The sequence below is a fragment of the Geomonas terrae genome (genome assembly GCF_004791675.1).
GTDB lineage: Bacteria > Desulfobacterota > Desulfuromonadia > Geobacterales > Geobacteraceae > Geomonas > Geomonas edaphica.
Genome location: NZ_SRSC01000002.1, coordinates 230,330 through 461,015 on the forward strand (window position 1 = coordinate 230,330; position 230,686 = coordinate 461,015).

Consider the following 230,686-nt stretch of genomic DNA (forward strand, 5'->3'; position numbering starts at 1 on the left):
GTTCTGGTTGGCGCGGTTACGCCGCGTCTTCTCGGGGTCCCAGAGCCGGTAAAGCGGCGGGGTCCCGGTGAAGAGGTAGTAATAGGGGATCGCCTTCCCGGAAAGAGGGGCTTCCCCGAGCCTGCTCGGGGTGATCCTGATCGTGCTGTCGGTCGAGGGGAGGAGCGAAAAGCCGGCAAGCGGCAGCGGCGGAGCATCTGTGAAGCGCGTCGTCATCTCCACGAGGCGCTCGAAGAGCCGCTCTAGCTCGACGATACGATCCTCGCCGCCGGAGAGCGCCGGGGACGGCCAGAACGGGGTCCGGTACAGCTCCGGTGTGCTCACCTTGTTCGGGAAGAGAACCCCAAGCATCAGGTGGCGCGGGAAGAGCCCTTCCGGTGGGCAGCAGACCGCGAAAAGTTCGGCGCCCGCATGGGAGAGGTCGCGCAGCCCCTTCGAGATGTCGTCGAAGAAATCGTAGTAGTACTGAAGGAACCTGACCTGTGCCGTGGAGCCTGGCGTGTGGTCCAGGGACCCGAAGCGGCCGGTGAAATCGGCGAAGGGGTTGTCCGGGTACTTCTGCTGCACCAGCGGCTTGAACGCGTCGTAAGCGGCGGTGAGCGCCGTCGCCGTCTGCTGCACGAGTTTTTCTCCTGTGAATGCGGCCTGGAAGGCGGCGTACACGTCCTGCGAGGTGGCGGGGGCCGTGTTCGGCACGTCGATCCTTGGCAGGAGCACTTCTGGGATGTTCAGCCGCTCCAAGAGCGTTTGGGCGAGATCGGTGACGGTGCCGTTCCCCTCCAGGGCGTTCGCCCGCGCGATGATCTCCTTCAAGTCGTTCACGCCGATAAGGAGGCGGCGCACCGTTACCGTGATCTCGCTTCCCCTGTCGTCGCAGTTGTTCATGCTGCAGTTACGCAACCCCTCCTTTTTCAGCTCCAGGAAAAGGAGCACCGCCTTGTCGTTAAGAAAGCCCTCCGGGGTGGTGATGGAGACCGTTTCCGGCTCACCGGCTGGAAAGAGCTCCCATATGGGATAGGGGGCGTCCCCCTTCATGAAGAGAGGGTAGGGGATATCGGTGGGAGGGAGGTACTGCCGGTAGCTGACGAGGAACGCGTCCTCTGGCTCCACGATCAGGTACCCCTGCGAGGTGACGCCGCACCCCCTGGTGAGCGTTATGGCGAGGCCTCCGTCGACGTTCTGGGAGAGGCCGATCTCCAGCCCGCAGACGATGCCGATGCCGATCAGGTTGGCGCGGGTGAGCCGCTCCTGCTCGTCCAGGTAGTCAAAAACCTGGTTCAGGTGTGAGAAGGAGAGCACCTGGTTCGCCTCGAAGACGGGGAAGTTATCTTGTGAAGGTTTCATCGCGGAGCACCTCGATCAGTTTCCTAGAGCCGTTGTACCCAGACGTACCGGGTTTTTGTCGTTGCCCTCGTCGCAGTCGTGCAGCGTCGCGGGGGGATAGCTGTTGCTCAATGCGCCCAGCAGGTCGAGCACCACGCGCAGAAGGTAGGAGACCTCGCGGTAGGCGTGGTACCTCTCCTCGAGCAGTGCGCGTATCCTTTCCGTCGTCCCCGCCTGGAACGAAACGCCCGGGCACGCCTGCCCGAGATCGATGGGGAAGGTTGGGAGCTGTGCATCGGGCGTGAAACTCCCGGAGCGGAAGAGGCCGTCCATCCATTGGTAGAACTCCATCCCGAAGCCGGTCAGGATGCCCCGGGCGCAGTGGCAAAGGTTGGCGCCGCTTCGATTCACCGTCTCGCCCGGCGACAGGAGGTTCCGCGTGAGGACAGCCTCCACCCTTTCTTCCAGGCGCTCCTCGGTCCAGTCGAAGCCGGCGTTGGCCGCGAGCCAGTCGCACCAGGCCGCCTGGAAACGCTCGTACTGCAGCCCGTAAAGGGCGATTTGCCCGAAGTGTTCAACCTCCACTGCCAAAACCTGGGTCCAGAGTTCGAAGGGGAGCGCCACGCCGCAGGCGATCTCCTCCGGCTTGACCTGGTCGCCGAACGTGAGTTCCAGTTCCATCTTCAGGGCGTCCGCGTGGAAGTGCTTCTTCGCGTTCTCCTGGTACCAGAGCAGGAACACCTGCGCGAACTCCTTGTGAATGGCGATGGCGCAGGCACAGGCCTCGTCCTCGCCGGGAGGAAGACCGTCCTGCTTGCGCCCCTCGCGCTCCAGAAGTGCCGCGAGCCGACCGAGCACCGGATCGCACGGGTCCTCGACGTAGCCGTCGTTTCCCACCCAGCAGATCTTGGCGACGAGGTGCGATGGGACCTCCTCGCGGATCACCCGGTCCGCGTAGCCGCGCATCTCCAGATCGGCATGGAAGGGATCGAGCCAGCCGGGCATGACGAAGGTGAGCCGGAAGGAGTAGGGATCTTCGGCGCCGCAGGTGTTGCAGTGACCGTCGGTGCAGGCGGGATAGAGGGCGTCTCCCGGGAACTTCGGGCGGAGCAGCAGGTGCTCCACCACGATCATCCGCTTGTCGAGTTCCGGGTAGCCTAGAAGCAGAGCGATGCGACGCCTGATGCCCGGCTGGTTCTCCGCGCCGCACGGGTCGTGCCGGTAATCGAAGGCCCTGGCGCGGTCGTGGCTGATCCGCGGGTAGTCCGAAAGGAAGGCGATCTTGTCTTTTATCAACTGGTCCAGGGCGATGTCCTGCCCGAGCACCTTTGCGAGCAGTAGGCCGTATGCGCTGAAGTCTTCGCCGAAGCGGGCGAGCAGGTGGTCCAGGAACCGGTTGCGCCGCTCCCTGAATTCCTCCGGCGTCTCCAGCATGGCCTCCAGCAGCGTTTTGCTGAGGCCGGTAACGAGCTCTGAGTAACCCTGGATCACCGAATCCGAGAGCTCGGCGGCGAAGTAGGTCCGGTTCACCGCGGTGTCGAGTGAGAAGAGATCGGCGGTGTGCGCGAGTTGTGCGAAGGCGTCGGCGAGGATCTGCTCGAACACCATCAGGTAGGCCTTCATCTGGCGCGCCTGCGCCCTGCGCCGGGCCGAGGCCGTGGTGGGGAGCTGGTCTGGACCGACGCCGTAGGTGAGCGGGAAGCTGTACTGCACCGGGAAGTACCGATCCGGTGTCCGGTATTTTCCGGCAGGGATCGGGAGGTCGTTCATCGCGCCGCGGATTGCTGAGCGCTCGGCCTCGCCGCGCAGGCGGGTGAGCGTGTCCAGCGCCTCGTCCATCCTCGGGAGGAAGGGAAGCCCGTTCTTGTAAAAGAGAAAGCGGGAAGCGTTTCGGTACAGCCTCGGCTGGTGCTGCGGCAACAGGTAGAGGAGCCAGGAGGCGCTCGCCTTGTTCGGGTCGAAGATCGGTTTGCCGTCGCTGCCGAAGATCGGGTCGTAGGCGCCACGGACCGGGTTCCCCTCTGCGTCGTACTTGGTGAGCTGTAACTGGTTCACGGCGACTACCCCATCGATGTCCATGAGCCGGTTGATGAGGTCGGAGACGCAGAGCGCGCTCTTAAGTGAAGCCGCCTCTAGGTCCTCGTCGCTCAGGATACCGCTCGCGAGCTCGGGGCCGTTGAAGATATCTTCCACCGGCACCCCCCGGTCCAGGAGTTCCTGCAGTGTGTAGAAGGGGACGGGCGGGTTGAAGTAGCGCTCGATCTCGAACCAGATGCGTGCCTGGATCAGTTCGATGTCGGCGTCCGGCGCCACCTCGACGTCGGCGCAGGCCGCCACCTCCTCGATGCCGATCACACCTACCCGGCAGAAGTCCTCGTCCAGGTTGCGGTGCGCGACCAGTTCCTTCCGGGCGAGAGCGATGGCGGAGGCCTTAAGCCTTTCCTTTCTCCGATAACGCTGGATCATACCGTTAGAGGTCTTGTCCTCAAGTATCGCTTTCAGTGCCTCCACCGTGGCGGCGTCCCGCGCGGCGCTCGTCCCGAGCAGGCGGAGCGCCGCATCCTGCAGCACGATCTTCGCCCCGGAAAGGAGGATCTCTATTTCGAAGGTCGCATAAAAGATGGTGCGCCAGTGGCGCCTCAGGTACTCGTCGCGTCCCTGCTCGTCGAGATGCGGGTCGTTCAGCAGATCGTAGTTCTTGGTCGCCCCGAAACGGAGCAGCTTGAGGTTGACGGATGCGCCGTTTTTCCCGTCGAAGGCGTCGTCGCTTTTCAGGAACAGCTCCCACTGCTCCCAGTCGGCAAGCGACACCTCCGGGAAACGGAGCTCGAGTATGACGGGGGCGCTTGCCGCCGTGTCGCTTAACACCGCTGCCGCCTCGATCTTCCTGTCGTTCAGATCCCCGGCGTCAGGATCCTCCTCCAGTTCCAGTAGCGCCTCGTACAGCCCGAGCGGCCAGACCTGAACCATGCCGCGCCTCCCGGACTCAGGCGGGCGGTAGGAGAGGGCAAGCCCATCCTCCTCTTCGCACCAGGCCCAGTAACTCGTGTCGCACGCGCACTCCTTGCAGATGATCCAGGCGTTGCGCACCGGTTCGAGGTCGATCAACAGTCGGCGGAAGTCCTTCTCCGTCCACGGGTTGACGGTGAGGATGGTGCGCGCCGTGAAGAATGGCTGGTTCGGGAAGGGGTGCGCCGGATCGCCTGACGGGGTTGCGGGGGCGAGGATCTCCTTGATGTCCCAACCGGTGCGGTAGCCGAGATCGGTGATGGCGTAGCAGAGGGCCTCGTGGATGGCGATGCCGGAATCGCTCTCGTTGTAATCGGTCCAAAGGGCGCTCGCCATCTGCTCAATGAAGGCGATCCCCTCCCGGCGCAGGCGGTAGAAATCCTGGGCCGGGGGAAGCGGCGGCTGTTTCGCTATGGTTGCGGAGAGTTGGCTCATACCGCGCACCTGCACACCTCGGCGGGAGCGGATACCCCGGCAGGGTCGATGAAGGCGATGGTGTGCTTCCTGGCCGAGACGAGGACCGATACCGCCTTGGAGCCGACCGCCTCGTTCACCTCCACCGTCCTTTGCAGGTCGTGTTCGTCGCGGTAGGTGTGGAAGAGGCGGAAATCGGTGACGCAGTCGACGTACGGGAGATCCTCCATGAAGTTGATCAGGACCGACTTGCGCACCACACCTCCGAAGGTGGGGCTCCCGCCGCCGGGGAACGCCCACGGGGAAAGAAACCGGGTGATCGCCTCCGAGATCTTCTGTCCGTAAAAAGATTGGTCGAGGCCTGGGTGCAGGCGCACCTTGCAGTCGACGCGCACCTCCTCGAACTGCGGGTTCTTTACGTGCAGCTTTACGAAACAGGAGGTGCGCGCTTCAACAAAACGGGTGATCTCTTCCAAGAGCCCAAGGCTCGTGTAGGGACGCAGGGGATCGCGCAGGTGCGTGAAGCGCTGGTTAGGTATGGCGACCACGGTGACGTGTCCCGGCGCCAGTTCCCGGTAGATCCCGGTGCCGCTTGCGTCCGGCTCGTACTGGGTGTGGTTCAGGCATTTGACCCGGTAGACCTGAGGGAACGCTTCAAGGATCAGGTGCTCGTAGTCCCACTGCGCGATGGCGCGGTCCTTGTGCCTGAGCCTCTCAGAAATGCGCGTGTAGAAGTCCCCGGGGGACTCCTTGCCGCGTCCTCCGAAACCTGGGAAGGGCTGGGTGATCCCCTTCACGGCGGCGTCCGGCTGGTCTAGCTTCGAGATGGTCCCGGCTGGAAGGGGCGTCGCCGGGAAGGCCGGGTCGTTGCCGCGGTCTGCGAAGGTCGCCCTGAGCGCCTGCGCCGCAACCATGATCAGGCGGCAGACCGAGTCCGCGTTTTCCGCCACCGCCGCGCGCAGCCAGTGCATCCCGGCGGGGAGCACGCTGTTTTCTGCCGACGCCTCGCGCGGTACGGCAAAGGTGACGATGCCCGAGTCGATCAGTTCGGCTGTGCGGTCGTCCACCCCGTCCTTTGCGAAAGGCACCCACTCGTTTTGCTTAAGGTAACTCCACTCGATGTGCGGCTTGGGTTTCACCGAGAGCGGATCGGCGCTGCCGTCCACCACCTGGAAGAGGAGGGCGAGATTGCGTGGGGGCACCAGATCGCTGATGCCGATGTAGAACTCCGCCTCGTGCTTCACCTTTTGCCCCTGCGGGAGCATCAGGTCGTCCCGGTTTTGATGCTTGAACTGGGGCAAAAGGTAAACGGAGGCGTCCGCCGTGGGGATGGTCGCCTTGAGGTAAGGGTGCTGCTCGGCGGTGCCGAAAGGGGCCAGGCTGAAGAAGCGTGCCTGGCGCCCGGCGAACAGGTCCGCGTCCGCCTTGTCGAGGAGGATGGTCTGGGTCGCCGCGTAATCGAGGGTGAGTTCGGTGACGAACGGTCCCGTCGGCGGCGTGGGCCTCGTACCGTCGTTGTTCGGATCGGCGTCGGTCACCCGCTTGATATAGTCGATGAGCGCCTGTTCGTAGCTCGACTGACCGAAATCGTCATCGAGCCTCAGGCGGACGAAGCCGTTTCGGGAAACAGTCGTGAACTGCTCGTCCTCAGTCGGGTCGGGCGCGTCCAGGTAAGGGAGAGCTTCGGAGGTTTGCGGGTCGCCGAGCAGGGTGAAGCTCGAGTCCGTCACCGAGGTCTGCACCGTGGTCAGATACGGGTGCCAGCGCCCACCCTGGAGGTATTCGGTCACCGCGTTGACCGTCTTGCCGCCGTAGGGGGCGGGCGTCCCCTGCCAGGTGAGGTGCAGCGTGGCGCTGGTCAGCTTCTTCTGGAAAAGCTCCTTCGAGCCGATGATAAAGGCGCTGTTCGCCAACGGCGAAGGTCCGAAGGGCTGGAAGGGCTTCGAGGCGTCCACCGGGCCGAAGTCGTTTGCGAGCGCTGCTCCCTTCAGATCCTGCACCTCGACGGTCAGCTCCAAGCCGGTGATGGTCACGTCCTCGAGGCTTTCGTACCGGAACTTCGCGTCGTCGCGGTGCCTGAGTCTGACCATGAGAACGGGTAGGGATGTGTCGAAGTTGTAGCCGTGCGTCTCGGAGAGGTACGGGGTGACCGCGGGATCGGCGCCGGTGAGCGCGACCACCACCCTGAGCCCCCCAGTCACCTGGCTGAAGGAGAGGGGGGACTTGTCGAGCCATCCCTTTTTCGTGGTGAAGGAGCAGATGACGTCGGCCGTGAAATCACCGGAGACAGGCGCCGGCTGCTGGAAAGTCACCGTGACGGTGCGGCTTCCCTGGGCCAGGAAGAGGTAGTGCGAGGCGACGGCGAAACCTGTTTCGGCGCGGGGCATGTCGATAGCGGCAAGCGAGCCATCCTGGTAGCGCTTGTTGTGGAATGGGTGCCAGGACTTGTCCTCGCTGGTCAGCTCCGCTCCCTTGCCGTCGGCAGAGTTTGCGACCGGTGAGGCAAAGAGACGCCCCTGATCCACGCCGCTGGGGCTCAGGAGTCCCACCTTTTCAGAGCCGTGACGGTACACGGTCTTAAGCTCGGTCACCTTGGCCTGGTTCGCCACGAAATCGGCATCGCCCGCGTAGAAGGCGTCCTTTCCCTGAGCATCCTTCCCCGCCTTGAATAGTTCACCCTCCGGGAAAAGCCGATCTTCCACCTGGCGTGCAAGCTCAGCCAGGAGGTGCACCTGTCCCGGGCGGGCCGGCTTCTCCTTCAGGCACAGGATTTCCCGGTAATAGAAGTCGAGATGGCGTGCGGTGAGCGTATTTGCCGCATCGCGTGCGTAGGCGAAGAGGCGCAGAAAGGCGAGAAACAGCGCGTAATGGGGCTGGTGGTCGTCACGGTCGGTCAGGGTTTTCTCCAGCGCCTGTTTACCCTCGTTCGCCACCCTCGCGTAACTTTTCAGGAATTGATCGAGGACCGAGGTGAACATGTTGTGCGTCGCGATGTGGTTGATCCTTTGGAACGGCTCGATGCCGCTCCCGTACACCGAGGCGTCCGCGGCGATGGCACCGGTGTAGCTCGCCCAGTCGGGGGAGGCGTCGGTGATCCATTCCTGTCCCAGACCCGAAGCGAAGACAGCGCTGAAGGGGACGGTTTGGGCGCCGAACAGCTCCAGTCCCGGCTGCAGGTCCGCGATCAGGCGATCCGAGTCGGGCGTCACGGCGAGATCCGCCTTGTAATAGGAGATGAGCCGGTGCAGCGCCGGGGCGAGCTGGTTCACGATGAGGCCCCGCAGCATCCCCTTCAGGGTGAGATCCTGTGGAAGCGCGTCCTTCAGCCGGTCTAACTGTCGCGCGAGGCTCCCCACACTACTGAAGAGGTAGCCGAGGTAATCCTTCGCCTTGGTTTCGTCCGAGCCGAAGCCCAGATCCTTCAGAAAGTCGAGGAACTCCTTGATCCTGCCGCGGTAGAATTCCACGTCCTGCACCGCTGTGAGTGCCAGCTGCACCGAGACGTCGGTGCCGTAAAAAGGGGTCCAGTCGCCGTCTTTCACGTTGTTGGCGTTGAAGTAGTTGAGGAAGGAGGCGTAGGCCTGCGCGAAGACCATACCGTGCGCCACGTCGCGCTGGTCCACCGGTGCGAAGTTCGGATCGAGGGGTAGGGCGAGGCGCTGATCCTGGCTCGTTCCTTCCCGGAGCGGCTTCAGTGCATCCCTGTTCTGTTTGCAGTCGGCGGATTTAGGCATATCGACCTAGTCGTTTTCCGGCAGGAGGTTCACCGTCACCCCGAGATCGAGGTCGGTTCCTTCCAGCCTGTAGTAGGGGAAGACGAAATTGAAGCGCGAGTTGGTCGTCTTGACCCGGTAGACCACCTCGATGAGGACGACCCCCTCGAGTTCCCGGGTGTCGTCCAGGTTGATGCTCTCGAGCTCTATGCGCGGCTCGTGGTAGAGGATCGCCGTCTCGATCTTGTCCGCCATGAGCGCCTTGGTGCCGGTGTCGAGGTTTTCGAAGACCAGGTCGTCCAGATTGCAGCCGTACTGCGGGAGCATGGCGCGCTCCCCCTGGGAGGTGCTGAGCAAGGTCTGCAGGCTTGCGACGATGTCCGCCTCGTGTTCCAGCATGGCGACGCCGGGGAGAGACTTGTCGAAATCGGGAGGAAAGGACCAGCCGCGGCCCAGGAAGTCGAGGTTCATGGTTAGCCTCCGATCAGCACGGTGAGGGCGCAGGGGGGGAGGATGAGTCCGCCGCCTGCGGTTGAGTCGGACATGCGTGCCGCAGGCTGTCCGCCGATCATTACCGTGGCCGAGCCTTTGATGATCGCGTCCGCGCCGCAGGAGTCACCCAAGCGCGCCGCGGGAAGTCCGCCGATGAGCAAGGTCGGCGCCCCCGGCGGTATGATCGGCGTCGGCACCCCCTGTGTGGCCGTGCTGACGATAAGATCCGTGATGCGTGCGGCAGGAAGCATGTTTTGGGCTCCTTACACCTGACGAAGGCAAATCCCCCCTGTCCCCCCTTCGCAAAGGGGGGAACGTAATGCCTCATCTTTTGGTCTCCGAGTGAGCACATCACTGGGTCCCAGGAATTATTCTGTGAACTTTTGCCAAGGGGGAATGCCACCTAAGAAGCGCTGCACATGCCCCAGCGTCCCCCCCTTTGCGAAGGGGGGACAGGGGGGATTTGCTCTTTGGTCGCAAGTGGTAGGGCAGATATCCCTTAATTGATCTGCACGATCCCCCCCTGAATCACGGTCTTCGCGCTTCCTTTTATCGTCGTGCTCGCGCCGGACACCTCGGCGCTCGAGGCGCCGGCTGCCTTCAGCGCGGCCTGGGCACTTAAATCAAGGTTGGAGCCGCACTCGATCTTCAGGTTCTTGGCCGCCTTCAAGGTGAGGTCCTTGGCAATTTCAATCCGCACACCCTGGTCGTCCATGGTGATCTTGTTGCCGTTCTGGTCCTGTATCACCACGCCCTTTTTGTCCTCGGAGAGCGTCAGCCGGTTCCCCTTGGGAGTCTCCACCTGCACCGACTTCTTCTCGTCGTCGAAGGTGAACTTCATCTTGGAGCGACTCACGTACCCCTTGCGGTGGTTCTTGTCCTTGGCTGCTTCGGGCGCGGGCTTCGCCGAGCTGTGGCACATCCCCAGAACCACCGGGTGGCGCGGGTCGTCCCAGAGAAAGCCGACCACGACCTCGTCGCCGATCTCGGGCCTGAAGAAGGTGCCGCGCTCCTTCCCCGCGTCGAGGGTGGCGAGCCGCGCCCAGAGCCCTTCTTCGGCCTTACTGACGAGCGGCAGTCGCACCTTGATGCGGTCTTCTCCCTGCGGGTCCTTCTCCAAAACGGTGACCACACCCATCTGCAGCCCGGTCACCCCCGGTATGAGCCCCGCGGCGGGAACGGGCCTCACTTCAAAGCTTTCGGCGAAGGTCTCGGTGCACAGGCCGAATTGCACGTCGGTTTCCCAGTTGCCGTTGTCCACCTGATGGCGCACGCCGGAGACGTACACTTTTCCCTGGAATCGCTCCCCTACGCCGGTGATCTCGATTACCTTGCCCGGGGCGACGGCGGCGAAGCCCTGAAACCTCGCCCGGCCCCGCACCTGCGCGAGTCGCTCGGTCCGTAGTCTCCCGTCCGCCCAGGCCTGCAACTCAGGCTGTCCCAATTTGCCGCCGTGTCGCAGTTCGTGCGGATCGCTCCCCAGGATGGCGGCGAGATCGGCGGGTTTCAGGTTCCCACTGGAAGAAGCGGCGGGTTCCCTGGCTTCCGCCTCCAGGACCTTCTGCTTCGATGCATCCCAGCTTTTCGCCACAATCCCCTTGCTCTGCCTGCGCGCGTCTATGTCGGCGTCGAGTTCCAAGAGCGTGGAACCGAAGCCGACGGTCAGGACCGGGGCGGCACCGGTGCCGGGAGCCGTTACGGTCACCTTGCCGTCGCTCGCAATGACCACGAGCCCGTTCGCCTCGGCCCGAAGCAACAGGAAATCCCAGTCGGTCGAGTTGTACTGCATGACCTCCTTGAGGTCCGGCTTGGTGGCATCGACCTCTTTTCCGAGCTTGTAGGTGTCGATGATCTGCTCGATGACGTCGCTGTCCTTCATGTCCACGAAGTAGCGGCTCTTAAGCCCCGCGCTCATCTTCACCGCCTCGTCCCGGCACTCGACGGTGAGGAGGCTGCCGCTTTTGCGCACGCTGATGCCGTGCCTGATCACGACCCCCTTGAAGACGGTGTCGTTCTGTGAACGGTAACCCAGCTTGATCTCTATCTTCTTCCCCGGGAGGAATAGGTCTGCGTTGCTGGCGTTGAAAGTCGCCTTGGCCGCCTCGCCGTCGCGGATCCGGATCGTCGCGGTCGGGATGCGGTTTACCTCTTTGCGGACCGCCACCGACATCACGTGGTATTCCCCCGGCACCGCCGCCCCGTCCATGAGCAGTTCGACCGTGCAGACGTCCGGCGTGGCGGGAGTGGGTATGGTCGATTCTGTGCTCACGTGTCGGCGCCTTTCTTGCTGATGGGGGGGAAGAGGATGCTCGTGTTAGGCGTAAGCTTCCTGAAGTTGTCGAGCCCGTTCACCTGTGCCACCTGCAGGTAGTACCTCGTGTCGCCGTAGGCCCGGTAGCAGAGAAGGGGCAGGGTGTCGCCCGCCTTCACGGTGCGCTTGTAGGTCAGGTCCGGAGATGACTTGTCTTCCTTCCTGGCGCGTTTCTTCTCCTCGATGCTCTTCTTGAACTTAACCTTGGCGACGGAGCGTATCGGCTGTCCGTCGGTGTTGAACATCTTGTGCGTCAGGGAAAGTTCCGTGGTGCGACCGGTGAAGACGAGGCTTCCCCAGACCAGCTTCAGATGGTACGGCTCGTGGGATTTTCCCTGGTAGCCGGTCAGCATCTTGCGCAGCCGGTCGACGTCCTGCTGCACCCCTTCCTTCTTAGGCTTGCCGTCAATGATGCCTGAGTTGTCGAAAAGGAACTCGAAGGTGAGTTCCTCGGGTAGGGTGAATTCATATTTCGCCTGGGCGCCACTGGTTCCCTGCCCCTGGCCGTCCGAGGTCTTCACCTTGTAGTCGAGCGTGTAGCTTTCCGGGTTGATGAGCGCCTCGAAGCTCTCCTTCGCCTCGGCCTTGCTGCCGCGCTCGGCGTCCTCCGAGGTGTCGAAGGCGAGGATCAGGACTTTTTCCAGTTTGCCGTTGTCCGCCATCAGCGTTCCGCCTTGTTTTCCAGGATCTGCAGCACCTGTTCGATGCACTCGCTCACGATCGCGTCCCGTTCCGCGCCGCCTCCTGCTGAAGGAGGCGGGGCAGGGGAGGTGGTCAGCGCGACCCGTATGTGCAGTTCCTTGATCTCGATGGGCATGAATTGCTCCGGCACTTAGTCCCTGCAATGTCTTTCCGAATCAGGTGAACGTACAGTAACAGTGTCCACAACGCGCTGAATCTGCCCTAGCGTTCCCCCCTTTGCGAAGGGGGGCAGGGGGGATTTGCCTTGGTTTGTTCATGCAACCGGAACTATCACGCATGCACAAGCCGATAACAGATGCTGAGCGACTGCTGTTGGAGGTGCCAACAAAAAGCAATCCCCCCCCCGTCCCCCCTTCGCAAAGGGGGGAGCTTAAAGGCCTCCCTTTTAACATGGGACACAGCTGGACGGACTTTCCGCTACGCCACGGTGAAATACCGATAGGTAAGCTCAAGCGTCTCGATCACCAGGGCATTCTCGCCGGAGTTCAGGTCGCTTACCTGCCACTTCCTCGGTATGGCGTGCGATACCTGCCACGTCTTTAACGGCTCACCTTTTTCATTCATCAGGATGACGTTCAGGTCGGTGGGCTCGAACTGCCGGTCCCGGAAGGCCCGCAAGAACCACTTGATCACCTCGGAATCGGTCAGCATGCCACGTTTCAACACGAGGTCGGCGTACTTCGTGCGCACGGGGAGCTTGTGGGTGAAGCGGTTTTCGCCCCCCTCCTTGTACTCCTCCGTGTCGTACTCGACCGACAGCCCGGAGACCATCTGGAATCGGACGTCGTCCTTGTTCTTGCTGATGCCGAACTCGACCCGGAAGTAGAAGGCCCAGGGGGGATAGTAGTCCACCATGGCGGCACCCCTAGACCTTCATCAGCTTCAGCCCCTCGTGGGCGACCTCGAGGGTCTCTATGGCAGCCTCGTTCGCGTCCGACTTCAGATCCGGGGCGGTGACCTTGACCGGGAAGCAGCGGGTCGCGGTCCAGGCCGCCACCGGTTCGTGCTTCTCGTTCAAAAGCCTGATGATGATGTCGCGCCGCCCTTCGACCCGCTCGTTGGCAACCGCCTCGAGCCATGTGTTGTAGTCGAAGTCCTTCTCGAACTTGCCGCGCTTCAGGGTGAGGTTGTTGTTTTTAACCAGGCCCGGCATGGCGATCTTGTTGAAATCCCTGCTGTCGCTGTGGCGGTACTCGATCTTTTCCCGCTCCATGACGAGCCCGGTGACCTCGGTGAAGCTGATCTTCGCCCCGCCCCAGTCGACCTGGAAATGAAACCGCGGTAGTGGGTACTCTTGCGCCATGTCTTTCTCCTTTCTATGTTGAACTCATGTTCCCGCCCCCGGAGGGGGAGGGCAGGGAGGGGGCGCGCAGCGTCGGCACCCGGCTTCCTTCCCCCCTCCCGACCTCCCCCCTCCGAGGGGAGGAGGATCAAGATTCCGCCATCTTGTGCGAGAACCGGAAGATGATGAATTCGGCGGGACGCACGGCGGCGAGCCCCACCTCGACGATCATGCGCCCCTCCAGGATGTCGATCGCGGTCATGGTCTTGCCGAGCCCCACAGCCACAAAAAAGGCATGCTCCGGTTTAATCCCCTGCAGCGCCCCTTGGCGCCAGATCACGGTGAGGAAGTTCTCCACCATTCCCTGCACACGGACCCATGTGTTGGCGTCGTTCGCCTCGAAAACGAAAGGCTCGGTGGCGCGCTTGACCGACTCCTCAACGAAGTTGAAGAGCCGGCGCACGTTCACGTAGCGCCACTCGTTGTCGTTACCGGCGAGGGTTCGCGCGCCCCAGACCAGCGTCCCCTTGCCGGTGAAGGCGCGGATCGCGTTGACCGATTTCCCCGCCACCGGGTCGACGTTCATCTGGTCCTGCTCGACGTTGGAGAACTCGATGGATGGCTGGATCACCGAATTCACGCTCACGTTGGCGGGCGCCTTCCAGACGCCGCGGCTGTTGTCCACCGCCGCGTAGATCCCGGCCATGGTCGTGGAAGGGGGGAGCCTGCAGGCCATGTCGGTGATTGCCGCCTTAGCCTGCTCGTAGACCCTGTTGTTACCACCCTTCAGGGTGTCCAGTTTCACCGGCGCAGCCGCCGTACCGTTCGTGGTGATGGTTACGTCCACCGCGGTATCGTCGTAAGCGAAATCGAGGATGGTGTCGATGTTCGGCGCGTACACCGCTCCGTACTTTAGGTTGTTCACGCCGATGCCGCTGGAGCGGAAGTTGTTCACCGCGGTCAAAAGGTTCCCACCGGGGTCCGAGAGCGAGATGGAATCGCCGTGCAGGTCCATGATCACGAAGCGGTCCTTGAGGTCGGCGCATTGCGCCAGGGCCGCGTCGTGCAGCGCCTTGAAGTCGGCGATGGAAAGACTCTGGGCCTCGGGGAAGATGATGAGGGTCGGTTCGTCCTTCTTCGCCAGGGTGTCCAGCCCCGCCTTCAGTTCGGTCTCGACCAGCGCCCCGCCGAAAGTCGCCTTGTAGGCGCCCACCGAGACGATGTAGCAGGGGCCTCCGCCGTTGGCGAAGAACATCTGCATCGCGTAGTACATGATGTGCTTGGAGCGCGCGTTCTCCGCCACGGTTGCGGTTGACTTCAAGTCGACCGTGACGCTGTTTACCTGTGTTTCCTGCACGTCGACGTTGATGTCCTGCTCCTTCTGAGGTCCGCCGAAGTACTTGTCGTACTCGACCAGCGAGGAGATGCGCGTCGGCTTCAGGGTCAGGTCCCCGGGGGTCACGTCCTCCGCCTTTTCCGTGTAGCCGATGAAAGCGGGAATCGCAGTTTCTACCGGGGCCACGGAAGGAGGAAACTTGGGTATCTCTTCGATGTAAACTCCCGGTGTCTTGTACAGTGTGGCCATGGGTGCTTCCTCCTTTTTACGTGAGAGGCTTTGTGCTTCAAGCGCCAGCCGTTATACCGTTACCGCCGGTTTGTGATATATGTTGCGTGCGATCTCAAGGATCAGGCTCTCTTCCTTTTCCACGAAAGCGAACTTCAGGTCCAGCATGCGCATGATGTAGAGGACGAACGGGTACTGTTTCCCTCCGAGCGTCCCCCATAGATGGTTCACCTCTTCCAGTGTCGGCGAGTATATGTCGAGGATCAGCTTGAAGCTCTGTAACTGGTCGAGCGGGTTGATCGGCACGCTGGAAGTTGTGATGGAGGATGGATCGACGCTCGTCTCAGTGAAAACGTTTCTGAATTGGAAGTACCGGATTACGCGTGAGAGTATCGAAAGGGCGTTCACGTAGTCGCTGTGCGTTGCCGTCATCAGGAGCAGGAAGTTCAGGAATACCGGCGGGTTCTCGTAGGTTGCCTTTAGCGTCGCCTCGTTGCGCACATAGTTGGGAACGTTCTTGAGCGTCTTCTCCTCTTTCACGTTCACCGCCGAGATGTAGAGCTTGTCGCGCGAGACGCTGCCGCTTCCACCGCCTGAGGCAAAGATGTCGGAAACGTTGCCAAGGTTCACGCCGTCGCTCATGTTGTACACATCATGAAGATGTTTGTTCAGCTCGTTCATTATGATGGTGAGGGCGTGGGATATCATGGCTTCTCTCGCTGCGCCGGGCGCTGTCGGGGTAAAAAATGCTATAAATCCTGCTTCTTGTGTCGCCGCATGGACTAAACGGCGCCCGTCGCGCGAGGTATGGGTGTCGGCGGCGACGTGGTAACGAGAAGTAAAATTTGAACAAAATAATTAGGATTGGTTAAAAATAACGCGACTCGAGAAGATGTCAACTACACCGACAAAAAATGGAGGCAGCTCTTGCCTGTTGTGGTTCTTCAGAGGATTCGGGTGAGGCAGAATGCAGCTGCTAACGAAACGTTGCATGAGCCTAGCGTTCCCCCCTTTGCGAAGGGGGGGATAGGGGGGGGTGCCTTCTGCGAGGATTTCAGATGGACTCGGAGTCGAGGTCTGCGTACAGGGAGAGCCCGCAGTGCAGGCAGTGTCGCTTGTGGTAGGTGGGGAAGAAGGACTTGATGTGGAAATAGTTGTCGCAGCTCGGGCACCTGGCAAAGGCGACCAGCATCACGCAGTTCCAGAGCATGATGAACCAAACGGTGAAGACGATGGCGAGGGCAGTGTTGGAACCGCTGCACTCGATGGTCAGCCAGACCTGCGGGAAGTAGATCGCGATGACGATCCAAAGCATCTTGCGGCGGCGCCGTATGCTTCTAAGCCCGATGCCGACGCGATAACGCTCCGTCGGCATTTGCGGTTCGAGCCTGACGCCGCCTAGCTGTCCCCTCTGACGAAGTAGTTGGCGCATGCCATGTCGATGTTCTCCCGGGTGAGCCTCGCCGGGACGCTGTTGTATCGCGATTCCACCACGATCTGTTCGATGAGGTCACGCGGGTGGCAGGCATTTGGAACCGCCCCGTACCTCGGGTAGCAATCGTTCATCAGATAATCGAACACCGCCTGGTCGTACGGGACGTCGGCGCCCTGGCATACCATCTTGAATATTAGCTGAAACTGCTCCTTGGTGGGGCGGTCGATGGCGACCTTGTACCTGATCCTGCGCAGGAACGCCTCGTCCAGCAGGCTGTTCGGGTCGAGGTTCGTGGCGAAGAGGACCAGCATGTCGAAGGGGACGACGAACTTCATACCCGTGTGCAGCGTCATGAAGTCGATGTTGCGATCGAGGGGGACGATCCAGCGGTTCAGGATCTGCCTCGGCTCAACCTGTTGGCGCCCGAAGTCGTCGAGGATGAAGATGCCGTTGTTCGCTTTCAACTGCAGCGATGCCTCGTAGTACTTCGAGATGACGTTGAAGTCCAGGTCGAGCATCCTCATGGTGAGCTCGCCCCCAACCATGACCACCGGCCGGCGCACGAGTACCCAGCGCTGGTCGACGCTTTCCTGCGGCAGGACCGGCACCACCGGCATGTGGTTCACCGGGTCGTACACGGTGATGATCTGCCCGCCGATGTCGATGGCGTAAGGGACGTACACGAGGTCCTCCGGCACATGGCCGATCGCCTCTGCGATGGCGGTCTTGCCGTTGCCTGGAGGTCCGTAGATGAAGACCGTCTTCCCCGAGGTGACGGCGGGCCCCAGGCGTTTGAAGAGGTCCTCGCTGCACACGAGATGCGAGAAGCCTTGCCGCAGGCTGGCGTCGTTTATCGCCACCGACCTTATCGTCTGCAGTTCCACCATGTTCCGGTAATCCTCGATGGATACCGGCGCCGGCCCCGCGTACCGGCAGAGCTCCATGAGCTCGGAACTCCTCTTCTGCCCGAGCTCGGTTATCTTGAAGGTGTAGGACGCGGAGGCGTAGCTTGTGGCCCCCTTGATCTCTACCAGGCGCTCCCGCTTAAGCACTTCCAGTACCGCCCCGACCACGGAGAGGGGGAGCTTCACCCGTTCGACCACGTCGGCCATCCGGAACTCCCCCATGAAGAGGATGTGCTTCGTGATCAGGTCGGCGATGAAGGAGAGGTCGAGTCCGGTGTCTTCCACGGTGCGCGGGGGAGGGGGGTCCTTTTGGTACAGCTTCTTGATGTCTCTCTCGGTCACAAAGCCGAGCGCGATGAGGTTCTGCCCCAGTCTCCCGCCGTAGTGGCGCTGTCTCTCCACCCCCGCATCAAGCTGAGCCTTCGTTATCACGTTTTCCTTAAGCAATTTTTCGCCGAGTACTAGCATTGGTGTCCTCAAATGTAGGAATAATTCCGCGTCGACGGGTAGAATTCTAGATCAAATCCGCTATATGTAAAGGGTGTGAGACAGTTGCGGCTGATTCCTGTCTTAACGTGGTACACAAAAGCCGAGTGATATGTTGACATATTTTAACGCTTGCGTCCACCTGATACAGTGAGACCGTGCGGGGACCATATGGGCAGACTCGACGTGAGAGTCCGGACTAACCTGGACTCTGTCGTCCAATACATCTCGAGGGATGAGCGCCACTGCGAAACGGTGACCATCAAGGAGCTGAGCCTCAGCGGGGCTTTGGTGTCCGGTCTCACCACCCAGCTCCCCGAGCTCTTCGCCATCCGGCCGGTACTGCCGGGAGCTGGGGAGGTGGAACTGCGGGCCAGGTTGGTGCGACGGAGCGAAAACGGCGCCGCCATCCGTATTTTCTATTCCGACAAGAAAACCATGCAGGCGCTTTGGGGACACATCAAGGGAAGGCTCGCACCGAGTGATGATTGCCCGTATTGCGGCCACCCTGACGATTCCCGTGAAGGTTCCTGCGACAGATGCAACCTGTACCTCAATTTCGGTAAGGACAGCTACCTGGAACGGCACATCGAGAACACCTTCGCGCAGCGCCTCAACATCCGCCTGAATCGGCTTAACCTCGAGCACATCGACAAGATCATCGACTTCGTGGATTCCAAGCTGCTGAAGATCAAACATCGCTCTCCCGACAGCGAATTCATAGGCACTTCGGAGGGGATGCTCGCCGTCTTCGCGATGATCCGCAAGGTTGCCCCGACCGAGATGAGCGTCCTTCTTCTTGGCGAAAGCGGCACCGGGAAGGAATTGACGGCAAAGGCCCTGCACGAACTGAGCGCGCGCAGGGAAGGGCCGTTCGTCGCGGTCAACTGCGCCGCCATCCCTGAAACCCTGCTTGAGGCGGAGCTCTTCGGTTACGAGAAGGGTGCGTTCACGGGAGCCTACGCCACGAAAAAGGGGCGCTTCGAGGCCGCCGATGGCGGCACGCTCTTCCTCGACGAGATCGGCGACATCCCCGCGACGCTACAGGCGAAGCTCCTGCGCTTTCTCGAAGACAGGCTCATCGAACGGGTCGGCGGCTCCGGCTCCCGAAAGATCGACATCAGGATCGTCGCCGCAACCAACCGCAACCTGCAGAAGGCGATGGTCGAAGGGGGCTTCAGGGCCGACCTCTACTACCGCCTGAACTCCTTTACCATCAAGCTCCCCCCGCTTAGGGAGAGAGGCGAGGATAAGGTCCGTCTGGCCAGGCATTTCCTGGAGAGATTTGCCGCTGCCGAAAACCGGCGCATCGATTTCTCCGCCGCTTCCGTAGAGGCTATACGTCAACACCGATGGCCGGGTAACGTGAGGGAACTTGAAAACAAGGTGCGCAGGGGGTTCCTGATGGCCAGCGACGGGCTCATCGAGCCTGCGTGCATGGAGCTGGAAGAGGATTTTCACTCTGCCGCTGCGCACCCTTCACCTGATCCGCAGCCGGGGCCTCCCCGTGCCGAGTCCAGGCGTGAGAGCGTCGTTCGTGCGCTTGAGCAAAATGACTATGTCGTCGCAAGGGCCGCGCGCCAACTCCAGATCAGCAGGCCGAGCATGTACGCCCTTATAAAGAAATACGGCATAAAGAAGGATGACGCGAAGTAACGACGCCGTCTTGCCTGTTTACAACTGCTTTACACTCTCTTTACACTTTCCCGTTACAGTTCGCTTACACCCGCCTGGTCATTCTTTAGAGCTGGAAATCCAACTACCCTGTAAAACTTCGTGATAACCGCCGTTTGCAGTGGACTGGTCCGTTGCGCTGCATTGGCGGCACACAATGTGCTCAGGGTATACTGAACCTAATAATTGCAGAACTGTCTTAGGTGTATTTAATAAAATATCAATCGTATACAAAGAAATTATAAAAAAATAATTTTATTATTTTAGCATACTAAGTTGACTTAATTTAATAACTGATTTACAAGTTAACCGAAGCTGCAGCCGCGCACGACCCCGGAGATTTATGCCAGCAGTCAACCTCAAAGAGTTTGCCAGAACGCGCATTCGGTTTGACAGTAGTGGGCAGGGACTTGTTGAGTATGCGCTGATACTCTTACTCGTAGCCGTAGCTGTTTTTCTCGCTGTCCAGGGGTTCGGCAGCCGGGTTAATGACACATACGAGGTCATCAATTCCAGCGTGGCCAACACTATAAAGTGAATGGGATTCGCCTGCATCTCAACTTTTGAGTGCGGAATATATCAAGCCGAAAAGGAGATGTGCCATGACTGAATGGATCAAAGCTCTGTACGTTCGCCTGCTTGCCGGTTTCACAGCCCTTAAAAGTCAGAAAGGTCAGGGTCTGGTCGAGTACGCTCTCATCCTTGTGCTCATCGCGGTGGTGGTTATTGCCATCATGACTTCTCTTGGGAACAAGACCAGCCAAGTCTTCAGCAAGGTCGACAACTCGATGGTAGTCAAACCATAAGTTGCAGCGGCCGACTGTCTAAGAGAAATAGAATCTCACTTAAAAGGAGAATCAGTGTTCTGGTGAAAGGGCATTAATCTTTCATTGGCTTTGATTCTCTTTTTTTTGCGTTAGAGTTCTTGACAACTGTCTTTGTTTGTATAAAAAGATACCAATACTATGTCTGAGCCGTACTTGTTGTTCTTAGGAAAATACAATGAATAAACAAAAAGGTCAGGCGATCGTTGAGACTGCGATAATACTTCCCGTGCTGATTTTATTGATCATGGGACTCTTCGAGTTCGGCAGATACATGTATCTGAAGAACACGCTCAACAATGCCGCGCGTGCCGCGGCAAGAACCGCGGTCGTGACCCCTAAGTACGACGCGACAACACATAAGGATGGCATGGCGGCCACTGCCACCACCCACACCCTGTCCTGCACCGATGCCGAGTTTGTCGCATCCCCCGGCAACGGCGCTGTGTACAAGACCATTTGCGAATCGATCTACAACGGCATTCCCAAAAACGAAGTGGTCGTCAATATCGCGTATGCCGAACTGGCGACTCCTGCGGGGCTTAGCGCCGGCGACAGCGTCAGCGTAGCAGTAACTTGGGATAAATACGAGGCGATCCTACCCAAACTGATCCCCATCACCAACATCGTCACCGGTGAGGCCTCGATGCGTTATGAATAATCTGCCTACCCTCAGGAGGTGCTATGACTCGACCGAAGGCGGTAATCGTTGTAGCGGTTCTTGCGCTTGTTTTCGCGGGAATCGCGGCCTGGCTCACCTTCCACTATCTGCAAACGGAGATGAATAAGACCAAGGCGGTCCAGCCACAGAGCATCGTGGTGGCCGCAGGTGACATCCCCATTGGCGGCACGATTTCCGAGCCGCAGTTGAAGGTGACCACCTGGCCAAAGGACAGCATTCCCACCGGCAGCAGCTCCGAGGCAAAGTCCCTGGTCGGGCGCGTGGCCATCCGCCCCATATCAAGCGGTGACGCGGTAACCGAGCAGAAGCTGAAACCAAGGGCCGGAGTCCCCGGGTCCGGCTTCATGACCTACATCATCCCCCTCGGGCACCGGGCCGTTACCGTCGCTGTGAACGAGGTCGCCGGGGTCGCCGGTTTCATCACGCCCAATGACCGCGTCGACGTAGTCCTCACCACCCCCCTGCCAGGATCCCAGAACGAAAACATCAGCAAGATCATCCTCCAGAACATCCCGGTGCTCGCCACCGGACAAATCACCGACCAGAAAGAGGGTAAGCCCGTGGTCGTCCCGACGGTCACCCTCGACCTCGTGCCGGACGATGCTGAGAAACTCGTAGTCGGTGGCAGCAAGGGCTCCCTGCAGCTTCTGTTGAGAAACATCGCCGACACCGGCCCCATCTACGCCAAGGGGGCCACCATAGCGAAGGTTCTTGCCGGCTCCTCGGTGCCCCCCGTCCAGGCGGAGACGCCCCCGGCCGCACCACAGCCTGTCAAGGCAGTTGCCAAGCGCCAGGTGCGCAAGGCACCGCGCCCGGTATCGGCGCCGAAGGCCAAGGCCCAGGTGCAGGTCCAGCCGCAGCGGTCAGGACACACCGTCACCTTGATCGACGGCGGCGTCCGCACGACCAAGGAGTTCGTCCTTCAATAGGTGCTAACCACATAAGCTCAAATGAGGTGCATTGATGATAACCGTCCTGAAAAAACAACTGCGGCTTTTGATCTGGGCGTTGTTGGTGACCTGCGCATATGTGACCGTGGCGCGTGCCGGCGTTCCCCTTGAGGTCGGACTGTACAAGAGCATCCTGGTGGACTTTAAAAGCCAGAACAAGAGAATCGTGCTCGTGACGCTTGCCAATACCAGGAAGGAGGCGACTGAAAAGGATGCCGACGTGACCGTCGCCGTCGCACGGCCGGGGACGGCTGACGCCTCCAACGTGGTCCCGGCCGGAATCTCAAGGAAGCGGACCTCGGAAGCCGACGCGGGGAATACCAACAAGTTCGTGGTACCCGAGATCCTGTCGGAGTACGTGCTGAAGCTGGACGGCATCACCATAGGCAACACCAGTATGATCATCTGGACCAAGGGGGATGGCGACGAGCGCCCTGTGCCGACCTTCTTCGATCTGAGGGTGGTCGGCGACCGCGAGGCGATCCAGAGCCAGCTGAAGGAAATGGCTCCCAACGACTCCGTCGAGGTGCAGTTCGCCAACGACACTGTGGTCCTCTCCGGCAACGTCGGCAACGACCAGACCAGGGCAAAAGCGTTCGAACTCGCCAAGGCCTACTCGGCGAAGGTGATCAACAACATCACGGTGAACGAGCCCCAGCAGGTACTTTTGCAGGTGAAGGTCGCCCAGGTGGATAAAACCTCCCTCAAAAAGCTCGGCATCAGCTTCTTCGTGAAGGGGAGCTCGGCCGAGGGGTACTCGAACCTCGTCGGTGCGCCCGGTGGCTCCCTGAGCGGCGTCGCCCCCACCTTGGGGAGCCTCAGCTCGCTGGACTCCTTCCAGGCCGGGGTCTCCTATTTCCCGGCCGGAATCAGTTCCGTGCTGCAGGCGCTCAGTTCCAAGGGGCTCGCCAAGGTGCTCGCCGAGCCGAACCTTTTAGTCAAGAGCTCCCAGGAAGGGAACTTCCTCGCCGGCACAAAGATCCCGCTCAGCGTCATCGAAAGTGCCAACGGCCAAGCCACCACGACCATCAGGTACGAGACGGTCGGCATCAAACTCAAGTTCAAGCCCGAGGTGCTGGAAAACGGCATGATCTCGCTGAAGATCAACCCGGCCGAGGTGAGCAGCATCCAGGGGTATCTCCCGGTGAACGGTTACCCCATCATCGATACGAGAAACGTGGACACGAGTGTCGAGCTAAAAGACGGTCAGAGCCTGGTCCTTGCCGGGTTGCTTCAGGAGGAGGAGATCAGGAACATGTCCAAGATCCCGCTTCTGGGTGACATCCCGGTTCTCGGTGCGCTCTTTCGCTCCAGCAGCACCGACATAAAGGAGAAGGAACTTGTCTTCTTCATAACGCCCGTCATCGTGAAACCCGCACCGGTGGCGAAGGCAGAGCTCCCCACCGACAAGAAGCTTACTCCTGAACAGGAGAGGGAATTGTCATGGATGCCAACAGGCGAATAAGGAAAAGCGATCATAGGGGATTTGCCGTTGTTTACCTTGCGCTCATGATCGTGGTGCTGGTCGGCTTCGTCAGTCTCGCCGTCGACCTGGGCTACATGTACGTGACAAGAGGGCAGCTGCAAAATGCCGCCGATGCCGCGGCTCTAGCCGGCGCCGCCATGAACCTTGGCGACAGCGCGTCGGTTAAGCAGAAGGCGATCGAGTTCGCGGCGAAGAACAAGGCGGCGGGAGACGACGTGGCGGTCACCGAAGGGGACGTGACCATCGGGAACTGGACCCCCACCGCTACACCGCGCTTCTCCACGGCCAGGTTTCCGATTAACTCGGTCCGGGTGGTAGCGCGCAGGACGGTAGCCGGCGCGAGCGCCGCCGAACAGGGGAAGGTGCAGCTCTTCTTCGGCAAGATCTTCGCCCTCCTGCCGGGCGGAGGGGAGGGGTGGCCCGAGATGTCCGCTTCCGCTGAGGCGATAGCCCTGCGGCCGCCGAGGCCGACCATTCCGATCGCCTTGTGTGAAACGCCGTGCACCATGGCGACGCCGCCGAGCGTTGCGGCCCCGGTCAAGTTCTACTTCAAGCAGTCCGGCGCCACCGCACCTCCGCCTGAGTTCACCGTCGGGTGGACCGATTTTTCCTTTTCTTCCCAGGCGACCGATCTCGGACCGAAAAGCGACATCGCGAAGTACATCCACGATGAAATGCATCCCCCCGACGTCTGCAACAAGGGGATCTACACCAACAACGGCGTGGGCGAGGCGGTCCAGGAACTCAAACAGGAATACGAGTCCCAACGTGACGCGGACGGCAAGTGGGAGGTCATAGTGCCGGTTTTGGCGGCGGGTGTGGACAAATACGGAGCCCCGGTTGCTTCCTGTCCGCCGGGCGACCAGCCCATCCCTTACCCGCTGACCATGTACGCCATCGCCTGGATCACCAATGTCGAGAAGGGGGCCTCTCCTGGGGTAACCTTCAGCAGGCTCGATTGTCTTCCCTGCGGAGATCCCTCCCTCATGGGGAAATCTCCGGTACTCGTGAAATAACGCCGCACCCAAAAGGACCGTTGCATGCAGCCACTCATCTCACTGGTCATCATAGATAGCGATCACTCCGCCCGGACCGCGATAGAAGCCACCCTGCGCCCTTTTTCGGAAACGATAGGGATCGTAGGCTCGGCGAGCGACTTCTCCGAGGGGCTGGGGATGATCGAGAAGTCGTCCCCGAACGTCGTCATGCTCGAGGTGGGCGACATACAAAAGGGTATGCAGGAGGTGCAGCTCATCTGCGCCAAGTTCCCGAGGACCTCGGTGATCGTGAGCGCCACCGAGAAGAGCTCGGACTGGATCCTGTCGCTCATGCGCGCCGGTGCCGTGGAGTACATGCTGCGCCCCATCACCCAGGAGGAACTTAAACAGGCGCTGCAGAAGGTGGGGCGCTTCCTCTTCACCAAAGGCGCCGACGACACCCCCAGGGGGCGGATCTTCTCGATCTACTACCCGACCGGAGGGGTCGGTACCACGACGGTAGCGGTTAACCTCGCCGCGAGCCTCGCCTCAGAAGGGACCAGGGTCGCCCTTGTCGACCTGAACCTCTACTCCGGCGACATCAGCACCTTCCTCGATGTCAGCCCGACCTACACGCTTAGCAGCGTGACGAGCAACATCGAACGACTCGACGCGAACTTTCTGATGACGGTGATGACCAGGCACAGTTCCGGTCCCTTCGTCCTCACCGAGCCAAACGAGGTGGACGACGCCATACTGATCACCCCGGACCAGGTGCGCCGCATCCTCGAGTTCCTGCGCGGGGTGTTCACCTACGTCGTCGTGGATTGCGGCGGCCCGCTCGCCGGATGCAACTTGGCGATCTTCGAATCCTCAGACCTGATCCTCTTCACCACTACGCTCAGCCTTCCGGCGCTTAAAAACAGCAAGCGTTACCTCTCGGCGATGGAAAGAAAGGGGCTGAGAAAGGACCGGGTGAAGCTCGTGGTGAACCGCTACCTGCCGAAGGCGGACATCCAGGTGAAGGACGCGGAAAAGGTCCTCGGGCACACCGTTTACCAGACCATACCCAACGACTACATCGATGTGGTGGGGTCGATCAACAAGGGGATGCCCGTGGTCAGGATCTCCCCCGGCTCCCCCGTGAGTAAGGCGATCCTCCACCTGGCCGAGATGATGACGAAATAGTAACGCCCGCGGCTTCGCCGGAGGTGAGGCTCACCCGCGGCTGCCTGAAAACGAGAGGTTCTTCTATGGTTCCCAACAACCCATTTCAAATGCCGGGCAGCATCAAGGACCAGGAATTCTTCCAGGACCTTAAAAGCCGCATCCACCGGCGCCTGATCGAGCGGCTCGACCTCGCCAAACTGGACCTTCTGGGCGCCAACGAACTGAACCGTGAGATCGGCTTCGTCATCGAAAACCTGATCATCGAGGAAGGGGTCCCCCTCAACCAGTTCGAGAGGGACCGCCTGGTCATCGAGATCCAGCACGAGACCTTCGGTCTGGGCCCCCTGGAACCCCTGCTCGCCGACCCGCACGTCTCCGATATCCTCGTGAACAAGAGTTCGCAGGTCTACGTCGAGCGCTTCGGCAAGCTGGTCCGCTCCGAGGTCTGTTTCAAGGACAACGCCCATCTGCTCCAGATCATCGAGCGCATCGTCTCTAAGGTGGGAAGGCGCATCGACGAGTCCTCCCCCTACGTCGACGCGAGGCTCCCCGACGGCTCGCGCGTGAACGCCATCATCCCGCCGCTGGCCCTGGACGGCCCCGTCCTCTCCATCCGCCGCTTCGGGCAGGACCCGCTCAAGATGAGCGACCTTTTGAACCTGGGAACGCTTGACGCCCGCATGGAGAAGATGCTCGAAGGGGCGGTGAAGACGAGGCTCAACATCCTGGTCTCCGGGGGTACCGGCACCGGTAAGACCACCATGCTGAACGTACTCTCCGAATACATCCCCCAGGACGAGCGCGTCATCACCATCGAGGACTCAGCCGAGCTTCACCTGAAACAGGATCACGTGGTGCGGCTCGAGACGCGCCCGTCGAACATCGAGGGGAGGGGGGAGGTCACTCAGCGCGATCTCGTGCGCAACGCCCTGAGGATGCGGCCGGACCGCATCATACTCGGCGAGATCCGCGGCGGCGAGGCGCTCGACATGCTCCAGGCGATGAACACCGGTCACGACGGCTCGATCTCCACGGTCCACGCGAACACCACGCGGGACGCACTCGCACGTATCGAGACCATGGTGCTCATGGCCGGCATGGACCTGCCGGAGCGCGCCATCCGGGAGCAGGTGGCCTCGGCACTGAACATAGTCGTTCAGCTCGTGCGTTTCTCGGACGGGACGAGGAAGGTGGTCAAGCTCTCCGAGATCACCGGCATGGAAGGAAACACCATCGTCATGCACGACATCTTCGTCTTCGACCAGCGCGGCATCGACAAGGAGGGGAGGGTGGTCGGCGTGTATCGCGCGACCGGGGTACGCCCCATGTTCGCCGAACGCTTCAGGGTCTACGGCTTCGAACTCCCCCCGGGGATCTTCGAGAATTAGGAGGAGGGAGCCTTGCTGCTACCGATCGTGATCGTGACCTTCCTGGCGGTCTTCTGCCTCTGCCTCACCGTCTATCTCGGCGTCGCAGCGGTCAGAACCTCGCCCAAGTACGAGTTGAAAAGGCGCCTGCAGCGTCTCGCCCGCGACACCGGCGCCCAGGGGATACCCGAGGATCTGCGCGCCGAGATCATCAGGGAGACCCCGCCCCTCGACCGTATCCTCGCCTCCTTGCCCCTCACCCGGGACCTCGACAAGAAACTCGACCACGCAGGGCTTGAGATCACCTCGTCGCGCTTTGTCATGCTGACCGCGGGGCTTACCCTGTTCGGCATCGTCATCACGCTCATTATGACCAAGTCCATCCTCATTTCCCTGCTTTGTGCGGTAGGGTTCTCGCTTTCTCCGTTCTTCTTCCTGAACTTCAAGATCAGACAGCGCTTTGAGAAGTTCACCGAGATTTTTCCTGATGCCCTCACCATGATCTCGCGTTCGCTGCGCGCGGGGCACTCCTTTACCAGCGCCATCCAGCTCGTGGGTGAGGAGATCCAGAACCCCGTGGGTGAGCTTTTCAAAACCGCATATGATCAGCAGCTTTTGGGCTTGAGGATTACCGAGAGCCTGAACAACCTGAACGAGAGGATCGAGAGCCTGGACCTCAGGTTCTTCACCACCGCGATCGCCATCAACAACGACGTCGGCGGCAACCTCTCTGAGATTCTGGAAAACCTGGCCAAGACGATCCGGGAGCGGCTGAAGATAAGGCGGCAGGTCAGGGTCTACACCGCCCAGGGGCGCATGACCGGCTACGTGCTCGGCGTGCTGCCGGTATTCACCTTCTTCATGTTCAACATCCTGAACCCGCATTACGAGTCGGTCCTCTACAAGGAGACCCAGGGGCTTTACGTCCTGGGGCTCGCCGTCTGCCTGCAGGTTATAGGTCTGTTCGTCATCAGAAAGATCATCAGGATAAGGATCTAGGAGGGGATTGATGGTCTACGCAATTACCGCAACGGTTTTTATCGCCATCCTGCTCCTGACCGCGGCCCTGGCCTACCCGTACATGTCGCGGCGCAGCATCGTACAGGACAGGCTCGATAAGTTCGAGGTGAAGCCTGTGAGCAAGGTCGAACTGGTCGAGGAAGCTCCCAAATGGTACGACCAAATTGGAGAGCTTGGGAAGATGCTGAGCCTCACCACGAAGGAGCAGGGAAAGTACTCGAAGATGCTCGTCGCCGCCGGTTACCGCAAGGAGAGCGTCTATGTCTTCTTCGGCGCGAAGCTGCTGCTCACCTGCCTTTTGCCCGGCGCTTTCTTCATGCTCTACATCGCCGCCAAGGGGTTTGCGCTCGATTTGCAACTGCTGCTGGTTCTCATCATCCTTGCCATCGTCGGGTACCTGGCACCCAGTTACTGGCTTTACCACCAGTACAACGAGCGTCAGCTGAAGATCTTCCATACCCTCCCGGACATCCTCGATCTTCTGACGGTCTGCGTCGACGCAGGGCTCAGCATGGACGCAGCCCTCATCAAGACGACGGAAACCCCGCAGTTCGCCGACGACCCGCTGGCGAAAGAGATCAAGGTGGCGACCATGGAGACGCGGGCGGGTAAGCCGCGCATAGAGTCGCTTAAGGACATGGCGGAGCGGACCATGGTCGACGACGTGAAGTCCTTCGTCACCATGCTGGCCCAGACGGAGCGCTTCGGCACGAGCCTCAGCCAGGCGCTTGCCGTCCATGCAGACACCTTGCGCACCAAGAGGAGGCAGATCGCCGAGGAGGCCGCCGCAAAGACCACCATCAAGATGATTTTCCCGCTGATCCTGTTCGTCTTCCCCGCTCTTCTGGTCGTCATCCTCGGGCCGGCTTACGTACAGATCAGCAGGACTCTGCTTAAATGACGGCACTGCAACTGGAAAGGAGGCGCATGCTATGCACATCGATTTCGACAGCGTAATTCTACTTGTTATCGCCGTGGAACTGGCTCTCATCTATTCGCGGCTTTGCAGGAAGTGACTTTTTGCAGGTTCAACTGCATTACGAGGAGGGGACATGCGATACATAGTGAGGGCGGCACTGCTACTGTTGCCGGTTCTGATGCTGACTTTGGCGGGGTGTGGCAGTAGTTCCAGCGGAAATGCCGATCCGTTCAACCCTGGCGGGACCATCGGCGGGACCGACACGGGAGCCGCCCCTTATACTCTGACCGTTATTCCGGCCAAGACCGCGGCATTGGTCAACGAGGAGATGATCGTGACGGCGACCCTGAGGGACGCCAACAGTCGTCCCGTTGCCGATCAGACGGTCAACTTCTCCATAGCGGCGGGACCCGCGACGGCGGTCATCGCATCCGCCAAGACCGATTCCAACGGTGTCGCCCTGGCCTTCATAAGGGCCGGTGCAACCGCCGTCACGACCAACGTCATAGTTCAAGGAGCGTCCACCGTTTCCGGCAAGAGCGTTGTCGGTTACGGAAGCTTCCAGGTCTCGCCGGCGGACGTCAACCTCAACAGCGCTCGGTTGTCCCTGGCCACCAGCTCCAGCGCGGTCAGTCCCAACCAGGAACTCCTTATCACCGCGACCGCTCGCGACGGTTCGAACAACCCGGTCTCCAATCTCCCCGTGAGCTTCAGAATAGCTGCCGGACCTGCCACGATGCTCACTGCAAGTTCCGTCACCGATTCCAACGGTCAGGCGACGGCGATAGTGAAAGCCGGTAACCCGTCAGCCGTGGCGAACGTTATCGTCGAAGCGACGACCACGGTAAATACCGATCAGATCGTTGCCAACGTACCATTCCAGGTGGTACCCACGGCGAACTCGACGGTGAGTTACCGGTTGACCATGACTCCGAGCAAGCAGGTTGTAGACAACAACGAGGAGTTTTACGTCACCGCCTTTTTGAAAGATAGCGGGGGAACCCCTGTTCCCGGCAAAACGGTCAACTTCAGCGTCGCTACCGGCGAAGCCTCCGTCATAACCGCCGCCGCCACCACTGGTTCGTCAGGCGAGTGCTTCGCACGCATTCGCGCATTGAATCCCGCCTCTACCTCTGCCGTCATCTTGCAGGCATCCGCCACCATAGATACCACCACGGTCACGGCGTTGGCGCCGGTGCAGATAACAACGCAGCCTTTGTCCGCGTCCATCATCAAGATGACGCTGGTCAGCGACAAGGCTTCGGTGGGTGTCAACAGCGACGTCATTTTAACCGCCTCCGTCACCGACTTGCAGTCTCCTCCGAAGCCGGTGCAAAACAAGGAGGTTTCCTTCAAAGTCCTGGCAGGCCCGGGCAACATGGTGGACTTCTCAGGCAACGTTTTGGCGCAGGGTGTCGCCACCCTCGCAAGCACCGATTCCATCGGCAATGCCGTTTGCCGCCTGAGGTCGGGAACCGTTAATTCCAGCTCCAGTATCATCGTTCAGGCCACCACAACGGTCAATGACTCCCTCGTGACCGCTTACACCACCATTGAAGTCGTGCGTCAGAACAGCTATGTGATAAATTTCCTCACCTCCAAATCGCCTACCGATCCGGACGGCACCCTGAACACGCTTACAGCGACCCTGCCCGCCGATGCCGCCGGACTTTTCACCTTCAAACAACTCGTGCCTTTCCAGGCGCTCGACAACAACGGTGTTCCTTTGCCGAATCTCGACGTCTCCATAGAGATAAACAACACGGGACGGAACCTGGATACCCAGATACAACTGATACCGCCGCTGCCCGGCTTGCCAGTCACGTACCCGGGAGCGAACCCCTTAATCGTCACGGTCAGGACCGACGATCACGGTATGGGGATATTCACCTGCAATGTGTCGCTGGAAGCGCCAGGACCCGGAGGGTTCAACGCTGAGTCCATCATTTACCAGGCAACGGCCACCGTCGATGGAATAACGTTGAGGTCTTATGGAGGATTCATAGCATCGCTCACCCAGGAGAAGGCGGCTGCGACTACGCCGTAAGTTTCCCTCTGAACCTACAGCTACAGGAGGCATGATGCGTAAATTCATTTTCTTGGTATTTTTTATCTTTTCCCTTACGGCGGGGACTGTCATGGCAGCAGACATTAACGGCAGGTTGGGTATCACCGGAAAGGTCGGTTTCGCCGTTCCTCTGCAGGACGATTTCATCACCGGGGCCACCGATTCAAAAACCGGACTGGCTGCAGGAGGAGGTCTCATCTACGGCTTAAGCAAAAACCTCGCGGCCGAGCTGGATATTACCCAGGTGCCGACCATAGATCTCGAGGTGGACGGATTGAAAGTCGGAGAGGCCGCTTTCACCGATGTCTCTCTCGGGCTTCAGTACCGGTTCACCCCGGATAACAGCCTGGTCCCTTACCTCGGGGCGGGAGTCGATTTCATCACGGGCGATTTCCAGTACCAGTCCGGCCAGAAGTTCGATTTCGAGTGGACCACGGGCGGGCACATAAATGCGGGTGTGGATTATTTCGTCACCAAGGGGGTCGCACTCACCGCTGAGATCAAGGGGGTCTTCGCACCGAAGGCTGACGTCAAGGGCACCGCCAGTGAGTACGATCCGACCAGCTTCCTCGGCACGGTAGGTGTCAGGCTTTTCCTCCCCGAGAACATGTTCCGGTGACATGAGGGCGATTGACGCGACTTCAGGGAGAGAGATCGCCAGCCGCGTCGCGGTCGCCGACACTTTTTTCTCCAGGCTAAAGGGGCTCCTCGGCAGGGAGGAGCTCCCGCCCGGAGAAGCGATGTGGATCAGGCCCTGCCGCAGCGTCCACAGCTTCGGAATGAAATTCCCCATCGATGTGGTGTTCCTGGATCGAGACATGCGGGTGGTGGCGATGACGAAGGGGCTTCGACCCGGCCGGGTATCGGCTCCCCCGGTCAAGTCTCAGAGCGTCCTCGAACTCCCCGTCGGCGTCCTTGACGCCGCCGCCACCGTCATCGGCAACCGGATTGAAATTACCTAGGCTCCTCGAGGCAGGTACCATTCTTCATGCGCTGTGACCTCACAAATCCATCACGAGACGGTTACGGCGCGGCCGGGCAACGCCGAACCGTCCTCTTTCTCGCCTGTTTAGGTGCCGTGTGCGCTGCTGCCGCGTATGTGGGGGCCGTTCCCACACGTAAGTTCGGGCACGACCTCTTTTTCCTGCTCGATAACGGGTGGCGCGTGTTCAACGGCCAGCGCCCGCACATAGACTTCACCAGCCCATGGGGGGCGCTGTCCTTCCTGGTTGTGGGCGCCGGGATGGCCCTTTCCCACGGTTCGGTGAACGCTATCGGGTACGCTAACGCGCTCTTCGCGTTTGTCCTGTCACTTTGGGGGTATCGCCTGAGCCGCCATGCCGTTTCGTTTGTTCCCCGATTGTTCATCTGTCTTTACCTCGCCTTGCTGCTGGTTTCTCCCTATTCTCTCGGGTGGGGGGCACTCAATTCCAGCCACGCGATGTATTACAACCGATACGGGTATGTACTGCTGGGGCTTCTCATGATCGAGGCGTTCCGGCGGACCGCGGTTACTGAATGGGAGGAAAGATTCGGCGGTGCATCGACGGGGGTAGTCGCCGCACTGCTGCTGTTTCTCAAGGCGAATTACTTCGGGGTGGCGCTGCTGATGATCGCGGCCTCCTTTTTGCTCGGTCGGCGTTCGCAAGCTCGTCTGACCGGCATGACCCTCGGGTTCTTCCTGACGTCTCTGGCTTTTCTGACGTACCTTGATTTCGACGCAGCCGCCTTTTATCACGATCTTCAGCTTGCGGCAGGGGCCAGGGCGATGAGCTTCAGCTATAAGGAGTTGCTGATCAAATTGTCAGGCAATGCGGTCTATCTGCTTTTCATCGTCCTGTTATCCTGGCAAAGCTCGCTGACGGTTGGCCGCCAAGACAATGATGCTCCCGGCTTTACCTATGTGTTGCTTGGCTTTTTCTTTTTTGCCCTGGACATGGTGCTTCTTTGCAGCAACCAGCAGTTCACCGAACTGCCGCTCACCGTTCTTTACTCCTTGTTGCTGGTCGTCGAGGTGCACCGGCGCAGCGGCAGCAAGTTTCGAGCGCGGAAGAAGGCCCCGTTCCGTGTGGAAAGGCTCGCGCTGGTCGCCGGCGCAACGTTCTTTTTCGTTTCGTTCTTCACCCAGTTCTACGGGCTTGCCTACGGCCTCGTACAGAAAACCTGGCCCTCGGACAGCTCTTCGCTCGTGAGGTTCACCGAACCGCGCCTGAGTCCCCTGCTTATGTATGACGACAGCTCGGAGCCCAACAGCAACGGGAAAAGATACGTGAATTACATCAACAGCGGCATACGTATCTTGCTTGAGCATTCCCGCCCGTCCGACAAGGTCCTGACCATGGACATGATGAACCCGTTCCCGTACTCGATGGGTAGAAGCGCTCCGAGGGGGGGAATGGCTGCTGCGACCTACAATTACACCTTCAGCGACGGGCATCGCCCATCCGAGGCTTGGTACTTCGGCGATGCCGACATCGTCATGGTTCCGAAGCGGCCGGCGTCCCCCATTGACGGGTTACTCAAGAACTACCGGTCCGGACTTGACCGCAGGTTTTTCCTCGCGGCCGAATCAGACATGTGGTTTCTGTACAAAAGACGATGAGAGAGCGCTCCCCGCTAAAGTCCGCCCTGCAGCAAATTGCGACATTTCCCGCTTTTCTGTACGGGATATTGCTCGCGCTGGCCGGGCTGTGCGTGTATCTGACCGGCGTTTTCATCGGTTTCCTGAGACTGCTGTGCCAAGGGGACGGGCTGTGGCTCTGGGTGGCCGATCGAATCGTCTGGTACAGCGGCATGCCCGTGGTCGCCGGGGGACTTCTCATCTGTTACGACCTCTTCGTGCTCTTCCCCTCCAAGCGCCGCACGATGCCGGTCCGCTGGGCGCCACCCTCCGACTGCGGCGTGACCGTCGTGCTTTCGGCCTACAACGACGAGCTCAGCATCGGTGCCGCCGTGGAGGACTTCAAAGCGCACCCGTTGGTCAGGCGCGTCATCGTGGTTGACAACAACAGCTCGGACAGAACCTCGCAATGCGCGCGAGCCGCCGGAGCGCTCGTCGTGAACGAACCGCTCCAGGGGTACGGCAACTGCGTCTATCGCGCCTTGAGCGAGGGGCTTAGCTTTACCGACACCGAGCTGACCCTTTTATGCGAAGGGGACATGACCTTCAGGGCTTACGACATCGAGAAGTTCCTGGCATACCTGCCGCACGCCGATATCGTGAACGGAACACGCATAAGCGAGCAACTGCGCGAGCGGCGCACACAGCTCTCCACCTTCATGTACTACGGCAATTTTTTCGCCGGAAAGCTGCTCGAGGTGAAGCATCTGGGACGCGGGACTTTCACGGATGTGGGAACCACCTACAAGCTCTGCAGGAACCAGGCGCTTGAGGTCCTCATGCCGTACTTGAACCCGGAGATCAACCTGGAATTCAACGCGCATTTTCTCGATACCGCGCTGGCACAAGGTCTCGCGGTCGTTGAGTGTCCGATCACCTTCCACAACCGGGTCGGCCTCAGCAAAGGCGGCAACTCCAGTAACCTGAAGGCCCTGGCGGTGGGGAGCAGGATGATATTCGGACTCGTCGCGGGATGGAGAAAACCGAGAATGCCGCGTCAATTGGCACAACGAGATCCTTTGCAAGGTTAACCTCTACCGTTGCCGCAATCTTTTGCAAAAGGTGATTCTATTGACCACTACAGAGACTACCAAACGCACTTCCTTGCTTCCGTCCATCGCGGACTTTCTCTTCATCGCCATTTTTTTGCTGGTCTCTGTGCATCTGGGAAAGAGCCTGCTGAACGACGGCGACACCGGGTACCACATCCGCGCCGGCGAGTACATCATGAAGACGATGAAGGTGCCGCAGTACGACATGTTCTCCTACCTTACACCTCCCTTGCCGTGGACCGCCCACGAGTGGCTCTCCGAGGTGATCATGGCCCTCGTTCACAGCGCCTTCGGTCTGACCGGAGTCGTCGTCTTCTTCAGCTTTTTCATCGCCCTTACCGCGATGCTGCTCTTTGAAACGATCCATGCAAGTGACAAGAACATCCTCATCTCGCTCGCGGTGGTGATACTGGCTACGGCCTCTTCCGGGCTGCACTGGCTCGCAAGGCCGCACATCTTTTCCTTCCCCCTCACCCTTGCGTGGTATCACATCCTTTGTCTTTACCAGTACAAAGACCGGAACCTGCTCTACGTACTTCCTCTGCTCATGCTGTTGTGGGTGAACCTCCACGGTGGTTTCATGGGTGGCTTCATTCTGCTTTCCGTCTTCCTCGCGGGTAACGCCTTCGAAGCGCTCTGCTCGGGCTGTGATCGGCAAAAGGCGCTTGCAAGGCTTAAGGCGCTTTCCGTCGCTACCGCACTCTGTTTGGCGGTTACCGTGGTAAACCCGTACGGCTACTACATACTGCTTTTTCCCTTCAAGCTCACTTCATCTGGTTACCTCATGGATTCCATATCGGAATTCATGTCTCCAAACTTTCACGAGAGGTACGCCAAGGGATTCGAGCTCTACCTGATACTCTTGATTGCCGCCTTCGCCTGGTCCAGGAAAAAGCTCGACGTATTCGACGTGCTGTTGATCGCTCTTTTTCTGCATATGTCACTTTACTCCGCACGATACATCCCGCTCTTTGCCATCGTAGCCGCACGTATCCTTTCGCGCATGCTAAACGATGGACTCCATGAAAAGGACACCGCCTTCTCCCGTTTCATGGAAAGGCGTTCCATGAACATTTCTCGACTCGATGCCACGGCCATGAGGTATCTCTGGCCTGCCGCCTCGGTGGTTCTCGTCGTGTATTTCGCGGTCACCGGGAGGATCTCCTACGGTTTCGAACCGAAGACCAAGCCGGTGGCCGCAACCGAGTTCATAAAGAGAGAGCGAATCGCCGGCAACATGTTCAACAGCGACGAGTTCGGGGACTACCTGATCTACGCCGCCGCGCCGTCATACAAGGTGTTTATCGACGGCAGGCTCGATATGTACGGTGCGGAGCGCCTGAAGGAGTTTCGTCAGGTGACGGCATTTCAGCAGGGATGGGAAAAGGTTTTCGAGAAATACGGCATCACCTGGGTCATCTACGAGGCGAATTCGCACCTGTCGCGCTACCTGTTGCTGAACAAGGACTGGAAGCTCATCTACGCGGACGAAGCTGCCAACATCTTTGTGAAGAACATCCCGCAGTACAGGGATCTGATCGACAGGTACCGCGCCGTGACGCCTGTCATCGTAGACGACAAGAAAGAACCTGCGTGAGGTGACACGCTAGGAGTTGGTGAAGGGAAACGGTAGCACCTTGGCTGTGGGGAACTATGGAAGACCGTGTCTGGCTCACAAGAAGAGTAGCGCGACGAGACGTGTGGTGGGCCATTTTGGGATCGGTTGCCGTGCACACGCTGCTTGTCGCCATGGTTTCGGTCAGTTCCATCTATTATCCCCAGACCGGCAACACCACCAGGTTCGATATCCTCTGGCTTTCCGCTTCGTCTATTCCATCCGAAGTACCACCCGCTCCCGATGCTACCCAGGCTTCACAAATGGCGGCCTCCTCTGATGCTGTCCTTGCGGCCGATTCGTCGGAAAAAACTGACGTGGCCCCTCCTCAAACCGCCACATCTGAAACGGCGCCTGCTCCGCCCGCATCCGATCCACCCTTGCAGCAGGCTACTCCTGAAGCTGAGCCGGCGATGGAGGTGATGACCACGCGGGTGGAGATGAAAAAAGCGCTGCTGCAGAAAGCGCCGCCTCCTGAGCCTAAGAAGGTCGCTGCACTGACCGGGAAGTCCACCGATGAAGAAGAGGACGAAGAGCAGTCTGCAGCGATGACCGAAGACGAGACGCCGGCGGCAGAGGCCGATGCGGAGCAGAAAGAAGCCGAACGCGCGGCGGCCGCGGCGAAGGCCCGGGCGATAGAGGAGCGAAAGGCAGCCGAAAGGCAGCGTAAGGAACAGCAGGCGCAGGAGAGGAAAAAGGCTGCCGAGGAGCGCAAGGCCGCGGAACGTGAACGGCGCCAGCGCCTTGCCCAGGAGAAGGAGCGGGTCGCTGCTGAAAAGGCGGAAAAGGAGCGCGCCACGGCGATACTGAAAAAGCGCGCCGAGCAGGAACTCCAAGATAAGAGGATGGCGGAGCGGGAACGAAAAGCTGCGGCATTGGCGGAGCAGGAACGTATTACCCGGGAACGCGAACGCATGGCGGAGGAAAAGGCTCAGCAGGAGCGTTTGGCCGCTTTAGATCGATCCAAAAAGGCTGAACTGGCGCGACGCGAGAGGACCAGATCGGAGCAGGAACAACGGATCGCGGAACGCGCTCTTCAGGAAAAGCTCGCACGTGAGCGCGCTGAAGAAAAAGCAGCTCTGGAACGCTTAGCGGCGGCGGAGAGAAAACGGCAGGAAGAGCAGGATTTGCAAAAACGTCTGGCTGAACAGGAGCGGAGGGCTTCGGAGCGAGAGGAAAAAGAGAGGCTGTCCCGGATGCGCAAGCGGGCTGCGGCCGAACAGGCCGAGCAGGAGCGCATCGCCGCAGCACAGAAAAAGAAGATCGAAGAGCTGGCTTCGCAAGAACGGTTGAGGGCGGAACAGGAGAAGAAGGCTGCACAGAAGGCGGAAGCGGAGCGTCTTGCCCGCGAGCGCGAGCGGATTGCCGCAGAGAAGATGGAGCGGGAGCGGGTTGCCGCTCTCGAGAAGAAGACGGCCGCCGAACAGGCGTTGCAGGAAAGAAAGAAGGCGGAACAAGAGAAAAAAGCTGCACAGAAGGCGGAAGCGGAGCGTCGCGCCCGTGAACGTGAGCGGCTCGCCGCCGAGAAGATGGAGCGGGAGCGGGTTGCCGCTCTCGAGAAGAAGACGGCCGCCGAACAGGTATTGCAGGAAAGAAAGAGGGCGGAACAAGAGAGAAAAGCTGCACAGAAGGCGGAAGCGGAGCGTCTCGCCCGTGAACGCGAACGGCTTGCCGCCGAGAAGATGGAGCGGGAGCGGGTTGCCGCCGTCGAGAAGAAGAGACAGGCCGAGCAGTCACTGCAGGAACGATTGAGGGCGGAGCAGGAGAGAAAAGCTGCACAGAAGGCGGAAGCGGAGCGTCTCGCCCGGGAACGGGAGCGGATAGCCGCCGAGAAAGCTGAACGGGAACGTGTTGCCGCACTGGAGCGCAATGCACGTATCGCCCAGGCCAGGACGGCTGCCGTTTCCGGCTCGGCCTCCGGCCCGGCGCAAAAACAGGCGTCGCAGCCTCCCAAGCCGATCTCAAAACCGGCGGAAACCGTTGCCCAAAAACCGAAACCCGCAGAGGAGAAAGGGCTCGTATTGCCGATCATCTATGGCGACTTGAAAGTCATCGTGCAGAGTGCCGGCGATCTCAAACTCACGGTCCTTTTCAGGGAGTACCCGAAGTCGAAACGAAGCAGACCGCTTTCCCGTAACGAGTCGCGGCGCGAGCAGAAGCTGTCCCCCATCGTCGTCAAGACCCCCGATCATGCCGAGGAGGCCATCGTCGAAAAGACCGCGGAAGGTATCTACACCTTTGTCGCAGAAGGTGAAGGAGGGACCCCTGCCAAGGCGAACTGCATCGTGAAGGTCTACGAAAAGAGCAAGGTCGGTAAGACAAGACGGCTTGGCTCCAAGGCAATTTCCGGCAAGACCGTGGTGGCGAGGGTACTCATGCCGGAGGGAATCGTCTGGGAAGACGATGGCGCCTTTACCGGCAGCATGCAGGACTCCGACGGCATAACGAAGTTCAACTCGGAGGCAGGGGTTTTCTGGAAAGAATATACACCGTGAAGTCGGACTACGCGGCATCGCCCGTCATGGCACGCGCCTTAAGTATGAAGGCGCTGACGTTGTCTGGGATGAGGACCGGTATATGTTGGAGCGGGAAAAACAGGCTGCGGAAGAAAGCTTGCTGTCGCAGGCCGCACCATGGAGAAGCGCTTCCTTGGCGCAAGCATGTTCGCGCGACCAAGCCAACCAATATACGACAGGAATCGTATATCTTTTCTGCCAGGTCATCCTCTCCTTGTCCGTCGCGAGGCTTGTTTTCGGTTTCCTCGCCCGGGATTTTGAGTGGTTACCGGCCAACCTGGGGTCGGGCATGGCTTTCATATTTTTCTATTTTCACGCCACTATCGGCCCGCTCTTCCATCTGTTTTCAGACCTGTTAGCGGAGACGAAACACCTTCTTTTCAATGAGCCGCGTCGCCATGCCGTCCGGGTGTTGAGGGATTTCTTTTCCGGCTATCTGAGGAACTACCTTTTCAACGGTGCGATGGCCTACATGGCTGTTTATGGGGTACTTGTAAGCTACACGAATCTCAAACCATCCATTCCGCTTTTAAACGACAGGCTTTACGATGACATCTTGTTCAGATGCGACAGTTGGATCCTGAAGCTGGTGACTCTCGGTGGTCACTTCATCATCCCCAAAAATCCCTCCATAACCCACTGCTTCGACACGATGTATTTCTTCCTCTGGCCGCTCGCCTGTCTTACCCTTCTTTTAGCGTCGCGCGAAGAGGTAGTATTCTGGCGTTACACTTCGGCATGGTGCATTGCCTTTGTCCTTTCACTGCCTTTTTCCATACTTTTCCCGACTATGGGACCTGCGTTCTTCAAACCGGAGCTTTACCAACACATAAGCGGTACATGTTCGGCAGGGGCAATGGAACGTCTTTGGTCACATTACCAATCCTTCAAGTCATACCCGTTGCAGACACCGATCGTCACTGCGAACGGAATCGTCGGGATGCCGAGTCTGCACATAGCACTATGCTATCTCTCCAGCTTGGCGATAGGGACCCTGTACCCAAGGCTTAGATTCTTCATGGCCGGGGTCGTTTTCCTCTTTGTAGTGGCCACGGTTTACCTCGGGTGGCACTATCTCCTGGACGGCCTGGGTGGCATCGGGGTTGGTTGGATCGCGCACAAGATCAGTTGCAGGTGGTTTTACCGGAAGACCGTATAACAATTTCCCCTCACCATGTCGGTAAGGCCTTTTATTGATTGCTTGATGCGCTCTAGGCATGAGGGGAGGGGGAGGCGCGGTTTTCTTCTCCTGCAGGAACTTCCGTGCAAAAGCCGGCCAGAAAACGGCAGTTCTCCTCCCAGACCGCGACACGTTCCCTGTATATTCGCTCCGCTCCGGCAAGGTACTCGTCGTACTGCTCGATGAGGTGGAGCACCCCGGCCCGGATCGCATCCGGTTCGTTGGCTACGAAGACCGCGCCGCTTGGATAGCTCTCCCGCAGTACGCGCCAGTCCGAGAGCAACATGGGCTTTTGCACCGATACCGCCTCGTAGGCTCCCTGCTGCATGGTGTCCTCCGTGTCCACAAGGACCATCACCGCCTGGCAGGCATGCAGGAGGGCGAAATATTCGTCATCGGGCAGGAACCCGGTGAAGGTGACGTTCGGTGTACTGCTGCCAATCAGTTCCGGGGCGAGGCGCCCGAAGTTTCCTGTCACCAGGAACGAGACCTCGGGGAGCCCCGCCGCGGCTGCGAGTATCTCGGCGACCGGCTCGTCGGGATCGAAGGAGCAGATGACCATGACATGGAAGCCGTCGCGGAGCGCGGTGGGTTTGCCGCACGGTATGTTCATCACGATATCGGAGATGATGCGCGTCTGTGCGCCCCATCCGCGGTACACGGCCTGGAAGGTCTCGTTCGTGATCACCACGAGGGCCGCCCTGCGGGCGACAAGGCGGTGCAGTCCCTGGAAGAGGCGCCACCGCTCCGCCAGCGCGCCGGAATGGCTGTCCATGATGAAGCGCCCCCCGAAAATCGCGCAATGCAGGGCGACCGTCGCAGCCGCGAATACGGGAGGATTGGTGACAAGGATCGTCCCGGGGCGCTTGCGCCAAAGCAAAAGAAGCGTCTTAAAGGTCTGCAACAAGTAGCGAATCGGGGCGTTCCAGGGCGTTCTTTTTTTCAGCGAACAGATGAAATGGCACTCCGCTCCCAGTGCCGCCGCTATGGTCTCGTTTCTCTTGTCGTAGGGAAACCACTTGAGAAAGACAATCCCCCGCTCCGTGCCGTTAGCGTTCATGTGGCACCCCCGCCGAAATCCTGTCTGCGCCGAAAACGTACCTGTCGAAAAGTCTCAGCAGCGGCTCTATGGTGGTACGGTTGTCGAAATCCCGCTCGATCCTCCTGCGTCCGCCCGTCCCCAGGCTCTCCCGCAACTCGTCGTCGCGGCAAAGCGTGCAGATCGCGGTCGCCAACTCCTCCGGAGCGTGCGGCGGTACCAACAGCCCATGCCTGCCGTGTTCGATCAGCTCTTCTTGCGCCGTGCTTCTGGTGGTGATGACCGGCAGTCCCGTCGCCATCGCCTCCATGAGGACGTTGGGAAGGCCGTCGCGTCTGCCGTCATCGGCTATGACGCAGGGAAGGACGAAGATCCAGGCCTCGTGGTAAAACCCGATTAGGCCTTCCTGCGGCACGCTCCCTACGAGCCGGACCGTCCCGGAAAGCCCCAGGTCCGAGATGAGCCGTTCCAGTTCCTCCCGCATCGGTCCCTCGCCGACGATCACGCATTCGAAGTCAGTCAGCTTTTGCCGCAGCAGGGCACAGGCCCTGATCAGGTCCGGGAATCCTTTGGTCGGTCCCAGGCTCCCTACGCTGAGGATCCGGTTGCGAATCCTCGCTTTCTCACCGACCGGCGGGGTGAACTTCCTCACGTCAAGGCCGTGGTAGACGACGTGTATCTTTTCATCACAGGTCTTTTCCTCCCGCGCGATGAACTCTTTGGCGAAGGTGGAGCATGTCGCCACGAAGGCGGCTTCCCTTAGCTTCTCGGGAAGAAGCAGCCGGTCATGCCAGATGTCGTGGGCGTGGCCGGTGAAGCTGTAGGGGATGCCGGTCAGCAGGTGCACCACCCGAGCGACCGAGGTGGACTGCGAGGCGTAGTGCGCGTGGATGTGGGTGATCCCTTCGCGTACCATGCGGCGGGCCAGCACCGCACCCTCCCCGAAATGGGTGAGGCTGCGGACCCGGTCCCGGAAGTTGTTGTGCGTGCCGGTGAGCATCTTGAAAAGGGTGCCTAGGTAGGCGAGGGGGGTGCGGCCGAAGAACCACGCATGGCTCGCCAAAAGCTCGCCGGTCGGTACCGGCAGCAGGTAGGACGTTTCCCCCCGCAGCTTGAGCGCCTCGTCGGAGACCTCCGTTTCGCCCGGCTTGCGCAGTGAATACAGTGTCACCGCAACGTTGCGCCTCTTAAGCTCCATGACTTCGCGATAGATGAAGGTTTCCGTGAGGGAGGGAAAGTAGTTGGCCAGGTAGGCGAGCCTTTTCATGCGGTCTCCGTCGAGTCGTAGATGCGATTGCCGGCAGGACCGTCGCCGGTTGAAGTAGGTCACGGCGTTGGATAACTCTTGAGGAACCTCTGGTAAAAGGCCTGCAGCGGGGCGGTCCATGCGAAACACCCCTCGAGCTTGGCCCGGAATAGCCGCAGGTCGTCATCCCGGCCCACGGGTATCCTTCTCAGCGCGAACACGTCGTCCCTTGGCCTTATGTGCCCCCTCTGCATCGTGCAGCAGCAAACGTAGTCGTTGGCATTCAACGCTTCCCGCAGGCGGGCCCTGAAAGACGGCCAGCGCGGATGGCGCATCGGAAAAGAGTAGGGGAGCGCAAGCGAATGAACCGGGGCCCCGAGCTTGTCCTCGATCGTTCCTTTCGAACGTTCAAGTTCCAGGCACAGCTCGTTTTTTGTGAGGTTCGGGGTGAAGGGGTGCGAATAGGTATGGGAGGCGATCTCGATCCCAGCCTTTTGCAGCTTGCTGACCTGTTGCCAATCCATCGGTTTGCCGCCGTCGCTGCCAAGCCATGGAAAAGGCGTGGAGGCGCCGATATGCCCGGCCGCCAGGAAGACGGTGGCTGGCATTCTGAAGAAGTCGAGCTCTGGAAACGCATGGGTGTAGGTATCGAGATAGCCGTCGTCGAAGGTGACGACTACGCTTTTCTCGGGCGGTTCCTCGCCAGCCTCCACCAGCGCGGCCAGCTCCCTCGCGGTCATCGGCGCATACCCCTCTTCGGTTATGTACCTCATCTGCTCCTGAAATTCGGTAAGCGTTACCGAATCCGGCTGCAAGGGGGCGCTGCCGCCCTCGATGCGGTGGTAGACCAGCATGGTAGCGGCCGGGGCAAGGGGGATGTTAACCAAATTGAGAGCGTCGGACAGCAGGACGGATATTTCTTTTTCCGCTGTCATTTTCTAGGCCCTGTCGGCGCCAGGGGCGGCCGGGTCGATCAATTCTTTCACTATGTTCAGGTAGTTCAGCTGAATGCGGTCCCAGCTGTTGTCCTCGACGAATTTAAGAGATTGTCGAACCTGCCTCTGACGCATTTCCTTGTTCCTGTAGAGATCGGTCACCGCTGCGGCAAGATCCGCGCTATTGCACGGCTCGAAGAACTTCACCATCTCGTCGGTGTAGTAGAAGCTGTGCCCGGCGGTCCTGGAGATTACGATGGGGATGCCGGAAAAGATGTAGTCGAAGGATTTGCTGCTCACCGCCTCGTTGGAGAAGATGAGATTCTTGGTCGGTACTATTCCCAGGTCCGCATCCTTGAGTACCCCGGGAAGCTCGTAAAATGGGACCCCTTCGTGGAAGAACACGTAGCCCTCGAGCTGCAGGGCCTCGCTGCGTCCTTGCAGCGCTTCCAGTAGTCTGCCTCGTTTTGCCGGGTAGATATGAAGCTTTACATGAGGGATGTGCCGCTTGATGAGCGGCATGGCGTCAAGCAGTGTGTCCACTCCGAAGTGCTCCTCGACTGAGCCGTGGTAAAAGAGGTTAAACCGCCCCTCACGCGGTTCGCGCTCGACAAACTTGAAGATCTCGTTGTCCGGCACGTTGAGCATGACGGAGCATTTCTCCGGGGTCGTCGAGCGGGAGATGAGGGCATTGCGCCAGAGATGGGTCACCGTGATCACATGGTCCGCGAAGCGTGCGGCAGCTTTCTCCATGGTCTTCAGCATGCGTACCACCGGATGACTTTCCTTGACGCCAAGTTTGCGCATGAAGAGTTCAGGGCCAATGTCGTGGATATCGAGGATAACCTTCGCTCCGAGCAGCTTTCCGATCACGGTGGTGAATATGGCGGCGTCTGGCGGCGCAGTGAAGTGAATCAGATGGTATCTCTTGCTGAGACTCATGTAGGAAAGCAACAGGAAGGTCTTGTTGAAGAAGAAAAGTAGTCTGGCAAAGTAGGCGAAGGTGCTTTTTTCAGCGCCGTATCGCGGCACTATCTTGCGCACCCTCATGCCTTCATAGATGCTGTCGACCTCCTCACTCGGATGCGCCCTAAGGCATATGATGTCGACGTCGAACCCCCCTCTTTTGAGCGTGATCGCCTCTCGATAAAGCAACTGCGAGAAACACTGGTAGTAAACGAAGCAGGCACGCAGTTGTTTGTTTTCCGATCCTTGCATCATTCCTCCTCCGGCCCAACAACGTCAGCCTGCAAAGGGATCTTCCAGCGCAGTGACACGCAGCCCGCGCGCTGATCCAGAACCGTTTAAAGATTAAAATAATTTCACCGTGCCGAGTATATCTTCACCCCCGGCGGTGTCAAGGGAGTCCCGGAGCAGCGGGCGTCCGAACGGACGGTCGGCCCGACGGTACCGGGAGGGGGCAAAAAGCTGCCCTTAGTGTGACGTTCGTCACCATCAGAGTGGCGGAAGTTTACTAAGCTACACCTGCAACGAACACAAACGAATACGCCGATAACGATAAGACTAGACCACCCGCGAGGGTGGGACGGAAAGCCTATAGGGTCTCACCGAGACAGCCGGGATGCCGAACTATCGCCCACAGACGATTCACGTCTGCCGCCGCAGATCAGGTTCGGTCCATCTGGAGCTCGGGAACACCCCACGCGCCGTTACGGACAACTCTTTTACCTTCAATGACTGCGGCCGACGGCTCCGTCCCCGGCGATACGAGGTACCTCCCGGCCAAACCCAGCACCAGGGAGGTAGAAGTGCAAAAAAAGAAGTGTAAGCTGCCACTGTGGCAACGTTTTCCAGTTAACCCCGCAACATTCCTCACCATTGCCGCCATCTTCTTCGCGTGTATCTCACTCATCCCGGTTTCGAAGGCCTGCGCAGCCCAAACCACGCTGTCATGGTCCGCACCTGCCACGTACTCCGACGGCACATCGATGGCGGTGAGCGGGTACAAGGTCTACCAGGGCACTGCGAAGGGGGCCTACACGGGGAGCGTCGACGTCGGCAACCTGACCAGCTACACCCTCAGCAACCTCGTGAACGGGTCGACCTATTACTTCGCCATTACGGCTTATGACGGGGCCAAGACGGAAAGCGCCTACTCGAACGAAATGTCGAAATCCTTCGGCGCCACCTATTCCATCACGGCCACCTCCGGCCCGGGCGGGAGCATCAACTTCCCCTCTGGCACCAGCGTAAGTACCGCCACCAGCGGCAGTTCCGTAATCAAGACCGCTTCGGTACCACAAGGAGGCAGTCTTAGCCTCTCCATTGCTCCGGCGTCGGGGTACGCCATTTCCGGTGTCACCGTTGATGGTGCCTCGGTCGGTACGGTCTCCAGCTACACCTTCAGCAACGTCACCGCCAACCACACGGTATCGGCCACCTTCGCAGCGACCACCACAGCGACAGGGCACTGGGACGACATCACCACCGGCACCTCCGCCTACCAGGACGCCACGCCGAGCTACATGGAATTCAGCCCGGTGACGGCTGACGCCACCGGCAAGGTGAGCGCGCTGCGGGTTAAAATCTATCAGTATGGTTCCCCGACCGCGATCAGGCTGGCGCTTTACTCGGCTGGTGGCACGAAGCTCACCGAGGGTACCATGACCGTTTCCGCGGCAGGCTACGCAACCGTGTCGGTCCCCGCAGCATCTGTCACACAGGGCGCGACCTACTACATAGCGGCTCAGGCAGCATCGAGCATGCTGTACCGGTTCACCTGCGGGTCGACCACGGGCGGGTACGAGGCGCCCAATTCCTACAGCAGCGGTCTTCCCGCGGCACTTCCGTCGGGCAGATGGGGCGGCAAGCTCCTCAATGCGAGCATGTACATCCAGTAACCCGAAGCCTGTAAGATGAAGTAAAATACGCTAGACTTGACCGCGGTGAAAACCGCGGCAGAAGGAGAAAAGATGAAGAAGTCGTTGAGACTTTCCATGATGTTGCTCGGTTTCATGCTGTTCGGCTATCTGCAGCAGGCCCAGGCAACCACTTACTACGTCGATTTCGACTACGGCAGTGATGCCGCGAACGGCCTTGCCACCACCTCGAGCTGGAAGAACATTCCCGGGACCAAAACCGCCGGCAACGGCGGCTTTCTGAGCGCCGGCGGCTGGAAACGGCTGGTGGCGGGGGACGTGGTGATCGTGAAAGGGGGGAGCAAGCACACCTCGCAGGGCGGCGGCATGATCCAGGTGGACTCCACCTGGTACGACAACGGTACCGCCTCCAGCCCGGTCACCATCAAGGGTGACCCCACCTGGGGGTCCGGTCAGAGCGTGATCGACGGTTCCGGCATCACCGTCCCCAACTGGGCCGGCCTCGTGAACATCTCAAAAAGGGATTACATCGTCTTCGACGGCGGCGCCAACGGCATCAAGGTGCAGAACTCCGGCTACAACGGTTTCCAGACCACCGGCAATTACAACACCCTGCGTAACGTGGAGGTGTACAACTCGATCTGGGCGAACGTGATCTTCGTCTCCCCCAGCTACCCGACCACCTTCCTGCAGGGTGCAACCATCGACCGCGTCGTCGCCCACAAAACCGGCATCAACGACGACTGGGCCGCGAACATCTTCCTTACCTACGTCAACAACGCCGTGATCTCCAACTGCACCGCGTACGACTCCAACACAGGTTCCGACGGTATCCACCTGGGCTCCTGCACCAACAGCTGGGTGCTCAACTGCATCGTGCACAACAACGGCGAGCAGGGTGTCGACGTATCCAAGGACGGGGACAACAAGAACCGCGACGACTCATGGAACGTGACGGTGAGGGACTGCATCGGCTACAGCAACTACAAGCAGAACTTCGACTCCAACTCCTCCTCCCGCGACATCTACTTCATCAACAACACCGCCTGGGATACCGCCGAGAGCGAGAAGGGCGACGGCAACTTCCAGGTGTACGAAGGGGGCAGCAGGGTCTTCTTCATCAACAACACAAGCGCCGCGAGCAACGACTTCGGCTACGGCATCGCCTGGTGGGGGGCCTATTACAACCTCGCTTCCGGCACCTACAACATCTACCTGATCAACAACGTCTCGTCTGGCGACACGGGCAAGAGCGTGCAGGTGGAGAACGACTACTCCGGCAGAAGTTACTCGGTCAAATACTACAACAGCCTTTTCAACTCCACATATGGCGGCTACGTGGTCACCGACAAGTCTGCAAACTACACTTCATCCAACGTAGTCAACGCAAGCGGTGGATGGAACGGGGTGTCCTGCATGTCCTCCGACCCGCTCTACACCTTGCTCGGGTCGACCTGGGACACCACGAACCTGCAACTGCAATCGAGTTCTCCGGCGTTAAACAAAGGGGTCTTCCCTTTCACCACCTCGGCTTCGGGCTCCGGTACCACGCTCACCCTGAACAAGCTGGTAACCGACATCGACGCGCGCATGGTTTTCCGCCCCGGCGACACCATCCAGATCGAGGGGAGCGGCAGGTACCAGATCGCCTCGGTACCGAGCGCGAACCAGATCATCCTCACCACGGCGGCGACCTGGCAGAGCGGCAAAGGCGCATGGATGCCGTGGCCGAACCAAAAGCTCGACATCGGGGTGATCAAGACACCGACTACCACCGTTAAGATCCCCTCCGCTCCGGTGCTTCTCTCCGCATCCTAAGCACCGGTTGAAAGCCGATTGAGGCGGCGTGAGCCGCCGGCACAAACCAAAGAGGCCCCGGAATTTTCTCCGGGGCCTCTTTTTCGTTCACCGCCGCAGCCGAACTTCTTCATTTAAGGAGTGAGCGAGCCGGTTTTCTTTGCCGCATCACGGCGGCTACCCGTGCAACCTGCATGGCCTCTTCGTTTTTCAGGAGTGCCGCCAAGGTGAGGTAGGCGAGAAAGGTGAGTGGAACCGTGATGGCAAGCCTTGCCAGCGGGGCGAGGGGAGGGAGAAAAGCATTTTCCGCCTGGCGCAAAAGCGGCACCGCGACGGCCGCCGCGAGCCCCGAGGTAAGAAGAGAGCGTCCCATCTCACGCAAGGGGAGGGCTACGTACTTCCGGTTCAGGATCGCCAGGAAGGCCGATATGGTGGCCAGGCTCGAGAGGGAATAGGCCAGGGGGAGCCCAAGCTCCGACCAGATTCGCGAGAGAAAAAACGAGAAGGCTAATTGCAGGAGCGCTCCGGCGATGCCGACCTTGACCACCAGCATGGTGTCCTTGTAGGCGTAGAAGACCGGCGTGGTGATGGCACCGATGACGCCTCCGTACATGACCCCGGCGTAAAGGACGAGGCACTGCCAGGTGAGGTGCGAGGAGGCGGCGTCGAACTTGCCGCGCTGGAAAAGAACGGCGATCCCGTCCTCTCCGCTCACCACGGCCCAGCTTATCACCAGCATCATGAAAAAGGTAAGCCAGCGGAAGGTGCCGCCGAAGGTACCGCCGATCTCACCCTCCTCCTTTCGTGAGGCGAGCTCCGAGACGTGCTGCAGCAAAACGATGGATATGCCTGAGACCACCAGGCTGCTGCAGGTGGTCACCAGTTTGAAGGCGTAGGCCAGCGAGGAGATGCTTCCGGCGGTGAACGAGGAGGCTATGAAGCGCTGAATGAGGTCGTCCCCCCGATAGAAGAGCGCGCCGCATAAAAGGGGCATGATAAGCCTGATCACCCTGCGGGTGCCTTGGTCCAGCGGGAAGGGGGAGAGTCGAAAGCGCGGTATGTGCCGCAGCACCGGGACCAGCATGAAAAAGGTGAGGGCGCTGCCGGCAAGGCCTCCCCACGCGGCGGCCTTGATGCCGAACCCCTTTGCGAACAGCGAGACAACGAGCAGTATGGTCGCGCTGTTGGCGACCTGGGCGAAGGCGGGGTAGAGAAAGCGCTTCCGGGCGTAGTAGGTACTGCCAAGTAGTGCTGAGAGGCCGGAGAAGACGATAACCGGTGTCTGCACACGGAAGAAGGAGGCCGCCTCCCCCTTGGTGGCGTTGGCGAGTCCGGGAGCAGTCATCCCTATGACGTCGAGCGCCATGACGGGGCTCAACAAGGTGATCGGCAGGAGCACCATGAGGGAGATGCTGAACATGTCGTTCACTATGCGCCACGCCGCGGATTCCTCCCCGGAAGAGAGTTTCTCCACGAAGACGGGGATGAAGGTGTAGTTCAGGGACCCGCCGAACACCGCCACCACCATGGCTGGTATGGTCAGCGAAACGAGGTAGGCGTCCATCTGCTCGGTGGTGCCGAAGTGGGAAGCGAGGATCACCTGGGTGGCAAAACCGATGGCGGTCGAGAGAAGCGTGCAGAGGGTGATCCCCGCCGAGGAATGCACGAGGCGCCGCACGCCGCGCCTTTGTTGCCCATTCGTGTCATCCATGGTCACTCCTTGGCGGCCCCTTCTGCCGCATTCAGCAGGGCGTCACCCAGCCCGAGCATAAGGAAATAAAAGGAACAGATGATCGATGAGGCCCAGGTGAATTCGACCAGGTTGAGAAAAGCGATACCTACGATGGAGGTGACGATCCAGAGCGCGATGCGTCCCTCTTCGTCGGTGCTGCACCGGGCGAGAGGGTAAAGCTTGATCACCGGCGTCGCGAACAGGAGGATGACGGCGATGAACCCGATGATGCCGGTCTCGGCGAAGACCAGCAGGAATACGTTGTGCACCACGTAGACGAAAGACCATCCGTAGTCCGGGGGGATGTAGTGGTTCATGGCGAACCAGTAGTTATTTATGCCGACACCGGTCACGAAGTGGGCGCGAATCATCCGGGCGGCGATCAGCATCAGGTACCACCTGTCCTGGGCGGACCCCTGGTCGTCCGAGGATATGCGTGAGTCGACGATGCCGGACAACAGCACCACGGCGACGCCTATCGCCAGCAGCGTGTAGACGTAGGGAGGGGGACGCTTGATGCGGGCGCTGCGCACGAAAAGGGCAAGGGCGCTGAGCGCAAAGGTACACCAGCCGCTCCGGGAGAAGGTGAAGAGCAGGGCTGCCGAGCCAAGGCAGAGGATGAAAAAATAAGCGGGGCGATTTGCCTGCTCGTCATGGAGCAGCTTCACCACTATAAGCAGCAGAACCGGTATGATGAAGGCCGCGAGCGCGTTGGGCACCCCGACGGTGCCATGGCTGCGGATCAGATCGCCGAAGCGTGTGAGTGCGGCATGGGTACCGGTGCGCAGGAAGCTGTAGTAATCCTGGGTGAAGAACTGCACCGTTGCCAGGCAAGCTTGGAAGGATAGGGCTGCGATGAGTGCGGAGCAGGCGACCGGGATGTACCGGCGATCCTGGAGCACGATCCGGCTGATGCCGTACCAGCTTTCCGAGCTGGAACACGGCGATGTACCCGAAGACGGACCATATCGAACCGGGGACGGAGATCAGGCAGGCTGCGATGAAAAAGGCGATCGGGCGCCAGAAGATTACTCTCGCACGCGGGCGGGGGAGGTGCAGGGTTTCCAGCTTCCATGCCACGAGCAGGCTCAGAAAGATCAGGTCCGACAGGGTGAGCAGCATCCCCCCGGCCCATCCGCTGAACGCGTCCCTGGATGGCTCGAATAGTGTGTAGTCTATGGAGATCGGTATGGTGAAAATGGCGAGAAAAAGAATAGGCTTGATCATGATTATGCCCCGGTTGCCGTGCCGCTACGCCGGTCTGGCATCGACGGGCATCACTACCTGACGTACCACCGGGGCCAGGCTCTGCAGCGAATACCTTTCCTCGACGGTGCGGCGCGCCTGAGCCCCCATCGCCCGGCGCATCTCTTCGTTGGTTACCAACAGCAACAACTTCTCGCACCACTCCTCGTTGTCCTCCGCCAGGAAACCGTTCACCCCGTCGTTAACCGCCTCAGCATTGAAGCCCACCCGCGAGCAGACGACGGGAAGACCGCACCCCATGAACTGGAGGAGCTTGAAACTGCTCTTGCCGAGCGTGAAGGGGGTCTCCGGCAGCGGCACGATACCGATGTCGAAGGAGAGGAGATCGGACATCTCCCTGGCAGCCTCCCACCTCATGCGGGTATGGGGCACACGAGGCAGCGACACCTCGCCGTTGGTTACGATCCTTATTTCCACCCTCTCACCGAGCCTTTCGCCGACCCGCTCCAAGGCAACCTGCACCAACTCCAGAAACACCGATGTCTGCGGTGAGCCGATCCACCCGATGACCACCTTCGCAGCATGGCCATGTGTCTTTACCGGGTAACTCTCAAGGTCGAGCACCATGGGGACCACCATCACGTTCGCCCCGTGGGGGCGGGCGAAACCTGCGAGGTAATCGTTAGCGACCATGGTTACGTCGCTTAGGCGCACCATTTCTCTCACCGTCTCCCACCCGGGCCTGCGCTCCAGCGGCAGGTTGTAAACCTGACCGGGCTGCTCGGTGAAGACGGCATCGTCGAAATCGTATAGGACTCTTTTGCCGAGCCTTTTGAAGAAACTCCACAACGGAAGCCAGAAGATGTCTTTCTGAACGAAGATGGACCTGCTGCGTAGCCCCCAGAAGAAGGTGCGCCAAAACCACGGGATCCAGAGGTGGCAATGGATCTTCTTGCGCCTGGGTGGCTTCACCACGCGGTACGAGATGTCGTTTCGGTCGAAATCCTGGAGGTACTGGAAGACGCGATACCTGCTGCTTGGAGCGTCGAGGGGATCACCCCGCACCACGAAGAGCACCTGGATGGGCCATCGTGAGCTGACCGCCCGCTCGATCGGGGCGAAAAGCGCGGTCAGTGGAAGCTTCCATTGCATCGTTTCCTCCGGTAGGCCAACTTGAGCCATTCAATAAAGCCGCTTGTAGATGCACTCCGGGATGTGGAAGGTCCTTTTGTTGAAGACGACGCCGAGGATGGCGCCTCCATGCTCGGCGATCCTCATTTTCGCGGCATCAGCTAGACGCCAGCTCCCTTCCGCGGCGAATACCAGGATCACCCCGTCGCAGAACCGGCTGGTGGCGAGGGTGTCGGCAGAGAGTAGGGCGGGTGCCGAGTCGATCAGGACCAGATCGAAGCTCTCTTTGAGTCCGCGAAAGAGTGGAGCGAGTGTCGCGCCGTCCGCGCACCAATGAGGGAGTGAAGCGTTGGGGGCTATCGGTGCCAGATGAAGGGACTGCTCTTCCGCTTCAACCGGGTAGCAGGCCCTCGTCACCGGTTTCCCGTCTGCGATTGCCTCGATCCAGCCATATGGCTCTTCCAGGCCGAAGTGGGCGTGCTGTGAAGGGGCGTGGTGTGCCGCGTCCAGGATCAGAACCCGCTTCTTGAGCATGCGAGTCGCAGCAACCGCAAGCTCGCGAACCACGGTGGAAACCCCTTCCTTGCCCTTGATGCCGATGAACTGGATGACCCTCGGGGCGTGCGCCGGAACAAGGTTGTCGATGCTGCGGCAAAGTGCGAGCATCTCCGTATCCGTCGTGAACCGGCCCCAACCATCTGTGTTCTTCAGCGGGGCGGCGCCTTGCTCCTCGAAACTGCAGGCGTCCGGCTTTACATCGTTTTTGTCCTGCCATGGCCAATGGATCATTTTCAACGCTCGCTCCTTCCATCGCTTGGCGGCTAGAGCCGCTGCCTTATGCTCAGCAGAACCTTGAGTCCCAAACGCCTTTCCACCGCCTGAGGGGTGGCGAGACCGGGGGTGTAAAACTCCGAGACGATGGCAATCCCGACCCCTGAGGCGAGGCCGAGGCCCAGGCCCAGTAAAAGAACCTTAACGACCTTGGGCTCCACCGGCTCAACGGGAACACTGGCCTTCTGTATCACGCTGACATTGGCTAACTTAAGTCTGTCCATGGCGTTGGATATGCGGGCCTCCTCCGCACGGGCCACGAATGATTGGTAGTTCTTTTCATCGATTTCCTGCTGCCGTTTCAGCCTCTGGATTTCCTCCGAACTTTGTTCCAGCAGTTGAATCCGCTGGGACACACTTTTGCCTTCTTCTTGCAGCGCGACAAGCTTCGCCCTCTGCGCCTTGAGTTCGGTTTCCGCGTTGACCAGCTCCGCTTCTGCGCTCCGGTACGCGGGGTCCGCCTCTCCCGGCCTGCGGTTTCTTCTGGCTTCCAGCTCTTTAAGCGATGCCCTCACCGCTGCCAGCCGCTCCTTGGCGAGCGGTACCAGCGGGCTTGAGTCGGGATAGCTTGCCAGCAACTGCTCCTCTTCCAACTGCATGTTCAGCAGTCTTGCCTCCGCCTCGTCCATCGGCCTCTGGGTGCCGGGTTCCGAGGCGGTCGAACCCAACGCCAGCACCTTTTCCGCTCTGGATTTGAGGATCGGAACCCTGGCTGCCAGCGCGTTGATGCGGTTTTCCACCTCTATCTTTTCACTCTCGATGGAAGCCACCCTGGTGAGCAGTAGCCGCGCCTGCTCTTCCTGCGAGACGATGCCGTTTCTTTGTCTGAACTTTTGCAGCGAGTTGCCGGAATCGAGCAGTTTCGACTGGTAATGGGCCAGCTGGTTTTCGATGAAAGCAGTGTCGGCATCGCTGAAGACCTCTAGATGTTTCTCCTTGAATGCCTCCACCATAAGGTTCACCGCGAGCGCGGCGAGCTGGGGATTCTGGTGCTTGAAAGAGATCTCTATCACGTTGGAATTCTTGACCTCCTGGACCGTGAGGCTCCGGCTGAAGTTCAAGGCCGCCGCCTCAAGCCTGTCCTTCTGGTCTGGGAGGTCGAGCAGCTCCGGGTAGAGGTTTTCAAGCTTTATGGTATTGATCACCTTCTTCACGGAATCGAGGCTGGTCAGAACCTGAATCTCCGAATTGATGATTCCGTCCTGGCTGATCATCAACTGTCTGCCGCCGTACACCTCGGTGCGGTTGCGGAACTCCCTGCCGATTTTGATCAGCAGCGTGGACTTCGCTTCGTAGACGGGGGGCTTTGAAAGGGGTAGTGCGGTCAGAGCTAGAGTCGTCGCCGTGAACGCCATCAGCATCCTGTATCTGAACCGGAAAAGGATGACGAGCAGGTCTCTGGCGCTGAACGCCGCATCCTGTCTGATCTGGGTTTCCTCGGTTTTCATAATCATTCCCTGGTTTTGGGGCGATCCGATGTCACGCTGAGAGCGCCTGGCTTAAATGCTTATGGTTAATTTATCTTAAGGCAGCGAAGATGATAGCCGCTATGGTTACGGTGTCAACAGATGGGCCGCCGACGGGAGGCAGCTTTGGATTCCGCGAAGGGTAAAAGAGGCAAGCGCAGCTTGACAGACGAGAAGTGAGGCTTTACGCTGATGTCCGTTAGACGCGTCTAACCGGACCGGTGGGCAATAAAACTAGGCAAGGAGGAGGCGATGAAGATGCAACGAAGGATAAAGCGTGATTATCGGCGACTTTCCCCGACAAAGTTCCTCGCATTCATTCTGGCGGTGCGACATTCACTCACCAGTAACCCAAACTACCCGGATTCCTTTTGGGGGGCGAATCTGGCCCTTCTTCAGGTATTGTTCGAAAAGATCTCTGCATGTGAAGTGGCTTTCCGGGTGGCCCGCAACGGAGATCGGATTCTGATTCAAGCACGTGAAAAGTTGATGGACGAGATCGTGGCGCTCCTCGACGAGATCGCCTCGCTTTTGGAGGCTGCCTCGGTGCGGAATCCGGACGCTCTATCCACTACAGGCTTCGCCATCACCCAGGAGCACAAGAACCACAACAACAGAACGAAACAGCCCTTGACCGCTTCAGACGACTTCACCGTGGTCAACCTCGGTGAACCCGGCAAGGCGCTCGCCCGTGCCTCCACTGTACCTGGTGCTTACAACCACGAGATACATATCAACAGGGGAGATCCTGCGCGCGAGGGCGACTGGTTCCATGGCTCGATATTCCCGGATGCCACGAAAATGCTTTTGGAGAACTTGGTGCCAGGCAACACTTTTTTCCGCATGAGGCATCACGGTGCTGAGGGGCCAGGTCCCTGGTCACCCATAACCAGCGTCACGATTTCCTGATCGACCGGATTCTTAACCTGTCCTTTTTTGGGGGGCGCCAAAAATGGCGCTCCCATTTCATCTTCGCTTGACTGGTAGGACTCCCCGATCTTGATCACACCCTTACGCAGCTACATCCCACACGTACAATTTTTGCGGCTTGCGAAGCTTGTCCTTGCGACCACGAAGCCCGTGATCACGATGTCCCGGAGCGCGGTCGTGATGACGTGAAGCGCGGTCGCTATGACGCGGAGCGCGGTCGCTATGACGCGGAGCGCGGTCGCGATGACGCGGAGCGCGGTCGCTATGGCGCGGAGCGCGGTCGCTATGACGCGGAGCGCGGTCGCTATGACGCGGAGCGCGGTCGCCATGACGCGGAGCGCGGTCGCCATGACGCGGAGCGCGGTCGCCATGACGCGGAGCGCGGTCGCGACGACGGAACCGGGTCACTGTAGACTATTAGTGGGGGAGCAAGCGGTGGCGGGGAGTTGCTGGTTGTGCTGATTGTCCGGAGACAATTAAGTCCTTACAAAACCGGCCTCTAAGTGCCTGTCTTTATTGTCGTGGCATTTGCAGCTGATTTCGGAAAGTTCTTACATTTTCGGCGATTTGTTCATTAGAAGAATAATTTTGGAGACAATAGAGTCCTTACTATTTCACTTAAATTCCGCAGAATCAAGTCCTTACCCACATAACGCAAAGGGCTTGCCATGATCACTTTTGGGCTCCTGTCGCCCGATACTGTGGTTGCTGACGAACTGTCACTCTGTACGCCGCTTCCGTCTCTCCTGCGCACTATGCGAGGGACAATAGATTCTTGCTTCCCATGCTGTGACCCGAGTTTTACGGTAGCCTGAGCCATTTCCGGATCGGTTCCTCCGCAGTCCGAACGCTACCGCCTACGATGGAAAGTCCCCTCAACACCGTGGCCGCTGGGCAAAGTTTCCGGATATCCTTCTCGCTGCGCCCCATGCCACTGCCTTCGTGGGTGCAGAACGGGATGATGGTCTTCCCCGAGAAGTCGTACTCTTCCAGGAAGGTGAAGAGCGCCATGGGCATGGTCCCCCACCAGTTGGGGTACCCCAGATAGATGATGCCGTACTCCGAGATGTCCTCGAGATGCGCGGAGAGATCTGGCCGGGTATTCTGTCTCAGTTCCTTCTTGGAAATCTCCGTCGTCTCGCCGTAGTCAGCGGGATACTGCTTGATGGTGTCGATTTTGAACATTGCGGCACCGGTAAGTTGCTGAATGATTTCAGCAGCAACCTCGGTGTTTCCCACCGGTAGGTTCACAATGTTACCTCCGACATAGTTATTGCCGGCACGCGAGTAATAGGCGATCAAACTTTTTCCTTTGCTCATTTGGACCTTCCTTTCCGATTTCGGATAGCTGCGACCGGGAGAAAGCTAACGCGGACAATGCCGCGTTGCCTGCCTTGAAAGTCGCCGTTCTGATCACACCTTTGGGTGATGGCAAATACTACCTCAAGGAAACCACCGGACGTTATCCCGATTCTGCTGTATTTTTGCCTGATTCTCCTGGAGAGGTGAAAAAGGTTGAAAGCCAATTATGGGTAGAGTAGGATTGTGTTCATCTTAAGCGCATTAACTGTCTAAGTAAATTGGTGAAAGTGGAGGACGTTGTGGAAAAGGGGATGGAGTCTTTAAACGAGGCCATTGCTCGATGGACCGAACAGGGAGAGTTGCACACTACTGCGATTCCGGATCTTGCCCTTTTCAGACGACAGGAACCAACGGAGCCGATAAGCGGGTTATACGAGCCTAGCGTCTGCCTGGTCACCCAGGGGGCGAAAGTCGTGAAATTTGGTGATGAATCCCTAGTCTATGACGCGCAGCACTTCCTAATCACGGCCATTCATATGCCCACGCTGGTTCAGGTAACCGAGGCGAGCCGCGAGAAACCTTACCTGGGGCTCAGGCTGAAGCTCGACCTGCGCGAGGTTTCCCAACTGATGCTCGACTCGAACCTCCCAAAGCCGCGCACCCAGCATACCAGCCGGGGTATGGCAACCGGCGAGGTCACGCCGCAACTGGTCGACGCCTTCAGGCGGATGATTGCGCTGCTTGACGATCCAATGGATATACCCATTATGGCACCGGTCGTCCAGAGGGAGATCATCTACCGCCTCCTGACGGGGGACCAGGGAGAACGGCTGCGCCAGATAGCTTCTACAGGCAGCCAGGGCAGTCAGATCGCCCGTGCGATCGATTGGTTGAAGGGCAATTTAAGCCACCCCCTGCGGATCGAAGATTTGGCGACCAAAGTCAACATGAGCACCTCGACATTCCACCATCATTTTCGGACCCTGACCGCCATGAGCCCGCTGCAGTACCAGAAAATGCTGCGCCTGAACGAGGCTCGGCGCCTAATGCTGGCTGAGCGCGTCGATGCAACAACGGCAGCGTTTAACGTGGGTTATGAGAGCGCGTCGCAGTTTTGCCGGGAGTACGGCCGTTTGTTCGGTGCCCCTCCCTTGAGAGACATCAACAGACTGCGGCAGACTTCTGTCGCCGCCTAAACTTGACCAGATCATCAGAATCGCGAGAAGGGGCTGGACACCCGCAGGTGCCTAGCCCCTTTTTTTCGGCTTAGGAAATAACTTTCACGCTCCTGAGATGTTCCGGCCACCCAGTCCGCCGCGGCCCCTGCCTCTCGGGCCAATGGGCAAGCCTATACCTCGCGTATGAGATCCGACGCATATTCGAGCCCCATCGCTGTCTCTACCATTTATCCATCCTGTGCGCAACACCCCGCCCACCTTGCTTTCGCATCACGCTCCGCCTGTAGAATCTCTTTTTTGGGGGCTGCCGGACGATCAGGCAAAAATCAGACAGGATCAAACTACCTCCTTTGCCTGAACGGGTGTTACGATCTACCCATAACGACATCGCAGCAAAACCCGAACGGAGGACAGCATGAAAAAACGCAAATTGGGCAACAGCGGCCTTGAAGTTTCCGCCATCGGCATGGGTTGCATGAACCTTAGCTTCGGTACCGGCAAAGCAGTCGACATCAGTGAAGGCGTCAAGGTCATCCGCGCCGGATACGAAAAAGGCATTACCTTCTTCGACACCGCAGAGGCGTACGGCCCTTTCACAAACGAGGAACTGGTCGGCCATGCGCTTGAGCCGTTCCGCAAGGAGGTAATCCTTGCCACGAAGTTCGGCATGATTTCCGAGGATGGCGGCCTCAACAGCCGTCCGGAACATATCAAAAAGGTCGCGGATGCTTCGCTGAAACGGCTGAAGACGGACTACATAGATCTGTTCTACCAACACCGGGTCGACCCGAACGTGCCGATCGAGGATGTGGCCGGGGCAGTAAAAGAGCTGATCCGCGAAGGGAAAGTCAGGCACTTCGGTCTTTCCGAGGCAGGAGCCGAGACCATTCGCCGCGCTCACGCTGTGCAGCCGGTGGCCGCAGTCCAGAATCAGTATTCCATCTGGACCCGCGAGCCGGAAGCCGAGGTCCTGCCGGTGTGCGAGGAGTTGGGGATTGGCTTCGTCCCCTGGGGCCCTCTCGGCACAGGCTTTCTGACCGGCGCCATAACCCCCGACACCGAGTTCGACAGTGCGACCGACCTGCGGGCCACCTTCCCCCGTTTCACACGGGAAGCGATGAAAGCCAACATGCCCCTGGTGGAAATGCTAAATGAAATTGCCCGCGGCAAAGGGGTCTCCACGGTGCAGATCGCCCTGGCGTGGCTGCTGGCCCAGAAACCGTTCATCGTACCCATTCCTGGTATGGATAAACTCGTATACATCGAGGACAACATGAAATCCGCCGACCTGGAGCTGACGCCGACCGACCTGCAGGAGATCGAAAGGCGGCTTGCGGGCATCACCGTCCAGGGAGACCGCCTCTCGAAGGAACTGCTGTCCCTTTCGGAGGAATAGCAGAGGCGTCCTGCCAAAGGACTGGATCAGGAAAGGAGCAACTTATGAAGAACGTAATCGTCGTCATCGGTGCCGGATCGATTGGCCAGGCGATAGCGCGGCGGGTCAGCGTCGGCAAGCACGTCCTGCTGGCCGATCTGCGCCAGGATAACGTCCAGGCGGCTGCGAAGGTCCTCGGCGATGCCGGATACGAGGTGAGCACCGCAATCGTCGACGTATCCTCGCGTCACTCAGTTCGCACCCTGGTCGAGACGGCCACCGCGATCGGCCCGATTTCAGGTGTCATTCACGCCGCTGGTGTTTCCCCCTCTCAGGCAGCACCGTCTACCATCCTCAAGGTCGACCTGTACGGTACGGCGCTGGTGCTCGAGGAATTCGGCAACGTGATCGTGCCTGGCGGGTCAGGGGTGGTAATCGCTTCCCAGTCTGGACACCGCCTCCCGGCTCTGACGCCCGAGCAGGACAAGGCGTTGGCGACAACCCCTACCGAGGAGCTGCTCGCTCTGCCGATGCTCCAACCGGACCAGGTGACTGACCCGCTCCACGCTTACCAGATCTCCAAACGTGGCAACTCGCTGCGGGTCATGGCTGAGGCCGTGCGGTGGGGCAAGCGTGGCGCACGGGTCAACACGATAAGCCCAGGCATCATTATCACTCCTCTTGCTAATGACGAACTCACCGGTCCGCGTGGCGAGGGCTACCGCAGGATGATCGAACTCTCTCCGGTCGGGCGTGCCGGAACCCCGGATGAGGTGGGGGCGGTCGGTGCGCTGCTGATGGGTCCGGATGGTACCTTCATCACCGGCAGCGATTTCCTGATGGACGGCGGGGTCACCGCCTCCTACTGGTACGGCGACCTCGCGCCGAAGTGAGCGCAGGGTGCGCTGTCGGACACAACCCGGGCAACATCTTCATTTCCGCATTTAAAGAAACTTTTTAGGAGAACGAACGTGAAAAATTTCATTTTCAGCATTCCCACCACCGCTTACTTTGGCAAAGGGCAGATCGAGATTCTCGGAGAGACCATTAAGGCCCATGGGGGCTCAAAGGTGCTGTTAGCGTATGGCGGCGGGAGTATCAAGCAAAACGGCATCTACAAGGTCATCCTCGAGCAGTTTCGCAAAGCCGGTCTCGCCCATGCGGAGCTGAGCGGGATTCAGCCGAACCCGCGGCTCGAAAGCGTGGAAGAAGGGATCGAAGTCTATCGAGCAAACGGCTGCGATTTCATCCTGGCCGTGGGAGGCGGATCGACCCTGGACGCCTGCAAGGCAATTGCCGCCGGCGTGAAATACGATGGTGCGGTGACGGATCTCTTTGTCGATGAATCAGGCATCTCGTCCAGGATCGTTGCCGTAGCTCCCTTGGCGACCATTCTGACGATGGCAGGAACCGGCTCGGAACTGGATATGGGTGGTGTCATCACCGTTGGCGACGATCACAAGAAAAAGGTCGTCCTGCACCCTCTTCTCAACCCCAAGTTCTCCATCCTCGACCCCGAGTACACCTACACCGTGCCGGAGTATCATTCCATGGCCGGCGTCGCGGACATCCTCTGTCACCTGATGGAACAGTACTTTACCCCGGAGTTCGGCGCCAATGTTCAGGACCGTATGAACGAGGGGGTCATGAAGGCGGTGCTGGAGGAGGCCCCGAAGATTCTGGCTAATCCCAACGACTACGACGCCCGTGCAAACATCATGTGGGCCAGTTCCATGGCCTTGGCCGGATTCCAGTTTGTGCTCGGCAAGCCGGGATTCCCCTTCCCGCTGCATGGCATGGGACACGAACTTTCCAGCATGTACGACATGACCCATGGCGTCACACTTGCGCTGCTGACACCTGCCTGGATGCGCCACACCATCGGTACCTCTACTGAGCACCTGCCGGTCTTCGCGAAATTCGCCCGCAATGTCATGGAGGTCCGTGAGGAGGACGATGCCAAAGCGGCAGAAGAAGGCATCAAAAAGTTGGAAGCTTTTTACTCGGCCATCAAGATGCCGGCGAACCTGCGTGAGGCAGGCGTCAAGGAAGACGACCTTGAAGCGATGGCAGAGAAGGCTGTGGAAAACGGAAAACTCGGCATCCTGAGCGCTATTGGTAAGAACGAGGCACTTAAGATCATGCGGATGGCATTTTGAACGACAAGTCAAAGGACAGCGAAATGAAAGCAATTGCAATAAACGGCAGCCCAAGACCGGGCGGCAATACGGAAATCCTGCTAAAGAAAACCCTCGAACCCCTGGAGGCTGCCGGCTGGGATACGGAGTACCTGCGGATTGGCGGGAAACCGCTGCGGGGTTGCGTAGCCTGCATGCAGTGCGTCGAACGGCAGAACGGCAAGTGTGCCATCGAGAACGACGCCATGAACCAGTACATCGAGAAAATGCTCGCCGCCGACGCGATCATCCTCGGCTCGCCGACCTACTTCGCAGATGTCACCTCCGAGCTGAAGGCTCTCATCGACCGGGCCGGCTTTGTTGCCCTGGCAAACGGCGGCGCCTTTAGCGGGAAGATCGGCGCTGCGGTGGTGGCGGTGCGCCGCGGCGGTGGGACACACGTTTTCGACACCATCAACCACATGTTCCTCACCTCCTCAATGATCGTCCCCGGTTCCCTTTACTGGAACCTGGGCGTGGGGTGTCTGCCGGAGGAGGTCAGAGGCGATGAGGAGGCTCTGCACAACATGGAGCATCTTGGCCAGACCATCGCCTGGCTCGGCAGGGCCTTGGCGTCGGCCGGCCCCTTTCCCAAGGTTGCAGTGGAACTGCATTAAACGGTTTCAGCTCAGGAGTTGTAAATGTCGGACGTGAATCAAATGGAGCTATGCGTAGATGCCGATGCTTCAGCCTTGGCGGATCCCAGGCCCGGATGGTATGTGCTCGGCGTACTCAGCCTCTTGATGGGCTTTGCATCGATTTCGACCGATCTGTATTTGCCCGCCATGCCCGAGATGAGCGGTTCATTACATGCAAATGCCGGGATGATCGAGTGGACGATCTCGGGCTATCTGATCGGCTTCAGTTCGGGGCAGTTGCTATGGGGGCCGATAAGTGACCGCTACGGTCGCCGGCTGGCAGTCGGCAGCGGGCTGATTCTGTTTGTGGTCGGCTCTGTCGGCTGCGCACTTTCGAACGATGCAATTACGTTAATCGGCTGGCGGATCGTCCAAGCCCTTGGCGCTTGCGCCAGTGTCGCCCTTTCGCGTGCCATGGTGCGTGATCTCTATGAGGGAAGCAGGGCCGCGCAGATGCTGTCCACCCTGATCACGGTGATGGCCGTCATGCCCTTGGTCGGGCCACTGCTCGGCGGGCAGATTGTGGCCCTGTCCGGTTGGCGGGCGATTTTCTGGTTCCTGGTCGCGGTCGGCCTGGTCACCCTGGGCGCCCTTTACACTATCCCCGAAACTCTGCCCGCGCAAAGCCGGAACACGGAACCGCTCGGAATGGCTCTGTTACGGTATTTCGAGTTACTGAAGAATCGTCGGTTGCTGGGATATCTCGGTACGGGCGGCTTTCTCTATGCCGGCATGTTCGCTTACGTTGCGGGCACCCCCTTTGTCTACATCAGCTATTACCATTTCCCCGCTCGGCTCTACGGCTTGCTGTTCGGCCTCGGGATCATCGGCATCATGCTGGCCAATACCCTGAACCGGTGGCTGGTCGGCCGCTTCGGTTATGACAGGGTCCTGCTGTCGGGAGCCATTGCTGCCTTTGGCACCGGCATTTGGGCCGGTTACGCCTCGCATAGCGGCCTGGGTGGACTTTGGGGGCTGGTGGTGCCGCTGTTCTTTTTTGCCTCAACCACAGGTTTCATTGTCGCCAACTCGATTACCGGCGCTTTGGCTGATTTTCCAAACCGGGCCGGTGCCGTCTCAGCCTTGACCGGGGCCGTTCAATACGGCAGCGGCATCTTCGGCTCCGGCCTGGTGGGCCTGTGGGCCGACGGAACTCCCTGGCCGTTGGGGCTGGTCGTTGCCCTGAGCGGCATCGGCTGTTTACTGTCGATGGTGCTGCTTATCCCTTCAAGAAGCGCGAAATAGAGACCTCTTTCGAAAGGAGAAACCATCATGGAAAATGTTGTTTTGAATAATGGCGTGAAGATGCCCATCCTTGGAATCGGTGTTTTTCAGGTGCTCGATCCGGAAGAGTGCGAACGGAGCGTCTCCGATGCCCTCCAGGTCGGCTATCGCCTGATCGATACCGCGGCGTCATATATGAACGAAGAGGCCGTCGGTAATGCACTCAGGAAAAGCGGTGTTGCGCGGGAAGAGCTCTTCATCACGACGAAGATGTGGATCCAGGACGCCGGCTACGACAACACCAAAAGCGCTTTTGAAAAATCGCTTAACAAGCTGCAACTCGATTACCTGGACCTCTACCTGATTCATCAGCCTTTCGGCGACATCTACGGGTCGTGGCGGGCAATGGAAGAGCTCTATCGAGCCGGAAGGATCAGAGCGATCGGGATCAGCAACTTCCAGCCTGATCGGGTGATGGACCTCATCGTCCACAACGAAGTGGTTCCTGCTGTCAATCAGATCGAAACCCATCCTTTCTGCCAGCAGGTGGAAACCCAGAAATTCCTTCAGGAGAACCATGTGCAGATGGAATCCTGGGGGCCCTTTGCTGAAGGGAAGAACGATATATTCACCAATCAGGTGTTGCTGGCCATCGGCAAGAAATACGACAAAACCATCGCCCAGGTCGTTCTGCGCTGGCTGACCCAGAGAAAAGTTGTTGCAATCCCCAAATCGGTTCGCCCGGAACGGATGAGGGAGAATTTCGATGTGCTCGATTTTGCGCTGAGTGCTGAAGATATGGCGGCCATAGCGACCCTGGATCGGAAACAGAGCAGCTTCTTCGACCATCGCGACCCGGCCATGGTCAAGTGGCTGGGCGAAAGAAAGCTCGATCTCTAAGCGACAGGGGGAAAGGCAAGACAGCAGGGAGCATTACTCTCCGGGGAAACCAGAGCGGTGAGTTCCTGGCGAGCACCTTAAAGGAGAACAAGTCATGGAGAAAAGAGTTCTAGGGAAGGTTCTGGAAGTCTCAGCAATCGGTTACGGCGCGATGGGACTCAGTCATGGGTACGGTCCGGCAACCGACAGGAAGGAGGCTATTGCGCTCATCCGAGCGGCAGCGGAGCGCGGCGTGACCTTCTTCGATACAGCGCAGATTTACGGTGCAGAGAACGAAGAGATCGTGGGCGAGGCTCTTGAGCCTATGCGCGGGCAGGTGGTCATCGCCACCAAATTCGGATTTGAGCTTGAGCGAACCGACAAGCAGCAGGTTCTCAATAGCAGGCCCGAGTACATCCGGCAGGTGACTGAGGGCTCGCTCAAGCGGCTTCGGGTCGAGGCAATCGACCTTTACTACCAGCACCGGGTCGACCCGAATGTCGCGATAGAAGAGGTCGCCGGCGCGGTCAAGGTTCTGATCGACGAGGGCAAGGTGAAACACTTCGGCATGTCGGAGGCAGGAGTTGAGACCATACGCCGCGCTCATGCGGTTCTGCCAGTTACGGCGATACAAAGCGAGTATTCGATGATGTGGCGACAGCCCGAAGAAGAGCTGCTACCGATGCTGGAAGAGCTCGGCATCGGCTTCGTCCCCTTCAGCCCGTTGGGAAAAGGGTTCCTGACTGGTCGTTTCGACAAGGATTCAACCTTCGGCAGCACAGATTTCCGCAGCGTTGTTCCCCGTTTCTCTCCGGAGAATCTTGATGCCAACCAGGCGCTAGTCAAATTGGTCAAGGATATCGCCGCCGACAAGCAGGCGACACCGGCCCAGATCGCCCTGGCCTGGGTGCTGGCCCAAAAGCCATGGATAGTGCCGATCCCCGGCACCACCAAGCTCCACCGCCTGGAGGAGAACCTCGGTGCAGCAACCGTGGAACTGACGCCCGATGATCTCCAGAACATCGCGAGCACCCTCGCGAAAATCGAGGTGCATGGAGATCGCTATCCCGCCCATCTACAGCAGCGGGTGGGGCGCTAGCTGGCGTAGCGAACGCTCTCCGGCGATGCGGAGTAACTACTGTGTGAGGGACCTATTTGCCATGAACCGACTACTCGTCATAGCATCTGCTGGCATCGTGTTGATCATGGCCGGCATATCGGAGGCGCACGCCATGCAAAACCATCTGAACGCGAAACAGCGGGCAATCATCCCGGTCGCTGCTTTCACTGCCAACAGTGATCTAGATAAATTGAAAGTGGCCCTAAGTGAGGGACTCGATGCCGGGCTTACCGTGAATGAGATAAAGGAAATCCTCGTTCAGCTTTATGCGTACGCCGGCTTTCCTCGAAGCCTCAACGGCATTAGCACTTTTATGACGGTCATTGGCGAACGAGAGAAAAAGGGGATCAGGGACGAGAAAGGGAGGGAAGCAAGCCCTTTGCCGTCGAACCAAACCAGCCTTGAATTCGGCACCCAGAACCAGACCAAGCTGGTTGGTCAACCGGTGGCCGGGCCTCTTTTCGATTTCGCCCCGACCGTCGACCGATTCCTGAAGGCCCACCTCTTTGGTGACATCTTTCAGCGTGACGTGCTGACCTGGCAAGATCGGGAATTGGCAACCGTGGCTGCTCTGGCCAATATCGAGGGTGTTAATCCCCAATTGCAGGGGCATCTTGCCATTGCTCTGCACAACGGCCTGACACCGGAGCAACTGCGCGAGGTTGTAAGCATTCTGCACGTAAAATGCGGCCCGCAGGTTGCGGAGAATGCCGGAGTCGTTGTTGAACAGGTTGTGGCCTCCAGGAAACCAGTGACCGTTGGTGTACCCCCGGTTGTAAACCAGCCGAAGAGTGCTGTGCACGGAGCAAAGGAGAAAAACATGAGCCAGCAACACGATGATTTGCGCGATGGCGGGGTTTTCCCTCGCGGAGAGAAGAACGAGGCGTACGCCAAGTATTTTACAGGCACCAGCTACCTCAACATGCTGTCCACGGAACGGGTTTTCATCGGCAATGTGACCTTCGAGCCCGGATGCCGGAACTTCTGGCACATCCACCACAAGGGGGGGCAGATTCTGCTCGTCACCGGCGGACGCGGCTGGTATCAGGAGTGGGGAAAGCCGGCCCGGGAACTCACCGCCGGCGACGTGGTGAATATCCCTCCGGAAACCAGGCACTGGCATGGAGCTACGAAGGACAGCTGGTTTTCCCATGTGGCAGTGGAAGTTCCTGCAGTGAGAGGCTCCACCGAATGGTTTGAGCCGGTGTCTGACGAGGCATACAACCGTTTACCCGACTGATTGGGGGTAGAACGATGATGACCGCCATAATCAAAGGGGTGTCAAGATGAACGCTAACGATGATAGTGGGAGCTACAGCCGCCGGCAGTTTCTGAAGGGGTGTGGGCTCGGTGCCGGTTCGCTTGTCTTGCTCGGCCAGTTTGGAGTTCATTCCGCTGCCTGGGCTCTTTCGGGAGAGCCCGTTCTTAAAATGGTTCTGGTAGATTACAGCAAGTGTACTGGTTGCCGCACCTGTGAAACTGCCTGCTCTGCGAGCAATCATCCGGTGCCGGTCGGCGGCAATGAGTTGCCGGGACTTGGCAATCCTGCTTATTCAAACATTAGGCTCCACAACTTCAATCCCGATGTGGACGTAGCCAATGTCTGCGCCATGTGTGCCGACACCCCTTGTGTCAATGCGTGCCGGGTTGAGCCTGACGGCAAAACTGGGCGACGCGCCCTTTATAGGGATGAAGGTACCCATACCATCCGCAACGATCCCGCTCGCTGCATCGGATGTCGCAGCTGTGCTTGGGCCTGCACCTCGCAAAGGACCGGCACGATCAGCCCCAACCATGTTACGGGAAAACCGGAAAGGATGTGCACGCTATGCGCTGGCAGCCCGCAATGCGTGAAAAGATGCCCGTTCTCGGCGCTGTCGTATGTGGAAGTCCGACGCGACAGGAAATTCTATGGGCAAGGTCCTGAAAAAATTGCAGCCCAACTGGCCAGGAACTGGTACGGAACGGCCGATTTCGGAGGTTTAAAATGAGCAGCAAGGCTGGGTACCACGGCGTTATCCTCAGCATCGACCTCTCCACGGGGAAGGCTCAAAAGGTAGCGATTCCATCGGAAGATCTAGATAACTTCGTCGGGGGGCAGGGGCTTGGTATCAAGATTCTTTATGACCGACTCAAGAAGCCGGGAGTCGACCCGCTATCGCCGGAAAACCCGCTAATCTTCATGCCCGGGCCTTTCTCGGGACTTCCGGTTCCTTCCTCCTCCAGAACCTGCGTTGTGACCAAGTCGCCAATTACGGCTCCCCGAAAAAGTGACTTTTCCCATGCCTCGACCGTTACCTATTCGAACATGGGCGGTTTTTTCGGACCGGAAGTCCGGTTCGCAGGCTACGACGGGATTGTCATAACCGGCAAGGCACCGGTGCTGTCTTACCTGGTCATCGACGACGCAAAGGTGGAGATCCGTGACGCTAGCAAGTTCAAAGGGATGCGGACGGATGCCTTTGACAAGGCTATTCTTGAAGAACTTGGCGATCGTAAGTACAAGACCGTCTATATCGGACCTGCCGGGGAGAATCTCGTTCCCTACTCCTGCATCCTTCATACCGCCGGGAGGGCTGCGGGCAGAGGGGGCGCCGGTTGCGTGATGGGTTCCAAGAACCTGAAGGCGATTGCGGTGCGGGGCACTGGGCAGCCCGGCGTTGCCGATCATGCCGGGTTTCTTTCGGCACTGGACAAGGCCAGGTCGGTCCTTAACGGTTCGGCGTATGCAAAGTCGTGGGCGGAACAGGGAACGGCGCGGGGCATTGTCGGCAACAGCAACGCCGGAACCGAGGCCGTCCGTAATTACCGGGAAGGGACCTTTACCGAAGCCGAGAAGATTGGCGCTGGAACAGCAAGGCGCGACGTCTGGGTGAGAGATATCGCCTGCTACTGTTGCCCGCTCGCTTGCAAAAAGAGCGGGATGACCAAAGGGAAGTACGGCGGGATTGTCCACGATGGCCCCGAGTACGAGACTGGAGTCATGCTGGGCTCCAACCTGCTGATATCCGACATGGCGGGCCTGCTTAAGGTAATTACCAGCATCGACGATCTCGGCCTTGACCAGATTTCGACCGGAAACGTCATCGGCTTTCTCATGGAAGCCTATGAGCGAGGGATGATCAATCGGGGCTTTCTCGACGGGATCGATCTCAAATGGGGAAGTGTCGATGCTACGCTTGCCATAATTGAAAAGATCGCCGCCAAGGATGGCGTAGGAGCCTTGGCGGCCGGGGGGGTGAGAGCCTTGGCGTGGCAGATTGGCCAGGGCAGCGAAAAATTTGCCATCCATGTGAAAGGGCTTGAGCTGGCCGCACACAACATTCAGGCCAACCTGCCCCGGGGGCTTTCCTACGCAACCGCTTCTAGGGGAGCTTGCCATATGAGCGGGGACAACGTCGCCATGCAGAACAGACGGGCCATACTTGATTCGACCGGCATGTGCTTTTTCCCCACCTTCGAGCCAGCCCTAGAAGAGCCTATGCTCTCTCTGCTGAGCGCAATAACCGGGCGGCAGTTCGATAAGGCAGAGTTTGAGAAAACTGGCGAGAGGATCTTCAATCTGGAGAAGATGTTCAACTACCGCGAGGGGTTTCGCCGTGAAGACGACCGGCTTCCCGACCGCTTTTTCGATGACGCCTTCACCCTTGGGCCGAAGAAGGGAGCGGTGCTGAACCGGGATGTCTTCGAGATGACCCTGACCGAGTATTACAAAGAACGCGGATGGGACCCGGAAACGACCAAGCCGGGAGCATCGAAACTCAAAGAACTTGGGCTGCATTATCTTTGAAAACACGTCAGGGGCAAATAGAAAGCCGTGCAGGTTGCACGACGCGAATAGCCCAAAAGGAGCCAGCTTGACGACTCAAACGTGTACTCAGTTACTGCCGGCGTGGCAGAGCTTCTACGTCATGGTCGGTTCTGCTGCAGCAGCAGTCATCGCTATTCAGTTCGTGGTGATCACCCTGATTGCCAACCTGCGCCGCTCCGTCCCCGCCGAAGCCCTCAGCGCCTTCGCTACGCCGACGGTGGTCCAGCTGGGGAGCGCCCTGCTGCTCTCAGCGATAATGAGCGCTCCATGGCCGTCTCTATGCTCGGTGGCGATCGCGCTTGCCCTGTTCGGTCTGGGCGGGCTCGTTTACAAGGCCACGGTCATCTATCGCGCGCGCCGCCAAACTTACTACCAGCCGGAGAGGGCGGATTGGATATGGTATGCGCTGCTTCCAGGTATTGCGTACGTGACCATAGCCATCGCCGCCATGTCTTTGTGGTCCTACCCCTGTCCCGCGCTCTTCGCCACCGCAACCGGCGCCCTCGCTCTGCTGCTGATCGGCATCCACAACGCGTGGGACACGGTCATACATATCGTTGTCGTACGGCTCCCCAGCGAGGAATAGGTCAGCAATGAAGCATACCGTTCGGATGGAAGATCTCAGCCTTGCTGACGATGACGTCCACCTGGATCTGCCCCATAGTAATGGGCCGAAGCTCAGGAGCAGGTGACACCCCCGTATTCGGCAACGTGATGGAGTGTCATGGTTGGCCTCGACATATAACCGCCGCCTTACCTGCGGGAGGGACCCGTGACACTGGCATGAAGGGACGGGGAGGGGGCGTAAGCCCTTGATTTTCTTGCAGAGTGAAGTGGGATTCGAATCTGCGATCTTCAGCTTGGGATCTAAGTCTAATGAAAACCAAAAAGTTCCCTGAACGCGGTACGAATTAAAGATTTCAGTCCTCTCGCTAAACCAGATGTAATCTAAGTCACTTACTAAAAAATGTAAGGACTTTATTGTCTCCGTTTTTCAGAATTCGATTAAAAAGGTAAGGACTCAATTGTTGATGTAAGGACTCTATTGTCGATGTAAGGACTTAATTGTCTCCGGACACTGATGTTAAACTAAAGCGGCATGCCGAGGCGACGCATCTTTTCGACGAGGGTGGTCCGGTTGATGCTCAGCATCACGGCCGCGCGCGCCTTTACGCCGCCGGAGAGCTGCAGCGCTTCGGTGATCATACGCTTCTCGATCTCGTTGATCGCCTGGACCATATCGATACCGGCCGGGGTGACACTGGTGGAGTGGGAGCCTTCGATGTAGTTCTTCGCTATGTTGGCGGGGAGGTCACGCAGGGTAATGACGTCACTTTCGGTAAGTGCTACGATGCGCTCCATGATGTTCTCAAGTTCGCGGACGTTCCCGTTCCACGGGTACGCTTCCAATGCCTCCAGCGCTTCCTTGTCGAGGTGCATGATGGGGCGCTGCATGGCGCGGCAGTTCTTCTCCAGGAAGTGCTTGGTGAGCGGAAGGATGTCCTCGACCCGCTCCCTGAGAGGCGGAATTTGAACCGGGATGACGTTCAGTCGATAGAAAAGGTCCTCGCGGAAGTTCCCGCGGGTGACTTCCTCCTCGAGGTTCACGTTGGTCGCTGAAACTACCCGCACGTCGAGCTTGATCTGCTTGTTGGAACCGACCCGTTCCACTTCCTGCTCCTGGAGGACGCGCAAAAGCTTCGTCTGCAGGTGCATCGGGAGCGTTCCGATTTCGTCCAGGAAGATGGTCCCGTAGTTGGCAGCTTCGAACTTCCCTACCTTTTCCTTTACCGCCCCTGTGAACGCTCCCTTAACGTGCCCGAATAGTTCGCTCTCAAGCAGGTTTTCCGGGATTGCGGAGCAGTTGACGGCGATGAACGGCTTGTCTTTGCGGCTGCCGTTGAAGTGGATAGCTTTGGCAACCAGTTCCTTGCCGGTGCCGGACTCACCGAGGATCAGCACCGTGGAGTCGGTCTTTATGATCCTCTGCATACGCGAGAAGAGCTGCTGCATCGCCTGCGAGTTGCCGATGATGTTGGCGAATTCGTACTTCTCACGCAGCTGTTTCCTTAGGTAGACGTTCTCACTGACCAACTGCCCCTTTTCGACCGCCTTGTCGATGATGATGCGGAGCTCGTCTATGTTAAGGGTTTCGTGATGTAGTCGTAGGCGCCTTTCTTCATCGCCTGCACCGCGGTTTCTGCAGAGCCGTGCCCGGTAACCAGGATTACCTCGGTACGCGGCGAGTCCTGTTTCACCCGGGACAGGATGTCGATCCCGTTCATGTCCGGCAAAAACAGGTCGCTGATGACGATGTCAAAAGGCTCACCTGCCAGGAAGTCGAGGCCGTCTTTCCCGCTGGAACACCCTTTTACGGCAAAGCCGCTCGCCTTAAGCAGGATGAGCAGCGCCTCCCGGCTCCCGTCATCGTCTTCGATTATCAGTATTTTTATACTCTGCTTCATAGAAAATTCCTGATTGTTAGAGGTTTCTTCAATAACATGGATAAGAGATTTTGGCAATATGGCAAATTGACGTGCAGGGCTGCTCCGATATACTTGGGCGGGCTTTCACTGTCTCTATGGTGACCCGAAACAGGAGGCAATCATGAACGTGGTGAACCTTTTCCCTGTGCTGTTTGTTCTGTTCCTTGTCGTGATCTTCCTTGCCAACGCCATCCGCATCCTCCCCGAGTACGAGCGTGGCGTACTATTTCGCCTGGGACGGGTCAAAAAGGTAAGGGGGCCCGGTCTGGTGCTGATCATCCCCGGGATCGACCGGCTGGTGCGGGTGTCCCTGCGCATCGTTGCGATGGACGTCCCCTCCCAGGACGTGATCACCCACGACAACGTGACGGTCAAGGTCTCCGCCGTCATCTATTTCCGTGTGGTCGACGCCGTGCGTGCGGTCGTGGAGATGGAAAACTACCTGTACGCTACGAGCCAGCTCGCCCAGACCACCTTGCGCAGCGTCCTGGGGCAGGTGGACCTGGATGAGCTCCTCGCCAATCGCGACAAGATCAACAAGGAGCTGCAGGAAATCCTTGACCGTCAGACGGAACCCTGGGGGGTGAAGGTATCTACGGTCGAGGTCAAAAACATCGACCTTCCGCAGGAGATGCAGCGCGCCATCGCGCGACAGGCCGAGGCCGAGAGGGAGCGCCGCGCCAAGGTGATCCACGCCGAAGGGGAGCTGCAGGCCTCCGAAAAACTGGCGCTTGCCGCTCAGGTGATGGCAGGAGAGCCCATGTCCCTGCAGTTGCGCTACCTGCAAACGCTCACCGAAATCGCCGCGGAAAAGAACTCAACGACCATCTTCCCCGTACCGATCGATCTCATCAATATTTTCCTCGACCGGAAAGAAACAGCAAAATGAGTTGTGTGTCCGGAAAGGTTGACTCCTGTTATTGCATATGCGAAATTCAACGCTCTCATACCTTTCCCGGATCTCAAAGGACCTCATGACAGCTGCATTGACGAAGACAAGGATCGTGGTCCCCTGCTACAACGAGGCGAAAAGGCTGAAGCCTGAGGCTTTTATTGTCGCGCTCGAGGACGATCCGGATCTTTCCTTTCTGTTTGTCAACGACGGCAGCACCGACGCCACTTTCGAGGTACTACGCGCGCTGCAGTCCGAAGCCCCGGCACGCATCGCGGTCATGGATCTGGAAAGGAACTGCGGCAAGGCGGAGGCGGTTCGTTTGGGCATGCTCGATGCCGCGCATGGAGCGTACGACCTTGTAGGTTACTGGGATGCCGACCTGGCAACACCATTATCCGCCATAGGTGATCTGTGCAGCGTGTTCGAAAACAAGGATGTGGATGCGGTCTTCGGTTCGAGGGTGCGTCTGCTCGGTAGAAATATCAGGCGCAGACCCGCGAGGCATTATCTCGGGAGGGTTTTTGCCACCTGCGCCTCACTGCTGCTTCGTCTTCACATCTATGACACCCAGTGCGGAGCCAAGCTTTTCAGGAACAGCTCAGCCCTGAGGGCCGTCCTCTCCGTCCCGTTCAAGGTGAGATGGATCTTCGACGTCGAGCTGCTTGCCCGGTTTCCGCTCGTCATGGAGGCGCCTGATAACATGGGCGCCGAAAGATGGGTCAAGTACCCTCTGCGCGAATGGGTGGACGTAAAGGGCTCCAAGGTCACGGTCTCCGATTACTTCAAAGCTTCACTGGAATTCGGCATTCTTCTGCTTTATCTTAGGTCCCCTGCGGGCAAGACTTACCGACGTTATCTCCAGGAAGCTCAAACGGAACCGCTCCCGTCCCGAACCTGACCTGACCCGGTCGCTTATTAAGAGGAAAGGGGACTGGCGCAAGTTGTTTACGGTTTGTGTAGTTGCAAAGGTCTATGTCTGGGGTAAGATCTTACCGTCATTGATAGTCTGTGCTGAATGTATGAAACAGTCATGCACCAGGCAATACAAGGGGGGATATTGATGTTGACCGAGAAGCTCTGCCAGGCCTTGAACAACCAGTTGAACAACGAACTCTATTCTGCCTATCTCTACCTGTCCATGTCTTCTTATGCGGGGTCAATCGGACTCAAGGGGAGCGCCAACTGGTTCATGGTGCAATACCAGGAAGAGATGGTCCATGCGATGAAGTTTTACAACTACATCAACAGCCGCGGCGAGCATGTCAAGCTGCAGGCTATCGCCGCGCCGCCCGCCGAGTTCAAGAGCCTGCTCGACATGTTCGAGCAGACCCTCAAGCACGAACTTTCCATCACCGCCTCCATTAACGACCTTACCGATCTCGCGCTCGCCGAGAAGGACCACGCCACCAACATCTTCCTTCAGTGGTTCGTCACCGAGCAGATCGAGGAGGAGGAGAACGACAGGGACATCATCGGCAAACTGAAGCTGATCGGGGACAACGGCCAGGGACTCCTCATGCTGGACAACGAGCTCGCCGCGCGCGTTTTCGTCCCGCCGCCGGCAACGGCGCCGTAGTCAGAACCTCGGGTAGTGCTTAGCCGGTTCCCCCTCTCCCTTGGGGCCTTTGCCCATCGCGGGACTTGGGTCCGCAGGCGGAAGAGGGAATATGGAAGTAAAAAAAGGGCCCCGAACTACGGGGCCCTTTCTGTTTATTGAGATGACTGGTGGATTTAAGCTAGTTCTTCTCGATCTTCGCGGTCTTCTTCAGCTCGTCGATGTAGCTCGAGAGTTCCTGCTGTACTTTCTGCTGCTTCAGGTAGTTCAGGATTTTCCCCTTCACCGCGTCGAACTTCTCGGTGCTCGGTTCCTGCTTCTCCACCACCTTGATGATGTGATAGCCGAATTCAGTCTCCACCACGCCGCTCACCTCGCCCGGTTTGAGGCCGAAGGCTGCACTCTCGAAGGCCGGGACGGTCTGGCCGCGGCCGAAGGCGCCCAGGTCGCCCCCCTGGCTGGCCGACGGGCAGGATGACTCCGCCTTGGCGATCGCCGCGAAATCCTCGCCTGCCTTCACCCGCTTGAGCAGCGCCTCTGCCTTTTCTTTAGCCTTTTTCCGCTCCTCCGGGCTCGCCTTTTGGTCGGCGCCGATCAGGATGTGGCTTGCCCTGACCGCTTCCTCCTTCTTGAAACGGTCGATGTTCTGATCGTAGAACTTCTTGGCCTCGTCATCGGTTGCGACTGCCTTGGCGACGAAGCGCTGTTCGATGAAATTGTTGATGAGGATGTCTTTGCGGGTGAAATCCTGCATGTCCTTCATGGACATGTCGATCCCTTTGAGGGCCTCGACGAAATCCTGCTCCGATTTGAACTTGGCGCGGTTCTGGGCCACTTTCTCGTCGACGAGTTTGTCCAGGTCGGCAACTTTCACCTTTGCCGCTTCCTGGTACAAAAGCTCAGCCGCGGTGAGCTGGTCGATGACCGCCGCTTCGGCCTGTTTCTGTGCCTCCGGGGCAAGGGGCTCCTGTACCTGGTTTTGTGCCAGCATGACCTTCATGGCGCGGTCCACCTCGTGCCTGGTGATGCCCTGGCCGTTCACCTTGACGACGACGGCCTGTCCCTTGGCGTCAGCCTCCTTGGCAACCGTCTTCTGGTCGGCCGGTTTCGCAGCAGCATCAGCCTTTTCGCCGGCAAAGACACCGGCGGAAAGCATCAAGGTCGCTGCGATTGCTGCAACGGCCGGTGTCACTGTTCTTTTGAAGGAAAACATATGTATCTCCTTTGGGAAAATTTAAGACGCGATGGTAGCATCTAATCAAAGCTAATTCAAATCAGAAAACATATGTACTGGAAAACTTCATTACTTAATCTTGGGGGTTTTATTGCGCGCCGGAATGTGATAAGAATGACTGCACTATTTTTCTGCCGGTCACTTCCAGAACCAAAAGGAGCATACGACATGTCGAAGAAAAGCGAACAGGCCGCTCTGCTGGCCTTCCTGGCCGGAGCCGCGGTAGCTGCGGGTGCCGCTCTCCTCTTTACCCCCAAAACCGGTCGCGAGGTTCGCGAGAAGCTGAGCGAAGCGAAGGATGATGCGCTCGACAAACTGAAGAGCTGCAGCACCAAGCTCCGTTCCAGAAGGGGCGCCTCCGATCCGCTCAACTACGACGGTGGAGACTGCTGGATATAAAGGGAAGGGGGCCGGAGTCCGAAAGGGCTCCGGCCTTTTTCGTCTACAGTCCGAGTTCGCGCTGCGTCGCCTCCAGAAAACTCCGGATCGACTGCGCGCTCTCCATGGCGAGCACACGCTCGGCGACCAGCTGCGCCTTTTCAAGGGTAATCCGGCGCACAGCCTCTTTCACCCTCGGGATACTGGGGGCCGAGAGGCTGAAGCTGCGCAGGCCGAGCCCCATAAGCAGCAGCGCATTGATCGGCTCACCCGCCATCTCGCCGCACAAGGAGGCCGGCTTTCCAGCAGCCGTCGCCGCATCGGCCACCTTCTTTATCGAGTGAAGGACCGCGGGGTGGTACGGATCGTACCATTTCCTTACCAACGGGTTGTTCCTGTCGCAGGCCAGCGTGTACTGGATAAGATCGTTGGTCCCGATGGAAAGGTAGTCCACCTCCTTCACCAGCATCTCTGCTCCTAGCACTGCAGCCGGGAGTTCCACCATCACGCCCAGGCCGATGTCCGGGGCGAACGCCTTCCCTTCGCGCAGCAAATCCTCCTTCACCTGTTCCAGGATCCCCTTGATGCGGCGTACTTCGTCCACCCCCGAGATCATGGGGAACATCAGGTTGCACCTTCCCCCCACCGAGGCGATGAGCACCGCGGCCAACTGCTCCCGAAGGATCTCCTCGCGGTCCAGGGACAGGCGCATGGAGCGCCATCCGAGAAACGGGTTGTCCTCTCTCGGGTGCGGAAAGTAGGAGAGCTCCTTGTCGCCGCCTATGTCCAGCGTCCTTATGTTGACCGGCAGCCCCGGAAAACCCTCCAGGACCTTGCGGTACACCACGGCCTGTACCTGCCGGGTCGGAAAGGAGCTTCTGGTCATGAAGGGAAACTCGGTGCGATAAAGGCCGACCCCTTCGGCTCCGTGCAGGTGCGCCACCCTCAGGTCGCTCAGAAGTCCTATGTTGGCGAGAAGGGAAACGGTGCAGCCGTCCAGGGTACGGGCGGGGAGGTCGCGGATCTCCTCGAGCTCGCGCTGCTTCTGGTCGAACTCTCCCTGCAGCCGCACGTACTCCTGCTTCACCCCCTGGTCCGGGTTCACATAGACGCAGCCTGAGTTGCCGTCAACGACGACCTCGCTGCGCACGCCGACCCGCTTCAAAAGTCCCTCCACGCCGAAGACGGCGGGGATGCCGAGCGCCCGGGCCATGATGGCCGCGTGCGCGTTGCGGTTTCCTTTCTCCGTAGCGATGCCGATCACCTTGCCGTGGTCCATGATGGCAAGGTCGGAGGGGAGCAGCTCCCTGGCCACGATGATGCGCTCGTCGCGCAAGCGCTCCTTTTGCCTGCTGTGACCGTTCAAGGCGTCGCAGATACGGCGGCCGATGTCCTCCATGTCGGCGCTGCGCTCCCTCAGGTAGGGGTCCTCCATGCGGGCAAAGGCAGCCACGTACGCTTCCACCACCTGGCTCACCGCGCGGTGGGCGCCGACGCCTTCCTCGATGAGGGCGGTGATCTTGCCGATGAAGCCGCGGTCTTCGAGGATCATCAGGTGGCTGTGGAAGATGGCGGCATCGGCCTCGGAGAGGATCTCACCCATCCGCTTTTCCATGTAGATGGTCTGGATGCGCGCCTTCTCGAGTGCCTGGTGGAACAGGTTCAGCTCTTCTGCGCGCGGACGGGCCCGTTCCAGTACCGCCTCCTCGGCGGGGCCGCGGTGGTGCAGTATGGATACCTTGCCGAGGGCGAACCCCGGGGAGATGCCTATGCCGGTGAGTGCTGTGGAGCCTGCGCCCTTGCGGTTGCCGCGGACGGCCTCTTTCGGCGTGCCCCCTTTTCTCAGGCGGTCCACCTCGGCCGCGTAGAAGGCGCGCTCCTCTTCCTTCTTGCGGATTGAATCGAGCAGTTTGGCGTTGGAGACGATGCTTGATATCTGCCAGGCGATGGTGGATACCGCACTGATCTCCTGTGGGGTGAAGGTGCGCGACTCGCGGTTCTGGATGACCAGGACGCCGATGGGGCGATCGCGTTCGAAGAAGGGGACCCCGAGGAAGGAGAGCACTTTCTCCTCCTTGGTCTTCCTGAAGTACTTGTAGCGGGGGTGCAGGGGGGCGTTGTCGGTCGCCACCACGCCGCGCTGTTCCACGGCGAGGCCGGTGAGACCTTCGGAGATCTTCATGGTGATGCCGACCGAGAGTCTGGACAGACCGCGGGTCGCGTGCAGTCTGAGCGTCTCGCCGTCCTCCTCCAGGAGATAGATGGAGCAGACCTCTGACGACATCCTCTTAGCGACCAGGTTGACTATGTTGTCCAGAGTTTCCTGCAGGTCGTGGGATTGCAGGATCAGCGCGCTGATATCCTCAAGCGTCCTTAGTCCCAGTTGTTCTCCTGCCTCCTCCGGCATTGCCTCCCCCTTGTTTCTGTTTGCCGCAGTATATATGAGGGAAAGGATATGTGGAAGCTTTTAATGCTTTTTCAGTGCTCTTAAGTTGGCAAAGCGGGCGCTTCTCTGTTATAGTGTGCGCCAATGAAATCTGATGCAGTTACGGAGGTGGCAATGGCAACGAATTTTGACGAGGCGCTGGCGAACGGAATAGCCCACATGGAGTCCGGCGAGTACGACCAGGCCATTGAGTCCTTCAAGGGGTGCATCGCCGTCGAACCGGACAACGCAGAGGGGTACTTCTACCTTGGTGAGGCGTATTCCGAAGCGGGGCGCAACGATGATGCGGTCGCCGCGCTTAAAAGGGGTCTCGAGTCCGCCCCGCAGGACCTGGACGGTCTCACCGCACTGGGCGACGTTTACTTCGAGTCGGGCAAGCACAAGGACGCGCTTGCATGCTACCGCAAGGTGACCGAATTGAACCCGGGGGAATGTGACGGCTACGTCAGCATGGGGCTTGTTTACAACGCTATGGAGCGCGCCGATGACGCGCTTAAGTCCTTCGAGAAGGCGCTCGAACTCGACCCGGCCAACGTCTTCGCGCTGAACGCGCTGGGAGATCTCTATTACGGGCTGGGGGAGAACGAAAAGGCGATCGCCTCGTACCACAAGGGGATCGAGATCGACCCCAACGACGCAACGGCCCGCTTCAACCTGGGCGAACTCTACTACGACATGGACGAGCTTGAGGCCGCCGAGCGCGAGACCCTGGAGGCGATCCGTCTCGATCCCGACTTCACCATGAGCTACCTGACCCTCGGGAACATCTGCATCGACCAGGATCGCACCGCCGAGGCGATCAAGCACTTCGAGAACTACCTGAAGAAGGAACACTCGCCGCAGGCGCGCGAGATGATCGCTGAGGTGAAGGCTGTTGTGGAGGGGCTTCGGGAGGAGCTTAAGTAAGGGGCGGTAGAGGCAAATCCCCCCTGTTCCCCCTTCGCCAAGGCTACGGGGGACAAGCTCCCCCTTCGCAAAGGGGGGGGACGTCAGGCGCATGCAGTAATTCGTGACAACGGCACCGGACATCACTTGGATTACTGGATCAAATCAACAAAGGGGAGCCGATTCGGCTCCCCTTTGTTGTGTCTGCTTAACGTTTTACTTCCGGCTATTTCTTCAGCTTCTTGACGACCGCCGCGATGACGTGATGGGCGTCGTTCACGGCGGTGTAGATCAGGTTCGGGTGGCGTTCTTCCTGGATGGCGCCTTTGCTGATGCGCATGTAGGAAGGGGAGATCGCACCGCCGATCACGTAGACCCCTTTTCTGGTCGACTCGAAGTCGGCGGTGAGCAGCAGCAGCCGGTCACCTTCCTTGGCGACCTGGCAGACACCCTCGGCGCAGGCGATGGTCTGCACACCGATCTTGTCGTAGATGGTAGTGGGGCCCTGGCTGCCGATGCAGGCGATGACGTTCTTCATCGGGAAACTCATGGCATGGTAGCGCTCGATTCCGCCGGCAATCTTGTCTTCGCTGACCCTGATCACCAGCCGGTCGACCCCCTCGTCGTCCACCTCACCGATCCTCGGCGTGGCGCCCGGCAAAAGCCTTATGTTACCCCCCAGAAGGATCTCCTCACCCAGACGCTGCGCGGTCTCCTTGTTCACGTCGAAGGTCTCGGCAACGTGCGCCCAATAGACCGGCTCCTTGTCGTTCGCGCTCCTCTTCTCCTTAAGGATTGAGATGATCACGTCGGCCGCGGAGTTTCCGCCTCCGATCACCAGGGTGCGCTTGCCGATGTACTTCTTCGGGTCGTCGAGCGTCTTTGCCACCATCTTCGCGTCGCCGTACACGGAGAGCTCCTTCGGGATGGAGCTTCCGAAGGCGAGGAGCACCTTTTTAGTCTGGAATGTGCCGCGCGAGGTGTGCACCTTGAGGTAGTCGCGCCCGTCCTCGATGTTCTCGAACTGGGTCTCGGTGAGCACGTTCAACCCCTCGTGCTGGACGAAGTGCTGCACGTACTGGATGTACTTCTCTACGGTCACCGGCTTGTCGGGCGGGCGGAGCTCCTCCACCAGGAACGGCTCGGGGTTTTCCTTGGGCTTGGACGGATAGACGTTCTTCCCTTCGGGGTAGGTGTTGGCGATGCCCTGGAAGATTGCCTTCCCGGACTCGATCAGCAGGTGCGTGAGACCATGCTTGTGGCAGAGGTACGCCGCAGCTACGCCACCGGGGCCGCCACCGACGATAAGCACATCATATTTTTGATCCATGTTTTCCTCTTGGAGAGCAAGATTGTTGTTGTTGCAACGGTTCAAATATACACGCTTCAATACCCGCTTCAAAGCAATAATGAGAAGCGTACTTGGCAAAGCCTCACCATCGGGTAGTATATGGATGTTCCCTTGAACAACAACACACCCAAAGGAGGAGGGGCCATGGCCGATCGGGATAACAAGGTGATGGTTGGAGCGCTCATGCTCTTGGCAGGCGGCATCATCGGCGCGGGGGTCGCGCTTTTATACGCGCCGCAAAGCGGCCAGAAAACCCGCAAGGACATCTCCCGTTACGCGAAAAAGGCGCGGCGCAAAGGGGAGGAGGCGCTGGAGGCGGTTGAGGATTTCACCGAGCAGGTGACCGACATGGCCGAGGCGATGGGCGATCGCGCGGCAGAGATCCTGGACCGCGGCAAGGACATGGCCTACGGCGCCAAGAAGAACCTTCTGAAAGCCCTGGAGGACGGGGAGGCGCGCCTCACCAAGGAGAGGACGCGGCTTGCGAAGATGATCGGGTAGAAGGCAAAGGGCAGGACCCAACGAGCGGCATCTAAAGGAAAAGGCCCCGCATCGGAAACGATGTCGGGGCCTTTTTTTATCCAAAAGCCGGACCAGGTCGGCAGGCTAGGGCGCCTTCATCCCGGTCAGCTTGACCAGCGCTTCCATGTACTTCTCGCCGGTCTTCTGTACGATCTCGGCGGGAAGCGGCGGGGCAGGGGCGGTCTTGCCCCAGTCCAGGGTCTCCAGGTAGTCCCTCAGGAACTGCTTGTCGAAGGAGGGCTGCGGGCCGCCCGGCTTGTAGCTCTCTTTGGGCCAGAAGCGGCTGGAGTCCGGGGTCATGCACTCATCGATGATGATCAGCTCGCCTTCGTAGATGCCGTACTCGAACTTGGTGTCGGCGATGATGATCCCTTTCTCGTCGGCCAGGTCGCGGGCCTTCTCGTAGATCTTGAGCGTCACGTCGCGCACCTTCTCGGAGATCTCTTTCCCGCAGATGTTGCACATCTCTTCGAAGGAGATGTTCTCGTCGTGGGTGCCGAGCTCGGCCTTGGTGGAGGGGGTGAAGATCGGCTGCGGCAGGCGGTCGCTTTCCTTGAGCCCTTCGGGGAGCTTGATGCCGCAGATGGAGCCGGTCTTTTGGTAGTCCTTCCAGCCGGAACCGGAGATGTAGCCGCGCACGATGCACTCGGCGGCCAAAGGCTTCGCCTTCTTCACCCACATGGAGCGACCTTTCAGGGTCTCCGCGTAGGGCTGGCACTCCTTCGGGAAATCGGCCACATCGGTGGAGATGATGTGGTTCTTGATGATGCCTTCCATTTGGCGGAACCAGTAGGCGGAGATCTGGGTCAGCACGTAACCCTTGTTGGGGATCCCTTCGTTCATGATGACGTCGAACGCGGAGATCCTGTCGGTGGTGACGATGAGCAGCGTCTCCCCGAGGTCGTAGATGTCGCGCACCTTCCCGCGTGCGGCAAGCTTCAGGCCGGGGAAGTCAGTGTTGAGTACCGGTGTAGTCATTGGTGCATTCTCCTTTTATGGTTCGCCTTGAGCGTGAAAAGTGAAAGGTGAAGAGTGCACCTTGCACCCTCCACCTCACACTTGAAAGCTGTTGACGCTTCCGTTTGACCCGTTAGTCCTGCAGCACCAGCGGGTTGATATCGATCTTGGCCTTGTCGCGCAGACCCTTGACCCACTTCTCGAGCACCTCCTGCTGCTTCTTCGGAAGGAGGGCGGCCTTGATGCCGGCGGCCTTGGCGGCGAGGTCGGCAAGAGGCGCCTCGGCGCGGGATTTGAGGCTCACCGCGTACCAGCGGTCACCGACCTTGAAGGGCTGCTTCGCGGCCTGGTTCGGAGCGGTGAGCGTGAAGGCGGCGTCCATGAGCTCCGGCGAGGTGCCGATGGTCGGCACGGCGCCGGTCGCGGCGTAGCCGAAGCTGCCGGTGGACTTGGCGGCACCGCCCTTGGCAAGCTGCTGCAGCGCTTCCGCGGCCTTCTTCTTGGCGAGCTCGGCGGCCTTAGCCTCGACCGCTTTCGCCTCGACGGCCGACTTGATCTGTGCCAGCGGGGGGACGGCAGCCGGTTTCTTGTCCAGTACCTTGACGAGGTAGATCCCTTTTGCGGTCTCCACCGGGCCACCCAGTTCACCCTGCTTGATGGCGAAGGAGCGGGCGATCACCTCGTTTTCGCCGGCAAGTGCTGCCGCCGGGGCCTTGGCGGTGAAGAGCGCGGTCTTCTCCACCTTGCTGCCGAGGGCTGCTGCTGCGGCGTCGATGTCGCCGGTAGCCTTGAATTTGTTGGCAGCCTCGGCCGCTTTCTCGTATGCCTCTTTGGCCGCTTTCTGCTTCTGGGCGTCCGCGGTGGCCTGATCCTTCACCTCGGAGAAGGGCAGGATGCCGCCCTTGCCCTGGTAGCGGTCGATGTTCTTCTGGTAGTAGGTCTGCGCCTCTTCGGGGGTGACGGTCGCCTTGCCCGCTGCCTGGGCCGGGTTTACCAGGGTGTAGGCCACGGAGACCTGCTCCGGGGTCTTGAACTCGTTCTGGTGATCCTGCAGGTAGGTGGTGAGCTCCTGGTCGGTCAGCTTGATGCCACCTTTGACGTCGGCAGGGGAGAAGGAGACGTAGGCGAGGTCGACCTTGTCGTTTTGTTTCTTGAAGGCGTCCTTCACTTCGGCGTCGGTAACCGTGGCACCCATCTTCACCTTGTTACGCGCCTTCGCGAGCAGCATCTCCTGCTCCTGGGCCTCCTCGAATTCCTTCGGGGTGAGGCGGTTCGCCTTGAGGGTCTGCTGGTAGAGGTTGAAGTCGAAGGCGCCGTTGTTCTGGAAGGCGGGGATCTTGGCGATCTCTGCCGCGACCTCGTCCTTGTTCACCTTCACGCCCATTTTCTTCGCCTCGCCAAAGACGAGCACGTTGTCGATAAGGGTGTCGATGGTGAGCTTCTTGATCCCCATCTGTTTTTCCATCTCGGGGGTGAGGGTTTTACCGTAGATCTGCTCATAGAGGCCGCGGGTGCGGTAGTAACTCTTTTGGAACTCGTCCAGGCTGATCTTCGTGCCGTTGACGGACGCCGCATAACTTTTGCCGCCACGCTGACCGTCGCCACCTTTGCCCCAGACCAGGAAGATGGTTCCTATGAAAGAGAGAACGATGACAACAAAGACGATCTTGATGACGATCGACTGCTTATACTTCCTCATTACGCCTAGCATTCGGGTTCGGCTCCTTTGCATACAAAATTGACGCCATTAGATTAGATCAAGAGACGCGAATGATAATATAATTTAATCGCAAAAGCAACGGTAGAATGAAGCGGTATACGTCCAATGTTTCAGCGCCCTGTCAGCCAGTAGACGGGTTTTCTTTCTTGCAAGGGTGCGTAGCTTTTGCTATATTTCCACCTTTGCCGGGTCGGTCCCGGCTACCGCGCCAATTCAAAAGGAGTTCCCAGGATGCTCAAGATTTTCGATGCCCTTTTCGGCATGTTTTCTAACGACCTCGCCATCGACCTCGGCACGGCCAACACCCTCGTCTATTTGAAGGGTAAGGGGATCGTGGTGCGCGAGCCGTCCGTGGTCGCGGTCCAGAAGATGCCAAGCGGCCAGCAGAAGGTGCTTGCCGTGGGGATGGAGGCAAAGAAGATGTTGGGGCGTACCCCCGGCACCATCACGGCCATCAGGCCGATGAAGGACGGGGTCATCGCCGACTTCGACATCACCGAGGAGATGCTGCGTTACTTCATTCATAAAGTGCACAACAGGAAAACCCTGGTGCGCCCGAGGATCGTCATCTGCGTTCCCTCCGGCATCACTCAGGTGGAGAAGCGCGCCGTCAAGGAGAGCGCCGAGTCCGCCGGTGCCCGCGAGGTGTACCTGATCGAGGAGCCGATGGCGGCGGCGATCGGTGCGGGGCTTCCCATCACCGAGGCGTCCGGCAACATGATCGTCGATATCGGGGGGGGCACCACCGAGGTGGCCGTGATCTCCCTGGCCGGCATCGTCTACACGAAGAGCGTCCGCGTGGGCGGCGACAAGATGGACGAGGCGATCGTTCAGTACATCAAGCGCAAGTACAACCTCCTCATCGGCGACCGCATGGCCGAGCTCATCAAGATCGAGATCGGCGAGGCATACCCGGGGACCCAACTGCTGCACATGGAAGTCAAGGGGCGCGACCTCGTCTCCGGCATCCCCAAAACCACCGAAATCGACTCCAACGAGATCCGCGAGGCACTCTCCGAGCCGGTTACCGCCATCGTGGACGCGGTACGCAACTGCCTCGAGCGGACCCCGCCCGAGCTTGCGGCCGACCTCGTCGACAAGGGGATCGTGCTGGCCGGCGGCGGCGCCCTGTTGAGAAACCTCGACGTCCTTTTGCGCGAAGAAACCGGTTTGCCGGTGGTCACCGCCGAAGACCCGCTTTCCTGCGTCGTGCTCGGCTCTGGCAAGGTGCTCGACGAACTCGCACTGCTTCGCAACGTCGCCGTCAGTTCCTAGGCCGGATCGCGCTCCAATCTGCCGTTTCTACCAGAGGGATTTTCATGACCGACGCTATCGTAGACGTCATCATACCCGTTTGGAACCGGCCCGAAGAGACTCGAAACTGCCTGGTCAACCTGATCAACCACACCCCGAACGCCCGCTTCATCATCGTGGATTGCGGCTCAGAGCGCGACACCGAGAGGATGTTGCAGGAGTTTGCCGACGCTCTGGACGAGCGCGCCCTTTTGATGCGCGACGACAGCAACATCGGGTTCGTGCGTGCCGCAAACCGCGGTTTTGAGAGTTCCGAGGCGCCGTTTCTGGCCCTGATGCGCAGCACCAGCATAGTAAAGGCGGGGTGGTTCGAGCCGCTTTTGCAGTTCGCACACACCCATGCCGACGCCGGGATAATGCTTCCCTGTCTTGACCCGGGCGACCCCTGCGACCTCCCGCGCGAGGTTGTCAGCGGCTCCTTCGCCGCCATGGCCGTGCGCCGCGAGCTCTACCGCAAGATCGGAGGGTTCGACGAAACGATGGACGGCGGAGCCTGGTGCCTTAGGGACTTCACCATGCGTGCCTGCGCCGAAGGGTTTCGCACCGTGCAGGTCCCCGGTCCCACGGTGAGCCACCATGACGAGGCGCCGCTTGGTTCCGTGCAGCGCCGCCGCGAGACCCTATTGCGGAGCATCTCCCTTTTCAAGGAGCGCTGGGGGGAGGGGGGCAACTTCCTCGTCTACGTCCCCAAGGGGGTCGAGGCTTCGCTTCTCGAGCAGAAGCTGGAACTCCTGGTGGAGGGGGCCCGGCACGGCGACTGCTACACGGTGCTCCTTCCTTTCACGCTGCATCAGCAGGCCCGGCAGCAAGGGCTTGCCGCACTGCATGAAAACGTGAAACTGGTGGCGCTGCCGCGCATCGCCCTGGACGGCATGAAGCGCCGCCTCTACGAGAAGCTTCTCGCCGCTTCTCCCGACACGCAGCCGGTGATCGCCGTGGACGGACTTGCCTTGCCGTGGAGCGAGCAGTACCTGTCGTTTTCGCAGCTTGCCGAGCGGATCAAATCGCGCGCCCACTAGAGGCCGCTTGTCAGCACACAAAAAGTCGGAGGGATGATGAAAGACGAGATCAGGGCCCAGCTCCAGGCCCACAACCAGGTCATGACGGCGCTCGAAAGGGACCTTGCTCCCGCCATAGAGAGCGCCGTTTCCCTTTTGACCGAGGCGTTGAAGGATGGGCGCAAACTCATCGTCATGGGCAACGGCGGCTCCGCAGCGGATGCCCAGCATTTCGTCGCCGAGATAGTCGGGCGTTTCAAGCTCGAGCGCCGCGCGCTTCCCGCCATAGCCCTCAGCACCGACACCTCGATCCTCACCGCGATCGGCAACGATTACGGCTTCGAGCAGATCTTCGCCCGGCAGGTCGAGGCGCACGTGCGTCCCGGTGACGTCGTCGTCGGCATTTCCACGAGCGGCAATTCTCCGAACGTGCAGATCGCCCTCGAGGCCGCGCGGCGCCTTGGGGCCCGGACCGTGGCGCTTCTGGGCAAGGACGGCGGCAGCATCAAGGGGATCGCCGAGCTCTCCCTGATCGTCCCCAGCAACGACACGCCCCGCATCCAGGAGGGGCATATCACCATGATCCACATCATCTGCGACCTCGTTGAGCGCGGGTTGTTTCTTTAAAAGGCGGCTGACGAGCCGGAAGGGCCGGGCATCATGGGCAAGCATCGGGCGGTTTTTCTCGACAGGGACGGGACCATCAACGAAGAGGTGCAGTATCTAAGCCGTGTGGAGGATTTCCGCCTCATCCCGGGCGTCCCCTATGCGCTGCAGCGCCTGAAGGACGCCGGTTTTCTCCTGGTCGTCGTCACGAACCAGTCCGGCATCGGACGCGGGCTCTACGACGAAGCGGCGCTGCACGCGATCCACGACAAGATGCACGAGGAACTAAGCAGCTTCGGCATCACCATCGAGGCATGCTACTTCTGCCCGCATCACCCCGAACATGCGGTCGGCGACTACCGCGTTGACTGCAGTTGCCGAAAGCCCCTCCCGGGTATGCTGCAGCAGGCTGCACTCGACCTGGATATCGACCTTTCCGGCTCCTACATGATCGGGGACAAGCTTGGTGACATCGAGGCCGGGCTGAACGCCGGGTGCACCTCCCTCATGGTGCAGACGGGGTACGGCGCCGCGGACTCCGCGAGGCTCCCGGAGGGGGTGCTTGCCTACCCGGGGCTGCAGGAAGCGGTCGAGGCGATCTACGAGCGGGAGGGGAAGGGGAAACGCCCCGGGCGCTAAAGGCAAAGGGGCCTCACCATGAAGCCGTTTCAGCAGATCTTTCCCGGCGCCCAGGCGCCTGCCATGACCCTGGAGGTCGCGCACCAAAGCGGCCGGATCCCACAGGGGAAATACACCTTCCTGGAGTGTTTCTGCACGCGCCCCGCGTGCGACTGCCGCCGTGTCGTGCTCCTGGTGATCGACGGGAAGATGCGGCACAGAGCGCAGATGCACCTCTCCCTCGACGACGAGGGCCCCTTCAGCGGTCCTCACCTCGATCCCGTAAGCTACCAGGCCCCCTACGCCGACGAACTCCTCGACTTCTGCGTCCATTCCCTCAACTCGTGTCCCGACTGGTTCGAACGCCTGCAGCGGCACTACGGCGAGGTGCGCGGACTTGTCGACGGCAGGCCCTACTGCGGAAAGCCTTTCCCGCCCCCAGGTCAACTTTTCTTTCGCGCCATGCCGTCGCCTGACCTCGAGAGCTCGCTGAGGGAGTCCCTGAGGCATGACGGCAGGCTCTGCGGTTCGCGTGTGCGTCCGGACGCGGGCAAAGCGCTTAACGGGATCGAGCGGCTCGTGGAGCTCTCCCTCCAGGCGGGGGGGGATGCATCGGTGGCCGTTACCCTCGCCCTGCGCGAGGAACTGCACCGGCACCTGCTGGCGAACCCGCCCGCGTGTGAGGAACTGGCGGCACTGCTTGCCGGCCTTTCCGGCGACCCCGATGAAGCTCGGGAGCGTGCCGCAGCGTTCAGGCTCTTGCGGCACACCCTCGATTTCTACACCGTCGAGGCTCAAGGTGGGCTCCCAGGGGCCAGGCAGCAGATGCAAAGGCTGCAAAGGGCGCTTTTGTCGCGCGTTTTTCACGACGACGCTCCGGCACTGCTGCAGCGCGATGTGATCGCCGTTCTCGCCGAGGCGCGCGTGCCGCTCATGCCCGAACTGGAGCGCATGATTTCAGGTGACGCTTTCCCGCAAGAGGTGAGTGAGCCGTTTCTCCCCGGCGTGATGAAGCGCCTCGCGGCGTCCGGCCTGGTTTCGCCTTTCGATGGCGCCGACGAGATGCTGGGGCTCTTCGCCCTGAGCGACGCCGAGATGCTCCCAGGTCTTGTCTGGGAGATGCTCAGCGCGGACACCCCGCTTCTGCGCGACATCGCCGCGCTCTTTCTTTTCAACGGGGATACGGAGTTGTCGCGGGGCGTCGCCCGCATGCTGGCGGCGGTCGAGGGGGGGGGCATCACGCCCGAGACGCTCAGCCGTCTCATCGTCACGCGCAACTGGTTCGACGACCCGGTGCGCGGCTGCATCGACGAGGCCATCGGCAACGCCCGCAAGGCGCGGGTTGCCTGCGCCCACATGCCGACCCCATCGGAGGTCGACGTCCTTGCCGGCCCCCTTGACGGTGCCGGGAACCAACTCTTTTACGCCGTGGCTCCCGACTCCGGCGGTCATGCAGGGTGTACCGTCTCGCTGCAGGAAGGCGGAGGGGTCGCCGAATGCACGGTAACCAGGCTCTCTTCCCTGACCGAAGTGGATGCCTTCCTTGCCGCCGCCCGAAACCGCGGCTGCTGTATCGACTCGAGTCTCGACTACCTCGGCCTGCGCATCGCACAGGCCCTGGCGCAGGGGAACGAGCAGGGTAGGGCGCCCGGGCACTGGCTGGTCCGGTTGGCCGAGATCCTCGGGTGCAGCCGCTGGAAGGCGGCGCCGCTTGACGCCCGACGCGAACTTGAAGCGATGCTTGAGGAAATGGCCGAGAACACCCCGCTCCTCCTGGAGCCGGCCGAACAGATCGCCTCGCTTGAAGAGTCCGGGGAGTGGTGCCGCTACCGCGCCCTCTTTGGGGGATGGAAGGAAGAGGGGAGCGCGGTGACGCGCCTGGTCGTCGGCGCGGGCCCCGGCAGCATCAAAAACGTGACGGCCGTCATCGAGCGGCTGTGCGATCAGTTACTGGAGCAGAAACGTCAAACCCTGATGGATCGGCTGGTTCTGCAGGCGCTCTGGCTTAAATCCTCGCCGCAGGCCCCCATCGCCTGGCAGCGGATGTACCACGTGGCGCAGGCCATGGCCGACCCATCGATAGCACTGAAGGAGATTCCCTTGGCAGTATCCGTAGCAAAGCAGACCTTGAAGGCTTACCAGGCGCGCACCGCGTCGCGCGACGGCGCAGAGGGGGACCCGGCATGATCGAGCTCTCCCCGATCCTTTTCCCCATTCTCTTTATTACCGGCGCGGTTGCCGGACTGATCGACTCCATCGCCGGCGGGGGCGGGCTGATCACCATTCCTGTGCTCCTCGGCATGGGACTTCCCCCGCAGACGGCACTCGGGACCAACAAGCTGCAGGCGTCCTTTGGCTCCTGCAGCGCCATGTTCCACTTCGTCCGGGCGGGAACGGTGAACCTGCGCGACGCGCTTCCCGGCGTCATCTGGACCGCCGTCGGCGCCATCCTTGGCTCCTACACGGTGCAGCAGATCGACCCCGGGTTCCTGAAAAAGTGCATCCCGTTCCTGCTTTTAGCGATTCTCTGCTACACCATCTTCACGCCGAGGCTCGGCGCCGAAGAGGTGCACCCGCGCCTGCCGCGCCGTCTCTTTTACGGCATTGCCGGCCTGGGGCTGGGTTTCTACGACGGCTTCCTCGGACCGGGCACCGGCTCGTTCTGGGTGATCGCCATCATGCTAGGTCTCGGCTTCGACATGCGCAAGGGGACCGGGTACACCAAGCTCTTCAACTTCGTGAGCAACATCGTCTCGCTGGTGGTGTTCGTCGCCGGGGGACACGTGCTTTTGGGGGCGGGGCTTCTCATGGGGGCGGGGCAGGCGGTGGGGGCCAGGGTCGGCGCGAAGCTCGTGATCCACAAGGGGACCAGGTTCGTCAGGCCGGTGTTCATCTGCTCGGTGCTCGCGGTGACGGCAAAGCTTTTTTGGGACAGCTACCGGTAGGGGAAAGGGGACCGCGCCGCTGGTGCCGGTCCCCTTTTCGCAGGGTGGGGCGGGGCATCTCCCCCCGCTAGATCTCGCGCACGGAGCCGGCTTCGGCCTGGCCTTCCAGGTCACGGGCGTTCAGCTCCTGCTCCAGATGCTCCAGCATCTCGCTTACTTGCTGCACGAATGCGGCGGGGGCCACTTCGCAGGCCCGCAGCGCCGATTCAAGCCGCTTTGCCGCGGACACGGCGGCCTTCAACGGCACCAACTGGTTGGGCTCCTCGCGTAACGCGGACACTTCCTTGAACTTCTTCAGCACGGTGGGGTGACTCTTCTCGTCCTCCACCACGCGCTTTCTCAAATCGCCGTACTCTTCCTCGGAAAACCCCTTCTCTTCCTTCGCCTGACGCAACAGATCGATGGAACGATAATCGGGCAGGGGACGCAACTCTTCCCGCTGCTGCAATAACTGCGGCTCTTCTTTCTCCATGAACCGGTACGCCATGGTGAGCTTCTCCGCGGTGCCGCGCTTGATGCGGATCTCCTGCACGCAGTACTCCTCAAAGCTGCCGTAGCCCCACTCACGGAAGCGCGCCCGCTTGCTCACGTCGAGCAGCTTCTCGCCAAGCTCCACCCAGGACGACTTGAACCGCTTCGCCTTGTCCAGCACCTCGTAACGGTCCGTTCCGGGCTCCAGATGCTGCATTATCGTTTCGATGTGCTTCTCGCTGCTCGATTTCGGCGTATCCGACATGTCTCTTCCTCCGTCTCCCGGCGCTCCGACCTCCGGGACAGGAAGCGAAATTATCAGAATCCGTCCTGTTTTTGAAGTTTTTTGTCTTGGCTATGGAAATGAATCAGGTTAAACTTTGCCGGTCCGTGACGCTTTGCCCGGACGGCGACCGCTACTGACAGGAGAAAGACTATGGAACAGCGTCTGACCGACATGGAGATGCTGATCATGCATCAAGGTCACGTGATCGATCAGCTGAACGAGGTAGTGACCGGGCACCAGGCCGTCATCGATCAGCTTGCCAAGGAACTGAAGATCATCAAGGAGCACCTGAGCGGCATCGGTTCTCAGAACAGGCTCCCCTCTGAAGAAGAGCCACCCCCGCATTACTGATCCAGGAGCAGGAGACGCATGAAGAAAGTAGCGCTTGGCAGCACCGGTCTGAGCATCAACCCTCTTGTTTTCGGCACGCTTCCCCTGGGTCCCCTGCAGGCCTCCCTCTCGCCTGAAGAGGGGGGACGCCTGATCCGCCACGCCCTCGAGCGCGGTGTGAACCTCCTCGACACGGCCGAGCTTTACCAGACCTACCCGCACATCCGCCGCGCCCTTGAAGGCTTCACCGGCCAAGTGCACATCGCTTCCAAAACCCACGCCAACACCGCTGAGGCGGCCCGCGCCCACGTGGAGCGCGCCCTCACCGAGTTGGGGGTCGAGCGCCTCGACATCGTGCACCTGCACGGCGCGCGCGTCGCCGATCCCTTCGTCGAGCGTCCTGAGGTGATCGAGACGCTGGTGCGCATGAAGGAGGAGGGAAAGATCGCCCACGTAGGGCTCTCCTCCCATTTCGTCGCCGCCATGAAGAAGTCGGTGACGCATCCGGAGATCGAGGTGGTGCACCCCCTGATCAACCGCACCGGCATGGGGATCATCGACGGATCCCGGGAAGAGATGGCCGAGGCGATCGCCGCCTGCGCCGCCGCGGGTAAGGGTGTGTACGCCATGAAGGCGCTCGCCGGCGGAAACCTCATCTCGACCGCGCGTGAGAGTCTTCGTTTCGTGCTGGACCTAAAGGGGGTGCACGGCATTGCGCTCGGCATGCTCTCCGAGGCCGAGATCGACGGCAACCTCGCCCTTTTCCACGAGGGGCGCGCGGACGAGGCGCTCTGGAGCACCCTCGAGGGGAGGCGGCGCAAGCTCACCATCATGGAGGCCTTCTGCAAAGGGTGCGGCGCCTGCGTCCCGGCCTGCACCAACAACGCGCTCGCCATGGTGGACGGCAAGGCCCGGGTCGACGATGATGCCTGCATCCTGTGCGGCTACTGCGGGGCGGCCTGTCCCGAGTTCATGATCCGAGTGGTGTAGTCGGGGGACGCGGCCAAGCTATGAGCAGTGGTGTGATCTTCAACCTGCAGCGCTACTCGCTGCACGACGGGCCCGGCATCCGGACCACGGTCTTCCTCAAAGGGTGTCCCGCGCGCTGCTGGTGGTGCCATAACCCGGAGAGCCACGCCGCCACGCCCGAAATTGCCTGTTCCCAGAACCGCTGCATCTCCTGCGACGCCTGTCTGCTTGCGTGCCACGAGGGGCTCAGGCCGCGTAACGCCTGCCGCAACTGCGGTGCCTGCGCCGAAGCCTGCCCGACCGGCGCCCGCGAGATGATCGGCAGGGAGACGACGGCTGCCGACGTGCTGCGTGAGGTCCTCAAGGACCGCATGTTCTTCGAAGATTCAGGCGGCGGCGTCACCTTCTCGGGAGGCGAGCCGCTCTGCCAGCCCGCCTTTTTAAGGGAACTCCTCTCAGGATGCCGCGCCCACGGCATCCATACCGCGGTGGACACCGCGGCGCTCTGCCCGACCGAGCCCCTCATCGATCTCGCCCCGCTCGTGGACCTCTTCCTCTTCGATCTGAAATGCGCCGACAACGACTTGCATCTGCATGGGACCGGTACCGGCAACGCCGCCATCCTTAAGAACCTGGCGGCGCTGGGACGGGTGCATCAAAACATCTGGATCAGGATCCCGGTGGTGCCCGGTTTCAACGACAGCGTTCAGGAGATGGATGCGTTGGCGGAGCTTGCGGCAGGGGCGGCGGGGGTACGCCAGGTCTGGCTCCTCCCATATCACGGCAGCTGGTCGGCGAAACCGGCGCGGCTTGGTAAAAAGGCACCGAGAGAGGCTGTGACGGCGCAGGCGCCCGCCGCGGACACGATGGAGAATTTCGCCCGGCTCTTTAAAGAGAGGGCCCTGGACATACAGATAGGAGGGGTATAGATGACCGGAAGAACCGAACGTTTGCGTGAGGAAAGTCTCGCCGCCGAGCCGGCCATTTCCGCCGAGCGCGCGCTGCTCATCACCGAGTTTTACCGCGAGAACGACGGGCGCTGGTCGACCCCGGTGATGCGCGCGAAGTCCTTCTACCACCTCTGCGAGAAGAAGACCATCTACATTGGAGAAGGCGAGCTGGTGGTCGGGGAGAGGGGACCTGCGCCGAAGCTCGTCTCGACCTACCCGGAGCTTACCTGCCATTCGCTTGAAGATCTGCGCATCCTCGATTCCCGGGAGAAGACCTGGTATCGGGTCGACGACGCATGCATGAAGATCTACCGCGAGAGCGTGGTTCCCTACTGGGAAGGGAGGTCGCTGCGCGAGAAGATCTTCGCCGCACTCCCCGAGGAGTGGCACGAGGCGTACCGCCACGGCATCTTCACCGAGTTCATGGAGCAGCGCGCCCCGGGGCACACGGTGCTCGACGACAAGATCTACAAAAAGGGGCTCCTCGATTTCAAGAAGGACATCGCGCAGGCGATCGACGCCCTGGACTTCGCCGCCGACCCCGACGCCTGGGCGCGCCGCGAGCAGCTCGTCGCGATGGACATCTCGTGCGACGCGGTCATCCTCTTCGCGGAGCGTCATGCGAAACTTGCCGAGAGCATGGCCGCTGCGACCAGCGACCTTGCGCGCAAGCAGGAGCTTTTAAAGATCGCGGCCAACTGCCGCTGGGTGCCCGCGCACGCGCCGACCGACTACTGGGAGGCGCTGCAGTCCTACTGGTTCTGCCACCTGGCCGTCATCACCGAGCTGAACGGCTGGGACGCCTTCAGCCCGGGGCACCTGGACCAGCACCTTCATCCCTTTTACCGGCAAGGGGTGGAAAGCGGCACCCTCTCCGAAGCGAGCGCACGCGAGCTCATGGAGTGCTTCTTCGTCAAGTTCAACAACCACCCGTCCCCCCCGAAGGTCGGCGTGACCGCAGCGGAAAGCGGCACCTATACCGATTTCGCCAACATAAACCTGGGCGGGCTCCTTCCCGACGGCTCCGACGGCTCCAACGAGGTCTCCCACCTCATCCTCGACGTGATCGACGAGATGCACCTTTTGCAGCCCTCGAGCAACGTGCAGCTCTCGCGCAAGTCCCCGGACGCCTTCTTGAAGCACACCCTCAAGGTGGTGCGTAACGGCTACGGCTTCCCCTCCATCTTCAACGCCGACGCCGTGGTCGAGGAACAGCTGCGCCAGGGGAAGAGCCTCGTCGATGCCCGCGCCGGCGGCTGCAGCGGCTGCGTCGAGGTGGGCGCTTTCGGCAAGGAGGCCTACATCCTCACCGGTTACTTCAACCTCGTGAAGATGCTGGAGCTTGCCCTGCACGACGGCGTCGACCCGATGACCGGCACGCAGCTCGGCCCGCAGACGGGGAGGGCGGAGAGTTTCGAAAGCTTCGAGGCGCTCTTCGAGGCGTTTCGCACCCAGCTCGCCCACTTCATCGACATAAAGATCCGCGGCAACCGTCTCATCGAGATGATCTACGCCTGCACCATGCCGGCGCCGTTTCTCTCCGTCCTCACCGACGACTGCATCAGCCGCGGCGTCGACTACAACGCGGGGGGCGCGCGCTACAACAACAGCTTCATCCAGGGGGTCGGGATCGGCAGCATCACCGACGCGCTCTCCGCGATAAAGGAGCAGGTATTCGAGCGGAAGGCGGTCCCCCTTGCCGAACTCGTGGAAGAGCTCGACGCCGACTTCGCCGGACAGGAGCCTTTGCGCCAGCGGCTTTGGAACAAGACCCGCAAATACGGCAACGACGACGACTACGCCGATGACCTCATGCGTCTTGTCTTCGACTCCTTCTTCGACGTGGTGGACGGCAGACCCAACACCAAAAACGGCGTCTACAGGATCGAGATGCTACCGACCACCTGCCATGTCTACTTCGGCTCGGTGGTTGGCGCCACCCCGGACGGGCGCAGGCGCGGGACGCCGCTTTCCGAAGGGATTTCGCCGGTGCAGGGGGCGGACCGCAACGGCCCGACCGCGGTCATCCGTTCCGCCGGTAAGATGGACCACATCAGAAGCGGCGGAACGCTCCTGAACCTCAAGTTCTCGCCGACGCTTCTTTTCGGCGCGAACGGCCTCGACGGCGTCGCAGCTCTCGTGCGGAGCTACTTCAGGATGGACGGCCATCACGTCCAGTTCAACGTGGTGGATGTCGAGACCCTGAAACGTGCGCAGGCGGACCCTTCCGAGCACCGCGACCTCATCGTGCGCGTCGCGGGCTACAGCGACTACTTCTGCGATCTCTCCGTCGAACTGCAAAACGAGATCATCGCGCGGACCGAGCACGCTTCGTTCTAGACTACGGAAGGGAGGATGCAACATGCCTGTCGAACCCGGCCGCTACCGGCACTACAAGGGAAACTACTACGAAGTCATAGGAACCGCGCGGCACAGTGAGACCGAGGAACCGATGGTGGTGTACCGCCCGCTCTACGGCGAGGGTGGGCTTTGGGTGCGCCCGGAAGCGATGTTTCTGGAGCAGGTCGATGTGGATGGCGTGCTCCAGCCACGCTTCAGCCGCTCCCTTTCCGACTAGACCTTCACGAGAAACTAAGGGGCCGTCTTCGAGCGGGGGGCGGTCTGTTTCATTTCCCACCGTATGCTCTCAGCGATGCCGCATGTATCCGTAAATATACATACTTTGCGGATTGTCTTTGCACTGTAACAGTAATCAATTCTCGTTGACTTTACTTCCTGAAAAGGTGTAAGTGAAGATCGCTTTTACTTACAGCTCAAGTAATAGTTTTTCCTACCGAAACGAAAGAAGAGAACGGCCTGTCAGGGCGTTTTTACTCTTCTTCGTTACCGCTGTAAAAGATAGCCGGAACGAAGTTGCCCATTTATTCCATGTAATCCCCGGAACGTGCCGCTCCGCCGACGCGTTTCTGCAGCCCCTGGAGGCCTGATTGCGTGAGACGGTAGCTGAGATTATCCAGTTTTTGACGCTTCATTTCGGTGAGGATTTTCGCTCCTACGCTCAAGGGCTCGTGGAAAGAAGGATCCTTGAGCGGACCGCCCAACTCCGGCTTTCCGATGCCGCGGCTTACCTGGACCTGCTGCGGAGCGATCCTGAGGAGCCGTGTCGTCTCGTCCGCATGCTGCGCATCAGGTTCAGCAGCTTCTTTCGCGACCCTTTGCAGTTCGAGCTTCTTCGCTCCCACGTGATCCCTCCCATGCTGCTGCAGGGCAACGGGTACTTCCGGGCCTGGTCCGCGGCGTGTGCCGGCGGCGAGGAAGCCTGTTCCCTTGCGATCATCATCGATGAAACCGCCAAGCTTTTAAACCTGCAGACGAAGGTGCAGATCTTCGCCACCGACATCGCGGAAGACGCGCTGGAAGAGGGTCGCCGTGGACGCTACGCGGCGGGGAGCCTTGGGGGGGTGCCGCTGCAGCGGTTGAATACCTACTTCACTCCGGACGGGGGTGGCCACCGGATCGATCCGTCCATCCTCTCCATGATTACCTATTCGCGCCACGATCTCCTCGATCCGCACACCTATGCGCCGCCCGAATCCCTGTTCGGGGGGTTCGACCTTATCGCCTGCCGCAATTTCCTGATGTACCTGGATCCGGAGGGATACCTGAAGGTCTTCGACAACCTCTTCCGAGCCCTGAACCAGGGAGGGATCTTGATGCTCGGGAAGGCGGAAACGGTGCCTGAGCGGTATCTTCCGCACCTTGATCGCATCTTCGACTGCGGCAACCTATACCGCAAGAAGCAGACCGGGAGGAGCTGATGCCTAGTTTGCTTCGTCGTGTCATCCTCACCTTTTTCATCGCACTGTCTCTTTGCGGGTGCTCCTCCAAGGAGGAGGGCGCCCCCTCCGGGCGGCAGCAGCAGGCAGCCGCAACGTACCAGGGGTACCGCTTCGGCGGCGATGCCGTCCTGGACCTGGGCTCGCAACCGATCACCCTGCCGGAAGCCGCCGTTGCCGAGCTTTTGACACGCGACAAGACGCTCGAGGAGCGGCTCGCCATGGCCGGCATGGAGCTCAGGGTGCACCCCTTCTTCAAGGGGAGGGACATCGCCGGTTACCTGGCGACCAAGCAGCTCGACGGCGGCATCTTCGCGGACATGCCCACCCTGACGGCCCTTGCCACCGGTAATTTCGTGGTGGTCGCCCAGCTCAAGCAGGGGTTTGCCTCCATCATCTCCAAACGTCCGATGCTCGTGCGCGACCTCAAGGGGCGACGCGTCGCCACCGGCATAGGATCAGCCGCACATTTCGCCCTTTTGAGCGCCCTCGAAAGCGAAGGGCTCTCCGAGCGCGACATAAAGCTCGTCCCGATGGAGGTCAGCGAGATGGCGCAGGCGCTCGACAACGAAAGCATCGACGCCTTCAGCGCCTGGGAGCCGACCCCCACCATCGCCCTCGCCCAGCATCCGGAATGGCACCTGATCAACAAGGGGATCAGCTACGGCTTTCTCTGCCTGCGCCGCGAGTTCGTGGCACAGCACCCGGAGCAGGTGCGTGAGCTTGCGGCCTCGGTGGCGCGCGCCTGGATGTGGATGCGCCTTCCCGGACACCTCGATCAGGTTTCCGGGTGGACCATCGCCACGGCCGGCCGTTTCCAGGGGACGGCGCTGCCGCTCACCGCTCCCCAGGTAAGCGGCCTCGTACGAAACGACCTGCTGAACATCCCGGCCGCCCCGCGCATATCCCCGGCCCTGCTCAGCGAAGAAGGGCTTCTCTACAGGAAGTTCATCTTCCTGAAACAGGCCGGTAAGATCCCGCAGACGACCCCCTGGTCGCGGATACGCGACTCCTTTGACAATGAAATGCTGCGCAAGGTAATGGCCGAAGGGGAGCGCTTCGCCCTGCAGAGGTTCGATTACCGCAGTTCTGATCCATCGGATGGTGCCAAATGAAAAAAACGTTCTTCCCCACCCTTAAGGGGCGTCTTGCCTTCTGGTTCACTACCATCTGCCTGGTGCCCCTGGCTCTCATCACCACCCTGATCTACGTGCAGCGCGTGCGGCTTGCCACCTCGCTCATGCTCGACAAGCTTGCGGCGGTCACCGCGCTGCGCCAGGACCAGATCAACGCGGTCCTCGACAACCTGATCGTCGACGTCACCACGGTGAGCTCCGGGAAAAGCGTGCAGGTCGCCGCCCGCACGCTCCTCGCCGACCGGCACGCCCTGCAGGAATCCGCAGGGGACAGTTTTCCCCTTTTGCGCGGCTACCAGGGGGGATACGAGCCGGTGTCCGACGTCTCCATCGTGGCCGAGGACGGGACCATCCTTTTAAGCACCGATGCCGCGCGGCGCGGCCAGCGCATCGCGCGTCCGGAGATCGCCACCGCGGCACTGCACGACGCGACCCCCATCCTCGGCGAGGCGTACGTGTTCGGCAGCGAGGCGAGTGCCAGCTTCGACCTCGCCGCACCGGTCAAGGGGGAAGGGACCCCGGTGCGTGCGGTCGTCGTGGTGCGCTACAACCTGCGCAAACTTCTTTCCGTCATCACCGAGAACCGTACCGGCATGGGGCAAAGCGGCGAGGTCGTGCTGGTGAACCGCGAAGCCCAGCCCCTGGTCGGGCTGCGCTTCCTCCCGGACGCCGTCTTGAAGGTCCGTCTCAAGGGGAAGCCGGCCCTCCTGGCGGCCGCAGGGCAAAGCGGCATCGCACGTACCACGGATTACCGCGGCGTCGACGTCCTCTCCGCCTATGCGCACATCCCGCGCACCGGTTGGGGACTCGTCTGCAAGCAGGATTCCGCCGACATCTACACCCCCATCAAGCGGATGTTGTACCTCACCTACGGGTTGAGCGTCTTGATAGCCGTCCTCGTCTTTTTCTTGGCATGGCGGCTCGCCAAGGGGATCAGCGCTCCGCTCGTGAAGCTTTCCGACGCGGCGAGCGAGATCCAGAGTGGGGATTACGCAGTGCGGATAGAGCCGGAAGGGACCCTGGAACAGGTCGCCCTCGCCGGTGCCTTCAACGCCATGGCCGGGACCCTGCAGCTGAAGATGGCGGCTCAGGACGCCATGCTGCGCCTGTCGGAACGCCTGGTGGATGCCGCTTCCCTGGACGACTTTTTCCGGCGCCTCCTCCCGGTTTTCTGCGAGATCACCGGGGCGAAGCTGGCGGCGGCCTTCGTGAAGGACGCCGAAGCGGACCACTTCGTCCCCGCCTGCGCCATCGGCGCCGACTGCACCAGGATGCGCCGCTACAGCCGCGCAGGGCTCGAGGGGGAACTCGGCATCCTGCTCGCTTCCCGGCGCATCACCCGTTATGCCCCCGAGCGGGACGGCTCGTCCCTGCGCCTGCTCACCCCGTTCGGCGAGATCGTCCCTGCGGAGATCGTGACCATCCCGGTCGAGGTGGACGGGGAGCTCTGCGCCTTCATCTCCCTCGCCTGCGACAAGGCCTTCGCCTCATGGGTGCATGAAACCCTGGAGATGGTGCTCATGCCGCTTGGCTCCGCCTACGCCCGCATCCTTGCCGAAGAGGACGTGCACCGCCTCGCCTCGGAGCTTGCCGTCAAGAACGCCGAGCTCACCCAGCAGTCCGAGGAACTGGTGCAGCAGTCGACGGAGCTCGCCCAGCAGTCCGACGAGCTCGCCCGCAGAAACCGCGTGCTGGACCAGCAAAAGCAGCTTCTCGAAGAGGCGACCCGGCTTAAGAGCGAATTCCTCTCGAACATGAGCCACGAACTGCGCACCCCGCTCAACTCAGTGCTGGCACTCACCCGCGTCCTTGCGGTTCAGGGGAGCGAGCGGCTCACCGCGGACGAGAAGGGATATCTATCCATCATCGAGAAAAACGGCAAGCACCTCCTCTCGCTCATAAACGACATCCTCGATCTAGCGAAGATCGAGTCGGGGCGCCAGGACCTCTACCTCGAGGCGGTGGCGCCGGAGCGGATCGCCGCCGAGGTGGTCGACGGGCTCGCGGTCCTGGCTGGCGAAAAGGAGATCGCGCTCGAGCTCCGTGCGCCCGAGTCCGTTCCCCCCATGGTCGTCGATGTGAAGAAGCTGCGCCAGATGCTGCAAAACCTCGTGGGGAACGCGGTGAAGTTCACGCAGCGCGGCTCGGTCACGTTGCGGCTCACGCCGTTTGAGGGGGAGCTCCTTTTCGAGGTGGAGGACACCGGGATCGGCATCGCGCCGCAGTACCTGGACAGCATCTTCCACGAGTTCCGCCAGGCAGACGGCTCCACCTCCCGCTCCTACGAGGGGACCGGGCTCGGCCTTGCCATCGTCAAGAAGACGGCGCGCCTTCTCGGGGGCGACGTGAGTGTTACGAGCGAGCAGGGGAGGGGATCGCTCTTCACCCTGCGCCTGCCGCTTGACTGCAGCCGTGCGGCAGGTCCGGCCCAAAGTGCTCTGGTCGCACCTGCACAGGCGCCGCCGCACCAGGTGCCTGGACGTCCCATCCTGGTGGTCGACGATGACCCCGAGGCGGTATCGCTCATCACCGGACACCTCGCGCAGGCCGGCTTCGAGACGCTGACCGCGCTTAACGGCGCCGACGCGCTGCGGCTCGCGCGGGCAAGGCATCCTTTCGCCATCACCCTTGACATCATGATGCCCGACATGGACGGGTGGGAGGTGATGCGGGAGCTCAAGGAGCATCCCGACACGGCGGACATCCCGGTGGTGATCATCTCTCTCTCCGAGGACCGCGAAACCGGCGTTGCCCTTGGTGCCGTCGGTGTGATCGCCAAGCCGGTCGGCAGGGAGCAGCTCATGGAGACCTTCGCGCGGCTTGCCGGCGCCGGGTGCCGCCTTGTGCTCGTCGTGGACGACAGCGAGTTCGACCGGTACTTCATCGCCTCCATGTTCAAGGAGCAGGGGCTCGACGTCCTCATGGCCGAGAGCGGGCCGGAGGCCCTCGAGCTTGCCGCTGCCGACCACCCAGATCTGATCACCCTGGACCTGCTCATGCCCGGCATGGACGGCGCGGCGGTCCTCGACCGCTTGAGGTCGAACGAGAGCACCGCCGACATCCCGGTGGTGGTGATCACCTCCAAAGAGCTCTCGGCCGTCGAGTTGCAGCGCCTCTCCTCCGGGGTGAGCGCGGTCCTGTCGAAAAACGCCCTCGACCGCGAGGTCGTGCTCGATGAACTGGTGAAGACCCTGACGCGGCTTGGCTGGCAGCTACCCGAGCGGCGCGGGCCGAAGGGGGCGCGCATCCTCATCGTCGAAGACAGCGAGGCGGCTACCATCCAGCTCCGCTTCGCGCTCGAGTCGGCCGGTTTCTGCGTCGATGCCGTCTCCGGTGGGAGGCACGCGCTTACCTACCTGAAGACCCACGTCCCGGACGGGATCATCCTCGACATCATGATGCCCGAGGTGGACGGCTTCGAGGTGCTGGAGGCGGTGCGTTCCTCGAGCCTCACCAAAGAGGTCCCCGTGCTCGTTATGACGGCGAAGACCCTTTCTCCCGGGGAGCACGACCGCCTGCGCGAGCTCGCCGTGCGCCACCTCGTGCAGAAAGGGGACGTCGAGCTGCAGGAGCTCTTGCGCCGGGTGTACGAGATGCTGGGGGGGATGACGCTCTTTCGGGGGGAGGCCGCGACGCTTTCTCCTGCCGCCGTCTCAGCCGCGGCGAGCTGGGTGGGAGACGGCTCCCTGCTCGTGATCGAGGACAACCCCGACAACCTGACCACCCTGAAGGCGGTGCTCGGCACCGGGTACCGCATCATCGAGGCGGTGGATGGCGCCGCCGGGGTCGAAGCCGCGAGGCGGTCGCTTCCGTCGCTCATCCTGCTCGACATGCATCTGCCCGTGCTGGACGGCTTCCAGGTGCTGCAGCGCCTGAAAAGGGATCCGGCTACGGCCGCCATCCCGGTCGTGGCGCTTACCGCCAGCGCCATGGCGGGCGATCGTGAAAGGGCGCTTGCCGCGGGATGCGCGGGGTATCTCTCCAAGCCGTATCAGCCCGAGGAACTGCAGGAAGTCGTGGCGCGTTACTTTGCACCCGCGCAGCTCACCGCCCCCGAGCAGGCCGCACCATGCGAGGAATTGCCCACATGAAGCTCCTCGCCATCGACGACAACCACGACAACCTGCTCACCCTAGGTGCGCTCCTGAAGATATTTCTTCCGGAGGCGAGTCTCATCACCTCGCAGTCGGCCCAGGACGGGATCCGCCGAGCGCGCATGGAGGGGCCGGACGCCATTCTCCTCGACATACAGATGCCTGGTATGGACGGCTTCGAGGCGACCAGGCGCCTGAAGTCGATACCTTCCACCCAGCACATCCCGGTGATCCTCGTGACCGCGCATAGAAGCGATTCCGCCTGCCGCGTCAAGGGGCTCGAGTGTGGCGCCGATGCCTTCCTCTCGAAACCGATCGACGAGGCGGAGCTCGTTGCCCAGATCAAGGCGATGGTGCGCATCAAGCGGAGCGAGGACGCCCTGCGCCGGGAACGCGATTCGCTCGAGGCGCTTGTTGCGCGGCGTACCGGCGAGCTCTTGCTCGCCAACCGGGAGCTCAAGGAGAACCTGGAGCGGCTTGCGCAAAGCGAGGCGCGCTACTCCCGCGCCGTACGGGGCACGAGCGACGGGCTGTGGGATTGGGACCTGAAAAGCGGCGACTTCTACTATTCTCCGCGCTGGAAGGAGCTTTTAGGCTTTGCCGACGACGAGCTCTTCAACGAGGCGGATACCTTCTTTTCGCGGCTGCACCCGGATGAAGTAGCGCGGGTGCAGGACGCACTCGATGCGCACTTTTCCGGGCGTTCCTCCTTCGACCTAGAACTGAGGCTCAGGACCAGGGAAGAGGTCTACCTGAAGGTACGCTGCCGCGGACAGGCGGAGTGGAATACCGAGGGTGAGGCCGTGCGCCTCTCCGGAGCGATCACCGACATCACCGAACGGCAGCAGATGGAGGAGCAGCTGCGTCAGTCCCAGAAGATGGAGGCGGTGGGGCAGTTGGCGGGCGGGGTCGCCCATGATTTCAACAACGTGCTCACCGTCATCGCCGGCTACGCGAACATCCTGAAGATGGACCTGCCCGACGACAGCCAACATCTGGAGCTGGTCGAACAGATCGCGGTGGCGAGCGAGCGCGCAGCACAGCTTACTCGCGGTCTTTTGGCCTTCAGCCGCAAGCAGGCCATGGCGCCGCAGCAGACTGATGTCGGCGAGATCGTGCGCAGGGTCGAGCAGTTCCTCGTGCGGGTCATCGGAGAAGACATCCAGCTAAAGACCGAGCTGCTTCCGGAGCGGCTCCCTGTCTTCGTCGATCTCGGCCAGATCGAACAGGTGCTGATCAACCTGGCCGCCAACGCGCGCGACGCGATGCCGCGCGGGGGGACCTTCACCATCGCCACCGGCCTCCAGGAAGCCGGCGCGGGGGGGGCGCAGGCCGTCATCATCGTCTCCGATACCGGGAAAGGGATGGATGAGGAGACCCGCAACAGGATCTTCGAGCCCTTCTTCACCACGAAGGAGGTGGGGAAGGGGACCGGGCTCGGCATGGCCATCGTCTACGGCATCATCCAGCAGCACAAGGGGAGCATCCGCGTAAGCAGCACCCCCGGGTACGGGACGACCTTCACCATCGAGCTCCCCCTTCTCACGGTGGAGACCTCCCTTGGCCAGGACCAGGTGGCGCCGTTTGAGCCGCCGAGCGGTACGGAGACCATCCTCGTGGCCGAGGACGACCCGAGCGTGCGCAACCTGGTGGAAATGGTGTTGACCAAGCATGGCTACCAGGTGATCCTCGCGGACGACGGACAGGAGGTCGTCGAGCGTTTCGCCCTGCACCAAAACGGCATCGGCCTCGTACTGATGGACATCATCATGCCGCGCAAAAACGGCATAGACGCCTTCGATGAGATAAGGAAGGTGCGCCCCGACGCGAAGGTGCTGTTCACCTCGGGTTACACCGCGGACTTCATCCAGAGTCGCGGCATGCAGGAGGGGGTCGAGCTGATCATGAAACCGGTACAGCCGTCGGAACTGCTGCGCAGGGTGAGGGAGGTGCTCGAGCGTTAAATCACCCAGCCGGATAAGCCCCTTTAACATTAAAATTATTTTTTCTTATTTTTTTTCGCCCTCCAATTTCCTCCGTTTTTCCTCTGCCCGCTATCATTAATTTTCCTACAACTCTTTGAATCTAGGGCCATTACCCTAGCAGTGCAGGCGCCTTGTGGCGTCTTTTTTTATTCAATTTACCGAATAATACGATTTCTGCGTGGAATGGTTGCTGCTGAATTAGGGTAAACCGCCTAGTGGGGAATATCCGGTTTTCCTACAAGCTGGTGCTACTCGCTCATTAAGAGTGCGAAATCACGGAGGTTTGACGGGTATGGTCCCACCCGGTAAAACCTGGCGGTGGCAAGGGACTATTTCAAAGCTGAGTGGTTTACCCCAATGGTTGGGCGTTTTCCCTCAGCACTAAACAAAGGAGGTAGTAAAGATGAGAAAGTTGTTCGCAGCACTCACCTGCCTCGCCATGCTCCTGGCACTCTCCGTGCCGGCAGCCCTGGCGGGCAGACCGGTGGCCGACAAGACTGCGCCGACCACCACCGCTTCACCGTTGGGCGGCACCTTCACCAGCGCCGTTACCGTGACCCTCTCGGTCAACGAGGCAGCCACCACCTACTACACGACGAACGGCTCAACCCCGACGACCGGCTCCACCGTGTACGGCGCGCCGCTCACCTTCAGCGCCACCACCACGCTGAAGTACTTCTCCAAGGATACCGCCGGTAACCTGGAGACGGTGAAGTCGCAGACCTACACCATCTCCGGCGGTGGCGGCACGACGACCCACGCCACGCTGACCTGGACCGGCTACTCCATGTGCTCCACCTGCCACACGAGCCAGGCCCAGGCGATGTACCAGGGCGTGCACTACCAGTGGAAAGGTTCCGCAGCCGAGATGACCACCGGCCCGACCACCCAGGGGAAGATGGACGCAACCGACGGCTCCTCCGCACTGAACGCCTACTGCATCAACATCCAGGGCAACTGGGGCCCCTGCGGCGCCTGCCACGCGGGTACCGGCGCGAAACCGGTCGCGACCGCCAACCCGTCTGCCGCACAGCTTGCCTCCATCGACTGCCTCATGTGCCATGCCGACGCCACCAACGCTCCGTACAGCCGCGTGCGTAACGCTACCACCGGCCTCTTCGAGCCGGCCGCCGGTCTCGACATGAACCTCGTCGTGCAGAAGGCCGGCCAGAAGCCGACCCGCAAGAACTGCCTCGGCTGCCACGCGAAAGCGGGCGGCGGCGACGCCGTGAAGCGCGGCGACATCGCACTTGCCTCCGGCACCACCTCCGACGTCCTCTACGACACCCACATGGCGATGGGCAACGGTGGCAACATCCAGTGCCAGGGGTGCCACACCTTCACCGGGCACCGCGTTGCCGGTCGCGGCTCGGACCTCAGGCCCGAAGACAGCACCCTCGAGGTCACCTGCTCCACGAGCGCGTGCCACCCGACCAAGACCACCGCAACCGGTCACGTGACGGCTGCGGTGAACGACCACATTTCCCGCATCGCCTGCCAGACCTGCCACATCAACAAGTACGCGAAAAACGCAAACGACACCGCCAACACCGAGGCGACCGAGACGAACCGCAACTGGCAGGTTGGCGAGTGGAACGCGACCCTGAACCGCTACGAGCCGATGCCTACCAAGGCAAACGACCTGATCCCCAAGTACGCCTTCTGGAACGGCACCTCCTGGGGTAACAACGCGTTCAACGCCGCCGTGCTCGACAGCGCAACCGGCGCTTACAAGATCTCCCGCCCGGTGGGCGCCATCACGGACCCGGCCGGCACCAAGCTTTACCCGTTCAAGTACAAGACCGCCAACCAGGCCCTTGCCAACGGCAAGGTGGTCACCATCTCCACCGCCACCTTCTTCGCCACCGGCAACTACGACCAGGCCGTTAAGGACGGCATGGTGTACATGGGTCTTCCGAGCACCACCGCGTACAGCACCGTCACCACCGACGAGCTGCAGGTGCTGAACCACCAGGTACCGCCCGCGACCGGCAACGTCCTTGCCTGCGCCGCGTGCCACCCGAACGCTTCTGCCACCCAGCTCAAGCTGATCACCAACATGGGCTACGCCCTCAAGGCCGCCCAGTCCGTGGTTTGCGCCCAGTGCCACACGCTGAAGGCGTACTCCGGCGACTACGTGTCCTTCCACGGTCGCCATGTTGACACCCGCGGCAACGACTGCTCCTGGTGCCACACCTTCTCCCGTCCGGAGAAGGGTCTGAAACTTCCTTAGCAGCAACTCAACCGGCGGGGGCGATCGATAGATCGCCCCCGTTCTTTCGCTCGCCCTTGAGTTTCTTCCCAAGCCGTCGCCGTCGTATTACCCGAGATACATCCGTAACTTTGAATAATTAGATTTTCTGTTGGAATGATTAGTGCTGTTTAATTTAGTGTGTTGTGGTTCTTGCCATGCAATGTTTCGTTTTCCGTACGGGTAGGAGGGGGATCCCCGCGTTATCACGTGTTTTTGTCGAAAGGGGATCAAGTAGGTGCCGCATGCCGTGAGTTCACGAGCTGGGGGAGATTGCCCAACAGGTGGGACATTTCACCCAGCCATAGCCAAAAGGAGGAGACAACGAAATGATGAGAAAATTGTTCGCAGTACTCACCTGTCTGGCCATGGTGTTGGCCCTGTCCGTCCCGATCGCCCTGGCGGGCAGACCGGTGGCCGACAAGACCGCGCCGACCACCACCGCTTCACCGCTGGGCGGCACCTTCACCAGCGCCGTCACCGTGACCCTCTCGGTCAACGAGGCGGCCACCACGTACTACACGACGGACGGCTCCACCCCGACGACCGGCTCCACCGTGTACAGCGCGCCGCTCACCTTCAGCACCACCACCACGCTGAAATACTTCTCCAAGGATACCGCCGGCAACCTGGAGACGGTGAAGTCGCAGACCTACATCATCTCCGGTGGGACCTCGACCCATGCCACGCTGACCTGGACCGGCTACTCCATGTGCTCCACCTGCCACACGAGCCAGGCCCAGGCGATGTACCAGGGCGTGCATTACCAGTGGAAAGGTTCCGCGGCCGAGATGACCACCGGCCCGACCACCCAGGGGAAGATGGACGCTACCGACGGCTCCTCCGCACTGAACGCCTACTGCATCAACATCCAGGGGAACTGGGGCCCCTGCGGCGCCTGCCACGCGGGTACCGGCGCGAAACCGGTCGCGACCAGCAACCCGACTGCCGCGCAGCTTGCCTCCATCGACTGCCTCATGTGCCATGCCGACGCCACCAACGCTCCTTACAGCCGCGTGCGTAACGCGACCACCGGCCTCTTCGAGCCGGCCGCCGGTCTCAACATGAACCTCGTCGTCCAGAAGGCGAACCAGAAGCCGACCCGCAAGAACTGCCTCGGCTGCCACGCGAAAGCGGGCGGCGGCGACGCCGTGAAGCGCGGCGACATCGCGCTTGCCTCCGGCACCACCTCCGACGTCCTCTACGACACCCACATGGCGATGGGCAACGGCGGCAACATCCAGTGCCAGGGGTGCCACACCTTCACCGGCCACCGCGTCTCCGGCCGCGGTTCCGACCTCAGGCCCGAAGACAGCACCGTCGAGATGAACTGCTCCACGAGCGCGTGCCACCCGACCAAGAGCACCGCAACCGGTCACACCACCGTCGACGTCAACCGCCACGTGACCCGTATCGCCTGCCAGACCTGCCACATCAACAAGTACGCGAAGAACGCGAACGACACCGCCAACACCGAGGCGACCGAGACCCATCGCAACTGGCAGGTGGCCGAGTGGAACGCGACCCTGAACCGCTACGAGCCGATGCCGACCAAGGCCAACGACCTGATCCCCAAGTACGCCTTCTGGAACGGCACCACCTGGGGTAACAACGCGTTCAACGCCGCCGTCCTCGACGCAGCCACCGGCGCTTACAAGGTCTCCCGTCCGGTCGGCGCCATCAGCGACCCGGTCGGCACCAAGCTCTACCCGTTCAAGTACAAGACCGCCAGCCAGGCGCTTGCCAACGGCAAGGTGGTCACCCTCTCCACCGCCACCTTCTTCGCCACCGGCAACTACGACCAGGCCGTGAAGGACGGCATGGTGTACATGGGGATTCCTAGCACCACCGCTTACAGCACGGTGACTACGGACGAACTGCAGGCGCTGAACCACCAGGTTCCGCCGGCGACCGGCAACGTCCTTGCCTGTGCGTCCTGCCACCCGAACGCTACGGCAACCCAGCTCAAGCTGATCACCAACCTGGGCTACGGCCTCAAAGGGCCCACCTCCGTTGTCTGCTCTCAGTGCCACAACGAGAAGAGCCCGCGTGACTACGTGAGCATGCACAACCACGTCAACGTGAAAGGGTACGACTGCTCGCTGTGCCACAACTTCTCCCGCCCCGAACGCGGCCTGAAGATGACGCCCAACTAGCCGCCCGTCTTACTTTCAGTGGCGCAACCGGCTCTGCATCATCGCGAAGTTTCGCGTGCATGGGCTGCATGCGGCACCTGAATAACGCGAAAGAGGCAAAGATACATATGTCGAACGAGCGGCAGACATATCAGTACGGTGGGTGCCCAAGCGGGCGCCCACCCCTTTTATTCACAATGCTGGTACCGGATATGCTCGCGTTCGCATCCGGCAGCAACAACCACATGCGTTGCATCAACTGCAATCCGAATATCCGTGAAATTGGAGGGAAAGATGGTTCGCTTCGCCACTCGTATGTTTCTTGTAATTGCGCTGGTCTGGGTCTTTGCGGGGGCGCCGCCACATGCGGCAGGCGCGGAACCTGGTAAGTATCTGGTCGAGATCGCCGATGTCGGCAAAAGCGGCGAACTGGCCGCATCGCTAAAGGAGAAGGGATACGCCGCCTCGGTACCAGCTAAAAACATGTGGGTGGTCGATCAGCAGAGTAACTGCGCCGTCTGGATCGGCAGGAACGTTCCGCTCGACATGCTGCGCGTCGTCATCCCCGAGGCGATCAAGTCGAACCCTTATCTGAAATTCTTCTACGTTGTCGGGGACCGCGGTGAGAAGCCGCCGCAGTCGGTGGACAACACCGTGCACGTCGGGGGGAGCATCGAGGCGGCGCTTGTTAAAAAGCTGAACGTGATCGACCAGAAGGAGATGCTTGCCGCTCTGAACAATGCATCGGATCTCGCCGCGCTGCACCAGTTCCTGCACGAAAAGAACAAGCCGATAAAGGATGATAAGGAGAAGGCATCACCCTAGACGCTGCGCGCGCCTTCGCCAAAAAGAGACCGCCTTCCGCATGCCGGGGGCGGTTTTCTCATGGCTGCGATTTCACGGTCTTCCCTTGCCAGGTCGATGGAAAGCTCCGGCGCTTCAGGAACCCTCATGCCTCTCATACCGGTGCTCCCCGTCCGCCCGGAAACGGCGGTATACGGAATGGTTGACAGGGGGAGGTCTCACCCCTTACACTTGCGACGTTTTCCGTAGCGCCAAGCATACAGGGACCGAGATGACCAGCGACACAGAACGCCTACCTAATGGCAATGGAAATATCCTAACCAAGTCCTTCTTCGTTCTCCTCGCCCTGTCCCTGGTCGGTCTCTTCTTCATCGCGGTCCGCTTCGTCAAGGGGATCGGCGCCGTTTCCAACTTAAGCGACGGCTACCCCTGGGGCATCTGGGTCGCCTACGACGTCGCCATCGGCACCGCGGTCACCTGCGGTGGTTTCGCCGTCGCCCTCCTGAGTTACATCATCAACCGCGGCCACTACCATTCGCTGGTCAAGTCCGCCATCCTCACGAGCCTCTTCGGTTCCTTCCTTGCCGCATCATCCATCGTAGTCGAGATCGGCCGTCCCTGGAACGCGCACGGTTTCTCGTCCGTCACGAGCTGGCAGCCCAACTCCGCCTTCTTCGAGCTGACCCTTTGTGCGCTCGGATACCTGATCGCGCTTTCCCTCGAATACCTGCCGAACCTTTTGCGCCTCATGGGACGGGGCACCCCTACGGCGCTGCGCACCACGATCCTTGCTGCACTCATGCGCAGGGGGCTCGCGGCAAGAAGCGAGGAGGGGAGTGCTGTTCCCGATCGCAGGCTCTCCGACGGGATCAACAAGGTCCTCATCTTCATCGCCCTCGCGGGGATCGTGCTCCCGACCGTGCACCAGTCTGCGCTCGGCTCGCTGATGCTGATCGCCTCGACGAAACTGCATCCGCTTTGGCACAGCCCGTTCCTGCCGCTTTTGTTTCTCATCAACTGCATATACTTCGGTTACGCCATCGTCATCTTCGTCTCCATCCTTTCCTCTTTCGTCCTGGAGCGCGGGTTCCACAACGCGGAGCTTGCCGCCGTCGGGCGGATCATCCCGTGGCTCACCACCGCATGGCTCACGATAAGGATCGGCGACATCATGCGGCGTGATCAGGTCGCGGCCGTTTTCCACGGCGATTTCTACTCCATATTCTTCCTCGCCGAGTGCTTTCTCATGGCCATAGGGGCGATACCTCTTTTCACCGTGGCGAGAAGGCACTCGCCGCGCCGCCTTTTTCTTGCCGCCGTAGTTATGCTTGCAGGGGGCGGGCTGTACCGCTTCAACGTTTACCTGATTGGATTCAACCCCGGCAACGGCTGGCATTATTTTCCTTCCTTTGCCGAAGTGATGATTGCAGTAGGCATCGTCTCGATCGAGATACTTGCCTATCAGCTGCTCATCAAGTGTTTGCCGCCGCTTCCGGCAGAGCAATTCCGTTCATGAGCATTGCGTTGAGATTTTTGTTTTGCTAACATGGCGCCAGCTACAGATGGGTCATGGTGCAATAAGTAAGGGGGAGCTTTTTTGAGAAAGGCGGGCGGTTTTTTCGTATTCTTGTCGTGCTGTATGCTTCTTCTTGCCGCTCCGGCGCTCGCGGTAGACCCGCACCATCACGGCAACATCATCGAGGGGCTCGTAGTAGGGGTGAGCGAGGGGGACCGCATCACCGTCAATTCCTTCGGAACCGAAATACCGGTCCGCCTCTACGGCATCGCCGCCCCCCAGACCGCGAAGATCGACAAGTTCACCGGATGGTACAAGCCGGGGCAGCCTTACGCCGAAGACGCTTTCCGGGCCCTCTCCATCAAGGTGCTGCACCAGATGGTCAAGATCGAGGTGAAACAAACCCTGCTTTTCAAAACGCAGCCGAACCAGATTGCCGTTGCGGTCGTCTATCTTGACGGGCGCAACATAAACCTCGAGATGCTCCACGAGGGGTGGGCCTGGGCCTACCGCAGACTGCTAAGCCGCGCCGACCACCCGCAGTTCTTCTCCGAGGAGCGGATGGCCCGTGCCCGCCGCAACGGCCTGTGGATCCAGGAAAACCCCCAGGCTCCGTGGGAGTTCAAGCCGCAGGTGAAGATCAAGGCCAAACAGAGCTGATGCACCCCGGGCGCACCGCGCCTCCTCTTATAACTCCGCTTCCACCCCGGCACGCCTTCCTCCTGTTTACAGCTAAATAGAATATCAACGCCCCGACGCCGCCCCGGAGCGTGTCCCGTTTCGGTAGTGCAAGTTAAGTGCTTAAATCGACGGCCACTTTTTCCACTCCGGTCCATCGACCCCTCCGCGCCGGTTTCCCTTGGTGTTCCATTATGTGACTTTTTTGTGTTCCAAAAAGTGACAATTGTTAGATATTGTGACACTATATAGGCGTCGCGTGCGCCGGAATCAGGACGCCTTTTTGCCGATTCTGCAAAAGTTAAAAAGCCGTCTCACAGTTTTGTATTCAAAGCATTAGCCGCTATCGCTCATTAGAATCCGGCGCCGCGCGGGTGCGTGATCGCCGTATTGGTATCGATCTTGCCTGTGTATACAAAACGCGCCTGCCATGGGTTCGGCCGGTTGGCCGGCAAAGCGGCGCAGAACCTTCAGGAGTCGAACGATGGATATCAGCAAGTTCGTGGCACCGGAGATCATCTTCGGCAGGGGCTCATTGAGCCAGATCGGTGAGAGCGTAGTGCGTCTGGGCGTCTCCAAGGTGTTCCTGGTGAGCGACAACGACGTCATCTCCGCGGGGTGGGTGGACATAGCGGTCAGGTACCTGCGCGCGGCGGGGCTCGAGACCGTTATCTTCGCCAGTCTCACCAGTAACCCGAAGGACTGCGAGGTCACCGAAGGTGCCGCACGTTACCTCACCTCAGGCTGCGACGGCATCGTCTCGGTTGGTGGCGGCAGCCCCACCGACGTCGCCAAGGCGATCGCCACCATCGCCTCCAACGGCGGGCGGCTGAAGGACTACGAGGGGATCAACAAGATCTCCACGCCGCTTCCCCCGATGGTCATCGTCCCGTCCACGGCCGGTGCCGGTTCCGAAGTGAGCCAGTTCACCATCATCGTGGACACGGACCGCAAGCTAAAGATGTCCATCATCTCGCGCTCCCTCATCCCCGACATCGCCATCGTGGATCCCGAGCTCCTGAAGACCAAGGACGCGAAGCTTGCCGCCGCCACCGGGGTCGACGCGCTCACGCACGGCATCGAGTCCTACGTCTCGCTCGCCGCCACGCCGCTCACCGATATCCACGCGCTGAAGGCGATCCAGCTCATCTCCAAAAACCTAAGGCGCGCCGTCGCCGAGAGAAGCGACATGGAGGCGAACACCAACATGGCCATGGCGAGCCTCACCGCCGGTCTTGCCTTCTCGAACGCCATCCTCGGCGCGGCCCACGCCATGACGCACCAGGTGGACGGCCTTCTAGACCAGCACCACGGCGAGACGAACGCCTCGATCCTGCCCCATGTCATGCGTTTCAACCTGCAGGCCTGCCCGGATCGTTTCCGGGATATCGCCGTCGCCATGGGCGAGGATGTAACCGGGCTCGACGACATGGCCGCCGCGGAGCGCTCCATCGAGGCGGTCAAGCGTCTCATCGAGGACATCGGCCTCGCCAAGGGGCTCTCGGAGCTCGGCCTCAAGGAGGAGTTCATCCCGCTTTTGAGCGAGAACGCGACCAAGGACGCCTGTCTCGTCACCAACCCGCGCATCGCCACCCGCGAGCAGATCATGGAGATCTACCGCAACGCCATGTAGGCCCTAAGGGCCGGTCCTCAAAGGAAGCAACGTGAAAAACAGGGGCAAGCTGCTCGAACAACTGACAGGTGTCGATTCCTCGAAGCTCAACTACTACGTCGAGCTGAAAAAGAGAAACCAGGACGTGCTGAAACAAAACAGCCGCCTGGAGATCCTGCAGCAACTAACCCGCGACATAAACATCGACATGTCGATCGGGGACATCATCGAGAGGGCCTTCAAAAAGCTCCCCGAGGCGCTTCCTTGCGACTTCCTCGCCCTGGCCAAGCTGCAGGATGGAAAACTGAAGCTCATTGCCGTCTCCCCGAGGGACTTCACCGATCTCGGCTACATCCCGAAGCAGTCCGTCATCTGGAACGCCTTCCGCGACAAGGGTGCCACAAGCTACAACCCGATGCAGGACCCGCTTTGTCTGGCGCGGATGACCAAGAAGCACACGGAACCCTTGCGCTCCCTCGCCGCGGCACCCCTTTTCGAGCGCTCCTCGGTCACCGGCCTGCTCCTGCTCGGGAGCACCATCGATGCCGCCTACGCCCGCGCCGAGCTGAACTTCGTGCAGCACCTGGCCGACCAGCTCGCCATCAGCATGCAAAACGCCCGGCTCTACAAGCAGGTCTCCCGCGCCAAGAAGGAATGGGAGGCGACGTTCCGTGCGGTGACCGACCCCATTTTTCTGATCGATACCGATTACAACGTGCTATTGCACAACGGGCAGCTCCCCCCCGGCATGAGCACGCACTGGAACAGGGCCATCACCAACAAATGCTTCGCCAAGCTGAAAGGGACGGCAGAGCCGTGTCAGAACTGCCCGCTCCAGGAGATCAAGGCGACCGGCAAACCGGTTTTCCAGCAGTGGAACACCCCGGAAGGGGAGTCCCTGGAACTCTCCTACTACCCGGTTTTCAACGAGGAGAAGCAACTCGCCGCGGTCACCATCATCATGAAGGACGTGACCAAGAAGCTTAAGATGGAGGCCCAACTGGTACAGTCCGCCAAGATGGTCGCGCTTGGCGTCATGGCGGCCGGGGTCGCGCACGAACTGAACAGCCCGATGACCGTGATCATCGGCACGGCGCAGATGCTCGCCCGCGACATGCAGGAAGACGAGGACACCGAGCGCGCCGAGGCACTCTCCGACATCATAAATTGCGGGCTGCGTTGCAAGCGGATCATCCAGAACCTCCTTACCTTCTCCCGGCAGGACCAGGCCCCCTTCACCCCTGTCAACCTGAACGCCGAGGCGGAACGTGTCCTCGACATGATCCAGTACCAGATCAACCGCAGCCAGATCGCGATCTTCGAGCACTTCGACCGCGAGCTCCCGAAGATCAAGGCGAACGGTCCCCAGATACAGCAGGTGCTCACGAACTTCCTGATCAACGCGCGTGACGCCCTCAACGATATCGAAGGGAAAGAGAAGGTTGTCGAAGTGGCAACCTCGCTGCGCATCGAGGGGGGGCGCCGCTGGGCGGTGCTAAGCGTCACCGATAACGGCGTGGGGATAGCGCCGGAAAACGTTTCGAAGATCTTCACCCCGTTTTACACGAGTAAGGAAGCGACCAAGGGGACCGGCCTCGGCCTCTCGGTCAGCCTCGGCATCGCGGAGTCCCACCACGGCAGGATCGAGGTGGAGAGTACGCTTGGTCAGGGGAGCTGTTTCAGTCTGGTGCTGCCGGTAGACGAGGCATGATTATTCAATATGAACTGTGGAGCAGGCCGTGAGTGATTCTCTAACGCAGGTTTTGATAATAGACGACGAGAGGGATGTCTGTACCTTCTTCAAGCGCCTCCTGGCGCGCAAGGGGTACGATGTGGTGACTGCGGCGAACGAGCCGGAGGCGATGGCCGCACTGGAGACGGGGCGCTTCAACGTAGCCCTGGTCGATCTCAAGCTCCCCGATACCGACGGCATCACGCTTTTGGAGATCATCAAGTCGCGTCAGCCTGACTGTGAAGTGATCATCATGACCGGCTACTCGACGGTGAAAACCGCGGTCACCGCCATGCAGCTTGGCGCCTACGAATACCTCGAAAAACCCTTCGACGACATCGACATGATCGAGCAGCTGGTCGCCAGGGCCGCCGGGGCCGGCGCCGTGCACAGAAGGGGGGATGCTTCCCCCGACGAATGGGCCGAGGTCGCGCAAGGGGTGGGCTTCCGGGTCGGCAGCGCGCCCTCGATGAAGCGGATGGTTTCCCTCGCCTACAAGGTTGCCGGCAAGGATATCTCCGTTTTGATCCAGGGGAAGACCGGTACCGGCAAGGAGGTGCTTGCCCGTTTCATCCATGCCGCTTCCGCGCGTGCCGGACAGCCCTTCATCCCGGTCAACTGCGGCGCGCTTCCCGAGAACCTGCTGGAAAGCGAGCTCTTCGGGCACGAGAAAGGGGCCTTCACCGGCGCGAACCAGACCCGGCGCGGCATCTTCGAGCTCGCCAACAACGGCACCCTCCTTCTGGACGAGATCGGGGACGCGACGCCGCAGATCCAGGTGAAGCTCTTGCGCGTGCTGGAGACCGGCGAATTCATGAGGGTAGGGGGGGAGCGGCCGATAAAGACCGACGTGCGCGTCATAGCGGCGACCAACGTCGACCTCGAGCAGGCGATCCGAGAGAAGACCTTCCGCGAGGACCTCTTTTACCGCCTGAACGTCGTGCGCCTCGAGATCCCGTCCCTTAGCGCACGCAGCGAAGACATCCCGCTTTTGGCCGAACACTTCGTGCAGCAGTTGAACCGGGAACTGCGCCTTGCCCCCGGCACCGTGCGGCTATTGCAGGGGTACACCTGGCCCGGAAACATAAGGGAGCTTGCCAACGTGATGCGGCGAGCCGTCGTCATCTGTAACGGCGACACCATCCTGCCCGAGCACCTCGGGGGGACTTTTCTGGCCGGTCCGTCCGCCACGCGACGTACCGAACCCGCCGTCACCGCAGCCGCAGCGCAGACCTCCGCGGCACCCGAGGCGGAACTGGTCGAGCAGTGCGGGAGCTTTGAAGCGCTCGAGAGGATGGGAGCCGAGGAACTGAACCGGATGCTCAGCTCGCTGCGCCAGGCGCAGTCCAACCTGCTGGCCGTCATGCGCAGGAAGAAGATCGTCCCCCCCATGCACGCCCTGAAGGATTCCGAAGCCGAGACGATCAAGGAGGCGCTTTCCCAGTATGACGGCAACATCACCGAAGCCGCCAAGGCACTCGGTATTGCCCGCAATACCCTCTACAGGAAGATTAAGGAACTGGAGTTGCCGGGGCGCTGAGAAAGAAAAGGTGAGGGGGGGCGACCCGGTTGCAAAACCGCGCCGTTTTCTGTAAAGATAGGGCGCACCGGCGCCTCAGGCGCCGACGATCTTCCCATGGAGGACCCCTCTTGCAGCCGACCCTCTTGAAAAAAATAGACGCCATCGCCGGTCCCCTGCTGTCCCATCTCTTTCTGCGCCGTCGCCGCTCAGGCACCAACACCGCGCCTCAAAGCGCCCTCGTCATCCGCCCCGGCGGGATCGGTGACGCCATACTCCTCATCCCCGCGCTGCGCGCGCTCAAGTCCGCTTACCCTGCCTGCCGCATCGAGATCCTCGCCGAGACGAGAAACGCCGCCGCCTTCCAGTTCTGTCCCGGCGTCCACGCCGTGCACCGCTACGACGCACCGGGAGAGCTTGCCGCCGTCCTGCGTAACCGCTACGACCTCGTCATCGACACCGAGCAGTGGTACCGCCTCTCGGCGCTCGTCTCCCGTCTGGTGCGCGCCCGCCGTTCCGTAGGTTTCGCCACAAACGAGAGAAAGAGGCTCTTCACCGATGCCGTCCCCTACGCCCTCGACGAGTACGAGCCGTATTCCTTCTTTCGCCTGCTTACCCCGCTCGGCATCGAGGCGCCGTCTGAGCTCACCGTTCCCTTCCTTACCCTGCCACCGGAGGCGGTAGAGGGGGCTCAGCAGCTTCTGGCCTATATCGGCGAGCGCCCGTTCGTGGCCATCTTCCCCGGAGCGAGCGTTTCGCGCAAGGAATGGGGCATCGGCAGATTCCGTCAGGTCGCCTCCTCCGCCGTGCTGGCCGGATACGCCGTCGTTCTTTTAGGCGGGGAGGGAGAAGCTGAGGCGTGCGAGATGATCGCCCGATCCACCGGTGCGCTGGACCTTGCGGGGAAGGGGAGCCTCGCCGAAAGTGCTGCCGTCATCGGCAAAGCAAAGGCGCTTCTCTCCGGCGACTCCGGCCTTCTGCATATCGCAGCCGGACTCGGCACGCCGACCGTTTCGCTCTTCGGGCCGAGCGACCCCGTCAAGTGGGCGCCCAAAGGGGAGCACCACCGCGTCTTCGCCTCGACCCTTTCCTGTGCGCCATGCTCCAGGTGGGGAACCATCCCCTCCTGTTCCCATGAGGGGAGTTGCGTGGACGCCGATCCTTCCGAGGTCTCAAGGGCGCTGATCCGGCTGCTTGACGAAGCATGTGCGGTGACGCCGTCTCTCCAATGAGAAAAATTCATGTGCATGAAAATAAAACCTTGACTTTGAAACGGCGAATTGGTACAAAGTCCGAGTTCCACGAAGCAGCAATAAAAACAGGCGCGTAGCTCAGGGGTAGAGCACTAGCTCGACACGCTAGGGGTCGGCGGTTCGAAACCGCCCGCGCCTACCAATTAAACAGAGACCTTCAGTACGAGGTTCGACGGAGGCATCGAGTTTCGATGCCTCTTTCTGTTTTGTATCCTGATTTTTCAAAAGGGGTCTTGCATGAACGAGATTAAGGTCACGCTTCCGGACGGTTCCCAAAGGCCCTTGCCTGAAGGCTCCTCTATCTACGATCTGGCCGCCTCCATCGGGGCCGGTCTCGCCAAGGCCGCCATCGCCGGCAAGATCGACGGCAACCTCGTCGACTTGAGAGCGACGCTCACCGACGGTGCCCGCGTGGAGATCGTCACCGAGAAGAGCCCCGAGGCGCTCGAGATCATCAGACACTCGACCTCGCACCTGATGGCCCAGGCGGTGAAGGCGCTCTTCCCGCAGGCCAAGGTGACCATCGGTCCCGCCATCGAGACCGGTTTTTACTACGACTTTGACGTCGACCATCCCTTCACCCCGGAAGATCTCGAGAAGATCGAGGCGAAGATGCGCGAGCTTGCCAAGGCCGATCTCAAGATCGTCCGCTCCGAGCTTACCAGCGCCGAAGCCGTTGAACTCTTCAAGAAGATGGGTGAGAGCTACAAGGTCGAACTGATCGAGGATCTCGGCGCCGACAAGGTCTCCCTTTACACCCAGGGCGACTTCTCCGACCTCTGCCGCGGTCCGCATCTGCCGAGCACCTCCTGGTGCAAGGCGTTCAAACTCACCTCCATCGCGGGCGCCTACTGGCGCGGCGACGAAAAGCGCGCCATGCTGCAGCGCGTCTACGGCACCGCGTTTGGCGACAAGAAGGAACTGGAGGCGTACCTCGAGAGGATCGAGGAGGCGAAGAAGCGTGACCACAGGAAACTTGGCCGCGAGCTCGACCTCTTCTCCTTCAACGACGAGGTCGGCGCCGGTCTGGTCATCTGGCACCCGAAAGGGGCGATGCTGCGCACCATCCTCGAGGACTTCGAGAGGAAGGAACACTTAAAGCGCGGCTACGACATCGTGCTGGGGCCGCAGATCCTGAAGACCGAACTCTGGCAGCGCTCGGGCCACTACGAGAACTACCGCGAGAACATGTACTTCACCACGGTGGACGAGCAGAGCTACGGCGTGAAGCCGATGAACTGCCTGGCCCACATGATGATTTACCGCTCGCAGCTGCGCTCCTACCGCGATCTGCCGCTGCGCTACTTCGAGCTCGGCACGGTGCACCGTCACGAGAGGGCGGGCGTTCTGCACGGCCTCCTGCGCGTACGCGGCTTCACCCAGGACGATGCGCACATCCTCTGCACCCCGGAGCAGCTGGACGGCGAGATCAAGGGGGTCATCCAGTTCGTCACCGAGGTGATGGCGATCTTCGGTTTCGAGTTCGAGATGGAGCTTTCCACCCGTCCCGAGAAGTCGATCGGTTCCGATGATGCATGGGAACTTGCCACCAACGCGCTTCTGAATGCACTGAAGGATTCCGGTCGTCCCTATGAGATAAACGAGGGCGACGGTGCATTCTACGGGCCGAAGATAGACATCAAGCTGCGCGATGCTCTTGACAGAAGATGGCAATGTGCTACTATCCAGTGCGATTTTACCCTTCCGGAGCGTTTCGATCTCACCTATGTCGACGCGGATGGTGAAAAGAAACGCCCTGTCATGGTGCACAGGGTTATCCTTGGCGCCATCGAGCGCTTTATCGGTGTCCTCATCGAGCACTTCGCCGGAAACTTCCCGACTTGGCTGGCACCGGTTCAGGCGACCGTTCTCACGGTTACCGACAACCAGATTCCCTACGCACAGGCTGCCTTCGACAAGCTGCGTGCCGCGGGCGTGCGGGTTCAGAAGGATTTCAGAAACGAAAAGCTCGGCTTCAAGATCCGCGAGGCCCAGTTGCAGAAGATACCGTACATGCTGGTGGTGGGGGACAAGGAGGTCGAAGGCGGCCTGCTCGCGCCTCGTTTCCGCGACGGCAAGAACCTCGAAGCGATGACTCCCGAACAGTTCATCGGCTTCATAGAGAACGAAGTTAAAACCTACAAATAGGAGGTGGCGTCATAGCTAAACCTACAGTCAACATCAATCAGACAATCAGGGCCAAAGAGGTAAGGGTAGTAGGTGCCGAAAGTGAGCAGCTTGGTATTCTTCCGCTTCGCGAGGCTCTGGCGTTGGCTGAGAGTCAGCAACTCGATCTGGTAGAGGTTTCGCCGACAGCCGTTCCCCCTGTCTGCCGTATCATGGATTACGGCAAGTTCAAATATCAGCAGGCTAAGAAGCAGGCTGAGGCAAAGAAGAAGCAGGTGCAGGTCGAGCTGAAGGAAGTGAAGCTTCGTCCGAAGACCGATACGCACGACCTGGAGTTCAAGGTTAAGCACGTACGTCGCTTCCTGGAAGAAGGGAACAAGGCGAAGATCACCGTCGTTTTCCGCGGTCGCGAGATCACGCACCAGGAACTCGGCATGGCCGCACTGGAAAAGATAACCGCCGAACTCGCCGATATCGGCGTGGTCGAGGTAAGGCAGAAGATGGAAGGGCGTAGCATGTTCATGATCATCGCCCCCAAAGTAAAAAAATAAACACCACAACAAAGGAGTAGTAAAACAATGCCTAAAATGAAGACCCATAGGGGCGCCGCCAAGCGTTTCAGCAAGACCGGCACAGGCAAAATCAAGATGGCTCACGCCTTCACCAGCCACATCCTGACCTCCAAGACCAGGAAGACCAAGCGCAACCTCCGTAAAAGCGGCATCGTAGCAGCCTCCGACCACAAGAACATCTGCTGCCTGATCCCCTACAAATAACATCGGGACTGGGGGCTGGGGACTAGGGACTGGAACACCGGCACCGGGGTGCGCCTCGGAGCTGTTCGTCTTCAACCGCCGTTTTCGCCCGTTACCGAAGTCCGAGAACCGTGAGGAAACGTCTCCCCTTGCGGATCCGGCTAATTTAAAAACCAGAAGGAGTATGTATGCCAAGAGTAAAGCGCGGTTTTAAAGCGAGACAGAGAAGAAACAAAGTATTGAAGCTTGCCAAGGGCTACCGCGGCGCGAGAAGCAAACTGTTCAGGAGCGCCACCGAAGCGGTGGACCGCGCACTGAACTACGCGTTCAGGGACAGAAGGGTGAAAAAGCGGGACTTCAGGGCCCTCTGGATCACCAGGATCAACGCTGCGGCAAGGATCAACGGTCTTTCCTACAGCAAGCTGATCCACGGTCTGAAGCTCGCCAACGTGGAAATCGACAGGAAAGTGATGGCCGACCTGGCCGTTTCCGATCCGAAAGGTTTCGCAGCTATCGCGGCAGCAGCCAAAGCAAAATTTTAATACATACCGCGGGCATAAAGAGAAATGGGATAGCGATGTCCCATTTCTTTTTTTTTCCGAAAATAGGGTCATGCGATGAAGGATAAACTGGAAGCACTTTTAGAAGAGGCCCTCTCCGAACTGGCTCAGGCCTCCACGGAAGAGGGGCTGCAGGAACTGCGGGTCAAGTACCTGGGCAAGAAAGGGGCGCTCACCGGCGTCATGAAGGGGCTGGGTGCGCTTTCCCCCGAGGAAAGGCCTCTGGTCGGCCAGGTGGTGAACACCGTGAAGGCGAAGCTCGAGGATGCACTCGACGCGCGCGCCACCGAGGTGCGCGAGACGGCAAAGGCCGCAAGGCTCGCCGGTGAGAAGATCGACGTGACCCTGCCGGGCAGGCGTCAGGCGATGGGCTCCAAACACCCGATCACCCTGGTGACCGAGGAGATCTGCTCCATCTTCGGCGCGCTCGGTTTCGCCGTCGCGGAAGGTCCCGAGATCGAGCTCGACTTCTACAACTTCGAGGCGCTGAACCTCCCGAAGGACCACCCCGCGCGCGACATGCAGGACACCTTCTACTTCGGCGAGAGCGTCCTTCTCCGGACACACACCTCTCCGGTGCAGATCCGCACCATGCTGAAGCAGCCCCCGCCGGTGCGCATCATAGCACCCGGGACCGTGTACCGCTGCGATTCCGACGCCACCCATTCCCCGATGTTCCATCAGGTCGAGGGGCTCATGGTCGACAAGGGGATCACCTTCGGCGATCTGAAGGGTATCCTGACCCTCTTCATCAGCCAGCTCTTCGGCAAGGACATCGGCGTTAGGCTCCGTCCCTCCTTCTTCCCCTTCACCGAACCCTCCGCCGAGGTCGACATCGCCTGCGTCATCTGCCGCGGCAAGGGTTGCCGGGTCTGCAAGGAGACCGGGTGGCTCGAGATCCTGGGCGCCGGCATGGTCGACCCCGAGGTGTACCGCCACGTGGGGTACGACTCGGAGCAGTACACCGGCTTCGCGTTCGGCATGGGGATCGAGAGGATCGCGATGCTCAAGTACGGCATCGCCGACATGAGGCTTCTTTTCGAGAACGACCTCAGGTTCCTGAAGCAATTCTAAAAGCGTTTTGATTTTCCATTTGAAGGAATCGATATGATAGTTACCTATAACTGGATCAAGGAATTCGTCGATTGCGACCTCCCGGCGGCTGAACTCTCGCATCTGCTCACCATGCTCGGCCTCGAGGTCGAGCGTATGGAAGAGGTCGGCGGCGGCATGGACGACGTCGTCGTGGCCCAGGTGGTGGAAAAGAACCAGCACCCCAACGCGGACAAGCTTTCGCTTTGCAAGGTCGACAACGGCAGCGAGATCGTGAACGTCGTCTGCGGCGCGCAGAACTTCAAGGCCGGCGACAAGGTCGCCCTGGCCCAGATCGGCGCGACGCTCCCCGGTGACTTCAAGATCAAGCGCTCGAAGATCCGCGGCGAGGAGTCCTGCGGCATGCTCTGCTCCGAAAAGGAGCTTGCCCTCTCCGCCGAGTCCTCCGGCATCATGATCCTCCCTGAGAGCTACGCCCTCGGTACCCCGCTCTTCGACGCGCTGGGCACCAAGGACGTCATATTCGAGATCGGGCTCACCCCGAACCGCGCGGACTGCCTGAGTGTCGTCGGCATCGCGCGCGAGGTCGCCGCCAAACTCGGCAAGAAGGTGCACTACCCTGGCCTCGAGGTAAAAGAGGAAGGGGCACCCGTCGCATCGGTTGCAAGCGTCGAGATCCTCGCACCGGAACTCTGCCCGCGCTACACCGCGCGCCACATCACCGGGTGCACGCTCGCCGACTCCCCGGCCTGGCTCGCCAACAGGCTCATGGCCGCAGGGATCCGCTCCATCAACAACATCGTCGACGTGACCAACTACGTGCTCCTCGAGTACGGTCACCCGCTGCATGCCTTCGACTACAAGCTCCTCTCCGGAGGAAAGATCGTCGTTGCCGCGGCGGGCGAGGGGGAGAAGTTCACCACCCTCGACGGCCAGGAGAGAACCCTCGCCTCGAACGACCTCACCATCCGTGACGGCGCGAAGGCGGTGGCCCTTGCCGGCATCATGGGTGGCGGTAACTCCGAAATAGGGGAGGGGACCACCGAGGTGCTTCTCGAGAGCGCCTACTTCAACCCCTCCGCGATCCGCAAGACCTCCAAGCGTCTCGGGATCCACACCGAGTCGTCGCACCGCTTCGAACGCGGCGCCGACGTCGCCGGGCTCACCAGGGCCCTCGATCGCGCCGCCCAGCTCATCGCCGAGCTTTCCGGCGGCAAGGTCGCCAAGGGGATCATCGACGTCTACCCGGCGCCCGTTGCGCCGCGCGTCATCACCGCTCGCCTGTCGCGCATCAACGCCGTCTCCGGTCTGGATCTCTCCGCAGCCGAAGTGCAGGACATCTTCGAGCGCCTCGAATTCGAGGTGCAGCAGGGCGAGCCCGGTGTCTTCACCGTAAAGGTGCCGCTCTTCAGGGTCGACATAGAGCGCGAGATAGACCTCGTCGAAGAGGTGGTCCGCGTGAACGGCTTCGAGAAGTTGCCCGCTACGCTGCCGCAGGCGTCGGTCTTCTCCGATCTCCCTTCCGACACGCAGCGAATGGCAAGCAGGGTGAAAGGGCTTTTGGTCTCCCACGGTCTCTCCGAGGTGATCAATTACAGTTTCGTCGCACCTTCTTCCTGCGAGAAGATCATGCTCCCGGCGGACGACTTCCGCAGTAACGGCATGGTCCTTTTGAACCCGATCTCGGACGAGCTCTCCGTCATGCGCACCACCATGCTCCCTGGGCTTTTGGACACCGCGGTCAAGAACGTAAGCTTCAGGACGCTTAACCTCGGCATCTTCGAGATGCGCCGCATCTACCTCCCCGTCGAGGGGGCCGAACTCCCCGAAGAGCCGCTCTACATATCCGCTCTGCTGACCGGAAGACGCGATCCCGAGGGGTGGAACCAGGCGAAGGGTGATATCGACTTCTTCGACGTCAAGGGGATCGCAGAGAACCTCCTAGCCGAACTGAACGTAGGCGGGGTCAACTTCAGCGTCGAGGAACTCGACCCGTACTACCATCCGGGCAAGGCCTGCCGCATCCTGAGCGGAAAGAAGGTGCTCGGCTCCATGGGAGAGCTCCATCCGACCGTACAGGAGAACTACGGCATCTCCACGCCGCTTTACTACCTCGAACTCAACTTCGAGGCGCTTCTCTCGGCGCGGAAGAAACAGGGTGCCGCCCAGGTTCCCTCGCGCTTCCCGTCCACCTTCCGCGACATCGCCATGCTCCTGCCGCGTGAACTTCCCGTCGCCGACGTGGTTTCGTGCGTGAACGGCGTCAAGGCACCCGAACTGGAAGGGGTGGAAATCTTCGACTTGTACATGGGTGGGAACATCGCTGCACACGAGAAGAGTGTCGCTATTCGCGTGCGCTACGGGTCGAAGGAGAAGACCCTTACCGACGAAGAAGTAACCCGTCTGCACACGAAGGTAACCGAGGCACTGCAGAAAAAATTAAATGTTTCCTTCAGATAAAAACGGTTGCGAAATCGAAAACGCTATGGTATTAGATTAAGCCGCTGTTGAGAACACACTGAAATGTTTCACCTGTTGAGGGGATTATGACCAAAGCGGACATCGTAGAAAAAATTTATGAGAAGGTCGGTTTCTCCAAGAAAGAATCCGCCGAACTCGTTGAGACGGTCTTCGACCTGATTAAGTCCACTCTTGAAGAAGGCGACAAGATCAAGATTGCCGGCTTCGGCAACTTCGTAGTGAAAGAGAAGTCCGACCGTCGCGGCAGGAACCCGCAGACCGGCGAAGAGATCACCATCGTTGCTCGCAAGATCCTCACCTTCAAGCCGAGCCAGGTACTGAAGAGCGCGATCAACATCCAGCAGTAGCCATGACGACCGGCGCCCCGGACAAGCTTTACCTCAGAATCGGCGAGGTGTCCGCGGTAACTGGCCTTCCCACCTCGGTGCTGCGTTACTGGGAGACTGAATTCCCGGGATTGGCGCCAAGGAAAAGCAGCAGCGGCCAAAGGCTCTACTCGAAGAAGGACGTCGAGCTGGTCCATGAGATAAAAGAACTTCTATACGCGGAAAAGCTGACCATCGAGGGGGCGAGGAAGCGTCTGGAAGCGAAGAAAAAGTACCGAAAATCTGACCTTTCCGGCGAAGCGCTTGCGGCACTGCTTCAGGATGTGAAGCTGGAACTGATGAATTTGCGGGATCAGTTGTAATTATCAGGTTTAATCGGTGCGTAGCGCAGCCTGGTAGCGCACTAGACTGGGGGTCTAGTGGTCGCTGGTTCGAATCCAGTCGCACCGACCATTTCAATCAGCCGCTTGGGAGACTTCCTGGGCGGCTGATTTAGTTTTATGACAGTAACTGTGGTATGTTTTCATCTGTCATGTCCTGCCGGCCTCCGCTGTGCGACGCGTCTGCCACGGCCTGCCGGGGCCGCATATGAGGGATCGTCTCCCCGATGACCGATCGAACCCCACAACTAATCGCCTGTCACGAGTGCGACCTGTTGCAGCGCGACATCCAGCTGAACCCCGGCTGCTATGCGAGCTGCCGTCGTTGCGGCGCCGTGCTGTACCGTAACGCCACCGACAGCGTCGACCGCACCCTCGCCTATACCCTGGCGGCATGCATGGTTTTTCTGGGCGCGAACCTCTTTCCCATATTCGCCATCGAGGTGCAGGGGGACCGCAGTGCCATCACCCTCTTCGGCGCGGTGCTCTCCCTTTGGGATCAGGGGATGAGGAGCGTCTCCACTCTTGTCCTGATCACTGCCATTCTGATTCCTGCGCTTGAGCTCGCCTCGCTCACCTATCTGCTCCTGCCTTTAAAACTCGGCAAGGTGCCCCCGAGGTATCCGCTTTTCATGCGCACCCTGCAGTGCATCGAGCCGTGGGGGATGGTGGAGGTGTTGATGCTCGGGGTGCTGGTTTCCCTGGTGAAACTCACCAACAACTTCCGCGTCATCCCGGGGATGGCTTTGTGGTCCTTCGCGGTATTGACACTGCTGCTTGCCGCAGCGGCCACCGCCTTCAACGCGCGCGACGTCTGGGCCCAGCTCGACGGGAAGCGACGGGATCTGGAGTCAAAGTGAGCGCCGCCGACTCCCCCATCGCGGCCGGCCGTGGGCTTTGCTCCTGTCATGTCTGTCAGCTGGTCTCCCGGAGCACCGGCACTTCGCGCGCGCAGTACTGCCCGCGCTGCGGCGCCCGCCTCCATTTGCGCAGACCTGGCAGCGTGCAGCGCTGCTGGGCGCTCGTCATCGCGTCCTACATACTCTACGTACCGGCCAACATGCTGGTCATGATGGAGACCGGCTCCCTGATCAGTTACCGCAAGGACACCATCGTGAGCGGTGTGGTGCATCTTTGGAGGACCGGGTCCTGGATGATCGCCGTCATCGTCTTCGTGGCCAGTGTGGCGATACCGCTTTTAAAGCTCTTTTCCCTGACCCTGCTGCTCATCTCCGTGCAGCGTAAATCGACCTGGCACCCGCAGCAGCGCACCCGGCTTTACCGGTTGGTGGAAGCGGTGGGGCGCTGGTCCATGCTGGATATCTACGTAGTTACCCTGCTCGCGGCGCTCGTACAACTGGGCTCCCTGGCGATAGTGAAGGCCGGCCCAGCCGCGATCGCCTTCGGCGCGGTGGTCGTCCTCACCATGCTCGCCACCATGGAGTTCGACCCGCGCCTGATCTGGGACCCGTTGCAGAAAGAGGAATTCCATGACTGAACCATCGGACAGACAAGAGATACAGGACCTTCCCGAGGCGGTAAGCGAGCCGAAGCGGCGCTTCTCGATCCAGCTCGTCTGGATCATCCCCATAATTGCCGCCATCATCGGTCTTTCCATCGCAGCCAAGGCGTGGGTGGACCGCGGCGAGACCATTACCATCTCCTTCAAGACAGGGGAGGGGCTCGAGGCGGGCAAGACCAAGCTCAAGTACAAGGACGTCATGATCGGCGAGGTGAAATCGATCGCCATCTCCGACGACCGCACCCATGTCGTGGTTACCGCGGAAGTCACCAAGGACGCCAAGGGTCTCATGGTGAAAGATACCCGTTTCTGGGTGGTGCGCGCGCGCATCTCCGGCGGAAACGTTTCCGGCCTCACTACGCTCCTTGGCGGCTCCTATATCGGGGTCGAGGCGGGGACTTCGAAGGAACTCGGCGACAGTTTCATCGGCCTCGAGTCTCCCCCCGCTGTTTCCATGGATGTCCCCGGGCGTCAGTTCGTGCTGCACACCGACGATGTAGGCTCGCTCTACACCGGCTCACCGGTGTTTTTCCGCCGCATGCAGGTGGGGCAGGTCATCACCACCGATCTCGACCGCGATGGCAAAGCCGTCACCGTCCGAGTCTTCATCAAGTCGCCGTACGACCGCTTTGTCACCACGAGCACCTTTTTCTGGCAGGCAAGCGGCGTTGACTTGACCGTCACTCCAGGCGGCGTGAAGCTGAACACCGAATCGATGCTTGCCGTTCTTTTGGGCGGCATCTCCTTCGATGAGTCGGTCTCCGGCGCCGTCGCCGCTCCCGCGGACACCGCGTACACCCTTTACGGTACCCGCGACGAGGCCATCAAGAACTCCGCTGCCTCCGAAAAATTCATCCTCGAGTTCCGCGAGTCGGTGCGCGGTCTTGCCGTCGGTGCTCCCGTGGACCTGCGCGGCGTCACCGTGGGCGAGGTCACCAATATCAATGTGGTGCTCGACCGCAACCGCAAGGATTTCTCCGTCCCGGTCGAGATCCAACTCTACCCTGAGCACCTGCAGACCCAGTTCCGCAAGGACAGCGGCGGTAACATGCCCCAACCCGGCACCGCCGAGGCACACAGGCTTCTCGACGACCTGGTGGCGCATGGCTTCCGCGCGCAGATCAAAAGCGGGAGCCTGCTGACCGGCCAGCTCTACGTGGCGCTCGACTTCGTGCCCGATGCCCGTGCCGGCCGCATCAACTGGAGCACCTCGCCGCCGCGTTTCCCGACCGTGCCCGGTTCCATGGAGAAGCTGCAGAAGAACCTCATCGAGATCGTGCAGCGGATCGAGAAACTGCCGCTGGAGAAACTGGCCGGAGATGCGGGACAGACCATGCGCTCCCTCGACGATACCTTGAAGAGCGCCGACCGGTTGCTGCAGAACATGGACAAGTCCCTGGTGCCCGAGGCGAAAACCGTGCTCACCGAGACGAAGACGACGCTCGAGGACGTGAGAAAGACGCTTTCCGAAGCGCGGTCTACTTTGGGCGGCGCCAGCGGGGTCCTGAGCGCCGACGCACCCGTGCAGGTCGACCTGCGTGACACCATGCGCGAGGTCTCGCGTGCGGCCCGTTCGCTGCGGGTTCTCGGGGATTACCTCGAACAGCACCCCGAATCCCTGATACGCGGCAAAAAGGAGGAAAAATAGCCATGCGCACCGTCTCCGTACTCCCGGTCTTGTTTGGATTATTTCTCCTGAGTGCAGGATGCGTCAGGTCTCCCGGAGTCACCTTCTACACCCTGACTCCGGCAGCGGTTCCGGAGGTGGAAGCGTCGTCCGCGCAGGCCTTGTCGGTAAGGGTAGGACCGGTCACGCTGCCGGAACTTCTGGATCGTCCCCAGCTCGTCGTGCGCGTCGCTCCGAACCGGGTTGCCATTCTGGAATCGCACCGCTGGGCCGAACCGCTGAAAGAGGAGATCCCGCGGCTTTTATCGCAGGACATAGGGCGCAGGCTCGGTTCGAACCGTGTGTTTGCCTACGGCCAAGGTGCAGGTGTGGATGTGAAGTACGGAGTGCCTGTCGATATCCTCAGGTTGGAAGCCGTCCAGGGCGAAGCCGTCACCATCGAGGCCACCTGGAGTGTGCGCAGGGGGAGTGACAGCAGGGTAGGGCGCGCCGTGGTCCGCGAAAAAACGACCGGCTCCGGTTACGACGCCGTAGCAGACGCGACAAGCCGCGCCCTAGACACGATCAGCGCTGAGATAGTCAAAACCGTCCTTGCCGCGGAGGCGATTTCCAAATAGTCATGGGAATGTACAAGTTCTCCTCCCACCCTTAGGAAGCTCTTTTGGGGCATTCTTGAACAGAGGGTGCTGCTAATCACGAAGCGCTGCACGAGCCCTAACGTTCCCCCCTTTGCGAAGGGGGAACAGGGGGGATTTGCTTTGTGAGTGGGTAGAACCGCCAACGCAGCCACAGCACAGCCTTTAACGGGAGGTCATATGCTCATTCTCGCAGGAGACGTGGGGGGAACCTCGACCCGTATTGCCTATTTTCAGGCCGATCCCGCCGGACTCACCACACTTGCCGAGGCGCAGTACAAAAGCGCCGCCCACGGCAGCCTCATAGATATCGTGCGTCACTTCGCCTCGCAGCATCACATCAGCGCGGAGCGCGCCTGCTTCGGTATCGCCGGTCCCATCATCGAGGGCCGGGTACGCACACCGAACCTCCCCTGGACCATCGAGAGCGATGAACTCGCTGCGGCCATGGAACTCCCAAGCGTGATGCTTATCAACGACCTCGAGGCGAACACCTACGGAATCGCGTCGCTGAAACAGCAGGATCTTTACACTCTCAACCAAGGCGTCGCCAACCCTTCCGGCACCATAGCCGTCGTCTCCGCTGGGACCGGCCTTGGCGAGTCGCTCGCCTACTTCGCCGGAGGTATCCATCACCCGCTTCCCAGCGAAGCCGGACACGCCGATTTCGCGGCACGCAACGAGCTGGAAGCGGAACTCCTCCTTTACCTGCAGACGAAGCACGGCCGGGTCAGTTACGAGCGTGTGTTGTCCGGCCCAGGGCTCCTGGACATCTATCGTTTCCTGCGCGACAAACATTACTTCCCCGAACAGGAATCCATCGCCGCCGCGATGACGGTGGGCGATCCACCCGCGGTCATTACGAAGGCGGCCCTTGAATCCCGCTGCCCCATGTGCGCGAAGGCCCTCGAGGTCTTCATATCCGTCTACGGAGCCGAGGCGGGTAACGCCGCCCTCAGGTTTCTCGCCACAGGCGGCGTCTACCTTGGCGGAGGGATCGCACCAAAGATACTGGATCTGCTAAAAGGACCAGCGTTCATGCTTTCTTTCGCGGCAAAAGGCAGGCTGAGTCCCCTGGTGCAGTCTATTCCGGTGCACGTCATACTGAATGAAAAAGCCGCTCTTTTAGGTGCCGGAAGAGCTGCATTCTATGCACATCTGTGAGATACACTTTCTTTCTCGCTGTTCTTTGCCGGCGCCGGAGCTGCTGCATGATTCTGCCAGCTCGACAAATGCACTTCCCGGGTTTGCGTACCTCATCATTTAAAGTCGATTTCTTACGCGATGAAGTTCGATTCTTTTTGTCCTCCCGTATACTCAGTCCAACAACGTTATTTTTACTTTATTATTGACAATATCTCCGTCTCTGCTATTAATCACCTAACTATAACTTTGAAGGAGGGTGGTAAATGGCGACCTTGGTAGAAATAGCTGCACAACTCGTTGCATCGCATGCCTCCAGCACGCCGATGACATCGGACGAGCTTCTCGCGGAAATAGCCAAAGTTCACGCTGCACTGAAGAACCTTGAGGCAGGGCAGGGCGTGGAAGGCGTCGAAGAACCAAAAGCTTCACTCTCCATCAAAGAAGCCTTCAAAAAGAACGAGGTGGTCTGCCTTGTTTGCGGCAAAGGCGGGTTCAAGACCCTTGCGCGTCACCTGAGCACTGCGCACGGCATGAAGCCTGGTGCCTACAAGAAGCAGTTCGGCATTCCGAGCAAACAGGCCCTGTCCGCGAAGAGCTATTCCGAGTCCCGCCGCAAGATGGCGCAGGACCGCGGTCTGGCCGACAACCTTGCCAAGGCGAGGGAAGTGCGCATGGCCAACATCGAGGCGAAGAAAGAGACGGTAGCCAAACCTGTAAAAGCAGCCAAAGCGGTAAAACCCGCCAAGGCGTCAACAAAGACCGTCAAGGCACCTAAGGCAGCAGCTTCAAAGACAAAGAAGTAAGTTAGCTGGCATAGTCACATAAAACAGCACCTATAACGCGGGGTGCTGTTTTGTTTTGGGCGCAGTCTTCGCCAGAGGCGCTGTGTGCCGTACGTTTTTGGGTAATGACTAACTACACTGGATATCAACGGGACTTGTTATGTTTTTTTCACGTTTTCTGGTTGGAGTACTGGCTTTTGGGACCATCTTTATGTCTGGCTGTACGATCACGACGACTCTGCCGACCATTTCCGATGACCTGAAGCCTCAGGCGCGGCTTGAGGGCAAGGCGCATCTGCTGCCGATTCGGGATAACTCCCAAACTGGCACAACCGACGGCAAGTATGCGACAGAATCTGGTTATGCCGAGACCCGCTACATGTCGACGAACCGGGCTGCAGACGTGCTTCAGGAGAGTACCGCTAAGTGCCTCACCCAGGCCGGCATGACTGTCACGCAGGGGGCGAACATCCCTGAAGACGCCGACTACGTTCTTGTTAGCGATTTTCGTCGGCTTTATATAGGTACCAGTCACCCTCTCTGGCTTTACAACGTGGCACTTGCTGCGACTACCCGCATCATATCCTCCAGCGAAACGCCATGGTCGGCCATTACGATCGGGAGCATGTTTCAAGACAGGAAAACGCAGGCAAAGACCCCACTCATTTTTTCCGGCGAAGAGAACTCTCTGCACCACTTCACCAAGCGTGGCGGTGCAGAGCGCTCCTTTAGACTCGTGCAGGAGAATTACTGCGGGTGGCTGCAAAAAAAGATTGCCGAGTTCAAGACGAATCCACAGCTTTCTAAGGAAAATAACGAAAAAGAGCTGCAGGCTTTCAAGACAAAGTAATCTGTTAGCGCACGCGGGGGCGAATAATTCCTCTAGCCGTCGTCACGACACAGGTATTATGTGTTGTGGTTGTGAATATCGGCATACTCCACTGCCGTTGTATGAGATGAAAAACTTTTAGCAGAGTTTTTTGTTGACAATGAAGGCGCCCTAGACTATAAAGAGTATCTCCTGACGCGGCACAAAGCGACTCCTGAAACGTGACAGGTGTCTGAGATCATTACATAAAGAGCTTGGCGGTGTAGCTCAGCTGGTTAGAGCACACGGCTCATATCCGTGTTGTCCGGGGTTCAAGTCCCTGCACCGCCACCATAAAAAAAGAGCCTCCCGGTTATCACCGAGAGGCTCTTTTGCTTAGCAGCTATTCTCCTAGGTCACACATCCCCCGGTCATTTATTCTAAATGGTAACAACGGCCGTACCTGTGTAATACGCTTTGCTGACCATCCACCCGCTACCGTCTTGCTCGTGGGTGCTGGTCGTCAAACGTGCATCGAGAATGGCGTTAGCTCCCATAGCATGTGCCCTTCTCATAAGATCGATCATAGCTAGGATCTCAGCGGCTTCCGCCTCTTCATCATTGGTAGCTCCAATGCTGGAGGTGCCGGTGATATGCCCAAGAATTGCTTTAACCTCCCGTCCAGGTATATTCCCGCCTGCCACCACAATCACTTTTTTTCTCAATTCGCCAATTTCATCTGTTGCCCGCTCTATCTCTGCTACAAGCCCATTAGCACTACTGGCTCGGTTTTTCCATGTCGAAAAGAGAAACCATAACACGAACGCAATGATTATTGCGGGCCCTATTGAGTTAGAAGACATACCAATGCCACCTCCCTTTGTATGAGATGTACCTTAATAACATAATCAAACTATAAGCACTAGTACTTACTATAGCCTGCGCTATGTGAACGTTTTTACTTGCAAATTGACCCGGGCTAATGATAAAAGTGTGCAAGATTGCCATATAACTACGACAGAGTCGTTTAATAATTTTCTATGGGAGAGTATATATGGACATTTACCGACGTTTAGCCGCGGTTCTTTTATTCACTTGCCTGTATATGCCTGACAACATCTGGGCCACCCTGACACCCCAGGCCGCCGACGAGTTAGCTATACGTGTTTCCAAGGGAGATCGTCAGGCGTTACAACAACTTAAAAGGGCGGCTGCAGAAGGTGATGCTCAAGGGCAATTTTACTATGGCGTGGTGAACGAGTACGGGGTGCTGGTGACTCAGGATATGGCGGAGGCTCTAAAATGGTACCGAAAGGCTGCAGAGCAAGGCTTAGGAAGGGCTCAGTATAATATTGGTTTCATGTATTCGTTTGGTAAGGGCGTGCCCAAAGATAAAATTGAGGCTGCTAAATGGTATCGAAAAGCGGCAGATCAAGGTTTGGCCAGTGCGCAGAACAATGTTGGCGTTATGTACGAAAGCGGTGAGGGCGAAGTTCAGGACAAGCCTGAGGCCGCTAAATGGTATCGTAAGGCAGCAGAACAAGGGTGGGCCTCCGGCCAATACAATTTGGCGGTGATGCTCGATAGAGGGAACGGAGTGCCCGTAGACAAGGCTGAAGCAGCTAAGTGGTACCGTATGGCAGCCGAGCAAGGATTCGTAAGCGCTCAGACCAACTTAGGCACGATGTACGCCAAAGGTAAGGGCATACCTCAGAACTATACTTTGGCTGCGATGTGGTGGATTATAGCCCAGGCAAATGGAGATAGCATTGCCGCGGATAATTTAGATAATCTTAAGAACGACGCGACTCCGGTACAGATTGCTGATGCCCAAAAAATGGCTAAAGACTGGTGGTCGGTACATCCTCACTAACGGAAGTTGCGCAAGCATCACATCAGCAAAGTGCTCCGTTTTTCAGAAGTATTCCCTATCCTCTCGCGACCATGGAATAGGCAAGGCAGTTATCTACAGATTGAGCTTTTTTGTCAATAGTTTATGTTTAAGGTAGTTTATGGCCGTTTCTTAATCGTTGATAGCAGGAGGCAAGTGATGCCTACGTCTAAATTCCTCAGTATTGCCCTCGTACTGTGGTTGTCCACAACTGCTTGGGCCACCATGATTCCCGAGCAAGCAGCAGAATTGAGTGAACGGGTCAAAACTGGCGATAAACAGGCCCTGAATCAGATCAAATCTTTAGCAATAGATGGTGATATGTGGGCCGAGTTTTATTTAGGCAAGTTGTACGAATCAGGAGAAGGAGTAACCAAGGATTTGCCTGAGGCGGCGAAGTATTACCGTAAGTCTGCCATGCAGGGAGCTATATTGGCACAGTATAACTTAGGCTTAATGCTCCGGGATGGAGAAGGTGTGGAGGAAAATCCAGTTGAGGCCGCACAATGGATACGAAAAGCTGCTGATCAAGGCGATAGTGACGCTCAGTTGCTCATGGCGGGGTTTTATTATCGAGCAATTGGTGTAACCAAGGACTGGGCAGAGACTGCAAAATGGACTCGTAAAGCAGCCGAACAAGGGGCAGCGAAGGGGCAATGGGCCTTAGGGTGGATGTATTCAACAGGTGAGGGGGTAACGAAGGATTTGGTAGAAGCCGTCAAGTGGTATCGGATGGCTGCAGACCAAGGGTTCGCGCAAGCCCAGTACTCCATTGGCAGGATGTACTATGTCGGTGAAGGTTTCGCCAAAGATTTCGTAGAAGCTGCCAAATGGTTCCGAAGTGCGGCAGAGTCGGGTGACGCTCAAGCACAGCTTCAGTTGGGCAGAATGTTTCAAGAGGGTAAAGGAGTCGCGAAAGACACCGTTGAGGCGATTAAGTGGTGTCGTAAGTCAGCTGAGCAGGGTTACGCTACGGCTCAGAATGAGCTTGGCGTTACGTATTATGAGGGGGATGGAGTTACCCCTAACATGATTGAGGCAGCCATGTGGTTCCGTAAAGCTGCGGAACAAGGTGATGAACATGGTCAGAATAACCTTGGCGACATCTATTACTACGGCAAAGGTGTGGCATGTGACCTATTTGAGGCTGCGAAATGGTACCGAGTGTCTGCCGAGCAAGGACAACCACGGGCCCAGAAAAGACTAGGAGATATGTATAGTCAAGGAAAGGGTGTGGCACGAGATTTAGTCGAAGCAGAGAAATGGTATCGCAAGTCTGCCGACCAAGGTGATGTGGACAGTCAGTATGCCCTTGGTGGAATGCTGTATAACGGTTCAGGAGTCACAAAAAATACTGTTGAGGCGGCTACGTGGTATCGAAAAGCTGCTGACCAAGGGCACGCAAAAGCACAGTTCTTGCTCGGGGACATGTTCTTAAATGGGGATGGGGTTAGGGTAGACAAAGTTGAGGCAGTCAAATTGTATCGAAAAGCGGCTGATCAAGGATATGCCGTTGCGGAGGCTGCTTTAGGGCTTGTCTTCGAAAGTGGCCTCGATGGGACTACTGATTTTACAGAAGCTGCCAAATGGTATCGCAAGGCAGCTGAACAAGGTGAACCGACCGGCCAATGTCGCTTAGGAAAGGCCTTGTATAATGGATCAGGTGTTCCGGTAAATAAGGTAGAGGCAGTCAAATGGTTTCATAAGGCAGCGGAACAAGATGATGTGGATGCTCAGACATACTTAGGCTGTGCATATATGTTAGGTGAAGGAATCCCTCACGATTACGTTCTAGCAGCAATGTGGTTGATGATTGCAAAGGCGAATGGTGGACCCGAAGCCCAAAAAGTTTTTGATGCAGTACAACATTTGGCGTCTTCTAATCAGATTGCCGAAGGTCAGAAGATGGCTAGGGAGTGGTGGTCTGCTAGAGAGCGTTGAATGGCGCAGTTTGCTTTGAAAATGTAGTCGCTCCTGTTCAGTTTATGATGAAGAGTGGTACACTGGGTGGTACACAACTTACCCGTTCGCTACAAAAAGAATGCTGCTTTTGTTTATGATTCCTGAGCCTTATGTTTTTGGTGGCGATGTCTCCGTATCCCTGCACCGCCACCATAAAAGAAAGAGCCTTCCGGTTATCGCCGGAAGGCTCTTTTGCTTTGTCCCCCCCAGGCGCCCAGTTTTTACCTAATACGGGCGCCTTTTGTCTTCCAGGTACAATCCCTCACATGTGACCCGCGAAGCGCTGCAAGAGATCCCATGCGTTCCCCCCTTTGCGAAGGGGGAGCCTGTCCCCCGTAGCCTTGGCGAAGGGGGAACAGGGGGGATTTGCCTTTTAGCCCCCCACCACCATCAGGATTTCCCCCATGTTGATTCGTTCTCATTGACCTCCAAGTAAAAAAGAGCGTATAAAGACTTCCGCTCCGAATCCTGCTAAGAGGTCAACATGACAATAGGAAGAGGCCGTCTGTCACAGTTCACAGCCGCCAGTGCTATTCACCAGCACTGGCGGCTTTTTTAATGAGTTTATTTTAGCCTAGTCCGAACAGCGAAACATCTCCAGGAGGCACCGTGTCCGACCCCGCAAATCTCTTCATCTGGCTTGGTAATCATTATCTCTACTTTGTTGCCTTCACCGCCCTCGTAGTTCTGCTCTGGAACTCGGTGGTCGTCGTCGGCGGCAACGAGATCGCCCTCATCGAGCGACGCTGGTTCGGCAGCAAGATGCCGCAGGGACGGGTCGTGGCCCTCGGGAACGAGGTGGGGATCCAGGCCCGCACCCTCGGACCGGGACTGCATTTCCTCATCCCTTTCATCTATAAGGCCACGAAGAGCGTCTTCACCGAGATACTGGAAAACGAGATCGGCCTGATCGAATCGGTGGATGGCACATCGATACCGTCCGGACGCATCTTCGCCGCGGTCGTTGCCGGTCACAATTCCTTCCAGGACGGCGAAGCTTTCATCAGAAACGGCGGGCAGAAGGGACCTCAGATCGAGGTGCTTCCTCCGGGCAAATACCGCATCAACCCGTATCTCTTCAAGCTGACCAAGGGGAACGTCACCGAGATCAAGGATTTCGAGATCGGCATCGTCGAGTCGGTGGACGGTGTTGCCATACCCGAGGGGAGGATTTTCGCCCAGGCAGTGGAAGGGCACAGCTCATTCCAAAACGGCGAGGCCTTCATCAACAACGGCGGACAGAAAGGTCCGCAGATCGAGATCATCCCTCCCGGCAACTACCGCATCAACCCGTACCTTTTCAAGGTGACCAAGAGCTCGGCAACCAAGATCGGCGACGGGGAGATCGGCCTGGTGGAATCGGCCGACGGCTCGGCCATCCCTGCGGGACGCATCTTTGCTTCCGTGGTCTCCGGGCACAACTCCTTCCAGTCCGGCCAGGATTTCATCGTGAGCGGCGGACAGAAGGGGCCTCAGACCGAGATCCTGCCGCCGGGCGTCTACCGCATCCATCCGAACCTTTTCAAGGTGACCAAGGCCGAGGCCGTCATCATCGCGAAAGGGGAGGTCGGCATGGTCACCGCCCAGGACGGCGCACCCATTCCCATGGGACGCCTTCTCGCCCAGAGCGTGTCGGGGCACTCCAACTACGAAAACGGCGAGGCCTTCATCAAAAACGGCGGGCAAAAAGGACCGCAGATCGACGTGCTCCTCCCGGGTACCTACCGTATCAACCTGAACCTGTTCAATATCCAGGTCGCGCCGGCGGCGGTGGTCGAGGCGAACAAGATCGGTCTCGTGACCGCTCTGGACGGCATTCCGCTGCCGGAGCGCGAATACGTCGCCTCGCCGATTACCGGCCATAACGACTACCAGGACGGTTCAGCCTTCCTGCTGAAACACGGGCAGCGCGGCCCGCAACTGGACGTGTTGCGCCCGGGAACCTATTACATCAACCCGCTCATGTTCAGCGTCGCCATCGACGATGTTGCCGTGGTCGAGCGCGGACAGGTCGGTGTTATCGTCTCCAACGTGGGGGAAGACCCGACCGAGGAAATGAAGAAGCGTCTCGGCTCGTCACAAACCGGCGCCTCCGAAGAAGAGGGGAAGGAGAAGTACGTCGTCCCGAAGGGATTCCGCGGCATTCAGGAGGAAGTGGCCGGACCGGGCCGCTACTACCTCAACCGTCGCGCCTTCATGGCGTACATCATCGACACCACCAACATCACCATCGACTGGGATGACCAGGAAGACACCCGTTTCGACCAGTTGACCGTCATCTCCAAGGACGGCTTCCCGATCCAGGTCTCCGTCAAGGTGGTCATTCGCGTCCGTCCGGACCAGGCGCCGTACATGGTGGCGAAGGTCGGCTCCATCGACAACCTCATCCAGCACGTCATCCACCCGATGATCGACTCCTCCTTCCGCAACCAGGCTTCCACCGCTTCCGCGATGAACTTCCTGCAGAGCCGTTCCGAAGAGCAGGCCAAGGCGGAGTCCAGGGCCCGGGTCGACCTGGAGAAGTATCACGTCGAGTGCGTATCCGTGCTGATCTGCCAGATCAAGCTTCCCGAGGATCTGATGCAGACCCAGACCAAGAGGATCATCGCCGAGCAGCAGCAGGAGATGTACAAGATGGAGCAGAAGTCCCAGGCGGAGCGGACCGAGATGGAGAAGATGCGCGCCACCGCCGACCAGCAGCCGACCCTGGTAGCCTCCGAGATCGCCGTGAAGGTCGCCACCCAGAAGAAAGCGGAGATGATCACGCTCGCCGAAGGCAACGCCGAGTCCAAGGCGCTGGAAGGGGCCGGTGAAGGTAAGCGGTTGAAGGCGATAGGCGACGGTGAGGCGTCCAAGATCGCCGCCATCGGTGAAGCCACCGCCCAGGCCTACAACAAGCAGCAGGAAGCCATCGGCGAAGAAGCCATCAAGCAGATCAAGATCGTCGAGTTGGTAGCTGCCGCCATCCAGGAAGGGAAGATCAAGATCGTCCCCGACGTCCTCGTCACCGGTGGTGGAAATGCAGGCGACGGTTTGATGGGCCAGTTGAGCCGGGTGTTGCCGGGAGTCGATCTCGCCGCCTTGGTGAACAAGCAAGCGGCATTGCCAAAGGGGTAAGAATAGAAGGAGAGGAGAGTAGGGGGAGGACTTATGAGTTGAGGGACTGCACTGAATACGTGGACCCTGCTGGTGGACGTGTCGGAACTTATAAACTTATACGTGTCCCCCTTTTTCGTAAAAAAAATATCACTAGAATAGCAAGGAGAGGGAATGCCAACTGATGTGATAGGAATTCTGGACACCGCAGTAAAAATTGGTCTCGGTGCCATTATAAGTGGACTTTCAACCTATCGTGTTGCTTCACTGAATCATTCGAAAGAAGCAATAAAAGAATTGAGACAAAGGAAGCTTAATATTATAGAGGCATCTGTAGTCAATGTTGACGAATATTTTAAAGCTTTGTCAAAACTTATCTCAGCAGCTGATGGAATCCAAAGGATGAGATCTGAGGCCGATGAACACAAACTTGATCTAAATGACAAAGATGATAATGCGAGGTGGAATTTTTTATATGATGTAGATCAGAAGTTTGTAGAGGCAAGAGATCACAAAGCGTATGCAGTTTCGAAGCTCAGACTCATAGGAGCAACAGCCACATCTGAGATACTTAACCAGTTAGTTGAGCTTGAACAAGAGGTACGGTTAAAATTAATTTTTGATAAGCACATACCCCGTCAAGAAGATCTGCAAAGATGGCGAGATAAGTTAAGCTCAGTAAAATCTGAATTCTTTACGGAAATATGTAAACAATATATTTCATAAGATTTTAACTGTAGAGCAATGCGTTGAGATGCGGGGCAGGCCAGAGGATAAAAGGGGACAGGCTACTTTTACCACTACAGATGACGGAAGGGAGAGCCCAACAACGACCTTAGACTCAGACGGCTAACGCCGCCGGTCAAGGCTGGACCCGTTGGATGGATGAACGCGAGACCAGGGAAACAGTACGAAAAGCAAGGTGGATAGCAGAAGCGGACAAACTGCAAATTGAGGAAAGACCCGGGCCGACAGAGAAATCAACTTGAGCATTTGAAGTTTTGGGCCTGATTTGCGGTAGGAGATCTAATGACGTATATGATGTTGGTGATCATTGGTAACGTCGCTTTTGGGCTCGCCTTGTTAAGGCTGAGGTTAAAGCATGTGGCGTTGTATCAAAAAGAATTCCAGGGCTGATGTATGGTTCGGTGAAAGAGCTTGCTCGAATGATTGATGTCACAATCAACCCTATGAAGTATGGATTACAAGATGGAGTCTTTCGCTTCCTAGGCGGTATCTTCGCTCTAACACTTACGAGCTTTTTTATTGCTATGGTCACGGATTTATTAAAAGGGCATTGAACCTTTGGGAAGAGCAGGGCTCGGAGGTGGTTGAATTGCAGGCTCTATGGATGGATTAGTTTCAACCAAAACGGGTAAAGGCAGGGTCAGGCCAGACTTTGGAGCATTTGAGCGGATGTTCGAATGTCGATCCAGACCCCAGTGCTCCCCGGTGCTCCGAAAGGAAAATGGCATTTGGCGGTAATCTCCCCCCCCTGAAGCCACATGCTTCTACTAATTACCCCTCGCTAACAAACACAAATATTTTTCTTGAAGTGGAGGCATAATGGATTTTGTTGGGAGAGCGTTGGTAAGAATAGCAACAATAGCCGCTGCAAAGGCAATAGATAAAATACCCGAACCGCCTAAATCTCGTGAGGAGTTAAAGCAATTTAACGATACTCATGCTCGGTTTGTAGCCGATACGTTGAAGCGTCAGGCCGAGGAGCAAACATACTATGACAGCAGGGGGTGGTTAGGAAAAAAGTGGTCTGAATTCAGTAAAAGTGAGTATTTAGAAAGCATGATAGATGCGTTTGTTTTCGGGTGCATGTTTTTCATGTTTCTTGGAATTATTTTTGTATATATGAGCAGCCTTTATTACAAGGTGAGTTTTTTAGAAGTATGTGGTTTATACTTGATAGGGGTATTTCTTGGCTCATTGAGCGGTTGCTCGTGGATATCGGTTTTGTCAGGTGTGCTTTGTTGTATATATCTAAAAGAAATTGAGCGAATATTTATATTTATTCTGTCAACCTGGTTATGAAGGCGAGGGGCAAGGTGTGGCCAGGCCAGACTTTTAGACATTTGAGCGGGCCATGAGGGGACGTGCTTGAGTTCCTTGAGTTACTTATGATGAGAGGCATAAAAGGCGCGATCCAACCAGAACGGGTGGAGATGGACGCGCGAGCCAATATGAGCGAACTAAAAGACTGTGAGAGCAAGGTTGCTCCGCCGCTCACCCGTCAACCGTTGGCCTGAGGATGGTGAGATACGTGAGGATTAATGGCGAGGTTGAGCAACCAAGCGGACTCCAAGGGCGGAGCAAACTCTGCTGATTGTGTCGAAGCGTGGATGAGCTCCGGGACGTAAGGCTTTGTAGAGTGCTTCCCGAGTTAACCCTGCAGCTTGAGCAATTTCAGCCATGCCGCGTGCTCGTGCGGCGACTCCTAAGGCATGTGCCAACTCAGCTGCATCACCATCTTCGATGACCATGGTGATGTACGCAGCAATGTCAGCTTCGCTTGTTAGCTGCCGAGCAAGGTCGAATTCCGGCAGGTCAGATACGTTGATTTTTTTAGGCATGGTCACTCCTCCAATTTAGCTGCCCGCTGGCAAGCGGTGGCAATGTCGGTTGTTTGTGTGGACTTGTCTCCACCACCGAGCATAACGATAAGCACATCGCCATGCTGTACGTAGTACATTCGCCAACCCGAGCCGAAAAACTCACGCATCTCGAAGACGCCATGACAAACCGGTTTTACGTCGCCAAGATTGCCCCGCTGGGCCTTGTCGAGGCGTCGCGCCAATCGTAACCGGGTTGTGCGGTCTTTGATGCCATCAAGCCAGGCATCGAATTCGGGAAGAGTTTTTACAATGTACATTTTGACATTGTAGTCGAACGATTACTATAAGGCAAGAGGGGTCATGAGGGGCAGGTCTTTAGACGATCAGAACAAATATCTCGGCCAAGAGGGAGTAAATGGAGCAAGAGTAACGACCCGATCCCCAGGGGGAAAGGGGACGCCCATGACATTATGCGTTACCAATTGCCATAGTGTCGGGAAGAAACGCATAAAAACATGGGCGTCCCCATGTCTACTTTGCCTAACAAAAGATGACCAATAAGTGGTTGTACAAATAAAAAATGAATCTGCAAAAGACAATGAAAAATGCAAAGTTCAAGTGGTTCGCGACGAGGATATTCTTGCCATTTGCGGTCATGATCTTGGCGGATGTGCTAACTGGTCACAGAACCTTATTTTACGTCTGCTCTGATCTGGGTTTACGTCCTCAGGAAATATTTCAATCGCCTTCGAAGAAATATGATGTGTCAGAACTAGGTTTCGGTTGGTCTGGCGGAACTCTTTCCATCAGCGCAGTCAGAAAGTTCAAAATATTTCCAGAAGAAATCCTGAGAATCGAAACTCAAAATACTGGCATAGAGGCGCGAGGCCCGGAAAAAATAGATTTTGGTCTTGCATGGTCTGAAGACGAGTCAAAAGTAGCTCTTATATACTGTGGCTGGTATGTTGACTTTTATGATTTTGACAACTCGGAATCCTATAGGTTCAAATTTCCATTTTTACAACACGCATCGAGCGGATGGCTTGCCGAACATAGTCAAAGGGTCATTGCGCTGTTAGGAACGGGATATGTAAAACAGCAACGATCCCCTTATTTTTAGGAAGACCAGTCGTTTCGGTTGCGACTACGGAATCGAAAGAGCCCAACTTGCGGCACGACCAGTCCACCCCGAAAAGACTGGGCTGGCAGGTCAGCCTTGTGACGTTGGTCAGAATGCAACACACGAAGAAGAATGATGATCGGACGGAAAAGGAACATTGAGTTCCCTCTTCTGAGGTCTGAGGAAGCGAGACTGACTTTTGGACATTTGAGCGGGTTGGAACGTCCGAATTTCGATCCTGACCCGGAAGCTCCTTTGGCAAGTAGAAGGAAGAACATGCAACCTGATTTGATTAATGCGATCGGCATGGTTTTGATGGCTATTTTTACTGTGGGCTTAGTGGGGCTTTTTCACACTAAAGCAATCAAGGCGATCAATTGGAACAAGAGAATAGCAGCCGTGGTCGGCGGATGGTTCGTTGCGTTAATCGTTATTTTTCAGCCAGTCCAAAGATGCATTGAACTCCCAGCACCATTCGGTAGGTTCAAACTTTTAGCCTTATGTGTTTTGGCAATTGTCATCTTGGTCGATAGAAAATTTATTGTAATTCTAGCTTGCGTTGTCCTTATGTACGCTGCCAATAGGCTCGAAAAACAATTCCAAGATATTGTCCATTATTCTAGTGAGTTTACTACTATTGATGCAAACACCAATAGTGTAATGGCTAAAGGATGTAACGAGGGGAAAGACGCTGACGGGACAGTTTCAGAGCAAATGTGGCATACCTGGTTCACGGGGATTTACAAGATTAAGCAATAGATCTGCTTGAATACGGACAGTATCCAACAAGTAGATTAGACCGGTCGCGCCGGTCAACTTCCAGCCGTTGGACGCAACACTTAGAGGGATGAGAGATGTATATCTTTGCCTCCGCCACATTTTGGGTTTTGCTATGGTTTGGTCGAGACGATCTCGATCCACGATGGAGAATGGGGCTAATACTAACTTGGATAACTATGTTAATAGGCTCTGCCTTCATTCCTGGAGGAAGTTACATTTTTATGACGATTATCGCGGTCATCGATATCGGCCTGATATTGAGGGTTTTTGGCGGTGATATTGTTATCAGATAGCTGGGCTAAGGGGCATGAGGGGCAGGTCTTTATTCTTGATTAATCGTTGACGAATAACTCGGCCAAGATGGAGTAAATGGAGCAAGAGTAAAGACCTGACCCCCGTGTACCTAAAACGAGAAAACTATTTTGAGTGTGTGCAACTACTATTGGAAGTGAAAGAGGAGAGAAAATGAAAAAAATGATCTTGTTGCTTGTTGTATCTGCCTGGCTGTCCGGTTGCGCATTGACAACAGATAAGATTAATCTGTCTTACGTCCCTCAGGTTGGTGTGTCTGAAATCCAAGGTGCGAAAGATGTCGTAGTAGATGTCAATATCAATGATCAGCGACAAGACAAAAGCAACAAAGTCAGCTGCAAAAAGAATGGATTTGGAATGGAGATGGCGCCCATTCTAGCAAATGAGGACGTAGCCATAACTCTCAGAAGGGCCATTGAACAAGAGTTGCAATCGCGTGGATTTAAGGTCGGTAGCCAAGCGCTTGTATCAATAACTGCTGATTTGACTAGGTTCTGGAATGATCACAAATCGGGCTTCTTTTCTGGAGACTCCGTTGCCGATCTGAACATGAGCATTTTAGTGAAAAACAAGAATGGAAACATTCTTTATTCACGTCAAATAGTAACACAAGGAATCGAACCAAACATTCAACTCATGACGGGCGAAAATGCTCGATTGGCCTTAGATAAGGCATTAGCTAATGGAATGAAGCTTTTATTCGATGATTCTGCTTTCATCACAGCATTGATTGAGGTCTCGAAAAAAACCGCATCTTAAAAACAAAAGAAACGGATGTTCAACTTTCGGCTCAACCAGTCCGCCGAAAAAGGCAGGCGGGGAAGGCGGGGGCAGGCCAGACATTTGGACTTTGAGCAGAATTGGATCGTTCGAATGTTGAGCCCGCCTACCAGTGATGAGCAGATTCGAGGTCGGGAGAGGGGAGAGAGACGATGAATACCATCGACACCATTCTGAGCCGATACCCGTTCATTCTTGGTGAAGGGGCCGTAATCGAGCGTCTGCGCCGCATGGAGGGGATTGAGCTCGATCCCTTTGTCGTGAACTCGGCTTTCATCTACGATGAGGAAAAGCGGAGCGCTCTGGAGGGGATCTGCAGGGAGTACCTCGACATCGGTTGCCAAGCCGGACTGCCTCTCCTCATGTCCACACCGACATGGCGGGCGAGCAGGGAACGGATCGCCGCGGCAGGCCTTGAGGGCACCAACCTGAACGGCGACAACGCGGCCTTTCTGGAAGGCTTGAGACAGAGCTACAAGGGATACGCCGACAAGATCCTCATCTGCGGGTTGATGAGTTGTAAAGGCGACGCCTACCGACCTGCCGAGGCTCTCACGGTAAACCAGGCGGCGGAGTATCATGCGTGGCAGGCGGAAAAGCTCGCGGCGACGAAGGTGGACTTTCTCTTGGCGGCCACGCTGCCCGCTCTTAGCGAAGCAACTGGCCTTGCCTTGGCACTGGCGGCAACGGGAAAGCCTTACATCGTGAGTTTCGTGGTCCGACCGACCGGCACCCTCCTTGATGGAACGCCGCTTAAGGAGGCCATCGCGGCAATCGACGCCGCAGCCGATCCCAAACCGCTCGCGTTCATGATCAATTGCACCCATGTCACCTTTGCCAGATCTGCGTTACTCCATGAAACTAATTCATCTGCAGAAGTTCGCCGGCGCGTCATCGGTCTTCTCGCAAACACCGCGGCTCTCAGCCCGGAAGACTTGGATAACAGCTCTTCTCTCGTGGAAGAGGCCCCGGAGGCATTTGGGGCATCGGTTGCCGCCATGGGCACGGAGCTCGGGCTCAAGATCCTTGGCGGGTGCTGCGGCACAGATGCCCGCCACCTGTCTGCTCTGGCCGCACGACTTCAGTCCGCCGCTTCCTCCTCCTAATATCTGAAAAGAGGGGGACGCCCATGAAATTATGCGTTACCCATTGCCATAGTCTCGAAAGAAACTTATCAAATCATGGGTGTCTCCATGTCCGCACCGCCACCATAAAGAAGAGCCTTCCGGTTAATGCCGGAAGGCTCTTTTGCTGTGTACGCCCAGACGCTGCCTCCGTCCCTTGCGTGCGCAAGTGGCGGAGGCAGTCCATTTGGAGTTGAAGCGGAGATCTACAAGCAGCCCCCCACTGTCGTTTATTTCCCCTCCACTTTCGCCAGGTAGCTCGTAATCAGATTCCGGTAATTCGGGATGTGGTTGGAGAACAGGTTGCCCAGGCCCTCGATGTCATTACGCCAATCGCGATGGAGCTCGCAGGCTACACCAAACCAGTTCATGAGCTGGACACCTGCTGCAGCCATCCGCGCCCATGCCGCGTGCCGTGTCACCTCGTTGAAGGTGCCGGACGCATCTGTGACCACGAACACATCATACCCTGCCTCAATTGCTGACAGGGCTGGAAAGGCGACGCAGACTTCGGTCACCACTCCCGCCATGATCAGTTGCGTGCAACCGGTGTCCTTCACCGCTTTCACGAAATCCTCGTTGTCCCACGCGTTGATCTGGCCGGGACGGGGGATGTAAGGCGCGTCGGCGAAGGTCTCCTTGAGTTCGGGGACCAACGGTCCGTTGGGGCCGCTCTCGAAGCTGGTGGTAAGGATGGTCGGCAGCTTGAAGTACTTGGCGCAGTCGGCCAGAGCGAGCACGTTGTTCTTGAACTCACCGGGGGAGAAGTCCTGGACCAGGGAAATGAGACCGGATTGGTGATCGATGAGAAGGACGGCTGCACTGTCCTTCGAAAGCTTCGCGTATTTGTTGCCCATGGTGTTCCTCCTTTGCGTGCCGCGACCTCTCAAGGTCCCTCCAGGCATGCTCCACAAATTCTAGATCCGGCGGTGCGGAGGTCAAGGTCGAAAGGAGGGGTCAAGGCGCTGCATCAGTCGGCTTGAGTGAGTAGAGACGCTTGGGACATAAGACTCCATCAGCCACGATTTTCTTTTGTGCTGGCCGTGTTCTTTATAGCAGTGACCGTCATGATGCTCCTCCTCATAGTGCCGCTGGTTGAGATCGCACCGATAAGCCTGAGGCCCGGTCCTGCGTTTCAGCTCCGTTTGTCTCTTGACCTTCTGAACATCTTGAAGAACTCGAACCAGATCATACTCCCCAAGCCGGCGGATAGGCAGATCATCAAGTCGATCGGATGCAGCGGCGAGAACCGAAAAATTTCCCGAAGAAACGGGAAATTGAGGGCCAGACCGAGAAAGATGACGGCGCCGCCTGTAACCCACCAAAGGGCCGCGTTGGGCGATCGGAGAATCTTGCCGAAGGTGCTGGTCCAAGAGCGGTTCGTCATCATGAGCCCGAGGTTGGCGATGATGAGGGTGGTGAAGGCAAGGGTGCGGGCCTCGAATTCCCCCTGGTTGCGGCTCAGGCAGACTCCGAATACCGTCAGAAGCATCGCAAGGACACCAAGCCCCTGCAGCGTGCTGAGCAGCAGGACCCGCTTGCTAAAAAGGGGTTCCTTGGGATCGCGGGGCGGTCTGATCATGGCCTCGGACTCGGCCGGTTCAACCTCATAGACAATGGAACAGGCTGGATCGATGATCAGATGCAGGAATGCAATATGGATAGGCATGAATAAGATCGGCCAGTTAAAGAGTACCGGTATGAGAGACATCCCGGCGATAGGGACGTGGATGGCAAGCAGATAGGCCATGGCCTTTTTCAGGTTGTCGAAGATGCGCCGCCCCATCTTCACTGCACGCACAATGGAGGCAAAGTCGTCGTCCAGGAGCACGAGATCAGATGCTTCGCGTGCGACGTCCGTCCCTCGCCCACCCATGGCGATACCAATATGGGCCGATTTCAGGGCCGGGGCATCATTCACGCCGTCTCCGGTCATGGCGACGATCTCGCCGTTGGCTTTTAGCGCCTGCACCAGCCTAAGCTTTTGTTCCGGAACCACCCTGGCGAAGATGTTAACCGTTTTGATCCTGCCTTGCAGCTCATCTTCACTCATGATGTCCAGCTCGGAACCGGTTATTACCTCATCCGGGTGGGCTAGCCCGATCTGGCGAGCGATGCTTCGAGCTGTACCGGGATAATCGCCGGTGATCATCACCATCCTGATGCCGGCACGGTAACAGTCTTGAAGGGCTGGCGCCACGGTCGGCCTGACCGGATCGGCCAACCCTATCAGCCCCAGGAACTCGAAGTTGAAGTCGTGCTGCTCGCCCGGGAGGCTCGACTTGCGAAAGTAGGAGCGCGCGACACCCAGCACCCGCAGTCCGTCGTCAGCCATCCGGGTCACCGCTGCCATCATCTCTTTTTGCTGCACCCCGCTGAAATGGCAGAGGTCGGCAACCGCCTCGGGTGCGCCTTTGGCGGCTATGACATAGTCGCTCCCCTCCAGAGCCCTCCAAACGTGGGACATTGCGAGCAGCTCGGGAGACAAGGGATATTCTCTCTCAAGGCGCCAGTCATCATGGAGATGCTCGGTGCGGGCGAGATACTCTTCACCGAAATCTTTGATGGCCCGCTCCATCGGATCGAAAGGGTCCCGTTGGCTGGCTAGGATGCTGAACTCAACCAGGTCGTGAAATATTTCCGGAGGCGGGTCATTGCGGAAATCGCCGATGTTGCGCAGCATCCCTTCAGCGTGGAGCGCCGTGACTGTCATCCGGTTCAGGGTCAAGGTGCCGGTCTTGTCCACGCAGAGGACCGTGGCCGATCCGAGTGTCTCGACCACAGGCGTGCTGCGAGCAAGTACCTGGGTTCGGGAAAGGCGCCAGGCTCCCAACGCGAGGAAGATGGTCAGGACCACCGGCAGCTCGTTGGGCATGACCGCCATGGCCAGGGTAAGCCCCGCCAGCACCCCTTCGAGCCAGGCACCGCGAGTGATCCCGTATACCAGGATGAGCAGGGTGCAGAGCCCAAGGACCGCGAACGCAAGGATCTTCACCAGGCGGCCGGTTTCACGCTGCAGAGCAGTCGGCTCGGCAGTAACCGTCTGCAGGGCCTTCCCGATTTTGCCGATTGCACTTAGCCCCCCGGTGGCAACCACACTGGCGACCCCCGAACCTCTCACCACTAGCGTTCCGGAATACACGAAGGGGATATCGTCTCCTCCCGGTTGGACAGCAGGAGAAGACGCATCGCCAGCTATCTTGCGAACAGCCAGAGATTCGCCGGTTAAGAGCGATTCGTCGGTTGAGAGGCTCCTGCACTCAAGTATCAGAGCATCGGCGGGAACCCGGTCCCCCTCTGCAAGGACGATGATATCGCCCCGGACCACGTCACGTCCGGCGATGCGCTGCTGGGTGCCATCCCGGATGACAAGTGCCCTGGGGCTGGAAAGATCGCGCAGGGCTTCCAGTGCCCGTTCGGTTTTGCTCTCCTGATAGAGGGTTATTCCCATGACAAAAAAGACAAAGGCCAGCAGCATCAGCGCTTCCTGAAGGTCGCCCACCATCAGGTAGATGGCCCCACAGGCAACCAGCAGCAGGAACATCGGCTCGCGCATGACGTCGAGTGCTATGCGCAGGCTTCCCCGCTGCTTGGAGCTCGGAAGTTCATTGGGACCTTCTTCCTCAAGAATCCTGGCAGCTTCGCCGGAAGTCAGTCCCAGGTGTTCGATAAAATCTGGTTTTCTGCCCATTTATTCCCCCACCCATGTCCAGTACGGATCCACCCGTTTGGACATGGTCCCATGCGCCATCCGCATGTCCATCTTGAATGTTCCATGCAACACGATAAGTATGGATGCACACGCAAAGATGACAATGTTATTACAGGAAATTCCATGCGAATCCGCTTGTCAGGAGGGAAAGCATGACGTCCGGCCTTCTCCATCTCCAGGCTACTTCAGAACTACCTACTTATCCGGTTCGGAAGCGATGCATGCGATTCGGAATCGACGAATCCGTTTCAAAATCGACGAATCCGTTTCAAAATCGACGAATCCGTTTCAAAATCGACGAATCCGTTTCAAAATCGACGAATCCGTTTCAGAAACGACGAATCCGTTTCAGATTCGACGAATCCGTTTCAGGATCGACGAATCCGTTTCAAGATTCGACGAATCCGTTTCAGGATCGACGAATCCGGTTCAGGATCGACGAATCCGTTTCAGGATCGACGAATCCGGTTCAAGATCGACGAATCCGTTTCAAGATTCGACGAATCCGTTTCAAGATTCGACGAATCCGATTCAGGATCAACGAATCTTAACCAAGTTCGCGGATATCGACAGGAGGTTGTGATCTACGGATTGGCTTGAGAGGTTGACGTAACCGATGTTGATGTGGTGGGGGCGCTTCTGACTTGAAGGTGATGCACGCACGCCCCGTCGAGTTAACGAGGGGGCGTGCTGGAAGTTGTCACACCGGTGGTAATATGATCATGTTCGACCAAGGCCCTACCTCATTGCCTCTTTTACCCCTGATTTTCAAATAGTTCGTCAGCGTTCTGTTTAATCCCGTGAGATACATCTTTTGGCAGGTGGTTGACCATAGCAGCAGACTCCAGTTAGCTTCTACGCCAGGTTCTCCTATACAGAACCATATCTCGTAGCCCTTTGAACCTGGCAGCCTGGTAAGCGAACAGTAGGGGTGTCCATTCTTGTCGAATCGTATCCGTAAGTCTTTGGAGGCGGCCAATGCCGAGCCGGCGGTCGACGACTTCTGATGTGGATCTTCTGGCTTTTCGTATACGGTGGGGTCAACGGCACTCACAGCTTTGCGGATTGCCATGATTATGGACATTGCCAGCTCCAATTCGCGACGAGCCTCTTCGCACTCCTTTACCTTCTCCGGATCTCCTTTGTAAAAACCCGTGACGCTTTTCTCGAAACGTTCGTGCAGCACATCATAACTTTCTGAGGTTGGGAAGAGTGACACCAGGTAGTCACGCACCTGCGGCGTAAATGCCTGACGCACCTCCTCCGACTTCGCTACCATCTCCGGATGCGGAATGTTGTTGTGGGTCATTACCGACCTCCTTCTTGAAATGGTTGATTTATTGGAACGGCCTAACCCTAGCACCCTTTCCCCGTTCCACAAGCATCCCCTGTCAACGCTGATGCTCCGCGTCCCGCAGTTGCTTGACAAACCTCTTTGAATCCCCAAACTTAGATGGCTTTACAAAAATATGGGGGCGAGCGCCGCATCGTAAGGATTGAAGGGCGCACGACCGATACCAACGCAATTGCCCCCCGAGGAAGCCTATGGACAACCTGCTTGCTGCTCGCGCCCTTATGGGCGTTTCGCTCGCCTTCCACATCGTCTACGCAACACTTGGGATCGGCCTGCCGCTTATGCTCATGCTCGCCGAGGGGCTGGCGCTTAAAACCGGCGACGATACGTGGCATCTCCTCGCCAGACGCTGGATCAGACCCGCCGGAGTGCTCTTCGCCATCGGTGCGGTTTCCGGCACCATCCTTTCCTTCGAACTCGGGCTTCTCTGGCCGCAGTTCATGGCCTTCAGCGGACCGATGATCGGGCTTGCGTTTTCCATGGAAGGGTTCGCATTCTTCACCGAGGCGATCTTTCTCGCCCTGTACATCTACGGCGAAGAGCGGCTTTCCAGGCGCACGCTGTTTCTTTGCACCATCCCCCTCACACTCGCCTCGGCGGTATCGGCTGTATTCGTCATCAGCGCCAACGGTTGGATGAACACACCTGCCGGATTCCAGATGATCGACGGCGCTCCCGCGAACGTCCAGCCGATGCGCGCCTTCTTCAACCAGGCCTGGCTGCACCAGGCTGTCCATGGCACCCTGGCCGCTTACGTTGCGACCGCCTTTGCCGTTGCCGGTTTTTATGCGATGGCGCTGTTGAAGGGTAGGGGAGAAGGGGATGGGAAAAAAGCACTTTCCCTTTCTCTTGCCGTGGCCCTGGTGGCGGCCCCGCTCATGCTGGTCACCGGCGACTGGGCTGCTGCTGCCGTAGCGGAGCACCAGACCGCGAAACTCGCCGCCATGGAGGCGCACTTCAAGACCTCGGCGGCTGCTCCGCTCATCATCGGTGGGTGGCCCGATCGGGAAACGGGAACCGTGTCCTACGGGATCAAGATCCCGAAGCTGTTGAGCCTTCTCGCACACCACGACCCTGATGCCGTTGTGCAGGGGCTCGACGCCTTCCCGCAGGGTGCGTCCCCGGACCCGCGCCTCGTGCATCCGTTTTTCGACCTGATGGTCGGCTCGTTCTTCGTCATGGCGCTCGCCCTCGTGTTGTACTGGTGGCCGCGCTGGAGAAAGAGAGAGACTGAGCCCGGACGTGCCCAGCTTAAATACATCGCTTTTGCCGCCCCCTTCGGCATCATCGCGCTTGAAAGCGGCTGGATGGTCACCGAATTCGGTAGGCAGCCGTGGGTTGTTATGGGATACCTGCGCACCTCGCAGGCGGTCACCCCGAACGACGGGCTCTTACTGGTGTTCGCCACCTTCCTCTTCGTCTACCTTGCCCTTACCGTCGGGATCATGAGGTTGTTGCTTGAGCGGAAGCACGATGACGCGGGCAGGGAGGTGTCACATGGCTGATCCGGTAACCCTTGCCGCGCTGGTTCTTGTGGTTGCCCTCATCTTATACACCCTGTTTGGAGGTGCAGATTTCGGCGGGGGGATTTGGACCGCGCTCGCCTTCGGTCCCCGTGCGCGTGAGCAGCGCGAGGCGCTCTTCAACGCGATCGGTCCGGTATGGGAGACGAACCACGTGTGGCTCATCTTCATAGTGGTGACGCTCTTCACGGCGTTCCCATCAGGATTTGCCGCACTTTTCATCGCGCTCATGCCGCCACTCGTGCTCGCCCTGATCGGCATAAACTTCCGGGGGGCGGCCTTCGCCTTTCGCCATTACGGCCGGGAGACCGGGCGGGAGGTCCCGCTTAGCGCGACAGTCTTCGAAATCGCCAGCGTGCTTACCCCCTTCACCCTCGGGATGGCCGTTTCCGCGACTGCTTCGGGAACCATCACCATCAACTACGGCGTAACGGCGACGGGGACCGCAGTATGGTTCACCCCGTTCACCATCATGGGCGGGGTAATCGGGCTTGCCATCTGCGCCTATCTCGCCCCGGTCTACATGACCGTGCGGGTAGCGCCACCGCTTCAGGACGATTTCAGGGACGCGGCTATCGCGGCGGGTGTCGCGCTGGGCGTCGCTACCGCCGTGATGGTCCCGCTCTCCCTTCGTTACGCTCCCGGGTTCAGTCAAAGGCTTCTCGAGTCGTGGCCCATGCTTTTCGTCGTGCTCGCCGTATTTGCCGGAGTGGGGACGCAGCTTCTGTTGCTGTGGCGCCGCTTCAAGGTAGCGCAACTCGGCGCGGGAGCCACCGTCGTTCTCACCGTGGCGGGGTTTGCCGCAGCACTTGCCCCGGATCTCATCGTGGGCGAGATGTCTCTCGAGGCCGCGGCGGCACCCCGCGCATCACTGGTGGCTTATCTCGCGATACTTCCCTTCGGGGCGTTGATACTGATCCCTTCTCTCGTTTATCTCTACTGGACCTTCCGAGGGGAGCCCTCCTCGGCACTTCCTCCTGCCGGATCAGAAAACGGATCTTCTGAAAAAATGTGAAAAAACTAATCATGGTGGTAAGCTGGACTGGGCATTAGCTCCAATTCACCGAGCAAAGGAGTCCAACCATGAAAAAGTTACTTCTGGTCGTTACGGCAATGTCCTTGGCCCTCGCCTCCGGGTGTGAGACCAGGGGGGGGAGTGCGGTCGGCGGTGCCCTTGGTGGGGCCGCGGTCGGGGTCGGTGCATACGAGTACAGCGCGCATCGGCAGATGAAGCAGCTTGAAGACGACTACAAGGCGGGAAGGATCGACAAGAGAGAGTACGAGATTCGCAAGAACCAGATAGAAAAGGGGTCTATTCTGCAGAGGTAGGCCCTCTTTGCAGGTTTACAATGAGCCGCCCCATGATAGGGCGGCTTTTTTGTGGGTTGGGCAAGTAAAATCCCCCCCGTCCCCCCTTCGCAAAGGGGGGAGCGCGAGGTCACCGTTCTCAGCAAGTGAGGACACGGCTTATCTGAAAGGCTTCTTGCCCGGAATTCCCGGATGAACCTTCGCAACGGGGAAATAGAACGAAGACGTTTCGGATTGGCATTCGAGATTGGTTCGGTTAAACTCCCAACCCATTCTACCGGGTGTTGCCAAAGTGCATTCAGCATGTGACAATGCTCCTGCACGCACTATAAGCACTGTTTCAGCTGTAGCGGCGTCTTGAAGGCCACCTGCCGCAATTTCCCGATGCCTGTTCCCGGTTCGGGAGAAGCGGTTGCCTACGGAGGAGTCGGATATGAGGACTCTGGTAGATCTCTTTCATAGCTTCGCACCACTCGGCGACAAGACGGCTCTCATCAACCGAACCGGCGTGCGCCGCTTCACCGTTTCCTACCGGGAGCTGTCCGATCTCTCGCTAAGGATGGCGAACCTGCTGGCGCAGCGCGGCGTTGCCCCCGGCGACCGGGTGCTGCTTTGGGGCCCCAACTCTTCCTGGTGGGGCGTCGCCTACTGGGGCATCATCATGCTCGGTGCCATCGCCGTTCCCGTCGACTTCATGTCGGACCGGGCGCGCGCCGAGTCGATCCTGGGGCTCACTAAGGCTACGCTCGTATTGCAAAGCCGCTTCAAGCCGGAGCGCCTCGACGTTCCGGATGCACTGTTTCTCGAGGATCTCCAGTACCTTCTGCAGGAGGTGGCACCGTATGCTGATGCCGTGCATCCCGACCCCGACGACATCGCGCAACTGATATACACCTCCGGTACCACCGGGAATCCGAAGGGGGTCATCCTTACCCACAGGAACCTGGTCGCCAATATGGTGCAGATAAACGAGGGGGTCCCCATCATCACCCCCGACTTCTCGTTTCTCTCGCTTTTGCCCCTCTCGCACATGTTCGAGCAGATGGGGGGATTTTTCACGCCGCTTTACCGGGGCGCCACGGTGATCTACCCGCGCACGCTGAAGCCTTCCGCCATCATGGAGGCGCTAGGCGAGGAGGACGTCTACGTCATCATGTCGGTGCCGCGCCTGATGCAGCTTCTGAAGAGCTCCATCGAGCGCGAGCTGGCCGAGAAAAAACTGGACGGCGTTTTCTCCTGGCTCGCGGGGAAGGCACAGCCGCTCTCCAAGGGCGCCCGGAAAAGGCTCTTCTTTCCGGTGCACAAGAAGTTCGGCAGTAACTTCACCGTCTTCGTTTCCGGTGGAGCTCCGCTTGATCCCGACGTATTCCGCTTCTGGGATGCCATGGGCTTCACCGTCCTCGAGGGATACGGGCTTTCCGAGTGCTCACCGGTCCTTTGCGTCAACACCATCGACCGCCAGGTGGCAGGTTCCGTGGGGCCGCCTCTGCCGGGCGTTGAGCTTCGACTGGACGGCAAGGAGGTCGTGGTAAAAGGCGACAACGTCTTCCCCGGGTATTACCAGAATGAAGACGCGACCCGCGCCGCCTTCACCGCAGATGGATGGTTCAAAACAGGCGACTTGGGCGAGATCACCCCGGACGGCTGGCTCACCATCAAGGGGAGGGAGAAGGAGCTCATCGTCACCGGCGGCGGGGTGAACGTCTACCCGGACGAGCTGGAGGGGGTGCTTAACAAGGTTCCGGGGGTAAAGGAATCGTGCGTCATCGGCCTGGACCGTGGTTCCGGCGAGGAGGTGCACGCCGTTTTGCTGCTCGACGACAGCGGGAAAAGGCCCGAGGAGATCTTAGCCGAAGCGAACGCCAAGCTCGACTCGCTGCACCAGATCACCGGGTACACCATCTGGAACGAGCCGGAGTTCCCGAAGACCACCACGCTCAAGATCAGGAAATTCCAGGTCAAGGAGCACGTGAAAAAAGGTGCTGCCGAGGGGAGCGGCGGTGCGAGCCGGGATCACCTCGTGAACCTTCTCGCCAAGGTGACCGGCGCCGATCCGGATCAGATCAAGGAGGAGTCCCTGCTGGTCGCGGACCTTGGCCTGACCTCGATCGGACGTCTGGAACTGGTGAACTACCTGGAGCAGGAGTTCCGCTTGGACATCGAGGACTCCCAGATCGGACCCCAGACCCGCGTCTCAGAGTTGCGCCGCATCATTTCCCGTCGCGAGAAGGGAGAGCATCGCGGCCACTACCGCTTCTGGACCAACTCCGCACCGGTCCGCGCGCTGCGCATGATCGGGGACGCCCTGATAAACTACCCGCTCTACCGCCTCTTCGCGAAACTTCAGGTGCGTGGTGCGGAGAACCTGACCAGGCTCGACGGCCCGGTGATCATCGTCGCCAACCACCTGGGCTACTTCGACCAGCCGTCGCTCATGTTCGCGCTCCCTCGGGAGATCCGCTACCGCACCGCGACCGCGGCATGGGAGGAGTTTTTCTTCGACGATTACCGTGGCTTTGAACGCGTATGGCGGCGGCTTGCCTACCAGTACGGCACCCTGTTTTTGAACCTTTTCCCGCTGCCCCAGACCGGCGGCTTCTCCGGTGCGGTGAAATACATGGGGAAACTGACCGACAGCGGTCTGAACACCCTGATCTTTCCGGAGGGAGGGCACTCACAGGACGGTACCATGAAGGATTTCCAGTTGGGCCTCGGGATCATCGCGAAGGAGCTCGGCATCCCGATACTCCCGGTGAAAATCATCGGCACTGACAAGATCCTTCCGCCGCACCAGGCGAGCCTGCCCCAGCGCGGCACGGTAACGGTCACCTTCGGCAAACCGCTCCATTTCCGTTTCGAGGAGCCCGCCGAGATCGTGGTCCGCGCCCAGCAGGCTGTGGCTGAACTTTGATGCAATGATGTGACGGAGGTTTTTCTTGATGAAGGTAGCCATATCCCCTGCCTATCGCCGCTATGCCCTGGGGCTTCTCCTTGCGGTGAACCTGCTCAACTACATCGACCGGCAAGTCCTTTTCGCCGTGTTCCCGCTGATCAAGGCCGACTTCGGCATAAGCGACACGGAGCTTGGCTTTCTCGGCAGCGCCTTCATGCTGAGCTACATGCTGATCGCGCCTGTCTTCGGCTGGCTCGGCGACCACTGGAACCGGGTGCGCCTCGCCTCGACCGGTTTGATCATCTGGAGCTTCGCCACCATCCTCGCCGGTTTCGCCCCCGGGTATCGTTCGCTACTCGCGGCCCGCGCCACCGTCGGGGTAGGGGAGGCGAGCTTCGGAACGGTGTCCCCCGGGCTCATTGCGGACTTTTTCGAGAAGGAGAAGCGCGGCAGCGTCCTTTCCTGGTTCTATGTCGCCATCCCGGTTGGGAGCGCCCTCGGTTACCTCATGGGTGGCGTGTTGGGGCAGCGCTTCGGCTGGCACTACGCCTTTCTCATGGTCGGTCTTCCCGGGCTTTTGGTCGCTTTGCCGCTTTGGTTTCTGCGCGCCCCGGAGCGCCGCGTCGATCCGGATGCGACGGAGACTGAAAAGGGGATCGGCGCCTACCTGCAGCTCTTCCACAACCGCTCTTTTGTCACCAACACCCTGGCCATGGCGGCGATGACCTTCGCCATAGGCGGGCTCGCCCAGTGGATCCCGACCTTTTTGTTCCGCACCCACGCGTTAAACGTCGAAAAGGCGAACCTGATGTTCGGTGCGACGACCGTGGTGGCCGGCATACTCGGCACCCTCGTCGGCGGGGTCCTCGGTGACCGCTGGCAGAAGAAAAGCAGCAAGGGGTACCTGCTTGTTTCCGGCTGGGGGTTCTTCATCGGCGCCCCCTTTGCCGCCTGGGCCATAATGGCGCCGGGCGTCCCCGCCTGCATGGCGGCTATCTTCGTCGCCGAGTTCTTCCTCTTTCTGAACACTGGACCGCTCAACACGGTGATCATCAACGTGACGAACCCCGCGGTGCGCGCCATGGCCTTCGCGGTGAACATCTTCTTCATCCATGCCCTGGGAGACGCGGTGTCGCCGTCGATCCTCGGCTGGTTCTCCGATCTCTGGGGGCTTAGAAACGCGCTTTTGACCACGCCGATGGTTATGGCACTGGCCGGCGTTTTCTGTTTCATCTGCGGGAGGTTCGTGGCCGAGGATATGGCGCGCGCGGAGCCGCCGGAGGTTGGGTGAGGGGGGAGCTGACGCGGCTCGTATCAGTACCTTTTGCCTTTGCTGTTTTTCAGAGGTTAGACGCATTATCAAACTGCAAATCCCCCCTGTCCCCCCTTCGCAAAGGGGGGGACGCTTGGGGCAGTTCGCTGCTTCGTGGCACCAGGGACATGGTTCTTCTGGAATTCCTGGAGTAACCTTGCAACGGGGGGAGGAATACTGGAGCGATTTATCGTGAACATCGTGTACCGTCGGAGGCTTGGACGTATCTTCCTTCTTTCACTGCTTGCCGTGCAGCTTTTCGGCTGTGCGAGCGCTAGAAAGCCGCTCACGGGACTCGTCCCGGGGCGTAATGTAGAGACGCTGCAATCATCGGTCAGTATCAGCGCTTCTTCGGCCGGGCGGAGCAGCGCGGGGCGCGGGTTTCTCATCTACCAGGCACCCGACCTCTACCATTTGGCCATCCTTTCCCCCTTCGGCCAGACCATTCTCGAGGCCTTCGGCGGGAACGACCGCTTCACCTGCGTGGTCCCTTCCCGGCAGCTGGCCTACACGGGAGCCCTCTCCGAACTGCCGGAGTCGAGCGCTCTGAAGAGCATCCAGCTCCTCAGGTGGGTGATGGCTCCGTCTCCCGTGCCACTTCCGGCTCCTCCCCGATACACCATGACCGACGCCGGGACGACCTATTATTTCGACCAAACAGGGATGCTGGAGAAAAAGGTCTCCGCTTCAGGAAGCGAGGCGCGCTACGAGGGGTACCAGGCGGTGGAGGGGATCGCCTTTCCTGAAACCATCACCATCCGCGACGCTTCCGGCGCCGAGGCGCGCATCGTTTTCGATGAGCCGCAGTTGAACGCGCCGGTCGAGGAGGGTGCGCTGCGCCCGGATCTGACCGGCATGACTGTGCAGCCGCTGGCCGATTTCAGGGCGATGTGATCCCTCCGTGTTGACCGTGGCCGGTTCTTTGCCATAATTGAGCGTTCCGTTTTGCCTTCACTGCTCATTGAAACTTCGGTGTGTCTTTTGACGTGGGAATCGGCTGAATTTGCCGCTCTTGCTGATGGATTTGTCGGTACGTTCAAAAACAAACTTTTAATTATTTCTCTCCCTTGCTATGCTTACTGACACATGGACGATGCAAAGAAAGCAGACCGAACGCTTCCAGGCAACCTGATTCAGCTTGAACGGCAGCACATCTTTTAGGAGTCCCGTCATGACACACGCACGCCTTATCATCCTAGCGCTACTTCTTTCCTCACTTCCCGCCTGCGCCCTCTATGAAACAAAGCAGGCACCCCCAAACCAGGTGGCACAGCCGAAGGAACTCTCTGTGCCAGTGGGAAAAAACTGGAAAGTGACCGAAGAGGCGCCCGCCCTCGGCAACGAGCGCAACGAGCGTCCTTCCTTCCAGACGGAGCAGTCGGTGCAGCCTGAAGGGGTGCAGCGTCCGGCGGCACCGACCGACGAGAAGGGACGAAAAATAGAAACCACGCGCTGAGGCCCGTTCGATGACGCGCCGCCGGCAGGCACACCGGCCTGCGGCGCGAACGTCCACGCGGCGTTTCCCGATTTTCCACGCAGTCCCGACACTACCTGCACCTTCAAAGGGAGACCGATGGATCGAAAAACTTACCTAAGCATCCTCGCGGCGCTAGCCACGGCTGGCGCCGTCGTTCTCATCGTGCTGCTCACCGTTCCTGTCTTGATGCCCATCGCCTGGGCGCTCATCATAGGCATCGCCACCATGCCTCACTACCATCGGCTGCTGCGCCTCTTAAACGGGCGCGAAGGGCGCTCAGCGGGACTCATGGTGCTTGCGGTCGCGGTCTGTTTCGTCCTCCCCGTTACCGCACTCGTGGTGACCGCCGCCGTCCACGCCCCGGACTGGTACCAGCAGGCGGAGCAGCTTTTCGGCACCATCGCGAGGAGCGGGAGCACCGCCCTAGGCCAATTCCCCTTCGCCCAGAAGATCATGGCTCTTGTCGACCGGTTCGGTGTCGACCTGGCCGCCATCGGGGGGAAGGTCGCCGCCAGCAGCTCCGGCATCATCCTGGGACTTGCCGGAGATCTAGCGCGCAACATGATGAGCTTCCTCGGCACCCTGCTCATCGCCCTGTTCATCCTCTTCTTCGTCTACCGCGACGGCGACCGGTTCGTTTCCATCTGCATCGGCAGGCTCGCCCCTGATCCCCGTAAGGCGCAGCAGTTTGCCGGCGAGGTCCGCTCCATCACCACCGCGGTGGTTGTCGGCACGGTCCTGACCTGTGCCTCGCAAGGGGTGCTTGCCGGGGTGGGGTACTGGGTGGCCGGTGTTCCCGCACCGATCTTTTTCGGAACTCTCACCGCGATCGCCGCACTGGTTCCCGTGGTCGGCACCGGGGTCATCTGGGTTCCTGTGGCGGCCTTCATAGCGCTCGGGGGCTCCTATCTCGCGGCGGCGCTTCTCGCGGCCTGGTGCATTCTCTTCGTCGGTTTTGCCGACAACGCCATTCGTCCCCTCGCCATCGGGGCCTCCAGCGACATCTCGACGCTGGCCGTCGTCCTCGGAGCCCTCTGCGGGGTGGTCAGCATGGGGCTTTTGGGGCTGATAGTCGGGCCGGTCATCTTCGCCGTTCTTTTCTCCATGTGGGACGACGCGGTTTCCGGAGTGGAAACGGCCGACCAGGGAGGGATCCCGTGATGCGGGCGCTGGTGGGGACCGACAAAGGGGGGGGACACATGGGTAGCGCCGGTCGTTTGCAACGGGTTTGCCTCGTCGCCGTCGTCTTGTTTGTCGTCGCTTTCCTGTGCGGCACCGGTTTTGCCGCGGACACGGAGCAGACCGGGGAGCGCGCGCTCCTAGCCAAGTACGGCGAGATCAAGTCGAAGCTCGACAAGAACCAGTTCGGCGCACCCATCTTCCTCGAGTCGAAAGAGGGACATGATTCGGTTCGGGTGGACATGTACGGCGTCTTCCATTTCCCCTTCGAGACGGTGCGCGACGCGCTGCAGTCGCCCTCCGCGTGGTGCGAGATCACTCCGCTGCACATCAACATCAAGGCGTGCATCTACCGCAAGGTAAAGCAGAATGCCCAGCTCACCCTCTACAGCGGGCGCAAGTACTTCCAGCCCCCCTCCGACGCCTATCCGCTGAAGCTTGCTTTCAAGGTCGCGGCAAGCCAGCCCCAGTACCTCGAACTGAACCTCGTGGGGGACGAGGGGCCGCTTGGAACGAAGGACCACCGGATCGGGGTCCAGGCCGTTCCGCTGGGCGGGCAGGGGACCTTCCTTCATTTCAGCTATACCTACAGTCACGGCACCATGGCGCGCATGGCGATCAAGACCTACTTCGCGACACTCGGGCGCGACAAGGTCGGCTTCACAATGGTGGGGGAAGACGGGAAGCAGGAGTACATCGAGGGGGTGCGCGGCGCGGTGGAAAGAAACACCATGCGCTACTACCTCGCGCTGCAGACCTACCTGGAAACCCTGAAGTATCCCGAGAAGGAACGCTTCGAACAGCGCCTCAGCCGGTGGTACGACCTGACCGCGAAATACCCCCGTCAGTTGAAAGAGATCGACAAACCGGCTTACCTCAACAACAAGCGACTGGAGCGGGCCCAGCAGGAGGCCCTTCAGTCCAAAGAGGGGAACTGAGGCGGGAGCGACGCGGCATGCTTCGATGCGGTCCCGGGGATGGGTGTGATGGCGGAATCGATTGTTGAACTGCAGGGGATCGGCAAGAGCTTCGTCGAGGGGGACCGCGAGCGCGTGGTCTTTCGCGACGCGGCGCTCGCCATCACGCCTGGCGAGTGGGTGTTTCTACTGGGGCGGAGCGGTTCCGGTAAATCCACCCTTTTGAACCTGCTAAGCGGCATCGATCTCCCCGATCGCGGCGAGGTCCTGATCGGGGGACGTGCGCTGAACCGCATGAGTGAACGTGAACGCACCCTTTTTCGCCGCTACCATATCGGCTTCGTTTTCCAGTTCTACAACCTGATCCCGACCCTCACCGTGCTCGAGAACATCCTCCTTCCCCTTGAACTTTCCGGTCAGCTCACCGACTTGCACAAGACCCGTGCCCGCGAACTCCTTGACGCCGTAGGCCTTGCCGACCGCGCGGGCGCCTTCCCTGATCGTCTCTCCGGCGGTGAGCAGCAGCGCGTCGCCGTGGCCCGAGCCCTCGTGCACGAGCCGAAACTGGTGCTTGCGGATGAACCGACCGGAAACCTGGACGCGGACACGGGGCGCCAGGTGCTCGACCTTTTCCAGCGTCTGCTAAGGCCGTCCGGCACCACGCTCGTCCTCGTGACGCACAGCGGCGAGGTGGCCTCGCTTGCCGACCGTGTGCTCACCATCAGAAACGGGGTGCTGGTAGAGGTAGAGGCAGGGGCCCGGTCATGATCCTTTGGCGTGCCGGGATGCGCAACGTCATGCGGCACCCCTGGCTTGCCGTCCTCGCCGTGCTCGGGGTCGCCCTCGGCGTAGCCGTCGTGACCGCGGTGGACCGCGCCAACGAGTCCGCCCAGCGCGCCTTCCGCATCGCCGCAGAGACCGTCGCCGGGCGTGCGACGCACCAGATCGTGGGCGGCCCGACCGGGCTTCCCGAGGAGCTCTACCGTCGCATCCGCGTCGAGCTTCGTTTGCGCGGTGCGGCTCCAGTCGTGACCGGACACCTGCAGCTCTCCGGCGTCACCTTCCAACTGATCGGTATCGATCCCTTCTCCGAACCGCCCATCCGCTCCTTCTCCTCGCGCTTCACCGATAAAGGCGTCCTCACGGACCTGATGACGAGGCCCGGCGCGGTGCTCATGCTGCGCGAGGCCGCTGCGGAGCGCCGTTTGACGCGCGCGGCCCGTTTCCCTGCCGCGATCGCCGGGGCTAAGCGCGAACTCCACCTTGCCGGGTTCCTCGAGCCTCCCGACCGCGTGAGTCGCGCAGCGCTCGCCTCGGTGCTGGTCTGCGACATCGCCACCGCCCAGGAACTCTTGGGGCAGGCGGGACGCCTCTCCCGCATCGACCTGGTGGTTCCGGAAGGGGAGGGGGGCGAGCTGGTCCTCGGGCAGGTGCGCTCCGTGCTCCCGGCCGGGGCGGGGATCGTCCCCGCCGGTGCGAAGGCCGGTGCCCTGGACCGGCTGACGCGTGCCTTCCGGCTCAACTTGACCGCGATGAGCCTCCTCGCCCTTGTCGTCGGGATGTTCCTGATCTACAACACGATGACCTTCTCGGTGATCCGCAGGCGGCGCCTGATCGGGATGCTGCGGGCCCTGGGCGTGAGCCGCGCCGAGGTCTTCACCATGATCTGCGTGGAGGCGCTTATCATCGGCGTCGCGGGTACTCTGGTCGGCCTCTTCGCCGGTTTTCTGCTCGGCTCGGAGCTCACGAGGCTCGTCACCAGGACCATCAACGACCTCTACTTCGTTACCGAGGTGCGCGGTGCGCCGCTTCTGCCCGGCACGCTCGTGAAGGGCGCCCTGCTCGGCGTGGTCGCAACGCTTGCCGCGGCCGTCCCGGCAGCGCTGGAGGCGACTTCCGCGCCGCCGCGCGCCGTGCTTTCCCGTTCCGTGGTCGAGTCGCGTCAAAGAAGAAGGGTGCCGCGTGCGGCCGCCTTCGGGGCCTTTTTGCTCCTCGTCGGCGGTGCGCTTCTTCTTTTCGAGCGCGGGGGTATCGTCGGCGGCTTCGCCGGGCTCTTCGTCCTCATCATCGGGTACACACTGCTCGTTCCCGCCGCCGTACTGCTCATCACCTCGCTGCTTCTCCCTGTCGTCACCCCCTTTCTCGGCTCCATCGGCAGGATGGCTGCACGCGGCGTGGCGGCTTCTCTTTCCCGCACCGGGGTTGCGACGGCAGCGCTGGTCGTGGCGGTCGCGGCCGGTATCGGCGTCGGCATCATGGTGGGGGGCTTCCGCCTCACCGTGCAAAACTGGCTGCAAGATTGGCTGCAGGCCGATATCTACCTCACCTCCACCGACCGCGGCGGCGGGCGCTACCGCCCACCGCTCGATCCCGCATTGGTGCGCCGCCTCCTGTCGCTCAGGGACAAGGCCCAGGTGACCCTGTCGCGGCGCGTACTGATCGAGGGGGCGCATGGTGGCACCGAGATCTTCTCGGTCGATGCGCCGGAGCGCACCTTCGCGCGTTATCCCTTCAAGAAAGGGGACCCGGCACAGATATGGGGACGCTACAGCCGCGGAGAGGCGGTTCTCGTTTCCGAGCCCTACAGCTACCGTCATCAAGTGGGCCCCGGAGACAGCGTCACGCTGCGCACCGCCCGCGGTCCGAAGCGCTTTCCGATCGCCGGCATCATCTACGACTACGGAAGCGATGCGGGCATCGTCATCATGAGCCGGCGCGCCTACGTGGATAACTTCAATGACGAAAGCGTGGACGGCATGTCCTTTACCGCGTTGAATGGGATGCAACCTGAGCAGCTGCGGACCATGGTGCTTGAACAGGTACGGGGGGAGGAGGTGACCGTGATCTCCAACGGCGAGCTCCGCCGGGCGACCGTGGAGATTTTCGACCGCACCTTCGCCATCACGGGCGTCTTGCGCATGCTCACCATGCTGGTCGCCTTCGTGGGGATACTCTCGGCCCTCATGGCGATGCAGGTGGAGCGGGCGAGGGAGCTGGCCGTGATGCGTGCGGTGGGGCTCACTCCGGGGCAGGTCTGGGGGGTTATTTGCGGCGAAACCGCCATCATCGGCACCATCGCCGGTGTTTTATCGTTGCCGCTTGGGATCATAGAGGCGCTGGTGCTCATCTATGTGATTAACCTGCGCTCCTTCGGATGGACCATGCAGTTCGCCGTGACGCCTGGCGAACTCGCGGAAGCGCTCCTGCTTTCCCTGAGCGCCGCCCTTATCGCAGGGATCTACCCATCCTTAAGGATCGCACGCACTTCTCCCGCGCTTGCGCTCAAGGAGGAGGACTGACATGCGCCGTGACGCCGGAAGATTCAAGGTCTGGTGGAAAGGCGCCTTTTGCGCCGCTCTCCTCGTGCTTGCGGCGCTTCTTGTCCTACCTCAGGTCCGGAACCGGACCAGGGGCGCTCTTGAGGAAGGTGGGCTAAGCGTGAGCCAGGCGCTCGGGGGGAGTGCCGATCCCGGTTACTTAAGAGCAGAGAAACCGCGGCGCTTCACGTTCCCGGCGGACCATGGACCGCATCCGGGCTTCCGAAACGAGTGGTGGTACTTCACCGGCAACCTGACCGGAGCCGACGGACGCCGTTTCGGTTACCAGCTCACCTTTTTCTCCACCGCCCTTACCCCTCATGCCGCAAAAAGGGAATCAGCCTGGGGTGCCGACGACGTTTTCATGGCCCACTTCGCGGTCACCGACGTCAACGGGAAACGCTTTCATTTTGCCGAGCGCTTCAGTCGTGCCGCGCTCGGGCTTGCCGGTGCCGCCGGTGACCCCTTTGCCGTGCATCTGGAGGACTGGAGCGCACGGCAGTTCAAGGCGGGCCCGTGGGGCGTGCACCTTAGCGCCGCTGACAGCGACATGGCCATAGACCTCGATCTCACCGCCGTTAAACCTGAGATCTTGAACGGGGAAGGGGGGCTCAGCAGGAAGAGCGCCACCCCGGGCAACGCCTCGTATTACTACTCGGTCCCGAGACTGTCTACTGCCGGCGTCATCCGCGTAGGCGGGGAGCGCTTCACGGTGAAGGGGATTTCCTGGCTGGACCGGGAGTGGAGCACCTCGGCGCTCGAATCGGGACAGGTCGGGTGGGACTGGTTCGCCCTGCACCTTGACGACGGCCGGGACCTTATGTTTTACCAGTTAAGGCGCCGCGACGGCAGCAGCGATCCTTTCTCCGGCGGCACGCTTGTGGCGGCCGATGGCGGTACCAGGACACTTAAGCGGGAAGATGTGCAGCTTCAAGTCGCATCCTGGTGGACCAGCCCTGAAAGCGGTGCGCGCTATCCTGCACTCTGGAGATTACGGGTCCCCTCGGTGCACCTCGCACTGGAGGTCGTGCCGAGGCTTCCGGACCAGGAACTCAGAACAGGCTTCCGCTATTGGGAGGGGGCCGTGGCGATCAAGGGGCTACAGGGAAGCCCGAACGGTTCAGGTTATCTGGAGATGACCGGTTACCGTAGTGGTGCGGCCGATGCGGGGCACGCAGGCAAGGATGAGCGAAAGGAATGATGCCGCTTGGGGGAGGGGATTTGTTGACCGGACGGTCCTGAAACGAAAAAAGGACCCAGGAGAGTCCTAGGTCCTTTGTAAATGATGGTGGAGCTACGCGGGATCGAACCGCGGACCTCTTGAATGCCATTCAAGCGCTCTCCCAACTGAGCTACAGCCCCATCTAAGGAGCCATGTTTATAGCAAACGGCGCATGGGGTGTCAATAGATAATTTTCCACTGATTGCAAAAAAGAATTACCTGTTCAGCCGCTCTGGTGGCGGCTTCACGCTTTAACTCCTCGTCAGGAACTCCGTATGTTGTAGCATGCACGCAACGTCCTATTTTTCGAAGTTATAGAGAATACCCTCCATCTAAACATGCTTTTGCGGGGTTCCGAACCAGCTGCTTCGATTCTCCCTATACAGTTACAGCCAGAGTTGCCGAAAAGAGTAGGTAACGTGCCGGTTGCATGCGTCGTGGTAGTGCGATAGTTTTGACTGGCAAGCTTAGCATCGGTCCTACAAATTCCCACCATGTGAAACAGTAGTCGTCCACAGACCCTTTCTCATGTTGCCGGCCGAACACTCTTAACACCCGGGAGACAGGCTGAGGTGAACCAACTGCAACAAATACTCTTCTTCAGAACCAGCAACGCCAACGTCATCAAAATCAGGGGGATGGTAACCGCCGTTGTATGGACCATCCTCATAGCGAGTGCTGCCACCTGGACGGCGCATCAGGCGCGTCGGCAGGCGCTCCAGCTCGCGGAGACCGAGGCCAAGATTTCCCTCGCGAAAGACCTGGCATTCAGGAAATGGGCCTCCAAGCGCGGCAACATGTACCTGCTGCAAGGGCCGCTCGTCACCCCCAGCCCTTTTTTAAACCACGTCCCCGACCGCGACATAAAGAGCACGGAAGGGCACGGGCTGACCCTGAAAAATCCCGCCATGATCATGAACGAGATAACCGGGGAGGCACCGCAACTCTACGGGGTGCGGACCAGGATCACCTCGCGGCTGTACCTGAACCCGGTGGACGCCCCGGACGCCTGGGAGCAGACCGCCTTGTTTATCGTTGAGGGGACTCGTGAGGATTACCACGGTCTTGTCTCCATCGATGGGAAGCCGCACCTGCGCATGATGCAGCCCATGATCATGGAGCAATCATGCCTTAAATGCCACGCCTGGACCGGCATCAAGGTGGGAGAGCTTCGCGGGGGGACCGACGTCTCCATTCCGCTTGAGCCGTTCTATGCGGCGGCGCGGGCGCAGACGCAAGGGGTCCTGGTGAGTTACGCGGCTCTCTGGTTTCTGGGGATTACCGCCATCGGGTTCATCACCTGGCGCACCATGGTTCTCGAAGTCGAGCGCTGCGACCGCGAGGCACAGGTGCGCGAGAAGAACCTGCAGCTAGAGACCGAGGTAACCGAGCGAAAGAACCTCGAGAGCGAACTGCGTAACTCCCACCGGTACCTGCTGAACATCATCGACTTCATGCCCGACGCGACCCTCATCATCGACAGGGAAGGGCGCGTGCTGGTCTGGAGCCGGGAACTCGCGAGACTCACCGGTGTTCCGTCCGAGACCATGATGGGTAAGGGCGACTTCGAGTACGCTCTTCCTTTCTATGGCCAGCGGCGGCCGATGCTGGTCGACCTCGTTCTTAACCCGGACGTCAAGGTGGAGGAACAGAACTACGAAGGGTTCACCCGTAACGGCGACATAGTGCACGGCGAGTGCTTCGCTCTCGGGCGTGGTAACGACGCCGCCTATCTCACCTCCTCCGCCTGCGTGCTGCGCGACAGTAAGGGCGAGGTCATCGGCGCCATCGAGTGCATCCGCGACACCTCTGACCAGATGAAGGCGCAGAGACGGATCAAGCTGCTGGCGAAGATTTTCAATGAAAGCGGTGAGGCGATCGTGATAACCGACAGCGAGAACCGCATCATCGAGACCAACAGGGCGTTTGAGCAGTTCACGGGATATGTACGGGATGAGGCTCTCGGCAAGAACCCGAGGATCCTGAAATCCGGGGTGGAGGACAAGACCTTCTATGACACCATGTGGCGTTCCATCCTGGAGACCAACTACTGGCAGGGAGAGATCTGGGACAAGCGCAAGGACGGCACCCTTTATCCCAAGTGGCTCACCATCACGGCGATCCGCGGGCGGGGCAACCTGATCACCAACTACTTCGCATCCTTCTCCGACATAACGCAGCGCAAAGAGGCGGAGCGGCGCATCGAGCAGCTTGCCCACACCGACACGCTCACCTCGCTTCCGAACCGGCACACCCTGGTCGAGAGGCTCTCACAGGCCCTCGAACAGGCGAAGCGCGGCTCGCACCAACTGGCCGTCTTCTTCGTCGACCTCGACCGCTTCAAGACCATCAACGACACGCTCGGCCACCATGTAGGCGACCTGTTGCTGAAGGAGGTGGCCGCAAGGCTCAAGAGCTCCTTGCGCGCGGAAGACATCGTGGCCCGTTTCGGCGGCGACGAGTTCGTCGTGGTGCAGCCGCAGATACGGTCCCAGATCGAGCCGGCGCATCTCGCCGAGAAGATCCTGCAGACCGTCTCCGCGCCTTACTTCCTGGACAACAACACGGTGTACACGAGCCCAAGCATCGGTATCAGCGTCTTCCCGCACGACGGCACCTCGGTCTCCGAGCTTTTCAAGAACGCCGACATCGCCATGTATCATGCCAAGGCGGCCGGCAGGAACACCTACCAGATGTTCACCCGTGAGATGCACACCGCCGCGCGGCAGAGACTTGCCATGGAGAACAACCTGCGCAGCGCCATCACCAATGACGAGTTCGTGCTGCATTACCAGCCGCAGGTGGATGCGGCCACCGGCAAGGTCGTCGGCTTCGAGGCGCTCGTGCGCTGGCTGAGCCCGGAGGCGGGACTTGTTTCCCCCGAGCGCTTCATCTCCATCGCCGAGGAAACAGGCCTCATCCTCGAGATCGGCCGTCATGTCTTCGAGATGGCATGCGAGCAGGCAGCGAAATGGAAGAAAGCCGGTGTGCCGTTCGAGAAGATCAGCGTCAACCTTTCTGCGCGGCAACTGCAGCAGCCGGACCTTCCCGAGATGCTTGCCACCATCATGGCGCGGTACGAGGTCGAGCCGGGCATGATCGAACTGGAAGTGACCGAGAGTATGACCATGGAGCGTCCGGTGGAAAGTATCAGGATCCTCGGCGTCCTGAAGAGCATGGGGATAGACCTTGCCATCGACGATTTCGGCACCGGATATTCATCGCTTAGCTATCTGAAGCTCTTCCCGGTCGACAAGCTGAAGATAGATCGTTCCTTCGTGAAGGATATCGAGATAGACCCGGATGATGCGGCGATCGCGTCGGCGACCATCGCCATGTCGCATTCTCTGGGTAAAAAAGTGGTGGCGGAAGGGGTGGAAACCGCGGCACAACTGGAGTTCCTGGTGAAACACGGCTGCGACATCATACAGGGATATCTTTTCAGCAAGCCTCTCTCAGCAGACGATGCCGTTGAGTATCTCAACACCCTTTGAGGGGTAGGGAAAGCAAAAGAAGTTGGTATTGCTGGCAAAGTGACTTGACCAGTCTTCCATTTACTGATATAAGGTTGGTCTCTTTTCGCAAGAGATATTAGAAACCGCTTCATAAATGCCGGAGTGGTGAAATTGGTAGACGCACTGGACTCAAAATCCAGCGGGGGTGACCCCGTGTCGGTTCGACCCCGACCTCCGGCACCATACAACAAGACGACGGCTTGGCTCCTTGAGAGCTAAGCCGTTTTTTTGTATTTGCGGTACGCTTTTTCGCCACAACCACGCCAGCGCTCCCTGACGTGCAAAGCCTTTCCCTCCCGAATCTCATCAACTCAGACATCTCCCCCTGTTCGCCCCACCAGAGGGTAATGCAGTTATCTAATCTTCTAATTGGAACAACAAAATATTTACATTGATTGCCGCTAACTGTGCGTGTTAACCTGCTGCGCGCCGGTTGCTGCGCCTCTGCCCAACAACGCCCTTAGACTCGGACTAACGCCGCTGCTCACCCGCCAGCCGTTGGTAAAAATGAAGGAGTATCGGATGAAAATGTCTGGGGTCGTTTCAATGTTCCTTGTAGCCATCGTACTTTTCGTACCGTCCTACTCTTTCTCATCCGGCAGTCCTACGGTCGGATTGGATATAATCCAAAAATACAAATTGCACATCCATGGCACATCAAACACACAGGAAGTCCTATTGCCACAGGAACTCTCTGGTCCTGATTGGGGTCTCAAGCAATCTGTGCTGAGGCGTGCTGGTTTTGATTTATCACCATATGCGGGACAAAGGGTCTTGCTGATCAGGTACGACCTTGTAGAGAAATATTATCAAGTTTCCAATTTGGGAACAGAAAGTTACGATCTATCGCTTTGGATAATAGCTAAAGGACATAAAGCCTTAGGCGCATTTGTAAGCTGCAGATGGCCCGATGGCCTTATTCCCGGCGTGTTTGCCGTCAATGACCAAAGCATAAAGCTGCCTATAGGTAAACCCGTGTTTAACGGGCGGTGAACTGGGCGTGATCGCTGGGTTACAAGATGGAGAGAACGTTGCACTGACACAATGGCACCTTCTACTGAACTTCAGAAGAAGAGCCCAACCACAACGGGTGGAGACGGACTGCGCGAGTCGGTAGAAGCGAACAGGAGCCTGTGAGAGCAAGGTCGCTCCGCCGCTCACCCGCAACCCGTTGGGATAATAAATGATGACTCAAACAGAACTACAGATAATCATTTTGATTGTGGTGGCCATTGGTGCCAGTATTTTCGCCAACCTCGACACCAAAAAGCAACTGGAGAATTTCTGGAGTAGAGGTTGCTCCGGTGCTGAGTGGCGGAGACAGTTCCCTCAAGCTACAAAAGAATCAATTCGTGAGTTCCTAGAGTGTTTTGTAGAGGGTTTTGCCTTTGATAACAAAGAAAGACTCAAATTTACCCCAAACGATAAAATCATGGAAATATACCGAGCACTTTATCCAACAGAAGGTTGGCCCGATGCACTCGAATTGGAAACTTTTGCAATAAACCTTGAGAAAAAGTACCGGTTTGATTTGGCTGGCGTATTTACTGAGGAGTTGACATTAGGGCAAATATTCAAGATGGCAACAAGTGCAAATCCCAACCAGGCAGATACACCGGTCTGATGGCTGGGCGTCCCCAAGTCTTCACCCGCAACCCGTTAGCTGAAGAGGATAATGAAAACGATTCGGAACATACCATTGATTTGCGGAGTGATCGATTCGACGATCGTTCTAGTGATAGTCCTCCTTATTGCGACCAACGAAGGGAAGTCCCCCAAAGATCTTATGCTGGAGAACCCAGGAGTAGTACTCGGCTTCTTGCTACCAATCTGCGTTGTCACGCTCTGGAGAGGGACAGCACACACAAAGAAACTTTTGAGTGGTTACCGTGGGTGGTTGCAGCCAGCACTCGAAGGTTTTGCGGTGGGCTTTATACCCATCCCCTTTATCCAAACAATTGGAATCCTAAACGAGGCTATGGCAGCAGGTCCGCCCTGGCCTTCACTCGGGCACGCAATAGAAGGTGAATGGGCAGCATTTTTTCTATGGTTACTTAAAACGTCCGTACTAGCAGGATTTGTAGGTGCTATTTGTGGCTTGATTCTGTCGGGCGTGAACCGGATATTGATTCGCGGCTGGGCACCTAACCAGCGGCGCGACCGGCCTTAAGCCGGTCAGCCTTATGACGTTGGACAGACAGTGAGAGATATGGATCCATTTTTCATAGGTGTCATTTGCTTGTCCGAAATTTGCACCATGTTTTGCCTTTTCAACCTGTGGAAAGGTAACGACAGATGGTACATAAAAGCAATTTGGTCCGTCTTGGCCATCGTTCCTGTCCTAGGGCCTGTCTTCTACGGTGGGTTCCATCATCCTCCACGACCACAATCAGATGATTTAAGAGGGCATTGCACCGGAGACATTTTCTGGGACCCGCACGGACATGAACACTGCGACCATGATGATAACTCGGATTCCTGCCACTAGTGCGAGAGACTGAACCCAACCACGCCCTTAGACGCGGACGGCTAGCGCCGCCGGTCAAGGCCGCCCCCTTGGGATACAAGAAATTATAAAGAGACGTCATGGATTTCCGAATTCTGAAAATGATGATTCTGTCACTAGCTCTTTCTATTATTGGAATGTGCTGCGGGAGTTTACTCGGAGGCGGATACGCTATTGCGCTTCTGCAAATACTTTTCCCTTTTGTTATTGTAATTCATTCGATTATGCAGCTTTACGGGCTTGCGGGCATTGCTGTAACAACCATAACTGCTTTTGTCCTAACGTGGAGCCAAAAGAATAGGACAAAAATGGTCACGGCTGTAGTATGCGCGGCAATATGGACTTTGATCGCCTACCACTTAGACAAAGGATATACTAAATAATACCAACCGCTCGGCGGCACACGGGCTCCGCTGACGCTTCGCCGGTGCGCCTTGGCCACGTTGGATCACAGATCAAAATGAAATCAAAATTGCTCATCACAACCGTCATACTTTTTTCAATTCTTGGGTGCCAGAAGGATCAAGGTCCACGTGCCCTTGTCGCCTTAACTCCTGTAAAAGTCTATAAAGCCCATGAAGGTGATGCACTGCAGGAGATTTTCAACCTGTCGCCTGGAGATCAATGTGCTGTGGGACGAGAGGCATATGAAAAGATGTACGGATACTACGAAGTAGTATGCCCCGGCAAAGGATATGGGTGGGTCGTCATGACTGGTGCGCCTGAATACAAGGTCGTTGATAAAGCTTCGGCAACACAACTAGTGAAGAAGTAGTGAAACCCAACCACTCGGCGGCACACAGGTGCTGACGCGCTGGTGCGCCTCAACCCCGTTAGAAAATGATCTTCCAGCCCTTCAAAGGAACCAAATAGGCATCAAACCTAAGCATGAATTAACTTTAGGTGTAGTTTTGGGTATATTTAATTTTGGTGCACGCTTATTTATTGATATAAAATCATACACTTACGTCTAGCATGCGACCCCGGCCTACGCACCATACAACAAGACGACGGCTTGGCTCTTTGAGGGCTAAGCCGTTTTTTTGTGTTTCAGTCGATCATCCTGACCTTTAGCTACAATCACTTCAGCGATCACTGAGAGAGAGAAAGCCAACCCCACCCTTAGACGCGTCCCCTCAAACTTTCCTTATTCTGACATGAAATCCATGTAGTTACTGGTATAGTTCTCGGACAATTAGGACGGCAAACCTCCACTGTGTTTCTGCAGCCCGGTTATTCCAACCGCCAACGTTGTCACAATGGGAAGGGATCACTTTCATGGACGCCTCAAGCTACCAGGAAATCAGGGAACTGTTTGATAATTACATTCGGATGTATTCGACTCGCGACGATTTGCTGACGGCATGGTTCAGTGACGATTTCTCGGGCATAACCGGTAGCGGCGATTATCTCGTGAAGGATCGTGAGGCCTGGGTCGCGGTCACCCGTAAGGACTTCGCTCAGGTCAAGGACCCCATACACATAGAACTGAAGGATCTCTCGATCCAGTTGCTGGCCGAAACCATCGCGGTGACCAGCAGCACCTTCGTCATCCATCTTCCCATCGAAGATCACATACTGTCGAATAAAATTGCCCGCCTCGTGCTCATATTCCGAAGGGAGGAATCCGGCTGGAAGATCTCCCATAGCAGCATCTCTATCTCATTCGGAATCGCTGCCGAGGGGGAGATCTATCCGCTCAAGGATCTGCAGGATCGCAACCGGCACCTGGAAGCGCTGGTTGCCGAACGGACCGCCCAACTCTCCGAGGCAAACGAAAAGCTTAAGCGGGTAAATGAGGAGTTGGCCCGGGAGGTCGAAAAACAGAAGGCGGCCGAACTGGCCAATGCGAGACTATTGCTGCGCCAGCGTGCCATTTTGGACAACCTGCCGATGATGGCCTGGCTGAAGAACACCGAGGGGCGGCTGGAGATGATCAATGAGAAGTACGCGAGATCTGCCGGTCGAACGGTGGAGGAGTGCCTCGGCAAGACTGACTTCGACCTCTTCCCCGAAGACATGGCCGCCGATTACGTGGCGGATGACCGTGAAGTCTGCGCATCTGGAAAGACCAAGCACGTGGAGGAGCAAATTGCGACCCCGGCTGGGGCCAGATGGCATTCCACCTTCAAGACCCCCCTCTTCGACGAACTGGAAAGGGTGGTCGGAACCACAGGCATCGCCCAGGACATCACCGAGAGAAAACAAGCGGAGGAACTCCTCTCCTATGCCACCTCGCTGACCAGCGCCGCCCTCGAGTCCACTCCCGATGGGATCCTGGTCGTCAACCGTAACATGGAGATCGTGCGCTGGAACCGGAAGTTCGCCGAACTATGGGATGTCCCGGAGGAACTACTGGTCACCGGCGTGAGTGACCCCATTCACCCCTATATCGCCTCCCGGATACTCAAGGCTGACGAGTTCCTGGCCAAAGTGCATGGGCTCTACGCCCGCCCGGAAGCCTCAGGCCAGGACCAGCTTGCCCTCGTCGATGGACGCCATTTCGACCGCTACACCCAGCCCTTGAAGATTGGTGACGAGATCGTGGGTCGCTTCTGGTCCTACCGGGATGTGACTGATCTCAAGAAGCACCAACTGGAACGGTTACGGATAGAAAAGCTGGAATCGCTTGGCCTCCTTGCCGGCGGCATAGCCCACGACTTCAACAACATTCTGACCGGCGTCATGGGTAACGTCTCTATTGCGCAGCTTTTCCTGGATCCGGGCCATAAATCGTCCAAGGCGCTGGAGGAGGCGGAAAAGGCCTCGGTGCGGGCCACGGAGCTCGCTCGCCAGTTGCTCACTTTCGCCCGTGGAGGGGAGCCGGTCAGGAAGGTGGTTTCCCTGCCTACCATCGTCAACGAGTCGGTGGAGCTCGGCTTGAGCGGGTCCAACGTGAAGGGGATGATCGATATCCCCGAGCTGATCCATGCGATCGACGCCGACGAGGGCCAGATGTGCCAGGTCCTGCATAACATAGTTATCAACGCTTCGCAGGCCATGCCGGGCGGCGGCACGCTGACGGTGACAGCCCGTAACGAGAGCCTTGCCGGTGACAACGATTTAGGCCTCGCTTCAGGAAGCTACGTCCGGTTGACGGTGGCCGACCAGGGGTGCGGCATGACCGAAGAGGTGATGGCCAAGATTTTCGACCCTTACTTCACCACCAAAGCTGGAGGAAACGGACTGGGGCTGGCTTCCGTCCATTCAATAATAACGAGGCATGGCGGACATGTCGGCGTCGCCTCCGCTCTCGGCAGGGGAACCACCTTCACCATTCACCTCCCCTCTATCGGGGAGACGTATCAGGCCCATGCCGCCGAGGCTGCCGCCCAAGCGGCCGGCCATCAGCATGGGGGAGGAGTGGTTCTCGTGATGGACGATGAGGCCATGATCAGGGATTTGGCGGCCTTGATGCTGGCGGAGTTGGGTTACCGGGTAACCACCTGCGCGGAGGGCGCCGAGGCAGTCCAATTGTACGAAGACGCCTTCCGGGCTGGTACCCCTTTCACGGCAGTGATCATGGACCTCACCATACCGGGTGGAATGGGTGGGAAGGAGGCGGCGGAGAGGATTCTCGCCGTGGACGCAGACGCCAACTTGATCGTATCAAGCGGATACTCCAACGACCCCATAATGGCAGAATATCTTGCCTACGGGTTCCGGGGCGCGGTGGCCAAGCCTTACACGATCCAGAACCTGGGGCAAAAATTGACATCTTTGGACACTGAAGGCCGAGAGGTGCAGTGGTGAAACCGTAAGAAAAGAGTCGGAGAGGCTGATATAGCCAAGGCACTCTTGCATGAGGCCATCGATCTGTTGCTCGATGTGGACTCCGCTACTGAGTAGGGACTTATGCCAATCGCACAAGACATAAAGAAAATATCGTTATGGTTGACGCTGCTGTTTACCGGCTGTGTGGGAATACCGGATCGGGTGGAACCGGTTCACGATTTCAAGGTCCAGAACTACCTCGGCAGGTGGTACGAAATCGCACGGCTTGATCACTCCTTTGAAAGAGGTCTGACCCGGGTCAGCGCGGATTACAGCCTTCGGGAGGACGGCGGGCTCAAGGTCGTCAATCGAGGCTATTCAGAGAGGGAAAAACGGTGGAAGGAAGCCACAGGTAAGGCCTATTTCGTTAAGGCCTCGGACCTGGGATATCTGAAGGTTTCCTTCTTCGGGCCGTTTTACGGTGCCTATGTCATATTCGACCTGGACCACGACAACTACCAATATTCCCTTGTTTGCGGGCCTGACAGGGGGTATTTATGGATTCTTTCCAGAACGCCCAAGATGGAAGCTGCCATAAAAGAACGTCTGGTGGCGAAGGCCGCCGCATTAGGCTTTGATACGACCAAGTTGATCTACGTTTCCCAGGATTGAACCGATTCAATTTAGACGCTGCGCTTAAGGAGCTTGAGGATGTTTGAAAATCAGTACAACGAGGAGATGGAGGCCGAGGTGAGAAGGCTGGAGGCCAAGAAGAGGGCGGAAGTGGCGGGACACCCGGAGTGGGATAACGCCTGTGCATCGTGCGGTTGCCGCATCGACGGTACCGTCGAACAGTTCTGCGTAGCCTGCCGGTCTTGATCCGGCGGAGCCTGGCAGGCTGAGAGCTTGCGAGTGAAGGGGCAGGCCGCTCTCGGCGAAGAGGAGATCGCGAAGATGCTGCAAGACCGCCGCAAGCGATAACTGGCGTGCTGATTTTTCGAATGTAAACTGCACTGAAAGACTTGTCGTAGTTACACCAGCAGATAGGCTTTAATTGCTCTTGGAGCAATGACATGCGAAGAATTCTTTCATACATCACAGTCGCCGTTTTGATGGTTATTTTTTGCTGTAGCTGCGGCAAGTTGCCCCCGGCCAAGCTTATCAGCGATATCTATTGTGGCAGCAATGACACCTTAGTGGCGCTGGGGCTGCACGGTAGGGGATTCGCTCCATCGAGCTTCGCGTTTTTTTCAGAAGACCGCGGAGCAACGTGGCAGCAAGCCGCGTTCACCCCTGTCCCGAGTAACATGCTGCTTTCGCTTAGACCATTCCCCTGCGGCAACGTTCCTGCCCTGTGTGCGGGGGGGTACACCAGCGTTCCTGAAGGCAGCCGGTGGTGGTGCTCTAAGGATGGCGGCCGCACTTGGGACGAAACGCAGCGTAAAGCGCCTTTCGTCAACCCCAGGGGCAGCTACAGCATAATTCCGGATGTAGCGGTTGCTGGCGAGATGGGGACGCTGGTCGCCGCCGAAGCAGGCCCCGAGGGGCTTTACCTGTTGCGGTCGACGGATTGCGGCACCCAATGGGAACAGCGGCTTCTTTTGCCGGATGTCCGGTTCGCCTCGCCGATCGTATCAGATGGCATGGGACACTTGGCCTTCTTCGGCCATGCCAAGGATCATCTTTTCGGAGAGCAACCTAAGGCCAGGGTGTACTGGTCGGCTGATGCCGGGGCTAACTGGCAGGAAGCCGTTTCTCCCGATGGATTCTTTCTGCAGTCGATGAGACTGTACCGATCCCCCGCCGGCTCGCTGGTGGCTTACAACAGCCAAGACAGGAATTACGGGCAAACCGTAGTCTTCCATTCGGTCGACGACGGAGCGAGCTGGAAATGGTCGCGCGGCCTCGACTGCTTTGGCCGCATCATCTCTATCGCAGCGGACTCCAGAGGCCGGGTCGTCGCCATGACAAGATTTGGCAATATCCTCATCTCCGATGACGGCGGCGGCACATGGCGCGACAACGGTGTTCCAAGCTATGCCTCCGCCGACTTTAATTACGATCCCACGCCGATGATCTTCACGGATGAGGGGGTAGTGATCACGGCCGTCGACAACAGTATCATTCGATCCACCGATCGGGGAGAGACTTGGTCGATAGCGGCCCTCTTTACCGACCCCAAGGAACGGATCAGCGCGCTCTGTGCTAATGGAGAGGGATTGGTTGTGGCAGCCGCCGGAATGAGTTTCGCACGTTCGACGGACTGGGGCGCCACTTGGCAAGCCGGGGAAATGCGTTAGCGCTTCTGGTGTGGGCTAACAGCTTGATCATTCCCGTCCCAACTACCCTTCAGCACTTTTACGGCTAAGCGTCCTGCGAAAGAAAAAGGGGACAGGCACCTGCGGAGCCAGTCCCCTTTTCTGTCGGATGGCGACCGTCGGATCTACATCTGCATCCGCTCTTCCGCCTTGGTCCACTCGATGTTCTGGAAGAAGGAGTTGATGTAATCGGCGCGCTTCAGCCCGTAGTCGGTCATGAAGGCGTGCTCGAAGACGTCCATGACGAGGATGGGGACGCAGCCGGCGGGATGGCCGGTGTCGTGTTCGTTGATCCAGAAGTTCAATAGCCTGCCGTTGGTCACGTCTTGATACAGGATCGCCCAGCCGATGCCACGCATCGCACCGACCGATTTGAAGTCCTGCACCCACTCATCGAAACTGCCGAAGTCCTGGTGCAACCGCGCGGCCAGCCTGCCGTCCTGGTTGATGGGAGTGTTCCCGCCCAGGTTCTCAAAGTAGAGCTCGTGCAGCCTCATGCCGTTGAACTCCCAGCCGAAACGCCGCTTCATCTCTGCAAACATCGGATCGGTTCCCTTGCCTTCCTTGCGCAGCTGGATGAGCTGCTCGTCCAGCGTGTTGCTGTTTTTGACGTACCCCTGGTACAGCGTGAAGTGGTTGTTGAGGAGCGCCTCGCTAAACCCGGGCATGCCTATCAGTTCCGAGAAGTCCTTCGCCGTGAACGCCGCCATATTAAGTCTCCTTTTGTTGGATTTACCGGCCAGCAAAAACACGGCCCAATTGTATAGGAACGATTAGCCCTGTCAAATCCTCCGACGCATCTGTTGCAGCGAACCTCGGTTCTGACGAGTCGACCGGTTGACGTCTTGCGATAACCTCGAAAGCAAGAATGTTCGGTGAGGGGAAGGTAATTTTTGTTGACCCTCTGTTGCAGGATGTTTAAAGTGCTGGTTTGGCCGCAGGATTGAGAAAATGATGCAACCATTTCATCTTTCTTGCACATTTAGCATTTACCGTACTGGGCAGTTGACCTCGAAGCCGAGGCTCAGATGCTATTGCAGGGATAATGATCATGAATGAGGTGGATCAGTGAAAAGAATCATAGGCGCCGTCATAATTCTTTCCGTTCTGGTAACGGCCGGTTTCTTCTACTTCAAACAGCCTCCCAAGGTCGAGTACAAGACGCAAAAGGTCGAGCGGGGCGCCATCGCCTCATCCGTCTCGGCGACGGGCACACTGAACGCCGTGGTCACCGTCCAGGTCGGCACCCAGGTTTCCGGCACCATCGCGAAGCTTTACGTCGACTTCAACTCCCAGGTGAAAAAGGGGCAGCCGATCGCCCAGATCGACCCGGCGCTCTTCAATTCGGCGGTCCAGCAGGCGCGTGGCAACGCGCTTAACGCCGAGGCCAACCTCGCCAAAGCGCGCGTCACCGTGACCGATACCAAGCGGACCATGGCGCGCAATAAGGAGCTTCTGAAGGAAGGGATCGTTGCACAGAGCGACATGGACTCCGCACAGACCGCGTATGATGCGGCGGTCGCCGGCGTCAGGGCCGCGGAAGCCGCGGTGCTGCAGACCCGTGGGGCCTTGAAGCAGGCTGAAACGAACCTGAACTACTCGACGATCAGGTCGCCTGTGGACGGCATCGTCGTGTCGAGAAACGTCGACGTCGGCCAGACCGTCGCCGCGTCCTTCCAGACGCCGACCCTTTTCACCATCGCGCAGGACCTGACCAAGATGCAGATCGACACGAGCGTCGACGAGTCCGACATCAGCAAACTGAAGGTGGGGCAGAAGGCTACCTTTACCGTGGACGCCTATTCGGACCAGCAGTTTGAAGGGACGGTGGTGCAGATCCGCAACGCCCCGGTGGTGACGCAGAACGTCGTCACCTATGTGACCGTGATCGCCGTCGACAACAAGGACCTAAAGTTGAAGCCCGGCATGACCGCCAACGTTTCCATCGAGACGGAGAGAAAGGACAACCTGCTCAAGGTACCGGCTGCCGCGCTACGCTTCAAGCCGAAATCAGGCAAGGATAAGGCCGCCAAAGGGAAGACCGGGCCGGGAAGCATGACCGGTACGGGCGGCGGTTCCGGTGCGGGCACCGGCCCCGGAGGAAAACCCGGTGGGAAGGACCGCGGGCAGACCGTTTACCTGCTCAAGGAAGGTAAGGCTGTTCCTGTATCCATAACCACCGGCATATCGGATGGCGGCATGGTCGAGGTGGTGAGCGGGAACCTGAAGGAAGGGGATGACGTCATCATCGAGCAGGTCGGCCAGGACAAGAAGAAGAACGGCATGCCGATGGGGCCGAGGTTCTAAATGGACGAAGTGGTTCGGCTAAACGACGTAGTGAAGATATACACGATGGGGGAGGAGCGCGTCGAGGCGATGAAGGGGGTCTCCTTCACCGTTAACCGTGGCGAGTTCGTCTCCATCATGGGGGCCTCCGGGAGCGGCAAGTCCACCTGCATGAACATCCTTGGGTGCCTCGATGTTCCCACCAGCGGGAGCTACCTGCTGGACGGCGTGAACGTCGGGGAGCTCTCGGCCGACGCGCTTGCCGAGGTGCGCAACAAGAAGCTCGGTTTCGTCTTCCAGGGATTCAACCTGCTGGCCCGGACTACGGCGCGCCAGAACGTCGAATTGCCCCTTGTTTACGCCCAGATCCCTGCGGCGGAGCGCAAGGCCCGCGCCCTCGAGGCACTGGAGAAGGTGGGGCTCGCAAGCCGCGAAGGGCATTACTCGAACCAGCTCTCCGGCGGACAGCAGCAGCGCGTGGCCATCGCCCGCGCCCTGGTCAACCGCCCGTCGATCATACTGGCCGACGAGCCGACCGGCAACCTCGACTCCAGGACCACCATCGAGATCATGGCCATTTTCCAGGAGCTGAACCGGCAGGGGATCACCATCATCATGGTGACGCACGAGCCCGACGTGGCCGAGTTCACCAGCCGGCACATCATCTTCCGTGACGGCCTGATCATTTCCGATGAACAGTTCCAGGCGAAAACCGCTGTCCCGCCTGCCGAGGTGGATAAACGATGACGACCTTGTGGCAAAGCCTCCTCATAGCCCTGCGCGCGCTGCGGGTGAACAAGATGCGTGCGCTGCTCACCATGCTGGGGATCATCATCGGCATCGGTGCGGTGATCGCCATGGTCGCCATCGGCTCCGGCGCGAGCAAGATGATCTCCGACCAGATATCCAGCATCGGCTCGAACCTCCTATTGGTGCTGCCCGGTTCGGTGACGAGCGGCGGCATGCGTTCCGGTGCCGGCGGCACCCAGACGCTCACCTACGACGATGCCCGCGCCATAAAGGCGGAATGCCCGTCGGTCGGCGCAGTCGCTCCAAGCGTGCGCGGCTCGGGCCAGGTGGTGTACGGCAACCAGAACTGGTCCACCGTGCTCTTCGGGGTCACCCCGGACATGGTGCATGTGCGCGACTGGACCATCGTGGCCGGACGAAACATCACCCAATCCGACGTGGACGGCGCTACCAAGAACTGCTTGATCGGACAGACCGTCGTTGATAATCTCTTCGGCGGCACGGACCCCATGGGGAAGATCATCAGGATCAAGAAGATTCCCTTCACCGTGGTCGGAATTCTCGGCCGCAAGGGGCAATCCCCCCAGGGGCAGGACCAGGACGACGTGATCTACGTTCCGCTCAGGACCGCACAGAGGAAACTTTTAGGCAGCCAGTTCCCCAACGTGGTCGGCTCGATCATGGTGCAGGCTAAGGACGCCGACGTGCTCGACAAGGCGGAGGACGAGGTTACCGAGCTCCTGAACCAGCGCCACCGCATCGGCCCGAACCGCGAGGTGGACTACACGATCAGGAACCTCTCCGAGCTCCTCGCCGTCACCGAGCAGTCCTCGAAGGTGATGTCGATCCTGCTGGGGGCCGTGGCATCCATTTCGCTCGTGGTTGGTGGGATCGGCATCATGAACATCATGCTGGTCTCCGTCACCGAGAGGACCAGGGAGATCGGCATCCGCATCGCCATCGGCGCCAAAAAACGCGACATCATGCTGCAGTTTCTGACCGAAGCGGTGCTTCTGACCACCTGCGGCGGGATCATCGGCATGCTGCTCGGCGTAGCGGGAGCGCGTATCGTGGCGAGCCTCATCGGGTGGCCCACCCTGATTTCAGTCAACACCATCATCATCGCCTTCGGCTTCTCGGCCGGGGTGGGGGTCTTCTTCGGTTTCTATCCGGCGCGCAAGGCCGCGTCGCTGAACCCGATCGATGCCCTGAGATACGAGTAATCCCGCAACAATGCTGATCGAAAGGATCGCACCTATGAAGAGAACCAGAAATACCGCGGTTGCCTGTGCCCTCACTCTCGTGCTCGGTACAGCAGTCACCGCCTCGGCACAGCCCACCGTCAGCCTCAAACTGCAGGACGCCATCACCATGGCTTTCGAGAAGAACCTCGACCTCAAGGTGGAGCTCTACAACCCGGCGATGGCTGAGGCAGATACCCGGCGCAACCTCGGCATCTACGACCCGCTGCTCACGCTCGGTGCCAACTACCAGCGCTCGAACAGCACCAACACCCTGACCTTCAGGCCGCAGGCGATCGACCAGGTGACGGCTAACGCAGGGGTGAGCCAGCTGCTTCCGACCGGCACCCTCCTCGGCGCGACGGTAACGAGCGGCTGGGTGAACAACTCCACGCGTTACTACTCGACCGCGCTCGACCTGACCCTGCAGCAACCGCTGCTCAAAGGGTTTGGTCGCGAGAACACCGAGCTTGCCATCAACGTTTCGCGCTTCACGAAGTCGGAGACCCTGAACGCATTCAGGACCCGTCTGAGCGATACCATCGTCCAGGTGCGCAACGACTATTTCAAGCTGTACAACCTGCGCGAGATCCTCGAGGTGCGCAAGACCTCGCTCGCGCTCGCGCAGCGCATCCTCCAGGACGACCGGGGGAGGGTGAAGGCGGGTGTCCTGCCGGCCTACGAACTGTTGAACTCGGAGTTCCAGGTGGCGACCCGTGAGAAGGAGGTCATCGACGCGGAGCGCGCGGTGCGCGACCAGATGGACGTGTTGCGCGTCGAGCTGCAGCTTCCCGAGGGCAGCGAGATCGTGCTCGCCGACGAGCCGTTCCGCAGCGATTACACGGTCGCCGAGGACCAGGCCCTTGCCCGCGCCATGGCGAGCCGCCCGGAGCTTGCGACCCAACGCGACGTCATCAGGATCAACGATCTGCAGCAGCGCGTGGCGAAAAACCAGACGCTGCCCGATTTGACCCTGAACGCGACGGTCGGGACCGGCGGCTTCGACCGCGGTTTCATGAGCGGACTGGAGAAGACCGCGACCATCGATGAGCCTACCTGGGGAGTCGGCGTGCAGTTCACGTATCCACTGGGTAACCGCGCCGCGACAAACGACTACATCAGGAAGAAGCTCGCCCTGGAGCAGTCCCGGACCCAGCTGGAGAACCTTGAGTCGGGTGTGAACCGCGATGTGAAGGCAGCGATACGACTCGTTGCCGCAAACTTCAAACAGCTCGAGGTGACCGCGCGGGGCAAGGCGTACGCCGAGGACCGGCTGCGTGCCTTCCAGAAACGCCACGATGTCGGCCTTGCCACTACAAAAGACGTGTTCGACGTGGAAAACGACCTCGTGGCCGCGAAGGGGAGCCAGATCCAGGCGCTGGTTGATTACAACAACGCGATCACGCAACTGTGGCGGGTGACCGGGGAAATCCTAGAGCGTGAAGGGGTGCAGGTCAGCGAAACCCAGGCCGATCCGCTCTACGAAAAGATGAAATAGCAAATGCGTCCGGAATGGATTGCCTCCCGGCTGAAGCACGCTAGAATTTGGCGGGTGCTAATGCAGGCCGGGAGGCGTCTATGCAAAGGATGCGCTACGAGCATGTTCACCAGATCAAGTTCACTGCAGTCGGGGCTCGGACCATCGGCGATTTGATCCGCAACTTCGAGGAGAACCTCCAACTCTTTAAAAGGTGGGAAGAGAAGGGGATCCAGCTCGATCCTCACGGTGTAGGGAGCAACTACGCCATCTTCTTCACCTATGACGAGAAGGTTGCCCAGGAAGAAAACTTCGAACGGATACGGACGGAGTCGGGAAACCCTCTGCCGAGACGCTGATAGTTGTTGAGCCGCCGGTTAAACTTTCACTTCCAAGATACGTCCTACCTGTGCGATACTTTGCCGTCACCATCACCGCTATAGCGTTTAAGGCAAAGGAAACATGTCACATCTGCACCGCTTCTCCCGTACGGAACTCCTCATTGGACCTGCTGGACTCAACACCCTCAAAAATGCAACCGTCGCCATCTTCGGACTGGGCGGGGTAGGGAGCTACGCCGCCGAAGCCCTCGTGCGTGCCGGCGTCGGGCGCCTGGTCATCGTTGACTTCGACGAGATCTGCCTCACCAACGTGAACCGGCAGCTCCACGCCATGGACGGCACCGTCGGCAAGGCCAAGGCCATGGTCATGGCGGAAAGGATGCGCCTGATCAACCCGCAGGCGGAGATCGTCCCGTACCAGGACTTCTATTCCGCAGAGAACAGCGAGTTCCTGCTGGGTGACGGCTACGATTACGTGGTCGACGCCATCGACCATATCACCAGCAAGCTGCACCTGATCCGCACCTGCCGCGAGAGGAACATTCCGATCATCTCCAGCATGGGGGCGGCGGCCAAACTCGACCCGACCAAGATCGGGGTCGCCGACATCTCACAGACGCACAAGTGCCGCATGGCGCGCTCGGTACGGAAACTGTTGAAGAAGCAGGGGATCGAGAACGGCGTGAAGGTGGTCTTCTCGACGGAGGAATACCGCGAGCAGGTGGGAAAGGACGGTGGCTGCAAGGGGAACTGCATCTGCCCAAACAAGGATGACCAGAAGTTTTCCTGCGAGCACCGGCGGGTGATCCTTGGGAGTGTCTCCTTTATTCCTTCCATCTTCGGGCTTACTATGGCGGGGGTTGTAGTGAATGATTTACTGGAGGCGGGGAAGGAGTAGGTTGTTGGCTGGATGGGCTTTTAGTTGCTGATTGACTGGTCCAGCTAAGGCAAATCCCCCCTGTCCCCCCTTCGCAAAGGGGGGGACGTCAAGGCTCGTGCAGCACTTCGTGGATGCTGTCACCGCTCGTTTCTCGGAATTGTCACAAACACCTTGGAATTTACTCGCTCTTGCGGAGGTAGTGGTCGCGCATGCGCAGGGCGTTTTGGGCGGCGTAGCCGCAGCGGCAGTTGTTGAACATGATGAAGGTCGTTCGGGACGTCTCGCTCAGACGCAGGGCGTGACGGGCGATCTCTTCGAGTTCGGCTTCGGGGTACAGGTACTCGTCGGTGGGAGCTCCGCCGTGCCAGGAGTCCCCGTTTCTGCCGTGCAGCCTCAGATAGGCGATGCCGGTGGTGGCTTCGGGATGGAAAGGGGCGGTGGTGAGGTTGCCGTACTGGGGCTCATCGCAGGTAATGTAGGTTATCTTGTGCTCCCGGAGAAAGGCGAAGACCTGGTCGCGGTGGTGCGTGGTGAACCAACTGCCATGTCTGAACTCCACTGCGATAGGTATCCCGGTCATCAGTTCCCTGCAGTAGCCCAGGTAGGCGAGATTCGCCTTGCTGAAGCCAAACCACGGTGGGAACTGGAAGATGACGAACCCCATCTTGCGAGCTTCCCTAAGCGGAACCAAGGCTTCGAGCATTGCCTGGGCCACCCCCTTCAACAATTCAGGCTCGGAAAGGTGCAGTTCCTCCTTCTCCTGGTCGGCTGCAGGCAGCATCCGTCGCAAATGTGCGGGGAGTCTTCTGGGGTCGATGTTGTGGCCGGTCAGTGCGCCGAATACTTTGGCATGAAAGAGAAAGTTCGGCGGGGTGCGGCTGACCCACGCGTGGGCCATCTCGATGGTGGGGATCTGGTAGTAGGAGCTTTCGATTTCAACGGTGTCGAAGCGGTGGGAGTAGTACTTTAGTCGAGCCTTGGGCGTCCCGGCCCCGTGCGGGTAGAAGGCGCCGCTTTCGATGAGACTGCTTTCCGTCCAGGAACAGGTGCCGATGCGGATTCTGCCTGGCGCCATTGGAGCCTCCGCTGGTCTCTTTCTCAGATAGATGGTGCGACACGCTCACCTTTGCCCTTCGCCGACTGCGCCCCCGTTCCCTCTCCCTCTGGGAAGAGGGTGCCTGGAAGGCGGGTGAGGGTGTTGCCTTGATTGACGACATTGCCGATTGCGAAGCCCTCACCCCCGCCCCCTCTCCCGGCGGGCGAGGGGAGTAAAGGAAGGCAGATGGACCGATCTTCGAAGAACCGTCTCACCCCTCACATGCTGCCGCACTTCGCGGGGGACATCCTTTTTGATCGCATTGCCCGCGCGGTGTGCCGGGCGGGGTGCCTGCCGCGCAAGGAGCTTTACGAGGCATGGGAGGTGGCGAGAAGGGTGCACCGGCGCTTCCGTGGCGGCCGGGTCGTGGACCTCGCCGCGGGACATGGGTTGCTGGCGCAGGTGCTGCTGATCCTCGATCGCGATATATCGGCTGCGGTTGCCGTCGACCTTCGCATTCCGGAGAGCGCGGCGCGCCTGGCCGCCGAGGTGGCCTCCGACTGGCCGGCTGCTGCCGCCCGCTTTCAAATCCTGCAGCAGGATCTCAACGAAGTAGACCTGAGCCCCAGCGACCTGGTCGTTTCGGCCCACGCCTGCGGCGCTCTGACCGATCTGGTGCTGCGACGTGCCGTCGCTGCCCGCTGCCGAGTCGCGGTGCTACCGTGCTGTCACGACCTGCTGACTTGCGATGACGGCAGCCTGAAGGGGTGGCTCGACGGACCACTTGCCATCGACGTCACTCGTGCGGCCTGGCTCCGCTCACAGGGCTACCGGGTCTACACCCAGACCATCCCCGGTGACATCACCCCGAAAAACCGCCTGCTCATCGGAGAGCCAATCTAGAGGACGATGACGTTCAGGATGTAGCTCACGATGGAGAGTACCAGGCTGAACAGCAGCGCCCACCCGAAGCCGTGCACCGTGAAACCGCTCACCAACGCGCTTGTCAGCATGATGAGCAAGGCGTTGATGACGAAAGTTAGCAGCCCCAGAGTGAGGATATTCAAGGGGAGGGTGAGCAGCATCAGTACCGGCTTGATGAAGGTATTGATAAGCCCCAGAACCAGTGCCGTGATGAGTGCTGCACCGAAGCCGGTAAGGCTAACGCCCGGCAGAAGATAGGCGGTGATGACAATCGCTACGCCGTTTAACAACCACTTGATGATGAGTCCCACGTCGAACCTCCTTTAATCCTTCCCGAAGACCCGCAAATTATACCTGATTCTCTGCGAGCACAAGCTGAACATTGATTGAAGGAAGTCATCTCTGCCACCTGGCCCCGGTTGCGCGGTAGGCAAAGGCAAATCCCCCCTGGCCCCCCTTCGCAAAGGGGGGGACGTTAGGCCACCTGTGGTGCCCATGAGCAACTGCACCAAGTTGTTATTTCACCTTCGGGTTTGAGCATGTCAAAACGATGTTAATTATGACAGTAAACATGCCTTCTTTAGTATGTCATAAATCTTTTTAACATGGTTCAAAGAACGACTCTGCTGGCATCTAACTCATCATAAATACTTATTTTAGCGATTAACACGCTCCTATAAAGCAGTTGACAGCGCGGCCAATACTCTAGTATATTTCGCCGACTCTCACATTAATAAAGAGGACCGTCTATCTATGAAGGAAATACTTTCCGGCAACGAAGCCATTGCCAGAGGTGCTTATGAGGCAGGGGTGAAAGTCGCCTGCGCTTACCCGGGCACCCCTTCCACCGAGATACTTGAAAACACCGTCCGCTACAAGGAGATCGACTCTTCTTGGGCCACCAACGAGAAGGTCGCTCTCGAGGTCGGCATTGGCGCTTCTTTCGTTGGGGCCAGGTCTTTGGTCACCATGAAACACGTCGGCGTCAATGTCGCTGCCGACCCCCTGTTCACGCTCTCTTACACCGGCGTTAACGGCGGCTTGGTGCTTGTCTGCGCAGACGACCCTGAACTGCATTCCTCCCAGGACGAGCAGGACAGCCGCAACTACGCCAAGTTCGTTAAAATCCCGATGCTGGAGCCTTCCGATTCCCAGGAGTGCCTCGACTTCACCAGACTCGCCTACGAGATCTCCGAGAAGTACGACACCCCGGTGATGCTGAGAACCACCACCCGCATCTCGCACAGTAAGTCAGTGGTTACCTTTGGCGAGCGCGTCGCCGCCGTCAAGGAGCCGAAGCTCGAAAGGAACCCGGCCAAGTTCGTCATGCTTCCGGGGAACGCCCGCGGCCGTCATTACGTGGTCGAGGATCGCACCCTGCAGCTTTCCAAGGACGGCGTCTCTCTCCCCATCAACCGCGTCGAGATGCGCGGCACGAAGATGGGGGTGATCACCGCCGGGATCAGCTACCAGCACGTGCGCGAGGCGCTTCCCGAGGCTTCCGTACTGAAGCTCGGCATGGTGCACCCGCTTCCCTTCGACCTTATCCGCGAGTTCGCTGCGAAGGTCGACAAGCTCTACGTGGTCGAGGAACTGGACCCGTTCATCGAGGAGCAGGTGAAGGCGATCGGCATCCCGGTCACCGGCAAGGAGATCATCCCGATCTGCGGCGAGCTCACCCCCGGCCGGGTCAGAAAGGCGTTCGGTCTCCCCGAGAACGCGCCTAGCACCGTCGAGAAACTTCCCGGACGCCCTCCCAACATGTGTCCGGGCTGCCCGCACCGCGGCGTTTTCTACACCTTGAAGCAACTAAACGCCTACGTCTCCGGCGACATCGGCTGCTACACACTGGGCTTCATGCCGCCTCTCTCCGCTATGGATACCTGCGTATGCATGGGTGCCTCCATCGGCATGGCGACGGGTGCTGCCAAGGTGCTCTCCCCCGAGGAGAGGAAGAAGGTGGTTGCCGTGATCGGCGATTCGACCTTCCTGCACACCGGCATCAACGGCCTCATGGACATGGTCTACAACAAAGGGGCCGCGACGGTGATCATCCTGGACAACAGGATCACCGCCATGACCGGGCGCCAGGAAAACCCCGGCTCCGGCCACACCCTGATGAACGATCCCACCAACGAGGTGAACTTCGAACTGTTGTGCAAGGCGATCGGCGTGAAGAACGTGCGCACCATCAACCCTCTCGACCTGGACGAGTGCCGTACCGCCATCGCCGAAGAGATGGAGCGCCCCGAGACCTCGGTGATCATCACTGACAAGCCCTGCGTCCTCATCAAGAGGGAAGGGGTGTTCAAACCGGGCGCGCCGCTGCAGGTCGTCGACGACGCCTGCGCTGGTTGCCGCGCCTGTTTGAAGATCGGTTGCCCCGCCATCGAGTGGATCCCGTCGAGCGGTAAGAAGGGTAAGGCACACATCGATCCGCTTCTGTGCAACGGATGCGACGTCTGCAGCCAGTTGTGCAAGTTCTCTGCGATCAAGGAGGCAAAATGAGCGACAAGGTAACCAATATCGTCCTGGTGGGCGTTGGTGGCCAGGGCATCCTGCTCGCCGCCGAGATCCTTTCCGAGACTTTCATGCTTGCGGGCTTCGACGTCAAGAAGAGCGAGATCCACGGCATGTCCCAGCGCGGCGGCTCCGTCGTGTCGCATGTGCGTTACGGCAAGGAGGTCTTCTCCCCGATGGTGCCGGAAGGGGACGGCGACATCCTCTTCGGCTTCGAGCTCATGGAGAGCTACCGTCACCTTTCCCTTTTGAAGCCGGGCGGCACCGTGGTGGTGAACGATCTCTGCATCGCGCCGCCCTCCGTGCTGATCGGGCAGGATGAGTACCCGGCCGGCATGGCACTCAAGATCCAGGAGGTCTGCCCGGACTGCCTGCTCGTCGACGGCCAGAATCTCGCCATCCAGGCGGGCAACGCGCGCGCCGCGAACACCGTGCTGCTGGGTGCCGTATCGAAGCGTCTCGACATCGAGGAGAAGTACTGGATCGAGGCGATCGAGAAGATGGTTCCGAAAAAGGCGCTCGAGGTGAACTTGAAGGCGTTCCAGATGGGGCGCGGGCTTAAGTAGGTCAAAAGTCACAGGCCTCAACGCAAAGACGCCAAGGCGCAAAGACGCGAAGGTAAGACTGGTATAAACCTGAAGCCTTAAGCCATTTCCTGTCTGTTTTCTTTGCGCCTCCGCGGCTTTGCGTCTTTGCGTTAAAGATTCATTGTTTGGTTTTCAGTCCAAGGAGTCAGTCATGTTCTTCAACGAGGAGTTTGAAACGCTGCCCAGGGAGGCGCTCGAGGCACTGCAGCTTAAAAGGCTGAAGGCGATGGTGGCCCGCGTCGAGAAATCGGTTCCATTCTACAAGGAGGCGCTCGCCAAGGCCGGCGTCACCGCGGATTCGATCCAGTCGCTCAAGGATCTGCAGCGGCTCCCCTTCACCTACAAGCAGGACATGCGGGACTCCTACCCGTACAACCTGTTCGCAGTGCCCATGGAGGACATCGTCCGCATCCACGCCTCTTCCGGCACCACGGGTAAACCTACCGTCGTCGGCTACACGAAGAAGGACATCGAGACCTGGAGCGAGCTCATGGCGCGCTCCTTCACGGCGGCCGGGGTGCACAAAGGCGACATCATCCACAACTCTTACGGCTACGGCCTCTTCACCGGCGGTCTTGGCGCGCATTACGGCGCCGAGCGGTTGGGTGCCTCGGTCATCCCGATGTCCGGCGGCAACACGAAGAAGCAGATCATGATCATGCAGGACTTCGGCTCCACCGTCCTCACCTGCACCCCTTCCTACTCGCTCTTCATGGCCGAGGCCGCAAAAGAAGAGGGGATCGACTTCCGCGACCTGAAACTGAGGGTCGGCATCTTCGGCGCCGAGCCCTGGTCCGAGGAGATGCGCCGCGACATCGAGGGGAAACTGAACCTCTCCGCCGTCGACATCTACGGTCTCTCCGAGATCATGGGACCGGGGGTTGCCATCGAGTGCTGCCAGGCGAAGAAGGGTCTTCACATCTGGGAGGACCACTTCATCCCCGAGATCATCAACCCGGAAACCTGCGAGGTGCTTCCCGAGGGACAGATGGGCGAGCTGGTCATCACCACCATCACCAAGGAGGGGATCCCGCTCATCCGCTACCGGACCCGCGACATCACCTCCATCACCTACGAGCCGTGCGTCTGCGGCAGGACCCATGCCCGCATCGCGCGCATGAGCGGCAGAAGCGACGACATGCTCATCATCCGCGGCGTCAACGTGTTCCCGTCGCAGATCGAGGCTATCCTCATGGGTGTCGAAGGGGTCGAGCCGCACTACGTCCTTATCGTGGAAAGAAAGGACAACCTGGATACCCTTGAGGTGCAGGTTGAAGTGGGCGAGAACCTCTTCTCAGACGAAATCAAGCATCTGCAGGCGCTCTCGGCGAAGATCGAGAAACAGATCAAGGAGATGCTCGGCGTCACCTGCCGCGTAAGGCTCGTGGAACCGAAGAGCATCACCCGCAGCGAAGGAAAGGCAAAGCGCGTCATCGACAACAGGAACAAGGCCTAAGGGGGGACAAGTCATGCACGTAGAACAGATCTCCATATTCATCGAAAACAAGTTCGGACGTCTGGCGGAAGTGACCCGCATCCTCGGCGATGCCGGGGTGAACATCCGCACCCTTTCCCTGGCGGACACCTCCGACTTCGGGATTTTACGCCTCATCGTGAACGACACGGAGAAGGCTAGGACCGTGCTGAAGGAGCGCGGCTTCACGGTCAGCAAGACCGAGGTCGTTGCCGTCGAGATCCCGGACCGTCCCGGCGGACTCGCCGACATCCTCCAGGTGCTTGACGCCGACGGTATCAACGTCGAGTACATGTACGCGTTCGTCGAGCGCTGCGGCGAGAATGCCGTGATGATCTTCCGCTTCGACGAGACGCAAAAGGCGATCACCACGTTGACCTCCAAGAACTTCAACGTGCTGCCGGGGAATAGGCTTTACAGCATGTAGTCTGAACTCCCTCCCCTGGGGGGGGAGGAGCATGGACCGTCCCGGCGGATCGACATGAGGCGTTTTATCACGGCTGAGGGATTTATTCCGCAGCCTGAACCGTTTCTTTAACAGATCTCGTACAACCTGTTCATATTCAATGCGGTTAACCAAGAAGAGGGGGGCAACAGATGAGAAAGATGCTTGCTGTAATCAGTATCACCATGCTGCTTCTGACCACCGCCACCGCGGCCTTTGCCGCCGGCACCATCAAGATCGGCGGACTCTTCGCCGTCACCGGCCCCGCCTCCTTCCTCGGTGAACCTGAAAAGAAAACCCTTGAGCTTCTTGCCAACGAACTCAACGCCAAAGGCGGCATCAACGGCTCCAAGGTCGAGGTCGTCGTCTACGATACCGGCGGCGATGCCACCAAGGCGGTGCAGCTCGCCAACAAGCTGATCAAAAACGACAAGGTCGTCGCCATCGTAGGCCCCAGCACAACCGGCGAGTCCATGGCGGTCATCCCCATCGCGGAAAAGGAGCAGGTACCGCTCATCTCCTGCGCCGCCGGGATCAAGATCACCGATCCGGTGAAGAAATGGGTCTTCAAGACCCCGGCAAACGACCACGTCGCGGCCGAAAAGATCCTCATCCAGGCTGAAAAGCTGAAGCAGAAAAACATCGCGCTCATCACCGTTTCCGATTCCTTCGGCTCTTCCGGACGCGAGCAGCTGAAGCAGATGGCGGCCAAGCGCGGCTTCAAGATCGTGGCCGACGAGGTGTACTCGCCGAAAGACACCGATATGACGCCGCAGCTCACCAAGATCAAGGCAGCCAAGCCGGACGCCATCATCTGCTGGGGAACGAACCCCGGCCCCGCCATCATCACCAGGAACATCCAGCAGCTCGGCATCAAAACCCAGATCTACCAGAGCCACGGCGTTGCCTCCAAGAAGTACATCGAGCTGGCAACTCCGCAGGCGTCCGAAGGGATCATGCTCCCGGCAGGCAAGCTCGCCGTCTTCGACCTGCTGAAAAGCAGCGACCCGCAGGCGAAACTGCTCAAGGACTACAACACCTCATACAAGAAGAGCTACGGCGTCGAGGCCTCCACCTTCGGCGGCTATGCCTATGACGGCTTCCAGCTCATCCTGGCCGCTGTGAAGAAGGGTGCGACCACCCCCGCGCAGATCCGCGACGGCATCGAGAAAAACGGTCGCCTGGTCGGGGTATCGGGCATCTTCAAGATGACCCCGGCCGACCACAACGGGCTCGACCTCGGTGCTTTCGAGATGGTGCGTATCGTCAAGGGTGACTGGGTAATCGTGAAATAAGATCGCGGCATTGCCGCACCTACGGGGAGGGAAGATCCGTGAAAAAACTGGTCTCTACTGCTTTTGCTTCGCTTGCTCTGTTTTGTATGTCCACCGCCGCCCTGGCTGCTCCTCCGATCAAGATCGGTGCGCTCTTCGCCGTAACCGGCCCGGCGTCGTTTCTCGGTGAGCCCGAGCGCAACACCGCCCAGATGGTGGTCGACGAGATCAACAAGGCCGGCGGCGTGAAGGGGCGCAAGCTCGAACTGATCACCTATGACACGGGCGGGGACGCCACCAAGGCGGTTCAGCTCGCCAACAAGCTGGTGAAGAACGACCAGGTCGTCGCCATCATCGGCCCGAGCACCACCGGCGACACGATGGCGGTCATCCCGGTCGTAGAAAAGGCGCAGGTGCCGCTCATCTCCTGCTCGGCAGGCATCAAGATCACCGAACCGGTGAAGAAGTGGGTCTTTAAGACCGCCCAGAACGACACCCTCGCCGTCGCGCGCATCTATGAGCAGTTGAAGAAGGAGAGAAAGAGCAAGGTCGCCATCCTTACCGTCTCCGACTCCTTCGGCTCCTCCGGGCGCGAGCAGCTTAAGGCGCAGGCCAAGCATTTCGGCATCCAGATCGTCTCCGATGACACCTACGGTCCGAAAGATACCGACATGACGCCGCAGCTCACCAAAATCAAGTCGGCCAAGCCCGACGCCATCATCTGCTGGGGTACCAATCCCGGTCCCGCGGTCATCGCCAGGAACGCGAAGCAGCTCGGGCTTGCCATCCCGCTCTACATGAGCCACGGCGTATCCTCGAAGAAGTTCATCGAACTTGCCGGCGACGCGGCTGAGGGTATCAGGCTTCCTTCCGGGAAAGTCCTCGTCGCAGACCTCCTGCCTAAGAGCGACAGGCAGAAGGGATCTCTCCTCGCCTTCATCAAGGACTACCAGAACCACTACAGGGCCGAAGGCGACCATTTCGGCGGGCACGCGTGGGACGCCATGATGCTTCTGAAAGGTGCCATTGAGAGGGGTGGCGACACCCCCGCCGGCATCCGCAACGCGCTGGAAGCGACCCGCAACTTCGCCGGCATCGGCGGCGTGTTCAGCTACTCGGCCAAGGATCACGCAGGGCTTACCAAAGACGCCTTCACCCTGGTAGAGGTACGGAAGAAAGACTGGGTTTTGGTCAAGTAAAGAGGATCCATGGAGCTTCTAAACCAGGTAACGCAGTTCGTCATATCGGGGCTCGCCACCGGTTCCATCTATGCCCTGATCGGACTCAGCTTCGCCATCATCTTCAACTCGACAGGGATCATCAACTTCGCCCAGGGTGAGTTCGTCATGCTGGGCGGGGTGCTGACCATCTTTTCGCTGAACGTGCTGCAATTGCCGCTTGCGGCGGCCATCGTGGTCGCCGTCGCGGTGACCACCGTTATAGGCATTCTCTTCGAGCGGCTGGCGATCCGGCCGCTCAAGAACGCGACGCCGCTTGCTCTCATCATCATCACCATCGGCATGAGTATCCTCATCCGCGGCCTAGTCATGCTCCTTTGGGGAAAAGACACCCAGGCGCTACCGGCCTTTTCCGGGACCGACCCCATCACTGTCGCGGGAGCGACCCTTTTGCCGCAGCATCTCTGGATCTTCGGCGTCACCGTGATGGTTATCGTGGGCTGCCGCCTTTTCTTCAACCACACCATCAGCGGCAAGGCGATGCGCGCCTGCTCCTTCAACCGCCGCGCCGCAAACCTCGTCGGTATCAGTGTCGGGCGCATGGTGCTCTTTTCCTTCGTGATCAGCGCGGCGGTCGGCTCTCTTGCGGGCGTCATCATCGCGCCCCTCACCATGACCGCGTACGACGTCGGGGTGATGCTCGGCCTCAAGGGGTTTTGCGCCGCGATCATGGGAGGTATGGGGAGCGGTCTCGGGACGGTGCTTGGCGGGCTGATTCTCGGCACACTGGAGTCCCTCGGCGCAGGTCTCATTTCTTCGGGCTACAAAGACGCCATCGCGTTTTTTATCCTGCTCCTGATCCTCTTCATCCGTCCGCAGGGGCTTTTCAAGAAGGGCGAAACTGAGCGGGTGTAAGCTCTCTTCGGGAGCGGTTCCCGCTTTACAACGACGCTGAATGACAAGGCTTTACTTTGAGATCCGACAGAATTAAATTCCTCGTTTTCGCCCTTGTGGTGCTGCTTCTCCCGCTGCCGTTGTCGGGCGGATACCTCACCAACGTCCTCATCTTCGTCGGGATCAACGGTGTACTGGCGCTCGGGCTAAACCTCCTGCTCGGTTACGCCGGGCAGATCTCGCTCGGGCAGGCAGCCTTCTTCGGTCTTGGGGCCTACGGCTCGGGGGTGCTCACCACCCAGTTCGGCTTCAATCCATGGGTGGCGATGGTCGTGGTCGCCCTGTGCGTCGCTCTTTTCGCCTTCGCCCTCGGTTTCCCGGTACTGCGCCTGAAAGGGCACTACCTCGCCATGGCCACGCTCGGCGTCGGTGTCATAGCCAACATCGCCTTCAACGAGACCGTCGACCTCACCGGCGGCCCCTCTGGGCTTTCCGGCATCCCGAACCTTGCCATCGGCACGCTCACCTTCGACTCGGACCTCAAGAACTACTACCTCGTCTGGTGCTTTGCGCTCGGCATGATCCTTCTCTCGCTGAACCTGGTCAATTCCCGCTTCGGCAGGGCGCTCAGGGCGATTCACGACTCCGAGGTGGCGGCGCGGGTCATGGGGGTGAACGCAAGGCTCATGAAGGTGCAGGTCTTCACGCTCTCAGCGGTCATGTCCGCCATCATGGGGAGCCTTTACTGCCATGTCATGACCTTCATCTCGCCTACGTCCTTTGGGTTCAGCTTTTCCGTCGAGATCCTCACCATGGTGGTCATCGGCGGCCTGGGAAGCGTCTACGGCTCCATCCTTGGGGCGCTTCTGCTCACCCTGCTTCCGGAGATGCTGCGCACCTTCCAGGACTACGACATCATCGTGTACGGTCTGCTGCTCGTGACCATGACCATCTACATGCCGGGTGGGCTGGTTGAAGGAATCCCCGCGTTTTTCAGGCTCATCATGCCGACGAAGAAAGGCACGGAGGTGGGCAATGCTTAGCCTTAGCGGCATAGGCAAGAGGTTCGGCGGGCTCACCGCTCTCGACGGTATCAGTTTCGAGGTAGGGAAGGGGGCCATCACCGGCATCATCGGTCCCAACGGCGCCGGCAAGACCACTCTTTTCAACGTCGCCACCGGGATCTATCCCCCTTCCTGCGGCGCGGTTCTTTTCGGGGGAAAGGACATCTCCAAACTCCCGCCGGAAGGACGCGCCCGCCTCGGTCTCGTGCGGACCTTCCAGAACATAGAACTTTTCGGGAAGATGACTGTCCTCGAGAACGTGATGGTCGGGCTGCACACACAAAGCGGCTCCGGTCTATTCGCCTGTTCCTTCAGGATGCCCTGGCAGATGAAGGAAGAGCGCCGCATCCGCGAACGGGCTCTTGAACTGCTCGAGTTCGTCGGCATCCCGGATCTGGCCGACGTGCAGGCGGGCACGCTCTCGTTCGGCAAGGGGCGTTTGCTGGAGATCGCACGCGCCATGGCGCTCGAGCCGAAGCTCTTGCTCATGGACGAGCCGGCTGCGGGGCTCAACAGCGGCGAGACCGCCGATCTGGGCGATTTGATCAAGCGTATCCGGGACCTGGGCGTCACCGTGGCCCTGGTCGAGCATGACATGGACCTGGTTATGGACATATGCGACCATCTCGTCGTGCTGAACCTGGGGACCATGCTGGCGCAAGGGACGCCGCGCGAAATCCAGGACAACCCGGCGGTCATCACGGCTTACCTCGGGGAAGAGTAGGCGAGGATAGAGATGCTAAAGATCAAGAACATAAACGCCTACTACGGCAAGGTGCACGCCCTGAAGAACGTGTCGCTGCACCTGAAACCGGGTGAGATAGTCACCCTGATCGGCGCCAACGGCGCGGGGAAGACGACGCTTCTCAACACCCTTTCCGGCATCATCCCGACCGCGAGCGGCGAGATCGCGTTGGAGGGAAGGGATGTCGTAGGGCATACCGCGGACCGCATCGTTTCGCTCGGGCTTTCGCAGGTGCCTGAGGGGCGCCAGGTTTTCAACCCGCTCACCGTCGAGGAGAACCTCGAACTCGGCGCTTACCTGCGCTTTCGCACTAGGAGAGAGAAGGGGGAGATCGCCGCGGACCTGGAGAAGATGTTCCTGATGTTCCCGAGGCTCAAGGAGCGCAGGCGCCAGGCGGCCGGGACCCTTTCCGGCGGCGAACAGCAGATGCTCGCCATAGGCCGGGCCCTCATGGCGCGCCCGCGGCTTCTTCTGCTGGACGAGCCGTCCATGGGGCTCGCACCCCTGGTCGTGCAGGACATCTTCAAGGTCATCGAACGTCTGAGAGCCGAGGAGGGAACCACCATCCTGCTCGTCGAGCAGAACGCGCGCGCCGCCCTGAAGGTCGCCGACCGCGGTTACGTCCTCGAGACGGGTAAAGTGATTCTTGAAGGAAAGGCGTCCGAGTTGCTGGAAAACAAGGATGTCCAACGCGCCTACCTTGGCCGTGATAAGAAGGAAATTTGGGAGCGTTGATACTGTAATTGAAGAGAGGTTTTACATGCAGATTTGGGATCCCGATTACGAGTGCATGCCGCGGGAAGAAATCGAGCAGCTTCAACTGGAACGACTCCAGGCTACTCTGAACCGCGTCTACAAGAACGTCACCTGCTACCGCAACAGGTTCAAGGAGATGGGGATCGTCCCCGAGGATGTACGCTCCCTCGCCGACCTTTCGAAACTCCCTTTCACCACCAAAGAGGACCTGCGCCTGAACTACCCGTACGGCATGTTCGCGGTGCCTTTGCGCGAGGTCGTGCGCATCCATTCCTCGAGCGGTACGACCGGCAAGCCGACCGTCGTCGGGTACACGAAACACGACCTCAAGGTGTGGTCCGGCCTGGTCTCACGATTCATGACCGCGGCCGGCGTCAGCAGCGACGATGTGGTCCAGATAGCCTTCGGCTACGGCCTCTTCACCGGTGCCTTCGGCCTGCACTACGGCTCGGAGATGATCGGCGCCTCGGTCATCCCGATGGGTGCCGGCAACACCGAGAAGCAGATCATGATCATGCAGGACTACCGCACCACCGCGCTCGTCTCCACGCCGAGCTACGCGGTGACCATCGCCGAGCGCATGGAAAAGATGGGGGTCGACCCGAAAAGCCTCACCCTCAAGGTCGGCCTCTTCGGCGGTGAGCCCTGGTCCGAGTCTATGCGCCGCGAGATCGAGGAGCGTCTCGGCATCACCGCCACCGACAACTACGGTCTCTCCGAGGTCATCGGCCCGGGTGTCGCAGGCGAGTGCCTCTGCAAGCGCGGCATGCACATCTCGGAGGACCACTTCATCGCCGAGATCATCGACCCCGATACCGGTGCAGTACTCCCCCCGGGGAGCGTCGGCGAACTCGTGCTCACCTCGCTCACCAAGGAGGCGTTCCCGATGGTCCGCTACCGGACCCGCGATATCACCTCGCTTGATTACGCGAAGTGCGACTGCGGCAGGACCTTCGTGCGCATGAAGAAGACCATGGGGCGCTCCGACGACATGCTCATCATCAAGGGGGTGAACGTCTATCCCTCGCAGATCGAGGACGTACTGTTCGCCATCGAGGGGTGCCAGCCGCACTACCAGCTGGTCGTCGACCGCAAGGGGGCGCTCGATACTCTGGAGATCCGCATCGAGGTGACCGAAAACATCTTCTTCGACGAGATGAAGATGCAGAAGGCCTTCCTCGACAAGGTCGAGAAGAAGATCGACTCGGTACTCGGCGTCGGCGCCGTGGTGAAACTGGTCGAGCCGAACAGCATCCCTAGGGCCGAAGGCAAAGCCTCCAGGGTGATTGACAACAGGAAAATCTAGACTAGCATTGATTCCGCTTTTGCCGCCCTACAGTCATAGCCTTGGCCGCTGTGAACTGTGGGACGCAGGAAAACATCCAAGGAGGAATCATATGAAGAAAGTTGTCGTTGCTATTGTCGCCGCGTTGTCTATGTCCGTGATGGTCGCTCCCGCTTTTGCCGAAGCAAAGGTAGACGCGAAGGCCGAATTCAACAAGCACTGTGCCGCCTGTCACCCCAAAGGTGGCAACATCATCAACGTGAAAAAGACGCTCAGCAAGAAGTCCCTTGCCGAAAACGGGGTCAAATCCGAGAAGGACATCGTTGCCAAGATGCGCAACCCCGGTCCGGGTATGACCAAGTTCGACGCCAAGGCGGTGCCCGATGCCGAGGCTATGGCCATAGCCAAGTACATCCTTGCCACTTTCAAGTAGTTAGCTGCTGCTCAAAAGACGTAATCAAAACACCTGTCGGCTTCATTGCCTTCAGGTGTTTTTTTATATCCGGCGCGCCGCTCTGGCGCGAGTTGCTGTCGTTTCGCACTGCTTGAGACGGGGAGGACGGCGGCCCGGGAGCCGCTGGCGGCAACGAGGCCGCAGCGAAGAATCATGGGTGGGTAGGGGAGATGTACAAAGGGCGCCCGTGAGGTTTTACCGGGCGCCCTTTTCATTGTTGGTGTGCGTGTGAAGGTAAGGCAAATCCCCCCTGTCCCCCCTTCGCAAAGGGGGGAACGTGAGGGGTCGTGCAGCGCTTCGTGGCAACTTGGCCCGAGGTTTCAGGAATGCCTTATCTTACAGAGGATCCGGTTTCATTTTATTCGCGAAATGCCGGAAAGTAGCCTTACGCCGTGTTAAAGGGTCTGCTTTGCCGAGGTAACTTTTATCTCGAGAACGGCGCGAGCCCAGGGGAACTGGGCTTTGGTCGAGTCAAAGGTTGCGCCGCTGCCTACCACGGTTCCTTGTCCTTCAACGAGAAAACCGGTGCCCGGTCCGTGCGTTCCGTCAACTTCACGGGTTCCCAGCGTCATGAGGACGCGCGGGTTCTGCGCCAGGTTGTTTTCCGTGAGGTGCATGTAGCCCACCGGCACGAGAAGCTTGCCGTCCTCGCTTATGCGCAGATAGCTGTTCCAGGTGTTGACCATGTGTGGTCCTTCGATCCCCTGTGTCACAATCGCCACCACGCCTTCGTGTGCCATCACTTCTTTCATCTTGTCGGGAATCATCATAGTTCCTCCTTTGGTGGCTACCACTGTCTCAGTTCGATGGGAAAGCCGTCGCAGTCATGAATTTCAGCGCGTTTGGACGGCCCAAGTGTCACGGGTCCCCAAGTGGGGGTGATGCCTTTATCGGAGAGATAGGCGAGGGCGGCGTCCATGTCCTCCACCTCCAGCGCCATCATCCGGTAACCGGTTCCCCACGGCTCTGCCGCGGTTATCGTTGGGTCCTTGACCCTCATCAGCTCCAGCACCGTATCGCCCAGCGCCAGGTACGCGATTTCTTCGAGCGGCGCTGCTGTCACGGTCATCTTTTGTTTAACAGAAAACCCTAGGATGTCCGTGTAAAAGGCGATTGAACGCTCGAAGTCGGTCGGGATTATCTCTATATGGTCAATACGTTTAAACATGGTCACCTCTTCATCAATGTATGTACTTACCGCTTTATCTGTACAGATAAACGGTTTGGGTTCTCTATGACTGCAGAACCGGCGCTTTGTCAGGAACCCGCATCCATTGTGCCGCGATGAGCGAAATGACACCTAGTACGCTGCCGGCTATGAAAGGGATGCGGTAGTCCATCATCCAGAAGTACCCGCCCAGGGCGGGCAGGAAAACGGCCGCTATGTGATTGATGGTGAATCCGACTGACATGGATGACGCGATATCGGACGGATCGGCAACCTTCTGGAAGTAGGTTCTGATGGCGACGTCGAAATTGTAGAGGATGTTGTCCAGTATGTACATGAACATGACGAGATTTTTCGACGAGGTGAAGGCATAGACGAGGAAGATGACGATGACGCCGCTGTATTCGATGGAGGAGATGGAGCGCTCGCCGAAATGGTTGATCGCCTTGCCGATCTGGGAGTTGAGGATATAGGCGACCACGTTGTTGACGATGAAGAGGATGGTCATCTCACGCACCGTGAAGTGAAATACCTGGACGAGGAGCAGGATGGAGAACACCACGAAGATCTGACGGCGGGCGCCGGATAGCAGGGTCAGGATGTAGAAAAGCGAGTAACGGCGCCTGAAGATCATCTTCTTGCGCTGCGGCACGATCCCCGCGTGGGTCGGGTTCTGGAAGAGGCCCCAGATACCAGCGGCAAACACGATAGCGCCGATGGCCAGGTACATCCCACGGTACTGAACGACCCCACTGAGACAGAAAACTATGATGCCGGCAACGACGCTTGAAACCGCGGCGAGAGCCCGCAATCGGCCGAAAATGAGCGGAGAGACGGCGGTCGAGAAGTACTGCAGCGTTAGGGACTGGTTCGTGGTCTCGTAATAGTGGAACCCGAAGCTCATCACCACGGTGGTGAAGATGACCCAGCCGTAGGACGGGATGAGGGCGGTGATCCCGGTGCCGAGCCCCAAAAGCGCCACGGAGAGCGCGGCGAGTTTGTGTTCACGGACCAGCAAAAGCACGAACACTACAAGCAGCGTCAAAAGGCCGGGGATCTCCCGGACCGACTGTGTGATGCCGACCTGGCTGCCGTTCAGGTGCACCATCTCGGCAGCGAAGTTGTTGAAAAGGATAGTGTATCCCTGGAGCCCGATGGTGGAAGCGGCGGTAAGCACCACCAGAAAGCGCAGCATCGGGCGCTGCTCCGAAGTCAGCAGTGAGGTGTCGAGTTTGCCTGGTACAGCTTTCATCTGCACTCCGTTTCCGTGATTTTTCGCTACTGCTCACAATTAACAAGCCGCGCAGTCGGCTATCTTTAGCACCAATAATTCCCGCTGTATATACTGCTCTCTCTAATGATCTGGACGACTTGACATTACTTTGCCGGCGGCTACTTTTTATGAATGTTTTTTCGCCCCCCAGATGGGTGAATGACTTAAGACCAGGACAATATCTCGCGGTGAAAAAGGAGGATGTCATGCAGAAATATCGTTGCACAGTGTGTGGGTACATCTATGACCCGGAAGTAGGCGACATCGACAGTGGTGTAGCTCCGGGGACTGCCTTTGAAGACATTCCCGAGGACTGGGTCTGTCCTGTCTGCGGCGTAGATAAGAGCATGTTCGAGCCCGCCTAACTTCGGAGTTTCCATGAAGACTGTCATCATAGGCGGCATTGCCGCCGGGTTGTCCGCGGCGAGCCAGATCAAGAGGCAGGAGCCGGAAGCCGAGGTTGTCGTGCTGGAGAAAAGCGGCGACGTCTCCTACGCCGCCTGCGGCATGCCATACAACCTTTACTTCAAGGAAAAGCCGGTGGAAAAGCTTTACGCGATGCCACTCGACACGATCCGGAAGGAGAGGGGGGTGGACTACCGGCTGCACCATGAGGTCACCAGGATCGACGCGTCCGGAAAGAGCGTTGAGGTGACCGATCTGGAGAGCGGTAAAAGCTACCGCGAAAGTTACGACTTCCTGGTCTATGCCACTGGAAACAAGGCGAACCGTCTGGATTATCCCGGCTTTGACAGCGAAGATGTCTTCTATTTCAGAACCCTGGAAGATACCCGCCGGGCAAAGTCTTTCCTCTACGGTAAACCTCCCGCCAAGGTATTGCTCATCGGCGCCGGTTACACCAACCTCGAAGTGGCCGACGTACTCACCAATATGAAACTGAAGCCGGTGATCGTCGAAAAGGCGGCCATGATCCTTCCCGCCTTTTGCGAGGAAGTGCGCGCCAAGGTGATGGAAAAGGCAGCCGAGAAGGGGATCGAGCTTCTGACCGGGGTGGACATCGAGGAGAAGGCTGGGCGAACAGTCCGCACCTCGGCCGGGACTTTTGAGGCGGACATGGTCGTAGTCGCCGCAGGTGCACGTCCGAACACCGCTCTCTTCGCGGCGGCAGGAGGCGAACTCGGCGTCGCCGGTGCCGTGAAGGTCGACCGTTTCCTGCGTACCAACCTGGACGGCGTCTTCTCCGGAGGCGACTGCGCGGAACACTACGTGCGGCAGCTCGGGCGGAACTCCTACTTCCCGCTTGGTCCCGCTGCCAACAAGCAGGGGCGCGTGATCGGCCAGAACATCTGCAACCCTGAAAAGATGACCGAGTTCTGGGGCGTCGACCAGACCGCCGTCTTCAAGTTCTTCGACTACACCGTCGCCACCACCGGCCTTTCGGAACTGCAGATGCAGACGCTTGGAAAGAACGTGGTCAAGGTGACGGTTGATGCCCCCACGCGCGGCGAGTTCCCCGGCGGCGGCACCATGCGTATCGTCCTTTTCTGCGAGAAGGGAAGCGGCCTCGTGCTCGGGTGCCAGATGGTGGGCGAGGACGTGGTGGCCAAGCGGCTGGACGTTCTCGCGACGGCGATCTACAAGGGCATGACCGTTTTCGAAGTCGCCGAGCTCGACCTTAGTTACTCCCCTCCGTACGCCCCGGTTTGGGACCCGGTTCTCGTGGCGGCAAACGTCGCCGTAAAAAAAGTCTGAGGAGACCAGCATGGCCAACAACAGCTACAACACCCTCTCCACGCTCAACGTCGACGGCAAGACCTACCGGTATCACTCGCTGACGGCTTTCTCGGCAAATTCCGGCATCGACATCTCGAAACTTCCCTACTCCATGAAGATCCTCCTGGAGAACCTGCTGCGCCGCGAAGACGGCGTGGTGGTGAAGAAGGAGGACATCGAGGCGGTGGCGCGCTGGGATGCGAAGGCGGAGCCGGACAAGGAACTGCAGTTCATGCCGGCGCGCATCCTGTTGCAGGATTTCACCGGCGTTCCCGCCGTCGCCGATCTTGCCGCGATGCGCTCGGCGCTCGACCGGCTCGGCGGTCGCCCCGCTGACATCAACCCGATGCAGCGCGCCGATCTCGTCATCGACCACTCGGTGCAGGTCGACCAGTATGGCAGCCAGCTTGCCCTCCAGGCCAACTCGGTCCTCGAATTCGAGAGAAACCACGAGCGTTACCAGTTCCTGCGCTGGGGACAGTCCGCCTTCAGAAACTTCAGCGTGGTGCCCCCGGCAACCGGCATCTGCCACCAGGTCAACCTCGAGTACCTGGCACAGGTAGCGCTGGTGAACACGGTGGACGGTGAGGATTGGGTGCTTCCGGACACCCTGGTGGGGACGGATTCCCACACCACCATGATCAACGGTCTTGGCGTTGTCGGCTGGGGCGTGGGGGGGATCGAGGCCGAGGCGGCCATGCTGGGACAGCCCTGTTCCATGCTGATCCCGCAGGTGGTCGGCTTCCGGCTGACCGGCTCCCTCAATCCCGGCGCAACGGCGACCGACCTGGTGCTTACCATCACCCAGATGCTCAGGAAGAAGGGTGTGGTCGGCAAGTTCGTCGAATTCTACGGCCCGGGCGCCGCTTCGCTCAACATCGCCGACCGCGCCACCATCGGCAACATGGCGCCCGAATACGGCGCCACCATCGGCGTTTTCCCGGTGGACGAGCAGACCACGGCGTACCTGCAGCTTTCCGGCAGGGGAAAGTTTGTCCCGCTGGTCGAGGCGTATTTCCGCGAGCAGGAGTTGTGGCGTTCCTCGGATCGCCCCGAGCCTGTCTTCAGCGACACTCTCGAGCTCGATCTCGCCGACGTGGAACCGTCCCTTGCCGGGCCGAGCCGCCCGATGGACCGCGTCCGCCTCAAGGAGGTGCGCGGCTCGTTCCGAAAGCAGCTCGTCACCCTTAAACAACAGGATGCCGCGCACGTCGACAAAGAGACCATGAACCGCTGGCTGGGTGAAGGGGGCTCGCCGGTCACCGTGGCACCCGAGCTCATGGCCGAGCACCCCGACAAGGCGCTTGGGAACCTTGGGCAATGCGTCCCGGTACGCCAGCCGGACGGAACGAGCTACAACCTCTGCCACGGTTCCATCGTCATCGCGGCCATCACGAGTTGCACCAATACCTCGAACCCGTCTGTCATGATTGGCGCAGGTGTTCTCGCCCGGAACGCGGTGCGCCGCGGTCTCCAGGTGCGTCCCTGGGTGAAGACGAGCCTCGCACCCGGCTCCAAGGTGGTCACCGATTACCTGGCCGCGGCCGGACTCACCCCGTACCTGGACGCCTTGCGCTTCCACCTGGTCGGCTACGGCTGCACCACCTGCATCGGCAACAGCGGGCCGCTCGCTGACCACATCTCGCGCGCCGTGGTGGAGGGGGACCTCGCCGTTGCCGCGGTCCTTTCCGGCAACCGCAACTTCGAGGGGCGCATCAACGCGCATGTGAGGGCCAACTACCTCGCCTCGCCGCCGCTGGTGGTCGCCTACGCGCTTGCGGGCAACATCAACATCGACCTGACCCGCGATCCCCTCGGCACTGATCCGAACGGCATGCCGGTCTACCTGAAGGACATCTGGCCGGACGACAAAGAGGTCGCCCAGCTCGTTCAAAGCTGCGTGCATGCAGAGTCATTCGCCACAAACTACGCGGACGTCTTCCATGGCGACGACCAGTGGCGCGGGCTCTCCGTCCCGAGTGGTGAGCTGTACCAGTGGCAGCAGGACTCCACCTACATCAAGGAGCCGCCGTTCTTCCTCGACCTGCCGGCACAACCGGAGTCGATCGCAGACGTCAAGGGTGCCCGCTGCCTGGCACTGCTTGGCGATTCCATCACCACAGACCACATCTCGCCGGCAGGTTCGATCGGCAAAGCCACTCCTGCCGGACGTTACCTGATGTCGCTCGGCATCGAGCCGAAAGACTTCAACTCCTACGGGGCGCGCCGCGGCAACCACGAGGTGATGGTGCGCGGCACCTTCGCGAACACGAGGATCAGGAACGCGCTGGTGGCCGGTGTTGAAGGTGGCGTCACCAAGCATTTCGCAGCAGGCGACGCCACCGGGACGCAGACGTCGATCTTCGAGGCGTCCGAGAAGTACCAGGCGGAAGGGGTTCCGCTGGTCGTCATCGCAGGCAAAGAGTACGGCACAGGATCTTCGCGCGACTGGGCGGCTAAAGGGACCAAGCTCCTCGGTATCCGCGCGGTCATCGCCGAGAGTTTCGAGAGGATCCACCGCTCCAACCTGGTAGGGATGGGAATCCTGCCGCTGCAATTCTTGCCGGGCGAGAATTACAAGAGCGTCGGCCTGGACGGGACCGAGACCTACGAGATCACCGGCCTCAACGCGCTGGTGCCCGGCCAGGAGGTTGAAGTATCCTTCTCCAGGGTCGACGGGAGCAGCGGATCCTTCAAGGTGCTCGCCCGCATCGACACCTCCAACGAGCTGGATTATTACCACCACGGCGGCATCCTGCCGTACGTGCTTAGGCAGTTCCTCAAGGCATAACTTCAGCCATTTAGCCAAATCTGCCGCTGGTTCCCTCTCCCTTTGGGAGAGGGTGCCCGGAGGGCGGGTGAGGGCGCTGCCGCGAAGTGAGAAATTGCGGTTGCCGACGCCCTCACCCTGGCCCTCTCCCAAGGGGAGAGGGGATAAGGCCCAATCAACTATCTGCCCTTTGACCATGCCGTCCTCGCGTCTGTATCCGATAGTTCCCATCTCGTTTCGTCCACAACAATTTCCCTCTTGACGACAATACCCCTGGGGGGTATGCTGGCTTTGCATCGATACCCCCTGGGGGTATTAAATGAAAGCCGGAGGGAGCCATGACTGACTCGCCTAAAGACAAGCTGACCACACGCGTCAAGAAAATCGCCGGGCAGGTGGCCGGGATCGAGCGGATGTTGGATGAGAAACGCTACTGCGTCGACATCCTTAACCAGATCGCCGCGGTCCGTTCTGCGCTGGATTCGCTCGGCGTGGAACTTTTGACCCGTCACCTGGAGAATTGCGTACTGGGGCAGGGGAGTGACAAGCAGCACGACAGCGCCAAACCGATGAGCCAGCAGCAATTGCTGGACGAAGTGAAGACGGCGCTGTCGCGTTTTCTGAAGTAGCAAAGAGGAGGAAATGGATATGTCGGAACAGCTGGTTTTACGCGATCCCGTCTGCGGCATGGACGTGGAGGAAACGGCGCAGTTTGAAGCCGTACATGACGGGATCACCTACAAGTTCTGCTCGGCAAGCTGCAAGGAGAAGTTCGTTGCCTCGCCGGAGACGTTTCTAAAGGAGGCGCCCACTGAAGTGCCGAAGTCCGCATCCGTAGCGGGTACGGCAGATCAGTGCGAGTTTCCCCTGCTGGGGATGAACTGCGCAGGGTGCGCCGGACGCATCGAGAAGACGCTGAACTCGACCCCGGGCGTCGTCACCGCCGCGGTGAATTTTGCGACAACGCGTGCAACGATCAAATACGACCCGCAGGCCACCGGTCCTGATGCCCTTAAGCAGGTCGTGCGCGACATGGGGTACGACGTGCTGGAAACGGGCGCAGGCGGCCAGGCGACCGACGAAGCCGAAATGCTGGAGGCCCAGACGCAGGTGCACGAGGCGCAGTATCGGAAGAACAGGACCAGGTTTTTCGTAGCGCTCGCCCTCACCATTCCGGTTGCCTTCCTGGCGATGGCGGGGCACGTGGTTCCAGCCCTGACCGACGCCCTTAACTTCCCCGGCCGCGCCTGGGTGGAACTCGCGCTCACCACGCCGGTTCTTTTCTGGGCGGGACGCGAGTTTTTCACCGGCGCCTGGGCTGCCGCAAGGCATCGCGTTGCCGACATGAACACCCTTGTCTCACTGGGAACCCTGTCCGCCTACATCTTCAGCCTCGTCGCGACCATAGCGCCCGAATGGCTCATGGCCGGGGCCTCCGCCGCAGATGGCGCGGCGGCCGGCCACGCCCACGGCATGGCGGCCCCGGTAGGCGTTTATTACGAGGTTGCCGCCATCATCGTCACCCTGATCCTCATGGGACGCCTCCTCGAAGCGCGCGCCCGCAGCAAGACAAGCGGCGCCATCCACGCCCTGATCGGCCTGCAGCCGAAGCTTGCACGCGTCGTGCGCGACGGCAAGGAACAGGACATCCCGATTGCCGAGGTGCAACTGGGCGATGTCATCGTGGTGCGCCCCGGCGAGAAAGTTCCGGTGGACGGCGAGGTGATCGAGGGGAACTCGTCCGTCGATGAGAGCATGCTGACCGGTGAGCCGCTGCCGGTGCAAAAGCAGACCGGGGACACCGTGATCGGCGCCACCATGAACAAGACCGGCTCTTTCCGTATGCGCGCCACCAGGATCGGCAAGGACACCGTGCTGCAGCAGATCGTCCGTCTGGTGCAACAGGCGCAGGGGAGCAAGGCGCCCATCCAGCGGCTGGCCGACCTGATCGCGAGCTACTTCGTTCCGGTGGTAATCAGCCTCGCCATCGCCACCTTCGTGGTCTGGTTCGACGTATCGCCGGCGGAGACCCGGCTCAACATGGCCGTACTCACCTTCGTATCCGTGCTGATCATCGCCTGCCCCTGCGCCCTGGGGCTCGCCACGCCTACCGCAATCATGGTCGGCACCGGGCGGGGTGCGCAAAGCGGCATCCTGATCAAAGGTGGCGAGGCTCTCGAGACGGCGCACAAACTTACCACCATCGTTCTCGACAAGACCGGGACCATCACCCGCGGCGTCCCGTCGGTGACCGATGTCGAAGCGAAGGGGATGGATCGTAGAACTCTCCTCCAGTTGGCGGCATCGGCGGAAGCGGGAAGCGAGCATCCTCTTGGTGAAGCGATCCTGCGTAGCGCGGAGGAGGAGGGAATCGAGAAGCTCCCTGTCTCCGGCTTCAACGCCATCCCGGGGCACGGCATAGAGGCCGAGGTCGGCGGCAAGAAGGTGCTGATCGGAACACCGCTGCTGCTTAAGAATCACGGCATAACCGTCGACACCACATCCGCACACGACCTGGCCGATGCAGGGAAAACGCCCATCTTCATGGCCGTAGATGGTGCCTATGCCGGCGTCATCGCCATCGCCGACCCGATCAAGGATGGTTCTGCCGGAGCCGTAAAAAGGCTGCATGAGCTCGGGCTGGAAGTGATCATGCTGACCGGCGACAACAGGCGCACCGCCGACTCCATCGCACGGCAGGTTGGGCTCGACCGTGTCGTCGCCGAGGTTCTCCCGGACGGGAAGGGTGAGGAAATCCGGAAACTGCAGGCGCAGGGCAAGGTGGTCGCCATGGTGGGCGACGGTATCAACGACGCACCGGCACTCGCCCAGGCGGACGTCGGCATCGCGATGGGAAGCGGCACCGACGTCGCTATCGAGGCGGCCGACATCACCCTCGTAAAAGGGGATCTAAACGGCGTCATCTCGAGCATCGCCCTGTCGCGGGCCACCATCGCCAACATCAAGCAGAACCTGTTCTTCGCCTTCATCTACAACATCCTCGGCATCCCGATCGCAGCGGGCATCCTTTACCCGTTCACCGGCTGGCTGTTGAGCCCGATCATCGCCTCGCTGACCATGGCGATGTCGTCGGTAAGCGTCGTAACAAACGCCCTGCGTCTGCGCGGGTTCACCGTGGAAAGGGGATAGATCATGGACACCGCACAGATCATCGTCACCTTGGGCGGCATCGCCCTGATAGCCTTCACCCTCTGGTTCTTTTTCGGCAAGAAGAGCACCAATCAACCTTCTTCATCGAAGAGCGCCCTCTATGCCTGCCCCATGCACCCCTGGATCACCAGCAGCGATCCCACCGCGGACTGCTCGATCTGCGGGATGAAGCTCGTGCAGGCCGACGAAGTCGGGAAGTAGCAAGACGGCCGTGTGTGGAATATTCCTCGGGGTACGTTGAATATTCTTCCGCGGCCTTGCCGCGTTTTTCCCTATCGTGTCAGGATGCGACGAAGTTTCGCCTACTTGAGACGGACCCACACGCTTGGCACGTACCTTGATAATGAGAAGGCCGGTAGTCGTTGGAAAGGATGCCGTGGGATACCACCTCCTCGGTCCCACGGCATCTGCCTCACCCGCCTCCGCGTACGCGCTTCGGCATCCTAAGGAAACCAGCAGTAACTCAATCGATCGATACCGCATCACGGAGACAAGATGAAACTGCACACCATCTCGATCAACAACCTGAAACGGCGCAAGGCGAAGATGGCTTTTCTCACCATCGGCCTCATGGTCGGCATCGCCACCATCGTCACCCTCGTCACACTGACCCGCTCCATGTCCAACGACATAGAACGCAAGATGGACGAGTTCGGTGCGAACATCCTGATTACGCCGCAGAGTAACGGCCTGTCCATGAACTACGGCGGCATCAGCCTGGGCGGCGTCACCTTCGACCAGCGCGAGATCAAGCAGGAAGACCTGGACAAGGTCCGCAAGATCAAGAACAACAAGAACATCTCTGCGATCTCGCCCAAGGTCCTAGGTGGCGTAAAGATAAACGGTCACGACGTACTGCTGGTCGGGGTTGACTTCGCAGCTGAACTGAAGATGAAGCAGTGGTGGCAGATCTTCGGCGCGGAACCAAAGGGTGAAAACGACATCCTGCTCGGCAGCGACGCGTCCAATACCCTGAACGCAAGTTCCGGCGACACCATTGAGATAAAAGGGGAAAAATTCAAGGTGGCGGGTGTATTGAACCAGACCGGCTCACAGGACGACTCGCTGGTCTTCGCCTCGCTCCCGAAGGTGCAGAAGATCCTCGGCAAGGAAGGGAAGATCACCATGGCCGAGGTGGCCGCACTTTGCTCCGGCTGCCCGATCGGCGACATGGTGAACCAGATCGCTGAACTGCTTCCCGATAGCAAGGTTTCCGCGATTCAGCAGGTAGTCGCCGGGCGTCTTAAAGCGCTGGACCAGTTCAAACGTTTCTCCTACGCCATGGCGGGCGTGGTCGTCTTCATCGGCTCCCTGATCGTCTTCGTGACCATGATGGGTAGCGTGAACGAGCGCACAACGGAGATCGGCGTCTTTCGCGCCATCGGCTTCAGGAAGAGTCACATCATGCGCATCATACTGCTCGAGGCCGCACTGGTTAGCATCCTGGCCGGGCTCCTTGGGTACGCCGCGGGTATGGGAGGTGCGAAACTGGCCCTGCCTTTCATGGCTGAAAGCAAGAACGCCCACCTGGTATGGGACACCACTATCGCGTTCGGTTCCGTCGGGCTCGCGCTTATCCTGGGCATTCTGGCGAGCCTCTACCCCGCGCTGCACGCAAGCAAGATGGATCCGACCGAAGCCCTCAGGGCTCTTTAAGAGGACGACATGGCTATCATAGAAATCAAGAACGTGAAGAAGCAGTATCAGACCGGAGCGGACCTGGTTGAGGCGCTGCGCGGAGTCGACATAACCATCGAGGCTGGAGAGTTCATCACCATCATGGGGCAGTCCGGTTCAGGGAAGAGTACCTTGCTGTCCGTTCTCGGCGGCATGAACCACCCCACGAGCGGCGATGTCGAAATGGCAGGCGTCAAGCTGTACCAATTGGGAAGCGAGCAGTTGGCCGACTTCCGCGCCCAGAACCTCGGCTTCGTGTTCCAATCCTTTCACCTGATCCAGTACCTCACCGCGCTTGAAAACGTCATGCTCCCGCTTGCCATCGTGAAGATGAGCACCACCCAGAAGAGGGATGCGGCGCGCAAGGCGCTCGAGCGGGTCGGTCTCGGTGCTAAAACGGACCGGCTTCCGAACCAACTTTCCGGCGGTGAGCAGGAGCGCGTTGCCATCGCCCGCGCCATCGTGAACAACCCGCACATCCTTCTTGCCGATGAGCCGACGGGGAACCTCGACTCCAAGACGAGCGAGGAAGTCATGGCGCTTTTCAGACAACTGAACGAGGCGGGGCAGACCGTGGTAATGGTCACGCATAACCCGGAGAACGGTGCTTATTCGGACCGCACCATACACTTAAAGGACGGCCTGATCAGCGATTAATTTGCCGGCCTTTCACGTTCCTCTGTCATGTGATGGCGGAGGGGCACGGCTTTAGTCTGAAGAATCTGGAGAACACTCTTTTCCCAACTGTGTGTTCTTCAGATTTTTCCTTTTATGCCGAGAAATATCAGGGTATTGCGTTAAATATTTCCCGGCGGTTGTATAATATTCCACGCCGACTGGCGAATATCCTTCGCGCACCGCACCGTACTTCAGTACTGAATTGCGCTAAGTCAGCATGTTACGTGCCCGGCACGATTCGTGTAAAGTCAAAGCTAAAGATATCGCCAAGTTTCCGGAGTCATCATGAAATACCGGCTATTTCCGCTGTACCTGTTACTGTCACTTCTGTTGATCGCTCCTGCGGTCCACGCCGACGCCACAAAGCCTGCCCCCGAAAACCTCGACCAACTGGTGCAATCCGCCCTGGAGAACAATCCTGAGCTGAAGTCTTCCTCTGCGCGGTGGCAGATGTACCGTAACCGCATCAAGCAGGCGGGAGCCCTCGAGGATCCCATGCTGATGCTGAAGATCCAGAACGGTGTCGTCACCGATCCGGTTAACTTCAAGCGCGACGGCATGACCCAGAAGGTGATCGGCATAAGTCAGCTGTTCCCCTTTGCCGGGAAACGGCAACTCAAGGAGGACGTCGCCGCCGCCGAGGCGGAAGGGTACCGCTGGAGCGTGGAGGAAAGAAAGCTTGAACTCACCAGGATGGTGAAGGAAACCTACTACCAGATCTATTCCACCGACAGATCCCTCGCGATCCTCGACAAGAACATCAAGATCCTCGACGACTTCATCACCCTGGCCCAGACCAAGTACTCGGTGGGGCAGGGGGCGCAGCAGGACATCTACAAGGCGCTCCTCGAGCGCTCCAAGATGCTCGACATGAAGATCTCCCTGGAACAGCAGCGCAGAAGCCTCGAGGTCAATCTCAACTCGCTGCTGAACCGTCCGCAGACCGCCAAGGTTGGCGAGATCAACGACTTCAAGCTCCCCCCGTTCGGTTACACCCCAGAGCAACTGCTCGACATAGCCGAGGATAGCCGCCCGCAGTTGAAAACGGTCCGTGCCCAGATCGAGAAGGGGAAGGCGGGGCGCCTGCTGGCACAGAAGGAATCCTACCCCGACTTCAACGTCTCCTTCGAATACATGCAGCGCGACAAGGCGATGGGGAGCGACGGCTCCGACATGTACTCGCTGGGCGTCACCTTCAACCTCCCGATCCAGAAGGCGCGGCGCCAGGCGATGGTGGCTGAGTCCACCTCCGAGGTGAGCATGGGCGACGCCGAACTCGCCGCCGCCAGAAACACCATCTCCTCCGGCATCAACGATCTACTGGCCCAGATGGACCGGCGCAGGAAACTGGTCGATCTCTACACCACCGGGATCATCCCGCAGGCCGAGCAGTCGCTTGAATCGGCCGTCATAGCTTACCGGGTCAACAAGGTTGACTTCCTGACCCTGCTCGACAACCGGGTGACGCTCTTCAACTACGAGCGCGAGTACTACGACTCCATGGCGGACTACCAGATGAAGCTGGCCCAGTTGGAAGCGCTGGTCGGCAGGGAACTCTCTTCCGCACCTCCGGTGCCTGAATCGGGCAGCGAGAGCGGACATGCCGCAGGGCACCAGTAATGTTATTTAATTTTCACCCACGAGGTACTTACCTATGAACAAAAGCTTGAAGGTCGCGGTTCCCATCATCCTGGTCCTGGTTGCGGCAGCGGGCGGCGGATACTACTTCTGGCAGCAGAAACACCAGGCTCCCGCGGGAAAGGATCAAACCGCCCAGGGGCCGGTGCTCTACACCTGCGCCATGCATCCCTTCATTATCAAGGACAAGCCCGGAACCTGCCCCATCTGCGGGATGCAGCTGATCAAGAAGGTCGAGGGAGCAAAGGCGACCCCGGAAGAGCAGAAGATGCTCGGTCATGTCTCCCTCTCGCCGACCCAGTCGGTCATGGCCAACGTGGCCACGGTCGCTGCCGATTACGCGCCTCTTTCCAAGGAGATCAACGCAGTCGGCATCGTGCAGTACGACCAGGCGAGGCAGGCGAAGGTGACCGCGTGGGTGGCGGGACGTATCGACAAGCTGAACGTGAACACGGTAGGCGCCTACGTATCCAAGGGAAGGCCGGTCGCCGAGGTTTACTCGCCGGACCTCGTTGCCGCCCAGCAGGAATACCTTCTCGCCCTGAGAAGCCGCGATCAGTTCAAGAAGTCGAGCATAGAGGCCATCTCGCAGGGGGGCGAGGGACTGGTCGCTTCGGCGCGCCAAAGACTCAAGCTTCTGGGCGTGAAGGATGCGCAGATCGCGGGGCTCGAGAAGGCGGGGCACCCCAATATCAAGCTCCCCGTCTACACGCCGCTATCCGGGATCGTCATCGAGAAGATCGTCCAGGAGGGGCAATACGTCAACATGGGTGATCCCCTCTTCAGCATCGCCGACCTCTCCAGCGTCTGGGTCGAGGTCGAGGTGTACGAAAACGAGTTTTCCTTCGTGAAGATGGGGCAGCGCGTCGAGATCGTCTCGCAGTCCTACCCGGGCAAGACCTTCGCGGGGCGCGTCTCCTTCATCTACCCCTTCCTCGACCCGAAGACCCGTACCGTCAAGGTGAGGGTGGATCTTCCGAACCCCGGGCTGAAGCTTAAACCGGACATGTTCGTCAACGCGAGCATCAAGGCGCCGCTAGGGAACGCTCTGGTGGTTCCAATCACCGCGCTCATAGACACAGGGAAGCGCCAGGTGGTCTGGGTCGAGTCCCAGCCGGGGATGTTCGAGCCGCGCGACGTACAGGTGGGTGCCCGCGTGGGCGACAAGGTGCAGATCCTCTCCGGGGTGAAGCAGGGCGAGAAGGTCGCGGCTTCCGGCGGCTACTTGATCGACTCCGAGGCGCAGCTTGCCGGCGGCTCAGGCGGAGGCGGCCACGAGGGACACGGCGGTGCCGCGGCTCCCGCTAAAGGGACTCCTGCCGCTCCCGGCGCGGGTGGCGGACACGAGGGGCACGGCGCCCCGGCCGCACCGGCCGCACCGGCCGCTCCCAAGAAAGGCGGCGGTATAAACATGGACGATATGAAGATGTAGTTGCCGGCATTCTATTGAGCACTGAGGTTTTACATGATTGAAAAGATCATCGAATACTCCGCCCGCAACCGAGTCATCATCCTGATGATGTTCGCCCTGGTGATCGCCTGGGGTGTGTGGGCCGTCTATAAGACGCCGGTGGATGCCATCCCGGACCTTTCCGACAACCAGGTAATCGTCTTCACCGACTACCCCGGCCGTTCGCCGCAGGTGGTCGAGGACCAGGTGACCTATCCGCTCGCCGTGAACCTGCAGGGGCTACCGCAGGTGCGCGCGGTACGTGCCTCCTCCGCCTTCGGTTTTTCCATGATCTACGTGATCTTCGAGGACAAGGCGGACATCTACTGGGCGAGGACACGCGTTCTGGAGCGCCTGAACTACGCCGCCTCGCTGCTTCCTGCAGGCGTGGTGCCGACGCTTGGCCCTGACGGCACCGGTGTCGGACACGTCTTCTGGTACACCCTGGAAGGGAAGGGGTACGACCTCGAACAGCTGCGCACGCTGCAGGACTGGTTCGTCCGCTACCAGTTGAACACCGTTCCAGGCGTGGCCGAGGTCGCCTCCATCGGCGGTTTCGTGCGCGAGTACCAGGTCGACCTCGATCCCAACCGCCTCTTTGCCTACAACATCAAGGTGGGGCAGGTGGCCGAGGCGATCAGGAAGTCGAACAACGACGTGGGGGGGAGGCTGCTCGAGCAGGCCGATGCCGAGTACCTGATCCGCGGCCGAGGCTACGTGAAGTCGACCGCCGACCTTGAAGACATCGTCGTGGGCGCCGACATGCGCGGCACCCCGATCTACGTGAAAAATCTCGGCACCGTGCAACTGGGTGGCGCGATCCGACGCGGCATGCTCGACATGAACGGGCAGGGTGAAGCCGTAGGCGGCATCGTTGTCATGCGCTACGGTGAGAACGCCAAGGACGTCATCGACCGGGTCAAGGAGAAGATCGTTTCGCTCGAGAAGGGGCTTCCTCCCGGCGTGAAGATCATGGTCTCCTACGACCGAAGCGACCTCATCGCCCGCGCCATCGACACGCTGAAGCACTCGCTCATAGAGGAATCGATCGTCGTCTCGCTGGTGATCCTCGTGTTCCTGCTCCACTTCCAGAGCGCGCTGGTCATCGTGCTGACCTTGCCAATCGCGGTGCTCTTCTCCTTCATCACCATGAAGCTCATGGGGGTGACGTCGAACATCATGTCGCTTGGGGGGATCGCCATCGCCATCGGCGTACTGGTCGATGCCGGGGTCATCATGGTGGAGAACTGCTACCGGCACCTTTCCGAGATGACGCCAGAGGAGCGCCAGGAGAAGCGCCTCGAGGTGATCATCACATCGGCCAAACAGGTGGGGCGCGCCATCTTCTTCTCGCTCGCCATCATCATCCTCTCCTTCGTCCCGGTGTTCATGCTCGAGGGACAGGAAGGGAAGATGTTCCACCCGCTCGCCTTCACCAAGACCTTCTCCATGATGGGATCGGCGTTCATCGCCATCACCCTGGTCCCGGTGCTCATGTACTTCTTCATGAAGGGGAAGATGCCGCCGGAAAGTTCCAACCCGGTCTCGAGCTTCTTTATAAAGCTGTATTCGCCGGTCATCAGGTGGGTGCTCAAGTGGAAGAAGACCACCATAGCGCTGAACGTAGTTGCTCTCGCCATCGCCATCCCGATGTTCATGAGTATCGGCAGCGAGTTCATGCCGCCTCTGGACGAGGGATCGCTCCTGTACATGCCGGTCACGCTCCCGAACGTCTCCATCAACGAGGCAAAGCGCCTGATCCAGGTGCAGGACACCGTGATCAATAGCGTCCCGGAGGTGGAGCACGTGCTCGGCAAGGTGGGGCGTGCGGAGACCTCCACGGATCCCGCGCCGGTCTCCATGTTCGAGAGCATCATAATCCTGAAGCCCAAGGATAAGTGGCGCCCGGGGGTAACCAAGGCGGACATCGTCTCCGAACTGGACGGGAAACTGCAGCAGATTGGTGTTAGAAACGGCTGGACCCAGCCGATCATCAACCGCATTAACATGCTCTCCACCGGCGTCCGTACCGACCTTGGGGTCAAGATCTTCGGCTCCGACCTGAACGTCCTGAAAGATCTGGCGGTGCAGGCAGAGGGGATCCTGAAGACGGTACCCGGTGCCGCCGACGTAGTCGCCGAGCGTGTTACCGGCGGCAACTACATCGACATCGATATCGACCGCGAGGCGGCGGCGCGCTACGGTGTGCAGGTAGGGGACATCCAGGAGGTGATCTCCACGGCGCTTGGCGGAGAGATGCTTTCCACCTCGGTTGAGGGACGCAACCGGTTCCCGATCCGCCTGCGCTACATGCGCGAGATGCGCAGCGACATACCGTCCATCCAGCGCATCCTCGTCTCCGGCATGGAGGGATCGCAGGTCCCGCTCTCGCTGGTGACCAAGTTGAAGGTTTCCACCGGTGCGCCCGAGATCAACAGCGAGGGGGGGCTTTTGCGCTCCATCGTCTTCCTGAACGTGCGCGGGCGCGACATGGGCGGCTTCGTGAACGAGGCGAAGACGGTTCTGGAGAAGCAGCTGAAGCTTCCCCCGGGGTATTACGTCGCGTGGTCGGGGCAGTGGGAAAACCAGGTGCGCGCGAAGGCGAGGCTGCAGATGCTGGTACCGGCAGGCATCCTGATCATCTTCATCCTGCTCTACTTCACCTTCCACTCGGCGCTCGAGGCGAGCATGGTCATGCTCTCGGTACCATTCGCACTGGTGGGCGGGGTCTACCTGGTGAAGCTCCTCGGTTACAACATGTCGGTCGCGGTCTGGGTTGGTTTCATCGCCCTTTACGGCATCGCGGTCGAGACCGGGGTGGTCATGGTCATCTACCTGCACGAGGCGCTCGACCGAAGGCTCCTCAAGGGGCCGGTCACCGAGCAGGATATCTACGACGCGACCTTCGAGGGGGCGGTCTTGCGCCTGAGACCGAAGCTGATGACCGTTGCCGTGGCGCTCCTCGGCCTCGTCCCGATCATGTGGTCCTCGGGAACCGGCGCCGACGTGATGAAACCGATCGCTGCGCCGATGATAGGCGGCATGATCTCCTCGGCGGTCCACGTGCTCATCATGACCCCGGTGATCTTCGTTCTGATGAAGAAACACGATCTGAAAAAGGGAAAACTGAAATACTCCGGGATGAAGCACTGACAGGGGAATATACTACTGTGTGAGTGGAATATTCTGCAAACGCTCCGCCAACCGGAGTCACGGATCCAGCAAATACGCGCTTTCAGCTCTTGGCATACCGCGTGCTAAACGAAGCATGGTTACTTTTCACATCAAAGGAGAATGAAACATGAAGAAACTCATCGTCCTCGTAGCAGCAGCACTCGCATTGACCGCCCCGATCGCTTCCTTCGCAATGGATCACGGTTCCATGAACATGGAGCACGGCGGCCACGACATGGGCGGCGTCGCACACGAAGAGGTAGTCAACGGCGTCAAGGCCACCTTCAAGGTCATGAGCATGAAAGAGCATATGGCAGCTATGAAGATGGAACTCCCGAAGGGGATGAAGGAGACCCATCACCTTGCCGTCGAGTTCAAGGACGCAAAAACCGGGAAGCCTATCACCGAAGGTGACGTGAAGGTTAAAGTTCAGGGTCCGGATAAAGCTGAGCAGACCAAGGACCTGATGGGTATGCAGGGACACTTCGGCGCGGACTTCGACTTCTCCAAAAAAGGGAAGTACGGCGTCATGTGCAAGTTCAAGGTGAAAGACGGGCAGGTACGCAGCTCCAAGTTCTGGTACACCGTAAAGTAGTGCAACCGGGGCGGCTTCTGCATAAGGAGCCGCCCCCGTTCTTCCTCCCACACCGCATCTTTCACTCATCTTCTTCCGTCCCTGCTGCAGCTGCATTAAAGCGTATCTTATTGAAGTATTAGATTAATCATCTGGCGTTTTTATCAAAAATGGCTTAGAGGATCTTCTATGGAAAATTCTAACTTCTTTAGGCTCTCCAGTTTGGCCGCACTCCTTTTCCTGATGGTCGTCTTTGCCGGATGCAACGCGCGCAAGGAACCACCTGCCGAGGCAAAAGGAAGGGTGAATGCCACAGGCGCCTTCGTTTCCCAGTTCGGTCCGGTCCCCCCCATCGACAAAGGGACCTGCTACGGCTTCGTCATCTACTTCCCTTCGGCCAAGGAGCCGGGCAAGGTGCTCCCTTTCCCGTTCTTCAGTTTCGACGAGGGGAGCCTTAAGAAGGTGGCCCTCGGCAAACTGGTGGCCGGCATGGGGGATCTTCCGGCCTACCATGGAGAACTGGTCCAGCCGTTTCCCGCCGGGACCCGTGTCCTCGATGTATCACAGTCCGGCGACACCGTGTCCGTCAACTTCAGCAAGGAACTTGCCGGGGCGCAGCTTGACGCAAAGGCGCAGCAGTCCCTGGTGAGCGCGGTCGTCCTGACCGTGCGGCAGTTCTCCGGCGTGTCACGCGTGGTCATCAAGGTGGACGGTGCTGATACCCCGCTCAACAAACTCACCGCATCCGCCGATGAAAAGAGCGTTTTCCCTCTCGCTCCGCCCAGGCTTTTGGGCGTAACCGGGATGAAGGAAAAAGGACGCACCGACGTAGAGGAGATCGACGCGTTTTTTGACCGTCCGGTCGACATCAAGGAACTCACGCTCTCCAGCGCCGACGGTAAGAAGATCGACGGTGAGATCTTTCAATCGGTCTTCGACATGGCAGGCGTTCTCAAAGCGAAGAAGCCGCAACCATACCCGCCGGGAACTACTATCAAGGTGCACTGGAAGGTGGTCGACAAGATCGGGCGCGTCGCTTCAGGCGACGCAGATGTCGCTTTGGAAGTAAAAGAGCACTGACCTTAGACGGACACTGTTGCGAACGTTGAGGGAGGCGGTGGCACAGTCACCGATCCGAAAGATGACGGTTAAAGCTCATGTTTAAGAAGGCAGCGGTTCTGCTGGTCATCCTCGTCACTGTCCCCATGCTCTGGTTCTCGATTTACGATTACCGGCAGGCCGGCCCCATCGCACAGGAGAACCTGCGCGGTCTCGCCCTTTCCCTCACCACGGCTATAGAAAACCTGGCTGCGAACGATCCTTCTTTCAAGACCCTGCACGCCTTCCACCCGGTCGATGTCGCCTACTTCGCGCTCATCGACCGTCGTGGTGTCTACCGTTTCCACTCCAACAAGGATCTTATCGGCATCGCATCCGATCCTGAATCCGCAGGGAGAACTCAGTTGCTGGCCCGGTCCGAAACCAGGGTGCTCCTTGGCACCGGTGAACGCGCCTACCAGTTCACTTCCCCGGTCACCGTGCAGGGGGAACCTCTTGCCTTGGTGCTCACGCTGCACACCTACCAGGCCGACGCGGTGATACGCAGAGCCCGCCTCAATGCGACCATCGTCTTTGGTCTTGTCCTGGCCGGATGGCTGCTCTGCGCGGTACTGATACGTTATGCGCGGCGGGAGGAAAGCCATAAGCAGGAACTGGCTCGCCGAGAGGCTCTGGCAAAACTTGGCGAAATGGGCGCGCTGCTTGCCCACGAGATCCGCAACCCGCTGGCCGGCATCAAGGGATTCGCCCAGGTTATCGCAGCGAAGCCGCAGGAGGCGCGCAACGGTCCTTTCGCCCAGAGCATCGTTACCGAAGCTGTCCGCCTTGAGGCCCTGGTCAACGATCTGCTTACCTATGCGTCGAACGAGCCGTCGGCAAGTGGGGAATTCCAGCTCTGCGACCTGCTCGATCATGTTCTTTCCCTGCTGGAGCCCGAGGCCAGCGCCCAAGGAGTCGAGATAACCAGGGAATGTACCGGCGGCGTGTCGGCCCGTGCGAACCGGGACCGCGTGGAACAGGCGCTTTTGAACCTCGGGCGGAACGCGCTCCAGGCCATGCCGGACGGCGGGATGTTGCGGTTCACCGCAGAGGGGCAAGGAAGGGAGACGGTCATCACCGTGGAGGATAACGGTCACGGGATCGCCGATGAGCACCGCCCGCACGTCTTCGAGCCATTTTTCACCACCAAGTCGCGCGGCACCGGCTTGGGTCTCGCGCTGTGCAAGAAGATCGTAGAAGGAAACGGCGGCAGCATCACGCTGCATAGCAGGGAAGGGGAGGGGACCAGGGTGATCCTCAGCCTCCCCGCAGCTACGCATAAATAAGGAGCAAAGATGAATGGCACCGTGTTGGTAGTCGAGGACGACGACACCTTTCGCAGTTTCCTGCAGACCATCCTGCAGGACGCAGGCTACGAGGTCGAATGCGCCGCGGACGGCGTGAAAGCCTTGCGTGAATTGCGCCGGCGCAGCTTCGACGTCGTGGTTTCCGATCTGAAGCTGCCGGGAAAGAGCGGTCTCGAGATCTTCCGCGAGACGCGCGCAGACCTGGCCGCCCCGCCATTCATCTTTTTAACCGCCTTTGGCGCCGTAGAGGAGGCGGTATCCGCCATCAAGGAAGGAGCGGTGGATTTTCTAACCAAGCCGCTGCACGACCCGCAGGCGCTCCTTGCCCTCGTGCAGCGCACCGTCGAGGCTGAAGGAAGGGCGCGCGAGTACCTCTCCCTTAAGGAGGCTGTGGCCGCAGGACTCCCGCCCGAAGAGCTTCTTTTCGCCGGGGACGCGATGCGCGTGGTGCGACAGCTTGTGTACGACGTCTCCGGCACCATGGCGAACGTCCTAATCATGGGGGAAAGCGGCACTGGCAAGGAACTCATCGCACGCACCGTGCATCTCTTGAGCCCACGCAAAAGCGCCGCCTTCGTCGCCATAAACTGCGCCGCAATCCCCGAGAACCTTTTGGAGAGCGAACTCTTCGGCCACGAAAAAGGTGCCTTCACGGGTGCCGTGCAGGCCAGACAAGGGAAGTTCGAGCTTGCCAAAGGGGGGACCATCTTCCTGGACGAGATCGGCGAGATGCCGCTTCCCCTGCAGGCCAAATTACTGCGCGTGATCCAGGAGCGCGCTTTTGAAAGGGTAGGGGGGACGCGGGAAGTCAAGGCGGACGTCAGGATCATCGCCGCCACCAACCGCAACCTGCGCGAAGAGGTGGCTGAGAAGCGCTTCCGCGAGGACCTTTACTACCGGCTCAACGTCTTTCCGCTCCCGTTGCCGCCGCTGCGCGACAGGGAGGACGCCATCCCCATCCTGGTCGAATATTTCATGCAGCGCTTTTGTCAGCAGATGGGGAAGTCCCTCAAGGGGATCGATTACGACGCGATCACGACGCTGCGCCGCTATCACTGGCCCGGCAACATCCGTGAACTGCAAAACGTCATGGAGCGTGCGGTGATCCTGTCCAGGGACATGGTGAGACAGGAGGCGCTTCCGGAAGAAATCGTGTGCCAGTCGGAGGGGCGTTGCCTCTGCAGCCGGGACCGGCTGAAAGGGACGGAACGAGAGATGATCACCCAGGCGCTTACCAAGCATGGTGGCAACAGGCGCTTAGCTGCCGAGGAACTCGGCATGTCGCGCCGTTCGCTGCAGTACAAGTTGAAGGAACACGGCCTGCTTGACGAGAGTTAGGTGGTGCAAACGCCCCGCCGAGATGTGCAGCTTTTTGCACCGAATGGCACCCCCCTCAAAAACGCTCTTTCATTGAAAGTGCACTATTTCAGGCTCTTACCCGATTGCCTTCCGATGGCACAGACCGTGCTCTTCTCCTGATTGTGGCGCACCACAAGAGAGGAGTTCGCGGATCTGCAGTTCGCGACTCCAACGCAACGGACTGAGAGGGGAGAACAATGAGAGTTTTGGCAGTTGCATTGGTAGTTATGTTGGCCGCAGTTCTGCTGAACGGATGCTGCATGTTGCATCCGATGTGGTGACCAATAACAAGGTGGAGAAATGTTATGTCGTACAGGAGGTTTACCTTAACGCTGATCTTGTCGATCTTTCTCAGCGGTCTCGCGGGAAACGCTTCCGCTGGATTTCTCGGTTTCGGTTCCGAGGAGAAAGGGAAAACCGGGTTGGACTTCAACCGGGGCTACGACCTCAACACCGTGGGGATCGTAAACGGGCATGTCATGTCGCTGCCGCACGCGGTTGAAAACGAGCAGTACGCCTTTGAGATCCAAACCGGCGCCGGCCCCGTCAATGTGACCGTCGGGCCAGGCTCTTACTGGCAAAAATCCGGGATCGCCCTCCGGATCAATGACGAAATCAGCGCCAAAGGCGCGAAAGCACAGGGGCAGGATGGGAAGCAATACCTGCTTACCCAGAAGCTGGTGAATCGTACCACGGGCACCACGGCGGAACTGCGCAGCGAAAATGGCGCGCCGGTGTGGTCCGGTAAAAATTCAGGCTCTTCAGGATTCCGGTCTCAGGACGGACGCTTCGGTGGCGGGTTTATGCGAGGCGGCGGCATGATGGGCGGTGGCGGTATGATGCGGCGCTAGCGCGGGCGCTATGGAGTGGTAATGACAAACAAATTGCACCGTTGCAAGGTCTGGTTCGGCTTGCTGCTGGCAGCTGCTTTCGCAACTCCTGGAACGGCCATGGGGGCGGGGCCTGCCGTTTCAGCCTCGCTTGGCTTCGAGTTTGCCTCAGGCGACTACGGGACAGGGACCACGACGCGGTCGCTATATCTTCCCTTTACCCTGACCATCGCGCCCACCGAACGACTCGGATTTTCACTGGAAGTCCCATACGTCTACCAGAGCAACTCGTCGGTCAACACCGGCGTGCTCCTTGGCTCGGGGGGCCAGATGGGCGGGATGCGGAAAAAGACTGCAGCCATGAGTGGATCAATGGGCGGTTCCTCAAGCGGTAGCGGAGGCGGTTCGATGTCATCGGCCAACCCTGATAACTATGGACGTTCCGCCAGCGGAGTAGGGGATGTGACAGCGAAGGCGGGGTACGTGCTGGTGGAGGAAGGAGAGATCATGCCGCGGATCAGGCCTTACCTTTCGGTAAAGTTCCCCACCGGGGACAAAGACCGCGCCCTGGGTACCGGTTCCTTCGATGAAGGGGCCGCAGTCGAGTTTTTCAAGCAGCTAGGCAACTGGTACTCCTTCGCCGAATTTGGCTACACCTTCCAGGGGCACTCGTCGGTTTTGCCTCTCAAAAATTACGCGAGCTTTAATGCCGGAACCGGTTATGCCGTAAGCGAAAAGCTGCTCCCGATGCTCATCGTTAAAACGTCTTCAGCGCCCATCTCGGGGAGCAGTGATCTGCTGGAGACACGACTAAAGCTTAAGTACCTGGCCACTAAGAACACCGGCATCGAAGCCTACGCCGGCAAAGGGTGGACCCGCAGCAGCCCCGATTTCACAAGCGGGGTCTCCATCACTTACGATTTCTAAAATTTCGCAGTTATAAGAACAGTTACAGGAGGAATGATATGAAAAAGCGGCTTATTGGGGTCGCGGCGGTCGTCGCGGCAGGGATGTTGGCAGGTTGTGGCGGCGGTGGTTCATCCACGACGGATACGGCCAAGGTCGCGGGGAAGGTGGCTGACGGCTATCTGCAGTACGCCACCGTGTTCATGGACAAAAACGGCAACTACCTCCTCGATGCAGGCGAGCCTTACGCCCAGACCGACGAAAACGGCGCCTACACGCTCACCGTCGATCCTGCCGACGTCGGGAAATACCCCATCGTCGCCATGGCGGTGCAGGGCGTTACCATCGACAAGGATACCGGCTCGACCGTGGCAAAGAGCTACCTGATGAGCATGCCGAAGGAAAGCGTCTCCGGCACGGTGAGCAGTAACTTTATCAGCCCGCTCACCACCCAGGTACGCGAGATGCTGGAGACCGGCAACTACACCATGGACCAGGCCATGACCCAGTTAAGGGACAGGCTCCACCTTGATTCAGGTTCCAGTGTGATGGGCGATTACATCCAGGGGCAGAACCAGACCATGCACAGCACGGCGCAAAACATGGCGACCATCATGGGTGGGCAGATGGACCAGGTATTCACGACTTCCGGCATGACGACTACGGTGAACGTGAACCGTTACCGCGGCATGATGGGGGCAATGTTCAGCAACATGTCCTCGGTGCGCGCAGCCAACACCAATACCGACATGACCCAGCTGATGAATCAGATGACCTCGACGCTTGATACGATCAGCATCGCTCAGCCCTTCCACAACATGTCTTCGTACTACCGCCAGGGCATGATGTCTGGCGGCGGCATGGGGATGTAACGCCTGACCAGGCGCCCGGATCACACCCGCCGGGCGCCTCTGTCTTTCAACTCGATAGGGCCTCGCGAACTTTCAAGGCGAGAGACTCCACGCTGAAAGGCTTCTGCAGAAAGCACATCTCCGCTCCTATCTTTCCCCTCTCGGCTATGACGTCTGCGGTGTATCCAGACATGAACAGGCACTTCATGTCCGGGCGGCTTTCCAACAGCCGTTCCGACAGGTCTCTGCCGTTCATGCCCGGCATGATGATGTCGGTCAACAGCAGATCTATGTTCGCTTTGCTGTTCTCGGCTATGTCGATAGCCTCCTCCGGTGAGGCTGCCGGATAGACTCGATATCCAAGCTGCTTCAAGATGGTGGCGCCGATTTCCATGATGGCAGGCTCGTCCTCGACCAGCAGCACCGATTCCGTCCCTCCGGCCGGACGTTTCTTCTCCTGCGCCACTTCTAGGGAACTCGCGGAGACGGCCGGAAAATACAGGGTGAAGACGGATCCCTTGCCGACCGAGCTGGTGACCTCTATGTGTCCTCCGTTTTGCTTCACTATGCCGAAGACGGTTGCAAGCCCCAGTCCGGTTCCGCGCCCGAGCTGTTTGGTTGTGTAAAAGGGCTCGAATATCCTCTCCATAACCTCTGCGCTCATGCCGCAGCCGCTGTCCGCCACCACCAACCTTACGTATTGCCCGGGTGCAAGGTCTCCGACGCGTGCCCGTTCCGCAGTGCCGACCGTGACGTTATCCGTGAAAATCTCGATCTTGCCGATGCCGGCGATGGCATCGCGGGCGTTGACACACAGGTTCGCCATAACCTGGTCCAGCTGGCTTGGATCGAGTCGCACATGACTTAGCTCGAAGCCTGGGGACCAGGAGAGATCTATATCCTCTCCGATGAGGCGGTGCAGCATCTTGAGCATCCTGGCGATGGTCTCGTTCAGATCGAGCACCTTGGGCTCGGCGTGCTGCTGACGGGAAAAGGCGAGCAGTTGCCTGGTTATCTCTGCGGAGCGACTGGCCGCGTCCAGAATCTCCCGAAGTCTGTCCTGCATCTGCCCGGAAAGGTCGGTTGCCAACAGGGCAAGTTCCGCATGGCCGATGATAACCCCAAGCATGTTGTTGAAATCATGGGCTACGCCGCCAGCCAGTTGCCCGATGGCCTCCATCTTCTGTGATTGCGCAAGCTGGTGTGCGAGCACGCGGCGCTCTTCTTCCATCTCGGCCTTCTCTGTAACGTCCCTGATCACGAGAACCATGCCACCGAGCTGATCGGCCGCGTCGACGATCGGAGCGCCGTTGATGGTCACCGTACGGTCGGTACCGCTTTTCGAACACAACCGACGCGTGCCCGGCAGTTCCAGGGTGCGGCGTGCCTCAAGCACGGAGAGCAGCACACGTAGCGCGTCTGCGTCATCGACGCCCCCCTCGATCCGTAGCACACGGTCCAGGTGCTCCCCTTGAACCTCGTCCTGCTTCCATCCGGTAAGCGTCTCGGCAACGTGGTTCAAAAAGACGATCCTGCATTCGGTATCGGTAGCGATCACACCGTCGCCTATGGACTGCAAGGTGACTGCGAGACGTTCCTGTTCTGCCACAAGGCGTTTTTCCGCCTCGTGCAAGCGCGCGGACGAGTGGTTGAGCGCATCGGCAAGTGTATCGATCTCCAAGACCCCGCGTTGGACCGGCACCTGCGCCCCTTTGCGATCCTGCAACTCCCCGGCGAAGCGGCTCAGTTCGCGGATTGCCCGCAGCGGAGGACGCACCACTAGGATCATCAAAAAGGTGCCCACCAGGAGCCAGAGCGCTCCTATCTGGAGAGAACTGCGCCATGCGGCGCGCTGCAAATCGCGCGCAGTCTCCAGCGTGAGTGCCATCCGCACCCAACCGAGCTGGTTTCCGGCCGAGATCGGAGCCCAACTGACCAACTGGTCCCCTTCGCGGCCAAGACTCGGCTCGTGTCCGTGCGGCACCGGAAAATGCCTGACATCGTAGGTCAGGTGCGGCGCCTCTCCACGCGAGGGGCGTTGAACGTTGCACAGCACGTTGCCGTCCGGCTCGACGACCAGGACGCTCAGCACCTCGGGGATATGAGCCGCATTCATCATCTGGCTTTCGAGCCCCGCATAATCCTGAACAACAAGGAAATTAGCGGCGTTATCTGCGTAGCTATGAGATAGCACTCTAAGGTTATTCGACAGAGACTGCACATAGACTGACTGCTGCCTGCTGCCTATGCGCCAGCCGTAGACGGCGATCATCGCCGCGAGGATCATGGCGAGGGAGACGATAATTTTTACGTCGAGACGTTTGAACATTTATTGAATCCCGGTTACTTCGGCTGCTGTTTGTCCAATCGCTCGAAGTCCACTTTGGCGAAGAAGGAGTAATCACGGTTATAGTCGGCACGGATCGGCTTGGACAGTTTCACCGTGTCCAGGATCTTTCTTCCCTGGTCAGACTCGTCCAGTCGGAGCAGGGCCGCTGTCACCACTTCCTGGACCTGCTTCGGTACGCGCGGATGAGCGGCGAAAGGGTGGGGTGCCATTCTTTCCGTTTCCAGGATTACGCGGAACTCCTTTCGCATCTCGGGCAGGTCGTTCATCATGCTTGTGTCGAGCGTAGCTCCCGCGTCGGCCTTTCCGACCAGTACGCTCTTGGCTACATTGATGGTCGAGCCGCTGAACGAGACGTTGTAGTCGATCGCGCCCTGACCGGTCAGCATGGAATGGCGCGTGATGACGCTGCAGACGTTTTTCGGTCCGACAAAGGCGATGGTCTTTCCCTTTAATTCGTTCACCTTGGTATATGGCGAGTCTTTGCGCACGAAAACCTGTCCGCGGATCATGTGTGAACTGCGGACAAGCGGTATGTATTTCTGCCTCTGGTAAGCGAGGAAATACATGTTGGGAGGCGCATAGAGAAAGTCAGTCTGCCCGGCCTGCGCATCGGCCAGGAAGGTATTGATCTTGTCATAAAGTTTGAGTTCGATCCTGACACCGGTTTCTTTTGATAGATGCTCCACCAGCGGTCTCCAGTTCTTGTGCAATGTGACCGCGGGGAGGTTAGGTACAACGGCCAGGGTGTAGACCCTTTCAGCCGCCGGAGAGGAGCAGGGGAGGGCAATCAGCAGAAGCAGTAACAACGTAAGACAATAAAAGCCATTCTTGAGGTGAAACATCATCTCCCTCCTCGTATAAGCTCAGCTCCTTAGGTCATAAAACCTTTCGACCAGGATATTAATACCATGAATTTGGGAAATGTCAGTCATTGCGGCTTGATTTATAATATAAGTCTAATATGATCACTCACTATGACTGAAATTACACTCTGAAAGGGAGAGCTATGAAGAAAACGACTCTTGTAATATTTGCGGTGTTGAGCCTTCAGTGTGGTGCGAGGGTGGCCGGGGCAGATACAGTCGAGATCACCTACAACTCGGGGAAGGTGCAGACCATCGAACTGGAAGGTAAGGCCAAGGAAGTTCACGACATCAGACTAAAAGAAGTGACAACTGTACCGTTGCCGGAAAAGATCAGGGATCTCTTCAAAGGAGAAAAGCCCGGACAGCAGCCATCAGGGAATGAGCAACCGCCGGCCGCTAAAAAAACAGGTCCCACCTTTAAATGGGCGCCTCCCGTTTCTGAGTAAGAGAATTGCGGGATCAACGCGGTTGGAAAGAAGGAGAGAGCAACGTCCAGCGTTGGCTGGCTCCTCCTGAATTAATGCCGCCCCCGCCTCCCCTTGCATTACGTCCCATAAGATATATTATGTCAAGTTGAAGATACCCATAGGGAAGCGCTGCGGTTCCGACTCCCTTCGCGCACGATAAGAGGTCTATGGCTGATGATCTATTACTGAAGCTCCTTCCACTGGATTGTCGGAAACCCACATCCGATGGAGCATCAACTGCCATACATTTCTCGGACCTCGCTTCAGCTCTGACCGTCCCCTTCGTCTTTGCTCAACGCGTCGGGGTCGCATCGTGACGCCTCGCACATTCCGACCAAAACGACGGCCCGACTGGTCAGCACTGCCGATTTGCCCGTGAAATCTCCTGTCGGCCCCTTGAACACAAAATCCGGTGCAGGCCTACCCCTGCACCGGATCAAAAAGTCCCTTTAAAAGCCAAATTTGGAGGCCGGTTTTCGGCGCCTCACCAGCGCCTGCTTTCGAGCGCCCGCACAAGCTCGACGACCTTGTCAGCCACCAGTGATTCCAGCAACTTGCCTTTCTCCGCGGTAGCTTTGCCGGGATCCCCCCAGACACCGCCGGGCCAGAAGCTGCGCTTGTCGCGCACCAGGATGCCGGTCGGAAAACTCGGGTATTCGGCTGCGGCGGTTCCCTTGACCAGGTGCGGATGCGAGTGCATGATACGCGAGGTCTCGATCTCGCCTGCATGTGCGTCGCCGCGCGTCTCGATCAGGTGTGCGCCTGTTTCCTTGGCGAGATCGTACTCCGTGACCACGGCCATGTTTATCTCCGGCAACTCCTGAATCAGCTCTTCGCCGGCGTCCTGCAGCGCCATGCGATGCGATCCTCCGGCATGCCCGGTCAAAACTATGAAGTTTGCGAGTCCCTGTGCATGCAGCGAACGTACGATGTCCTTGAGAAGCGCCTTCAAGGTTCCGGTGCTGATGGAAATTGTGCCGGGATGCCGAGACGTGGACCGGCAGGAACCGTAATGAATCGGCGGCACGACAAAGAGCGGTATCCGCTCGGCTGCACGTTTGCCGACTTCGTATGCCTCGATGGTGTCCGTCGACAAAGGCAAATGACTCCCGTGTTCCTCGACGGAACCAAACGGTATATATACGGTCTTGCAGGTGCGCAATCCCGCGGCGAATTCCTCCATGGTCATATTTTCAATAATCATTTTTCACCCAAGCGCCTGTTATTGTTGAGCTTAACCACCCTCCCCTCTTTAATAAATGAAGAGGGGAGCCGGCTATGCGTCGAGCATCTCCCGAACCTTTCTCGCGAGCTCCAGCGGTTTCGCAGGTTTTTTTATGATATCGATCCCTTCCATAAAAATGCCCTTGTCTTCGATGACGTCCGCCGTGTAGCCGCTCAGGAACAAAACCTTGAGGTGCGGGGAGCGCGCCCGGAGTGCCTCGCAGAGCTGTTTTCCGTTCATCTTGGGCATGATCACGTCGAGCAGCGCCAGACTGATGTCATTTCCGTTCGACTCGAACAGCCCCAAGGCCTCCTCGCCGCTGCCGGCCAGCATGACCCGATAGCCGTAACGCTTCAAGACCGATTCCACAAGCCTCCCCACAGCCGGGTCGTCTTCGACCACCAGGATGGTTTCGTTCCCCCCTTCGGGAATGAACGCGCGGGTGGCTTCTTTCGACTTGATGGTCTTCTCCGCTAGCGGAAGGTAGATGCTGAACGTGGTACCGAAGCCTTTCTGGCTGCTTATGGTGATGTAGCCTCCATGCTGCTTGATGATGCCGTAGACGATGGAGAGACCGAGGCCGGTGCCGCGTCCTGGGAGTTTGGTGGTGAAGAAGGGTTCGAAAATCTTCCGCTGTGTCTCGGCGTCCATCCCGGACCCCGTGTCGGCAACGGTAACAAGGGCGTAGCGCCCTGGAACGCCGTAGCCGTGCAGGCGGTGGAATTCGTTGTCGAGGGTGACCGCAGCCGTCTTGATGCTGAGCTCTCCGCCGCCGGGCATGGCGTCCCTTGCGTTGGTAGCGAGGTTCATCAGCACCTGTTCCAGCTGCCCGCTGTCGGCCATCACCGGCAGCGGTACTTCGCTGAAACAGGTCTTCAGAGCAACATCTTCGCCGATGATGCGCATCAGGAATTTGGAATGCCGGCGCGCCAACTCGTTAAGCTCGACCTGCTGCATCACCATGACCTGCTTCCTGCTGAAAGCGAGCAGACTCTTCGTGAGGTGCGTGGCACGGTCTGCGGCATCGAGGATCTGCTCCATGTTTTCGAGCATGGGATCCCCCTCAGGAAGCGAGTGCTGGAGTAACTGGCCGAACCCCATGATTACCGTGAGGATGTTGTTGAAGTCGTGCGCAACGCCCCCTGCCAACTGGCCGACCGCTTCCATCTTCTGGGCCTGACGCAACTGTTCTTCGAGCTTTTTGCGCTCGCCTATGTTCTCCATAAAGGCCATGTAGTGGCTGATCGCACCGGAAGCGTTGCGGATGGGCGAGATGGTGGCATGCTCCCAGACCATGCTGCCGTCCTTGCGACGGTTATACAGCTCGCCGGTCCAGACTCGTCCAGCCAAGATCGTCTCCCACATCC

General features: G+C 59.3%; 193 protein-coding genes, 5 tRNA genes, 1 pseudogene and 1 riboswitch (2 of these 200 cut by a window edge). Of the genes and pseudogenes, 150 read left to right on the plus strand and 49 right to left on the minus strand.

Going from position 1 to position 230,686, the window contains the following annotated elements; all coding sequences use genetic code 11:
* The 14 genes from E4633_RS08295 to E4633_RS08355 all read right to left on the minus strand — a co-directional run.
* On the minus strand, nt 1–1,344 hold the 5' end (the start) of the coding sequence (locus E4633_RS08295) for a hypothetical protein (RefSeq protein WP_135869787.1). 3,069 nt of this gene lie to the left of the window's left edge; the window shows 1,344 of its 4,413 coding nt (coding positions 1–1,344); the start codon lies at nt 1,342–1,344; its stop codon lies beyond the left edge, outside the window.
* A 15-nt stretch (nt 1,345–1,359) separates the two neighbouring features.
* Complete coding sequence (locus E4633_RS08300; RefSeq protein WP_135869788.1) at nt 1,360–4,767, minus strand: hypothetical protein; 3,408 nt, start codon at nt 4,765–4,767, stop codon at nt 1,360–1,362.
* Complete coding sequence (locus tag E4633_RS08305) at nt 4,764–8,480, minus strand: baseplate J/gp47 family protein (protein ID WP_135869789.1); 3,717 nt, start codon at nt 8,478–8,480, stop codon at nt 4,764–4,766. The genes E4633_RS08300 and E4633_RS08305 overlap by 4 nt, the downstream gene beginning before the upstream one ends.
* A gap of 6 nt (nt 8,481–8,486) precedes the next feature.
* A complete protein-coding gene (locus E4633_RS08310; protein ID WP_135869790.1) occupies nt 8,487–8,930 on the minus strand; it encodes a GPW/gp25 family protein in 444 nt (147 codons plus the stop codon).
* Between the two features lie 2 nt (nt 8,931–8,932).
* Entirely contained in the window at nt 8,933–9,202 is a 270-nt protein-coding gene (locus E4633_RS08315; protein WP_135869791.1) for a PAAR domain-containing protein, read from the minus strand.
* Between the two features lie 248 nt (nt 9,203–9,450).
* Nucleotides 9,451–11,220, minus strand: coding sequence for a type VI secretion system tip protein VgrG (gene vgrG, locus E4633_RS08320; protein WP_135869792.1), 1,770 nt, complete (start codon nt 11,218–11,220; stop codon nt 9,451–9,453).
* Nucleotides 11,217–11,924 carry a CIS tube protein gene (locus E4633_RS08325; RefSeq protein ID WP_135869793.1) on the minus strand — a complete coding sequence of 236 codons (708 nt, stop codon included), beginning with the start codon at nt 11,922–11,924 and terminating at the stop codon, nt 11,217–11,219. The genes vgrG and E4633_RS08325 overlap by 4 nt, the downstream gene beginning before the upstream one ends.
* Nucleotides 11,924–12,079 (minus strand): DUF5908 family protein, encoded by a 156-nt coding sequence (locus E4633_RS20565; RefSeq protein ID WP_198419411.1) that lies wholly within the window; start codon nt 12,077–12,079, stop codon nt 11,924–11,926. The genes E4633_RS08325 and E4633_RS20565 overlap by 1 nt, the downstream gene beginning before the upstream one ends.
* A gap of 302 nt (nt 12,080–12,381) precedes the next feature.
* A complete protein-coding gene (locus E4633_RS08330) occupies nt 12,382–12,819 on the minus strand; it encodes a phage tail protein (RefSeq protein WP_135869794.1) in 438 nt (145 codons plus the stop codon).
* A gap of 10 nt (nt 12,820–12,829) precedes the next feature.
* Nucleotides 12,830–13,267 (minus strand): phage tail protein, encoded by a 438-nt coding sequence (locus E4633_RS08335; RefSeq protein ID WP_129126110.1) that lies wholly within the window; start codon nt 13,265–13,267, stop codon nt 12,830–12,832.
* A gap of 127 nt (nt 13,268–13,394) precedes the next feature.
* On the minus strand, nt 13,395–14,831 hold the full coding sequence (locus E4633_RS08340) for a phage tail sheath family protein (RefSeq protein WP_135869795.1): 1,437 nt from the start codon (nt 14,829–14,831) through the stop codon (nt 13,395–13,397).
* A gap of 51 nt (nt 14,832–14,882) precedes the next feature.
* The gene (locus E4633_RS08345) at nt 14,883–15,518 is read right to left on the minus strand and encodes a DUF4255 domain-containing protein (protein WP_135869796.1); all 636 of its coding nucleotides are present in this window, start codon (nt 15,516–15,518) and stop codon (nt 14,883–14,885) included.
* Between the two features lie 346 nt (nt 15,519–15,864).
* A complete protein-coding gene (locus E4633_RS08350; RefSeq protein ID WP_135869797.1) occupies nt 15,865–16,242 on the minus strand; it encodes a hypothetical protein in 378 nt (125 codons plus the stop codon).
* On the minus strand, nt 16,209–17,618 hold the full coding sequence (locus tag E4633_RS08355; RefSeq protein WP_135869798.1) for an ATP-binding protein: 1,410 nt from the start codon (nt 17,616–17,618) through the stop codon (nt 16,209–16,211). Before E4633_RS08355 ends, E4633_RS08350 begins: the two co-directional genes overlap by 34 nt.
* 189 nt (nt 17,619–17,807) lie before the next feature.
* Between E4633_RS08355 and E4633_RS08360 the strand changes: the two genes are divergently transcribed.
* From E4633_RS08360 to E4633_RS08450, 18 genes are all read left to right on the plus strand, one after another.
* Nucleotides 17,808–19,292: a sigma-54 interaction domain-containing protein gene (locus tag E4633_RS08360; protein WP_135869799.1), complete on the plus strand. Its 1,485-nt coding sequence runs from the start codon at nt 17,808–17,810 to the stop codon at nt 19,290–19,292.
* 620 nt (nt 19,293–19,912) lie between these two features.
* On the plus strand, nt 19,913–20,116 hold the full coding sequence (locus E4633_RS08370) for a Flp family type IVb pilin (protein ID WP_135869801.1): 204 nt from the start codon (nt 19,913–19,915) through the stop codon (nt 20,114–20,116).
* Between the two features lie 196 nt (nt 20,117–20,312).
* Nucleotides 20,313–20,795 (plus strand): TadE/TadG family type IV pilus assembly protein, encoded by a 483-nt coding sequence (locus tag E4633_RS08375; RefSeq protein WP_135869802.1) that lies wholly within the window; start codon nt 20,313–20,315, stop codon nt 20,793–20,795.
* A 23-nt stretch (nt 20,796–20,818) separates the two neighbouring features.
* Nucleotides 20,819–21,745 carry a Flp pilus assembly protein CpaB gene (gene cpaB, locus E4633_RS08380; RefSeq protein ID WP_135869803.1) on the plus strand — a complete coding sequence of 309 codons (927 nt, stop codon included), beginning with the start codon at nt 20,819–20,821 and terminating at the stop codon, nt 21,743–21,745.
* Nucleotides 21,746–21,779: 34 nt separating this feature from the next.
* Nucleotides 21,780–23,231: a type II and III secretion system protein family protein gene (locus tag E4633_RS08385; protein ID WP_135869804.1), complete on the plus strand. Its 1,452-nt coding sequence runs from the start codon at nt 21,780–21,782 to the stop codon at nt 23,229–23,231.
* Nucleotides 23,210–24,268, plus strand: a complete 1,059-nt coding sequence (locus E4633_RS08390; RefSeq protein WP_135869805.1) for a pilus assembly protein TadG-related protein — start codon at nt 23,210–23,212, stop codon at nt 24,266–24,268. The genes E4633_RS08385 and E4633_RS08390 overlap by 22 nt, the downstream gene beginning before the upstream one ends.
* Before the next feature lie 24 nt (nt 24,269–24,292).
* The gene (locus tag E4633_RS08395; protein ID WP_135869806.1) at nt 24,293–25,417 is read left to right on the plus strand and encodes a response regulator; all 1,125 of its coding nucleotides are present in this window, start codon (nt 24,293–24,295) and stop codon (nt 25,415–25,417) included.
* A gap of 65 nt (nt 25,418–25,482) precedes the next feature.
* Nucleotides 25,483–26,787 (plus strand): CpaF family protein, encoded by a 1,305-nt coding sequence (locus E4633_RS08400; RefSeq protein ID WP_135869807.1) that lies wholly within the window; start codon nt 25,483–25,485, stop codon nt 26,785–26,787.
* Nucleotides 26,788–26,799: 12 nt separating this feature from the next.
* Entirely contained in the window at nt 26,800–27,765 is a 966-nt protein-coding gene (locus E4633_RS08405; protein WP_135869808.1) for a type II secretion system F family protein, read from the plus strand.
* 10 nt (nt 27,766–27,775) lie between these two features.
* The gene (locus tag E4633_RS08410) at nt 27,776–28,687 is read left to right on the plus strand and encodes a type II secretion system F family protein (RefSeq protein ID WP_135869809.1); all 912 of its coding nucleotides are present in this window, start codon (nt 27,776–27,778) and stop codon (nt 28,685–28,687) included.
* Nucleotides 28,688–28,838: 151 nt separating this feature from the next.
* Nucleotides 28,839–30,752 (plus strand): Ig-like domain-containing protein, encoded by a 1,914-nt coding sequence (locus E4633_RS08415; protein ID WP_135869810.1) that lies wholly within the window; start codon nt 28,839–28,841, stop codon nt 30,750–30,752.
* A 34-nt stretch (nt 30,753–30,786) separates the two neighbouring features.
* Nucleotides 30,787–31,392, plus strand: coding sequence for an OmpW family outer membrane protein (locus tag E4633_RS08420; RefSeq protein WP_281276745.1), 606 nt, complete (start codon nt 30,787–30,789; stop codon nt 31,390–31,392).
* Nucleotide 31,393: 1 nt separating this feature from the next.
* Nucleotides 31,394–31,735 (plus strand): DUF192 domain-containing protein, encoded by a 342-nt coding sequence (locus E4633_RS08425; protein ID WP_135869812.1) that lies wholly within the window; start codon nt 31,394–31,396, stop codon nt 31,733–31,735.
* Between the two features lie 26 nt (nt 31,736–31,761).
* Nucleotides 31,762–33,375 (plus strand): hypothetical protein, encoded by a 1,614-nt coding sequence (locus E4633_RS08430; protein ID WP_135869813.1) that lies wholly within the window; start codon nt 31,762–31,764, stop codon nt 33,373–33,375.
* A gap of 92 nt (nt 33,376–33,467) precedes the next feature.
* A complete protein-coding gene (locus E4633_RS08435; protein ID WP_246037983.1) occupies nt 33,468–34,424 on the plus strand; it encodes a glycosyltransferase family 2 protein in 957 nt (318 codons plus the stop codon).
* Nucleotides 34,425–34,455: 31 nt separating this feature from the next.
* The gene (locus tag E4633_RS08440; RefSeq protein ID WP_246038047.1) at nt 34,456–36,042 is read left to right on the plus strand and encodes a hypothetical protein; all 1,587 of its coding nucleotides are present in this window, start codon (nt 34,456–34,458) and stop codon (nt 36,040–36,042) included.
* 116 nt (nt 36,043–36,158) lie between these two features.
* On the plus strand, nt 36,159–38,555 hold the full coding sequence (locus E4633_RS08445) for a hypothetical protein (RefSeq protein ID WP_135869816.1): 2,397 nt from the start codon (nt 36,159–36,161) through the stop codon (nt 38,553–38,555).
* Nucleotides 38,556–38,637: 82 nt separating this feature from the next.
* Nucleotides 38,638–39,735: a phosphatase PAP2 family protein gene (locus tag E4633_RS08450; RefSeq protein WP_135869817.1), complete on the plus strand. Its 1,098-nt coding sequence runs from the start codon at nt 38,638–38,640 to the stop codon at nt 39,733–39,735.
* Nucleotides 39,736–39,787: 52 nt separating this feature from the next.
* Here E4633_RS08450 and E4633_RS08455 read toward each other — a convergent pair whose 3' ends face one another.
* Genes E4633_RS08455 through E4633_RS08470 form a run of 4 tightly spaced genes read right to left on the minus strand, consistent with a single transcriptional unit; the run spans nt 39,788 to nt 44,194 of the window.
* Nucleotides 39,788–40,816, minus strand: a complete 1,029-nt coding sequence (locus E4633_RS08455; RefSeq protein ID WP_135869818.1) for a glycosyltransferase family protein — start codon at nt 40,814–40,816, stop codon at nt 39,788–39,790.
* A complete protein-coding gene (locus tag E4633_RS08460) occupies nt 40,806–42,062 on the minus strand; it encodes a glycosyltransferase family 4 protein (protein WP_162604961.1) in 1,257 nt (418 codons plus the stop codon). Before E4633_RS08460 ends, E4633_RS08455 begins: the two co-directional genes overlap by 11 nt.
* 59 nt (nt 42,063–42,121) lie before the next feature.
* The gene (locus tag E4633_RS08465) at nt 42,122–42,976 is read right to left on the minus strand and encodes a polysaccharide deacetylase family protein (RefSeq protein ID WP_135869820.1); all 855 of its coding nucleotides are present in this window, start codon (nt 42,974–42,976) and stop codon (nt 42,122–42,124) included.
* A gap of 3 nt (nt 42,977–42,979) precedes the next feature.
* Nucleotides 42,980–44,194, minus strand: a complete 1,215-nt coding sequence (locus E4633_RS08470) for a glycosyltransferase family 4 protein (protein ID WP_162604962.1) — start codon at nt 44,192–44,194, stop codon at nt 42,980–42,982.
* A 295-nt stretch (nt 44,195–44,489) separates the two neighbouring features.
* A riboswitch (cyclic di-GMP riboswitch) is annotated at nt 44,490–44,566 on the plus strand.
* A 179-nt stretch (nt 44,567–44,745) separates the two neighbouring features.
* Between E4633_RS08470 and E4633_RS08475 the strand changes: the two genes are divergently transcribed.
* Both E4633_RS08475 and E4633_RS08480 read left to right on the plus strand, forming a co-directional pair.
* Nucleotides 44,746–45,837, plus strand: a complete 1,092-nt coding sequence (locus E4633_RS08475; RefSeq protein ID WP_135869822.1) for a fibronectin type III domain-containing protein — start codon at nt 44,746–44,748, stop codon at nt 45,835–45,837.
* Between the two features lie 72 nt (nt 45,838–45,909).
* Nucleotides 45,910–47,634 carry a right-handed parallel beta-helix repeat-containing protein gene (locus tag E4633_RS08480; protein WP_135869823.1) on the plus strand — a complete coding sequence of 575 codons (1,725 nt, stop codon included), beginning with the start codon at nt 45,910–45,912 and terminating at the stop codon, nt 47,632–47,634.
* A 109-nt stretch (nt 47,635–47,743) separates the two neighbouring features.
* On the opposite strand, the gene murJ is transcribed toward E4633_RS08480, so the two are convergent.
* Together murJ and E4633_RS08490 are read right to left on the minus strand one after the other, a co-directional pair.
* Nucleotides 47,744–49,324 (minus strand): murein biosynthesis integral membrane protein MurJ, encoded by a 1,581-nt coding sequence (murJ, locus tag E4633_RS08485; protein ID WP_135869824.1) that lies wholly within the window; start codon nt 49,322–49,324, stop codon nt 47,744–47,746.
* A 2-nt stretch (nt 49,325–49,326) separates the two neighbouring features.
* Entirely contained in the window at nt 49,327–50,247 is a 921-nt protein-coding gene (locus E4633_RS08490) for an O-antigen ligase family protein (RefSeq protein ID WP_162604963.1), read from the minus strand.
* 44 nt (nt 50,248–50,291) lie between these two features.
* On the opposite strand from E4633_RS08490, the gene E4633_RS08495 reads away from it, so the two are divergent.
* A complete protein-coding gene (locus tag E4633_RS08495; protein WP_135869826.1) occupies nt 50,292–50,519 on the plus strand; it encodes a hypothetical protein in 228 nt (75 codons plus the stop codon).
* A 77-nt stretch (nt 50,520–50,596) separates the two neighbouring features.
* On the opposite strand, the gene E4633_RS08500 is transcribed toward E4633_RS08495, so the two are convergent.
* The 3 genes from E4633_RS08500 to E4633_RS08510 are packed head-to-tail and all read right to left on the minus strand — an operon-like array spanning nt 50,597 to nt 53,961.
* Complete coding sequence (locus E4633_RS08500; RefSeq protein ID WP_162604964.1) at nt 50,597–51,703, minus strand: glycosyltransferase; 1,107 nt, start codon at nt 51,701–51,703, stop codon at nt 50,597–50,599.
* A gap of 30 nt (nt 51,704–51,733) precedes the next feature.
* Entirely contained in the window at nt 51,734–52,471 is a 738-nt protein-coding gene (locus E4633_RS08505; protein ID WP_246038049.1) for a tyrosine-protein kinase family protein, read from the minus strand.
* A gap of 32 nt (nt 52,472–52,503) precedes the next feature.
* Nucleotides 52,504–53,961: a GumC family protein gene (locus E4633_RS08510; RefSeq protein ID WP_162604965.1), complete on the minus strand. Its 1,458-nt coding sequence runs from the start codon at nt 53,959–53,961 to the stop codon at nt 52,504–52,506.
* Nucleotides 53,962–54,231: 270 nt separating this feature from the next.
* Between E4633_RS08510 and E4633_RS08515 the strand changes: the two genes are divergently transcribed.
* The gene (locus E4633_RS08515) at nt 54,232–54,888 is read left to right on the plus strand and encodes a hypothetical protein (RefSeq protein WP_135869830.1); all 657 of its coding nucleotides are present in this window, start codon (nt 54,232–54,234) and stop codon (nt 54,886–54,888) included.
* A 110-nt stretch (nt 54,889–54,998) separates the two neighbouring features.
* Here the strand turns inward: E4633_RS08515 and E4633_RS08520 are convergent, their stop codons facing one another.
* Together E4633_RS08520 and E4633_RS08525 are read right to left on the minus strand one after the other, a co-directional pair.
* The gene (locus E4633_RS08520; RefSeq protein ID WP_135869831.1) at nt 54,999–55,280 is read right to left on the minus strand and encodes a hypothetical protein; all 282 of its coding nucleotides are present in this window, start codon (nt 55,278–55,280) and stop codon (nt 54,999–55,001) included.
* 430 nt (nt 55,281–55,710) lie between these two features.
* Nucleotides 55,711–56,160, minus strand: coding sequence for a flavodoxin (locus E4633_RS08525; protein ID WP_198419412.1), 450 nt, complete (start codon nt 56,158–56,160; stop codon nt 55,711–55,713).
* Between the two features lie 362 nt (nt 56,161–56,522).
* Between E4633_RS08525 and E4633_RS08530 the strand changes: the two genes are divergently transcribed.
* The 12 genes from E4633_RS08530 to E4633_RS08585 all read left to right on the plus strand — a co-directional run bounded on the left by E4633_RS08530 (nt 56,523) and on the right by E4633_RS08585 (nt 69,199).
* Complete coding sequence (locus E4633_RS08530) at nt 56,523–57,407, plus strand: AraC family transcriptional regulator (RefSeq protein WP_135870432.1); 885 nt, start codon at nt 56,523–56,525, stop codon at nt 57,405–57,407.
* A gap of 397 nt (nt 57,408–57,804) precedes the next feature.
* Nucleotides 57,805–58,785 carry an aldo/keto reductase gene (locus tag E4633_RS08535; protein ID WP_135869833.1) on the plus strand — a complete coding sequence of 327 codons (981 nt, stop codon included), beginning with the start codon at nt 57,805–57,807 and terminating at the stop codon, nt 58,783–58,785.
* Nucleotides 58,786–58,829: 44 nt separating this feature from the next.
* Nucleotides 58,830–59,657, plus strand: coding sequence for an SDR family oxidoreductase (locus E4633_RS08540; RefSeq protein WP_135869834.1), 828 nt, complete (start codon nt 58,830–58,832; stop codon nt 59,655–59,657).
* 78 nt (nt 59,658–59,735) lie between these two features.
* The gene (locus E4633_RS08545; RefSeq protein ID WP_135869835.1) at nt 59,736–60,923 is read left to right on the plus strand and encodes an iron-containing alcohol dehydrogenase; all 1,188 of its coding nucleotides are present in this window, start codon (nt 59,736–59,738) and stop codon (nt 60,921–60,923) included.
* Between the two features lie 23 nt (nt 60,924–60,946).
* Nucleotides 60,947–61,558 (plus strand): flavodoxin family protein, encoded by a 612-nt coding sequence (locus E4633_RS08550; RefSeq protein ID WP_135869836.1) that lies wholly within the window; start codon nt 60,947–60,949, stop codon nt 61,556–61,558.
* A gap of 24 nt (nt 61,559–61,582) precedes the next feature.
* On the plus strand, nt 61,583–62,824 hold the full coding sequence (locus E4633_RS08555; RefSeq protein WP_135869837.1) for a multidrug effflux MFS transporter: 1,242 nt from the start codon (nt 61,583–61,585) through the stop codon (nt 62,822–62,824).
* A gap of 27 nt (nt 62,825–62,851) precedes the next feature.
* Nucleotides 62,852–63,703, plus strand: coding sequence for an aldo/keto reductase (locus E4633_RS08560; RefSeq protein WP_135869838.1), 852 nt, complete (start codon nt 62,852–62,854; stop codon nt 63,701–63,703).
* Nucleotides 63,704–63,797: 94 nt separating this feature from the next.
* Complete coding sequence (locus tag E4633_RS08565) at nt 63,798–64,781, plus strand: aldo/keto reductase (protein ID WP_135869839.1); 984 nt, start codon at nt 63,798–63,800, stop codon at nt 64,779–64,781.
* 61 nt (nt 64,782–64,842) lie between these two features.
* Complete coding sequence (locus E4633_RS20675; RefSeq protein WP_216629461.1) at nt 64,843–66,042, plus strand: carboxymuconolactone decarboxylase family protein; 1,200 nt, start codon at nt 64,843–64,845, stop codon at nt 66,040–66,042.
* Nucleotides 66,043–66,088: 46 nt separating this feature from the next.
* Nucleotides 66,089–66,793 (plus strand): 4Fe-4S dicluster domain-containing protein, encoded by a 705-nt coding sequence (locus E4633_RS08575; protein ID WP_135869840.1) that lies wholly within the window; start codon nt 66,089–66,091, stop codon nt 66,791–66,793.
* On the plus strand, nt 66,790–68,592 hold the full coding sequence (locus E4633_RS08580) for an aldehyde ferredoxin oxidoreductase family protein (protein ID WP_135869841.1): 1,803 nt from the start codon (nt 66,790–66,792) through the stop codon (nt 68,590–68,592). The genes E4633_RS08575 and E4633_RS08580 overlap by 4 nt, the downstream gene beginning before the upstream one ends.
* A 67-nt stretch (nt 68,593–68,659) precedes the next feature.
* Nucleotides 68,660–69,199: a hypothetical protein gene (locus E4633_RS08585; protein WP_135869842.1), complete on the plus strand. Its 540-nt coding sequence runs from the start codon at nt 68,660–68,662 to the stop codon at nt 69,197–69,199.
* 503 nt (nt 69,200–69,702) lie between these two features.
* Here the strand turns inward: E4633_RS08585 and E4633_RS08590 are convergent.
* Nucleotides 69,703–71,078, minus strand: a pseudogene (locus E4633_RS08590) (sigma-54-dependent transcriptional regulator).
* A gap of 142 nt (nt 71,079–71,220) precedes the next feature.
* Between E4633_RS08590 and E4633_RS08595 the strand changes: the two are divergent.
* The 3 genes from E4633_RS08595 to E4633_RS08605 all read left to right on the plus strand — a co-directional run bounded on the left by E4633_RS08595 (nt 71,221) and on the right by E4633_RS08605 (nt 73,570).
* A complete protein-coding gene (locus E4633_RS08595) occupies nt 71,221–71,988 on the plus strand; it encodes a slipin family protein (RefSeq protein WP_198419413.1) in 768 nt (255 codons plus the stop codon).
* 85 nt (nt 71,989–72,073) lie between these two features.
* Nucleotides 72,074–72,892: a glycosyltransferase gene (locus tag E4633_RS08600; RefSeq protein ID WP_135869844.1), complete on the plus strand. Its 819-nt coding sequence runs from the start codon at nt 72,074–72,076 to the stop codon at nt 72,890–72,892.
* Between the two features lie 162 nt (nt 72,893–73,054).
* Nucleotides 73,055–73,570 (plus strand): ferritin, encoded by a 516-nt coding sequence (locus E4633_RS08605; RefSeq protein ID WP_135869845.1) that lies wholly within the window; start codon nt 73,055–73,057, stop codon nt 73,568–73,570.
* A 160-nt stretch (nt 73,571–73,730) separates the two neighbouring features.
* On the opposite strand, the gene E4633_RS08610 is transcribed toward E4633_RS08605, so the two are convergent.
* Entirely contained in the window at nt 73,731–74,762 is a 1,032-nt protein-coding gene (locus tag E4633_RS08610; protein WP_135869846.1) for a peptidylprolyl isomerase, read from the minus strand.
* 189 nt (nt 74,763–74,951) lie between these two features.
* Between E4633_RS08610 and E4633_RS08615 the strand changes: the two genes are divergently transcribed.
* Nucleotides 74,952–75,182: a YtxH domain-containing protein gene (locus E4633_RS08615; RefSeq protein ID WP_135869847.1), complete on the plus strand. Its 231-nt coding sequence runs from the start codon at nt 74,952–74,954 to the stop codon at nt 75,180–75,182.
* 43 nt (nt 75,183–75,225) lie between these two features.
* Here E4633_RS08615 and ptsP read toward each other — a convergent pair whose 3' ends face one another.
* Nucleotides 75,226–77,568 (minus strand): phosphoenolpyruvate--protein phosphotransferase, encoded by a 2,343-nt coding sequence (gene ptsP, locus E4633_RS08620; protein WP_135869848.1) that lies wholly within the window; start codon nt 77,566–77,568, stop codon nt 75,226–75,228.
* Between the two features lie 153 nt (nt 77,569–77,721).
* On the opposite strand from ptsP, the gene E4633_RS08625 reads away from it, so the two are divergent.
* Nucleotides 77,722–78,513, plus strand: coding sequence for a tetratricopeptide repeat protein (locus tag E4633_RS08625; RefSeq protein ID WP_135869849.1), 792 nt, complete (start codon nt 77,722–77,724; stop codon nt 78,511–78,513).
* 205 nt (nt 78,514–78,718) lie between these two features.
* Here the strand turns inward: E4633_RS08625 and E4633_RS08630 are convergent, their stop codons facing one another.
* Nucleotides 78,719–79,822, minus strand: coding sequence for an NAD(P)-binding domain-containing protein (locus tag E4633_RS08630; RefSeq protein WP_135869850.1), 1,104 nt, complete (start codon nt 79,820–79,822; stop codon nt 78,719–78,721).
* A gap of 165 nt (nt 79,823–79,987) precedes the next feature.
* Between E4633_RS08630 and E4633_RS08635 the strand changes: the two genes are divergently transcribed.
* Nucleotides 79,988–80,344: a YtxH domain-containing protein gene (locus E4633_RS08635; RefSeq protein ID WP_135869851.1), complete on the plus strand. Its 357-nt coding sequence runs from the start codon at nt 79,988–79,990 to the stop codon at nt 80,342–80,344.
* Between the two features lie 105 nt (nt 80,345–80,449).
* On the opposite strand, the gene E4633_RS08640 is transcribed toward E4633_RS08635, so the two are convergent.
* Both E4633_RS08640 and E4633_RS08645 read right to left on the minus strand, forming a co-directional pair.
* Nucleotides 80,450–81,343, minus strand: a complete 894-nt coding sequence (locus E4633_RS08640) for a phosphoribosylaminoimidazolesuccinocarboxamide synthase (protein ID WP_135869852.1) — start codon at nt 81,341–81,343, stop codon at nt 80,450–80,452.
* 112 nt (nt 81,344–81,455) lie between these two features.
* A complete protein-coding gene (locus E4633_RS08645) occupies nt 81,456–83,033 on the minus strand; it encodes a peptidylprolyl isomerase (protein WP_135869853.1) in 1,578 nt (525 codons plus the stop codon).
* A gap of 240 nt (nt 83,034–83,273) precedes the next feature.
* Between E4633_RS08645 and E4633_RS08650 the strand changes: the two genes are divergently transcribed.
* From E4633_RS08650 to E4633_RS08675, 6 genes are read left to right on the plus strand one after another with little or no spacing between them, the layout of a single operon-like run.
* A complete protein-coding gene (locus tag E4633_RS08650; RefSeq protein ID WP_129128273.1) occupies nt 83,274–84,317 on the plus strand; it encodes a rod shape-determining protein in 1,044 nt (347 codons plus the stop codon).
* A 44-nt stretch (nt 84,318–84,361) separates the two neighbouring features.
* Nucleotides 84,362–85,375, plus strand: a complete 1,014-nt coding sequence (locus E4633_RS08655; protein ID WP_135869854.1) for a glycosyltransferase family 2 protein — start codon at nt 84,362–84,364, stop codon at nt 85,373–85,375.
* 36 nt (nt 85,376–85,411) lie between these two features.
* Nucleotides 85,412–85,981: a D-sedoheptulose 7-phosphate isomerase gene (gene gmhA / locus E4633_RS08660; protein WP_135869855.1), complete on the plus strand. Its 570-nt coding sequence runs from the start codon at nt 85,412–85,414 to the stop codon at nt 85,979–85,981.
* A 33-nt stretch (nt 85,982–86,014) separates the two neighbouring features.
* Complete coding sequence (gene gmhB, locus E4633_RS08665; protein WP_135869856.1) at nt 86,015–86,599, plus strand: D-glycero-beta-D-manno-heptose 1,7-bisphosphate 7-phosphatase; 585 nt, start codon at nt 86,015–86,017, stop codon at nt 86,597–86,599.
* An 18-nt stretch (nt 86,600–86,617) separates the two neighbouring features.
* Nucleotides 86,618–88,765: a hypothetical protein gene (locus E4633_RS08670; protein ID WP_135869857.1), complete on the plus strand. Its 2,148-nt coding sequence runs from the start codon at nt 86,618–86,620 to the stop codon at nt 88,763–88,765.
* Nucleotides 88,762–89,523 (plus strand): TSUP family transporter, encoded by a 762-nt coding sequence (locus tag E4633_RS08675; RefSeq protein WP_135869858.1) that lies wholly within the window; start codon nt 88,762–88,764, stop codon nt 89,521–89,523. Before E4633_RS08670 ends, E4633_RS08675 begins: the two co-directional genes overlap by 4 nt.
* 67 nt (nt 89,524–89,590) lie before the next feature.
* Here E4633_RS08675 and E4633_RS08680 read toward each other — a convergent pair whose 3' ends face one another.
* Entirely contained in the window at nt 89,591–90,259 is a 669-nt protein-coding gene (locus E4633_RS08680; protein WP_135869859.1) for a hypothetical protein, read from the minus strand.
* A 171-nt stretch (nt 90,260–90,430) separates the two neighbouring features.
* Between E4633_RS08680 and E4633_RS08685 the strand changes: the two genes are divergently transcribed.
* From E4633_RS08685 to E4633_RS08860, 36 genes are all read left to right on the plus strand, one after another.
* Nucleotides 90,431–90,631 carry a SlyX family protein gene (locus tag E4633_RS08685; RefSeq protein WP_135869860.1) on the plus strand — a complete coding sequence of 67 codons (201 nt, stop codon included), beginning with the start codon at nt 90,431–90,433 and terminating at the stop codon, nt 90,629–90,631.
* An 18-nt stretch (nt 90,632–90,649) separates the two neighbouring features.
* Entirely contained in the window at nt 90,650–91,600 is a 951-nt protein-coding gene (locus tag E4633_RS08690; RefSeq protein ID WP_135869861.1) for an aldo/keto reductase, read from the plus strand.
* Between the two features lie 20 nt (nt 91,601–91,620).
* On the plus strand, nt 91,621–92,508 hold the full coding sequence (locus E4633_RS08695) for a glycyl-radical enzyme activating protein (protein ID WP_135869862.1): 888 nt from the start codon (nt 91,621–91,623) through the stop codon (nt 92,506–92,508).
* Complete coding sequence (gene hypD, locus E4633_RS08700) at nt 92,509–94,869, plus strand: trans-4-hydroxy-L-proline dehydratase (RefSeq protein WP_135869863.1); 2,361 nt, start codon at nt 92,509–92,511, stop codon at nt 94,867–94,869.
* Between the two features lie 22 nt (nt 94,870–94,891).
* Nucleotides 94,892–95,107 carry a DUF1653 domain-containing protein gene (locus E4633_RS08705; protein WP_135869864.1) on the plus strand — a complete coding sequence of 72 codons (216 nt, stop codon included), beginning with the start codon at nt 94,892–94,894 and terminating at the stop codon, nt 95,105–95,107.
* 370 nt (nt 95,108–95,477) lie between these two features.
* Nucleotides 95,478–96,308: a CheR family methyltransferase gene (locus E4633_RS08710; RefSeq protein ID WP_135869865.1), complete on the plus strand. Its 831-nt coding sequence runs from the start codon at nt 95,478–95,480 to the stop codon at nt 96,306–96,308.
* A complete protein-coding gene (locus E4633_RS08715; protein ID WP_135869866.1) occupies nt 96,308–97,441 on the plus strand; it encodes an NrtA/SsuA/CpmA family ABC transporter substrate-binding protein in 1,134 nt (377 codons plus the stop codon). The genes E4633_RS08710 and E4633_RS08715 overlap by 1 nt, the downstream gene beginning before the upstream one ends.
* Complete coding sequence (locus E4633_RS08720) at nt 97,438–101,553, plus strand: response regulator (RefSeq protein WP_135869867.1); 4,116 nt, start codon at nt 97,438–97,440, stop codon at nt 101,551–101,553. Before E4633_RS08715 ends, E4633_RS08720 begins: the two co-directional genes overlap by 4 nt.
* The gene (locus tag E4633_RS08725) at nt 101,532–103,520 is read left to right on the plus strand and encodes a response regulator (RefSeq protein WP_246037985.1); all 1,989 of its coding nucleotides are present in this window, start codon (nt 101,532–101,534) and stop codon (nt 103,518–103,520) included. The genes E4633_RS08720 and E4633_RS08725 overlap by 22 nt, the downstream gene beginning before the upstream one ends.
* Nucleotides 103,521–103,944: 424 nt before the next feature.
* Complete coding sequence (locus E4633_RS08730; protein WP_135869868.1) at nt 103,945–105,774, plus strand: chitobiase/beta-hexosaminidase C-terminal domain-containing protein; 1,830 nt, start codon at nt 103,945–103,947, stop codon at nt 105,772–105,774.
* A gap of 347 nt (nt 105,775–106,121) precedes the next feature.
* Nucleotides 106,122–107,948, plus strand: coding sequence for a chitobiase/beta-hexosaminidase C-terminal domain-containing protein (locus tag E4633_RS08735; protein ID WP_246037987.1), 1,827 nt, complete (start codon nt 106,122–106,124; stop codon nt 107,946–107,948).
* Between the two features lie 273 nt (nt 107,949–108,221).
* Nucleotides 108,222–108,752: a hypothetical protein gene (locus E4633_RS08740; protein WP_135869869.1), complete on the plus strand. Its 531-nt coding sequence runs from the start codon at nt 108,222–108,224 to the stop codon at nt 108,750–108,752.
* Nucleotides 108,753–109,002: 250 nt separating this feature from the next.
* A complete protein-coding gene (gene hybB, locus E4633_RS08745; RefSeq protein ID WP_135869870.1) occupies nt 109,003–110,247 on the plus strand; it encodes a Ni/Fe-hydrogenase cytochrome b subunit in 1,245 nt (414 codons plus the stop codon).
* A 123-nt stretch (nt 110,248–110,370) separates the two neighbouring features.
* Complete coding sequence (locus E4633_RS08750; protein WP_135869871.1) at nt 110,371–110,907, plus strand: thermonuclease family protein; 537 nt, start codon at nt 110,371–110,373, stop codon at nt 110,905–110,907.
* 502 nt (nt 110,908–111,409) lie between these two features.
* Complete coding sequence (locus tag E4633_RS08755) at nt 111,410–112,558, plus strand: iron-containing alcohol dehydrogenase (RefSeq protein WP_135869872.1); 1,149 nt, start codon at nt 111,410–111,412, stop codon at nt 112,556–112,558.
* Nucleotides 112,559–112,589: 31 nt separating this feature from the next.
* Nucleotides 112,590–114,248, plus strand: coding sequence for an ATP-binding protein (locus tag E4633_RS08760; protein ID WP_135869873.1), 1,659 nt, complete (start codon nt 112,590–112,592; stop codon nt 114,246–114,248).
* Between the two features lie 28 nt (nt 114,249–114,276).
* Nucleotides 114,277–115,809: a sigma-54-dependent transcriptional regulator gene (locus E4633_RS08765; RefSeq protein WP_135869874.1), complete on the plus strand. Its 1,533-nt coding sequence runs from the start codon at nt 114,277–114,279 to the stop codon at nt 115,807–115,809.
* Nucleotides 115,810–115,919: 110 nt separating this feature from the next.
* Complete coding sequence (locus E4633_RS08770) at nt 115,920–117,020, plus strand: glycosyltransferase family 9 protein (protein WP_135869875.1); 1,101 nt, start codon at nt 115,920–115,922, stop codon at nt 117,018–117,020.
* An 88-nt stretch (nt 117,021–117,108) separates the two neighbouring features.
* Nucleotides 117,109–117,183 (plus strand) — tRNA-Val (locus tag E4633_RS08775).
* Nucleotides 117,184–117,278: 95 nt separating this feature from the next.
* Nucleotides 117,279–119,189 (plus strand): threonine--tRNA ligase, encoded by a 1,911-nt coding sequence (gene thrS / locus E4633_RS08780; RefSeq protein ID WP_162604966.1) that lies wholly within the window; start codon nt 117,279–117,281, stop codon nt 119,187–119,189.
* A gap of 11 nt (nt 119,190–119,200) precedes the next feature.
* A complete protein-coding gene (infC, locus tag E4633_RS08785; RefSeq protein WP_135869877.1) occupies nt 119,201–119,719 on the plus strand; it encodes a translation initiation factor IF-3 in 519 nt (172 codons plus the stop codon).
* A 27-nt stretch (nt 119,720–119,746) separates the two neighbouring features.
* On the plus strand, nt 119,747–119,944 hold the full coding sequence (gene rpmI, locus E4633_RS08790; RefSeq protein WP_129128247.1) for a 50S ribosomal protein L35: 198 nt from the start codon (nt 119,747–119,749) through the stop codon (nt 119,942–119,944).
* Nucleotides 119,945–120,111: 167 nt separating this feature from the next.
* Nucleotides 120,112–120,465: a 50S ribosomal protein L20 gene (gene rplT / locus E4633_RS08795; protein WP_015720525.1), complete on the plus strand. Its 354-nt coding sequence runs from the start codon at nt 120,112–120,114 to the stop codon at nt 120,463–120,465.
* A 75-nt stretch (nt 120,466–120,540) separates the two neighbouring features.
* A complete protein-coding gene (pheS, locus tag E4633_RS08800; RefSeq protein WP_135869878.1) occupies nt 120,541–121,557 on the plus strand; it encodes a phenylalanine--tRNA ligase subunit alpha in 1,017 nt (338 codons plus the stop codon).
* A 33-nt stretch (nt 121,558–121,590) separates the two neighbouring features.
* The gene (pheT, locus tag E4633_RS08805; protein WP_135869879.1) at nt 121,591–123,996 is read left to right on the plus strand and encodes a phenylalanine--tRNA ligase subunit beta; all 2,406 of its coding nucleotides are present in this window, start codon (nt 121,591–121,593) and stop codon (nt 123,994–123,996) included.
* A gap of 86 nt (nt 123,997–124,082) precedes the next feature.
* Nucleotides 124,083–124,364 (plus strand): integration host factor subunit alpha, encoded by a 282-nt coding sequence (locus tag E4633_RS08810; protein ID WP_135869880.1) that lies wholly within the window; start codon nt 124,083–124,085, stop codon nt 124,362–124,364.
* Between the two features lie 2 nt (nt 124,365–124,366).
* A complete protein-coding gene (locus E4633_RS08815) occupies nt 124,367–124,705 on the plus strand; it encodes a MerR family transcriptional regulator (RefSeq protein WP_135869881.1) in 339 nt (112 codons plus the stop codon).
* A gap of 14 nt (nt 124,706–124,719) precedes the next feature.
* A tRNA-Pro gene (locus tag E4633_RS08820) sits at nt 124,720–124,796 on the plus strand.
* A 154-nt stretch (nt 124,797–124,950) separates the two neighbouring features.
* The gene (locus E4633_RS08825; protein ID WP_135869882.1) at nt 124,951–125,583 is read left to right on the plus strand and encodes a paraquat-inducible protein A; all 633 of its coding nucleotides are present in this window, start codon (nt 124,951–124,953) and stop codon (nt 125,581–125,583) included.
* Complete coding sequence (locus tag E4633_RS08830) at nt 125,580–126,221, plus strand: paraquat-inducible protein A (protein WP_135869883.1); 642 nt, start codon at nt 125,580–125,582, stop codon at nt 126,219–126,221. The genes E4633_RS08825 and E4633_RS08830 overlap by 4 nt, the downstream gene beginning before the upstream one ends.
* The gene (locus tag E4633_RS08835) at nt 126,214–127,893 is read left to right on the plus strand and encodes a PqiB family protein (RefSeq protein WP_135869884.1); all 1,680 of its coding nucleotides are present in this window, start codon (nt 126,214–126,216) and stop codon (nt 127,891–127,893) included. Before E4633_RS08830 ends, E4633_RS08835 begins: the two co-directional genes overlap by 8 nt.
* A gap of 2 nt (nt 127,894–127,895) precedes the next feature.
* Nucleotides 127,896–128,489, plus strand: coding sequence for a PqiC family protein (locus E4633_RS08840; protein WP_135869885.1), 594 nt, complete (start codon nt 127,896–127,898; stop codon nt 128,487–128,489).
* A 198-nt stretch (nt 128,490–128,687) separates the two neighbouring features.
* The gene (gene glk / locus E4633_RS08845) at nt 128,688–129,671 is read left to right on the plus strand and encodes a glucokinase (RefSeq protein ID WP_135869886.1); all 984 of its coding nucleotides are present in this window, start codon (nt 128,688–128,690) and stop codon (nt 129,669–129,671) included.
* A 245-nt stretch (nt 129,672–129,916) separates the two neighbouring features.
* The gene (locus E4633_RS08850; protein ID WP_135869887.1) at nt 129,917–130,456 is read left to right on the plus strand and encodes a MucR family transcriptional regulator; all 540 of its coding nucleotides are present in this window, start codon (nt 129,917–129,919) and stop codon (nt 130,454–130,456) included.
* Between the two features lie 139 nt (nt 130,457–130,595).
* Nucleotides 130,596–131,285: a hypothetical protein gene (locus tag E4633_RS08855; protein ID WP_135869888.1), complete on the plus strand. Its 690-nt coding sequence runs from the start codon at nt 130,596–130,598 to the stop codon at nt 131,283–131,285.
* 235 nt (nt 131,286–131,520) lie between these two features.
* Nucleotides 131,521–131,597, plus strand: a tRNA-Met gene (locus E4633_RS08860).
* 86 nt (nt 131,598–131,683) lie between these two features.
* Here the strand turns inward: E4633_RS08860 and E4633_RS08865 are convergent.
* A complete protein-coding gene (locus tag E4633_RS08865; RefSeq protein WP_135869889.1) occupies nt 131,684–132,106 on the minus strand; it encodes a heavy metal-binding domain-containing protein in 423 nt (140 codons plus the stop codon).
* 191 nt (nt 132,107–132,297) lie between these two features.
* Here E4633_RS08865 and E4633_RS08870 point away from each other — a divergent pair, with 191 nt between their 5' ends.
* From E4633_RS08870 to E4633_RS08890, 5 genes are all read left to right on the plus strand, one after another.
* Complete coding sequence (locus E4633_RS08870; protein ID WP_135869890.1) at nt 132,298–133,116, plus strand: tetratricopeptide repeat protein; 819 nt, start codon at nt 132,298–132,300, stop codon at nt 133,114–133,116.
* A 177-nt stretch (nt 133,117–133,293) separates the two neighbouring features.
* The gene (locus E4633_RS08875; RefSeq protein ID WP_162604967.1) at nt 133,294–135,075 is read left to right on the plus strand and encodes a tetratricopeptide repeat protein; all 1,782 of its coding nucleotides are present in this window, start codon (nt 133,294–133,296) and stop codon (nt 135,073–135,075) included.
* 630 nt (nt 135,076–135,705) lie between these two features.
* A complete protein-coding gene (locus E4633_RS08880; protein WP_246037989.1) occupies nt 135,706–138,213 on the plus strand; it encodes an SPFH domain-containing protein in 2,508 nt (835 codons plus the stop codon).
* Nucleotides 138,214–138,366: 153 nt separating this feature from the next.
* Nucleotides 138,367–138,918, plus strand: a complete 552-nt coding sequence (locus E4633_RS08885) for a hypothetical protein (protein WP_135869892.1) — start codon at nt 138,367–138,369, stop codon at nt 138,916–138,918.
* An 840-nt stretch (nt 138,919–139,758) separates the two neighbouring features.
* Nucleotides 139,759–140,238 (plus strand): hypothetical protein, encoded by a 480-nt coding sequence (locus E4633_RS08890; protein ID WP_135869893.1) that lies wholly within the window; start codon nt 139,759–139,761, stop codon nt 140,236–140,238.
* 236 nt (nt 140,239–140,474) lie between these two features.
* On the opposite strand, the gene E4633_RS08895 is transcribed toward E4633_RS08890, so the two are convergent.
* Nucleotides 140,475–140,777, minus strand: a complete 303-nt coding sequence (locus E4633_RS08895; protein WP_198419414.1) for an addiction module antidote protein — start codon at nt 140,775–140,777, stop codon at nt 140,475–140,477.
* Between the two features lie 2 nt (nt 140,778–140,779).
* Nucleotides 140,780–141,076, minus strand: a complete 297-nt coding sequence (locus E4633_RS08900) for a type II toxin-antitoxin system RelE/ParE family toxin (RefSeq protein ID WP_135869895.1) — start codon at nt 141,074–141,076, stop codon at nt 140,780–140,782.
* A gap of 323 nt (nt 141,077–141,399) precedes the next feature.
* Between E4633_RS08900 and E4633_RS08905 the strand changes: the two genes are divergently transcribed.
* From E4633_RS08905 to E4633_RS08920, 4 genes are all read left to right on the plus strand, one after another.
* Nucleotides 141,400–141,879 (plus strand): hypothetical protein, encoded by a 480-nt coding sequence (locus tag E4633_RS08905; RefSeq protein WP_135869896.1) that lies wholly within the window; start codon nt 141,400–141,402, stop codon nt 141,877–141,879.
* 135 nt (nt 141,880–142,014) lie between these two features.
* Complete coding sequence (locus E4633_RS08910) at nt 142,015–142,638, plus strand: hypothetical protein (protein WP_135869897.1); 624 nt, start codon at nt 142,015–142,017, stop codon at nt 142,636–142,638.
* A 486-nt stretch (nt 142,639–143,124) separates the two neighbouring features.
* Nucleotides 143,125–143,730 carry a YajG family lipoprotein gene (locus tag E4633_RS08915; RefSeq protein WP_135869898.1) on the plus strand — a complete coding sequence of 202 codons (606 nt, stop codon included), beginning with the start codon at nt 143,125–143,127 and terminating at the stop codon, nt 143,728–143,730.
* A 173-nt stretch (nt 143,731–143,903) separates the two neighbouring features.
* On the plus strand, nt 143,904–144,857 hold the full coding sequence (locus E4633_RS08920; protein WP_135869899.1) for a homocysteine S-methyltransferase family protein: 954 nt from the start codon (nt 143,904–143,906) through the stop codon (nt 144,855–144,857).
* Between the two features lie 248 nt (nt 144,858–145,105).
* Here E4633_RS08920 and ycaC read toward each other — a convergent pair whose 3' ends face one another.
* The 3 genes from ycaC to E4633_RS08935 form a co-directional block, all read right to left on the minus strand.
* On the minus strand, nt 145,106–145,732 hold the full coding sequence (gene ycaC, locus E4633_RS08925; RefSeq protein WP_135869900.1) for an isochorismate family cysteine hydrolase YcaC: 627 nt from the start codon (nt 145,730–145,732) through the stop codon (nt 145,106–145,108).
* A gap of 278 nt (nt 145,733–146,010) precedes the next feature.
* Nucleotides 146,011–148,566 (minus strand): cation-translocating P-type ATPase, encoded by a 2,556-nt coding sequence (locus E4633_RS08930; RefSeq protein ID WP_135869901.1) that lies wholly within the window; start codon nt 148,564–148,566, stop codon nt 146,011–146,013.
* A gap of 721 nt (nt 148,567–149,287) precedes the next feature.
* Complete coding sequence (locus E4633_RS08935) at nt 149,288–149,896, minus strand: hypothetical protein (RefSeq protein WP_135869902.1); 609 nt, start codon at nt 149,894–149,896, stop codon at nt 149,288–149,290.
* Between the two features lie 236 nt (nt 149,897–150,132).
* Here E4633_RS08935 and E4633_RS08940 point away from each other — a divergent pair, with 236 nt between their 5' ends.
* The 12 genes from E4633_RS08940 to E4633_RS08995 all read left to right on the plus strand — a co-directional run bounded on the left by E4633_RS08940 (nt 150,133) and on the right by E4633_RS08995 (nt 165,068).
* Nucleotides 150,133–151,446, plus strand: coding sequence for a cytochrome ubiquinol oxidase subunit I (locus E4633_RS08940; protein ID WP_135869903.1), 1,314 nt, complete (start codon nt 150,133–150,135; stop codon nt 151,444–151,446).
* Complete coding sequence (locus E4633_RS08945; protein ID WP_135869904.1) at nt 151,439–152,479, plus strand: cytochrome d ubiquinol oxidase subunit II; 1,041 nt, start codon at nt 151,439–151,441, stop codon at nt 152,477–152,479. Before E4633_RS08940 ends, E4633_RS08945 begins: the two co-directional genes overlap by 8 nt.
* A gap of 68 nt (nt 152,480–152,547) precedes the next feature.
* Nucleotides 152,548–152,793 carry a hypothetical protein gene (locus E4633_RS08950; protein WP_135869905.1) on the plus strand — a complete coding sequence of 82 codons (246 nt, stop codon included), beginning with the start codon at nt 152,548–152,550 and terminating at the stop codon, nt 152,791–152,793.
* Between the two features lie 412 nt (nt 152,794–153,205).
* A complete protein-coding gene (locus E4633_RS08955) occupies nt 153,206–155,683 on the plus strand; it encodes an AMP-binding protein (RefSeq protein WP_135869906.1) in 2,478 nt (825 codons plus the stop codon).
* A gap of 28 nt (nt 155,684–155,711) precedes the next feature.
* The gene (locus tag E4633_RS08960; protein ID WP_135869907.1) at nt 155,712–156,956 is read left to right on the plus strand and encodes a spinster family MFS transporter; all 1,245 of its coding nucleotides are present in this window, start codon (nt 155,712–155,714) and stop codon (nt 156,954–156,956) included.
* 213 nt (nt 156,957–157,169) lie between these two features.
* Nucleotides 157,170–157,871: an outer membrane lipoprotein LolB gene (locus E4633_RS08965; RefSeq protein ID WP_246037991.1), complete on the plus strand. Its 702-nt coding sequence runs from the start codon at nt 157,170–157,172 to the stop codon at nt 157,869–157,871.
* A gap of 277 nt (nt 157,872–158,148) precedes the next feature.
* Nucleotides 158,149–158,433 carry a hypothetical protein gene (locus E4633_RS08970; RefSeq protein ID WP_135869908.1) on the plus strand — a complete coding sequence of 95 codons (285 nt, stop codon included), beginning with the start codon at nt 158,149–158,151 and terminating at the stop codon, nt 158,431–158,433.
* A 117-nt stretch (nt 158,434–158,550) separates the two neighbouring features.
* Nucleotides 158,551–159,615, plus strand: coding sequence for an AI-2E family transporter (locus tag E4633_RS08975; RefSeq protein ID WP_135869909.1), 1,065 nt, complete (start codon nt 158,551–158,553; stop codon nt 159,613–159,615).
* Nucleotides 159,615–160,571: a hypothetical protein gene (locus E4633_RS08980; protein ID WP_246038050.1), complete on the plus strand. Its 957-nt coding sequence runs from the start codon at nt 159,615–159,617 to the stop codon at nt 160,569–160,571. The genes E4633_RS08975 and E4633_RS08980 overlap by 1 nt, the downstream gene beginning before the upstream one ends.
* A 48-nt stretch (nt 160,572–160,619) precedes the next feature.
* Nucleotides 160,620–161,318: an ABC transporter ATP-binding protein gene (locus tag E4633_RS08985; RefSeq protein WP_135869910.1), complete on the plus strand. Its 699-nt coding sequence runs from the start codon at nt 160,620–160,622 to the stop codon at nt 161,316–161,318.
* A complete protein-coding gene (locus E4633_RS08990; protein ID WP_135869911.1) occupies nt 161,315–163,849 on the plus strand; it encodes an ABC transporter permease in 2,535 nt (844 codons plus the stop codon). The genes E4633_RS08985 and E4633_RS08990 overlap by 4 nt, the downstream gene beginning before the upstream one ends.
* Nucleotide 163,850: 1 nt before the next feature.
* Nucleotides 163,851–165,068: a lipocalin-like domain-containing protein gene (locus E4633_RS08995; protein ID WP_135869912.1), complete on the plus strand. Its 1,218-nt coding sequence runs from the start codon at nt 163,851–163,853 to the stop codon at nt 165,066–165,068.
* 85 nt (nt 165,069–165,153) lie between these two features.
* Here E4633_RS08995 and E4633_RS09000 read toward each other — a convergent pair.
* A tRNA-Ala gene (locus E4633_RS09000) sits at nt 165,154–165,229 on the minus strand.
* Nucleotides 165,230–165,661: 432 nt separating this feature from the next.
* On the opposite strand from E4633_RS09000, the gene E4633_RS09005 reads away from it, so the two are divergent.
* The 9 genes from E4633_RS09005 (at nt 165,662) to E4633_RS09040 (ending at nt 177,124) form a co-directional block, all read left to right on the plus strand.
* A complete protein-coding gene (locus E4633_RS09005) occupies nt 165,662–168,583 on the plus strand; it encodes an EAL domain-containing protein (RefSeq protein WP_135869913.1) in 2,922 nt (973 codons plus the stop codon).
* A gap of 117 nt (nt 168,584–168,700) precedes the next feature.
* Nucleotides 168,701–168,787 (plus strand) — tRNA-Leu (locus E4633_RS09010).
* Between the two features lie 339 nt (nt 168,788–169,126).
* Nucleotides 169,127–169,597, plus strand: coding sequence for a DUF4830 domain-containing protein (locus tag E4633_RS09015; RefSeq protein ID WP_162604968.1), 471 nt, complete (start codon nt 169,127–169,129; stop codon nt 169,595–169,597).
* A 190-nt stretch (nt 169,598–169,787) separates the two neighbouring features.
* On the plus strand, nt 169,788–170,228 hold the full coding sequence (locus E4633_RS09020; RefSeq protein WP_135869915.1) for a hypothetical protein: 441 nt from the start codon (nt 169,788–169,790) through the stop codon (nt 170,226–170,228).
* Between the two features lie 1,342 nt (nt 170,229–171,570).
* Entirely contained in the window at nt 171,571–171,885 is a 315-nt protein-coding gene (locus tag E4633_RS09025) for a hypothetical protein (protein WP_135869916.1), read from the plus strand.
* 503 nt (nt 171,886–172,388) lie between these two features.
* Nucleotides 172,389–174,863, plus strand: coding sequence for a PAS domain-containing protein (locus tag E4633_RS09030; RefSeq protein ID WP_135869917.1), 2,475 nt, complete (start codon nt 172,389–172,391; stop codon nt 174,861–174,863).
* 102 nt (nt 174,864–174,965) lie between these two features.
* Nucleotides 174,966–175,496, plus strand: a complete 531-nt coding sequence (locus E4633_RS09035; RefSeq protein ID WP_135869918.1) for a lipocalin family protein — start codon at nt 174,966–174,968, stop codon at nt 175,494–175,496.
* A gap of 39 nt (nt 175,497–175,535) precedes the next feature.
* Nucleotides 175,536–175,703 carry a hypothetical protein gene (locus E4633_RS20580; RefSeq protein WP_198419415.1) on the plus strand — a complete coding sequence of 56 codons (168 nt, stop codon included), beginning with the start codon at nt 175,536–175,538 and terminating at the stop codon, nt 175,701–175,703.
* 194 nt (nt 175,704–175,897) lie between these two features.
* Nucleotides 175,898–177,124: a sialidase family protein gene (locus E4633_RS09040; RefSeq protein WP_135869919.1), complete on the plus strand. Its 1,227-nt coding sequence runs from the start codon at nt 175,898–175,900 to the stop codon at nt 177,122–177,124.
* Between the two features lie 143 nt (nt 177,125–177,267).
* Here the strand turns inward: E4633_RS09040 and E4633_RS09045 are convergent, their stop codons facing one another.
* A complete protein-coding gene (locus E4633_RS09045; RefSeq protein WP_135869920.1) occupies nt 177,268–177,852 on the minus strand; it encodes a superoxide dismutase in 585 nt (194 codons plus the stop codon).
* Nucleotides 177,853–178,210: 358 nt separating this feature from the next.
* Here E4633_RS09045 and E4633_RS09050 point away from each other — a divergent pair, with 358 nt between their 5' ends.
* The 6 genes from E4633_RS09050 (at nt 178,211) to E4633_RS09075 (ending at nt 184,135) form a co-directional block, all read left to right on the plus strand.
* Nucleotides 178,211–179,449, plus strand: coding sequence for an efflux RND transporter periplasmic adaptor subunit (locus E4633_RS09050; protein WP_135869921.1), 1,239 nt, complete (start codon nt 178,211–178,213; stop codon nt 179,447–179,449).
* On the plus strand, nt 179,450–180,175 hold the full coding sequence (locus tag E4633_RS09055) for an ABC transporter ATP-binding protein (RefSeq protein ID WP_135869922.1): 726 nt from the start codon (nt 179,450–179,452) through the stop codon (nt 180,173–180,175).
* A complete protein-coding gene (locus E4633_RS09060; RefSeq protein ID WP_135869923.1) occupies nt 180,172–181,401 on the plus strand; it encodes an ABC transporter permease in 1,230 nt (409 codons plus the stop codon). The genes E4633_RS09055 and E4633_RS09060 overlap by 4 nt, the downstream gene beginning before the upstream one ends.
* Nucleotides 181,402–181,435: 34 nt before the next feature.
* The gene (locus E4633_RS09065; protein ID WP_135869924.1) at nt 181,436–182,917 is read left to right on the plus strand and encodes a TolC family protein; all 1,482 of its coding nucleotides are present in this window, start codon (nt 181,436–181,438) and stop codon (nt 182,915–182,917) included.
* Nucleotides 182,918–182,997: 80 nt separating this feature from the next.
* The gene (locus E4633_RS09070; protein WP_135869925.1) at nt 182,998–183,255 is read left to right on the plus strand and encodes a hypothetical protein; all 258 of its coding nucleotides are present in this window, start codon (nt 182,998–183,000) and stop codon (nt 183,253–183,255) included.
* 103 nt (nt 183,256–183,358) lie between these two features.
* Complete coding sequence (locus tag E4633_RS09075) at nt 183,359–184,135, plus strand: tRNA threonylcarbamoyladenosine dehydratase (protein WP_135869926.1); 777 nt, start codon at nt 183,359–183,361, stop codon at nt 184,133–184,135.
* A 160-nt stretch (nt 184,136–184,295) separates the two neighbouring features.
* Here the strand turns inward: E4633_RS09075 and E4633_RS09080 are convergent, their stop codons facing one another.
* Complete coding sequence (locus tag E4633_RS09080) at nt 184,296–185,192, minus strand: DUF72 domain-containing protein (protein WP_135869927.1); 897 nt, start codon at nt 185,190–185,192, stop codon at nt 184,296–184,298.
* Nucleotides 185,193–185,399: 207 nt separating this feature from the next.
* On the opposite strand from E4633_RS09080, the gene E4633_RS09085 reads away from it, so the two are divergent.
* The gene (locus tag E4633_RS09085; protein WP_135869928.1) at nt 185,400–186,056 is read left to right on the plus strand and encodes a methyltransferase; all 657 of its coding nucleotides are present in this window, start codon (nt 185,400–185,402) and stop codon (nt 186,054–186,056) included.
* Here E4633_RS09085 and E4633_RS09090 read toward each other — a convergent pair.
* Nucleotides 186,053–186,388: a phage holin family protein gene (locus E4633_RS09090; protein WP_135869929.1), complete on the minus strand. Its 336-nt coding sequence runs from the start codon at nt 186,386–186,388 to the stop codon at nt 186,053–186,055. The genes E4633_RS09085 and E4633_RS09090 overlap by 4 nt on opposite strands.
* A gap of 442 nt (nt 186,389–186,830) precedes the next feature.
* Here E4633_RS09090 and iorA point away from each other — a divergent pair, with 442 nt between their 5' ends.
* The 12 genes from iorA (at nt 186,831) to E4633_RS09150 (ending at nt 198,732) form a co-directional block, all read left to right on the plus strand.
* On the plus strand, nt 186,831–188,585 hold the full coding sequence (gene iorA, locus E4633_RS09095; RefSeq protein ID WP_135869930.1) for an indolepyruvate ferredoxin oxidoreductase subunit alpha: 1,755 nt from the start codon (nt 186,831–186,833) through the stop codon (nt 188,583–188,585).
* On the plus strand, nt 188,582–189,163 hold the full coding sequence (locus E4633_RS09100; protein ID WP_135869931.1) for an indolepyruvate oxidoreductase subunit beta: 582 nt from the start codon (nt 188,582–188,584) through the stop codon (nt 189,161–189,163). The genes iorA and E4633_RS09100 overlap by 4 nt, the downstream gene beginning before the upstream one ends.
* 172 nt (nt 189,164–189,335) lie before the next feature.
* A complete protein-coding gene (locus E4633_RS09105; RefSeq protein WP_135869932.1) occupies nt 189,336–190,640 on the plus strand; it encodes a phenylacetate--CoA ligase family protein in 1,305 nt (434 codons plus the stop codon).
* 13 nt (nt 190,641–190,653) lie between these two features.
* The gene (locus tag E4633_RS09110; protein WP_135869933.1) at nt 190,654–191,085 is read left to right on the plus strand and encodes an ACT domain-containing protein; all 432 of its coding nucleotides are present in this window, start codon (nt 190,654–190,656) and stop codon (nt 191,083–191,085) included.
* 170 nt (nt 191,086–191,255) lie between these two features.
* Nucleotides 191,256–192,398 (plus strand): ABC transporter substrate-binding protein, encoded by a 1,143-nt coding sequence (locus E4633_RS09115; RefSeq protein ID WP_135869934.1) that lies wholly within the window; start codon nt 191,256–191,258, stop codon nt 192,396–192,398.
* Nucleotides 192,399–192,436: 38 nt separating this feature from the next.
* Complete coding sequence (locus E4633_RS09120) at nt 192,437–193,576, plus strand: ABC transporter substrate-binding protein (RefSeq protein WP_198419416.1); 1,140 nt, start codon at nt 192,437–192,439, stop codon at nt 193,574–193,576.
* A 9-nt stretch (nt 193,577–193,585) separates the two neighbouring features.
* Nucleotides 193,586–194,470 (plus strand): branched-chain amino acid ABC transporter permease, encoded by an 885-nt coding sequence (locus E4633_RS09125; RefSeq protein WP_135869935.1) that lies wholly within the window; start codon nt 193,586–193,588, stop codon nt 194,468–194,470.
* Between the two features lie 56 nt (nt 194,471–194,526).
* The gene (locus E4633_RS09130; protein ID WP_135869936.1) at nt 194,527–195,492 is read left to right on the plus strand and encodes a branched-chain amino acid ABC transporter permease; all 966 of its coding nucleotides are present in this window, start codon (nt 194,527–194,529) and stop codon (nt 195,490–195,492) included.
* Complete coding sequence (locus E4633_RS09135; RefSeq protein WP_135869937.1) at nt 195,485–196,237, plus strand: ABC transporter ATP-binding protein; 753 nt, start codon at nt 195,485–195,487, stop codon at nt 196,235–196,237. Before E4633_RS09130 ends, E4633_RS09135 begins: the two co-directional genes overlap by 8 nt.
* A 12-nt stretch (nt 196,238–196,249) precedes the next feature.
* Entirely contained in the window at nt 196,250–196,993 is a 744-nt protein-coding gene (locus E4633_RS09140; protein WP_135869938.1) for an ABC transporter ATP-binding protein, read from the plus strand.
* Nucleotides 196,994–197,018: 25 nt separating this feature from the next.
* Nucleotides 197,019–198,320 carry a phenylacetate--CoA ligase family protein gene (locus E4633_RS09145; protein WP_135869939.1) on the plus strand — a complete coding sequence of 434 codons (1,302 nt, stop codon included), beginning with the start codon at nt 197,019–197,021 and terminating at the stop codon, nt 198,318–198,320.
* Nucleotides 198,321–198,411: 91 nt separating this feature from the next.
* On the plus strand, nt 198,412–198,732 hold the full coding sequence (locus tag E4633_RS09150) for a c-type cytochrome (RefSeq protein WP_135869940.1): 321 nt from the start codon (nt 198,412–198,414) through the stop codon (nt 198,730–198,732).
* 416 nt (nt 198,733–199,148) lie between these two features.
* Here the strand turns inward: E4633_RS09150 and E4633_RS09155 are convergent, their stop codons facing one another.
* From E4633_RS09155 to E4633_RS09165, 3 genes are all read right to left on the minus strand, one after another.
* Nucleotides 199,149–199,523 (minus strand): pyridoxamine 5'-phosphate oxidase family protein, encoded by a 375-nt coding sequence (locus E4633_RS09155; RefSeq protein WP_281276752.1) that lies wholly within the window; start codon nt 199,521–199,523, stop codon nt 199,149–199,151.
* Nucleotides 199,524–199,540: 17 nt separating this feature from the next.
* Complete coding sequence (locus E4633_RS09160; RefSeq protein WP_135869941.1) at nt 199,541–199,921, minus strand: VOC family protein; 381 nt, start codon at nt 199,919–199,921, stop codon at nt 199,541–199,543.
* A gap of 64 nt (nt 199,922–199,985) precedes the next feature.
* Complete coding sequence (locus E4633_RS09165; protein WP_135869942.1) at nt 199,986–201,173, minus strand: MFS transporter; 1,188 nt, start codon at nt 201,171–201,173, stop codon at nt 199,986–199,988.
* Between the two features lie 227 nt (nt 201,174–201,400).
* Between E4633_RS09165 and rd the strand changes: the two genes are divergently transcribed.
* The 18 genes from rd (at nt 201,401) to E4633_RS09255 (ending at nt 224,432) form a co-directional block, all read left to right on the plus strand.
* Entirely contained in the window at nt 201,401–201,559 is a 159-nt protein-coding gene (gene rd, locus E4633_RS09170; RefSeq protein WP_135869943.1) for a rubredoxin, read from the plus strand.
* A 13-nt stretch (nt 201,560–201,572) separates the two neighbouring features.
* The gene (locus E4633_RS09175) at nt 201,573–202,907 is read left to right on the plus strand and encodes an FAD-dependent oxidoreductase (protein ID WP_135869944.1); all 1,335 of its coding nucleotides are present in this window, start codon (nt 201,573–201,575) and stop codon (nt 202,905–202,907) included.
* Nucleotides 202,908–202,917: 10 nt separating this feature from the next.
* The gene (gene acnA, locus E4633_RS09180) at nt 202,918–205,719 is read left to right on the plus strand and encodes an aconitate hydratase AcnA (protein WP_135869945.1); all 2,802 of its coding nucleotides are present in this window, start codon (nt 202,918–202,920) and stop codon (nt 205,717–205,719) included.
* 317 nt (nt 205,720–206,036) lie between these two features.
* Nucleotides 206,037–206,327 carry a metal-sensitive transcriptional regulator gene (locus tag E4633_RS09185; protein ID WP_135869946.1) on the plus strand — a complete coding sequence of 97 codons (291 nt, stop codon included), beginning with the start codon at nt 206,037–206,039 and terminating at the stop codon, nt 206,325–206,327.
* Between the two features lie 19 nt (nt 206,328–206,346).
* Nucleotides 206,347–208,848, plus strand: coding sequence for a heavy metal translocating P-type ATPase (locus E4633_RS09190; RefSeq protein ID WP_135869947.1), 2,502 nt, complete (start codon nt 206,347–206,349; stop codon nt 208,846–208,848).
* A 3-nt stretch (nt 208,849–208,851) separates the two neighbouring features.
* Nucleotides 208,852–209,070, plus strand: coding sequence for a heavy metal-binding domain-containing protein (locus E4633_RS09195; protein WP_135869948.1), 219 nt, complete (start codon nt 208,852–208,854; stop codon nt 209,068–209,070).
* Nucleotides 209,071–209,364: 294 nt separating this feature from the next.
* Complete coding sequence (locus E4633_RS09200) at nt 209,365–210,525, plus strand: ABC transporter permease (RefSeq protein ID WP_135869949.1); 1,161 nt, start codon at nt 209,365–209,367, stop codon at nt 210,523–210,525.
* A 9-nt stretch (nt 210,526–210,534) separates the two neighbouring features.
* Nucleotides 210,535–211,203 carry an ABC transporter ATP-binding protein gene (locus tag E4633_RS09205; protein ID WP_135869950.1) on the plus strand — a complete coding sequence of 223 codons (669 nt, stop codon included), beginning with the start codon at nt 210,535–210,537 and terminating at the stop codon, nt 211,201–211,203.
* 306 nt (nt 211,204–211,509) lie between these two features.
* Nucleotides 211,510–212,844, plus strand: coding sequence for a TolC family protein (locus E4633_RS09210; RefSeq protein ID WP_135869951.1), 1,335 nt, complete (start codon nt 211,510–211,512; stop codon nt 212,842–212,844).
* Between the two features lie 34 nt (nt 212,845–212,878).
* Nucleotides 212,879–214,294, plus strand: a complete 1,416-nt coding sequence (locus E4633_RS09215) for an efflux RND transporter periplasmic adaptor subunit (RefSeq protein WP_135869952.1) — start codon at nt 212,879–212,881, stop codon at nt 214,292–214,294.
* Between the two features lie 33 nt (nt 214,295–214,327).
* Nucleotides 214,328–217,465, plus strand: coding sequence for an efflux RND transporter permease subunit (locus E4633_RS09220; protein ID WP_135869953.1), 3,138 nt, complete (start codon nt 214,328–214,330; stop codon nt 217,463–217,465).
* Nucleotides 217,466–217,613: 148 nt separating this feature from the next.
* The gene (locus tag E4633_RS09225; protein WP_135869954.1) at nt 217,614–218,081 is read left to right on the plus strand and encodes a hypothetical protein; all 468 of its coding nucleotides are present in this window, start codon (nt 217,614–217,616) and stop codon (nt 218,079–218,081) included.
* A gap of 168 nt (nt 218,082–218,249) precedes the next feature.
* On the plus strand, nt 218,250–219,140 hold the full coding sequence (locus E4633_RS09230; RefSeq protein WP_135869955.1) for a GerMN domain-containing protein: 891 nt from the start codon (nt 218,250–218,252) through the stop codon (nt 219,138–219,140).
* A gap of 77 nt (nt 219,141–219,217) precedes the next feature.
* The gene (locus E4633_RS09235; RefSeq protein WP_135869956.1) at nt 219,218–220,444 is read left to right on the plus strand and encodes a two-component system sensor histidine kinase NtrB; all 1,227 of its coding nucleotides are present in this window, start codon (nt 219,218–219,220) and stop codon (nt 220,442–220,444) included.
* A gap of 9 nt (nt 220,445–220,453) precedes the next feature.
* Entirely contained in the window at nt 220,454–221,803 is a 1,350-nt protein-coding gene (locus E4633_RS09240) for a sigma-54-dependent transcriptional regulator (protein WP_135869957.1), read from the plus strand.
* 326 nt (nt 221,804–222,129) lie between these two features.
* The gene (locus tag E4633_RS09245) at nt 222,130–222,675 is read left to right on the plus strand and encodes a DNA-binding protein (protein ID WP_135869958.1); all 546 of its coding nucleotides are present in this window, start codon (nt 222,130–222,132) and stop codon (nt 222,673–222,675) included.
* 21 nt (nt 222,676–222,696) lie between these two features.
* Nucleotides 222,697–223,581: a transporter gene (locus E4633_RS09250; protein ID WP_135869959.1), complete on the plus strand. Its 885-nt coding sequence runs from the start codon at nt 222,697–222,699 to the stop codon at nt 223,579–223,581.
* Nucleotides 223,582–223,619: 38 nt separating this feature from the next.
* Nucleotides 223,620–224,432 (plus strand): hypothetical protein, encoded by an 813-nt coding sequence (locus E4633_RS09255; RefSeq protein WP_135869960.1) that lies wholly within the window; start codon nt 223,620–223,622, stop codon nt 224,430–224,432.
* Nucleotides 224,433–224,478: 46 nt separating this feature from the next.
* Here E4633_RS09255 and E4633_RS09260 read toward each other — a convergent pair whose 3' ends face one another.
* Both E4633_RS09260 and E4633_RS09265 read right to left on the minus strand, forming a co-directional pair.
* Nucleotides 224,479–226,740 (minus strand): ATP-binding protein, encoded by a 2,262-nt coding sequence (locus tag E4633_RS09260; protein WP_135869961.1) that lies wholly within the window; start codon nt 226,738–226,740, stop codon nt 224,479–224,481.
* A gap of 14 nt (nt 226,741–226,754) precedes the next feature.
* A complete protein-coding gene (locus E4633_RS09265) occupies nt 226,755–227,603 on the minus strand; it encodes a phosphate/phosphite/phosphonate ABC transporter substrate-binding protein (RefSeq protein ID WP_135869962.1) in 849 nt (282 codons plus the stop codon).
* A gap of 164 nt (nt 227,604–227,767) precedes the next feature.
* Between E4633_RS09265 and E4633_RS09270 the strand changes: the two genes are divergently transcribed.
* Nucleotides 227,768–228,073, plus strand: coding sequence for a hypothetical protein (locus tag E4633_RS09270; RefSeq protein WP_135869963.1), 306 nt, complete (start codon nt 227,768–227,770; stop codon nt 228,071–228,073).
* Nucleotides 228,074–228,578: 505 nt separating this feature from the next.
* On the opposite strand, the gene E4633_RS09275 is transcribed toward E4633_RS09270, so the two are convergent.
* Together E4633_RS09275 and E4633_RS09280 are read right to left on the minus strand one after the other, a co-directional pair.
* Complete coding sequence (locus E4633_RS09275) at nt 228,579–229,298, minus strand: creatininase family protein (protein ID WP_135869964.1); 720 nt, start codon at nt 229,296–229,298, stop codon at nt 228,579–228,581.
* Between the two features lie 72 nt (nt 229,299–229,370).
* On the minus strand, nt 229,371–230,686 hold the 3' portion of the coding sequence (locus E4633_RS09280; protein WP_246037994.1) for a PAS domain S-box protein. Its footprint extends 2,455 nt past the window's final position; the window shows 1,316 of its 3,771 coding nt (coding positions 2,456–3,771); its start codon lies off the right edge, out of view; its stop codon occupies nt 229,371–229,373.

Excerpts from the sequence above, each read along its gene's own strand:
- E4633_RS08300 (WP_135869788.1), bottom strand. The coding sequence starts at position 4,767 with ATGAGCCAACTCTCCGCAACCATAGCGAAACAGCCGCCGCTTCCCCCG.
- E4633_RS08305 (WP_135869789.1), bottom strand. The coding sequence starts at position 8,480 with ATGCCTAAATCCGCCGACTGCAAACAGAACAGGGATGCACTGAAGCCG.
- E4633_RS08310 (WP_135869790.1), bottom strand. The coding sequence starts at position 8,930 with ATGAACCTCGACTTCCTGGGCCGCGGCTGGTCCTTTCCTCCCGATTTC.
- E4633_RS08315 (WP_135869791.1), bottom strand. The coding sequence starts at position 9,202 with ATGCTTCCTGCCGCACGCATCACGGATCTTATCGTCAGCACGGCCACA.
- E4633_RS08325 (WP_135869793.1), bottom strand. The coding sequence starts at position 11,924 with ATGGCGGACAACGGCAAACTGGAAAAAGTCCTGATCCTCGCCTTCGAC.
- E4633_RS20565 (WP_198419411.1), bottom strand. The coding sequence starts at position 12,079 with ATGCCCATCGAGATCAAGGAACTGCACATACGGGTCGCGCTGACCACC.
- E4633_RS08330 (WP_135869794.1), bottom strand. The coding sequence starts at position 12,819 with ATGGTGGACTACTATCCCCCCTGGGCCTTCTACTTCCGGGTCGAGTTC.
- E4633_RS08335 (WP_129126110.1), bottom strand. The coding sequence starts at position 13,267 with ATGGCGCAAGAGTACCCACTACCGCGGTTTCATTTCCAGGTCGACTGG.
- E4633_RS08340 (WP_135869795.1), bottom strand. The coding sequence starts at position 14,831 with ATGGCCACACTGTACAAGACACCGGGAGTTTACATCGAAGAGATACCC.
- E4633_RS08345 (WP_135869796.1), bottom strand. The coding sequence starts at position 15,518 with ATGATATCCCACGCCCTCACCATCATAATGAACGAGCTGAACAAACAT.
- E4633_RS08350 (WP_135869797.1), bottom strand. The coding sequence starts at position 16,242 with ATGCGCCAACTACTTCGTCAGAGGGGACAGCTAGGCGGCGTCAGGCTC.
- E4633_RS08355 (WP_135869798.1), bottom strand. The coding sequence starts at position 17,618 with ATGCTAGTACTCGGCGAAAAATTGCTTAAGGAAAACGTGATAACGAAG.
- E4633_RS08360 (WP_135869799.1), top strand. The coding sequence starts at position 17,808 with ATGGGCAGACTCGACGTGAGAGTCCGGACTAACCTGGACTCTGTCGTC.
- E4633_RS08370 (WP_135869801.1), top strand. The coding sequence starts at position 19,913 with ATGACTGAATGGATCAAAGCTCTGTACGTTCGCCTGCTTGCCGGTTTC.
- E4633_RS08375 (WP_135869802.1), top strand. The coding sequence starts at position 20,313 with ATGAATAAACAAAAAGGTCAGGCGATCGTTGAGACTGCGATAATACTT.
- cpaB (WP_135869803.1), top strand. The coding sequence starts at position 20,819 with ATGACTCGACCGAAGGCGGTAATCGTTGTAGCGGTTCTTGCGCTTGTT.
- E4633_RS08385 (WP_135869804.1), top strand. The coding sequence starts at position 21,780 with ATGATAACCGTCCTGAAAAAACAACTGCGGCTTTTGATCTGGGCGTTG.
- E4633_RS08390 (WP_135869805.1), top strand. The coding sequence starts at position 23,210 with ATGGATGCCAACAGGCGAATAAGGAAAAGCGATCATAGGGGATTTGCC.
- E4633_RS08395 (WP_135869806.1), top strand. The coding sequence starts at position 24,293 with ATGCAGCCACTCATCTCACTGGTCATCATAGATAGCGATCACTCCGCC.
- E4633_RS08400 (WP_135869807.1), top strand. The coding sequence starts at position 25,483 with ATGGTTCCCAACAACCCATTTCAAATGCCGGGCAGCATCAAGGACCAG.
- E4633_RS08410 (WP_135869809.1), top strand. The coding sequence starts at position 27,776 with ATGGTCTACGCAATTACCGCAACGGTTTTTATCGCCATCCTGCTCCTG.
- E4633_RS08415 (WP_135869810.1), top strand. The coding sequence starts at position 28,839 with ATGCGATACATAGTGAGGGCGGCACTGCTACTGTTGCCGGTTCTGATG.
- E4633_RS08420 (WP_281276745.1), top strand. The coding sequence starts at position 30,787 with ATGCGTAAATTCATTTTCTTGGTATTTTTTATCTTTTCCCTTACGGCG.
- E4633_RS08425 (WP_135869812.1), top strand. The coding sequence starts at position 31,394 with ATGAGGGCGATTGACGCGACTTCAGGGAGAGAGATCGCCAGCCGCGTC.
- E4633_RS08430 (WP_135869813.1), top strand. The coding sequence starts at position 31,762 with ATGCGCTGTGACCTCACAAATCCATCACGAGACGGTTACGGCGCGGCC.
- E4633_RS08450 (WP_135869817.1), top strand. The coding sequence starts at position 38,638 with ATGTTGGAGCGGGAAAAACAGGCTGCGGAAGAAAGCTTGCTGTCGCAG.
- E4633_RS08455 (WP_135869818.1), bottom strand. The coding sequence starts at position 40,816 with ATGAACGCTAACGGCACGGAGCGGGGGATTGTCTTTCTCAAGTGGTTT.
- E4633_RS08460 (WP_162604961.1), bottom strand. The coding sequence starts at position 42,062 with ATGAAAAGGCTCGCCTACCTGGCCAACTACTTTCCCTCCCTCACGGAA.
- E4633_RS08465 (WP_135869820.1), bottom strand. The coding sequence starts at position 42,976 with ATGACAGCGGAAAAAGAAATATCCGTCCTGCTGTCCGACGCTCTCAAT.
- E4633_RS08470 (WP_162604962.1), bottom strand. The coding sequence starts at position 44,194 with ATGCAAGGATCGGAAAACAAACAACTGCGTGCCTGCTTCGTTTACTAC.
- E4633_RS08480 (WP_135869823.1), top strand. The coding sequence starts at position 45,910 with ATGAAGAAGTCGTTGAGACTTTCCATGATGTTGCTCGGTTTCATGCTG.
- murJ (WP_135869824.1), bottom strand. The coding sequence starts at position 49,324 with ATGGATGACACGAATGGGCAACAAAGGCGCGGCGTGCGGCGCCTCGTG.
- E4633_RS08495 (WP_135869826.1), top strand. The coding sequence starts at position 50,292 with ATGTACCCGAAGACGGACCATATCGAACCGGGGACGGAGATCAGGCAG.
- E4633_RS08500 (WP_162604964.1), bottom strand. The coding sequence starts at position 51,703 with ATGCAATGGAAGCTTCCACTGACCGCGCTTTTCGCCCCGATCGAGCGG.
- E4633_RS08505 (WP_246038049.1), bottom strand. The coding sequence starts at position 52,471 with ATGATCCATTGGCCATGGCAGGACAAAAACGATGTAAAGCCGGACGCC.
- E4633_RS08510 (WP_162604965.1), bottom strand. The coding sequence starts at position 53,961 with ATGAAAACCGAGGAAACCCAGATCAGACAGGATGCGGCGTTCAGCGCC.
- E4633_RS08515 (WP_135869830.1), top strand. The coding sequence starts at position 54,232 with ATGAAGATGCAACGAAGGATAAAGCGTGATTATCGGCGACTTTCCCCG.
- E4633_RS08520 (WP_135869831.1), bottom strand. The coding sequence starts at position 55,280 with ATGGCGACCGCGCTCCGCGTCATGGCGACCGCGCTCCGCGTCATGGCG.
- E4633_RS08530 (WP_135870432.1), top strand. The coding sequence starts at position 56,523 with ATGGAGTCTTTAAACGAGGCCATTGCTCGATGGACCGAACAGGGAGAG.
- E4633_RS08535 (WP_135869833.1), top strand. The coding sequence starts at position 57,805 with ATGAAAAAACGCAAATTGGGCAACAGCGGCCTTGAAGTTTCCGCCATC.
- E4633_RS08540 (WP_135869834.1), top strand. The coding sequence starts at position 58,830 with ATGAAGAACGTAATCGTCGTCATCGGTGCCGGATCGATTGGCCAGGCG.
- E4633_RS08550 (WP_135869836.1), top strand. The coding sequence starts at position 60,947 with ATGAAAGCAATTGCAATAAACGGCAGCCCAAGACCGGGCGGCAATACG.
- E4633_RS08555 (WP_135869837.1), top strand. The coding sequence starts at position 61,583 with ATGTCGGACGTGAATCAAATGGAGCTATGCGTAGATGCCGATGCTTCA.
- E4633_RS08560 (WP_135869838.1), top strand. The coding sequence starts at position 62,852 with ATGGAAAATGTTGTTTTGAATAATGGCGTGAAGATGCCCATCCTTGGA.
- E4633_RS08565 (WP_135869839.1), top strand. The coding sequence starts at position 63,798 with ATGGAGAAAAGAGTTCTAGGGAAGGTTCTGGAAGTCTCAGCAATCGGT.
- E4633_RS20675 (WP_216629461.1), top strand. The coding sequence starts at position 64,843 with ATGAACCGACTACTCGTCATAGCATCTGCTGGCATCGTGTTGATCATG.
- E4633_RS08575 (WP_135869840.1), top strand. The coding sequence starts at position 66,089 with ATGAACGCTAACGATGATAGTGGGAGCTACAGCCGCCGGCAGTTTCTG.
- E4633_RS08580 (WP_135869841.1), top strand. The coding sequence starts at position 66,790 with ATGAGCAGCAAGGCTGGGTACCACGGCGTTATCCTCAGCATCGACCTC.
- E4633_RS08595 (WP_198419413.1), top strand. The coding sequence starts at position 71,221 with ATGAACGTGGTGAACCTTTTCCCTGTGCTGTTTGTTCTGTTCCTTGTC.
- E4633_RS08600 (WP_135869844.1), top strand. The coding sequence starts at position 72,074 with ATGACAGCTGCATTGACGAAGACAAGGATCGTGGTCCCCTGCTACAAC.
- E4633_RS08605 (WP_135869845.1), top strand. The coding sequence starts at position 73,055 with ATGTTGACCGAGAAGCTCTGCCAGGCCTTGAACAACCAGTTGAACAAC.
- E4633_RS08610 (WP_135869846.1), bottom strand. The coding sequence starts at position 74,762 with ATGTTTTCCTTCAAAAGAACAGTGACACCGGCCGTTGCAGCAATCGCA.
- E4633_RS08615 (WP_135869847.1), top strand. The coding sequence starts at position 74,952 with ATGTCGAAGAAAAGCGAACAGGCCGCTCTGCTGGCCTTCCTGGCCGGA.
- ptsP (WP_135869848.1), bottom strand. The coding sequence starts at position 77,568 with ATGCCGGAGGAGGCAGGAGAACAACTGGGACTAAGGACGCTTGAGGAT.
- E4633_RS08625 (WP_135869849.1), top strand. The coding sequence starts at position 77,722 with ATGGCAACGAATTTTGACGAGGCGCTGGCGAACGGAATAGCCCACATG.
- E4633_RS08630 (WP_135869850.1), bottom strand. The coding sequence starts at position 79,822 with ATGGATCAAAAATATGATGTGCTTATCGTCGGTGGCGGCCCCGGTGGC.
- E4633_RS08635 (WP_135869851.1), top strand. The coding sequence starts at position 79,988 with ATGGCCGATCGGGATAACAAGGTGATGGTTGGAGCGCTCATGCTCTTG.
- E4633_RS08640 (WP_135869852.1), bottom strand. The coding sequence starts at position 81,343 with ATGACTACACCGGTACTCAACACTGACTTCCCCGGCCTGAAGCTTGCC.
- E4633_RS08645 (WP_135869853.1), bottom strand. The coding sequence starts at position 83,033 with ATGCTAGGCGTAATGAGGAAGTATAAGCAGTCGATCGTCATCAAGATC.
- E4633_RS08650 (WP_129128273.1), top strand. The coding sequence starts at position 83,274 with ATGCTCAAGATTTTCGATGCCCTTTTCGGCATGTTTTCTAACGACCTC.
- E4633_RS08655 (WP_135869854.1), top strand. The coding sequence starts at position 84,362 with ATGACCGACGCTATCGTAGACGTCATCATACCCGTTTGGAACCGGCCC.
- gmhA (WP_135869855.1), top strand. The coding sequence starts at position 85,412 with ATGAAAGACGAGATCAGGGCCCAGCTCCAGGCCCACAACCAGGTCATG.
- gmhB (WP_135869856.1), top strand. The coding sequence starts at position 86,015 with ATGGGCAAGCATCGGGCGGTTTTTCTCGACAGGGACGGGACCATCAAC.
- E4633_RS08670 (WP_135869857.1), top strand. The coding sequence starts at position 86,618 with ATGAAGCCGTTTCAGCAGATCTTTCCCGGCGCCCAGGCGCCTGCCATG.
- E4633_RS08675 (WP_135869858.1), top strand. The coding sequence starts at position 88,762 with ATGATCGAGCTCTCCCCGATCCTTTTCCCCATTCTCTTTATTACCGGC.
- E4633_RS08680 (WP_135869859.1), bottom strand. The coding sequence starts at position 90,259 with ATGTCGGATACGCCGAAATCGAGCAGCGAGAAGCACATCGAAACGATA.
- E4633_RS08685 (WP_135869860.1), top strand. The coding sequence starts at position 90,431 with ATGGAACAGCGTCTGACCGACATGGAGATGCTGATCATGCATCAAGGT.
- E4633_RS08690 (WP_135869861.1), top strand. The coding sequence starts at position 90,650 with ATGAAGAAAGTAGCGCTTGGCAGCACCGGTCTGAGCATCAACCCTCTT.
- E4633_RS08695 (WP_135869862.1), top strand. The coding sequence starts at position 91,621 with ATGAGCAGTGGTGTGATCTTCAACCTGCAGCGCTACTCGCTGCACGAC.
- hypD (WP_135869863.1), top strand. The coding sequence starts at position 92,509 with ATGACCGGAAGAACCGAACGTTTGCGTGAGGAAAGTCTCGCCGCCGAG.
- E4633_RS08705 (WP_135869864.1), top strand. The coding sequence starts at position 94,892 with ATGCCTGTCGAACCCGGCCGCTACCGGCACTACAAGGGAAACTACTAC.
- E4633_RS08715 (WP_135869866.1), top strand. The coding sequence starts at position 96,308 with ATGCCTAGTTTGCTTCGTCGTGTCATCCTCACCTTTTTCATCGCACTG.
- E4633_RS08720 (WP_135869867.1), top strand. The coding sequence starts at position 97,438 with ATGAAAAAAACGTTCTTCCCCACCCTTAAGGGGCGTCTTGCCTTCTGG.
- E4633_RS08725 (WP_246037985.1), top strand. The coding sequence starts at position 101,532 with ATGCGAGGAATTGCCCACATGAAGCTCCTCGCCATCGACGACAACCAC.
- E4633_RS08730 (WP_135869868.1), top strand. The coding sequence starts at position 103,945 with ATGAGAAAGTTGTTCGCAGCACTCACCTGCCTCGCCATGCTCCTGGCA.
- E4633_RS08735 (WP_246037987.1), top strand. The coding sequence starts at position 106,122 with ATGATGAGAAAATTGTTCGCAGTACTCACCTGTCTGGCCATGGTGTTG.
- E4633_RS08740 (WP_135869869.1), top strand. The coding sequence starts at position 108,222 with ATGGTTCGCTTCGCCACTCGTATGTTTCTTGTAATTGCGCTGGTCTGG.
- hybB (WP_135869870.1), top strand. The coding sequence starts at position 109,003 with ATGACCAGCGACACAGAACGCCTACCTAATGGCAATGGAAATATCCTA.
- E4633_RS08750 (WP_135869871.1), top strand. The coding sequence starts at position 110,371 with ATGCTTCTTCTTGCCGCTCCGGCGCTCGCGGTAGACCCGCACCATCAC.
- E4633_RS08755 (WP_135869872.1), top strand. The coding sequence starts at position 111,410 with ATGGATATCAGCAAGTTCGTGGCACCGGAGATCATCTTCGGCAGGGGC.
- thrS (WP_162604966.1), top strand. The coding sequence starts at position 117,279 with ATGAACGAGATTAAGGTCACGCTTCCGGACGGTTCCCAAAGGCCCTTG.
- rpmI (WP_129128247.1), top strand. The coding sequence starts at position 119,747 with ATGCCTAAAATGAAGACCCATAGGGGCGCCGCCAAGCGTTTCAGCAAG.
- rplT (WP_015720525.1), top strand. The coding sequence starts at position 120,112 with ATGCCAAGAGTAAAGCGCGGTTTTAAAGCGAGACAGAGAAGAAACAAA.
- pheS (WP_135869878.1), top strand. The coding sequence starts at position 120,541 with ATGAAGGATAAACTGGAAGCACTTTTAGAAGAGGCCCTCTCCGAACTG.
- pheT (WP_135869879.1), top strand. The coding sequence starts at position 121,591 with ATGATAGTTACCTATAACTGGATCAAGGAATTCGTCGATTGCGACCTC.
- E4633_RS08810 (WP_135869880.1), top strand. The coding sequence starts at position 124,083 with ATGACCAAAGCGGACATCGTAGAAAAAATTTATGAGAAGGTCGGTTTC.
- E4633_RS08815 (WP_135869881.1), top strand. The coding sequence starts at position 124,367 with ATGACGACCGGCGCCCCGGACAAGCTTTACCTCAGAATCGGCGAGGTG.
- E4633_RS08825 (WP_135869882.1), top strand. The coding sequence starts at position 124,951 with ATGACCGATCGAACCCCACAACTAATCGCCTGTCACGAGTGCGACCTG.
- E4633_RS08835 (WP_135869884.1), top strand. The coding sequence starts at position 126,214 with ATGACTGAACCATCGGACAGACAAGAGATACAGGACCTTCCCGAGGCG.
- E4633_RS08840 (WP_135869885.1), top strand. The coding sequence starts at position 127,896 with ATGCGCACCGTCTCCGTACTCCCGGTCTTGTTTGGATTATTTCTCCTG.
- glk (WP_135869886.1), top strand. The coding sequence starts at position 128,688 with ATGCTCATTCTCGCAGGAGACGTGGGGGGAACCTCGACCCGTATTGCC.
- E4633_RS08850 (WP_135869887.1), top strand. The coding sequence starts at position 129,917 with ATGGCGACCTTGGTAGAAATAGCTGCACAACTCGTTGCATCGCATGCC.
- E4633_RS08855 (WP_135869888.1), top strand. The coding sequence starts at position 130,596 with ATGTTTTTTTCACGTTTTCTGGTTGGAGTACTGGCTTTTGGGACCATC.
- E4633_RS08865 (WP_135869889.1), bottom strand. The coding sequence starts at position 132,106 with ATGTCTTCTAACTCAATAGGGCCCGCAATAATCATTGCGTTCGTGTTA.
- E4633_RS08870 (WP_135869890.1), top strand. The coding sequence starts at position 132,298 with ATGGACATTTACCGACGTTTAGCCGCGGTTCTTTTATTCACTTGCCTG.
- E4633_RS08875 (WP_162604967.1), top strand. The coding sequence starts at position 133,294 with ATGCCTACGTCTAAATTCCTCAGTATTGCCCTCGTACTGTGGTTGTCC.
- E4633_RS08885 (WP_135869892.1), top strand. The coding sequence starts at position 138,367 with ATGCCAACTGATGTGATAGGAATTCTGGACACCGCAGTAAAAATTGGT.
- E4633_RS08890 (WP_135869893.1), top strand. The coding sequence starts at position 139,759 with ATGGATTTTGTTGGGAGAGCGTTGGTAAGAATAGCAACAATAGCCGCT.
- E4633_RS08895 (WP_198419414.1), bottom strand. The coding sequence starts at position 140,777 with ATGCCTAAAAAAATCAACGTATCTGACCTGCCGGAATTCGACCTTGCT.
- E4633_RS08900 (WP_135869895.1), bottom strand. The coding sequence starts at position 141,076 with ATGTACATTGTAAAAACTCTTCCCGAATTCGATGCCTGGCTTGATGGC.
- E4633_RS08910 (WP_135869897.1), top strand. The coding sequence starts at position 142,015 with ATGATCGGACGGAAAAGGAACATTGAGTTCCCTCTTCTGAGGTCTGAG.
- E4633_RS08915 (WP_135869898.1), top strand. The coding sequence starts at position 143,125 with ATGAAAAAAATGATCTTGTTGCTTGTTGTATCTGCCTGGCTGTCCGGT.
- E4633_RS08920 (WP_135869899.1), top strand. The coding sequence starts at position 143,904 with ATGAATACCATCGACACCATTCTGAGCCGATACCCGTTCATTCTTGGT.
- ycaC (WP_135869900.1), bottom strand. The coding sequence starts at position 145,732 with ATGGGCAACAAATACGCGAAGCTTTCGAAGGACAGTGCAGCCGTCCTT.
- E4633_RS08930 (WP_135869901.1), bottom strand. The coding sequence starts at position 148,566 with ATGGGCAGAAAACCAGATTTTATCGAACACCTGGGACTGACTTCCGGC.
- E4633_RS08935 (WP_135869902.1), bottom strand. The coding sequence starts at position 149,896 with ATGACCCACAACAACATTCCGCATCCGGAGATGGTAGCGAAGTCGGAG.
- E4633_RS08940 (WP_135869903.1), top strand. The coding sequence starts at position 150,133 with ATGGACAACCTGCTTGCTGCTCGCGCCCTTATGGGCGTTTCGCTCGCC.
- E4633_RS08945 (WP_135869904.1), top strand. The coding sequence starts at position 151,439 with ATGGCTGATCCGGTAACCCTTGCCGCGCTGGTTCTTGTGGTTGCCCTC.
- E4633_RS08950 (WP_135869905.1), top strand. The coding sequence starts at position 152,548 with ATGAAAAAGTTACTTCTGGTCGTTACGGCAATGTCCTTGGCCCTCGCC.
- E4633_RS08955 (WP_135869906.1), top strand. The coding sequence starts at position 153,206 with ATGAGGACTCTGGTAGATCTCTTTCATAGCTTCGCACCACTCGGCGAC.
- E4633_RS08960 (WP_135869907.1), top strand. The coding sequence starts at position 155,712 with ATGAAGGTAGCCATATCCCCTGCCTATCGCCGCTATGCCCTGGGGCTT.
- E4633_RS08970 (WP_135869908.1), top strand. The coding sequence starts at position 158,149 with ATGACACACGCACGCCTTATCATCCTAGCGCTACTTCTTTCCTCACTT.
- E4633_RS08975 (WP_135869909.1), top strand. The coding sequence starts at position 158,551 with ATGGATCGAAAAACTTACCTAAGCATCCTCGCGGCGCTAGCCACGGCT.
- E4633_RS08980 (WP_246038050.1), top strand. The coding sequence starts at position 159,615 with ATGCGGGCGCTGGTGGGGACCGACAAAGGGGGGGGACACATGGGTAGC.
- E4633_RS08985 (WP_135869910.1), top strand. The coding sequence starts at position 160,620 with ATGGCGGAATCGATTGTTGAACTGCAGGGGATCGGCAAGAGCTTCGTC.
- E4633_RS08990 (WP_135869911.1), top strand. The coding sequence starts at position 161,315 with ATGATCCTTTGGCGTGCCGGGATGCGCAACGTCATGCGGCACCCCTGG.
- E4633_RS08995 (WP_135869912.1), top strand. The coding sequence starts at position 163,851 with ATGCGCCGTGACGCCGGAAGATTCAAGGTCTGGTGGAAAGGCGCCTTT.
- E4633_RS09015 (WP_162604968.1), top strand. The coding sequence starts at position 169,127 with ATGAAAATGTCTGGGGTCGTTTCAATGTTCCTTGTAGCCATCGTACTT.
- E4633_RS09020 (WP_135869915.1), top strand. The coding sequence starts at position 169,788 with ATGATGACTCAAACAGAACTACAGATAATCATTTTGATTGTGGTGGCC.
- E4633_RS09025 (WP_135869916.1), top strand. The coding sequence starts at position 171,571 with ATGAAATCAAAATTGCTCATCACAACCGTCATACTTTTTTCAATTCTT.
- E4633_RS09030 (WP_135869917.1), top strand. The coding sequence starts at position 172,389 with ATGGACGCCTCAAGCTACCAGGAAATCAGGGAACTGTTTGATAATTAC.
- E4633_RS09035 (WP_135869918.1), top strand. The coding sequence starts at position 174,966 with ATGCCAATCGCACAAGACATAAAGAAAATATCGTTATGGTTGACGCTG.
- E4633_RS20580 (WP_198419415.1), top strand. The coding sequence starts at position 175,536 with ATGTTTGAAAATCAGTACAACGAGGAGATGGAGGCCGAGGTGAGAAGG.
- E4633_RS09040 (WP_135869919.1), top strand. The coding sequence starts at position 175,898 with ATGCGAAGAATTCTTTCATACATCACAGTCGCCGTTTTGATGGTTATT.
- E4633_RS09045 (WP_135869920.1), bottom strand. The coding sequence starts at position 177,852 with ATGGCGGCGTTCACGGCGAAGGACTTCTCGGAACTGATAGGCATGCCC.
- E4633_RS09055 (WP_135869922.1), top strand. The coding sequence starts at position 179,450 with ATGGACGAAGTGGTTCGGCTAAACGACGTAGTGAAGATATACACGATG.
- E4633_RS09060 (WP_135869923.1), top strand. The coding sequence starts at position 180,172 with ATGACGACCTTGTGGCAAAGCCTCCTCATAGCCCTGCGCGCGCTGCGG.
- E4633_RS09065 (WP_135869924.1), top strand. The coding sequence starts at position 181,436 with ATGAAGAGAACCAGAAATACCGCGGTTGCCTGTGCCCTCACTCTCGTG.
- E4633_RS09070 (WP_135869925.1), top strand. The coding sequence starts at position 182,998 with ATGCAAAGGATGCGCTACGAGCATGTTCACCAGATCAAGTTCACTGCA.
- E4633_RS09075 (WP_135869926.1), top strand. The coding sequence starts at position 183,359 with ATGTCACATCTGCACCGCTTCTCCCGTACGGAACTCCTCATTGGACCT.
- E4633_RS09080 (WP_135869927.1), bottom strand. The coding sequence starts at position 185,192 with ATGGCGCCAGGCAGAATCCGCATCGGCACCTGTTCCTGGACGGAAAGC.
- E4633_RS09085 (WP_135869928.1), top strand. The coding sequence starts at position 185,400 with ATGGACCGATCTTCGAAGAACCGTCTCACCCCTCACATGCTGCCGCAC.
- iorA (WP_135869930.1), top strand. The coding sequence starts at position 186,831 with ATGAAGGAAATACTTTCCGGCAACGAAGCCATTGCCAGAGGTGCTTAT.
- E4633_RS09100 (WP_135869931.1), top strand. The coding sequence starts at position 188,582 with ATGAGCGACAAGGTAACCAATATCGTCCTGGTGGGCGTTGGTGGCCAG.
- E4633_RS09105 (WP_135869932.1), top strand. The coding sequence starts at position 189,336 with ATGTTCTTCAACGAGGAGTTTGAAACGCTGCCCAGGGAGGCGCTCGAG.
- E4633_RS09110 (WP_135869933.1), top strand. The coding sequence starts at position 190,654 with ATGCACGTAGAACAGATCTCCATATTCATCGAAAACAAGTTCGGACGT.
- E4633_RS09115 (WP_135869934.1), top strand. The coding sequence starts at position 191,256 with ATGAGAAAGATGCTTGCTGTAATCAGTATCACCATGCTGCTTCTGACC.
- E4633_RS09125 (WP_135869935.1), top strand. The coding sequence starts at position 193,586 with ATGGAGCTTCTAAACCAGGTAACGCAGTTCGTCATATCGGGGCTCGCC.
- E4633_RS09135 (WP_135869937.1), top strand. The coding sequence starts at position 195,485 with ATGCTTAGCCTTAGCGGCATAGGCAAGAGGTTCGGCGGGCTCACCGCT.
- E4633_RS09140 (WP_135869938.1), top strand. The coding sequence starts at position 196,250 with ATGCTAAAGATCAAGAACATAAACGCCTACTACGGCAAGGTGCACGCC.
- E4633_RS09145 (WP_135869939.1), top strand. The coding sequence starts at position 197,019 with ATGCAGATTTGGGATCCCGATTACGAGTGCATGCCGCGGGAAGAAATC.
- E4633_RS09150 (WP_135869940.1), top strand. The coding sequence starts at position 198,412 with ATGAAGAAAGTTGTCGTTGCTATTGTCGCCGCGTTGTCTATGTCCGTG.
- E4633_RS09155 (WP_281276752.1), bottom strand. The coding sequence starts at position 199,523 with ATGATGATTCCCGACAAGATGAAAGAAGTGATGGCACACGAAGGCGTG.
- E4633_RS09160 (WP_135869941.1), bottom strand. The coding sequence starts at position 199,921 with ATGTTTAAACGTATTGACCATATAGAGATAATCCCGACCGACTTCGAG.
- E4633_RS09165 (WP_135869942.1), bottom strand. The coding sequence starts at position 201,173 with ATGAAAGCTGTACCAGGCAAACTCGACACCTCACTGCTGACTTCGGAG.
- rd (WP_135869943.1), top strand. The coding sequence starts at position 201,401 with ATGCAGAAATATCGTTGCACAGTGTGTGGGTACATCTATGACCCGGAA.
- E4633_RS09175 (WP_135869944.1), top strand. The coding sequence starts at position 201,573 with ATGAAGACTGTCATCATAGGCGGCATTGCCGCCGGGTTGTCCGCGGCG.
- acnA (WP_135869945.1), top strand. The coding sequence starts at position 202,918 with ATGGCCAACAACAGCTACAACACCCTCTCCACGCTCAACGTCGACGGC.
- E4633_RS09185 (WP_135869946.1), top strand. The coding sequence starts at position 206,037 with ATGACTGACTCGCCTAAAGACAAGCTGACCACACGCGTCAAGAAAATC.
- E4633_RS09190 (WP_135869947.1), top strand. The coding sequence starts at position 206,347 with ATGTCGGAACAGCTGGTTTTACGCGATCCCGTCTGCGGCATGGACGTG.
- E4633_RS09195 (WP_135869948.1), top strand. The coding sequence starts at position 208,852 with ATGGACACCGCACAGATCATCGTCACCTTGGGCGGCATCGCCCTGATA.
- E4633_RS09200 (WP_135869949.1), top strand. The coding sequence starts at position 209,365 with ATGAAACTGCACACCATCTCGATCAACAACCTGAAACGGCGCAAGGCG.
- E4633_RS09205 (WP_135869950.1), top strand. The coding sequence starts at position 210,535 with ATGGCTATCATAGAAATCAAGAACGTGAAGAAGCAGTATCAGACCGGA.
- E4633_RS09210 (WP_135869951.1), top strand. The coding sequence starts at position 211,510 with ATGAAATACCGGCTATTTCCGCTGTACCTGTTACTGTCACTTCTGTTG.
- E4633_RS09215 (WP_135869952.1), top strand. The coding sequence starts at position 212,879 with ATGAACAAAAGCTTGAAGGTCGCGGTTCCCATCATCCTGGTCCTGGTT.
- E4633_RS09220 (WP_135869953.1), top strand. The coding sequence starts at position 214,328 with ATGATTGAAAAGATCATCGAATACTCCGCCCGCAACCGAGTCATCATC.
- E4633_RS09225 (WP_135869954.1), top strand. The coding sequence starts at position 217,614 with ATGAAGAAACTCATCGTCCTCGTAGCAGCAGCACTCGCATTGACCGCC.
- E4633_RS09230 (WP_135869955.1), top strand. The coding sequence starts at position 218,250 with ATGGAAAATTCTAACTTCTTTAGGCTCTCCAGTTTGGCCGCACTCCTT.
- E4633_RS09235 (WP_135869956.1), top strand. The coding sequence starts at position 219,218 with ATGTTTAAGAAGGCAGCGGTTCTGCTGGTCATCCTCGTCACTGTCCCC.
- E4633_RS09240 (WP_135869957.1), top strand. The coding sequence starts at position 220,454 with ATGAATGGCACCGTGTTGGTAGTCGAGGACGACGACACCTTTCGCAGT.
- E4633_RS09245 (WP_135869958.1), top strand. The coding sequence starts at position 222,130 with ATGTCGTACAGGAGGTTTACCTTAACGCTGATCTTGTCGATCTTTCTC.
- E4633_RS09250 (WP_135869959.1), top strand. The coding sequence starts at position 222,697 with ATGACAAACAAATTGCACCGTTGCAAGGTCTGGTTCGGCTTGCTGCTG.
- E4633_RS09255 (WP_135869960.1), top strand. The coding sequence starts at position 223,620 with ATGAAAAAGCGGCTTATTGGGGTCGCGGCGGTCGTCGCGGCAGGGATG.
- E4633_RS09260 (WP_135869961.1), bottom strand. The coding sequence starts at position 226,740 with ATGTTCAAACGTCTCGACGTAAAAATTATCGTCTCCCTCGCCATGATC.
- E4633_RS09265 (WP_135869962.1), bottom strand. The coding sequence starts at position 227,603 with ATGTTTCACCTCAAGAATGGCTTTTATTGTCTTACGTTGTTACTGCTT.
- E4633_RS09270 (WP_135869963.1), top strand. The coding sequence starts at position 227,768 with ATGAAGAAAACGACTCTTGTAATATTTGCGGTGTTGAGCCTTCAGTGT.
- E4633_RS09275 (WP_135869964.1), bottom strand. The coding sequence starts at position 229,298 with ATGATTATTGAAAATATGACCATGGAGGAATTCGCCGCGGGATTGCGC.